This window comes from Enterobacter sp. V87_3 (assembly GCF_029967835.1).
Taxonomy (GTDB): Bacteria; Pseudomonadota; Gammaproteobacteria; order Enterobacterales; family Enterobacteriaceae; genus Enterobacter; species Enterobacter cancerogenus.
In genome coordinates this window covers 111,772-342,457 of the sequence record NZ_JASCAM010000022.1, presented here as the reverse complement: position 1 = coordinate 342,457, position 230,686 = coordinate 111,772, and the positions used below count along the sequence as shown (strand labels likewise).

Here is a 230,686-nt window from a genome sequence, read left to right as displayed (position 1 = left end):
GCCCTTGTTCCCCGGCACGCGCCGCCTCTACTGCGGCGTTGAGCGCAAGGATATTGGTCTGGAATGCAATGCTGTTGATGACGGCAGTGATTTCAGAAATTTTCTTCGAACTGGTGGAGATGTTGCCCATCGTTTTCACCACCCCGGAGACCATCTGTCCACCCCGGCTGGCTTTACCGGACGCATCCTCCGCCAGCTTGCTGGCATGGTGAGCGTTATCGGCGTTTTGCTTCACGGTTGCCGTCAGCTGCTCCATGCTGGCCGCGGTCTGCTCAATGGCGGCGGCCTGCTGTTCGGTACGCGATGACAGATCGGTATTACCGGCGGAAATCTCACTCGTGCCGCGGTAGATCTCCTCCGCTCCCTGGCGCACGGTCCCTACCGTGGTCACCAGCGAATGTTGCATTGTCTGCAGGTCCCGCGTCAGACGGCCAATCTCGCTGCGGCCCGTCGCCTCGTCCGGCATCGTCAAATCGCCCTTCGCGATATTCTCGATGCGCGTAGCCGCGCGCTGGAGCGGGTTGATCACGGTACGGCGCAGCACCACAAAAGTCATCACCGTGAGCACCAGGGCTAATGCAAAAGCCCCGACCATAAACATCAGCCCCAGCTGGGTGCGGGTATGCGCCTGCGTGGAGAGGGCGTTAGCGCGATCGGTACGGATCTTGATCGCCTTTAACAGCACGTCGTTATAGGCATCATCCAGCGGACGGGCACTCTCATTTTCGTGATTGATGATGGCTTCAAACATGCCGTTTTTGGCATATTTGAGCATCGGCTGAAGACCAGCGATATAGGCATCGAAGCGGGTTTTCAGATCGCTGTCCAGGGCTTCATCCGCAGGGGTACGGACCGGACGGTTCATATAGGCGGTGAACCCCTCCTGCGACTGCTTAATGCGTTTTTCCGCCTCGGCGATGTTCTCTTTCATCGCGTCCATTTCCGCGATACGGCTCGCCGCACCGGCGTGGATCATATTGATACGGGCGGTACGCAGATGGTTCGAGCTGTTCGACAGCCCCATACGTACCTGAATTTCGGATGTAACATCCTGCTGATCGGTATCGGCTTTTAGCAGGAAATACCCTGCCAGCCCTGCGCTCAGGGCGAACAGAAGAATAATGCCACCGAGAATGGAGGAAAACAGCGGAACCAGCCGGATATGATGCAAGAAGCCCAGCCGTTGCTGCGCCTGCATCGATGTTGTGTTGTCCATGACCGTCGACTCTCTTATAGGTAAGATGCGTATAAACACGCCTGTAAAATAGTCATCGGCACGGCGGGGAATTTGCTTATGGCTAAAAGCGCCAGCCAGGTCACACTTTAGAGAAGAATATGCAGGAAAGGCCAGCGGCAAAAACCGCTGGCAGAATAATTAGTTGTCGCCGAAATGTATGACGGTACGAATGGACTTACCCTGATGCATCAGATCGAACGCTTCGTTGATCTGATCCAGCGGTAAACGGTGGGTAATGAACGGATCGAGCTGGATTTTGCCAGCCATCGCATCTTCTACCATGCCCGGCAGCTGAGTACGGCCTTTCACACCACCGAACGCCGATCCGCGCCATACGCGGCCCGTGACCAGCTGGAACGGACGGGTTTTGATCTCCTGCCCCGCACCCGCGACGCCGATGATGATACTTTCGCCCCAGCCTTTGTGGCAGCATTCAAGCGCAGCACGCATCACGTTGACGTTGCCGATACACTCGAAGCTGAAGTCAACGCCACCGTCGGTCAGCTCAACAATCACCTCCTGAACCGGCCTTGCGTCATCATTCGGGTTCACGAAATCAGTCGCGCCCATCTCGCCCGCGAGTTTGAATTTCTCCGGGTTGGTGTCTACCGCGATGATACGCCCGGCTTTCGCCTGAACCGCGCCCTGGATAACCGCAAGGCCAATTCCGCCCAGACCGAATACCGCAACGGTATCGCCCTCTTTCACTTTCGCAGTGTTGTGTACCGCGCCGATACCGGTCGTCACGCCGCAGCCCAGCAGACACACTTTATCCAGCGGTGCCTGCGGGTTAACCTTCGCCAGCGAGATCTCCACGCACACGGTGTATTCGCTGAAGGTGCTGGTGCCCATGTAGTGGTAGATAGGCTCGCCGTTGTACGAGAAGCGGGTGGTGCCGTCCGGCATCAGGCCTTTGCCCTGGGTCGCACGAACGGCCTGGCACAGGTTGGTTTTGCCGGATTTACAGAACTTACACTCGCCGCACTCGGCGGTGTACAGCGGAATAACGTGGTCGCCGGGTTTCAGGCTGGTTACGCCCTCGCCTACTTCAACCACCACGCCGCCGCCTTCGTGGCCGAGCACCGCCGGGAACACGCCCTCCGGATCCTCACCCGACAGGGTAAAGGCGTCGGTATGACACACGCCGGTGTGGGTAATTTTGATCAGCACTTCGCCTTTTTTCGGCGGCGCGACATCAATTTCAACGATTTTCAACGGCTGGCCTGGACCGAATGCAACAGCTGCGCGAGATTTCATAGTGTCTCTTCCCTTGTAGTGAGGTCTGTGGGTTTATTTTAGATAAGAGCGCAGCAAATGGCCGACTTCGGCCATCCGAACTGCCCGCTGGTCCGGGGTTGTCTCACCCGTGACCAGCTCATCTTTGAGGTGAATTTCGACCATTTCGCCCATCAGGCCATTCGCCGCACCGCGCACGGCGGCAATTTGCTGCAGAATGGCCAGACAGGGTTCGCCGGACTCAAGCGCACGCTCGAGGGCATCGACCTGGCCCCGGATGCGGCGTACGCGAGTAAGGATACGTTTTTTGTCAGCAGGTGAATGCGGCATACGCCCTCCTATATACTATAGGGGGGTATAGTAACTCGCTTATGGACTTCATGTAAACATCCCTGTTTTGAGGCTTTTGGGGCAACTGTCATGAGGTCCTTCAAAAAAGTCATTCGCCACAACCCTAATAACATTCTTATTTATCAATATTTTACATGACATTTTTTGTCTAACTGCATTGGGGAAAGAGGTATTTATTAGATATCCGAAATGTCTACTTAAAAGGAGTTTAGCAATGGCAATACCAGCATACCTGTGGTTGAAGGACGACGGTGGCGCGGATATTAAAGGCTCGGTAGATGTAAGGTACCGAGAAGGTTCTATCGAGGTTGTAGGGTTTGGTCATGGTATGCACCTGCCAACCGATAGCATGACGGGAAAAATCACGGGTACTCGCGTGCATAGCGCACTGGTATTCGAAAAGGAGTTCGACAGCGCCAGCCCATACTTGTACAAAGCGGTAGCCACCGGGCAGACGCTAAAATCTGCGGAATTTAAGTGGTACAAGATCAACGATGCAGGCCAGGAGGTGGAATACTTCAATATGCTGCTTGAGAACGTCAAAGTCGTCTCGATATGCCCGCTGATGCATGACGTTAAAAATCCGGCAATGGAAAAGCATAACCATCTTGAAAGCATCGCGCTGCGCTACGAGAAGATCACCTGGAAACATTGCGACGGCAACATCATTTTTTCTGACGAGTGGAAAGACAGATGATTCGCTGCACTTTTCATCTGAATGGCGGCCAGTTATCGAATCTGAGCTGCCCAGGTATAGGGTTTTTCCCGGCTTATTCAGGCAATGCAGGACAACACAGGAATAATCCAGATTCAGTCGCTGTGAAGAACATCGGGCCGGTACCACCAGGTAAATATTACATTGTGGACAGACCGCGAAGCATTGGTACCCACGTTAAAGATTATTTCGCCACAAAATATACGTTGTCAGATCATTCCACCTGGTTCGCGCTGTACCGCGACGATAAGAGTATTGATGACGTCACATTTATTGATGAGGTTGCGAGGGGGAACTTTCGGCTTCACCCAGCAGGTTGGGCCGGAATCAGCAACGGTTGTATTACTCTACCATCGCCCGCACACTTTCACATCCTAAGAGACGCGCTATTGAGTATGCCCAAAATGCTCGTAACTGCTTCTTTGTTTGCCTATGGCACGATACAGGTGTACTGATGATGACGCCCGCGAAACAGGCAGGATTATGGCTGATTCAGTTCATATCGTTTCTGACTATCTTCTCTGTAATTTACATCGCCTTCCCCTTTGAATATTTGTTTGATGTCTACAGCGACAAAGTGGGGTTCATAACGGAAACGAACTGGAGTGACATAGTGCTGTTCGGTATTCTCGCTGTGTCAGTGCTGATAAACACTTTGCTGATATTTTTCGTAGCTTCTGCTAAGAGGAAATATTGACATCTCCACAACCCGCCTCGGCGGGTTTTTTGTCAGAATTAAGATCGTTAGCGTTAATCGCTACCTGAAACAGGATCAGAGAACTCGGTAACAGTCCCGTAGAAACCTGATAGCGCATTACTGAAAATATCTTTCCCCCATTCCGTGTTATCAGATGCACATACTGTAAATGGTCGCCACCTACCCCCCATGAAAACCTCACAGTCAATCATGGATTCGTCTGGTGCTGAATAGGTGCAGTTTCTGACCCCCGTTCTCAAGCCTCTAAGCTTCTTGACAGGCTGCGGCGGGAGTGTATCTACACGTTGAAATGGCATTACTGCTTTCCCTACTGACTGGCCCTGATAGCCCGCAAAGCCCAGACAACGCCACGTACCGCCTGCATGATGAGTTGATGACTGAATCATAAACGCGGCGGGATCATTGATAGCGCTATATGAAAGTTGGCTCGCTGCAACTTCATCGCCAGGGTTAAATCGAATTGAAGATGAATTTGTATAGACAGAAAAAAATCCGATAAAACCGGGCGCCTCAAATTCAGGGATCAATGATGCCGCTGCAGCTTTTTTTGTCTCTTCGAGTATTACTTCCATCTCCTCCATGATGCCAGGTTGAGCCTGATCAGTTTTAAATGCCGTTAGATATACACTCTTGTTTTGAGGCTGTCGGGGCAGCAGTCATGAGGTCCTTCAAAAAAATCATTCGCCACAACTCTAACAACATACTTATTTATCAATATCTTAAATGACATTTTTTGTCTAACTGCATTGGGGAAAGAGGTATTTATTAGATATTCGAAATGTCTACTTAAAAGGAGTTTAGCAATGGCAATACCAGCATACCGAATCACGCTCACTATATGCTTCTAATGCATGCATTACTTTCTTCAGGAGCAATGATGGTCACACCACAATTAAAAGCTCTGGGCACGATACAGGTATACTGATGAGCGCAAAAAAACATGCCCTGAGGTGGATTGCCGAAACAATGATGTTGTTCGTGATATATACACTTCTTTGCTACTTCCTTCCTGACGTGCTTCTTTATCACCTGTACACCAGAAATTTCGGCTTTGTCACAGAGCTGGACTGGAACGACAATTACACCACTATTTTATTCATTTTATCCTTTTTCATCAATGCGTTACTGATTTACCTCCGTGCATTATATAAACAAAAATAATTTAACAGTTGTCAGCCGCACCCAGGCTACCCAACAGGGAGACATATCCTAAAAAGGCCTCCAAACGCATCACTTTTAAGGTTAAAGCACATAAATTCTGAAACTGGGTCTATCCTTAAACTATCTACAAAAGGAGGGAAACAATGTCTGATTTTAATGCTGATAAGAATGCCGACTACGCGGGTGACAAAGCGAAAAACAAACTTGATGAACTGGCAGGCTCTGCGCAGGAGCAGTTTGGCGATTTCGTTGATTCACCAAAGCACCAGGTCAAAGGTGCTGCGAAGAAGTATGCTGCACAGGCCAGCGATGCCGTTTCGGATGTGACGGAAGCGGTCAGAAATAACCCACTGTCAGGCTTAATCGCCGCGGGTGCAGTAGGTGTGGTGCTTGGCCTTCTGCTGGGCCGTAAATAATATCAGGCCCCACGGGGCCTTTTCTTTTGCTGCGTTAGCGTTCAATAAATATCTGCTCCTGGCCCCCCAAGAAGTTCTGACAAAACAACGGCCTCCGCCGAAGAACACACTTCTATATCCTCTCCCATTAAGTGCCAGACGCCCCTCGTCTGCTCGCCCTTCTCCACATCCGTGGCAGGAATGTCAGAGTAGCGGGCTTTCTGCACGATGCCCCTGAACTTTATCCAGTAGTAACCGTCTTGCATGGAATACCCTCCTTTTTGGTATGGAAAAAGTATTGCAGAGAATCTGAAAATATGTGCTTAAGCAGGAGAATATATTCTTCGCAAAAATGAAAAAGTTGTACATTTTCTCTGTACAGATTTATCAGGATGGTATAGATTCAATCACATCGATGTTACGAAAATGTTTGATAACGGTGGAAAATGATGCGTCGCAACTCAGTGCCTTCGACAACAGAACACGCTATCACGTTGTATTTTAACAAAAACAACATACCAACCAAGCAGGAGACGCTCGGGTTGATCGTCAGTGAAATTATCAAAGAAAACGTACAACTGAGCAGAATGACAATTTGTACAAAGCTTCTGCGACGCATTGAAGAGTCATCCTGTGAGCACGAAAAGGCACATTACAACGGTCTCATCGCCCTCTTCTTTGAGCGCTAACCTGAATTTTGATTGTGAAGTGACTACGTTGGTTACGCTGAGACAGAGATTGTATTTATCAGTACGCGATAACTAACCCAATGTTACGGCGTCAAGGCCGTAGCAGAGTGAGATAGACGTTATGCATAGAACTAAATTTGAACGACTTAAAGATGATTTAATTGGCGAGGCCGTGTTAACCATCCTCAAGGAAAACGGGCCTATCACCTTTGCATCTCTCGCTAATCGGCTCCTTGCGATGGCGAATGTTGAGTCAAATGATGAACGCAAAAATGCATTGATTGCCGCTGAAGATGAAGTGCGTCAGCGCATAACTGGCGTTTCGAAAGATCGTGGAAGAGTGATCGGGGATTATGACGTTGGTCGAATTCGTTCACTTTTTAAAAAAGACACGCTTCTTGCGCCCGACAAAAAACACTAATTTACGACCAACACGGTGACTACCATGAGCAAAGCAATTATACAGCAAGCCTATAATTTCGAAGCACTGCATGATAAAGGACTGGCCGAGCATTTTCTTAACGCGGGAAAGCATCTTTCTGATGAGGCTGAAGTGTTAGGATCGGCCATTCGGTGCATTATGCTTTGCGGGGATAACCTTTCAAATAAAGAGATTATCTTACAGCTGGTTCACGCCCTGGAAATTACGAAAGAGCCTGAAGCCTGCGATGTAATCCGTAATACGCTGGAAATTGTGGTAGGTTTCACGCGAGACGATATTTAACGCCTGATGTAAAAACTCTGAATTTGTGCGGGTGGGCAGCGAGGGAAAATTGCGCCCTGCTGCCCGCCAGCCACTTTTGCCTTAGCTAAATAATCTCACCATACGATCTAATTCATCCTCTTTCACCGCCCGCGAGAGATAATATCCCTGGAAGCTTTTCAGTCCTAACGCGACAAGTTTTTCAAATTTCTCCTCGCTGTCCACGCCTTCTGCAACACATTCGCTTCCGGTTATATCGCTGTAAAACTGAATGGTTTTGATCAGATTATAGTCATTATCATTGGCGACAAACTGCTCGACGATATCGCGATCCAGTTTCAACCCGTCAAAATGCACCTGGCGAACCGGAAACATCACATGGTGATCCGAAAAACAATCGTCGAGGAATAATCTGCAGCCGGTATTGCGTATACGCTGCATGGTTTCCGGGATTGCTTTATCTTTTGTGACATCAATGGTTTCAGCAAACTCAAACACGAGTTTTGACGCCCACTGCGGTTGTAACAGCATTCCCGTCGCTTTTTTTGCCATGCCCGGCAAGGCATTACCTGAAGCCAGTTGCGGCGGAATATTCACCGAAAAATAGAATTTACCATTGTATTTATTGATACCGGAGACAGCCGCGTGGATCACCAGCGCGGTGATTTTTAGCCATATTTCCACGCTGGAAATGTCTGTCATAAACTCGGTTGGCTTTAAGACTTTACCGTTATTGTTCCAGCGTAACAAAATTTCAAAGCCCACCCCTTTTTTAAAGCGATCGGTGATAATTTGATACACCGGGAATATTTCCCGTCTCAGTAACGCATTGAAGATTTCCACTTCGCGCGATGAAAGCCCCTCTCCCTGCATATCCTTGTGGGTACTCTCTTCCATTCTGAACAAATTACGGTCGCTTAACCAGGGTTTTATCAGGTGTAATTTCCTTACCCCTTCCTTTCGGTGAGTGTAAAGCGTTTTGTTCGACAGCCCCAAATTCTCACACTGGACTTTTATGGAAATTCCGCGGTAGAAATTCAGTAACACGTCAAGCTCGCGCCGGGTTAATCCTTTCATTGTGCCTTTATATTCACAGTAAAACGATTTTTTACTTAATAATTGCGAACGCGTCTGGCGCAGGCCATCACTTGTTTTAACAGAGTTGATCACATCAATGAGCGTAGCCACGCGCACCATAGAGAGCGTATTTTTATTATCAACCATATTTTCCAGTGTCCGATACAGCCAGCTATCGGGTATCTGGCCGTAGAGCGTCACCGTGCGGATCACCGGCAGCGAATTGAGGAGCGTGGCCAATTTCTTGAGCGTATCCAGTAAGTTAACCACATCATGATCAAGAAAGACCGATATCTCAGCACACTGATTTATAACGATATTCTTAATATCACTCTGGGCAATTGTTTCCCCATTAAATCGTATTTGCGAAGCCATAATCCCCTGCTCTTTTAGAAACAGGCTATATCCTTGATAGGTGAAACTGCAGGCTGAGATAACGAATTTTTGCTCAAGGCTGGCAGAAACGTCGAACGTATTTTGATGGGCCATGGTTGCTCCTGAAGACAAAAAGGCGATCCTTTCTGACAGAAGACGATTCTGAGAGAAATACGGAACTGAGGATAGAAAATAACAACAATGATTTAACCTGGTGCATATATTTATCTTACAGCACGCGCGATGGTTAATATACTGTTATCCTGCGATCTGGCCTGAACATCTTTGGGTTAATCATCTTCCGTATCCATAAGCGCAATAAATATATCTTTCTTTTCAAATAACGACGGTAAATATTCTTATGTCGGGGTATAATAAAATTCCGAAAAGAAGACTGGATCCTTCATTTAATCGGTTCGTTCAAATAAAGAGAAAATGCTATGGATAATCATATCTCATCCAGGGCCTTGCTACATCGAAGGGATGTCATCAAGAATAACCCCCGATTTAGCGAGGCAATACGCGAGCACTACACCATCAACGATGCCATCTATAAAAAGCAACCCTTGTTTTACAAAACCATGCTTCAGGAATCCCGATTCAATATTATTCTCTCGATGTGTTGTTTCATCTTTGGCAATCAGGCCGAGTCGGTTTCAGAGATAAAAGAGTTATGTTCCCGTTATAAAATTGCCAGTCCTAACAGCGTTATTGCGATAATCACTCTGCTTCGAACGACCGGGCGAATCAAAACCTGGCGCTGCACCGAAGATCGACGCAAAACCAATATTGCCCCCACGCAAAAAGGACTGGAGGAACTCAAACGTTATATGTCCGGCGCATTTGTGCCCGTCAGTATTCTGTACCCAGCGTTTAACATTGATGTCAACTTACTGGATCATGACGTTTCGCGGAATAATTTCTTCCGCCGGGCGGCGGAATATCTTTTTCGGGGTTTAACCTTCAGGAAGATCTTGCCTGAAGTCGGACTGTTTATTGATAAAGACGGCGGACGCATGATTATGCTGTATCTGTATTTACAGGCCGTCAAAAACAAAACCGCACACGGCGCAATCATTGAGTATTCACCTGCAACGCTTGCAAAAGAGTTTTTTGTATCACGTATTCATGTGACCCGCATTATCAAGGCAGCGCAAGAAATGGGATATTTGAAAGATCGGGGTGACGGGCGGATGGCGATATACCCGGCATTTATTGAACTGGTCGAAAATTATGCCGCGTTATATTTTGCCTATGTCACACACTACATTAATATTGTCCCAAAAGAACGACGTACTGCACACATCATAACAACAACCGTATAAACTGACTGGCGTCCGGTCTCCCGAACGCCAGCATTTTTATCTTTCCCGCAACGCCTCTTTCGCTTTGTTCAACGGTTTCAGCAGATAATCCATAATCGTTTTGCTTCCCGTTTTGATATCGACGGTGGCGATCATGCCGGGGAAAACCGGAAATGCCTTGCCCTGTTTGTTGGTCAGATGATTACTGTCGGTGCGGATATAAACGCGGTAGTAATACACATCCCTTTTCACTTCATCCTGCAGCGTGTCCGGCGAAATCATCGTCACCTCACCTTCCAGCCCGCCATAGATGGAGTAGTCATAGGCGGTAATTTTTACCAGCGCCTTCTGTCCCGGATGGATAAACGCCACGTCGCGCGGAGAGATTTTCGCCTCAATCACCATCTGGTCGTCAAGCGGCACCAGGCTCATCAGTTTACCGTTGGGTGGAATGACGCCGCCCACCGTGGTCACGTCGATATCTTTAACAATCCCCCGGACCGGCGCGTTAAAGGTCAGGCGCGTCAGAGAATCCTCGCGCCCTTTCATCACCGAACGTTGCGCTTCTATTTCCGCGTTAGCCTTTGAAAGCTCCTCGCGGGCGCGGACGTAATACTGGTTTTTCATCTCGGTGATTTTGCTCTCAAGCTCATTCTTCTGACGCTCAAGACGCAACACTTCTACCTTACTGGCTGCGCCCTGGGTCACCAGCGGGCGGGTTAAGGCCAGTTCGCGCTGCACAAGCTCAGCCCCCTGACGCAGGCCGGCTAACCCTTTATCCAGGCTCTCTCGGCGCGACTGATACAGTGCCGTTTCCTGTTTTACCAGTTCAACGTCATCGTCCAGCTCATCCGGGAACACCAGCGCCGTGTTGTTTACCTCGGCATTAAGACGCGCGGCGGTGGCCAGCGCGGCATTCAGCCGGGATTCACTTTCCAGCACGCTGGATTCGGTTTTGGTGCGGTCCAGCTGCGCCAGCTGCTGACCGCGCTCGACGATATCACCCTCGCGCACCAGCAGGCTATGGATAATCCCCCCCTCGAGCGACTGAATCACCTGCTCGTGGGAGGACGGGATCACTTTGCCGCTACCGGTGGTCACTTCATCCAGCTGGAACAGACTCGCCCAGATGATGAACGCCGTCAGCAGCGCAAACAGCGACCATGCCACCAGCGTTGAGCGCGGCAGGCGCGGCTCTTTCAGACGGCTGTTATAACGCGTTAAATCATTCATGCTACGCCCTCCTCAGCCACCGGTGCGGGTTTCAGGGCGACGGTACGCTGCGGCGTTTTTTGCGCCGCCATTCCATGCTGACGCAGGATGGCATCGCGAGGGCCGTCCATCACAATCTTGCCGTTTTCCAGCACGATAATACGGTCCACCAGCTCCAGAATCGGCAGTCGGTGGGTAGCCACCACCAGCGTACGACGTTTGCCCAGCCACTGATGAAGATGCTGGATAACGTGCTTCTCGCTCATCTCATCCAGCCAGGCGGTAGGTTCATCCAGCAGCAAAATATTCGGCGAGGTAATGAGCGCGCGCGCCAGCAGCAGTGCCTGACGCTGACCGCCCGATAAGCCAGCGCCCCCCTCGTTGATGATGTAGTTCAGCCCCATCTTCTGCTTGCGGACAAACTCCAGCGCGCCGCTGTTCACCAGCGCCTGATGGATCTCATCATCGGTCGCCAGCGGGTTGCCCATCACAATGTTGTCGCGTATGGAGCCAAAGAACAGCCGCGCCTGCTGGCTCAGCAGCTGCATATCCCGGCGCACGTCGGCCGGATCAAGGTGGTTTAGCGCAATGTCATCCAGCAGGATGCTGCCCTGCTGAGGCTCCTGCATCCCCGCCAGCACCTGCAGCAGCGTGCTCTTGCCCGAACCGTTACGCCCCAGCACCGCGATGCGCTCCCCGGCGCGGATCGTCAATTTGCTGATGCTCAGCACCGTAAGTTTCTCTTCGTCGTCGTACCAGAACCCGACATCGTTGAGCGCATAGTCGCCGCGCAGATGCGCCTTGTGCACCTTTTTGCCCTGCTGCGGGTCGTCAATCGGGCGCTGCATCAGTTCATCCAGCCCCTTGCGCGCCACTTTTGCCGACTGCCAGCGTGACAGCACACCTGAGATCTGCGATAACGGCGCAATGGTGCGCGAGGCCAGAATAGAGGTCCCCACCAGCGCACCGGTGGTCATGTCGCCCGCGATCACCAGATAACAGCCCACCAGCAGAACCACGGCATAGACGATGGACTGCACTTCCTGGGTCCAGGTCAGCAGTAGGCCCGTCAGCCAGCGCTGCTTCATGCCGACGCTTGCCGCGACGTCGTTGGTGTTATTCCACTGATTCTGGAAACGCTGTTCCGCCCGCATCAGCTTGATGTCTTCGATGCCCTGCACCGCTTCAACCAGCGTTGCGTTGCGGATAGCGGATTCACGCATCCCCTCGCTGGAGAGTTTCCCCAGCGGACGCTGTACCAGCAGGCCGGGGATCAGCAGCAGCGGCACGGCGAGCAGCACCACCAGCACCAGCGGGCCGCCAATCATCCACAGAATGAAAACAAACAGCAGGAAGAACGGCAGATCGGAGATCGCCGCAATGGTGGTTGAGGTAATCAGCTCACGCACCGACTCCAGCTCGCGGATCTGCGCGATAAACGAGCCGGTGGATTTTGAGCGCGCGCCGTTTTTGATCCGCAACGCATGGGCAAACACGCGCTCGGAGATGCGCAGGTCGGCGCGCTTACCGATGACATCGGAAATGTGGACCCGCAGCATGCGCATGATGAACTCGAACAGAATGGCCACCATCACGCCGCCAAACAGCACCCACAGCGTCGCTTCCGACTGCGACGGCACCACGCGGTCATACACCTGCATCGAGAAAATCATCCCGGACAGCGCCAGCACGTTAGCCACCAGCGCGACCAGCATGATATCGCTGTAGCGCCGCCAGTCTTTCAGCGCCAGCTGCCAGAACCAGTTTTTCTCGTAGGGTTTAATGTAATCATCGACGCGGGCATCCGGGGTGGACTCCAGTGGGCGCAACACCAGGAGCGCTTTTAAACGCGTTCCCAGCGCGTCACGCGTCAGCGTGGTCTCCAGACCACCGTCGCCGCTAAACTGCAGGCTCACGTTCCCTTCGCTGTCCATACGGTTAATGACCGCAATCTGTCCGCCTGTGAACTCGGCCAGCATCGGCAGACGCCACGGATCGAGTGACGCCGTCTCTGCCGCCACTATACGCATCCCCAGCCCGAGCTGACGCGCCATCTCTTCCAGCACCAGTTGGCGTGGAGAGTGGCTCTCATGGTTAATCGTGACCCGAACATGCTCCGCCGAGAAATCAAGCCGATAGTGTTTCGCGATGATAAGCATGCCCTGCAACCAGGGTTCGTACTGCGGATGAGTCTTCATAATGCTACGTCCTGTCCAGTGCGGTGATTTCGCACCGAAATGATACCTTTACGGAATGATTAAAATTCGAACACTTGTTAAACGAGCCGGCAAAATAATCGGTTTAACTGCACGCAACGCGCGGCGGGGATCGCTCCCCGCCGCATCGTTTAGGCAATTAACAGCTGATGGTTCGCCAGCAATGTCGCCAGGTCGGTTTGCACCCCGTTCAACGTCACAAGCGTTGTGGGCGAGAAATTGCCGCCGCTACCGTCCAGGTCAACCTGGATCTCGGTATTGCTGCCGTTTTGCACCACACGGATGTAGTCGGTGATGTTGCCCGCGCTGCTGTCCAGCGTCGCCACGCCGTTCACATAGCTCGCCGAGCCGGTGCCGGTATAGCCGCTACCGGAAAGCAGATCGCGCAGATCGATACGATCCGTGTCCGCTGTCCCCTCCCAGGTCCCTACGGTGAAGCCGTTCACCACGTCGCTGCCGTTACCGCCCGTGGCGTCCGACGCGTTGATCAGCTTGTAGAGCAAGGTGTCGTGGCCGCCGCTACCGATGTTGAAGGTGTCGTTGCCGCCGCGTCCTTCGAACTGGTTATCACCGCTGTTACCGGTGAACACGTCGTCGTGGTTCGAGCCTGCAACCCCTTCAATATTCACCAGCGTCGCGGTGTTGAAGCCGGTGTTTTGCGCCGTCGTCAGCCCCAGATTCACGTTTACTCCCGTGCTGGCGTTGATGTAATCCACCACGTCCATACCGCCGGTGCTGCTCCAGGTATCATGATCGGACGTCGTCGACCAGCCGCCGGAGCCGTTGTAGGTATAGGTACCCGCTTCGGCAACGAAGGTGTCGTTATAGCCCGTCCCGACAATCGTCCCGCTGTGACCTCCGGTGGCGGCTTCTGCGGTCAGCACGTAGCCTTCCTTACCGTTGCCCGCTTCCAGCCCGTCCCAGGTGACGTTACTGGAGACGCCGTTGGTCGCTCGCACCAGCACCGCGTGGTAGGTCTCATTGGCGTCCAGGCCGTAGAAGCTGATCAACGACGAGGAGTCGTTAATCCCCATCCCCGACTGCGCGTTGAGGATCTGGCTGGCTACCAACTGGCCCGCAGAGTTGTAAAGCTGAACGGTGTTGCCAAAGAAGGCGTTGATCCCTTCGCTGTCGACAATCTTCAGATGCATGGCCGTACCCGGCGCAACGGTGTTGGTGTTGCGCTCCAGGATCACGCCTCCGTTCTGGCGGAAGATCAGCAGATCCTGCGCGCCGTCCCAGTCGTAGTCGAGCCGCGCCGCGCCGGACACCTGCGTGGAGGTGGCAGTGCTGAACTTCGACGCCGTGAAGCTTGCCGAACCCGCGATGCCATCGTTGGTGTAAAGCCATGACTGCCCGCTGTTGGCCAGCTTGATGATGTCCATCTTGCCGTCCATGTTCCAGTCCACCGCCACGCTGACGTTACCGACGAATTTGTCCGTGGTCGCGGTGCCTACCGCGGTGCCCGCCAGCAGGTTGCCGGTGCCGTCGTTCAGCATCAGCACGCCGCCAGTGTTGGTACCGCTGGAGGTGCGGTACATGCTCATGTACAGATCCATGTAACCGTCACCGTTGAAGTCGCCCCAGGTCATGCTGACGGCGTTGGTCGCCGCGCCGGAGCCGGTAGCGCTGTACATGGTGTTGATGAAGTTCTGCCCCCAGGTAAACGAGCCATCCCCCTGGTTGAACATCGTCGACAGCGCATAGTTGTTACTGCCGTTAGTGGTGTGCTGGGCAATATCCACCTTACCGTCGTTGTCTAAGTCGACGCCGGAGACTTCAATCAGGCTGTTGTAGTTACCCACCTTCGAGCCGGACACAAAGGTGCCGTAGGTCCCGGCCTTCGAGCTACCGACCAGCGTCCCATTGTTGTTCAGCATAAAGGTGCTGGAGTCCGGGCCACCCGCATCGCCGACCACAAAGTCCGTGTAACCGTCACCCTGAATATCAATCGCCACCACCGCGCCATACCAGACCAGCGCCCCAAAGCCGCTGAGCGAAGTCGAGGTGTAGGTGCCGTCGCCATTGTTAATCAGCTGCTGCATGTAGCTGTAGTTGGTGCTTTCGGCCAGGATGTCATTCAGACCGTCACGGTTGATATCCGCGTACGTACCGGAGGTGTAGGTTCCGGTCATCGTAAAGTTGCTTCCCACCGTCCACGAGTTGCGGCTGTCGGCATTCGCCGACGCGATTTGCTGGTTCGCCGTAACCGTCCACAGCCCGTCCGAATCCAGCATGTAGCTCGCAGCGTTCGACGAGCCTGAGCTGGTCGTCGTGAAGCCCAGCGTGATCGCCTCATCATTACCAATCACGAGGCTTCCCGTGGTGGTGCCGGTTGAGTTGCCGTTGCCCGCGCTGCTCTTCACCTGCGCCGTCACGTCATAGCTCTTCACGGTCAGCGCATCGCTGTCCGGGATTTGCAGATACCAGGTGCTATTGTCCGGGTCGACCACCACCGCGCCGCCCGCTTCGGAGGTGTAGGTTTTACCGTTGACGGTAACGACCAGATATTCCCCGTTGGTCAGCGCCGCCGACACGGTACCGTTCAGAATCGGCGTCGTGTCCGGCGTCGTCTGGGCGGCAATGGTTGCCGTGGTGGTCGGAATGCTGGTATCGACCTTCAGCACAAAATCATTCGAGTCGGTGTAGTTCCCCGCCACGTCGGTAATACGCAGAACGTAGTTATGGTTACCGTCTCGCAGGCCACTGTCCTGGAAGTACCAGCTGGTCGCGCCGTTCATGGTGACCTGGCCCAACAGGACCCCGTCGCGATACAGTTGCGCAATTTCACCGGCCGCCAGCCCCTGGTTCAGGGTACCGCTGATGAGCGGCGTGGTGTCATCCGTCGAGACGTTTTCACCAAAGACCCCGGTACGCTCGCCGTCGGTATCGGTATAGCTGACGATCGTGCCCTTCGTCACCGGCGGCGTGGTGTCTACCGTCACCACCTGCTGTGCGGTTGAGCCGACGTTTCCGGCCTGGTCAATGATGCGCACCTGATAGGTGTAATCATTGTCGGTCAGCGTGCGGGTATCGGTGTAGCTCCACTGGGTATGGTTCACCGTAACGTCGATCCAGGTTGCCCCGCCGTCCAGGCTGATCTGCACCCGTTCATCGCTGCGCAGCTCGCTGCCAAGCGTGCCGCTCACCGTCAGCGAGGTATCGTTGGTGATGAAATCGCTGCCGGACTGCCCGGTATCGTCGCTGATGGCATCAATGGTGATGCCGTACTGCGGCGCTTTGGTGTCCACGGTCACCACCTGCGAGGTGGTTGCTCCGACGTTGCCCGCCTGATCCACCACGCGAACCTGATAGTCGTGATCGCCATCGGCGAGGGTGCGCGTATCGGTATAGCTCCAGCTTGTGCCGTTAACCTTCGCGTAAACCCAGGTCGTGCCGCCGTCGAGGCTAACCTGTACGTACTCATTGTTGCCCAGCGCCGCGCCGAGCGTGCCGTTCAGGGTGTACGACGTTTGGCTGGTCAGGAAGTCGTTATCATCAAAACCGGTATCGACGGTGATGTTATCCACGGTCACGGTGATCGCCGCGTCTGGCGCAATGGTATCCACCGTCACCTGCTGGTGCGCAGACTCGCCCACGTTTCCGGCCGCATCAATCACGCGTACCCAGTAGTCATAGGTCTGGTTACCCAGCGTGCGGCCATCGACATAGTACCAGGTCTTGCCGACCACGATGACGTTCTGCCAGGTGTTGCCGCCGTCGAGGCTGATCTGCACGCCTTCACCGTCGGCCAGCGTCGCGCCGAGCGAGCCGTGCAGCGTCAGCGAGGTGTCATTGGTCACGAAGTCGCTGTTGCTCAGGCCCGTATCATCACTGATGCTGTCGATAGAGACGGTTTTGCTGGCGTCCGGCGCCACGGTATCAATGGTCACCACCTGACTGGTGGTGGCGCTGATATTGCCCGCGTCGTCGATCACCCGCAGCTGGTAGTTGTAGTCGCCGTCGGCCAGGGTGCGACCATCGACGTAGGTCCAGGTCAGCCCGCTGACGTTCACATCAATCCATGTCGTTCCGCCGTCAATGCTGATCTGCGCGTGCTCGCCGCGGCCCAGCGCCGCACCGAGCGTCCCGTTCAGCGTGATTTGATTATCGCTGGTGATAAAGTCGCTGTCGGACAACCCGGTATCCTGCGTCACGGCATCCACGGTGATGGTGGTTGCCGCCGGCGCGGTGAGATCGACCACCACATCCTGGCTGTCGGTTGCGCCGACGTTGCCCGCGTTATCGATAACCCGTACCTGATACTGATAAGTGCCGTCGGTCAGGTTGCGGCCATCGGCGTAGCGCCAGGTCGTGCCGGTGACGGTCAGGTCTATCCAGGTGACGCCGCCGTCGAGGCTGATCTGCGCCTTCTCGTTGTTGCCGAGTTGCGCGGTCAGCGAGCCGTTAACCACCACGTTTTTGTCGTTGGTGATGAAATCACTCGCGCTCAGGCCAGTGTCGTTTTGCAGCGAGTCGATGCTGATGCCCATCGACGGCGGGGTCAAATCGATCGTGACCGTGTGGTCCGCGCTCGCGCCGTTGCCGATCGCGTTGCTGACCTGAGCGTTAATCACGTAAGCGCCGCCGTCCGCCAGCGCCGTCACGTCCGCGCTGCCAACCGTGTAGCTCCAGCTGCCGTCGCTCTGTACGGTCGTGGTGTAGGTTTTGCCGTTCAGCGTAATGGTCACCGTCTGGCCCGCTGGCGCGCTGGTCGTACCGCTGACGACCAGCGGCGTGCCGTGCTCCGCGGCATTCACGATGTCGTCCTGCGCAAAGGTATTGATAGCAATCGTCGGCACGTCGCCGCTCAGCGTGACGTCGTGCGTCGCGCTGCCCGGGTTGCCTGCCTTATCGGTTACCGATGCGGTAAGGGTGTATTTACCGTCGGCGAGGCCCACCAAATCGTGCCCTTCCACGAAGACCGACCACGTGCCGTCCGCGCCAACGGTGGCCTGGTAGCTGTGGCCGTTAAAGGTCACGGTCACCGTTTGCCCCTGCTCGGCGGTAGTGGTCCCGCTGACGGTTTGTCCCGCCTGCTGTTCCGCGTTGTTGACGATATTGTCGTCCGCCACCGTATTGATGGTGACGGTTGGCGCGACGGTATCTACCGTCAGGGTATGCGAAGCATCGCCGCTGTTGCCTGCCTTATCGTTGACCGAGGCGGTCACGGTGAGCGCGCCCTGGCTCAGGGAGGCAAGATCGGCCGCCGGAACGTCCAGCGTCCAGGTGCCGTCGGCCTTCACCAGCGCGGTGTAGGTTTTGCCGCCGAGGGTGACGGTGACCGTCTGCCCGGCCTCCGCGCTGCTCGAGCCGTGAACGGTCAGCGGCTGCTGCGCTTCCGCCGCGTTGAGCATATCGTCGCCGGAGATCGCCGCGATGCTCACTACCGGCGGGGTGATGTCCACGCTCACGCCGTGCGTCGCCGACGCGCTATTACCCGCGCTATCCTGCGCCGATGCGGTGACCTGATAGCTCGAACCGTCCGCCAGGGCGCCCACGTCCGCTGCCGGAACCGTCGTGCTCCAGGAACCGTCGCTCTGTACCGTCGCCGTGTAGGACTTGCCGTTCAGCATCACCGTCACCTTCGTTCCACTGGCGAACTGGGCGCTGGAACCGCTGATGACCAGCGAGCTGCCCGCTTCGGCGGCGTTAATCACGTCGTCACCGCTAATAGTGTTGACGGTCAGCGCAACCGCGGCGGTATTGACCATCACGTCGTGGGTCTGGGTGCTGCTGTTGCCCGCGCCGTCGGTGATGGTCGCGCTGATGGTCACTTTACCATCCGCCAGGGCCGAGATGACGCTGGCCGGAACGCCCACGCTCCAGCTGCCGTTGGCGTCAACGGTGGTGGTGTACTGCTTGCCGTCAATCGTAACGACCAGCTTATCGCCCGTGGACGCGCCGGTGGCGGTGCCGCTCACGATCTGCGCCTGCCCGTGCTCAACGCCGTTGATCACGTCGTCGCCCGCTACGGCGTTGAAGCTGATGGTCGGCGGCGTGGTGTCGAGGGTAATCGCCTTACTGGCGCTGCCCGGGTTGCCCGCCGCGTCGCTGACGCTCACCTGCACGGTGTAGCCGCTGTCCGCAAGCGCCGCCAGGTCGTCCGCCGGGACGTTCACGCTCCACGCGCCGCCCTGCCCGACCTGCACGGTGTACGATTTGCCGCCCAGCGTCACGGTGACCGTCTGGCCCACTTCCGCGGTAGTGGTGCCGGTAATCGCTACGCCCGCCGCAGCTTCGCTGCCGTTGATCACGTTGTCGGCCGCAACCGTGTCAATCGTGACCGTTGGTGCAGTCGCATCCACGCTGTATTCGCGGCCCGCCGAGGCGCCGTTGCCGTTCACGTTGCTCACGCTTACCTGCACGCTGGCGTCGCCGTCCTTCAGGCCCGCCAGATCCGTCGACGGCACGGTAGTGGTCCACTTGCCGTCCGCATCCACCTTCGCGGTGTAGGTTTTCCCGCCGAAGGTGATGGTCACGGTCTGGTTTGCTTCCACGTTGGTGGTCAGACCGGACAGCACCAGGTCCGCGCCTTTCTCCGCGGCGTTGATCACGTCGTCGGTGGCGATGGCATTAATGCTGATGGCAACTGCCGCCAGATCCACCGTCACGTCGTGGCTGATGGTGACCGGGTTGCCCGCGGTGCTCTGGCCCGCCACGGTAATCGTCACGCTGCCCGCCGCCAGCGCGCCCACGTCCGCAGACGGAACCGCCGCGCTCCAGGTGCCGTCCGCCAGCAGGGTCGCCGGGTAGGTTTTGCCGTTGACGGTGACGGTCAGCGCCGTGCCCGCCGTCAGGCCGTCGCTGCTGCCGGTAATGATCAGGTTCTGGCCGTGCTCGATGCTGTTGATCACGTCGTCGCCTGCCACCGTGTCTACGCGCAGGCCCGGCAGGTTAGCGTCGATGGTGATGTCGCGCTCGCCGCTGCCGGTGTTGCCGTGGCCGTTAGTCACGCTCGCGGTCACGGTCAGATCGCCGTTGCCGAGCGCCTTCAGCACGTCAGCCGGGACGTTCACGGTCCAGGTCAGATCGCTCTGCACAACGGCGGTGTAGGTGTTTCCGCCGATCTTCACGGTCACGGTGTTGCCCGCTTCCGCGTGGGCAACCTTACCGCTGATGCTCTGATCCACCGCCACCTCGGCAGCGTTGATGATGTTATCCGTGGCGATGGCATTGATCGTCACGGTCGGCAGGGCGGTGTCCACCTGCAGGTTCGCGGTATTGCTGATGCCGTTGCCGACGCCGTTGGTCGCCGCCGCGCTCAGGGTGTAGTTCGCCTCGCCCAGCGCCGCCAGATCCGCCGCCGGCACCGTCAGGCTCCAGCTGCCGTCTGCCGCCGTAGTCGCTGTGTACTGCTTGCCGTTCAGGGTCACGGTGACCGTGGTGCCCGCGCTCAGGTTGGCGCTGGTGCCGCTCACGCTCAGATCCTGGCCTTTTTCCACCGCGTTCAGCACGTTATCGCCGGAAATCGCGTCGAAGTTCAGCGACGGCAGGCCGGTCTCCACGGTTACGTCGTGGGTGCCGCTGCCGGTGTTGCCCGCCGCGTCGGTCACGCTGACGCTGACCGTCACCTTGCCGTCGGAGAGCGCGGAAATCACGCTCGCCGGCACGCCGACGCTCCAGTTCCCCGCCGCGTCCAGCACGGTGGTGTAGTCCTTGCCGCCGATGCTGACGGTGACCTTATCACCCGCTGCCGCGCCGGTCGCCGAGCCGCTGATAATCTGCGCCTGGCCGTGCTCGGTGGCGTTGATCACGTCGTCGCCCGCGATGGTGTTGATGGTCACCACCGGAACGGTCGCGTCCACCGTGACGTTATGGTTAACCGAGGCCGGGTTGCCCGCCTTGTCAGAAACGGAGGCGGTGATCGTCGCCGTGCCGTCCGCCAGCGCGCCGACGTCCGCCGCCGGAACGTCCAGCGTCCAGCTGCCGTCCGCACCCACGTTCGCGGTATAGGTTTTGCCGTTCAGGCTGACGGTCACCGTCTGGCCCGCTTCGGCCGTGCTGGTGCCGCTGACGGTCAGCGCGGATTTCGCTTCCGCCGCGTTGAGCACGTCGTCCCCGGCGATCGTGTTAATGGTGACCGACGGCGCGGTCGCGTCCACGCTGTACTCGCGTCCTGCGGAGGCGCCGTTGCCGTTCACGTTGCTCACGCTTACCTGCACGCTGGCGTCGCCGTCCTTCAGCCCCGCCAGATCCGCCGACGGCACGGTGGTGGTCCACTTGCCGTCCGCATCCACCTTCGTGGTGTAAAGCTTGCCGCCGATGCTCACGGTCACGGTCTGGCCCGCCTCGACGTTAAGCGTCGTGCCGGACAGCACCAGGTCCGCACCCTTCTCCGCCGCGTTGATCACGTCGTCGGAAGCGATGGCATCGATGCTGATGGCGACCGTTGCCAGATCCACCGTCACGTCGTGGCTGATGGAAATCGGGTTACCCGCCGCGCTGTCGCCGGAGACGGTGATTTTTACCGTGCCTTCAGCCCAGGCGCCCACGTCCGCAGACGGAACCGCTGCGCTCCAGGTGCCGTCCGCCAGCACGGTCGCCGGGTAGGTTTTGCCGTTGACGGTGACGGTCAGCGCCGTGCCCGCCGTCAGGCCGTCGCTGCTGCCGGTAATGATCAGGTTCTGGCCGTGCTCGATGCTGTTGATCACGTCGTCGCCTGCCACCGTGTCCACGCGCAGGCCCGGCAGGTTGGCGTCGATGGTGATGTCGCGCTCGCCGCTGCCGGTGTTGCCGTGGCCGTTGGTGACCGTCGCGACGATCGACAGGCTGCCGTTGCCCAGTGCCTTAAGATCGTCCGCAGAGACGTCAACCTTCCAGGTCAGATCGCTCTGCACGGTGGTGGTGTAGGTGTTGCCGCCGATCTTCACGGTCACGGTGTTGCCCGCTTCCGCGTGGACGACCTTGCCGCTGATGCTCTGATCCACCGCCACCTCGGCGGCGTTGATCACGTTGTCGCCCGCCACGGTGCTGATGGTCACGGTCGGCAGGGCGGTGTCCACCTGCAGGTTTGCGGTGTTGCTGATGCCGTTGCCGACGCCGTTGGTCGCCGCCGCGCTCAGGGTGTAGTTCGCCTCGCCCAGCGCCGCCAGATCCGCCGCAGGCACCGTCAGGCTCCAGCTGCCGTCCGCCGCCGTGGTGGCGGTGTACTGCTTGCCGTTCAGGGTCACGGTGACCGTGGTGCCCGCGCTCAGGTTGGCGCTGGTGCCGCTCACGCTCAGATCCTGGCCTTTTTCCACCGCGTTCAGCACGTTATCGCCGGAAATCGCGTCGAAGTTCAGCGACGGCAGGCCGGTCTCCACGGTTACGTCGTGGGTGCCGCTGCCGGTGTTGCCCGCCGCGTCGGTCACGCTGACGCTTACCGTCACCTTGCCGTCGGAGAGCGCGGAAATCACGCTCGCCGGCACGCCGACGCTCCAGTTGCCCGCCGCGTCCAGCACGGTGGTGTAGTCCTTGCCGCCGATGCTCACGGTGACCTTATCACCCGCCGCCGCGCCGGTCGCCGAGCCGCTGATAATCTGCGCCTGGCCGTGCTCGGTGGCGTTGATCACGTCGTCGCCCGCGATGGTGTTGATGGTCACGACCGGAACGGTCGCGTCCACCGTGACGTTATGGTTAGCCGAGGCCGGGTTGCCCGCCTTGTCAGAAACGGAGGCGGTGATCGTCGCCGTGCCGTCCGCCAGCGCGCCGACGTCCGCCGCCGGAACGTCCAGCGTCCAGCCGCCGTCCGCGCCCACGTTCGCGGTATAGGTTTTGCCGTTCAGGGTCAAGGTCACCGTCTGGCCCGCTTCGGCCGTGCTGGTGCCGCTGATGGTCAGATCCGCTTTCGCTTCCGTCGCGTTGAGCACGTCATCTCCGGCAATCGTGCCGATGGTGACGGACGGCGCGGTGGCATCCACGCTGTACTCGCGGCCCGCGGAGGCGCTGTTGCCGTTCACGTTGCTCACGCTTACCTGCACGCTGGCGTCGCCGTCCTTCAGGCCTGCCAGATCTGCCGACGGTACGGTGACCGTCCACTTATCGTTCGCGTCGACCTTCGCGGTGTAGGTTTTCCCGCCAAAGACGATCGTGACGGTCTGGTTCTCTTCCACCTGCGCGGTGGTGCCGGAGAGCACCAGATCGGTTCCTTTCTCCGCGGCGTTGATCACGTCGTCAGAGGTGATGGCGTCGATGCTGATGGCGACCGCCGCCAGATCCACGGTGACGTTATGGCTGATGGTGACCGGGTTGCCCGCGGTGCTCTGGCCCGCCACGGTAATCGTCACGCTGCCCGCTGCCAGCGCGCCCACGTCCGCAGACGGAACCGCCGCGCTCCAGGTGCCGTCCGCCAGCACGGTCGCCGGGTAGGTTTTGCCGTTGACGGTGACGGTCAGGGCGGTGCCCACCGTCAGGCCGTCGCTGCTGCCGGTGATAATCAGGTTCTGCCCGTGCTCGATGCTGTTGATCACGTCGTCGCCCGCGACGGTATCCACGCGCAGGCCCGGCAGGTTGGCGTCAATGGTGATATCACGATCCGCCGAGCCGGTGTTGTTCACGCTGTTGGTGACACTCGCGGTGACGGTCAGATCGCCGTTGCCCAGCGCCTTGAGGTCGTCCGCGGAGACGTCCACTTTCCAGGTCAGATCGCTCTGCACCGTGGTGGTGTAAGTTTTGCCGCCCACGGTCACCGTTACGGTGTTGCCCGCTTCGGCGTTGATGACTTTCCCGCTGATGGACTGACCCGCGTTGACTTCGCCCGCGTTGATCACATCATCCGTTGCGATGGCATTGATGCTCACGCCAGGCAGCACGGACTCAACGGTCACGGTATGCGACGCGCTGCCGCTGTTGCCCACAGCGTCCGTCGCCGACGCGGTAACGGTGTACAGGGCTTCACCCAGCGCACCGACCTGTTCAGCCGGAACGGTGGTTGACCACTTGCCGTTCGCGTCTACCGTCGCGCTGTAGGCTTTGCCGTTCAGCATCACCGTGACGACGGCGCCCGACGCAAGGCCGGTCGCGGTGCCGCTAATCACCAGATCCTGCGTCTTCTCAACGCTGTTGATCACGTTGTCGTCGGAGACGGTGTCGATGGTCAGCACCGGGGCGGTCAGGTTCACCTTAACGTTGTGCGTTTCGCTGTCGCTGTTCCCCGCCCTGTCGGTGACGGAGGCGGTAATGGTGTAATCCCCGGCGACCAGCGCGCCAACGTCGGCAGCCGGGACCCCGATGGTCCACTTGCCCGCCGCGTCCAGCGTCGCGGTGTAGGATTTATTGTTGATGGTCACGGTCACCACGTCGCCCGCCGCCGCGCCGGTGGCGCTGCCGCTCACGGTCAGCGCCTGGCCGTGCTCCACGCTGTTGATCACGTCATCGCCGGAGACGGCGTTGATGGTGAGTTGCGGCACGGTGGTATCCACCAGCACGTCGCGCGTGGTGGAGGCCGGGTTGCCCGCCTTGTCTGCCACCGAGGCCCCGATGGTGTAGTTGCCGTCAGCCAGCGCGCCGACATCCGCCGCTGGGACATCCAGCGTCCAGGTGCCGTCCGCGCCCACGGTGGTGGTCCAGGACTTGCCGCCAAGGGTAACGGTCACCGTCTGGCCCGCTTCGGCATTGCTGGTGCCGTGAACGGTCAGGGCAGACTGCGCCTCTGCCGCATTGATGATGTTGTTATCGCTGACGATATCAATCGCCACCGACGGCGCGGTGGCGTCCACGCTGTACTCGCGGCCCGCCGTCGCGCTGTTGCCGTTTACGTTCGTTACGCTCACCTGCACGCTGGCGTCGCCGTCCTTCAGGCCGGTCAGATCCGCCGACGGCACGGTGGTGGTCCACTTGCCGTCCGCATCCACCTTCGCGGTGTAGGTTTTACCGCCGAAGGTGATGGTGACGGTCTGGTTTTCTTCCACGTTGGTGGTGAGGCCGGACAGCACCAGGTCCGCGCCCTTCTCCGCGGCGTTGATCACGTCGTCGGTGGCGATGGCGTTCACGCTGATGGCAACGTCGGCCAAATCGACGGTGACGCCGTGGCCGATAGAGACCGGATTTCCGGCGCTGCTCTGGCCTTCAACGGTGATGGTCAGCTTGCCCGCCGCCAGCGCGCTCACGTCCGCAGAAGGAACCGCCGCGCTCCAGGTGCCGTCCGCCAGCACCACGGCCGGGTAGGTTTTGCCATTGACGGTGACGGTAAGCGCCGTGCCCGCCGTCAGGCCGTCGCTGCTGCCGGTGATAATCAGGTTCTGGCCGTGCTCAATGCTGTTAATTACGTCGTCGCCTGCCACCGTGTCCACCCGCAGGCCCGGCAGGTTAGCGTCGATGGTGATATCGCGATCGCCGCTGCCGGCGTTGCCGTGGCCGTTGGTGACGCTCGCGGTGACGGTCAGATCGCCGTTACCCAGCGCTTTCAGGTCGTCCGCGGTGACGTCTACTTTCCAGGTCAGATCGCTCTGCACCGTGGTGGTGTAGGTGTTGCCGCCAATGGTGACCGTCACGGTGTTGCCCGCTTCGGCGTTTGCTACCTTGCCGCTGATGGTCTGGCCTGCCGCCAGCTCCTGGGCGTTAATCACGTCGTCGGTAGCAATGGCGTTGATGGTGACGACCGGCAGGGCGCTGTCCACCTGCACGCTATGGGCGGCGCTGGTGGCGTTGCCTGCGGCGTCGGTCACGGAGGCGCTTACCGTGTAATTTGCTTCGCCGAGGCCGCTGACGGCGGAGGCCGGCACGGTGACCTTCCAGCTGCCGTCCGCCGCCGTGGTAGCGGTGTAGTTAATGCCGTTCAGGGTTACCGTCACGGTGGTGCCCTGCGGCTGGTTGCTGGTGCCGGAAAGCACCAGGTCGGCCCCTTTTTCCAGGGCGTTAATTACGTCATCACCGGCGATGGTGTTGATGGCAAGCGTCGGCGCGGTCAGGGCGACGCCGAGATCGTGCTGTGCGCTGCCGCTGTTGCCCGCCTTGTCCGTCACCGTCGCGGTCAGGGTGTAGTCGGTGTTGGCCAGCGCCCCGACGTCTGCAGCCGGAACGCCCACGCTCCAGCTGCCCGCCGCGTCGAGAATGGCGGTATAGTCTTTACCGTTCAGGTTGACGGTCACGACGTCGCCCGCCTGCGCGCCCGTCACCTTCCCGGAGACGATCAGCGCCTGGCCGTGCTCGGCAAGGTTAATCACGTCGTCGTCCGCGAGGGTGTCGAAGGTGATTTTCGGCACGGTAGTGTCCACCAGCACCGAGGTATTGGCGCTGGCCGGGTTGCCCGCCTTGTCGGAAACGGAGGCGGTAATGGCCGCATTGCCGTCGGCGATGCCCGCCATATCCGCCGCCGGAACGTTCAGCGACCAGGTGCCATCCGCCTGTACCTGCGCGGTGTACTGCTTGCCGTTAAAGGCAACGGTGACGGTTTGTCCCGCCTGCGCGCTGGAGGTGCCGCTCAGGGTCAGATCGGCCCCGGCCTCCGCGGCGTTCAGCATGTTGTCGCCGCTGACGGTATCAATGGTAACCGTTGGCGCGGTCGCGTCCACGCTGTACTCACGGCCCGCCGTAGCGCCGTTGCCGTTCACGTTGGTGACGCTCACCTGCACGCTGGCGTCGCCGTCCTTCAGCCCCGCCAGATCCGCCGACGGCACGGTGGTGCTCCACTTGCCGTCCGCGTCCACCTTCGCGGTGTAGGTTTTCCCGCCGAAGGTGATGGTCACGGTCTGGTTTTCATCCACGTTCGCCGTGGTGCCGGACAGCACCAGATTCTGGCCTTTTTCCGCCGCGTTGATCACGTCGTCGGTGGCGATGGCGTCAATGCTAATCGCGACCGGCGCCAGATCGACGTCGACGATCGTACCGATGTTCACCGGGTTCTGTGCGCTGTCCTGCGCGCTGGCGGTAATCGTCAGTTGGCCGTCGGCCCACTGGCCCACGTCCGCCGCCGGAATTGCCGCCTGCCAGGTGCCGTCCGCCAGCACGGTGGCCGGGTAGTCTTTGCCGTTCACGTTGACGGTGACGATGCTGCCCGCCGCCAGATCGGTGCTGGAGCCGGAGATAATCAGGTTCTGGCCGTGCTCGATGATGTTGATCACGTCATCGCCCGCCACGGTGTCGAAGCGCAGGCCCGGCAGCTGGGCGTCGATGGTGATATCCAGCGTGGAAGAGCCGGTGTTGCCGTGGGCGTTGGTGACGCTCGCCGTCACGGTCAGGTCGCCGTTGCCGAGCGCGGTAAGCTGCGCGTCGGTCAGCGGCAGGCTCCAGGTGAGATCGTCCTGCACCACAGCGGTGTAGGTTTTGCCGCCGAGCGTCACGGTGACCGTATCGCCCGCCGCCGCGTTGCTAACCTTCCCGGTCAGCGACTGGCCCGCGGCCACTTCCGCCGCATTGACCACGTTGTCGCCCGCCAGGGTGTTAATGGTCACTACCGGCAGGGAGCTGTCCACCAGCACGTCGTGGCTGGCAGAGGCGGTATTGCCGACGCTGTCCGTGACGCTGGCGGTAACGGTATAGTTCGCTTCGCCCAGCGCGCCCACGGCGGAGGCCGGCACGTTGACGCTCCAGCTGCCGTCCGCCGCCGTCGTGGCGGTGTAGTGGATGCCGTTCAGGGTGAGCGTAATGGTCGTGCCCTGCGGCTGGTTGCTGGTGCCGGAGAGGCGCAGGTCGGCCCCTTTTTCGCTGGCGTTAATCACGTCATCCGCGGCCAGCGTGTCGATAGCAATGACTGGCGTAGAGGTGTTCACCACCACGTCCAGCGAGCCGCTGCCGGTGTTGCCCGATTTATCGGTCACGGTGACGCTGACCGGCCAGGTGCCGTCCGCCAGCCCCTGCACGACGGACGCAGGCAGGCCCAGGCTCCAGCGGCCCGCCGCGTCGACCACCGTGGTGTAGTCCACGTTATTGATGGTAATCGTGACGCGATCGCCCGCGTCCGCGCCGGTGACGGAGCCGCTCAGGATCTGCGCCTGCGAATGGGCGGTGTGGTTGATGGTGTTGGTGCTGGTGACGAAATCATCGATCGTCACCTGCGGCACGGTGGCGTCCACCAGCCCGATGCGGTCGACGCTGCTGCCGTTGCCCGCCACGTCGCTGACGCTGGCGGTCACGGTCACCTTGCCATCGGCCAGCGCGCCCACGTCGGCCGCCGGCACGTCCAGCTGCCAGGTTCCGCCGCTTTGCACCGTCGTCGTGTACTGCTTGCCGTTGAGGGTCACGGTGACGGTCTGGCCCACTTCGGCTGTGGTGGTTCCGCTCACGGTGAGCGATTGCTGCGCTTCGGCGGCGTTAATGATGTTGTCGGACGTCAGGTTGTCGAGGGTAATGGCCGGCGGCTGGGTATCTACCACAACCACGCGCGAGGCGTCGGCGCTGTTGCCGCTGACGTTGGTGACGCTCACGCTAATCTGCGCGCGGCCATCGCTCAGGCCGTCCATCGCGGTTGCGGGAACGGTCAGGCTCCAGCTTCCGTCCTGCTGGACCTGCGCGGTGAAGGTCTGATCGGCGAATTTCACCACCACGGTCTGGCCCGCTTCCACGCCCTGCGTTTTGCCGGAGAGCGTCAGGTCGGCCCCCTTCTCGGCGGCATTGATCATGTCGTCCGCGCTGACCGTGTCCACGGTCACCGCAACGGCGTTGAGATCCAGCGCGATGTGGTGGTCAGCAGAGGCTTCGTTGCCCCACGTGTCTTTGGCGTAAATTTTTACGTCGATATCGCCCGCCGCCCAGTTCTGCAGATCCGCTGCCGGAACGCCGATCTGCCAGCTGCCGTTGGCCGTAATCACCGCCGGGTAGTCAATGCCGTTGATGGTGACGGTGACCTGCGCGCCTGCGGCCAAATGGCTGCTGGTGCCGGTGACGGTTAAATCCTGCTGCTGTTCGATGGCGTTGATCACGTCATCGCCGGAAATGGTGTTCACCCGCAGGCCCGGCTGGTTGGCGTTGATGTTGATATCGCGCTCGCCGCTGCCGGTGTTGCCGTGGCCGTTGGTGACCGAGGCCGTGAAGGTGAGATCGCCGTCGCCGAACTGGGTCAGATCCGCGGACGGAACGGTGACGCTCCACGTCAGATCGCTGCCGACCTTCGCGGAGTAGGTTTTCCCGCCCGCGCTGATGGTGACGGTATCGCCCGCCGCCGCGCCGGTCACGCGCCCGCTCAGGACCTGGTCGACGTTCACTTCGCTGGTGTTGACCAGGTTATCGCCCGCGAAGGTGTTAATAATCACCTGGGGGAGCGCGGTATCGACCAGCAGGTTCGCCTCAGCGGAGCCGGTATTGCCGACGCTGTCGGTGCCGCTGACGCTCACGGTGTACAGGGTATTCGCCAGGTTCAGCACGTCCGTCACCGGGACCTGCACCGACCAGACGCCGTTAGTCACGCTGGTCTGATAGTCAACGCCGTTAAGCGTTACGGTGATGGCGCTGCCGTTCGGCAGATTGCTGGTGCCACTCAGGCTCAGCGGCTGCATCGCCTCCTGGGCATTCAGCACATTGTCCTGGCTGATGGCATCAAGGGTGAATTCTGGCGGGTTGCCGCTCAGCGTAATGCCGTGCGTCGCGCTGCCGGTATTGCCTGCGGCATCGGTAACGGAAACCGACACGCTGTGTTTCCCTTCACCAAGCGCACCGATAACCGATGCCGGTACGCCCACGCTCCAGCTGCCGTCGGCCTGAACCACGCCGGTAAAGGTCTGGCCGCCTACGGTTACCGTGACGACGTCGCCCGCCGCCGCGCCGTTTGCATGGCCGGAGACGATCTGTGCCTGTGCCTGCTCGCTGGTATTCAGAACGTCGTCGCCCGCCACGGTATTGATTGTCACCACGGGAGCTGCGGTATCCACGCTGAAATCAGCGGTGGTGGAGGTGCCGTTCCCGGCTTTATCGCTGACGTTGACCGTCAGGGTGTGGTCACCATTGCCAAGCGCCTTAACGTCACTGGCAGGCAGGGTAACGGACCATGTGCCGTCGCTTCCTACCGTAGCGGTATGGTTTTTGCCGTTTAGCGTGACCGTCACAATCTGGCCCGCTTCCGCACTGGTTTTTCCGGTCAGCGTCAGCGCCTGATTGTGCTCAGCCGCATTGATGATGTTGTCATGCGCGAGGGTATCGACGGAAAGCGTCGGCGCGGCAGTATCTACGCCAATCGTCTGGCTGCCGGTCACGGTATTCCCCGCCGCGTCTTTGCCGCTGACGCTCACCGTCCAGGTGCCGTCGCCCAGCGCCTTTGCGTCTGCCGCAGGCACTTTTACGCTCCATGCGCCATTGGCTCCAACCTCGGTGGAATAAGTTTTGCCGTTCAGTGTCACCGTCAGGCTGGTGCCCTGCGCCAGATTTTTGCTGGCACCGGACAGGGTAAAGCCCGCCGCCTGTTCACTGGCGTTGATCACGTTATCACCCGCCGTGGTCGCCAGGGTCAGGCTCGCGTCTGCGGTGGAGACGGTCACGGTGATGCTGCCCGCAGAGGTCGTTTTACTGCCATCGATCTGCACGACGGACCAGGTGTGTTCCCCGTCGGTCTGCGCAGGCAGTTTTACCGTCCAGGTACCGTCTTTCGCCACCATCGCGCTGGCAATGGTGCTTCCGCTACTGTCTTTGATCTGAATGGTTGCGCCAGGCTGGCCGGTGCCGCTGAAGGTTGGGGTGTTATCATCCGTGACCTCTTTTGCACTCAGCACACCCTGCTTGTCACCCGCTTTGTCCGTCACCATAAAGGTCGGCGTTGCGCTCTCCACCTCTTTGGTGTTGTCGATGACGCGGGTTTTGGTTTCACCGTCCCCGCCATGCGCCAGCAGGGCACCTAATGCCCCCCCGCCGAGCGCCGCGCCCGCAATCCAGCCCCACGGCGCATCGCCGAGCACGCCGCCCTGCTCCATGAAAGGTTCAATGCTGCTAATCGGTGCCGCCTGCGCGGTCAGCTCGGCTGTCGCGACGCCGGTCACTTCTCCGGTGTCGGCAAAAGAAATATGGGTTAATTCCTGATTATCGTTAAACACCAGTTCAGAATGGTGGTGCGTCTCAGGATCTTCAGCGAAATAGTTATTGCAGCGGATCACGCTGCCATCTTTCATATAAATGAGCAGGTCTTTACCCTGGCGAACATAGCGCGCCACGTCCTGTGCAGAGCCCTGAATTTCAATCACGGCGGGCGATGAGATCGAGACCGACATATTTCCCTCGCCGGTTAATTTCGCCTTCTCCGCCGTTTTACGAATGATGACATCAACAACTTTTACGCTACTCATATTCTTCTCCTTGCAGGTGTACGGTGTCCTGTGAAAATGTCCACCCGATAGCTGTAACTCGCCCTGGGGATTACGCCCCATTCTTTTTTGACTTATTCCACGCTGAAAATCGCGTCTTCCGTTAACTCAAATCCGGTAATTTCGCCGCGGTATTTGTCTCTATTCCGACCAGCGGCATGAGATTATCCACCGCAGAGGCGTAATTAATTGCGGCGCTCCAGCCATCATATTCCGCCATTATTTTCGCGGAAATGGCTTGCCAGACATCCTGTTCTACGCTGAGCAAATCGTTAATGCTGCGCTTGCTCAGGGTGTATTCATTTTTGTAGACATCCCGGGCGCGGAGCGCGCTCTCAAGCTGCCGTTTGCCCGCCTCTCTTCTGCCGAGCGCGCCGGTCCAGTCCGCCTGCGCCACAGAGGCTTTTTGCAGCACGTCAAAACGCGCCTGATCTACCTGCGAAGCGGCCATTGAGCGTGCGCCTTCCGCCTGGCGTACCCGGGCCGATACCGCGCCGCCCTGATAAAGCGGGGCATCAACATTCAGCTGGATCTGATCGTCCCAGTATGAGCGGTTATCTGACTCATAGCGCGTGCGGCCTGCTTTCAGGCTCAGCGTTGGCCAGTGCTGCGACTTTGCGGTTTCGATCCCGTACTGCGCGGCCTTTTCCATGTTCTGCGCGGCCATGACCGCCGGGATCGAGGCGTAATCAATGCGGTTAACGGAATCCTGTTCAATGGCCAGTATGGGGGGAACCGGTGAGTACCGTTCGGCCTGCATCCCCGTCAGTACCGCAAGCCTGGCGCGGGCGCTGTTTAACGCAGCGGTGTACTGCTCGACGGTGGCCTGCATCCCGGCAATACGCGTGCGGGTCTGAAGTTCATCCGAGGTCGAACTCACCCCCGCATCCGCACGCAGGGTTGCCAGTTTCTCAACGTTTTTAAGCGCCTGGACGTTTTCTCTGGCGGCCTGCAGGAGGTCGGCATAGCGTTTCACTTCGACATAGCTCAGCGCCGTTTTTTCGGCCACATCAGATAACGTTCTCATCAACTGAAAGCGATAGCTGTCCCGCTGGGATGAGGCCTGGCTGATGCTGTTATTCGTTTTGCCGAAATCGTAGATCAGCTGCGTCAGGCTTAATCCCCAGGCGGCAGAATTGCGCAGCGATCCGCTGGAGTCGGTGGTTTGGCTATGGCCGGTGCTGCCATTCAGGGATATTTGCGGCATCCAGCCGCTACGCGCTTCATCTATTTGCGCCTGACCAATGCCCAGCTGCGCGGCCTGCTGGCTAACGGACGGATCGCGGTCGATAGCAAAAAGGATACTTTCTTTTAAGGTAGTTGCCGCGACGGGAGCAAATGCTGCCTGGCCGTTATTCGCCACTGCCGGATTAATCGCCAGCGAAATTAACGCCAGTCCGGCGGATATTTTAAATAATAAGTTTGTTGGCAATATAGACATGTTATCTCCTGTCGCTGAATGTCGCGTAATTAGATACCCAATAAGAGGTAAAAATAATTTGGCGATTATTCATCATCCTCCTCAAGAATTTTCGGCAAAGGGAACCCATACCCATCCACGCTGGAGATAAGGCCTGACCAAGGACTAATTTAAATTAGGAATTTACTTATTTCTTTAACGTGGCGGCAGCATAACAAAATGTCTTATATCCCACTACAGCCACAATGTTAATGTGGTGTTACAAATAAGAAAAATCTTCACGTTTCTGGACAAATCTCATTAAAGGACCTTTCAGATGAAACATATAAACTTGTTGTTTCTTAAGTAAAATTTCCAAACGCGACGCTGTACATTTTTGCGTTTATTTCAGATCGGGTCAGACACAAAGATTTTCAAAGAAGTGTCAATTTGAGTAACCTTTCACATCTTAAAATTATCAAACACTCAAACAATTAATTTTTATAGAATATAAGACCAGATTAAAACACAAAAGCAGAATTTTACGTTGATGATTATCTATCTATTAGTTCCTTTAACCAATTTAACCGCAAAACATTGTTTTAACACCTATCAAACATTTCTAAAAATGATTAACCACACTTAATCAATGGGTTGTTAATGATTACCCACGTGAACAATTTTTTCGCAACACCCTGCCCTGAATAATGCGCCCTGACGGATTACGGCAGGAAGGCGCATTCCCTTTCCGCAAAAATGCTGTAATATGCAATTTATTGCGATATTTTGCAGGATTCGGAAAAACATGCATAAAACGGCCAGACAAAAGTATCTGCTTGATATCCTGAGCGAACAGGGCCAGGCCAGTATCGTCGAACTTGCTGAAAAGCTGCAGGTTTCTGCCGACACGGTTCGCCGCGATCTGACGGACCTCGAAAAACAGGGGCTGGCGCAGAAGAACCACGGCGGTGCTATTGCGCTTAATCTGTCAGCCATGAATCGTCAGGGCCGGAATACCTTGCTGCCGCAAATCAAGCAGCAGTTGGGTAAACGGGTCGCGCAAAGTGTGCCGACGGGGTCGACGCTATTCCTGGATGCCGGCAGCACGATGCTGGCGGTGGCGAACGTCCTTAAGGGGCCGCTCACGGTTATCACCCCTTCTCTTGATATCGCCCTGTGTTTTAGCGAGCGGGAGGATATCGAGCTTATCCTGCTCGGCGGAAAATGGGATCACCAGCAGCGCCTGTTTGCCGGTAGCGCCACCCTCGCTCTGCTGTCGCGCTACCGGGCAGACATTGCCATCCTCGGTGCCTGCGCCATTCATGCGCAGCTTGGCTTAAGCGCCAGCACGGAGGCTGATGCCGAGGTCAAACGCGCCATGCTGGCTGCGAGCCATGAGCACTGGATCGTGGCGGACCATATGAAGCTCAACCGCTGCGAACCCTATCTGGTTTCCGGGCTATCCGGCATTCATCAACTGTTTTTAGATCGTCCCTGGCCCGAGCTTGGGGACGGTGGCGCCATGCAAGTGACCCTTGCAGAGGCACAATAACGTGGAGAACACATGAATAAGGTTAACGGTAAGACAATCAACATTGCGCTGATCGGGTATGGCTTTGTCGGCAAAACCTTCCATGCGCCGCTGATCCAGTCCATCGACGGGCTGAAGCTGGCGGTCGTCTCCTCCCGGGATGCCGAAAAGGTGAAACGCGATATTGCAGACATCATCGTGGTGGCGACGCCTGAAGAGGCCATTCAGCACCCCGATGTCGACCTGGTAGTAATCGCCTCTCCGAATGCGACGCATGCCCCGCTGGCAACGCTGGCCCTGAATGCAGGCAAACATGTTGTGGTCGATAAACCCTTTACCCTCGACATGCAGGAAGCCCGCGATCTGATTGCGCTGGCGGAAGAAAAACAGCGCCTGCTCTCCGTTTTCCACAATCGCCGCTGGGACAGCGACTTCCTCGGCATCAAGCAGGTCATTGAGCAAGGCAGCCTGGGCAACGTGAAGCACTTCGAGTCGCACATCGACCGCTTCCGCCCGGAGGTTCGCGCACGCTGGAGAGAGCAAAATGTCCCCGGCAGCGGGCTGTGGTTCGATCTGGGGCCACATCTGATCGACCAGACGCTGCAGCTTTTCGGCCTTCCGCAGTCCGTGCAGGGCAACATCGCCACGCTGCGTGACGGGGCGGAGATTAACGACTGGGCGCATGTGGTGCTCAACTACCCGTCGCATAAGGTTATTTTGCATTGCAGCATGCTGGTCGCTGGCGGCGCGACGCGCTTTGCCGTTCACGGTGACAAGGCCAGCGTGCTGAAAGCCAGAATCGATCAGCAGGAAGCCCAGTTGCTGGCAGGTATTGTGCCGGGCAGCGCGACGTGGGGCGAAGACGATGATGATATGGTGCTGTTTGATGCCAGCGGTGAGCCGCACCCGGTAAAAACCCCGAAAGGCGATCAGCGCCAGTATTACATTAACGTGCGTGATGCGTTGTTCGGCAAAATGGATAATCCGGTACACCCCGTTGAGGCGCTGGCGGTGATGGCCGTGCTGGAAGCGGCAGTGAAATCATCTGAGACAGGGTCAACCGAGACGCTGGAGCTGACGGCAGATGAAGTTGCCCGTCTGAACTAAAAAGAAGGGCCTGCATTGCGCGGGCCCTTTTTCGATGTTACTGACGCTTTTTCGGCATCATGCGCAGGAGCGTGTTGTCCTTCCAGTAGTAGTGGTGCAGCAGCGCCGCAAAGGCGTGCAGGCCAATAACGAAATAGCCCAGATTTGCGAGCGTGACGTGCCACGATTTCAGCATGTCCACGACGTCAAAATTGCCCTCTGCCGCATGCGGCATAACAAGGCCAAATGCAAACCAGTCATTGCCGCGGTTATACATCATGACAATGCCAATCAACGGCAGCGCGATAAACAGCAGATAAATAATCAGATGCCCAAGATGCGACAGGCCGGTGACCATCGCTTTCGGCTTCGGCTGAATGGGCGGTGCCGGGAATCTGAGGCGGATTAGCAGGCGCGCCACCATCAGCACCAGAATGGAGATGCCACAGGAGACGTGGATCATGTTGATCAGCGGGCGATCGCTGCGCGGGAAATAGCCCCGAAACTCCATGGCGCAATAGGCCACGATAACCAACAAAAACACCAGCCAGTGAATACCTATTTGCAGGCCCGTATATTTAGTGCGCATGTCTTTTCCCGATAAAGAACTGATATTGCGTCAACATAACCAGCTTTCCTTAAAAATTCATTAACTTTTCTGTATGGTTTTTCAATTACTTCGCAGGCAATGAAACATCTTCAATTGCCGCCCTGCCCGTCATGGTCTAAGCCTGGATAAGTTCAAACTGTCGTACCGACACGTTTTCCAGGAGATAACCATGAGTAAAATTGGCATTAACGGATTTGGACGCATTGGACGCCTTGTACTTCGTCGCCTTCTTGAAACCCAGGACAGCAACACCGTGGTCGCCATCAACGACCTGACCTCACCGAAAGTGCTGGCCTACCTGCTCAAGCACGACTCCAACTACGGCGGCTTCCCGTGGAGCGTCGATTTCACCGAAGATTCGCTGATCGTCGATGGCAAAACCATTTCGGTTTACGCCGAAAAAGAGGCGAAGCATATTCCGTGGAAAGCCGCAGGCGTTGATATCGTGGTCGAATGCACCGGTTTTTACACCTCGGAAGAGAAATCCCGTGCGCACCTGGATGCAGGGGCTAAAAAAGTGCTGATCTCCGCCCCGGCGGGCGACATGAAAACCATCGTGTTTAACGTTAACGACGACACCCTCGACGCGAACGACACGATTGTTTCCGTGGCCTCGTGCACCACCAACTGTCTGGCCCCGCTGGCGAAAGCGCTTCACGACGCCTTTGGTATTAAGGTGGGCACCATGACCACCATTCACGCCTATACCGGGACGCAGGCGCTGGTGGATGGCCCACGCGGGAAAGATCTGCGGGCCTCCCGCGCGGCGGCGGAAAATATCATTCCGCACACCACCGGTGCGGCGAAAGCCATCGGGCTGGTAATCCCGGCGCTGAGCGGAAAACTGAAAGGCCACGCGCAGCGTGTCCCGGTTAAAACCGGTTCCGTGACCGAACTGGTGGCGATCCTCGAGAAAAAGGTGACGGTGGAGGATATTCATGCCGCGCTGAAAAAAGCGACGCAGGGCAACAAATCATTCGGTTATACCGATGAAGAGATTGTCTCCTCGGATGTGATTGGCTCGCACTTTGGCTCGGTGTTTGACGCCACCCAGACGGAAGTCAGCGAGGCGGGCGACGTTCAGCTGGTGAAAGCCGTTGCCTGGTATGACAACGAATACGGGTTTGTTACGCAGCTGGTGCGTACCCTGGACAAATTCGCTTCACTGTAAAACTCTGCCCCCTCCGCAACCGGAGGGGGAATCACGGTTACGACTGCAAATAGACCACCTGGGTCTGGAGGTATTCGTTCAGCCCGTGTTTTCCATCCGCCCCGCCAATACCGGACTTACGCCACCCCGCATGGAACCCCTGCATCGCTTCAAAGTTTTCGCGGTTAATATAGGTCTCGCCAAACTTCAGCCCCTTGATGGCTTTCATCGCGACGTTCAAATCACGGGTATAGATCGACGAGGTTAATCCGTAGTCGCTGTCGTTCGCCATGGCCAGCGCCTCCTCCAGCGTGTCGAAAGCCACTACGGGGAGCACCGGGCCAAAGGTCTCTTCATGCATAATCGCCATGTCCTGACGCACGTCCAACAGCAGGGTTGGCGGATAAAAGTACCCTTTGCCCTCGACGGTTTTACCGCCAAGCACCACCTTCGCCCCCTCCTGCACCGCGCGCGCCACCTTCTGCTCGACACGCTCACGCGCGGCCGCGTTGATCAGCGGCCCCATCGCAATGTCCGTGCGCTCTGCCGGATTGCCAAACTGGACTGCCTTCATCGCTTCACCCAGACGGTTCACAAAGCGGTCGTAAATGCCTTTTTGCACGTACACGCGCTCAGCGCAGTTGCACACCTGCCCGGTGTTGATGACGCGGGAGTCAACGATGGCTTTCACCGCCAGCTCCAGATCCGCATCGTCCATCACGATGGCCGGCGCTTTGCCGCCGAGTTCCAGTCCGACTTTGGTAATGTTTTTTGCCGCCGCGGCCATGATTTTCTCGCCCGCGCCGACGCTTCCGGTCATGCTGACCATCGCCACTTTCGGATTGCCTGCCAGCTCCTGACCGACGGTTTCGCCACGGCCCAGCACCAGGTTAAAGACCCCTTTTGGCAGGCCGATATCATCGACAATTTTGGCAAAGGCAATGGCGTTGTTGGGGGTAAACTCGCTCGGTTTAATGACGATGGTGTTGCCGGTCAACAGCGCGGGCGCGAGCTTGCGTGCAATCAGGAAGAACGGGAAGTTCCACGGCAAGATCCCGGTGGTCACCCCCAGGGCGCGTTTGAAGACGAGGATGTTCTCGCCCGGACGGTCGCTCTGAATGATTTCTCCTTCGTAGCGGCGCGCCCATTCGGCCATATAGTCGATGTAGTCCGCCGTGAAGTTGACTTCCACTTCCGCCAGCTGCTGGATCTTTCCCCCTTCGGCGACAATCAGGGCGCTGATTTCGCTGACGCGCTCGCGGATCCCGGCGGAAATTTTGCGCAGCCAGTTTGCACGCTCAATCGCAGGCAGCGCCTCCCAGCCCGCCTGCGCGCGTTCGGCGGCGTCAATGGCTTTTCGGGCATCGTCGGCGCTGCCATCGGGAATACGGGAAATGACCTCTTCGGTTGCCGGGTTGATGACGTCAATCCAGGCGTCACCCTGCCAGGCCACAAACTGTCCATCGATATACATAGGATGTTGTACGGGTACTGTCATAACCTGCTCCTGTAATTACACTGTTTTTAACAAGTAAATTTATTGTTAAAAATTACAATCACAGGGGCACTTGCCTACTCTATCAGGCTGTTTTTGTGAGGTATCTCATAGAAGAATCGGGTCAGCAGAACATTCAAATTACAAAGTCGCAACACAAAATGCCCGTTTGCGAAAAAGACGCCGCAAACGGGCAGAAGATTAGATAAGGGAACGGCTTTCAAGCGCCTCGGTAAGGATCGCATCCTCACGCAGGATACGCCATGCGGCTTGAACCTCGGCAGGAAAATCCACATGGACGATAAAGCCACGCCCCGCCGGTCCATAGCCGTTGATGTCGTCCCACAAGCGCGGAAGCTCGCCCAGCAGCAGCGAAACATAGCGTTCGACCGGCCAAAGCCCCTCGTGTCCGCCGCTGAACGTCAGGCCGTTATCGCTGTTTTGCAGAACGGGCGTCAGGCCGGGGTGGCTGATGAATAGCGGGGCCGCCGGTTCGTCCCGACATACGTGGGCAAAGGTCGCCATGGTTCGGCGCTGCATGGTGGGGTCCTGTACCACCAGCACACGTTCAGGCGTCAGCCCCGTCTGTTTGATCCGCTCCCAGCTGAAGCGGGCATTCTCTCCGCAATTGGTAGACTGGTCTTCCACCAGGATGCGCTCGGGCGGTATGGACCAGACCTCCCGGGCGATGTCAGCCAGGATTGCCGCCTCCGCGCGCCCGGTGGTGGGAATGCGGTTATAGCGCGGGTGGCGCGCAATGGCAGCATATAAAAAGGTGGTGGAGTGTCCGATACCACCGCTTATCAGCAGCGGGATACCCTGTTCCGACGCCACCCTGCACGCCGCATCGATAGTCGGGATCACCGCGTTGCCCGCGAGAATAACCAAATCGACGGGCGCATTGGGTTGCACCTCATCCTGCGCCAGCCAGCGTCCTGCGACGTTAGCGGCATTCAGGGTTGCCTCGGGTAAACAAGGAAAAAGTGCCAGTGTCATTGTTACCTCCTCACAGCAGTTAGGTTCAGCGTACCGTACTCGTCAGTCCTGAAAAGGAGATCACTCCGAATCCCGGCGTGTCCGTACCCTTTCATTTTGTCACCTTTCAACCCAACCTAAAATGTCTGATAATCATATTCACTTGAATTATGATTTACGGCAGACGTAGAATCATTAGCCCACTAACTATTCAACAATTTCAAAGGTAAACGACGCTATGCGCCTGCCCCAGCGCGACCCTTATGCTCCTCGCGAGTGGCAGCCACACGAAAAACCCGCCCTGCTGGGTTCCCCTTCAACGCCGGAACACAGCACACCGAAACGGATCGCCTATGGCGTGGTGGGGTTGCTGGTCTGCCTGACGGGCGCACTCGGCAACGCGGTCGTTACCGCCAACCTGCAAAATTTACAGGGCACGTTTGGCGCCTGGTCAACCGAAATTGCCTGGCTGCCTGCCGTGTACGTCATGACCAACGTCTCCATTAACCTGCTGCTGGTGAAATTCCGTCAGCAGTACGGTTTGCGGGCCTTCACCGAAGGGTTTCTGGTGCTGTATGTGCTGGTGACCTTTTTCCACCTCTTCGTTAACGATCTTAGCTCCGCGCTGATGGTCCGCGCCGCGCACGGGATGGTGGCAGCGGCGCTGAGTTCGCTCGGCATCTATTACCAGATCCAGGCCTGGCCCGCGAAGCATCGCCTGAAAGCACTCACCATCGGCATCACCGGATCGTCACTGGCCATTCCCCTAGCGCGGTTGTTTTCCACCGAACTGTTGCAGCTTGATGAGTGGCGCGGGCTGTACTTTTTCGAGCTTGGCCTGGCGCTGATCTCGCTGGCCTGCGTGATGGCGCTGAAACTCCCGCCGGGAGATCGGCGCAAGGTGTTTGAAAAGAAAGATTTCCTCACCTTCTTTCTGCTGGCTCCGGGCATGGCGTTGCTGTGCGCGGTGCTCTCGCTGGGCCGCCTGTACTGGTGGTTTGAAGCGCCGTGGATTGGCTGGTCGCTGGCGTTATCGCTGGTGCTGGTGGTCTCGGCAATCGTATTTGAGCATAACCGCAGCAACCCTCTGCTCAACACCCGCTGGCTCTCGAGCGGCAGTATTTTACGCCTTGGGCTGATCATGCTGCTGATCCGCATCGTGCTGGCGGAGCAGAACACCGGCGTCATCGGCTGGCTGCAGTACGTCGGGTTACAGAACGAACAGATGACTCACCTGGCGTGGGCCATTTTTGCCGGTATCGTCTGCGGCATCGTCACCAGCTGCCTGACGATTAAACCCACGAAGCTGGCCTGGCCGATCGTCACGTCGCTGGTGTTAATGATTATCGCCTCGCTGCTGGACAGCCAGTCGAACAACCTGACCCGACCGGATCAACTGATGTTCAGCCAGTTCCTGCTGGGTTTTGGCAGCGCCTTCTTCCTTGCCCCGGCCATGCTGGCGGGCATCGGCGGGGTTATCGCCGACCCGCGCAACCTGGTGAGCTTCTCGGTGCTGTTTGGTATGAGCCAGAACGTCGGGGGCCTGCTGGGTTCAGCCATACTCGGCACCTTCCAGACCTGGCGCGAAAAGTATCACTCCAGCCTGCTGGCCGATCAGCTCACCACCCTCAATCCGCTGGTCAACGAGCGCATTCAGGCCTATACCCAACTGTATAAAAGCCTGATCGGTGACAGCGCGCTGCTGAGCACGCAGGCCATTACCCAGCTCCAGACGGTGACCACGCTTGAGGCGAATATTCTGGCTTACAATGATACCTACCTGCTGACGGCAAGCATCGCGGCCGCCACGCTGGTGTGGATTTTATGGCGCTTGCTGCGTCTGCGCATCACTGCCCAAATGGCGTTAAAAAATGCCACCGGCAACAAATAATGGATACGAGTCAATGACGTTTTGGGAGTTGTTATGAGTCAGCAGGATGCCGCTAAAGAGCAGGCCAATACCCGCAAAAATGTGCGCATAGTGTCTGTTTTCACCGCTGCGGCAATCGGTATTGTCGGGGTGCTGGTGATCCTTTATGCGTGGCAGCTTCCGCCGTTTACGCGCCACGCCCAGTTTACCGACAACGCCTACGTCCGGGGGCAGACCACCTTTATCAGTCCGCAGGTCAATGGCTATATCACGGACGTGAGAGTTAAAGATTTCGATAAGGTCAAAAAGGGTGACCTGCTGCTGCAAATCGATGACCGTATCTATCGCCAGCGCGTCCATCAGGCCGAAGCGCAGCTGGCAATGAAGATAGCCGCGCTGAACAACAACCTGCAACAGCGCAAAAGCGCGGAAGCGGTAATCGTCAAAAACGATGCGGCCCTGAAAAATGCCCGCGCGCAGAACCTGAAAAATCAGGCGGATTTAAAACGCGTAAAAGATCTGACGGCAGACGGGTCGCTCTCTGTGCGCGAGCGCGACGCGGCGCTGGCGAGTGCTGCTCAGGGCAGCGCTGACATCGAACAGGCGAAAGCCACGCTTGAGATGTCGCGTCAGGATCTGCAGACGGTCATCGTGAATCGCGGCTCGCTGGAAGCCGATGTCGAGAACGCTAAAGCCGCGCTGGAACTGGCGCAGATTGACCTGCAAAACACCCGTATCGTGGCCCCGCGCGATGGCCAGCTCGGCCAGATCGCCGTCCGTCTGGGGGCTTATGTCACCGCAGGCACCCACCTCACCACGCTGGTCCCGCCGCAGCACTGGGTTATCGCGAATATAAAAGAGACGCAGTTGGCCAATCTGCGCGTCGGACAGCCAGTCACGTTCACCGTGGATGCGCTGAACGATAAGGCCTATCAGGGCCGCGTTGAGAGTATCTCTCCGGCGACGGGGGTGGAGTTCAGCGCCATCACGCCGGACAACGCCACGGGTAACTTCGTCAAAATCGCCCAGCGTATTCCGGTGCGCATTGAGGTGCTGGGTGACCCGGAAGCGTCTGCGCTACTGCGCCCCGGCATGTCGGTGCAGGTCACGATTGATACCCGGGAGGCGAAGCCATGATCCTTCGCCCGCTGGTCGGTTTACTCATAGCCGCCCTGCTTGGCGGCTGCCAGTCCGTCGACGTTAAGCCCGCGCAATCGACGCTGCACATTCCTGCGCAATGGCGCGCGGCGACCGGCCCGGGCAGTGCGGCAGAACAGCTGTGGTGGCGAAATTTTCACGACAACTACCTGAACCGCTACGTCGATCTGGCGCTGGAAAATAATAGCGACGTGCTGATTGCCCGCGAGCGGATTAACGAATATCAGGCGCGGGTGTATGCCGCCGACGGTAGCCTGTTTCCCTCCCTGGATGCGAGCGTGACGGGCACCCGCGCACGCTCCCAGTCTGCTGCTACCGGGCTTCCGGTATACGGCTCCCTGTACAAAGGCAGCCTGACCGCCAGCTACGATGTGGATATCTGGGGAGTGAACCGCAGCACCGCCAACGCCGCAGAGGCATCGCTGGAGGCGCAAAAAGCCGCCGCCGCCGCCGCAGACCTGAGCGTCGCCTCATCGGTGGCCTCCGGCTATGTCACCCTGCTCTCTCTGGATTCACAGCTTCAGGTGACGCAGTCGACGCTTAAATCCCGCGAAGAGGCATTCAACCTCGCCCGGCGTCAGTTTGAAACCGGCTACAGTTCGCGGCTGGAGCTGATGCAATCCGATTCCGAACTGCGCGCCACGCGCGCGCAGGTGCCGTTGATTAAGCACCAGATTGCACAGCAGGAGAACGCGTTGAGCGTGCTGCTCGGCACGCAGCCCGGCGAGGTGGCGCGCAGCGAGAGTTTCGATGTCCTTACGCCACTGAAGTTGCCATCACAGCTCCCTTCCACGCTCCTCAACCGTCGCCCGGATATCGTCCAGGCAGAGCGGGCGCTGGTTGCTTCAGATGCCACGCTCGCGGCCTCCCGCGCCAGCCTGCTGCCGTCGTTCAACCTGACGGCAACCGGATCGGTACAGGATCGCACGCTGTCGGGGCTGCTGGACAATCCGCTCCAGCTCTGGAGCGCTGGCGGGAGCATTCTTGCGCCGCTGCTGAACCGCCAGGCGCTGAATGCGCAGGTGGACATTTCACAATCCCAGCGCAATCAGGCGCTGTACACCTATGAAAAGACCGTACGTAACGCGTTCGTGGAGGTTAACGATAGCCTCGACGCCATTACGCGCTATCAGGAACAACTGACGGAACTGCTGGCTCAGCAGGCGGTTTCTCAGGAGACGCTGCGCATCGCGCAAAATCGCTATCGCAACGGCTACTCCTCTTATCTGGACGTCCTCGACGCACAGCGCACGCTCTATTCGGTGCAAACTAACGTGGTGCAGGTGAAAAATAACCTGCTGCTGGCGCAGATTGATCTGTATAAGGCGCTCGGCGGAGGATGGCGCAGTCAGTGACGACGTGCCGGGTGGCGGCTGCGCCTTACCCGGCCTACGGGCTTTATTAACCTGAGGTGTCATTATGCAAAAACAGTGGTCTGCGGTTGATCGTTACATGATTTCTTCGCTTATTCCCCAGGATGACGTGCTCCGGCAGGTGCTGGATAACAACATTCGCGCCGGTTTACCCGAACACGACGTAGCGGCCAATCAGGGGCAGTTGCTGGCGCTGTTTGTCCGCATGACGCAGGCGCAGCGCATCCTTGAAATCGGCACGCTCGGTGCATACAGCGCCATCTGGATGGCACGCGCCCTGCCGCCGGATGGAAAGTTGATTACGCTTGAGGCCGATCCCACACACGCCCGCGTGGCACGCCAGAATATTCAGCTTGCAGGGCTTGAGGATCGCATAGAGCTGATTGAAGGCCCGGCGCTCCGTTCCCTGGAAAACCTGGGCGATATTCCCCCTTTCGATCTGATCTTTATCGACGCCGATAAACCCAATAACCCTGGCTATCTTGAGTGGGCGCTGCACTATGCCCGTCCGGGGACGCTGATTGTGGGTGATAACGTGGTGCGCGACGGCGAGGTCATCAATGGGCAGAGCGATGACGCCCGCGTGCAAGGGGTACGGCGGTTTATTGAGATGATTGGCGACAACCCACGCCTTACCGCTACTGCGTTGCAAACCGTCGGGGTGAAAGGCTGGGATGGGTTTACGCTGGCTATGGTGAATGGGTGAGCGTTATGCGGGATGATGCCCTCACCCTGGAGGAAGAGGCTCAAAAGCGGAAATCCGCGCGATTGGCTCCCTCTCCCTATGGGAGAGGGTTGGGGTGAGGGGAAACATACGGCTCCGGAGCCCGACGCCCCCAAACCGCTAATGTTTACGCCGAAATCTGCTCCATGGCCTGCAAAATACGCTTGTCCGAGATCGGATACGGTGTCCCCAGCTGTTGCGCGAAGAAGCTGACGCGCAGCTCCTCGATCATCCAGCGGATCTCCTGCACGTCCTCATTATTCCGGCGTGCCGGGGGCAGTTTATTCAGCCACTGCTGCCACGCCTGCTGGACGCTTTCCACTTTCAGCATCTGGGCACGATCGCGGTGCGGGTCGACGGCCATTTTCTCCAGGCGCTTTTCAATCGCATTGAGATAACGCAGCGTGTCGCCAAGGCGCCTGAAGCCGTTGCCGGTCACAAAACCACGGTACACCAGCCCCGCCATCTGTGCCTTCACGTCTGACAGCCCCAGCGCCATGGTCATGTCCACCCGGCCCTTCAGACGCTTGTTGATGTTAAACACCGCCGTCAGGATCTGCTCGACCTGTTTAGCAATCTCTACCACGGTATCGTTCAGCTCGGCGCGCACTTTTTCGTGCAGCCGGGCAAACGCCTCTTCCGTCCAGACCGGGCCGCCCGCCTCGTTGATCAGCTTGTCCACACCGCAGGAGATGCAGTCGTCAATCAAATCCAGCACCTTGCCGTACGGGTTAAAGTACAGCCCCAGCTTGGCCTTGTTCGGCAACTTCTCGTGCAGGTACTTGATAGGCGACGGGATGTTCAGCAGCAGCAGGCGGCGCAGACCGCGCCACATCATCTGCTGCTGTTCCTGCGGATTATCAAACAGCTTGATGGCAACGCTGTCACGTTCATCCACCAGCGCCGGCCAGGCCTTCACCTTGTAGTTGCCGCGCTTCTGCTCATAGCTTTCCGGAAGCTGACCAAAGCTCCAGATATGCAGCCCGCTCTGCTCGATACCGTCGTCGGCAACCGCCGAGAGCGTCTCCTGAACTTTGCCTTTTAGCGCCTCTTTCAGCGCCGTCAGAGAGCGACCTTCCTGCAGTTTTCGGTTTTTCTCATCCACGACACGGAAGCTGACTTTCAGGTGCTCGGGCACCTGATCCCAGTTCCAGTCTTCCCGGTCGATGGTGGTGCCGGTCATGCGCCGGAATTCGCGCTCCAGCGAATCCAGCAGCGGCAGTTCCAGCGGCGTGACGCGGCCTAAAAATGCCTCGGCGTAGTTTGGCGCAGGCACAAAATTGCGTCGCACCGGTTTCGGCAGCGATTTGATCAGCGCAATCACCAGCTCGCGGCGCAGCCCGGGGATTTGCCACTCAAAACCGCTCTCTTCTACCTGGTTTAGCAGCGGCAGCGGGATGTGAACGGTGACGCCATCCGCATCCGTGCCCGGCTCAAACTGGTAAGTTAAGCGCAGCTTCAGGTTACCCTGATGCCAGAAGTTCGGGTAATCGAGCTTGCTGACCGATTCCGCCCCCTCTTTGATGAGCATGCTCTTTTCAAAGTTGAGCAGGTCCGGCGTCTCTTTACTCGCCTTTTTCCACCAGCTGTCGAAGTGGCGGGCAGAAATCACGTCGTGGCTGATACGCTGATCGTAAAACTCAAACAGCGCCTCGTCGTCCACCAGAATGTCGCGGCGACGCGATTTATGCTCCAGTTCTTCCACTTCGGCGCGCAGTTTCAGGTTTTCGCGGAAGAACGCATGGCGCGTCTGCCAGTCGCCTTCCACCAGCGCATGACGGATAAACAGCTCACGGCTCAGGGCCGGGTCGATTTGACTGTAGTTCACCTTACGCGCCGCCACAATCGGCAGCCCGTAAACCGTCACTTTTTCCGTTGCCATTACCGCGCCCTGCGCCCGCTCCCAGTGGGGTTCACTGTATGAGCGTTTCAGCAGGTGCTGAGCCAGAGGTTCAACCCATTCCGGATCGATGCGCGCGGCAATACGTCCCCACAGACGGCTGGTTTCAACCAGTTCCGCCACCATGGTCCATTTCGGCGGTTTCTTGAATAAACCGGAACCCGGGAAGATGGAGAAGCGCGCATTGCGTGCGCCGGTAAATTCCTGTTTATCCGCATCCTTCATCCCGATGTGAGACAACAGGCCGGTCAGCAGCGCGATATGAATCTCGCGGTACTCCGCCGGTTCACTGTTAACCGGGATGCCTAACTCTTTCACCACCTGACGCAGTTGGGTGTAGATATCCTGCCACTCGCGTACCCGCAGATAGTTCAGGAAATCCACGCGGCACTGGCGGCGGAACTGGTTCGATGAGAGCGCTTTTTGCTGCTCACCCAGGTAGTTCCACAGGTTCACGAAGGCGAGGAAATCGGACTCTTTATCGTGGAAGCGGCGATGTTTTTCGTCAGACGCCTGCTGTTTGTCCATCGGACGCTCGCGCGGATCCTGAATAGAGAGCGCCGACGTAATGATCATCGCCTCGCGCACGCAGCCGTGCTTCTGCGCCTCCAGCACCATACGCGCCAGACGCGGGTCGACCGGCAGCTGGCTCAGCTGACGCCCCAGCGGGGTCAGTTTGTATGCGGTGGCCTGTTCATCGGTGGTGATTGCCCCTAGCTCTTCAAGCAGGCGCACACCGTCCTGAATGTTGCGTTTATCCGGCGCCTCAACAAACGGAAACGCAGCGATATCGCCCAGCCCCAGTGCCGTCATCTGGAGGATAACGGAGGCCAGGTTGGTACGCAGAATTTCCGGATCGGTAAATTCCGGACGCGACAGGAAATCGTCTTCGGAGTAGAGACGAATACAGATCCCCTCGGAGACGCGGCCGCAGCGCCCTTTACGCTGGTTGGCGGAGGCCTGTGAAATTGGCTCAATCGGCAGACGCTGGACCTTGGTGCGATAGCTGTAGCGGCTGATACGCGCCGTGCCCGGATCGATAACGTACTTGATGCCCGGTACGGTGAGCGAGGTTTCCGCCACGTTGGTTGCCAGCACGATGCGACGCCCGCTATGCGCCTGGAACACACGGTTTTGCTCGCTGTTCGACAGACGGGCATACAGCGGCAGGATCTCGGTATGGCGCAGATCGCGCTTGCTCAGCGCATCGGCGGTATCGCGGATTTCGCGCTCGCCGCTCATAAAGATCAGGATATCGCCCGCGCTTTCATTACCCAGCTCGTCAACGGCGTCGAAAATCGCCTGCAGCTGGTCGCGTTCGGTATCGTCTGCCTCTTCTACAATCGGGCGATAACGCACTTCAACCGGGTACGTCCGACCCGACACTTCAATAATTGGCGCATTGCTGAAGTGCTTCGAGAAGCGCTCCGGATCGATGGTCGCGGAGGTGATGATAATTTTCAGGTCCGGGCGACGCGGCAGCAGCTCTTTCAGGTAGCCGAGCAGGAAGTCGATGTTAAGGCTACGCTCGTGCGCTTCGTCAATGATGATGGTGTCGTACTGCATCAGCAGCCGGTCCTGCTGGATCTCGGCCAGCAGGATACCGTCGGTCATCAGCTTCACCATGGTGTTGTCGCTGACGTGATCGCTGAATCGCACCTTGTAGCCGATGCAGCCACCCGGCTCGGTCTGTAACTCCTCGGCAATACGGTTCGCTACGGTCCGTGCCGCCAGACGGCGCGGCTGGGTGTGGCCGATCAGCCCTTTAACCCCGCGACCCAGCTCCATACAAATTTTCGGCAACTGGGTGGTTTTACCGGAGCCGGTTTCGCCCGCCACAATCACCACCTGGTGATCGCGCACGGCCTCAAGGATGTCCTGTTTTTTCTGGCTGACGGGCAGGTTTTCCGGGTAGGTGATTGCCGGGCGTGCGGCTTCGCGCAGCACAACTTTCCCTGCCGCCTGGTCAATCTCTTTAGCCATCTCCTGGTAAATGGCCTGTTGTGCATCAGGATTTTTAACCTTCTTGACCCCGTGCAGACGGCGGGCAAAACGCTGCTTATCGCGCAGCATGAGTGAATCAAGCTGTTGCAGGAGCATCGGGAAGGTTAATTTTTGTTGTTCTGTCATAGCGTTAACGGGCAGTGCACTGCCGGATAAAATCTCTTTTTAATGATTGATATAGAGTACCACATCAGCGCTTTTCGCGCCTTATTCAAAAATTTCGAACATAGACTTCGATATATTGCGCTATCCCTGTGGCAGGATTGTGAATAAAGTGTCAACAAGCAACGGGGCAACCCCCTTCAATCAAATACAAAACAGGAATCACCCATGAGCAAAGTATTAGTGTTGAAATCCAGTATTCTGGCAGGGTACTCACAGTCTGGTCAGCTTTCCGACTACTTCGTTGAACAATGGCGTGAGCAGCACTCCGCCGACGAAATCACCGTTCGCGACCTGGCCGCTAACCCTGTTCCTGTCCTCGACGGTGAGCTGGTTGGCGCACTGCGCCCAAGCGATGCCCCGCTGACGCCACGTCAGCAGGAAGCCCTGGCGCTGTCCGATGAACTGATTGCTGAACTGCAGGCGCACGACGTTATCGTCATCAACGCCCCAATGTACAACTTCAACATTCCAACCCAGCTGAAGAACTACTTCGACCTGGTGGCGCGTGCGGGCGTAACCTTCCGTTACACCGAAAATGGTCCAGAAGGCCTGGTGAAAGGCAAGCGTGCCATCGTGCTCTCCAGCCGTGGCGGCATCCACAAAGATACCCCAACTGACCTGGTTGCACCGTATCTGACCCTGTTCCTCGGCTTCATCGGCATCACCGACGTGAACTTCGTGTTCGCTGAAGGTATCGCGTACGGTCCGGAAGTGGCGACCAAAGCGCAGTCGGATGCGAAAGCCGCTATCGACAGCCTGGTAACAGCCTAAGTATTCCCCCTCTCACCGCCCGGTGGGAGGGTTTTTCTTTTTCCCCGCATTTCGTTATCATCCGCTCCCACTCTTAAGCCGGGCAGCCTGATGTCTGTAATTATCGATACCTTTATTGCCCCACCGTGTACGCAAGACATTGAGATCCTCTGGCAGGACGACGATCTTATTGTGATCAACAAGCCCAGCGGGCTGCTGAGCCTGTCGGGGAAGAACCCGCAGAATCTCGACTCGGTGCATTACCGTCTGGTCCAGACGTTCCCCGGCTGCACGCTGGTGCATCGCCTGGATTTCGGCACATCCGGCATTATGGTGATTGCGCGAAACAAAGCGATCAACGCGGCGCTGTGCCATCAGTTCAGCCAGCGCGCCGTAAGCAAAGCGTACACCGCCCTGCTCTGCGGACACGTTAAGGACGACGAAGGGATAATCGATGCCCCAATTGCCAAAGACCCGGCCCTGTTCCCGTTAATGTCTATTTGCGCCATCAGCGGCAAACCGGCCCGCTCCCGCTTTCGGGTAGTGGAGCGTATTGATAAGGGTAAGGAACTGCCGTTAACGCGCGTCGAACTGATTCCGGAAACCGGGCGAACCCACCAGCTACGCATTCACTGCCAGCAGCTGGGGCACCCTATTCTGGGCTGCGATTTATACGGTGGGCTTGAAATGCCGGGGGCTGAAGGGACGCCGCGTTTGATGTTGCACGCCAGCGGGCTGGATTTCGTGCATCCGGTGAGCGGAGAGGCGATCAACGCCCGTCACGCTGCACCGTTTTGACAGGTATTTACCACATCAAATCATCAGGAATTTTAAAGTCAGCATACGGATCGTTTTCATCCTGCTCTTCCTGACTCAGCGCGCTGTTTAACACAATGCTCTCGGCATCGCGCTGGGCGATTTTGTCCGCCACCACCGCCGGGATAATTGCATATTCGCAGTCACCGTTGGCATTGATGACCAGACGCGCAATCGCCAGTCGACCGTTAATAAGCTGGGCCTGGGTTTGCTTATCCACCTCAATCTTTTTAATCAGATTGCCGTCGGTGAAGTTAAAGGTGATGTTGCCCTTTGACACGGTGATGCGGTTCATCTCGATCAGCTGCTTCACCTGCGCCTTAAACTCTTTTGCCAGCACAGCCTGTTTCTGCTGTTCGCTAAGCTGCTTGTCACGCTCAAGCTGCGCCTTTTTGTTCTCTTCCACTGCTTCTCTGGCCTCACGAGCCTGTACGCGTGACTTCTTCGCCGTACGCTGAACCTTAGCCATCTTCTTGCTTGATACCAGACCCGCTTTCAGCATCTGCTCTTGTAGGGTGAGTTTTGTCATTTTCGTTTCTAAACCGGTTGTAAATTTTGGTGATTATATCTGGAATCCGCCGGGCTGTGCCAGCGACACGGTTTGGCGTGAATGAAGAACCCTCATGTTGCAGTGAAATTAAGTCACTTCCCCTCGTCTCGTCGCTCAGGCATAAATTATGCATTGTTAACGAATCAGCAACATGAACACTCAGGATACAAACCACGATGAGCCAGGCTTTTACCTTTACGCTTAAGCGCAGTTGCTTTGATGAAAATTATAACCCTTCAGAAAACACGCGCACGACGACCAACTTTGCCAATCTGGCACGCGGGGAGAAACGTCAGGAAAATTTGCGTAATACTCTCGTGATGATTAACAACCGTTTCAATGCGTTAGCCCACTGGGATAACCCCAACGCGGATCGCTACGCCGTGGAACTTGAGATCATTTCAGCCGACCTGAACATTGCTGAAGAAGGTAGCCATGCCACCTTCCCGGCCATTGAAATCCTGAAAACCTATATCGTTGATAAAAAAACCAACGAACGCCTCGACGGGATCGTTGGAAACAACTTCTCTTCCTACGTGCGGGACTATGATTTCAGCGTCGTACTGCCCGAGCACAATGCAAACCGGGCGGCGTTCAGCCTTCCCGAGGACTTTGGCGTGCTGCATGGGAATCTGTTTAAAAGCTTTGTCAATTCAGGCGTCTATAAACAGAATTTCAAAAAAGCGCCAGTGATTTGCTTAAGCGTTTCCAGCAAAGACACCTATCAACGCACCGGAAATCAGCATCCGGTACTGGGGATAGAGTATCGCCCGAACGGCACCTCGCTGACCGAGCAATACTTCGGGAAAATGGGATTACAGGTGCGTTATTTCATGCCTGAAAACAGCGTCGCGCCGTTTGCCTTCTATTTCTCCGGCGATTTGCTCCGTGATTACACCGACCTGGAACTGATCGGCACCATCAGCACGATGGAAACCTTCCAGAAAATTTATCGCCCGGAGATATACAACGCCAACTCGGCGGCGGGGCAATGCTATCAGCCCGATCTGAACCAGCAGGATCACTCCTTGACCAAAATTGTTTACGACCGGGAAGAACGCAGTCATTTAGCGGTTGAACAGGGTAAGTTCACGCAAGAGCACTTTATTAAGCCCTACAAACACATACTCGAGCAGTGGTCTGATTGCTACGCGCTTTAATACATCGTCACCAAAGGTCTTTTATTATGAAAACATTGCTCCCGACGTCCACGGCAGGCAGCTTACCTAAACCGTCATGGCTTGCCCAACCCGAGACGCTGTGGTCCCCCTGGAAATTGCAGGATGAAGAATTAATTGCCGGTAAACGCGATGCGCTGCGTTTATCCCTCGACGATCAGATCCGCGCGGGCATTGATATTGTCAGCGACGGCGAACAGACCCGTCAGCACTTTGTCACCACGTTTATTGAGCATCTCAGCGGCGTTGATTTTGAAAACCGTCAGACGGTACGCATTCGTAACCGTTACGACGCCAGCGTACCCACCGTGGTTGATGCCGTCGCGCGTCAGAAACCGGTGTTCGTAGACGACGCGAAGTACCTGCGCCAGCTGACGGACAAACCGATTAAATGGGCGCTGCCAGGCCCAATGACGATGATCGACACGCTCTATGACGCACATTACAAAAGCCGTGAAAAGCTGGCGTGGGAATTCGCCAAAATCCTCAATCAGGAAGCGAGGGAGCTGGAGGCTGCGGGCGTCGATATCATCCAGTTTGACGAGCCAGCCTTTAACGTCTTCTTTGATGAGGTCAACGACTGGGGTATCGCCGCGCTGGAACGCGCCATTGAAGGGCTTAAGTGCGAAACCGCGGTACACATTTGCTACGGTTATGGCATCAAGGCCAACACCGACTGGAAGAAAACGCTGGGTTCAGAGTGGCGGCAATATGAAGAAGCCTTTCCGAAGCTGCAAACGTCTAACATCGACATCATCTCCCTCGAGTGCCATAACTCGCGCGTGCCGATGGATCTGCTGGAGCTGATCCGCGGTAAAAAGGTGATGGTCGGGGCAATTGACGTGGCGACAAATCACGTCGAAACGCCGGAGGAAGTAGCCGATACGCTGCGCAAAGCGCTGCAGTTTGTCGATGCCGATAAGCTCTACCCGTCGACCAACTGCGGCATGGCTCCGTTGCCCCACAAGGTCGCACAAGGTAAATTGCAGGCATTGAGCGCTGGGGCGGAAATCATCCGCCAGGAAATTCTGAAAAAATAGCCTAAACGACTTAATAGCGATAGGCCAGATCACGTCTGGCCTTCTGATCCTCAACAACAATCTTTAGGTTTCACCGTCGCTATTTTGGCATTAACCGGAATGTTATGACTTTCCAGGCCAGGCACTTGTCCCTGGAGATCAAAATCGAGCACGACATCTTTGGCAAAGAAGAGACAATGCGTCGAGCCACCGAAATGGAACATACCCAGCTCATCGCCTTTATGCACGTACTGCCCTTCGTAAACCCGGATATCACAGGTGGACACTTCCGCCATGCCAACAGCCATAAAACAGAGTAGACCGATATCTTTGTTATCTGCCTCGATAAAAATTAATCCACGGGTAGCCACCTCGGTAATATAACCCTGTGACGCATTCGGACCCGCATCGTCCCGTCCCTGAGATAACGCTTCGGAATAATACGTGCCATCTATAATTTTCGTTTTGACGATGCGTCCGGATACTGGCGCATGCCAGCGGTGATAGCTAAGGGCACTCAGGAACGCCTGATAGATTGTTCCACCGACAAAATGCTCGGCCAGTTCGTCATGATCAAGCATGTAATTCAACGCATAGGGTTGTGCTTTAAGCCAGAATTTGTCCACCGGTTGGACATCTGTGGCCAGACGGTAAGGCGCGGATTCACAGGCATTGATGATGACGTTGTCATCTTCTGGGGAAGCTACGGGACGAACCCCTTCCCTGAAACGACGCGTGAAAAAGTCATCCCAGGATGTAAAACCATAGTGTGGTCTGGTTGGGTCGCATTGAAAATCATCAATGAAAGTGGGCATGGCTTTGCGGGCACGCTCGCCAAACCAGCCAGTTTCAGGATCATCATTCAGGACCCGCACACTTTCAGCTGACTGCAGGAACACGGCCCATTCATTGAGGATTTTTTTCAGGTGCGCGTTAATTTTATCATTCAGGAATGCGCTCCAGCCATTTTCAGTAGCCATAGACCAGTTAAAAATGGCGTTAAAAGGGAATCCAACTAATCCGCTCTCATCGAATTCCGGAGCGTGTGTCATGATAATGTTCATTAATAGAAGCATATGTTCATAATCCCTAACCTGCGGTACGTTCATCGGTGAATGGGTCAGACGATGAGGAACCTCTTCGAACATTTCATTGAAATGCATGAAAATAACGGGATCGCTTTCGATAAAATCTTTAAACTCCTGAATAACCGGCAGTAAAGGTCGTTCAGTCACCGCTTCTTCTTTCATGATTTTATTGAGCCAGAATGCCAATGTATTTTCATCAGACGGCATCCATTTGCCCGTAATATATGTGTTCTTCGCTGGTAAAATATGTGCTTTCATACGATCCTCAACTTGATATATAGATAAATTAAAACGAATAAATTTCCGGAAGCATGCCATCGAATAGCATAACCAGAGAGATAATGGCGATAGCGACCATGATCAGGCTGATATAAAGTTCATGACGTGTAAATGCGGGTTCATCGGGTGACTCTTCTTTCCTGGCTTTATAGAAAACCAGCAAACCGATGGTGTAAATAACGCAACCCACCAGGATGTACGATAGCCCCGCAGCATAAATAAGCCAAAAACCATAGACAGTTGCGAAAATACTCGTCAGAAGTGCCGTCGTCGCCCCGTACGCTGCTTCTGCAGGATATTTCTTTGTGTAGATCAAACGCCATAAATATGCCGAAGAACAAATATAAGCGGGAAGTAAAATCACGCCGGTGATTGACAGCATGACGTTCCATGCATTATTTGAGAAATAAACTAGCAGCATTGCTAACTGCATAACCACAGTGGACGTCCACAATGATACATTCGCTACGCCAGCATCATTGGTTCTGGCAAAAACCTTCGGAAAAGCCCCGTCTTTAGCGCACGCCCAGGGAAGTTCCGCGACAAGCATTGTCCACACCAGCCAGGATGAAAGTAAAGCAACGATCACACCGAAATTAATCATAACTGCCCCCCAATGCCCGACCATTTTAGACAATATTGCGGCGGTTGAAGGCGGAGCCATAGCGGCCAGTTCCCCCTGGGAGAAATAGCCATAGGGCAGTACCGAAACGGCAACGTAGAGTACCGTTGTAATGATAAAACCTAATATCGTTGCTTTACCGACGGTCTTACTATCAGCCTTATCAGAGAGCACCACAGCACCTTCGATACCGATATACATCCACAGCGTAACCAGCATCGTGCTCTTTATTTGGTCGAAAATACTTCCCAGTGGCTTATCGCTGAGCATATTCGACTTCATGTTCCCCCAGAAATCTACAGAAAAACGATGATATTGAACGGCGTAAAACAGCGCGATAGCAATAAAAATGATGACAGGAACAAATTTTGCGATTGTGCCGATATTATTCAATAGCGTAGCGGCCTTTACGCCACGAATCACCAGGAAACTCATCCCCCAAATACAGATCGAGGCCAATGCAACAGCCTGCCATGTGTTTCCGCCTTTAAACCAGGGCGGGAAGAAATAGTTAAGTGCATCCATTAAGAGAACCGCATAGCCTACATTACCAAATGCGGTAGACATCCAATATCCCCAGGCTATGAGAAAACCAACAAGTTTTCCAAAGCCCGCTCTGGAGTACATATAAATTCCTGATTTCATCTCAGGTTTTACATTGGAGAGTATTTGAAACGTTTTCGCCAGAAAGAAAATACCCAGAGCTGTCACTATCCAGGCGATAATAATCGCACCAAGCGCGGCAGACTGGGACATATTTTGAGGGATATTGAATATACCGCCGCCAAACATGGCGCTGACGACCAACAGCGTCATCGCCAGAACACCCAACTGATGACCTGCCGATGAGGCTTTAGGTTTATTATTGTCCATAACTGTTCCACTTCAATAGGAAAGAGAATTTGTCCTGTACCTTTCACTTCTTAAATAATACAGTTATTAATGATCGTAACAGGCTCTATTAAATAAAACATAGGACACGAACACTCTGTTTGTATTATTATTCCTACTTAAGTCGGAAAAGGATATCTCTAGCACTTATATCTATTGCGTAGAAAGTTATGTGGGGATGGAGCATCTCTGCCTGAGTCATACCTCCCCTACAACCTGTGAGGGAGGTATTGGCTGTAAAGGTTATTTAAAATCGACAATCATTTGTTGAGGAATGGGCAACTCTCGGGTTGTCTGAACACAGCGAGAGAGGTAATCGGTAAATTTGGGTGGTTTTACCATGCCCAGTCTTAGCAATTTTTCATTGTTAAAACGCACATTCATCATCGCAAATGCGCCATACAAGCGCATCGCTTTCAACATCAGCCGTTCGTTACAAGGACCAAAGATTTTTTTAAGTTGATGACGCATTTTCACAAGCGCTTCATAATCCACCTGCCTGTAGCGATCGCCGACAGGCTGCGCTTTAAGAGCCTGTGCCATTGCCCAGTCGATATCAGAAAACTTTACGCTATTCTCTTCCCCGGCAGAAATGTGGACAATTTCGCCGTTTTCCAGCTCGCTTTCAAGAAGCATCAGTAACGCATTAGCACAATAGTCTACGGGTATAACATCAATTTTGTCGTCCAGCGAACACATAAATTTCTGTAGCATCAACCCCATCCGAAAGACCCAAAAAATACTGCTTGAAGGCTGACACCCATACAGCGTATGACCGACAACAATAGAAGGTCTGGCGATAACCAGTGGCAATTCTGGAAAATTTTCGCGTATTAAGCGCTCAATGGTAGATTTTGAACGCGTGTATTCAACCAGGTGTTCTGCATCCTGTGGGAAACTCGCATTTTCTGAGACCAATGAATCGGGTTCTGGGGTGCATGACATGGCCGTGCCCACATGTAGAAAACGTTTCAGATTTTTGTTTTCATTCATCCGTTTAGCGAATTCAAAAGTCCCCGTTATATTCACCTTTTCGATCAGCGGATTATTGCCAAAAGAGGCCACTGCTGCGCAGTTAATAACATGAGTGACATCCTGAAGTTCAGTAGCGTTAAGAAACGTTGCGGGAGCCGCTAAATCTCCCAGTAAAATGTGGGATTTATTCAAACGCTGCAGACATCCTTCATCGACATTGAACTTGCGCATGTTATTTTTGACCCGTTCAAGTGCAGCATCATGATCGACCGCCCTGACAAGTAATAATAAATTCAACTCTTCACTTTGATTGATAATCTTTTCCAGAACCGCACCACCAATGAACCCGGTTACGCCGGTAATCATTAACTTATCCATTTACTTAAACCTCACCATTTATTATTTCCGGAAGTGTAAGGCAGTCTTCATAAACGCCGATTAAATGGATAAAGAACACATGTAACATCTCTTTTGTTATAAATTGTGATAATCAAATATGAAATGTGTCCACCGCTCTTCCTCGAAATCATCATCAGGATGACATGCGAAAGAATTCGCTTTCTGGCCCATACATTCTTTCTGATTTATGAATGATAGTGTTCATGTCAGACTAACGGGATGATAAGCCTCCAAAAGTGATGAAGAAATGACAAACAATTTAACAAATAGTAAAGAATACGCTGAGTTTGAAACAGGGGTTTCAAAGGAAAGCGTCTCCCATTTAATCTGGTGTGCACTAATATCACTCTATTTGCATAAACAGCATAGAGGTGAAATGACCTCGAATAGTGAAAATTTTCACCTTTTACGATGGTATGCACGAGCAATGAAAAACAGAACATTTGCTGAAAAGTATTCGCAGACACTACGGTTTTTGCTGCATAACTGGCAAGAATCGGGGTTGTCTAACCAGCTCCACCAGTATCTTCTGCATATGTGGATTGCCTACGTTTAATTCGTCGCAACACCGTCGCTAAACCCAAGCCTTAGAGCAAGTATTTCAATGTTAAAAAGCGTCACGATGTAAATCCTGACGCTTTCAACGTGATAAGATAATGCCTCCTGGATCAAGGTTCCAGATACGAGTTTTCATTTACCGTTTCTGGCGCACTATAGAAGTACCCTGGCGGAGGGGCAATACCCCATTCAGGGGACCATGCATAAACCCAACCATCATTTGGCATGAAAGTATTTTCGAGCTGCCACGTCTGATAACTGATCAGGCCAACATTCAGGAAACGGTAAGGTCGCTTGCCAATAAGTCGATTCTCGGTTCCGTCCATTTTTCCAAGAACGGTAATATATCGATTGCGGAAATTATCAGGATCAAGGAATTTATCTGAATAGATCAACACACGGCCCTGGAAAGATTGTTGGATTTTAGGTTGCGCATAGCTATTGAGAGGCAGCACCGCTAATTCAATAATTGTACGGTTTGGAAGGTTAATGACATTCAGAACCTTCCCGCCCAGTCGAACCTCCTGCCCCTTATACATATCAGGCATCAATGAAAGTTGTTCATAGGTTGCGGGACTCACTGCAACCTCCCCGCCCTTCAAACTATCAGGTATCATGGAACACCCTGAGAGCAACAGGGTTGAAAAAAGGGTAAAGCTAATGATTGTTTTCTTAACACTTTTCGTCGTCACTCGAATATCCTTTGTGAAATACAGCGAAATAGATTACGTTCAACGTAACGCGTCTTGATTCGATTCGAATTACGCCCCGGATGGAATCAATGCAACACTTGAACGATTTTAATGACTAACACATCAGCAAAGAATGAGATTACAGATCACGCTTTGTCATCTCCGTCTTACCGTTGTCATCCTGAGGGAAATTACGGGAGAAATTAACATCCACAACCCAGGCGGATTACTTTATGGATTCCTTTAGCGATCTGTAACGCTCCCCTTTCTTCCCTCGCTAAAAGGAGGACGGGCGAACCAAACCAGTACAGTGAGCAGGAGAAATGCAACAGCAGAAAGGCGAAATATTTCATTTGCAGAAATCACCATTCCTTGCTGTGTTATCAATTGATTAATTTCACCTAGCGACTGAGAAAATGACAACCCAATATGTCCTGTTTGTTCAAGGAAGGCATGTAAAACGGGGTTAAAAAAATTAATTGGACCGGTCAGTAACGTATGCTGGTCGGATTCCCAGCGACTCCAGAGGGTCATGGTCAGTGAGGTGCCAATTGACCCCGACAACGTGCGGAAAAAGTTACTCATACTTGAGGCATTAGCAAATTTATTATCCGACAGGCCTGAAAGGGTTATCGTGGTCAGTGGAAGGAAAAAGCACGCCACCGCGCAGCCTTGCAGAATCTGAGGGCTAATGATATTGAGAAAATTTATCTCAGCCGTAAACGTCACTGACCGCCAGTAATAGCAGATAGCATAAATTATGAAACTGAAGGTCACAAGAATGCGCATATCAATCTTGTTGCCATAAAAGCCGATGACAGGTGATAGAATTAAAGGCATGAGTCCGATTGGAGCATAGGCCAGCCCCGCCCAGATTGCATTATACCCCATTGTTTCCTGCAATAGCTGCGGCATTAGTACAATCGCACCTGAATAAAATAGAAAAGCACAGGAAGTGCAGACGATTCCAATGCTAAAATTCCTCGATTTAAATAAACTCAGGTCAAGAATGGGGTTATCGTCCGTTGATTCCCAGATAATCAATGATATAAGTGAGATAACCGATATTATTGCGAGTGCTATAATCGTGGTAGAATTAAACCAGTCCAAATCTTTGCCTTTATCAAGCATGATTTGTAAGGCCCCCACCCCCAGAACCAGCAGGGTTAACCCAAAGTAATTCATTTTCACTGATTGCGTTTCAGTTTCACGTCCTTTTAACAGTGTGGCGGTGAGTGAAACAGCGATGACGCCCATGGGCACATTAATTAAAAATATCCAGCCCCAGCTGTAATTATCGCAAATATATCCCCCCAAAATGGGGCCGCAAATAGGCGCAATAATCACCGTCATTGACCACATGGCCAGTGCAAAGGTCCTTTTTTCTGGCGGATAATTTCGCAGCAGCAGGCTCTGTGACAGCGGGACAAGCGGACCCGCCATCGCCCCCTGCACTACGCGAAAGAAAATCAGCATATCAAGGCTCGTCGAGCAGCCGCATGCCAGCGACGCGAGTGAAAAACAGGTTACTGAAGATAAAAAAAGGCGTAATTCACCGAAGCGCTGGGCGAGGCGACCCGTTAATGGAATCGCGATCGCATTTGCGACCCCAAAGGAGGTGATTACCCACGTCCCTTCATCCGTGGAGGCGCCCAGAAAGCCTGAAATGGTCGGGATTGCGACATTGGAAATCGTGGAGTCCAGCATCTGCATAAAGGTCGCCAGCGAAAGCGCGAACGTCATGCAGATCAGCGTCGCACCGCGCAATGGCTCCGGCAAAGATTTGAGGATATTCATTAGCGTTGACCATTGATTTTAATGATTTTGTGAATTTCATCGTCTACTGGCCCGGTATCAATTACGAGGGCATCGCTGGCGTACGCAGGAACAACTGAAGTAACGTATGAATTCACCGGCATCGGGGCGCTGGTGGTTCCGTCAGTATCGATTGTTGCATTCATCGACAAGCCAATTCGCAGGGGGTATCGTCCTATTTCGCCTTTATCCAGTTCTATTTCAACAGGCACGCGCTGAACAACTTTGATCCAATTACCGGATGCATTTTGCGATGGAAGCAGCGAAAACGCATTGCCCGTTCCCATATTGATGCCCTTAACATGACCGTGAAAGATGACCTTATCTCCATAGAGATCGCTGGTAAGCGTAACCCTTTGGCCGATTTTGACGTTCGTTAATTGTGTCTCTTTGAAATTGGCATTTACCCACATTTGCTGGGCTGGCACCACGGCCAGCAGCGGCTGGGCAGAAGCGATCGTCTCGCCAACCTGGACATTACGCTGCGCCACATAGCCCGTAACAGGGCTGCGTATATCCGTTCGCTGCAGCGCAAGCCAGGCCTGTTTCATCTGTTCCGCGGCCTGGAGCACCTGAGGCTGTTTCTCCAGGGTGGTATCCATAATTAAAGCCCTGTTAGCGTTATAGGCCTGAATAGCCGCTTCCAGTGCCGCTTTGCTGCTAATCGCATTATCTTTTGAATGTTCCAAATCTTCACGGGCGATAAGTCCACTTCCCGCAAGACGTTGCCTCCTGAGATAATCCTCTGAAGCCTGTTTTGATTGAATTTGCGCAGCGGCAACATTGGCCTGATATTGAGATGCGAGTAGATAAAGTTTACGCATTTCGCGTACCGTATTAGCAAGATTGTTTTTTGCCTGATTGAAGGCAATCAGCGTATCCGTTTTATCCAAACTGACAAGGATATCCCCCTGATGCACATATTCCGTATTGGTATAATTTACGCTCGTCACGCTGCCGCTTATTTGTGATGAGATGGAATTCATGTTACCCGTCACATAAGCATCATCCGTACTAACATGATGCCTGAGAATAATATCCCAGTAAGAAAATAGGCTAATCGCTGCCAACAGTAACACGACTAAAAATACAGCAAAATATATTTTCCTGGTCTTCTTTTTTTCTAATGTTTTGTCCTGTTCCACTTTTCAGTCTCTTGTTAAGATCATGTATTGATAACTCACATAAGATTTAACAAACAGTAAACACCTCTGTTTGTGAGAAATGCACAATATGTCCATTGCGAATGAGAACAGGATAGAAAGACTTCATAAATATAAAAGCAGATTTCCCTGATATATTTGCCTCAAAATTCCTACAACTGTCATCCCACAATCAAAAATATAAACGTAAGAACATGATTTTCAACAACTAATAACTCCAATTGCATTCATTCATGTTTCGTTTACTTTGTTGGCTTTACCATGACTCTTGTTTTATACCTCTCTTTCCTCCAGGTCAGTTTTGACATGGAACTATTATCGTTTGAATCTTCAATCTCTGTGACACGTTGAGTTCGCAGCGAAAACAATTTTAATTGGATAAGATATTTAAATGAAAGCGATTATCATTGACGATCACCCTCTTGCTATTACGGCTATACGTAATTTACTGCGTAAGCACGCCATGGAAATTTTGGCCGAACTCGGCGATGGCAGTAAGGCAGTTCATTACATGGAAACGCTTAAACCTGACATCATGATCATTGACGTAGATATTCCAGGTTACAATGGCATTCAAGTTTTAGAGAAGCTGAGAAAACGCCATTACACCGGCATAGTCATTATCGTTTCGGCCAAAAATGATTATTTTTATGGTCGCTATAGTGCGGAAGCAGGAGCAAACGGATTTGTTAGTAAAAAGGAGGGTGTCAATAATATCATTGCGGCCATTGAAGCGGCGAAAAATGGTTATTGTTACTTTCCCTTCGCCCTCGAACGTTTTACCGGACGTCTTACTTCTGACCAGCAGAAATTAGATTCGCTGTCCCGGCAGGAGATCGCCGTACTGCGCTACATACTCGATGGGTGTGATAACAATACCATCGCCGAGAAAATGTTTATCAGCAATAAAACCGTTAGTACCTATAAAAGTCGACTGATGGAAAAACTTGAGTGCAAATCACTTATGAACCTTTTCACGTTTGCGCAGAACACTAAGATCTGGTAACCGAATGCATCTGATCAACGTTTTTGTCATCCCCTTTTTTCTCTTTTTCCATGTACATGTCTTTGCCCTACCAACTTACACGGATGTCAATATTCAGTACACCAATGGCAGCGTCGAACTGGACGATTTGCGTTTAACTGATGACGAGCTTCGCTGGCTCAACAGCAAGAAGCAATTTTTTATTGCCATCGACCGCACCATGCATTCGACGCTGCTGCAAACCGTTCCTGATCAAAAAGCGAAAGGGATCAACGTCGATTATCTGGGATTACTGCAGCAAAACCTCAAGGTTAATATCGTGCTGCGGATCTATCCTCAAGCGAGTGATGCAGCTAACGCGCTAAAGAATGGTGATGTCGACGTCATGCTGACGGACCTGCTTAACACACGTCCGAAAGATGTCTCCTTTAACGTCTCCCGACCCCTTATCACCACCTATCCGGTGCTGGTAACCACGATTGAAAACACCATGAGCCCCATCGGTACTCACCAGCCCGTGAGCATTGCTCGGGTGAAAGGCTATCCAACGAACTCGGACATTTATCGTTCATTCCCCAATGCCACCATTATCGATTATGACGATTACTATGAGGCGCTTGCCTCCGTTTCGTCCGGCGATAATCTGTATTTTATCGGCAGCAATATCGTGACTAGTACGTTAATCTCCCGCTACTTCACACACTCTCTCAATACTATCAAATATTATGATTGCCCGTGTAAAAGCAGCTTCTTTTTCACCCGTAAAGAGATGCCCGTACTGCCCGAGATCCTGAACAGGTTTGTCAAAAGTCTGACGAATGAGGTCAGACGGGATGTTGCGCAAAATTGGCTTAATGTCGGCAATCTGGATTTTATTAACCAGCCTCTGGCGCTAACGAAGCAGGAAAGGAAATGGATAAAAAAGCACCCAACGGTCAATGTGCTGGTAACGTCCTTCCACCCTCCTTTTCTCATCACCGATAAAGAAGGAACCCCTCGCGGCATGATGGGCGATCTGCTTAATATCATCGAGCTGCAAACGGGAATGAAATTTGTGCCTGTCTCTTCCCCCGTGACACCCTCGGGGGAAGCCCTTCATCCTGAAGGAAACTGGGATATTTTTCCTGGCGCAATCTATACAGAGCAACGTGAACATCAGGTCGCTTTCACCAATGCACTCATGATGTCACCCTATGTCTATGTCATAAAAAAAGATCGGATGAAAATCCACAAAATTCTGCCGGGTATGAAGGTCGGATTACCCCCTTATTACGGGTTAGGAGAAACGCTGAAAGCGCAGCACCCTGATGTGGAATGGGTGGCGGTTGACAATGCGAGTGCAGCATTTCATCAGGTTCAGGAAGGTAAGCTTGATGCGCTAGTTACCTTACAGCCCACGGCGCAATATATGCTCGACCATTACTATCCGGATTCGCAGATTTTCTTTCGCATTCAGGATATTCCTCGTGCGGCAATTACCTTTGCCCTGCCTCGCGGTGAACCTGAGTTGAAAAGTATTATTGATAAAGCCCTGAATAATTTACCGCCGAGCGAATTGCTGCGCTTAACCGAAAAATGGACAAAGATGCCCAATGTCACAATCGATACATGGGATCTTTATAGCCAGCAGTTTTACATTGTCACAGCTCTTGCGGTGTCACTTATAGTCAGTAGCCTGCTTTGGGGCTTTTATCTGCTACGCGAAGTGAATCGTCGTAAAGCGATACAGGGCGATCTGGAAAATCAAATCTCCTTTCGCAAAGCCTTGTCAGATTCTTTACCCAACCCAAGCTATGTGGTTGAGCCCTCAGGTCTTATTGCCAGTCATAACAGCGCGTTTGCCCAGTATTTCACCCCGGAATACTACGCGACAGCATCGTTGCCCTTAACGCATCCGCATTCGCCATTCTTAACCATCATGGCCGAATTGTCGGGCTTGCAACTCGACGAGGACGGCTATCGTCCCATCATTACGTGCGAGTTTGAAATCAGTAATGGCCTGGCGACGCGTTATATTAAACACTGGGTGACCTTTTGCGACATGCCTGCCAGCGCAGACAGGGTGTTCATTTGTGGCTGGGAAGACATCACTGAAACGCATTCTCTCATTCATGCACTCGAGGTTGAAAAAAACAAAGCCATTGACGCGACGGTAGCCAAGAGTCAATTCCTGGCCACGATGAGTCACGAGATTAGAACACCGGTAAGCTCCATTATGGGTTTTCTGGAACTGCTCGCCAGTCAAACACAGTCCGCTGAACAACAGGCGGAAGCCATGAAACTCGCGTATTCAACAGGACAATCTCTGCTTGGCCTGATTGGTGAAATCCTGGACGTCGACAAAATAGAGTCCGGCAAGTATCAGTTGCAGCCCGAATGGGTTGGCCTGGCAGACCATCTCATGATGATTTACCGTGCCTACCACACGCTCGCCGCCAGAAAAAACATTGCCTTAACGATTGACAGTTCTATTGCTCAAAATACCCTGGTCATGATTGATCCTCAGGCAATCAAGCAGGTCCTTAACAACCTGTTAAGCAATGCGTTGAAATTTACAGAGGCAGGTGGCGTAACGCTTAATGCTTCGCTGACGCAGGAAGATAACGACACGGCAAGACTGGTTATCCACGTCAAAGACTCCGGCTGCGGGTTAAGCGAAGAGGAGCAAAAAGTGCTCTTCAAGCCTTACAGCCAGACACGATGTGGGCGTCAGCAAACGGGCTCAGGGCTTGGATTGCTTATTTGCAAACAGCTTGTCGCCAAAATGCAGGGTGAGATTAGCGTAAAAAGTTGTCCTGGCGTTGGGTCGACTTTCAGCATTTCTATCCCCGTTGCCATAATGTTACGCAAGAGCATGGTAGCCGATAACCATCAGAATTCCTGTCAGCTCTCAGCCCGTTTAAAGATCCTTATTGCGGACGATCACCCAACCAATCGTCTCCTTCTTAAAAGACAGCTGAATACGCTTGGCTATGCCGTGACAGAGGCTTGCGATGGCCAGGATGCGCTTATCAAGGCCAGTGAGCAGCATGTTGATTTGTTAATAACTGATATCAACATGCCGAAACTCGACGGGTTCGAGTTGACGCAGGCGCTACGTCAGAAAAATCATCCGCTAACGATATGGGGACTCACTGCCAATGCGCAAACGCACGAACGTGAGCGCGCGCTGAGCCATGGCATGGATCTGTGTCTGTTTAAACCCCTAACCCTGGATAGGCTAAAAATCCACCTGAGCCAACTGAATGTCGTCACGGCACCTTCTACCGCGTATCAACATCTTGATATCGAAAGGCTTCAGGCCGATACCGAAAATGATCCGGAGCTCATACGCGAAATCCTGATGACCTTCATCGACGCTCTCCATGAAGATTTATCCCTGGCGAAACTGGCGTGGCAGGAGGAGGACTGGCCGGCGTTCAAAAAACGTATCCATCGTATTCATGGCTCCGCCGGCATACTTAATCTGATAGATTTGCGCAAAATATGCCACCAGCTCGAGTCCCTGGTCACTCCACCTGACGCTATGATAATTACAAAGCAAATGGAAAAACTGGAAGCCTGCTCGGGCGAAATTGAACAGGAGATTGCACACTATCTTACCAACGCTGACGCCTGATCTACCCTTTCCCGGAAGCGCTGTCATCCTTCTTTCGGGAAAGGATTTCTTAGGTGAATTCCCTACGGACTGCCTCGCCATGCTGGTTAAGCGTGGCCGCTCCGGTGCGGTAATGCGGATCCTGATAGCCGCTGAGCTTAATTGGATTACCGGGCATCCGTACGCCACCGGCTTCAATCATCATATTTCTGGCCTGCGTCTGCGGGAGTTCTACCGCTTCTGCCACGGTCAAAATGGGGGCTACGGGCACACCTGCATCGTCCAGGCGCGCCAGCCAGACGGCGGAGGGTTGTCTGGATACTATCGCCTCAATTTCTGCCTTAAGCTCCGCCTGATTTGCCACACGCTGCAGGTTCGTGGCGAAACGCGGGTCGACGGTCAACTCCGCTCGCCCAAGTGCGCAACACAATGCGTCGAACAACTTGTCGTTCCCACAACAAATGCTGATGGGTTTATCCGCTGTGCTGAATACGTCAAAGGGCGCCATATAGGGATGGCGGTTGCCAAGACGTGGTGGCGTGTGGTGTGTGGCGATGTAGCTCATCATTCCATGTTCAAGAAACGTGAGCGTCGAATCAAACATCGCGATATCCACCTGTACGCCGCGCCCCGTTTTTTCCCGTCCGTATAGAGCGCTGGCAATACCACTAAACAAATACAGCCCCGCACACAGATCGGAAATAGAGGTTCCCACCCTAACGGGAGGCCCGTCTGGAAAACCAGTCTCCATCATCAGGCCGCTCATGCCCTGAATCACGGTATCATACGCAGGGGCATCTTTCAGTGGCCCGGTGTGACCAAACCCTGACGACGATGCGTAGATAAGCCGGGGATTAATCGTCTGTAAGGTCTTCCACGAGTATCCTAGTTTTTCCAGCGTCCCTGGGCGAAAATTTTCTGCCAGCACATCGGCTTTTTTCAGCATATTGACGAAGACTGCCCGGTCCGTGTCGGTCTTAAGATCGAGCACCACGCTCTCTTTGCCCCGATTAACGAAGCTGTAATATAAAGACTGACCGTTTAGAAACGGGCCGTACATCCGGGTATCATCTCCGTGGCCGGGCGGCTCGATTTTAATCACGCGTGCGCCCAGGTCGCATAAAATTTGCGTACCGAACGGGCCATTCAGTACATGTGTCATATCAATCACCAGAAGGCCGCTAAAAGGCCCTGGTACGTTCGTTTCATTCATGACGTTAAGCTCAGTGTGGGTTGCGAAAAACCATCAAGGCTTCTCGCAACCAAAATGCGAAAGTGCGACTTAAGAAAAGAGGCGGCTGATGTATATCCACATCGGTGCAGTGATCATAAAACCCACGACGCTGACAGCCAGGGAGGCGGTACCGGAACGTGTATAGGTATTAAACCGACTGGCGATGATAATGCCGGAGAAGGCTGGAGGCAGTGCGCCAACCAAAACGGTCATCTGGAGCTGCTCCGCATTGAGATGGAATAGCACGCCTACGATCAGCAAAATCAACGGCATAAGTATCAGCTTAAGGAAGGTGTTATAAACAATCTCCAGACTGAGTTCGAACTTATGGGCCGCCAGCGTAAGCCCGGCTGCGAATACCGCTACACCCGAGTTAGTTTTGGCGATGAGATTGAAGCACGGATCCCAGGAAGCCGGAATTTTTATACCAAGCAGTACCAAAATCGTGGCCAGCAGCGGCACCCAGACTACCGGTTCTTTAGCTGCAGATATAAGCGCATCAAATTTGCCTCCTTTCATGCCCTCTTTACCCTCAGCAGGGTTGAGTAAATACAACCCGAGAGGAATCGTAATCGCATTCACAATAATCGAGATGATGGCGACCACCAGCCCAGTTGAAACCGAGGCACCGTAGATGGGGTCAAGCACGGCAAACCCAAGAAAACCTACCGTGGGTGAACCCGCTATCAGCGCGCAGACTGCTGCTTCCGCCCGGGTTCGTTTGAAGAATTTGTAACAGCTGAACCAGGAAAACAGAAAACAGCCCACGATGACAACCAGCGAAATCAGCGTCAGCCGGGAGTCGGCAAAGATCATGTCGCGATTCGCTCGGGCAATCGACACAAAGAGTGCCGCAGGGAGCGCATAATTTAGCACCAGCTTGTTAAGCGCCCTTGCCTGCTCCTCATCAAAAGCCTGGCGCTTACCGCTGACATACCCCAGCAGCATAACGACGATGATGGGCAACAAATCGCCGGTAAAAAAAGTAAACATAACGATATCCTTACGGTCTCCCCTCTGCGCTACACCAGAGGGGAAGTTAATGCGGGGAGTGTCTTAATGACTGGCCAGATGTTTAGGATTCAGCCTTGTAATATGACCGCTCTCTGTGCCCACCTCTGGATCAATCACCACATTAATGATTGAAGGCTTTCTGGATTCAATGCTGGCCGTGAGCGCGTGACGGATCTCTTCTTCGTTTGTCGCGTTAAAGCCCAGCCCACCAAAGGCATCCATGAGTTTGTCATAGCGCGCGTGGCGTAGCAGATCTGTCGGTGAGGGGTCGCCCTTGCCGCTGAGATCTTTCCCATCACCGCGATAGATCCCGTTGTTATTGAAGATGATGACGGTCACAGGCAGGCCGTACCGACAGACGGTTTCGATGTCCATGCCGCTAAATCCGAACGCACTGTCGCCTTGAATCGTCACCACCGGGTTGCCGGTTGTGGTGCTGGCTCCGATGGCATAGCCCATCCCTATTCCCATAACACCCCAGGTCCCACAATCCAGGCGGCGGCGAGGTTTATACATTTCGATAATGTTTCTCGCATTATCCAGCGTATTGGCCCCTTCATTGACGAGGTAAATATCGGGGTAGTCGGCGAGCACATCGCGGATCGTTCCAAGCGCGTTGAAATAGTTCAGCGGAGCGGTGACAGTGTTCACTTTCGCCTGCATTTTATCGGTATTGACCTGTTTATGGACGTTCAGGATATCGCGCCACGCCAGGGGTACGCTGAACGGATTTTGGGTCAATACAGACACCATTTTCTCCATTCCTGAGCTGATATCGCCCACAACCGGTGCAGCAATTTTTCGGTTGCTGTCGATTTCCTGAGGTTCAATATCCAGTTGAATAAACTGCACATCCTCTGACCACCCTTTTTTACCGTGACCGAGCAGCCAGTTGAGACGGGCCCCCACAAGCATCACGACATCGGCATTCTCCAGTGCAAACGAACGCGCCGCCGCCGCCGAGAGCGGATGCGTGTCTTCCAGCAGTCCCTTGGCCATGGACATAGGAAGAAAGGGGATCTGAATACCCTCAATAAAGTCGCGGATCGCTTCATCAGCCTGAGAATACGCCGCTCCTTTTCCAAGGATGACCAGCGGACGTTCAGCCTTTTCCAGCAGCGATATCGCACGAAGGATCGAAACGTCATCCGGCTGCTGCCTGAAGGCCAGTTGGTCAAGCTTAACAATACTTTTTTGGGCCTCGGTGACGCTCAGCGTAGCGGACAAAACGCCTGCCGTCAGATCGAGATACACCCCTCCCGGCCGCCCGGACGTCGCTGCACGCATAGCGCGTGCCAGCGCAATACCAAGATCTTCTGGCTTGTTGACACGATAAGAGGCTTTAGCATAGGGTTTAGCCGCATTCATCTGGTCCAACTCTTCGTAATCGCCTTGCTGAAGGTCGACGATGGCACGGTCGCTGGAGCCACTGATCATAATCATCGGAAAACCGTTTACCGTGGCATTGGCAAGGGCTGCCAGCCCGTTCATAAAGCCTGGCGCGGAAACGGTCAGACAAACTCCCGGCGTTTGGGTGAGATATCCGCGGATGGCCGCAGCATGACCTGCTGATTGCTCGTGACGAAAACCGATATAGCGAATGCCTTCCTCCTGTGCATGTCGCGCCATATCCGTAATGGGAATACCCGCGACCCCATAAATACAGTCAATATTGTTTTGCTTAAGTGCCTCGACGATAATATGCATACCGTCAGTCAGTTCTTGTTCTTCCGACATTATGAATTGCCTCTGAAGTCTTTAAAAAGAGGAGCCAACGCTCCTCTAAAATTAAATGGCGTTGCTATTTTTGAGCGCCGTAATCTCGTCATCGCTATAATTGAGCTCCTTCAGGATCTCAACCGTGTGCTCGCCCAACAGAGGGGCTGATTTAATTTCAGGCGTAAACCCTGAGAATTTCATTGGGCATCCCACCGTCAGATATTTTCCACGCAAAGGTTGCTCAACTTCGACGACGCTGCCGCTCTCTCTTAATGAGGGATCATGCGCGATTTCTTTCATGCTGAGTACCGGGGCACAGGGAATATCAAATGAGGAGAGATAAGCCACGGCTTCATGCTTATCCAGAGTCAATGTATATTTTTCGATAACATCAAAAATCTCGAAAATTTTTGGCTGCCGCGCCTTCGCGGTGTTGTAAGCGTTATCGTCAATCCATTCCGGTTTGCCGATAGCGTTACACGTATTGGCCCAGTTCTGCTCCTGAATGGTAAAATAAATATACGCGTTAGGATCGGTTTCCCATCCTTTGCATTTCAGGATCCATCCAGGCTGACCGCCACCGCCAGCATTCCCTCCGCGAGGAACAGCATCGCCGAACGTTCCATCAGGATATTGCGGATACTCTTCCAGATAGCCCACTTTTTCCAGACGCTGCTGATCGCGCAGTTTTACGCGACAAAGATTAAGAACCGCATCCTGCATCGACATGGTGACGCGCTGGCCGCGGCCCGTTTTTTCCCTGTGCAAAAGCGCGGCAAGCAGCCCAATCAACAGATGCATACCCGTATTACTGTCTCCTAAGGCCGCAGCGCTCACCAGCGGCGGACCATCCCAGAAGCCAGTTGTAGACGCTGCTCCGCCTGCTGCCTGGGCGACATTTTCGTATGCCTTCACATTGACGTAAGGAGAGCATGCGTTGAATCCTTTAATCGAGCCGAAAATAAGTCGTGGGTTAATTTCCTGAATATGTTCCCAGGTGAATCCCATGTGATCGATAGCACCAGGGTGAAAATTTTCGACCAACACATCGGCTTCGCGGATCAATTTTTCCATCACTGCTTTTCCTTCAGCAGTTTTGGTATTTAATTCGAGCGAACGCTTATTACTGTTCAACATCGTAAAATAGAGCGCGTCAATATCCGGGATATCTCGCAGCTGGCGGCGTGTCACATCGCCCACGCCTGGTCGTTCAATTTTAATGACGTCTGCACCAAACCACGCCAGCATTTGCGTACAGGATGGACCAGACTGCACACCGGTAAAATCCAGAATTTTAATACCCTGAAGAGGAGTAGACATGATGATACCTTTACTCAAAAGATGCTATGCGCAGAGACACCGTCCACAGGGTGAGTGCCTCTGCGAGGGAAATAACGTCGGTATTTAGCTCTTCTCCGACATCAAAAAAGATTGGCTAGTCGGCGACAAGCGCAGTGCTGTCCATCACAATGCCGTCCTCTGCCCCTTTCAGCGCCAGGTTGGCTTCATAATACTTATGTTCGGTCAGCAGCTTTTTAGCCTTTACAACAGCACTGCGGGTTTGCTTCAGCGGCATCAGGCAGACGTTCTCCATTACGCTAATACCGGCCAGACGTAGTTCTTCGAACGCGCCTTTTTTGTCACCACTTTCTAGTTTTTTATTGGCTCGCTTGATAGCCTCTTGTTTTTCTGGTGACGCGACGAAATCCTCAGAAATACCCATCGCGGCATCAACGGCCACATAGTTGTCATCTTTTAGGCCTGCTTTTTTATTGGTACGGAAGTATTTTGACCAGTCCGTACTGTCATCGGCCAACAGCGCTGCGGCACGATTTGTCAGTGTTTCAGCTTTATCCGGGTGTCCCTGAAATAAGGCCACGCGGGCTAATTGAATATCGTGAAGTGCGTTCTTTCCCTGAGCGGCAATTTGATCGGCGGCGCGGACCTGCTGTGCAGTTACATTCGTAGCGGAATCAGAAGTTGTCGATTCTGTCGCTGCTGACGCTAGCGCGGGGGCCGCTGCAATCATGGCTGCAACCAGGGTGACCAATGCAAAACGTTTCATAATTGAATTTTCCTTTGATTTAAATATTAAGTGAAACCGAAGTCATATTAGCCTTTGCAAACACGGGTTAATATCAGAGCGACGAGGCCGTTTTGAGCGATGTGGATGACACGTGTAAGAACCAGACGAGGGTGTGTTGCACATTTTCTGATGGGCAACTCACTATGGCATCAATAAAATAACCCTTAACAGTCGCCCTATTAAATTCCATCTCAAAACAAAGGTGTAGTAATGTTGCTTATTGATCGTAATACCCTGAACGGGCTCAATGAAAAGATTCTTGAGAAATATAAAAAAACCGCCTTTAGCCTTGCCTTGCTGCTGCTGGTTTGCGGTATATTATGTTTGTTTTTCCCCTTTTATGCCGGGGTTGCACTCAGTTACTTAACCGGTGTATTACTCGTCGCCTGCGGTATTTTTTCCCTGACCAGCATCTACACCTTCAGAAAAAGTGGAAAACTGGCTATCTTTTGTTTGATTATCTTCGGTCTGATCTATTCAGTTATGGGCGTCGCGGTATTTCTGAGCCCACTCGTCGGAATGAATATACTCTCGGCAACAATATGCTTTGTATTTTTGCTGGCCGGTATATGTCGTCTCTCTGCGGCCTTTAAAAACGCCATCATGGTCGGCCGTTACTGGTGTATGCTGATCGGTTTTTTGGATTTGGTTATTGCTTTCATTTGGCTGGGCGCCAACGAAGACACAACTTTTGTGCTGACATCGGTGTTTATTGGTCTGGAAATGATATCCAGTTCATTTACCTATTTCATTCTTTATAACAAATTTTGGCACCTGCTAAAAAGATCAGCAATTCATTACGCTTAACATGACTTCTATCTTATTGACTATCTAACATCAGGACAAACGCGATGAAAAATATTTGTAAATCATTTCTTGTTATTGCCACGTTCACGACATCGATCGGCATGGCTCATGCAGAGAAACTCAACGAGAATATCCCGCAGGATATGACCTGCAAAGAATTTGTTGATATGAACCCAAAAGCGATGACGCCAGTGGCTTTCTGGATCATTAACAAAGACACACAGTTTAAAGGGGGTGATTACGTTGACTGGCATGAAGTCGATACCACATCCGTGCCCTTGCTGATTAAAATCTGCAAATCTAAACCTGAGTCTAAACTTCAACAATGGATTAATGACATCCGCTAAATTCCGCAGGCCTCATGCGTCATATCGCTGGGGCCTGAAAAGTCATTCGTGGTTCAAACCCTACAAAAATGGCCCCCTCTCTCCACGATACTTTTACAGCATTTGAGTAAAGTAACACTTTACTGTAGCAGGAATAACGAAATGAAAATAATCACTGCCGCCGTGCTCTTTCCGGCTTTTTTTTGCCTTCTGGATCATCTGTGCGCCCCATCAATTGTTCCGGCAAAACTGGCCTATCACTTTGTAAAAACATTATCCGAAATCATCATTCAGCAATGTTAAATTCACATGTGCTGGTTTTATTAAATAGATGATTGCCGTACTGAGAGCATTGCCCGCCGCCTGACCGGATACAACGCCTTCAGATAACAAATTTCTCATTGTTGTCTCCCATCAGCAGGTGGAAAAACAGCATCAGTACCAGCCAGCCGGGGATCATCCAGCTGATGACGATAAAGGTCGGCTCCTGAAACGTGATAGCCCCCAGACGCTCACCGATGAGATAGGCCACCGGCCCGCCCAGGGTCGCCAGCGCGGTCAGCAGCCAGCCCGGCAAGGTGGTGGTGCGGGTGAGTTGCGTCCAGACGCAGGCAAACATCAGCCACAGGGCCATCATCCATAGCGGCATCAGCGATGCACCGGTGAAGGTGATGAGCCCGGTCAGCGCCCAGAGGGTATCAAGCAGCCCGCCCGTGACGGCCAGCACCAGGGCATACCCCCGGTATGATGGCGGCAGCATCAGCCAGGCCAGCACCGCCAGCGCAAACCAGATGACAAGCCCCTGCTCGCGAAACAGCACCACCAGCGTCCAGTAGAGATCAAACCCGATAGCCAGCAGGAACACCTGCCCGTACCGTTTCATACGCGTTCCGCAGTCAGTTGCACCACGCTGATGGTGCGGGCGTTAAACCCGGCTTCACAGTAGCCAAAATAGTACAGCCACATCCGGCGGAAACGTTCATCAAACCCCAGCTTTTCAATCTCCTGCCAGGCGTGAACGAAACGCTGCCGCCAGTGGGCCAGCGTCCGGGCGTAATCGGGGCCCATATCGAAGAGGTTACGTACCACAAAATCGGTATGGCGCGTCATCAGCGCGTTCATGGCGGTAATGCTGGGTAAAAAGCCGCCGGGGAAGATGTAACGCTGAATAAAATCAACGCTTTTGCTGTAGGCGTGATAGCGCTGGTCCTGGATGGTGATGGCCTGAATAGCCATGCGCCCACCCGGGCGCAGACGCGACTGGCAGGTCCGGAAAAAGGTCGGCAGGTACTGCTGTCCGACGGCCTCAATCATCTCAATCGACACCAGCTTATCGTAGACCCCGGTCAGATCGCGGTAATCGCAAAGCAACACCTCGACGCGATCCTGCAACCCCGCCCGGGCGATCCGTTCCGTCGCCCAGTGGTACTGCTCCTGCGACAGGGTGGTGGTGGTCACCCGGCAGCCGTAATGTCGGGCGGCGTATTCCGCCATCGCCCCCCAGCCGGTGCCAATCTCCAGCAGGTGATCGTTCTCACTGAGCGCCAGCTGGTCGCAGAGCCTCGCCATCTTGGCCTGCTGGGCCGCAGTGAGATCCTGCGTATCAGCAGTAAACAGCGCGCTGGAGTACAGCAGCTGCTCATCAAGAAAATGGGCGTAAAAGGAATTGCCGAGATCGTAATGGGCGGCAATATTGTCACGCGCCTGAGCACGCGAGTTGCGCCGCATCCAGTGGCGGAGCCGTTCCACGGGCTTACCGAACAGGCGAAATCCTTTTTCCAGTTGGCCGAGGATCTGGCTGTTAAGGGCGATCAACTCCAGCAGCGGCGTGAGCTGTGACGTCTCCCATTCGCCATCCATCCAGGCTTCCGCCGCGGCGAGGCTGCCACCGGTTAAGATGCGCCAGTACACGCCCGGGGAGAGAACCTGCACCTGGGCGTGGAGCGCGGCAGAAGTATCACCAAACTGGAACGTCTGCGCGCCATCACGCAGCGTCAGCGAGCCGCCGCGTAAGCCCTTCAACAGGCGAAAGAGTAACCAGCGCGCGACGCGAACATTGCGCGGGATATCGGGTTCAAGCACAAAGACGGGATCGCTCATTAGCGTTCACTCCTGCTGAGGGGATGGTTATGCAGCGGCACGCGTTTCAGCCACAACCTGAGCGCCTGCCAGTAAATCGCAAAAACGGTTTTAAGGGTCATCAACGGAATACGCACCAGCAGCGATCGCAACGCCCCGCGCGTTAGCGGCTCCTGGCGCAGCGTCAACGTGGCATCAAACACCCTGGACGCCTGATGGTTTTCAATATGCATGTGCAGCGTCTTGTCCGGGCTGTTGAAGCGCCAGTGGTAGACCATGTCCATCGGGTTGAACGGCGAAACATGAAACGCTTTCACCGTGGGCTGCGCGTCCTGCCCCTCCACCGCGTAGTAATGACGTTCATTCCACGGCGTGTTGCGTACCTCGGCGAGCACCCAACGCAGGGTGTCCTGGGCGTCATAGCAGTAGTAGAAATTGACCGGATTAAAATGGAAGCCGAAATAACGCAGCTGCGTCAGGAGCATGACCCTTCCTGCCGGGCGTTCGCCGGTCAGGCTTTCCAGCCGCAGCAGGACCTGCTCTTTAAGCGGCGTGCCCAGCGGGTAATCCGCATCATAAAACGCCGCTGGCGCAAAGCGGTTTCGCCGCACGCCTACGCTGGGCAGCGCGTCCAGCTCATCCAGATCGAGCCAGGCCATAAAGACGCGGTAGGTAAAGCGATGCGCTGTCGGCTGCAGGCGGCGATGCCGCAATGCGCCGTGGTAAAGGCAGCTGTTCATCTCAGTTCCCCTCGCCCGCAATCGCGTTGACCACGTCCAGCGCGCTGCGCACGCCATCTTCGTGAAAACCGTTGTACCAGTACGCCCCGCAGAACCAGCTTTTCTGCTGCCCGTTTATTTCTCCGCGTCGCGCCTGGGCGCGCCAGCTTTTCGGGTTAAACAGCGGATGCTCATAGACAAAACGGCGCAGGACAAAGCGGTCTTCTACGGGCGTTTCCGGGTTGAGGGTGACGCAAAACAGCGGGCTGCCTGCGGGCAGGCCCTGCAAAATGTTCATGTTGTACGTCACGCAGGCGCTGGCCTGATCCTGTTCGCTCAGGCGATAGTTCCAGCTGGCCCACGCACGCTTACGCACCGGTAGCCAGCGTGGATCGCTGTGAAGCACGACCTCATTACGCTGCCAGCCGATATCCCCCAGCACTTCGCGTTCTGCCTGGGTTGGATCGGCGAGCATCGCCAGCGCCTGGGCGGAGTGACAGGCAAAGATCACCTGATCGAAGGTGTGACTTTCGCCCTCTACCGCAATCTCGACCCCCTGCGGGTGGCGGATAACCTGCTGCACGGGCGCGCTGAGGTGCAGCGTCAGGCGGTCTCCCAGTTTGTCCATCATGGCGCGGATGTACTCTCGGGAGCCGCCCGGCACCACGTACCACTGCGGACGATGCGTGACGTCCAGCAGGCCGTGGTGTTCAAAAAAGCGCAAAAAGAGCGGCAGCGGGAAGCGCTTCATCTCCTGCAACGATGAAGACCAGATAGCCGCCCCCATAGGCAGTATGTAGTGACGCGCAAAGAACGGCGTGAAGCCGTGCTGTTGCAGGAAGGTTTGCAGCGTGGCGCGCTCGTCAATCTCCGCCTTAAGCGTCTGTTTTGCCAGCCGGTTAAAGCGTACGATCTCTTTCAGCAGCGTCCAGAACGCAGGGTTAACCAGATTACGGCGCTGGGCAAACAGCGACGTCAAGGTGTGACCGTTGTACTCCAGCCCACTCTGTGGGTTGTGCACCGAAAAACTCATCTGCGTTTTTTGCCCGCTGATGCCCAGTTCACTGAGCAGCCCCATAAAGCGCGGATAGGTGCGGTCGTTGTAGACGATAAAGCCGGTATCGATGGCATACGTGCCCTGGGGCGTGTCGATATCCACCGTCGCGGTATGACCACCAGGGGTGGGCTGCGCTTCAAACAACGTTACCTGATGGTGCCCGGCGAGCCGCCAGGCGCAGGTTAACCCGGCAATGCCGCTGCCGATAATCGCGATGTTCATGGTCGCACCATCCTGCGCAACAGCGCGTGTTGAAGAACGTCCGGCAGGCCGGAGAGCAGGCGCAGCACCAGGCTAAAGCCGGCGGGAAACGCGATATGATCCTTCTCTTTTTCCAGCCCGTGGCGGATGGCTTTTACCGCCGCGTCCACGCTTACCCGCCCCGGCATTGAGAAATCGTTTTTACGGGTCAGCGGCGTATCGACAAAACCAGGCGAAACAACCGTGACGGCAATGCCTTTGGGTTCCCAGTCGAGACGCAGCGTATTGGCAAACCAGGTCAATGCGGCTTTGGAAGCGCCATAGGCTTCGGCGCGCGGGAAGTGCAGCCAGTGCGCCATGGAGCTTACCAGCACCACGCGGTTGCCGGAGACCAGCTGCGTTTGCAGCGCAGCCAGGCAGTTCACCGGCCCCATGAAATTGGTGGTCATCACCCGCTCGACCAGCGCGGCATCCACCACGCCATTATCAAGATATTCGCAGGTACCGGCGCAGAGGATCACCGTATCGGCAGCGCAGCCCTGCAGCGCCTGGAGACAGGCTTCCCTGTCGGTCATGTCGAACAGGCGAATCGTGATATTGGGGCTGTGCTGTTGCAACGACGCCAGACGCGCTGGATCGCGCCCGCAGGCAATCACCCGGTAGCCGTCATCGGCGTAGGATGTCGCAAGCCCAGCCCCAATGCCCGAACTTGCGCCGGTAATCAGGACCGTTTTCATGATTTCACTCTCCGCTTAACGCCGCGTACGGCCCAGCCGAGTACGGGCAGATGCTCATAAATCATCTCTCCCGCATCGTAGTAATCGCGCTGGCGAATAATGCGATCGTTGTGCATGTTCACCACGGAACACCCCGGCAGATGACGCAACGCCCCACCCGCAATGCGCGGGTGCGACCAGTGCATAACCCAGGTGACCACAAAGCGGTCGCCCTGCTGTAACGGCGCATCGACGGTAAATCGGCACTCCTGAACGTTGGCCAGCAGATGGGTGAAGTAGCGCTGAAGCGCCAACAGCCCGTGGTGTTCGCCAAAGGGATCGACGAGCGTGGCATCGGAATGATAAATCTCCGCCAGCGCCGACGGTGGCTGGGTATCCAGCGCGACGTAATAGTTAACGAAGCGACTGATAACGGTTGGCAACGTGCTCATGGGACACATCCTGGGCGTTAATAACGTAGCGTAATCACATAATTTAAACTTACACAATTAACGTTATTTGTCCAAGTTTGTGCACAACTATTTATTTTACCTTTTTCTTTTCAACAAGATAAAATCATCCATCAAGTGCAGGTTTTCAGCCAAAATTAGACAGCATCGTCACACCCATATTTTTTTAGGGATAACCTTAAGGAAAATATCCCTTTTCTCTTCCAGACTTATCCTTTTAATTCATAAGGATGTCATGAGATGAAAAGGTTACTGATGGCGCTCTTTGCCAGCCCGGAATCCCTTCTGCAGGTAATTAGTCACCAGGAGATTATCGAAGCCGTAGAGGATGGCGACCGCATCATCATCGATCAGGACGGAAACGCCTCGGTGAACTACAAAAGTAACGAGGTACGGCAGGACTTTCTGCGCCATGTCAACGCGCTGAAGAGGGCCTGAAATGGGAACGGCAATATTCATGGTGTTGATGGTGTGTGGGTACTGGTACACCAGTCGCGATCTCTCAACGCGTTTCAAAATTAAGCGTTCGTTCGGCTGGGATGTCTATTTTCTCGTTGCGCTGTATGGCTGTATTTTCGTTCTCCAGGGGGTGATTGCCACCGGCCTGCTCTGGCTGATACTGCTGGCCCTCTCGGCCGCCGACAACAAGTTCCACTTCACTGCGGATAAATATTCCGACTGGCAAATTGATTTTATGAACTGGAGTTTCCTGGGGATCCAGGCTCCGGTGGTGGTGATGCTGGCGTTCGCCATCCTGTTTTGTCTGTACCGTTCTAACTGGGCGGGCAGCGCCAGGCTGGACGGTGACGGCAGGAAAAAACTCTACAAGCGCCTGGCGCAGTCCAGCGGCATCGAACAGGTGCTGTATCAGTGCATGGAGCAAGGGGAACTGGCGCAGGTGGCGCTGAGGTCGCGGCGGATTTATATCGGCATGATCCACACCGCCACGCTGGAGTATGAAAAGACGGCCAATATCGTACTCATCCCGATGCTGAGCGGCTACCGCGACGAAAAAACGATGAACCTGCGCATCGAAAATAACTACAGCAAATGGTACGACGAGCACGGCATTACGCTTGATTCCGATCCGCGCAGCGCCATGGACTTCCGCAAGGTGATTATGCTCAACCAGATTGAGAGCATTTCGTTATTTGACCCCGCCAGTGCCAGCGCACTGGAGATGGCTCAGGAGGAGAACGCCGACCGCTAGCCGCCCCCGTAGCGGCGCCCAACGTTTTACATACTGTCGCAAGGACAAAGCGTGTAAACTACGTTTAGTAGATAAATTCAGGGGGGAATATGGTTGTTAAGCGCTTAAGAAAAGAAGATCGTCGCGTTCAGTTACTGGAGGTTGCACGCGGCATTGTTCGTCAGCAAGGCACCGAAGCACTCACGCTGGGCTATCTGGCCGAGCGGGCGAACGTCACCAAACCCATTCCCTACGATCACTTTGGCGATCGTGAGGGATTGTTGATGGCGCTTTACCAGGATTTCAGCGATCGACAGCTCAAAAAATTCCGCGAGACGCTGGACAGGGACAATAAAACGCTCGCTGACACCCTTCGTTTTTTCAGTGCGGCCTATATCGACTGCGCCATCAGCGCAGGGCCTGAAACTGGCCCGATAGCGGCTGCCCTGTCCGGGTCCCGCGCGCTGCAAGATTTTCGCGAAGCCTGCGTTGCCGACTGTTCAGACTGCCTGCGCACCGCGCTTGCGCCGTTCATCACCTTAAAAGGAGTACAGGGCGAAGCAGCGCTGACGGCGATTATCGGTGCGGCGGACGCGCTCAGCACCGCAGCCGGTAACGGGATTCTGGCGCGTAACGTCGCCGAAGAGATGCTCAACGGCGCGATGTCTGGCGTACTGGATACCTACGTCGATAGCACAAAATGAACGGATGGGCAGATTGACAACTAAGTTACCAATAGTAAGATAAAACCTCATTCACTCCCCCTTGTGAGGTGGCTATGTCTGCTACAACCGCAATAAATACTGCGCTGATCGTTACGGCTCACCCGGTCAAAAACGCCCTAAACCATTCCCTCTCGGCGCGTATTGCCGCGACCCTGCGTGAGCAAGGTGTGCAGGTAGAGATAGCCGATCTTCATGCGGAAGGCTTTTCTCCGGTGATGTCCGGTGCCGATCTTGACCTGTATCACGGCGACGCCAGCGCGCTTCCCGCCGAGATCCTGCGTGAACAGCAGCGGGTTGATCGGGCAGACATGCTGGTCTTCGTCTTCCCCATCTACTGGTGGTCCGTTCCCGGCATCCTGAAAGGCTGGTTTGATCGGGTACTTACCCTGAACTGGGCGTACAAAGTGGCAGCTGATGGCCGGATCCAGGGCAATTTACGCGACGTGCCGGTTCGCCTTATTGCTACCGCCGGTAGCGACCTTGCCGGATTCGATAAACACGGTTACACCAACGCGATGCAGGCCCAGATCGTTGACGGCGTTTTCGGCTTCTGCGGCCTTAAAAACGTGAAGCTTGATATTCTTTATCAGGCCGATACCGCAACGCCGCAGCAGGTTGAGGATTTCCTGCAAACGCTCGGTCATATTCATTAAGCATTACGCTTTACTGGTGGCGTAATCGGCACACGTTTATGCGTCGATTACGCCCCGCTCAACGCAGCGTGATCGGTTATTTTTTCCAGTCCGCTTTTCAGTTGTTCGATAACCTCCTCCACTTCCATACCCATTTGCGCATGAATAATGGCCCCGTCGATGAGTATCATAATTTCATTAAGCATTTGCGCATCGGTAATATGGGTTAACGCGGCAATATTGGCTTTTGTTTCTTGTTTATGGCTGCGGCATATTTCTTTTATCTCGCGTTCAATCTCTTCTGATTTCGCCTCTGCGCTGGCGTTGATAAACGCACAGCCGTGGAAGTCGGGCGACATAAACCAGCCCTGAAGCGTTGCGGATAAGGCCTGCGCCGGTGTTTTACCCTCCGCCAGATGCCGACGTAACGCGGTGACGAAGTCGTTCATCCATAATTCATGGCGGTAATTCAGATAGGCCAGAATAAGTAAACTTTTACTCGGAAAATGGCGATAAAACGTCACTTTGGTGACGTGTGCCTGCTTAATGATGGTATCCACGCCCGTTGCTTTAAACCCTGTGGAATAAAACAGGTCATGCGCGGTAAGCACTATTTTATCCCTGACGCTCATTTTCTCGTCTTTATTTTTGATGGATGTTTTCATCCAATTCCGTCCTCAAATGATGTATTGACAGCATTATTTTTCAGGCATAGATTAACGTAAGTAGACAGACCTGTCTACCTAATATCAACCTGAGGTATGACTATGAATACGCGCCCACCGTTACCGCCATTTACCCGTGAAACGGCCATTGAAAAAGTGAGGCTGGCAGAGGATGGCTGGAACAGCCGCGACCCGGCAAAAGTCGCCCTTGCCTACTCGCTGGATACGAAATGGCGAAACCGCGCAGAATTCGCCACCAACCGGGAAGAAGCTCAGGCTTTTCTGGACCGCAAATGGAAGAAGGAGCTGGATTATCGGCTGATCAAAGAGCTGTGGGCATTTACGGATAACCGGATTGCCGTGCGCTATGCCTATGAATGGCATGATGATTCAGGCAACTGGTTCCGTTCTTATGGCAATGAGAACTGGGAGTTTGATAAGGATGGTCTAATGACGCGCCGTTTCGCCTGCGTTAATGACATGCCCATCAAAGAATCGGAGCGGCTGTACCACTGGCCGCTTGGCAGACGCCCTGACGACCATCCCTCTTTGAGCGATCTTGGGTTATAGGAAATCAGGTGTTACCTGAAGGTGTGACCCTTAATCGAAGTCCCATTCAGGTAACACAATTAACCCCTATGAAGCCGACTTGGGCCGCAGGTTTTCGTCAAACACCAGCCGCTTGCGCCCCTCTTCCACTTCACGCAGCGGCTCTACCTGATGCATCGTGTGTTTGCAGCGCTCCACCAGAACCTGATATTCACGGGTACCCTGCTTTTTCCATGCCATCTCTTGCTCGCTGAGCTGGCGTATCGCTTTGGCCGGGCTGCCAATAATCAGATAATTGGCAGGCATATCGGCTTTGGCTTTCACAAACGCCGCCGCGCCAACGATGCTGTTTTCACCGATGATCGCGCCGTCCATCACCACGGCATTCATCCCCACCAGCGCGTTTCGACGGATCACGCAGCCGTGCAGGATCGCGCTGTGGCCGATATGCCCGTCCTCCTCAACAACCGTGTCCTCTTCCGGGAACCCGTGCATCACGCAGTTATCCTGAATGTTCGCACCCTCTTTAATGACGATACGACCAAAATCCCCACGCAGGCTGGCGTTGGGGCCAACGTATACGCCTTTGCCGAGGATCACGTCACCAATCAGCACCGCCGTCGGGTGAACGTAGCTCTCTTCGGGCACGACCGGCGTCAGGCCGTCAATTTGATAAACAGGCATACTGTCTCCTTAAACGCTATGCAGACCACCAAAGCGCTGGTAATAGAGCGTGCCGGGCACGGGCAGTTCCCCCACGGACGTTTCGCCCTTCTCGGTGACGAACGCCTGCGCTCCCGGCGCGACGCGCTGGTAGATGTTGATACAGAGCTGTCGCGCGTTTTGCCCCGCCCAGTGCGCCGGAAGTAACTCCTCGGGCAGCAGCGGATCTTTAAGCACGACGCGACGGTAGAAATGGATCAGCAGCAGCTGGATCTGGAAGCAGCGCTCGGGAGTGAGATCTTCCGGCGCGGCCTCTTTCAACAGCGGCAGCAGCGGACGAAACGAGTCGATAAACGTCTCGTACATCGCGTTTTGTTCAGTAAGCTGCCAGCACTCCTCAACCCTCGCACGCAGCGCGGCACGGGAGAGCGCCAGCGGGGAGTGGGCCTCAAAGAAGATCACGTTTTCCGCCACGCCCGCGTCGTGCAGAAGCGACTGCACGTCCGCCAGATGCTGTGACGGCGACGCCATCAGGCTGGGGGCCAGGGTGCCAAACCCCTGCCAGATGAGCTGCTTTTTGACGTCGGCGAGCGTGGTTTTATCCAGCCCTTCCGACAGCAGCAGCAGCCATTTGCCATCCCAGGCGGGCAGTTCGGCGCGGTAGATTTTATTCTCCGCGCGGCGCGTCAGACGCAGCCCTTTGTCGCTCAGGCGGTAAAAGCTGCGACGGCCAATGCGCGAAACGTCCAGCCAGCCCTCTTTATTGAGACGGAACAGCGCGGTGCGCACAAAACGCTCGCCAAACCCCATCCCCTCCAGCAGGGCTGCCAGGCTTCCGAGCCAGATTTCGCCGCCGCGATGGGACAGCGCATCGCCGTATAACGAAGAGATAAGCGATGTCCCGCTGATGGGTACTGAGCTGACGGCGTGCTGGATAAAGGCATCAAGTTTATTCATGTGATTCATTCTGGTGAGGTTTTTTTTATGGATGAATCATAGCATACGAATGAGGGGGTGTACCCTCACCCTAACCCTCTCCCAAAGGGAGAGGGTACGTAAGACTCCCTCTGCCTTTGGGAGAGGGCTGGGGTGAGGGGAAATAAACCTCAACCGTTCGCCGCCACCTTACGCAAATCAAACACCCGGCACGCCTTGCCTTCCGAGCGTGGGATGCTGCCGCAGTTAACAATCGTCACGTCCGTCGAGATCCCCACCATCGATTTGATGCGGTGGCGCAGCTGGTGGCACACCTGGCAGCGCTGTTCGTGGGTCAGGGTTAAGCTGCTCTCTTTTAGCTCCACCTTCACAGAAAGTGAATCAAGATGCCCGCGGCGGTTCACCTCCAGTTGGTAATGCGGAGAGAGATGTTCGAACTTAACGATCTCCTCTTCCAACTGAGACGGGAAGACGTTCACGCCGCGGATGATCAGCATGTCGTCGCTGCGCCCGCTGATGCGATCCATGCGGCGCATGGTGCGCGCGGTGCCGGGCAGCAGACGCGTCAGATCGCGGGTGCGGTAGCGGATCACCGGCAGCGCCTCTTTGGTCAGCGTGGTGAACAGCAGTTCGCCCTGCTGGCCGTCGGCGAGCGGCGTCCCGTCGTTCGGGTTGACGATTTCCGGATAGAAATGATCTTCCCAGATGGTCGGGCCATCGGCCGTTTCCAGACATTCCATCGCCACGCCCGGCCCCATGACTTCGGACAAACCGTAGATATCCAGCGCGGTGATACCCAGACGTTTTTCGATCTCGCGGCGCATCGCCTGGGTCCAGGGCTCTGCACCAAACACGCCGACACGCAGGGAGCAGCGGCTGGCGTCGCCGCCCATCTGGCGCTCCAGCTCTTCGATCAGATTCAGGCAATAGGAAGGCGTCACCATGATCATATCCGGCTGAAAATCGCGGATCAGCTGCGCCTGTTTCTCGGTCTGGCCGCCGGACATCGGGATCACCGTCGCCCCCAGGCGCTCGGCACCGTAATGCGCGCCCAGCCCGCCGGTAAACAGGCCATAGCCGTACGCCACGTGAATCTTGTCTTTCGCACTGCCCCCGGCGGCACTCAGGGAGCGGGCCACGATATTGGCCCAGTTATCGATGTCGTTCTGGGTATAGCCCACTACGGTTGGCTTGCCGGTGGTGCCGGACGAGGCGTGAATACGCACCACCTGCTCCATCGGCACGGCAAAGGTGTCGAACGGATAGTTATCGCGCAGATCCTGCTTGGTGGTGCACGGGAATTTGCAGATATCCGCCAGTTCGTTGAAATCGTCAGGGTGAACGCCCGCCGCGTCAAACTTGCGTTTGTACATCGGGACGTTGCTGTAGGCGTGATGCAGCGTCCACTTCAGGCGCTCGGTTTGCAGGGCCTGCAGCTCGTCGAGGGAGGCGGTTTCGATCGGATCAAGCATTGTTGTATTTGTCATTGTAGGGTACTCACAGTGTGATTGCTCAAACACGCTCAAGGATCATGGCAATGCCCTGACCCACACCGATACACATCGTGCACAGGGCATAGCGCCCGCCGCGTCGGTGTAATTCATTGCTGGCTGCCAGCGCCAGTCGCGCGCCGCTCATGCCCAGCGGATGGCCTAAGGCAATCGCCCCGCCGTTCGGGTTGACGTGCGCGGCATCGTCCGGCAAACCGAGCTGGCGCAATACGCCCAGCGCCTGCGACGCAAAAGCTTCGTTAAGCTCGATCACGTCCATATCGGTAATACTGAGACCGGCGCGCTCCAGCACTTTACGCGTGGCGGGTACCGGACCCAGCCCCATCAGACGCGGCTCAACGCCTGCGCTCGCCATCGCCACGATTCGCGTACGCGGCACCAGCCCCTGGGCAAGCGCCATAGATTCGCTGGCGATAATCAGCGCCGCCGCCCCGTCGTTCACGCCGGAGGCATTCCCCGCCGTGACCACGCCGTTTTTGCGAAACGGGGTTTTCAGGGCAGCAAGCTGTTCTGCGGTGGTGTCTGCCCGCGGATGCTCGTCGACCGAAACGTCTGTCACCGCGCCCTTTTTACCGGCAACCGTGACCGGCACAATCTCCTGCGCCAGAACGCCGTTTTCCTGGGCCCGCGCGGTACGCTGCTGGCTGCGCAGTGCAAAGGCATCCTGATCGGCACGGCTAATATTTAACAATTCAGCTACATTCTCTGCCGTTTCCGGCATGCTGTCAGTACCAAATTGCTGATGCATGAGCGGGTTCACAAACCGCCAGCCAATCGTGGTATCGAACATTTCTGCCTGGCGTTGAAAGGCGGAGGTCGCCTTGCCCATCACAAACGGCGCACGCGACATGGACTCCACGCCGCCGGCCAGCAGCAGATCGCCATCACCGGCTTTAATGGCCCGCGCCGCAAAGCCAATCGCGTCCAGCCCTGAGCCGCACAGGCGGTTGATGGTGGTGCCGGATACCGTCTGCGGCAGGCCCGCCAGCAGCGCCGCCATGCGCGCCACGTTGCGGTTATCTTCCCCCGCCTGGTTGGCGCAGCCGAAAATCACGTCATCAATACGCTCCGCGTCCAGCTGCGGGTAGCGAGCCAGCAGCGCACGCAGCGGCACGGCACACAGATCGTCAGCGCGAACGCCGGATAACGCCCCGCCGTAGCGGCCAATTGGCGTACGAACACCATCACAAATAAATGCTTCGCGCATCAGGCTTCTCCTGTGACACTGCCGCCAATGCGGTGAGATTTCCCGCGAAAGAGAGCGACGGTTTTCTGTTGTTGATTCTGAATTTCAATGTCGTATACGCCGGTCAGTTTGCCCTGATGCTTCACCCGCGCGGTGGCGGTCAGCCTGTCTCCGGCAAACCCCGGACGGAGAAAGTCGATTGCGCAGCCGGAGGCCACCGCTGCCAGCCCCTGGCTGTTGCAGGCGTAGGCAAACGCGGTGTCGGCCAGGGAGAACAGCTGTCCGCCGTGACAGGTTTTATGCCCGTTCAGCATCTGCGGGGTGATGGTCATGGTGACTTTCGCGTAACCCTCGTCCATCTCGATAATGTCGATCCCCAGCGCCTGTGCGCAGGCGTCCTGTTCATACATAGTGCGGGCGTTGTGCCAGGCGTTATGACTCATAGCTACTCTCCAGAAGCGCACGCTGGCGCAGCAGGGAACAGGGGCGATAGCGTTCCTCGCCGTAATGTCGTTGCAGGTTTTCCAGCAGCGCCAGCAGACGCTGCCAGCCAAGGCGTTCCCCCCAGGCGATTGGGCCGCTCGGGTAATTGACGCCAAGCCGCATGGCGGTATCGATATCTTTCTCGCTGGCGACGCCCTTTTGCAGAGCATCCAGCGCCTCGTTGGCAATCATCGCCACCGTGCGCCAGACCAGCAGTCCGGGATAATCGGCAATTTGCACGACCCGATGGCCCTGCTGTTGCAGATAAAAGATCGCTTTTTGCGTGGCGGAGCGCGGATTGCTGGCGGCGACGGCGATAACCGCCACATCCCGTTCGATACGGTCCACCACGACGACCGGGCCGTTATGGCGTACCGCCAGCGACTGCGCGGTTTCGCCCCGGGTTTCAATCAGCAGGACCTCATCAATTTGCGTGACACCGTCACTTTTTCGCTGCACGCTCATCGGGCTGTAGCTGTCGCTCACCGGCGCAAGCCACGGCACGTGCGGTTTATCGCCCTGCCAGTCATATACGCCCTTCCCGCTTTTTTTGCCGAGACGCCCGGCCAGCACCAGCTCCTGCTGCACCAGCGACGGCAGAAAACGGCGCTCCTGCCAGAAGGCGTTGAACACCGAGCAGGTGACCGCGAAGTTAACGTCCTGACCGATCATGTCAGTCAGCTCCAGCGGCCCCATCGGGAAGCCGCCGCCTTCGCGCAGCGCAGCGTCAATCACCTCTGGCGCAGCGACCTGCTCTTCCAGCGCGCGCCAGGCTTCGGAATAGAAGGGTCGCGCCACGCGGTTGACGATAAAGCCCGGCGTCGACTGGCAGCGCACCGGCTGTTTTCCCCAGTTCAGCGCCAGCTCGCACAGGGCGTCAGCCACTTCCGTCGAGGTCGCCAGGCCGCTCACCACCTCCACCAGCTTCATCACCGGCGCGGGGTTGAAGAAGTGCAGCCCTGCCACACGCTCGGGATGCGCGATCTCCGCCGCAATGGCGGTGACGGAAATGGACGACGTATTGCTGGTCAGTAACGTCTGCGGGGGGCAAATGTCCGCCAGCGTCGCAAACAGCGCCTTTTTCACCTCCAGCCGTTCGGACGCGGCCTCAATCACCAGATCCGCCGCGGCAAGCGCGTTAATGTCGGTGACGGGGGTCAGCCGTGCCAGAATGTGATCGCAGGCGTCTGCGGACACCTTCCCGCGCCCTACCCGCGAAATCAGGCGCTGGTGAATACCGTCGATAGCGCGTGATATGGCCTCGGCGTTGATATCGTAAATCAGGACATGATGACCATGGCTCGCCGCCACTTCAGCAATCCCCGCGCCCATGGTGCCGCTGCCAATCACAGCGACGGTGTGAAGCGTCGTCACCATCTTATTTCCCCGTAAAGTTTGGCGTGCGCTTCGCCAGGAACGCGCTGACGCCTTCGCGGTAATCATCGCTGCGCCCGGCCAGGCGCTGGTAATCCCGCTCCAGATCGAGCTGGGCATCGAGGGTGTTGGTTTCGGCGGCGTTCATTGCCTGCTTGATCAGCCCCAGGCCAAAGGTCGGCTGCGAGGCAAAGTGCAGCGCGAGCTGCTGTGCCGTGGCGGAGAGTTGTTCATCGTCGACCACCTGCCAGATCATTCCCCACGCCAGCGCCTGTTCGGCGCTGAGTTTGTCACCGAGCAGCGCCAGCCCCATCGCCCGGGCGCGTCCGGCGATACGCGGCAGCAGCCAGGTGCCGCCGCAGTCGGGCACTAAACCGAGCTTGCTAAACGCCATCACAAAATTGGCCGAGCGCGCGGCGATCACCATGTCGCAACCGAGTGCCAGCGTAGCGCCCGCCCCGGCCGCCACGCCGTTGACCGCGCAAATTACCGGCTTCGGCAGTTTCGCCAAACGGCGAACCAGCGGGTTATAGAAGGTTTCCACCGACATCCCGAGATCCGGCGCCGGGCCGTTAGGGTCCACGTTACGGTCATTCAGGTCCTGTCCCGCGCAGAAACCGCGTCCTGCCCCGGTGATCAGCAGGCAGCGGATAGTCTCGTCACGCTCGGCCTGCTTCAGGCAGTCGGAAAGCTGCCGGTGCATCACGTCGTTAAAGCTGTTCAACCGCTCCGGACGGTTCAGCGTAATGGTCATCACGCCTTGCTCAATCTGACTCAGAATACATTCCACAATTAACGTCCTTTGAAGTCGGGTGTGCGTTTTTGTAGGAAGGCGTCGATGCCCTCGCGGCGGTCCTCGGTGGCTGAGAGCAGCGTGAACAGCTGCCGCTCCTGCGCCAGTCCGGCCTGCAGCGGCACTTCGTAAGACTGTCGCAGCGCCTGCTTCGCTGCCTGCAGGGCCAGCGGCGCGTGGCGCGCCATCAGCGCCGCCTGTTTCAGGGCATACTCCAGCGTCAGCGAGGCCGGGAACACATCGCTGACCAGCCCGGCACGCTGCGCCTGCTCTGCAGAGAGGCTTTCGCCGGTCAGCACCATTTTGCTGGCGAGGGATTTGCCGACACAGCGAATAAGGCGCTGGGTACCGCCCGCACCCGGCATGATGCCGAGGGTGATCTCCGGCAGCCCGAAACGGGCGTTATCCCCGGCGATCACCACGTCGCAGAGCAGCGCGAGTTCACATCCCGCCCCCAGCGCAAAGCCGTTTACGGCGGCAATCAGCGGTTTATTGAAGGCGTTAATCCGCGCCCACAGCTGCGGACGGATGTCGTTCAGGGTGGCGGAGAGATCGTTTTCCGCCATTTCGTTGAGATCTGCCCCGGCGGCGAAGCAGCGTTCGTTGCCGGCGATCACGCAGGCGGAGATATCGCCATCAATCGCAGCGCTTTCCAGCGCGTCGGCGATTTGCCTTAACAGGGCGTTATTCAGCGCATTGCGTGCCGCCGGGCGGTTCAGCGTCAGCTGGAGCACGCGGCCATGACGGGTGACAATCAGTTCGCTCATGCCATCCCCTTCGCATCAAAATCGACCACCACGTCGGCGGTTAACGGCAGCGCCTGACAGCTCAGTACGTAGCCTGCCGCCAGTTCATCCGGCTCCAGGCTGTAGTTGGTTGCCATATCCACTTTTCCGCGCAGCACCTTGCATTTACAGGTGGCACAGACGCCGCCCTTGCAGGCGTAGGGCAAATCTGCGCCCTGGCGCAGCGCGGCATCAAGAATGCTCTCATCGTCCGCCGTCAGGGTTATCTCGCGGTCGCGTCCATCCTGACGAACGGTGACTTTCTGGCCTTCCGTCTGCACGCTCAGGGTACGTTTGATCGCGGAGCCCGGCGTATTAAAGCGTTCAAGGTGGATGGATTGCTCCGGCATCCCCAGTGCTTTCAGGGCCGCTTCGGCATCATCCATCATTGACGACGGGCCGCAGATAAAGGCTTCGTCATACTGGCGGAAGTTGATCAGGGTTTTTGCCAGCGCCTGCAGCTTTTCGCCGTCGATGCGCCCGTGCAGCAGATCGCTGTCGAGCGTCTCCTGGCTAAAGATGGTCACCAGCTGCAGCCGCTGCGGATATTTGTCCTTCAGTTCTGCCAGGGCGCTCCGGAACATCATGGTCTGGCTGCTGCGGTTGCCGTAAATCAGGGTGAAGTGGCTATTGGGTTCGGTGACAAGGGTGGCGGAGATAATCGCCAGCATTGGGGTAATGCCCGACCCGGCGGCAATCGCCAGATAGTGCCCCTGACGTTCGGCCTGCGGCTGGTAGCCAAAATGCCCCTGGGGCACCATCACCTCCAGCGCCATACCCTGCTTGATTTCGTCGCGGGCATAGCGGGAGAAGCGCCCGCCCTCTATGGCTTTTACCGCCACGCTGATTTCACCCGGCGCGGCATGTCGGCAAATCGAGTAGCAGCGGCGCAGTTCATCGCCGCCAAGGGTTGCCTTCAGCGTCAGATGCTGGCCGGGACGAAAGCGATACGCGTCCTGCAACGCGTCCGGCACCGCAAAGGTGATGGTGACCGCGTCGCGGGTTTCAGGTTCTACTTTTGCCACTGTTAAGGAGTGAAACGTTGTCATGGCAGCCTCAAATACATTTGAAATAATCGAAAGGCTCACGGCAGGTATTGCAGCGGTAGAGCGCTTTGCAGGCCGTGGATCCAAATTCACTGATAAGCGAGGTGTTGGTGCTCGCACAGCGCGGGCAGCTCACCTCAGCAGGCGCATGGGCGTGGCAGCTGTGGCCGACGGGTGGGCTGATGCCATATTCCCGCAGGCGTTCACGGGCATCCGCCGTCATCCAGTCGGTCGTCCACGCAGGTTCAAGCTGGAGCACGATATGCACCGGGGTAAAGCCGCTCGCGGTCATCGCTTCACGGATCGCCCCCAGCAGGTGTTCCGTTGCCGGGCAGCCCGAATAGGTCGGCGTAATACCAATGACCCAGCCCTCGCCCTGCGCCTTTACGCTGCGCACCATGCCTAAATCGGTGATGGTGAGCACCGGAACTTCCGGGTCCGGGATCTGGCTTAACAGCGCCCAGATTTGCGGGATTTGTGCCGGTGCGATGTCGACGAGGCGTTGCATAGCGCTCTCCTTTACCACTGCTGACCGGGGTAGACGCGCTGGAGATACTGCATCTCCGCCAGCATCGGCCCCAGATGTTCGGTATGCAGGCCACGTTTGCCCCCCGTGCGATACGCCGCTTCATCGGGGACGCTCAGGGTGGCTTCCTGTAAACCCGCGAACACTTCACGTTCCCACGGCTCGCGCAGGGTGCGCGGATCAACCGCCACGCCGGAGGCGATCAGCGCCAGCTCAACGTCGTCGGCGTCGAACAACTCCGCCGTAAAGCGCCACAGGCTGTTCACCGCCTGCTGCATTTTTTGCGAGGAGAGCGCCGTGCCGTCGCCCAGACGCACCAGCCAGCCGCGGCTAAAGCGCAGGTGATAGCGCACCTCTTTGATCGCTTTGGCGGCAATGGCGGCCAGCCGGGCGTCGCTGCTGTGGATCAGGCGTTCGTACAGCGCCACGTTCCATGCGTCCATCAGGTACTGGCGGACAAGGGTGTCAGCGAAGCTGCCGTTCGGCTGCTCCACCAGCAGGAGATTGCAAAACTGGCGTTCATCGCGACCAAACGCCAGCGAATCTTCATCGCCCTGGCCTTCCCGCTCGGCGGCGTAGGTCAGAAAGTTGCGCGCCTGACCCAGCAGGTCGAGGCCGATATTCGCCAGCGCGAGGTCAATTTCCAGCTCCGGCGCGTGACCGCACCAGGCGCCGAGACGCTGGGACAGCACCAGACCGTTGTCGCCCAAACGCAGGGCGTATGCAGATACGTTATTCATCCCCAACCTCACATATGCTCGATGCCATCAGGGATGGTGTAAAACGTCGGATGGCGATAGACCTTGCTCTCGGCCGGATCGAAAAATACACCGCTCTCTTCGGGCTGAGAGGCAATAATTTCGCTGGCCTTCACCACCCAGATGGAGCAACCTTCGCTGCGGCGGGTATAGGCGTCGCGGGCGTTTTCCAGCGCCATACGATCATCGGCGGCGTGCAGGCTGCCCACGTGACGATGGGATAATCCTTGTTTGCTGCGTACGAACACTTCGTACAGCGGCCAGTAGACATTGCTCATGATGTTTCCTCTTACGCTGCGCTGCGTGCGTGTTGTTTTTCTGCGTGCGCCAGGGCGGCTTCGCGCACCCAGGCGCCGTCGTCCCAGGCTTTACGTTTTGCGGCCAGACGCTCGTGGTTACAGATCCCGCGCCCGTTAATCACCTCATCAAATTCCTGCCAGTCAATCTCGCCAAAGCGGTAGTGGCCGCTCTGTTCATCGAAATGCAGATCGGCGTCCGGCACCGTCATGCCCAGCATCTCCACCTGCGGGACGGTGTTATCCACAAAACGCTGGCGCAGTTCATCGTTGCCGAAACGTTTGATTTTCCAGGCCAGGCTGCGGGCGCTGTTTGGGGAGTTATCATCGTTTGGCCCGAACATCATCAGCGCGGGCCACCAGAAGCGGTTAATGGCGTCCTGCAACATCTGGCGCTGTGATTCGCTGCCCTGTGCCAGCGCCATGCAGGCTTCAAAGCCCTGACGCTGGTGGAAGCTCTCTTCTTTACAGATTTTCACCATCGCCCGGGCATACGGCCCGTAAGAGGTACGGCAGAGCGCCACCTGGTTGACGATGGCCGCGCCGTCCACCAGCCAGCCAATTACGCCGATGTCGGCCCAGCTCAGGGTGGGGTAGTTGAAGATCGAGGAGTATTTCATCTTGCCGTCGAGCATCTTCTGGTAGATGTCCTCCCGCGCACAGCCCAGCGTTTCCGCCGCGCTGTAGAGGTACAGCCCGTGCCCGGCTTCGTCCTGCACCTTCGCCAGCAGAATGGCTTTGCGGCGCAACGTCGGCGCGCGGGTGATCCAGTTCCCCTCCGGCAGCATGCCGACGATTTCGGAGTGCGCGTGCTGACCAATCTGGCGGATCAGCGTTTTGCGGTAGGCGTCAGGCATCCAGTCCTGTGGCTCGATGGCTGTCTCCTGCGCTATGCGCTGCTCAAAGCGTTGTTCTTGCGTCACGTCATCACCTTATGATTCGTAAATTTATTTAAACAGGCAAAATGATGAATCACTTCGTTTCATAAAAGTTACACAAAGGTTAAATATAACCCCAAGATGTGTTTGTTTATTTTGTGACGTGGCTCGCAAGGCTTTTCACACAAGGCCTGTCAGCGGGCGTTTAAGGCGCCTCCTCTCCTCCTGCCAGATCACAATGTTAACAATTCTTTAAAACTCAGCTTGATTTTCATGATTCATGATCAAACTATCTATAGTGAAATCACGAAACACTTGGAGATAAGCAATGCAGCAGTTAGCCAGCTTCTTGTCCGGCATCTGGCAGTCTGGCCGGGGCCGTGAGCGCACGATTCATCACGCCATCAGCGATGAAGCCTTATGGGAAGTCACCAGCGAAGGGCTGGATATGGCGGCCGCGCGCCGCTACGCCATCGAGCGCGGGGGCGAAGCACTTCGCGCGATGACCTTTATTGAACGCGCCGCCATGCTGAAGGCGGTGGCGAAGCACCTCCTGAGCCAGAAAGAGCAGTTTTATGCGTTGTCCGCCCAGACCGGCACGACCCGTGCCGATGGTTGGGTGGATATTGAGGGCGGGATCGGCACCCTGTTTACCTATGCAGGCCTCGGCAGCCGCGAGCTGCCGGACGATACGCTGTGGCCGGAAGATGAGCTGATCCCACTCTCTAAAGAGGGCGGATTTGCCGCCCGCCACGTCTTAACGTCAAAATCCGGCGTGGCGGTGCATATCAACGCCTTTAACTTCCCGTGCTGGGGTATGCTGGAAAAACTGGCCCCCACCTGGCTTGCCGGCATGCCCGCCATCATTAAGCCCGCCACCGCCACCGCGCAGGTGACGCAGGCGATGGTGAAAGCGATCGTCGACAGCGGCCTGGTGCCGGACGGTGCAATCAGCGTGATTTGCGGCGGCGCAGGCGATCTGCTGAGCCACCTGGACAGCCAGGACGTGGTGACGTTCACCGGCTCGGCCTCAACAGGGCAAAGCCTGCGCCTTCATCCTAATGTTGTGGCGAACTCGATTCCGTTCACCATGGAAGCAGACTCGCTGAACTGCTGCGTGCTGGGTGAAGACGTCACGCCGGAGCAGCCGGAGTTTGCGCTGTTTATTCGCGAAGTGGTGCGTGAGATGACCGCCAAAGCCGGGCAAAAATGTACCGCCATCCGCCGAATACTGGTTCCTCAGCGCCAGACGGAGGCCGTCAGCCAGGCGCTGATTGCGCGGCTGGAAAAGGTGGTGATGGGCGACCCGGCGCAGGAAGGGGTCAAAATGGGCGCGCTGGTCAACAGCGATCAGCGTGCCGACGTGCAGGCCAACGTGGATCGCCTGGTGGCCGCGGGCTGCCAGATCCGCCTTGGCGGAAAAGCCGACCTGAACGCCGCCGGGGCATTCTTCCCGCCGACCCTGCTCTTCTGCCCGCAGCCGGATGAAACCCCGGCGGTCCATGCCATCGAAGCCTTTGGCCCTGTCGCCACGCTGATGCCTTATCGCCATGCCGACCACGCAATGGCGCTTGCCCGAGCGGGCGGCGGAAGCCTGGCGGGCACGCTGGTCACGGCAGAACCCGCCACCGCGCGGCAGTTCATTGCCGGCGCGGCGCGCGCCCACGGACGCATTCAGATCCTCAACGAGGCGTCGTCAAAAGAGTCAACCGGGCACGGTTCACCGCTGCCGCAGCTGGTGCACGGCGGTCCGGGTCGTGCGGGCGGCGGCGAAGAGCTTGGCGGCCTGCGCGCCGTGAAGCATTACCTCCAGCGCACCGCGATCCAGGGCAGCCCTTCTATGCTGGCGGCCATTGGTAAACAGTGGGTGCGCGGCGCACAGGTGCAGGAAGACCGCGTACATCCGTTCCGCAAATACTTCGAGGAGCTTCAGCCTGGCGACAGCCTGCTGACGCCGCGCCGTACGTTGACGGAAACTGACATCGTGAATTTTGCCTGTCTGAGCGGGGATCACTTCTACGCGCACATGGACAAAATCGGCGCTGCCGAGTCCATCTTTGGTGAGCGCGTGGTGCATGGCTACTTCCTGATCTCCGCTGCCGCCGGGCTGTTTGTTGATGCGGGCGTCGGCCCGGTCATCGCCAACTACGGCATGGAGAACCTGCGCTTTATCGAGCCGGTGAAGCCGGGCGACACCATTCAGGTGCGTCTGACCTGTAAGCGCAAAACGCTGAAGAAACAGCGCACCCCCGATGAAAAACCGACCGGCGTGGTGGAGTGGTCAGTGGAAATCTACAACCAGCACCAGCAGGCCGTGGCCCTTTACTCCATTCTGACGCTGGTCGCCCGCCAGCACGGCGACGTCTGATCCCTTTCCTTCACCGTCTTTGCTGCCGGGTAACGCGACGTTTACCCGGCCAACGACGGCCTGCCGGGGTGTGACGTCACCCCGCTCTTTTTTAACCTGGCAAACCTGACAAATAACCTGGCAGATGCAGGCAAACGCTTTTCTCAGGCTGCTGTCAGGATAACGCTGACACAACACAATAAACGCAACAAGATGAGGTCTACGATGGGAAGCAATGCTACTTTTTCTGCCCGTAGAACGGCGCTGGCGATGGCCATTGCGCTGTGTTGCGCGTGGCAATCCCCTGTTTTCGCTCACGGCAGCGAGGCGCACATGGTGCCGATGGAAAAAACGCTGAAAGACTTTGGCGCGGATGTGAAGTGGGATGATTACGCCCAAATGTTCACCCTCTCGAAAGACGGTGCGTTTGTGAAGGTTAAGCCGGGCGCGAAAACCGCCATTGTTAACGGCAAGCCGCTGACGCTGCAGGTACCGGTCGTGATGAAGAATAACCAGGCGTTTATCCCGGAGACCTTTATCAACGATGTGTTTCAGTCAGGCCTTGATCAGACGTTCCAGGTAGAAAAGCGCCCTCATCCCCTCAATGCGCTGACAGCGGAGGAGATCAAACAGGCTGTTGAGATTGTGAAAGCCTCTGCCGACTTCAAACCCAATACCCGTTTCACCCAGATTGCGCTGGCCGAGCCGGAGAAAGCCAAAGTCTGGGACTTTGTGCTCAACGGCACGGCGGTGGACGCTCCCCGCCAGGCGAACCTCACCCTGCTGGACGGGAAACAGATCATCGAAAGCCTGGTGGACCTGAAGGATAAGAAGATCCTGCGCTGGGAAACCATCAAAGACGCCCACGGCATGGTCCTGCTGGACGACTTTGCTACCGTGCAGCAGATTATTAACGACAGCGCAGAGTTTGCTGCGGTGCTGAAAAAACGCGGTATCACCGACACGAAGAAGGTGATCACCACCCCGTTGACCGTGGGCTATTTCGACGGGAAAGATGGCCTGAAACAAGAGGACCGCCTGCTGAAAGTGGTGAGCTACCTTGATGTGGGCGATGGCAACTACTGGGCGCACCCTATTGAAAACCTGGTCGCGGTGGTCGATCTCGAACAGAAGAAAATCCAGAAAATTGAGGAAGGCCCGGTGGTCCCCGTACCGCTCACGCCCCGCCCGTATGATGGCCGCGACCGCATTGAAACAGCCAAAAAACCGCTGGAGATCATCGAGCCAGAGGGGAAGAATTACACCATTACCGGCGATATGGTCCACTGGCAGAACTGGGATTTCCACCTGAGCCTGGATTCGCGCGTCGGGCCGATGCTCTCTACCGTTACGTACAACGATAACGGTAAAAAACGTCAGGTGATGTACCAGGGATCGCTGGGCGGGATGATTGTTCCGTACGGCGACCCGGATGTGGGCTGGTACTTCAAAGCCTATCTTGATTCCGGGGACTACGGTATGGGCACCCTGACCTCACCGCTGGTGCGCGGCAAAGACGTGCCCTCTAACGCCGTACTGCTGAACGAGACAATTCCCGACTACACCGGCGCACCGATGGAGATCCCGCGCGCTATCGCCATTTTTGAACGCTATGCCGGGCCGGAGTATAAACATCAGGAGATGGGCCAGCCGAACGTCAGCGCCGAGCGCCGCGAACTGGTGGTGCGCTGGGTAAGCACCGTGGGAAATTACGACTACATCTTCGACTGGGTATTCCACGAAAACGGCACCATCGGCATTGATGCAGGCGCGACGGGGATCGAGGCGGTTAAAGGCGTGCAGGCGAAAACCATGCATGACGCCACCGCCAAAGATGACACCCGATACGGAACGCTGATCGACCACAACATCGTTGGGACCACGCATCAGCACATCTATAACTTCCGTCTGGATTTGGACGTGGACGGGACCAATAACAAGCTGGTGGCGATGGATCCGGAAGTGAAGCCGAATACCGCAGGCGGTCCCCGCACCAGCACCATGCAGGTCAATCAGTACGATATCGACAGTGAACTGCAGGCCGCGCAAAAATTCGACCCGGGCACCATTCGTCTGCTGAGTAACACAACGAAAGAGAACCGCATGGGCAACCCGGTCTCGTATCAGATTATCCCGTACGCGGGCGGCACGCACCCGGTTGCCACCGGCGCGAAGTTTGCCCAGGACGAGTGGATTTACCACCGTCTGAGCTTTATGGATAAGCAGCTGTGGGTAACGCGTTACCATCCCAACGAGATGTACCCGGAAGGCAAATTCCCGAACCGTTCAACCCACGATACCGGCCTGGGGCAGTACAGCAAGGATAACGAGTCGGTGAACGACCAGGATGACGTGGTCTGGATGACCACCGGCACCACCCACGTTGCCCGCGCGGAGGAGTGGCCGATCATGCCGACAGAATGGGTACATACCCTGCTCAAACCGTGGAACTTCTTCGACGAAACGCCGACGCTGGGTAAGAAAAAAGAGCAACAGCAATAACCATCACGCCGGGCGCAACGCCCGGTTTTTTATGCTCATTGATTTGATGAATAATCGAGGCTGCTTATAGTTAAAGATAAACCTCTGGCATGCACGCCCCCCCGGACGGGATCCCACCTTCATGGAAAAAAGACGCAATACGACGCCTGAACTCGCGACATGGCCCACCCACAAATCGATGGTGCGCCACGGTCTGGCAATGAATCTCCCGTGGCTGGCCTTTGTGAACCTGAGCCTGGCGGTCATGCTTCTGCTGCGTAACACTATCGTGGGCCACATGGATACGCTGCTGGGCGCGTCCAGACCGCTGACAACGATGGTCGACACCGCGATGCTGGGCATCATTTTACTTTCGGCCACGCTGGTGGTGATGGCCTGGCGGCATATTGCCGGTATCGGCATCGTGCTGTTTATCTGCAGCCTGCTGTGGTCGTTGTGCAGCTACTGGCTCATCGCGGTTGCCCAACTCCCTCATGCCTGGCCTGTCTATGTGATCCTGATGCTTGCGGGAATGACGGCGCTCTATTTTTACCCGTCAGGGCTGCTGGCATTTCTCCTGCCGCTGTGGATTGCGCTGCCGGTGGCCAGTATTGCGCTCAACCACGGGATTAACCTGCGCTTTGCCGTTATCTGGGGAGTGTTTACGCTCATCCTCGTCTGCGGGCGGTTTATTCTGCACCGCTGGTTTGAAGAGGCCTGGCGGCGGAACCAGCAGAATCAGCGCCTGATCCTGCGTCTGGACGCGCTCGCACATCTTGATGCGTTAACCCAGACCGCGAATCGCCGGGCGATGGAGACCCTGCTGGAGGATGCGACCGAACGCAAAAAGGCCTTCTCGCTGATCATGCTTGATGTCGATTTTTTCAAGCGTTACAACGACACCTACGGCCATCAGGCGGGGGATGCCTGTTTAACGTCCGTAGCCCAGGTGTTGAAGCAGTCGGTGCGCACGCCGAATGACGTGGTGTCCCGCTACGGCGGCGAAGAGTTCGTGGTGATCCTCTTCGATTGCCCGCTACGGGGAGCTGAGCAGGTTGCCCTGCGCATTCAGGAGAAACTGCGTGCCACCGCAATCCCGCATAGCGCCTCAAACGCCAGCGAATACGTTACCGTGAGTATGGGGATCGCAGAGATGGCCGAGGGGCTGGCCGGAACGGAGCTTCTCGCCCGCGCTGACGCCGCGCTGTACCGGGCAAAGGAGGCCGGGCGGGATCGGTGGTCGCTTTAAATGTCGCTTTAAATGAAGCCGGGTGGCGCTGCGCTTACCCGGACTACAAAACCCGCCACCCGGCTTGTTTTTTAATACCGCACGCACACCGACTTCGTTTCGCACCAGCCGTCCAGCCAGTCCGGGCCAAAGTCACGCCCGGTGCCAGACTGTTTCATGCCGCCGAACGGCAGGTTGGCATCGATCAGGGTATGACTGTTTACCCAGACGGTGCCGGCCTGCAGCCTGTCGGTGTATTCCAGCGCCTTGCTGATGTTTTGCGTCCAGACGCTGGCCGTCAGGCCATATTCGGTGTCGTTAGCCAGCCGTAACGCCTCTTCGCCATCCGCGACCCGCACCAGGTTGACCACCGGGCCGAAAACCTCTTCACGGGTGAGTCGCAGCGACGCGTCCGGGTTAACCACCAGCGTCGGTGAAACATAGTATCCCTTCCCGTCCGGGCCGCGGCTGCCGCTGATAAGCTCGGCCTTTCGGGAGGCGGCTTCATCAAGGAAGGTCTGGACCTTATCGCAGTGGGCGCGGGAGACCAGCGGGTTAATAAACGCCTGCGGCGACATGCCCGGCCCGACGCTGAGGGATTTAACCGCCTGCTCAAACCCGCTCACCAGCGTGTCAAACAGCGGCGCTTCGATATAGATGCGCGAGCTTGCCGCACAAACCTGCCCCTGATTAAGGAAGCTGCCGGTCATCAGCCCTTCAATGACCCATGCCGGATCGGCGTCTTTCAGGACGATAGCCGGGTTTTTACCGCCCAGCTCCAGCGTGACGCCCGTCAGCGTCTCTGCAGCCGTACGCGCAATCTGTTTCCCCGTCGCCGTAGAGCCGGTAAAACTCACCTTGGCTATGCGCGGATGCGACGTCAGGGCTGCACCGCAGGTGGCTCCGCTGCCGGTGATGACGTTGAACACGCCATCCGGAATACCCGCCTCACTCGCCAGTTCCGCCACGCGCAGCAGGGTCAGTGGCGTCGTCTCAGAGGGTTTGATAACGATTGAGCAGCCAGCCGCCAGGGCGGGCATCACTTTCCACATGCCGATCATCAGCGGGAAGTTCCAGGGTACGATCCCCGCCACCACCCCGACCGGCTCTTTACGGGTCCACGCCTGATAACGCGCCCCCTGCGGCAGCGGAATAGAGAGATCGAGCGTTTTGCCCGCAATTTTGGTCGTCAGCCCGGCGGTATAACGCATCCAGTTCAAGGTGCAGCCGACCTCAAAGGCGCGGGAGATGTTGATGGATTTCCCCTGCTCCAGCGTTTCAAGCTGCGCCAGCTCCTCGCCGTGCTGCTCGACTAGGTCGGCAAAGTGCAGCAGAATGCGCTCGCGTTCGGCGGGCAGTTTTCCCGCCCAGCTGCGCGAAACAAAGGCGCGCCAGCCAGACATCACTGCGCGATCCACATCGTCCACGCTGGCATCCGCCGTTGAGGCTATCACCTCGCCCGTCGCCGGGTTATAGACGTTCAGGCGTTTTTCGCCGTCAGACGCCACTTCGCGCCCTTCGATCCACAGGCCATGGTGACGGTCGAGAAACTGTTGCACGCACGGCAGAGCGGCTACCTGTGATTCAGACATCGGGTACTCCTTGGTTATTCTTCTCAGGATGTTAATGCAGTCTAAGAGGGGTTTTGCCATCCCGCTTTTGTCTGTGTGACATTCGCTTTGCCACCTGTGACAGGCTCCGCAAAACGTGATAATTACCGCTTATATCGCTGTTCCGCATGAGCGTTCTTTCCTATAGTCAGCCTCGAAGGCCAGACAAAATGCAACACAAATGCAACAATGCGAAAACATTGACGGTGCGGCGAGAGAAACCATGGCGTGTGCGAGCGAACAGGAAAAGTATCAGCAATGGCTGGCGCAAATTAACCAGGCGTGCGGCCGGTTTGATGCGCGTCCTTTAGAGGGAGAGTTTATCGGTGAACTGGAAACCAGCTATGCCCGCAGCCTGAAGTTAAGCACCGTCACCGCAGCCGGGGTTAATCTGTTTCGCACCCGTCGGGAAATTGCCCACGGCAACGATGCGTGGTTCTATACCGTGTTTCAGCTCGACGGCAGCGCGGAGATTGAACAGGACGGGCGGCGCTCACGTCTTAAAACGGGCGATATCACCCTGCTGGACGCCTCGCGCCCCTGCTCGATTTACTGGCAGGACAAATCCCGCCAGATTTCTCTGCTCGTGCCGCGTCAGATCATTGAACAGCAGTGCCGCTTTCAGGAAGTGAGCTGCGCGCTCACGCTTTCCCGCAGCCTGCCGACCGTGCAGTTGAGCCATCGTCTGCTTCAGGAGAGTATGGGCAATACCGGGCTGAGTGAGGTCGAGAGCGAAGCGGCGCTGGAAGCGATGGTTTGCCTGCTGCGCCCGGCATTTCAGCAACGCGACGCAGTGCAGCCGCGCAAGGAACGTCAGTTCCAGAACGTGCTTTCCCTGATAGACGACCATATCCAGTCAGACGCGCTGCGCCCGGAGTGGATCGCCACAGAGAGTGGGATGTCGGTACGCAGTTTGTACCGTATGTTCGCCGAGAAAGGGCTGGTGGTGGCGCAGTACATTAAAAACCGTCGACTCGATCTCTGCGCGCAGATGCTGCGTTCAGCCGGCGACGACGAAAAGCTGGCGGGCATTGGCTACAGCTGGGGTTTTGCCGATCACAGCCATTTTTCTACCGCCTTTAAGCAGCGTTTCGGCGTCTCGCCCGGCGAGTACCGTAAACGCTGCCGCTAGTTTTTTTTAGTTCACTCTTTTTTCAGCCACTTACCGTTAATCCCCTTCACGTACTCGCCCGGCTGCGCACGGGCCACCAGCTTTTGCCCGGCCATTTTCGCCACTTCATCCACCGGCAGGTTGTTGCTGTCGGCCAGCTTTTGGTAGCTCTCGGTGCGTGCGGCATTAATGCTTTTCACCAGCGCCAGCGTGTCTGGATCCTGCTTAACCGGCGCCAGGTAGCCGCTCAGGGTTTCCCCCACCCGGCCCTGGGTGCGTGCTTCGTTTAAGGTCAGCGTCGCGGCCTGCACGTTCATTCCCAGCGCCAGTAAAATCAGTAGTAATCGTTTCATGGCATCCTCAGAACAGATCGCTGCGCGTTTTCAGCAGGGTTTCTACGTCTTTATCGACCTTGATGTGGATCTCATGCTCGATTTTGACGTTCATATTGATGGTGATCGGCTCTTTCGGTGCCGCCACTTCAATACGCGGCGTACAGCCCGAGAGCAGCACGGCAACGGCCACGGTGAGTACACCTGCCATCTTTTTCATTGTTGTTCCTCACTTTCCTTGCCGGTCGAACTGCGGATACCCGGTATGGCCGCATGTTGCTCAAACCATGTTTGCAGATTATCCCCGAAGCGCAGGCTGCGCCAGAGGGTAAAAACGTTCTCTTCGTGGGTGTAGTTCAGATTGACCGAACCGCTTTTGCCATCCACCCGGCTGGTTCCCTTGATCGCCGCCTGCAGGGTTAAGACCCCCAGATTATCGACATTGATCTTTGTCCACGACCGGGTGATTTCCATGTAGCGCAGCCAGTTGATGGCGGCCCCTGCGGCCATATTGTCTTTCACAATGGCGTCGGCCGTATCTTTGTCAATACGCAGCGTCATAGGCCCCGGATTGGTCAGCCAGCCGTCTTTGATAATCCAGCGTTCGTTGTCGAGCCAGAATGGCAGCGCTCCGCTGACCGGGCCAGACATCGTAAACTGTTTGGGATTCACCGCGCTAATCAGCTCGCTGGAGGAGATATTGTCCACGCGCAGCAGGGCCGCATCATGTTGCGGCATACGCAGCTGCTGAAGGGTGATTTTGCCGCCGAGCGTTTCTATCTTCACGTTGGTGAGCAGCAGCGGGTTGTCGTCGGTCCAGGGGTAGTCACCCTGTAAATCGGCGGTAATGTTGTGTGCGGACACCAGATTTTGCACTTCGCCAATGCGCAACGTCACCGGCCCCCTCGTGCCCAGCGACCAGGTCCCCTCGCTAAAGCGAAACGGCAGAACAAAATCGACGCCGTTGATCTGGTTGTCGGGCATCCACAGGCTACCGGCTTTTACCACCCCGTGGCCGCCCGCCTCAAAGCCCTGGTCCGCCGCCGCCGAGAAGGCCACCTGCGCGTAAAGTTCGCCGTCGCGCAGCGTCATCTTCCAGTCTGGCGGAAGCAGCGGCTGGAATACCGTGAGGGACTGCTTCGGCCACCAGGCCTGACCGCGCAGACGCTCACCGTCCCAGCGGCCATTGACCTGCACCGGCCCAATGGCGTCGGCGTGAAGATCCCCTTTGAACTGGAACAGGGTCGGGTCAGTCCCGTCGACGCTAAAATTCAGTACCGAGGGCGGCAGCAGGCTTCCGCCTGAAAAGGTGGTTTGTCCCGCTTTCAGCGACAGCGCCCCGCTGAAGGCCGGATGGGCAGGATCGCGCTGCCAGCGCACCGGTTTTTCCAGCACCAGACGCGGCTTGCTGACCAGCATCGTGCCGTACTGGAGCTTATCGAAACCGGTGGAGAGATCGGTCAGCGCAATCACCCGATCGCGCCATTCTCCTTTCCCTGCAACGTCCCATCGTGCGTTCATCGGCGTGAAGTTACCGTTGCCCCAGTAGCGCCACTGCCACAGCCCGCTGTCGGGTAAAAAATCTTGCGCCTGGCCGTCCAGGTGCAGGGTAAAATCGCCCATCTCGTTTTCATGAGCGCGTAATATCGCCTGCAGGCGGCCATCCACGCCCTTTTGCGTCAGCTTAACGCCCGCGAGCGGCCAGCGTATTTCGTCGATATCCAGCGAATCAATCAGGCGTCCGCGCGAGCGAAGCAGCGCGCCGGGGGCGAATTCCAGGATGGGATCTGCCAGGCTTCCGGTCAGTGTCGCCGGAAGTTTGGCGTAGAGGATCAGATCGTTTTGTTTCGCCTCGCCGCTCAGATGCAGCGGCATGTGGCTGTTATCCATGCTAAGCGTGCCGGGACCGAGAGTCAGTACGGCGTTGCCCTTCCCGGCATCACCCTTCGTCAGCACGTTCAGGCGTCCGGTGAAGGTCGCTTTTTCCAGCCCCTGCTGCCAGTTATCAATCTTCAGCCCAACGCGTCCGCTCAGCGGCAGACCTGGCTGTTGCCAGTTCCAACGACCGTCGCTGATGGTCAATTCCCGGGCGGTGACCTGCCAAGGCAGGTCGAGCAGCGGGTCGGGGTTATCCCTCGCCATGACCACCAGTTGCCCCTGATTGTCCGCCCACTCCAGATCGGCATCGACCAGAGACGATAAGTGTGGCACGTTGAAGGTGGCCTGCGCGTGCCCTTTAACCGGTGCGCCGTCCGGCACCAGCGGCAGGGTAAATTCACCCACCAGCGTCACGGGCTGCGGTTGGTCCGGCAGGTGAATGTCGAATTGCTTGATGGTCAGATTCTGGCCGCGAAGCTGCCCCTGAATACTCACCTGCTCGCCTTTATAGGTGAGAGTCTGGCTGGCCGGGGTTAAGGACGCGCGAAGCTCACCCTGCCACTGCTGCCAGGGGGAAAGCGTCAGGCGGTGGATCGTCAGCCAGGTGTTCGGCAGGATCGCCTGCCACTGGGCCAGGGTTTTTGGCGCGACGGTGGACGGGGCGGACTCGGGCAGTTTACTCAGACACGCAGAGTTCAGTTCAAGCGCGCCGACGTCCAGCGCCCAGCGGCTGGGGTGCGACAGCGTGACGTTTTCGATACGGGCAATTTCGCAGTCTTCTACCAGATAGCGGAGATCCGGTATAACGAGGGCGTTGCGGGTCAGACGAGGACTTTTTTCAAAGGCGATGCGCGTCCCTACCGGCAGCCAGATCCCGGCAAGGGTCGGTACCCATTGGGCGAGCGTCATCAGCAGCGTCAGCGGCAAAACGATCAACAGCAGTAGGAGCGCGATCGCGGCTTTGTATTTACCCCTCATGGGCAGTTAATATCCTGATTTAGCGAAAGAATTAAGCCGACATTGCCGATCATTGTCGCATGATTAGCCAGTCAGTTGAAGAGACTGTCATTTTTAAGGATAGATGCTCTATCATTATTCATAGAACTTATTGAATTCAATAAATTTTTATAAATTGTAAGATTATTTTAATCATGCTAACGTGAATGTAAAATCACTGGAGAAAGTCTTATGAAACTCGCGGTATATAGCACAAAGCAGTACGACAAAAAGTATCTGCAACATGTTAACGAGGCTTACGGATTCGATCTTGAATTTTTCGACTTTCTGCTGACTGAGAAAACTGCCAAAACCGCCCACGGCTGTGAAGGCGTCTGTATCTTCGTCAACGATGATGGCAGCCGTCCGGTGCTGGAAGAGCTGAAAAAACAGGGGGTGAAATATATCGCCCTGCGCTGCGCCGGGTTCAATAACGTGGATCTGGATGCGGCGAAAGAGCTGGGTCTGAAGGTCGTTCGCGTACCGGCCTATTCACCGGAAGCGGTGGCGGAACATGCCATCGGCATGATGATGTCGCTGAACCGTCGTATTCACCGTGCTTATCAACGTACCCGTGATGCGAACTTTTCTCTCGAAGGGCTGACCGGTTTTACCATGTACGGCAAAACCGCCGGGATCATCGGCACCGGTAAGATTGGCGTAGCCGCCCTGCGCATTCTGAAAGGCTTTGGTATGCGCCTGCTGGCCTTTGACCCGTACCCAAGCGCTGCCGCACTGGAGCTGGGCGTGGAGTATGTTGATATTCAGACGCTGTTCTCCCAGTCTGACGTGATCTCCCTGCACTGCCCGCTGACGCCAGAAAACTATCACCTGCTAAACCAGACGGCTTTCGACCAGATGAAGGACGGGGTGATGATCATCAACACCAGCCGCGGCGGTTTGATTGATTCACAGGCGGCAATTGAAGCGCTGAAAACCCAGAAGATTGGTGCCTTGGGTATGGACGTCTATGAGAACGAACGTGACCTGTTCTTTGAAGACAAATCCAATGACGTGATTCAGGATGACGTGTTCCGCCGTCTGTCGGCCTGCCATAACGTGCTGTTCACCGGGCATCAGGCCTTCCTTACCGCCGAGGCGCTGATAAGCATTTCAGAAACGACGCTGGGGAATTTGCAGCAGCTGGAGAAAGGCGAAGCCTGTCCGAATGAGATTGCCTGACTTTTCTCTCTAAATATAGATAATAAAAAACCCGCTGATGGCGGGTTTTTTAATGAATAAAGGCGTTATTTAAAGACTTCTGCTACTGCTTCAAAGTTAGGACCATGCTCACGCGCAGCGATAATAACGTAGTATTTTCCACCCTTCTCTTCAGCCAGTGTAGAAAGCTTTTTATGCAGATCGGAAGGTGATGAAATCTGACCGCCGGTTGCGCCCACGGTAACATTCCCTATGTATTGCAGTTTGAAGTGGTGTGCTTCATCTTTAGAAATCAGATCGGCAGCGGATGCACCGAAGCTTGCCATTGTGAAGGCCAGAACAGTCCCTAATAGTGCTTTTTTCATATCATTCCTCCTGTTGATTACTCTACATATTCAACTTATGAATAATCCATGTAAATGATCCGTATCAATAATGTAGATTAGATGGGATTTTTTTCCAGTGTTACAGAATCTCCATTAAGAGCGACATTGCGTTTTTGCTGATCGTCTTTAACGCTGCAACGCGTCGTTTTACCCGCAACCCTTTGTCCTGATACTTTCGACAATCTGCGACTACACATCAACCGTGCGGCCTGTTCCTGCGTGCGCGCAGGATTCTAATGCCTCTGAGGATTGCACCCAATGCTAACTAACTCCATCAAAATATAGATAAGAGACGAGATGAACAGAAGTGAGGATAAGACAATCGCGGCCAGAAAAATCACGGGAAACTCCATGTAATAAATTTCAATCCGTAAGAAATTCTAGATCCTTTTTTTAGTTTGTCACGGAAGTGCAATAAATTATGCTGCACATCGCTGAGATCGGCATGGGTAAATCCATAATTATAACTGGGATTACTCATGACCGTACGTCAACGTGTTATAACATACTGTCAATTTCTCAGGTTTTAAAAAAAGTTATGCAATAACGCACGGTTAACAATTCTCATGCTATTTTAGAAGAAACTCCTTAGACACGTTCACTATGCTAACAACGCTTATTTATCGAAGCCACCTCCAGTCGGGCGCATCATTTCAATCAATAAAAGATATGGTCAGCACGGCCAATACTCACAACGAGAAAGTGGGGATTACTGGCGTTTTGCTTTTCAACGGCACGCATTTTTTGCAGCTTCTGGAAGGTGAAGAGGTTGCAGTGATGCAACTGTACGAAAAGATTCGCCGCGATGTCCTTCATTCTAACATTGTCGAACTTTTACGCGATTATGCCCCTTATCGTCGTTTCGGTGGAGCAGGCATGGAATTAATCGACATCAGGCTGTATGACAAAGATGAGTGTCTTGACAGAGTTCTTCAACATGGAACCACTCAACATAAGTTACTCTATAATGATAGGGCTTTGCGATTTTTTCGCACTTTTATCGATTCAGTGGAAACTGACAGTTACTATCAATTGCCGGATAGTTTCAGCTGGTACTTTTCGCCGCAACATATTGAGATTGAAGAAATTGATAGGGTTTCCATTGATAATATCCAGGTGGTGATAGATCCTCTCGCAGGCCAAATACATTCATTCGTATTAAGTGCCAAAAATGAAAGCCCACTTAGTGAAGCAGATCATTTATCTTTTGATTTGGAATCGAAACATGAATTGTTAAAAACTGCTGGAAAGATAACTACTGCTTCGCAAAGGGTGTCAGTTTCACTCCTGCCCTTGACCTTGACCAGAGTGCCCGGTGCAATTGATATACTCCTTGGTTATATTAAAGAAAGTAGCATTTATCCAGAGCAAATTATTGTCGAATTTTCTGAAAGCGAAATAATTCCAGAGATTGATGAGTTCGCTGACGCCATCAGGAAATTGAAGAGTTGTGGTGTAAGCGTTGCCGTCAAAGACTTTGGAGCAGGCAACGCAGGATTATTACTCCTTTCTAAATTTCAACCTGAAAAACTTAAGATTCATCCTCAATTGATAAAGCATATTCATGAAGATGGTTCTAAACAAGCGATTCTTCAAAGCTTAATCCGCTGCTGCGAGCTATTAGAAATAAGAATTTGCGCGACTGGAATAGAACTTGCCGAAGAGTGGATGTGGCTTGAGTCAGCGGGAATATTTTGTTTTCAGGGGGGGCTTTTTTCACACTACAGCAGACATGAACATTTAACAATTCATTGGCCTGAACTCGTCGAACAGCATATATCTTCGTAGAATTATTGAAATTATCGCTGTAAGCGATCAGATATCTTAAGCAGAGATTATAATGGTTAACTTATCCACAGATTCTGTGGGTAAGTTCTGTACTAAATCGACTAAAAGAGTGTCATCCCTGACAGTTTCTTCGGCCGATAAACGTTTTCACGTTACCGATGAGGTTGCTTCGTCGTGATTACCGGCCAGAGCCGGTCTGCGTCCTATCCTGCTAATTCTAGTCTTCGTTAAGGCCCACAAGGGTTTGAAGATATGGCATCCTTAACTCATCGTCGCGATTGAGTGTCTTGAATCTCATGAGCCAGGTGTTGGCCTCCGAGAGTTCCTTCAATCTACCTTCATCATCAACGTCTTGAGTCATTCGATTCAACATGCTAATGAGAGAGGCGACATTAATCTCCTTTCTCACAAGAGCAAGTCTAAGTGCCGCTTCACCAATGATGGCATAGCCTTTTTCGTCGTCTTGAAATATCACAGTTAAGCCTCCTTGGTACGATTTCATAAACCTCAGAATTAACTCTAGATGCAGAAGGCATTGAATTTAGAAAATTAGTCCTATTCTTATGTTTTGATTCCTTATAACGACAAAATTGAAATCATATATTGCAGCACTGAAAAAGCCCTGGCAGCACAGCTTTACATCTGTTCATACACATTGCTTAAGATTAGAGTAACGTTGAAATTAATATACCCGCATGCTACCCTGTACATCCATACACTATCAGGAGGTGCTTTGGAACAAGATGAAATAGATGGAACTGAAGAATTTAATGCCCTTATAGGCGTTGTTGTTGCGGGGTTACTCGAAAAAAATGATGCCGTTACCTTACAGCTATTAATTGAAGCGCTTTATCAAGTTTGTATGGATTGTGAAGACGAAAAAATCATGATGCAATGTCTTGAAGCGATTCTGACCCTCAAAAAGACATTACATTAGGTTGCATTAGTCAGTAGACATAAATGATACATGACATTGCACTATACTGGTAGGCAATTGCCATTATTACGACTCTTGCTGTTACAATCTGGTCAACGTGATGATGAGTTCTCTCCCGTTGTAATTGAAAGTTTGGTTCAGATTGCTGGACACATTTATACTACGTTGCAGAGCGCTTCGCTTAATCTCATTTAATATTATTTCGTTTACAGAATAAATATTCAAAAACCCCGATACGAAATACATTCCTTGTATGATCCTTGATTGCTCGAAACCCATAGCAAAAAGCACTAAGGCATTTGCGATTCCCTGGGCTTCTTCAAGCGAATTGATTACGATCCTTTCTCCGTCCACTACCCTGACTCCATTATGTTTTTTCCTCTAACAATATAGACTGCCTCGGGAAAAATGTGAGGGCACTATGCTAAGTTTGTATCAAACCCTCATCTGCAGACTATCTTTCGTTCACGTAATGACAGATTGAAGGGAAAGAACCGGGCATTATGCCCGGTTCACTTACGTTAAATTATACCTAATCACTCAATCCACGATTTTCCAGCATCGGCTCTATTCTCGGATCGTGCCCGCGCCACTGACGATAAAGTTCAGCTAAATCCGTACTATTGCCGCGCGACAAAATCGCCTCGCGGAATTTTTGCCCGTTCTCGCGCGTCAAACCCCCCTGCTCGACAAACCACTGATAACCGTCGTCCGCCAGCATTTGCGTCCAGAGATAGGCGTAATACCCCGCCGCATAGCCGCCGCCGAAGATATGGGCGAAATAACTGCTGCGATAGCGTGGCGGGATGGCGGGAAGATCCAGCCCTTCCTTTTTCAGCGCCTCGGCTTCAAACGATTCTACGTTATCAACGGTGTCGCGAATGCTGTGCCAGTTCATGTCCAGCAAGGCAGCGCTGAGCAACTCCGTCATGTCGTAGCCCTTGTTGAACTGGGTGGCGTTCAGCATTTTATCCCGCAGGGCATCCGGCATGGGTTCCTGGGTCTGATAATGACGGGCATAGTGCGCAAACACGCGCGGGTGGCTGGCCCAGTGTTCGTTGATTTGCGACGGAAACTCAACAAAGTCTCGCGGCGTATTGGTGCCAGAAAGCGTAGCGTAGCGCTGGCTGGCAAACAGGCCGTGTAGCGTATGACCAAACTCGTGAAACAGCGTGATGACATCATCCCAGGAGAGAAGTGCCGTCTGGCCGGTAGCGGGTTTTTGGTAGTTGCACACGTTGTAGATCACCGGGCGGGCGGAAGACTCAAAGGATTGTTCGACAAAATTGCCCATCCACGCCCCGCCGCTTTTTGAGTCGCGGGCGAAGAAGTCACCGTAGAACAGCGCCATCCCCTCGCCGGTGTGGTCAAAAATTTCCCATACGCGCACGTCCGGGTGATACACCGGGATGTCAAAACGCTCAACAAAACGAATGCCAAACAGCTCGCTGGCAGCCCAGAACACGCCGTCGTGCAGGACGGTATTGAGCGCAAAGTAAGGTTTGATTTGCGACTCATCGAGCGCGTATTTTGCCGAGCGCACGCGCTCGGCGTAGTAGGCCCAGTCCCATGCTTCAACGGTAAAACCGCCCTGCTCGTCGTCAATCACCTTCTGGATATCAGCCTGTTCACGCGCCGCCCGCCCTCGCGCCGCAGGCACGATCCCCCGCATAAAGGCCAGCGCGGCGGCAGACGTTTTCGCCATCTGGTCAGCGGTGCTCCAGCTTGCGTAATCCTCAAATCCGAGCAGCTGAGCCTGCCGCGCGCGCAGCGACGCAAGACGGCGGATCAGCTCGCGGGTATCGTTTTCATCGCCTTTTTGGGTGCGATCCCATCCGGCCTTGAACAGACGTTCACGCGTCTGGCGATTGCGCAGCGCGGCGAGGGCGGGCTGTTGCGTGGTATTAAGCAGCGGGATCAGCCAGCGATCGCGAAGACCTTTTTCCGTTGCGGCCTGCGCGGCGGTGCCAATCTGGTCCGCGCTCAGGCCATCGAGTTGTTGAACATCGTCCACCACCAGCCCGCCCGCGTTGTCTGCGGCGAGTAAACGCTGGTTAAAGCGGCTGGTCAGCGAGGCGGATTCCGTATTCAGCGTTTTGAGCTCCGCTTTTTCGGCAGCGTTAAGGCGTGCGCCCGCAAGGACAAAGTGCTGCCAGGTCTCTTCCACCAGACGACGGGATTCCGCATCCAGCGCGGCGCGATCCTGCCAGACGCGCTCGACGCGGGAGAAAAGCGTGTCGTTAAGCCAGATATCGTTTGCCAGCTCCGCCAGCTCGGTTGAGAACTGCTCATCCAGCGCCTGCAGATCATCGTTGGTGTGCGCGGAGGTCATGGCAAAAAAGACGCTGCTGACGCGTGATAGCATCGCGCCGCTTTTCTCCAGCGCCAGCACGGTGTTGTCAAAATCCGGTGGGGACGTTTGGGCGATAATAGCGTCGATGTCAGCACGCTTCTGGCGCAGGGCTTCGTCGAATGCCGGGCGATAGTGGCTGTCTTCAATAAGATCGAATCGCGGTGCCTGATACGGCAGCAGGCTGATGTCAAAAAAAGGATTGTTGACCGACATTTTTCACTCCTCAGAACAGTGTATTCCCCCAGAGTAGGCCAGGCCGTCAGCGCCTGCAATGCCATCATACAAATGTAGCCTTAACGGGCCGCCCGCGAGCGTGCTATGGTAGTACAACACAAAAAGCGTTGAGGAACAGTGAGATGATAATTTTAGTTACCGGGGCGACCGCGGGTTTTGGTGAATGCATCACGCGTCGCTTCGTCGCCAACGGCCATAAAGTGATTGCAACAGGCCGCCGTCAGGAGCGCCTGCAGGAGCTAAAGGATGAGCTGGGCGACAGCATCCTGACCGCGCAGCTGGACGTACGTAACCGCGCGGCCATTGAAGAGATGATCGCGAACCTGCCGGCCGAGTGGCGTGCCATTGATGTTCTGGTCAACAATGCCGGTCTGGCGCTGGGCATGGAGCCCGCCCATAAAGCCAGCGTGGAAGACTGGGAAAACATGATCGACACCAACAACAAGGGCCTGGTGTACATGACCCGCGCCGTGCTGCCCGGCATGGTGGAACGCAACAGCGGCCACATTATCAACATCGGCTCTACCGCCGGTAGCTGGCCTTACGCAGGCGGCAACGTCTACGGCGCAACCAAAGCTTTCGTGCGCCAGTTCAGCCTGAACCTGCGCACCGACCTGCACGGCACGGCTATCCGCGTGACGGACGTTGAACCAGGCCTGGTGGGCGGGACGGAATTCTCTAACGTCCGCTTCAAAGGCGATGACGCGAAAGCGGGTAAAACCTACGAAAACGCGAATGCGCTGACCCCGGAAGACGTCACCGAGACGGTCTGGTGGGTGGCGACGCTGCCTAAACACGTCAATATCAACACCGTTGAAATGATGCCGGTCAGCCAGAGTTTTGCCGGACTGAGCGTCCATCGCGGCTAGTTTGCCCTGCCCGGCCTGCGGGCCGGGTCTGTGATGGCGGGCAAAAGAATGGTAGTCTAGTCAGGTTAACTCTCTGAGAAATCACAACACATGGCCGCTGAATCGCAACTCAACCCTACCCAGCCTGTTAACCAGCAAATTTATCGCATTTTACGACGTGATATCGTCCATTGCCTGATCCCGCCTGGCACTCCGCTGTCTGAAAAAGAGGTGTCGGTGCGTTTTGACGTTTCCCGTCAGCCGGTGCGTGAGGCGTTTATCAAGCTGGCTGAAAACGGCCTGATTCAGATCCGCCCCCAGCGCGGCAGCTATGTGAACAAAATTTCGCTTTCGCAGGTCCGTAACGGTTGTTTCGTCCGTCAGGCGATTGAGTGCGCGGTTGTGCGACGGGCGGCAACGCTGATCAACGAAAACCAGTGCTACCTGCTGGAGCAAAACCTGCATCAGCAGCGCATTGCGATTGATCGTAAACAGCTCAATGACTTTTTCCAGCTGGATGACGAGTTTCATCAGAAGCTGGCGCAAATCGCCGACTGTCAGCTGGCGTGGGATACCATCGAAAACATCAAAGCCACCATTGACCGCGTGCGTTACATGAGCCTTGACCATGTTTCGCCGCCGGAAATGCTGCTCCGACAGCACCATGATATTTTTAATGCGCTGGAAAAACGGGATTTGGACGGCGTGGAAAATGCGATGACTCTGCACCTGCAGGAAATAAGTGAATCCGTGCAGCTTATTCGTCAGGAAAATAGCGACTGGTTCAGCGAAGAGTAATATTCGCCGCCCCCTTGCGGTTGCGGCGAGGTCGTTAGCGGACAACTAATACCGGGATGCTGGCGTAGCGGAGAATAGACTCTGCGTTGGAGCCGAGTAAATGGGTTGTGATGCTCGGGTTTTTCGAACCGATAACGATCACGTCATAATCCCCTTCTTTACTCATTTTAATAATTTCATCGCGCACGCTGCCAAAGCGCACTTTGCACTCAATTTTGTCCGGGTCGATATCAAACAAGCGCTTTAACGCCGTCATTTTTTTATCAGACTCGGTGGTCATGTACTCTTCAAACTTTTTAATATCCGCATTGAACCCGCGTAGTAACGAGCGGCCGCTGACGGGCAGGATATTAACCAGGGTGATTGAGGCGCCTTCCGCTTTGGCGAGATTAGCCGCATGACGCACCGCTTTGTCACTCAAATCCATTTCAAACACATCAACAGGCATCAAAATCTTTTTGTACATAAGCCTGACTCCTTAATTCAGATGAAAGGGGTATTTCCTGTAACCAGAGTGCCATTCGCACTATAAACAAACCCTCAACGTTAACGCGGGTAAACTATCAGTTCATGAAAACATTTGTCCGTTTTGTAAATAGCGGTTCAGAAGCGTCAACGCGGGCCGTAACAAAGAAAAAAGTGTGAGTTTGATCAAAAACAAAAACAATCGTTAAAGAGAGGCGTATTTATAGTGCCCGTGAATGGCGCGGTCAGAATAGCGCCGTAACGGATAGGTTAGAGAGGAGAAATTACCATGATGACATATGACCGTAACCGCAACGCAATCACCACCGGCAGCCGCGTAATGATTAACGGCACGGGCCGCACCGGGATTATTAAAGCGATCCACAGCACCGGGCTGGATGCCGCACAGGTGCGTCGCAGCAAAACGGTGGAAGTCGAAGGTTGTGACGGTAAATTTGAACCGATTGAACTGATTCGCCTGGGAATGCACTAACAGGCACAAAGCCATGCCGCCGCGAACGGCGGCATGTAAAGCATTAACCCTGCGCCGCGTATTGCGCCACCGTGGCCTTCGCCCCCTTCTGTAGCAGCATCTGGTACGCGTTCATTACCGCATCGACAAAAACAGCTTCCTGCGGCAGTTCTTTGCCAAAGATCGCCTCGATACCCAACAGCGCTTTCACGCGGCTCTCGCCTTCTGCGCTGCTGTTTACCGCTGACTGGATCGCCGCCAGCTGCGGATCGCTTACCTCGATGGCATTACCCTGCTCGTCCACGCCGCCGACATAGCGCATCCAGCCCGCCACGCCCAATGCAAGCAGCGGGAAAGGCTGCTGATGGACCAGGTGCCAGCGCACGGAATCAAGCATACGCTGCGGGAGTTTCTGACTGCCGTCCATCGCAATTTGCCACGTGCGGTGACGCAGCGCCGGGTTGCTGTAACGCGCGATCAGCAGATCGGCGTAATGGCTTAAATCCACACCCTGCACTTTCAGCGTTGGGGCCTGCTCTTTCAGCATCAGCGCGTGAGCGGCTTTGCGGTAGTTCGCATCTGCCATGCAGTCGTTAATGTGCTGGTAACCCGCCAGATAGCCTAGATAGGCCAGGAACGAGTGGCTGCCGTTAAGCATACGCAGCTTCATCTCTTCAAAAGGAATAACGTCTGATACCAGCTCAGCGCCGGCCTTTTCCCACTGTGGACGCCCGGCGACAAAGTTATCTTCCACCACCCACTGACGGAACGGCTCGCAGGCCACCCCAGCCGGATCGCGAACGCCGGTCAATTGTTCAATTTTATCCAGCGTCTCGGCCGTGACCGCCGGGACGATACGGTCGACCATGGTTGACGGGAAGGTCACATTGGCATCGATCCAGTCTGCCAGTTCAGCGTCCACGGCACGCGCGTAGGCGCAGGTAACGTTGCGCATCACATGACCATTTTCCGGCATGTTATCGCAGGACATGACGCTAAAGGCCGGCAGGCCGGCTGCCTTACGCCGCGCCAGCGCTTCAACCACAACGCCCGGTGCAGATTTTGGCTGATGAGGATTTTGCAGGTCCGCTACGATAAACGGATGATCGAGCATCAGTTGCCCGGTGGCAGGCGAATGGCAGTACCCTTTCTCGGTAATGGTGAGCGAAACAATCGCCACCTGCGGTTCGCACATCGTCGACAGGACAGCTTCCAGCCCATCAACCTGGGCATGCAGCGCCTTTTTCACCACCCCCACGACGCGGGAGGTCCAGGCGTCGGCAGACATTTCCGCCACGGTGTAGAGATGGTCCTGCGCGTTCAGATCGGCGATCTGCTGTTCACCGCCGATCAGGTTCACTTCACAGTATCCCCAGTCGCTGTCGTGTTCTGCGGCAAGAATGTCGGCGTAGACCGCCTGATGTGCGCGATGAAATGCGCCAAAGCCCAGGTGAACAATACGCGCGTTGAGGCGTTCACGATCGTACTGAGGCAGCGTGGCCTTCGCCTGTAATAACCGATTTTCCATGATTGTGACTCGTTAAATTAGAAAGCTAAGAACCGCTGCCGCTCCGGCAAGAGCGACAGCGCCTGCTGACTACACCAACTAGAATGGCAGTAGCGAGAAAAAAAGGACTGCCATCAACCATACTGATACGTCGATTTCAGATATTGATTTATATTAACTTTTTGCCATGTGGTGTGACATGAACAATAAGTTGTGTGACATATCCCATAACATATAAACCATTAACGCCGGGTGGAGAGTGCCCCGTATGCCGCACGCTCTTTCTGAGGCACTTCGGCAGCATCTTCAGCGTCGCTCAAATCACGGTCGCGCACTTCAGGCATCAGGAGTGCAGAGACCAGCCCAATCAGCGAGTAAACCACCAGCATCGCCACAATAGGCCACCATGAGCCGGTCATGTTGCAGAAGATCCCTGCCAGCACCGGACCAAAGCCCACCGCGACCAGGCCGCCGGCTTCCTTCGAAATCGCCATGCGAGTAAAGCGGTTTCGCGAGCCAAACATTTCCGCCATGGTGATGTTCTCCAGGGCAAACAGCCCCAGCACCGCCACGTTGTGAATCACGATGATGGAGAGCATCAGCACGCCCGGGGCATAACTCTTGTCAACGATGATCGACAGCATCGGGTACGCCAGAACGATCGCCGAGATGTTGAGAATGATGTAAGGCAACCGGCGTCCCACCTTGTCCGATAGCCAGCCCAGCAGCGGAATGGAGATAAACCCGAGGATTGAACTGATCATCAGCGCATCGGTTGGAATGGCTTTATCAAACAGCAGCGTCTGCACCAGATAGCCCGCAAGGAACGTCTGGATCAGGCCTGAGTTGCCCGCCTGACCGAAACGCAGCCCGGTGGCCAGCCAGAACGATTTACTTCTGAACATCGCGCCCAGAGAGGTGTCCTGTACGGCCTGCGGTGCGGCAGCTTCTGCATCGTTCACTTTCTCGAATACCGGGCTTTCCTTGAGGTTCATTCGCAGCCAGATGGCAAAGATCATCACCACGACGCTGGCAAGGAACGGCACGCGCCAGCCCCAGGCAACCAGCTCTTCGCGATCAAGCGCAAAGAACATCACCGCCCAAATCGCCGTCGCGCTCAGCGTGCCGCAGTTTGTGCCCATGGCCACCAGGGAGGAGATAATGCCGCGCTTTCCTTTCGGCGCGTACTCCGCCAGCATGGTCCCTGCCCCGGAGATTTCCGCCCCGGCGCCCAGGCCCTGAATGATACGCAGCGTGACCAGCAGCACCGGCGCGAAAATGCCAATCTGCGCGTAGGTCGGTAATACGCCAATTAAGGTGGTACAGATCCCCATCATGGTGATGGTGATAAACAGCACCTTTTTACGTCCGATGCTGTCGCCCATTCTGCCGAAGATAAAGGCGCCGACGATACGCGCGATATAGCCCGCGCCGTAGGTGCCCATTGCGAGGATCAGCGCCATCGCGGCGGACTGTTCCGGGAAGAAGATTTCATGGAACACCAGTGCGGCGCCAAGCGAGTAGAGCTGGAAATCCATAAACTCCAGCGCGGTGCCCAGCCAGCCGGAGACGGCGGCTTTTACCAGGTCGGACGTGGATCGTTGAGGTTGTGCTTGAGTCATAATGGCTATCTCTAAAAGGTAAGATGCGTACCACTCAGAGCCTGTCTGCGCAGGCTCTTAACCGCGTGAATTATTATTGGCCGAACGTGAGCAAGACTTTGCAGCACTGCCGCTGGTCTTTTTCAAACAGTTCGATTGCGTCTGTAACGTGGTGATAGTCAAAGGTATGGGTAACCAGTTTTTCAGGGTCAATGAGCCCTCTTTCCAGCCAGTCGATCACGACCGGGAATTTATTGGCATTCAGGCGCGAGGAAAATATCGACAGCTCTTTGCCGGTGATGCCCTGCTGAACAATCTGGCTCGGGTCGCTGGAAAAGCCCATCAGGACAATACGCGCCGCCGGAGAGGCCAGCGTAATGGCCTCCTGTAAAATCGACGGATGGCAGGCGGCATCAATAATTAACGTAGGTTTAATGCCCTTCTCTTCCAGCACAGCCTCCAGAGACTGTTCGCCATTATTGATGACCCAGTCCGCGCCGCTGCGTTGCGCCATCGCCAGCCGCTCGTCAATACGATCGACCACGATGATCTGTTTCACCTTATACACGCCCTTCAGCGCCTGAACGGTGACCAGCCCCATCGGACCTGCGCCGTAGATCAGCGCCACGTCCTGCTCACCAGGGTTTGCCTGCCCGGTGACGTTGGCCGCGATGGTAAACGGCTCGACCATCACCGCATGTTTATCAGGGATGGCATCCGGGATTGGCCATGCGTTTTTGGCGGGCACCACGGCATATTCGCTAAAGCCGCCGTCGCGGTGAACGCCCAGCACCACCAGCGAGGTGCAGACGTTAGGTTTGCCCACCGAGCACGGGTAGCAGTGGCCGCAGCTGATAACCGGGTCAACCGACACGCGCTGGCCAAGACGGGACGCTTCCACGTGCTCGCCGATGGCGTCGATCACGCCAAAAAACTCGTGACCAATCACGCGCGGATATTTGGCGAACGGGTTATGCCCACGGTAGATGTGGCTGTCTGAGCCGCAAATGCCCGCCAGGGAGATTTTGACGCGCACTTCGCCTGCGGCAGGTACCGGGATCGGGCGCTCTTCAATCACCAGCGCGTCGGGCTGTTGGATCACTATGCTTTTCATCGTTCGCTCCTCGTTTACCAGTTCCACAGCGTGCCGTCTTCAAGACGCGCAACCGGCAGGTACGCCGGATCGTACGGGTATTTCGCTGCCAGCTTCTCGTCGAACTCAATGCCCAGCCCCGGCTTGTCGCCCGGATGCATGTAGCCGTTATCGAAGCGCCAGCTGTGCGGGAAGACTTCCAGCATCTGCTCGGAGTAGCCCATATATTCCTGTACGCCGAAGTTTGGCACCCACAGGTCGAAATGCAGCGCTGCGGCGTGACAAATCGGCGAGAGATCCGACGGGCCGTGCGAGCCGGTACGCACCTGGTAGAGCGAAGCAAAGTCCGCAATGCGACGCATCCCGGTGATCCCGCCCGCATGGGTAATGGTGGTCCGGATGTAGTCAATCAGCTGCTCTTCGATAAGCTGCTTGCAGTCCCAGATGCTGTTAAACACTTCGCCCACCGCAATCGGCGTGACCGTGTGCTGGCGGATCAGGCGGAAGCACTCCTGGTTCTCGGCAGGCGTCGGGTCTTCCATCCAGAACATGCGGTACGCTTCGATGCTTTTGCCAAAACGCGCCGCTTCAATCGGTGTGAGGCGGTGATGCATGTCGTGCAACAGATGCTCATTGAAGCCAAACCGGCTGCGCACGGCGTCAAACAGCTTCGGCGTGAAGTCGAGGTATTTCTCCGTGGACCACAGCTGCTCTTCCGGCCAGTCGCCTTTGGTGGCGGGTTCGTACGCCAGCCCCTTTCCTTTAGACATACCGTAGGTGGTTTTCATTCCCGGCACGCCGCACTGCACGCGGATCGCCTTGAAGCCCATCTCTTTATGGCGGGCGTAATCTTCCAGCACGTCGTCGATGGTGTGACCCGTGGTGTGGCAGTAAACCATTACCCCTTCGCGCGATGCGCCGCCAAGAAGCTGGTACAACGGCATGTTGGCCGCTTTGGCTTTGATATCCCACAGCGCCATATCCACGGCCGAGATGGCAGACATGGTGACCGGCCCCCGACGCCAGTAAGCGCCTTTATAGAAGAACTGCCAGATATCTTCGATGCGGTGCGCATCGCGGCCAATCAGCTGGGGGCAAAGATGATCTTTCAGGTAAGAGGCAACGGACAGCTCGCGTCCATTCAGCGTGGCATCGCCCAGGCCAACGATCCCCTCATCGGTGGTAATTTTTAGGGTGACGAAATTACGCCCCGGGCAGGTAACAAAAACTTCAGCCCCGACAATCTTCATAATCCGGTTCCTTACATCGTTCGTTGTGATGCAGGAAATTTACGCAACTACACTACTACCATACAAGTATAATGATCATAAAATCAGCGAGCGATCACAAAAACAGGGCGCTAGCTGCGCCCCCAACCGGCGACGATGATCAGCATGCCGCACAGGGCAATCAGCGCGCCTGACCAGTCATACAGGCTTAATTTAACGCCATCCACCACGCGCAGCCACAACAGCGCGGTACACACGTAGACCCCACCGTAAGCGGCATACACGCGCCCGCTGGCGGCGGGATGCAGGGTGAGCAGCCAGACAAACAGCGCCAGCGCAATGCCCGCCGGGATCAACAGCGCTATCGATCCCCCCTTCTTCAGCCAAAGCCAGGGCAAGAAGCAGCCGATGATTTCACACAGCGCGGTGGCAAAAAAAAGCAGTGTCGTTTTGAGCATTTTTATCGTTCTGTGATGTTTGATTTAACCATCATACGCGATAATTAAATGACGTTTTCCATACCTGCTGTGCGGGTATGTCGCCATTTTGGTTTGGTGTAGAATTCGAACGGGTTATACTGCCTGTCTGCACCGCTATTCAAGGAACACGCTATGACTACTTTAAGCAAACGCCTTTGTCTGACCGCCCTGCTGGCGCTGTCAACGTGCGCAATGATCAACACAGCCTCCGCTGAAACCAGCAAACTCATCATTGAGTCTGGTGATAGCGCACAAAGCCGTCAGAACGCCGCCATGGACAAGGAACAATGGAATGACACCCGCAGTCTTCGTCAGAAGGTGAATAAACGCGCCGAGAAAGAGTGGGATAAAGAAGATGTTGCGTTTGATGCGCGTGATAAATGCCAGCAAAGCGCCAACACCAACGCCTACTGGGAGCCAAACACCCTGCGCTGTCTGGATCGCCGCACTGGCCGTGTGGTTGCACCCTAATGGCGGCAAGATATGACATCACGCTCCGCCCGCTGGAGCGTGAAGATCTGCGCTTTGTCCATCAGCTCGATAACAACGCGAGCGTGATGCGTTACTGGTTTGAAGAGCCTTACGAGGCGTTTGTCGAGCTGTCGGATCTGTACGACAAGCACATCCACGATCAAAGCGAGCGCCGTTTTGTCGTTGAGTGCGAAGGCGAGAAAGCCGGGCTGGTCGAGCTGGTTGAGATTAACCACGTTCACCGCCGGGCGGAATTTCAGATCATCATTTCCCCTGAACATCAGGGAAAAGGTCTCGCCTCCCGGGCGGCAAAGCTGGCCATGGATTACGGATTTAACGTCCTTAACCTCTACAAGCTGTATCTCATTGTTGATAAAGAGAACGAAAAGGCGATCCACATCTACCGCAAGCTTGGCTTTATGGTGGAAGGCGAGCTGATTCATGAGTTCTTTATTAACGGTGAATACCGCAACACCATCCGCATGTGTATCTTCCAGCATCAGCATCTGGCGGAACATAAAGCTTCAGGCTCGACCCTTCTGAAACCGACCGCGCAGTAGCCTGCGCGGTTGTTCACTCAGTAATACTCAATCGTGTTTTTGATGGTGTATTTGTGCTCAACGGCGTTTTTTCCGCTGTCATTGGCAATCACCAGCTCGCAACTCACCGGATTATTGCGGCTGTCGTAGTCGCAGCTCTGCGTTACTTTACCCAGCGGCTTGTCATTGAGCAGGCTTACCGCCGTATAATCCATTCTTTTGCGCAGATCCTTCGACGGCGTCGACTGCACCGACAGATGTTGATCGCCCGATACGGTCGTTTTGCCCAGCGGGTAGCCATCCGCATCGTAACGATACTTCACTTCCATCTCTTTGCCGTGGGCCGCGACAACAAATCCGTTATCGTCGGTGTCCCAGGTCACGCCTGCGGAAGGCAGCTCCGCCAGCTGGCATTTTCCCTGCAGCTTGACCTTCTGCTGCTGGGTCTCGGCATCGACGTAATAGTTTGCATCGAGCACCAGCGCCACGCCGGTATTGGCCTCCAGATCGTGCAGCTCCAGGGTATCGAAGCAGCCTTCTTCCGACATCGTTCCGGTGACCCTTTTCGTCACCTCACCCTTGTCGTTGAACAAGGTCTGGGTAAAGTCTTTCACCGGGCCGCGCAGGGGATCAAAATCAAATTCATTTGAAAAACTCGCCATCTCCGGCGTAAAACTGAGCGGTGCGGAGTGGTCGTCACACCCTGCCAGCGCTGTCGCCAGAAGGGTTATCGCTACATATTTCTTCACATCATTTACCGATACAGAGAGATTATTCCCAATCATATTAGCAAATACAGTTGTTTACACGATCCCTGCTAAAATTAATCTACACACAGAGAAAAGGAGCTACAGATGAAACGGTTAACCTGGACTACCGCCCTGCTGCTGTTAAGTGCTTCACCGGCCGTACTGGCTGCACCGGATTCTTGCGAGCGCGTGAAAAGCGATATTCAGCAGAAAATCATTAACAACGGCGTGCCGGAATCAGGCTTTACGCTCAACATCGTTCCGAACGATCAGGCCGACCAGCCCGATGCACAGGTTGTTGGGCATTGTGCCAACGATACCTTTAAAATTTTGTACACCCGCACAAGCAGCGGTAACTATCCCGTAAGTGGCGCGGGTACGCAGGAAAATGCACCGAGCGAGCCTCAGTAATTTTCTGCTTATCAATACCCTTTCCCTTGACGAGGATTAATATTTAATACCCCCAAATAAGTAACATTCACCCCATCATTAGCCCGGTTGTAATCACGGGTGAAAATAATAGTTAATTACAATGATGGGGTGAGTCATGTCTGATGTTGAACATCACGGCGGAATTAGCCGCCGAACTCTGGTGAAATCTACGGCAATAGGATCGCTGGCGCTTGCCGCCGGTGGGCTATCGCTGCCATTTGGTCTGAAGCGTGCCGCCGCCGCGGTACAAAACGCCGTCACGCCTGCTGACGATAAGGTCGTCTGGGGGGCCTGCTCGGTTAACTGCGGAAGCCGCTGCGCTCTGCGCCTGCACGTTCGCGACGACGAAGTGTACTGGGTCGAAACGGATAACACCGGCGACGACGTGTATGGTAATCACCAGGTTCGCGCCTGTCTGCGCGGGCGTTCGATCCGTCGTCGAATCAATCACCCCGATCGTCTGAATTACCCGATGAAGCGCGTCGGTAAGCGCGGTGAAGGCAAGTTTGAGCGCATCAGCTGGGACGAAGCGCTGAATACCATCACCGACAGCCTCAAACACGTCGTGGAAAAGTACGGCAACGAAGCGGTCTACATTAACTACTCCTCCGGGATTGTCGGCGGCAATATTACCCGCTCCTCCCCTTACGCCTCGCTGGTGGCGCGCTTGATGAACTGCTACGGCGGTTTTCTCAGCCACTATGGCACGTACAGCACGGCGCAAATCGCCTGCGCGATGCCGTACACCTACGGCAGTAACGACGGCAACAGCACCTCGGACATTGAGAACACCAAACTGGTGGTCATGTTCGGCAACAATCCGGCCGAAACGCGCATGAGCGGCGGCGGGATCACGTACTATCTTGAGCAGGCCCGCGAGCGTTCAAACGCCCGCATGATCGTGATTGACCCGCGTTACACCGACACCGCCGCCGGACGCGAAGATGAGTGGATCCCCATTCGTCCAGGTACCGACGCCGCGCTGGTGGCCGGTCTTGCGTGGGTATTAATTAATGAAAACCTCGTCGACCAGCCCTTCCTCGATAACTATTGCGTCGGCTACGATGAAAAAACGCTGCCGGAAGGCGCGCCTGCCAACGGCCATTACAAAGCCTATATTCTCGGTCAGGGCGACGATAAAACGGCGAAAACGCCTGAGTGGGCGTCGCGCATCACCGGCATTCCTGCGGACCGTATCATTAAGCTTGCCCGGGAAATTGGCGCGGCGAAACCAGCCTATATTTGCCAGGGCTGGGGGCCACAGCGTCAGGCTAACGGCGAGCTGACGTCACGCGCGATCGCGATGCTGCCGATTTTGACCGGTAACGTCGGCATTAACGGCGGCAACAGCGGTGCCCGTGAATCAACTTACACCATCACCATCGAACGTATGCCGTTGCCGGATAACCCGGTAAAGACGCAGATCTCCTGCTTTAGCTGGACGGATGCGATTGCCCGAGGCCCGGAGATGACCGCCCTGCGCGACGGCGTGCGCGGCAAAGATAAGCTGGATGTTCCGATCAAATTCATCTGGAACTATGCCGGCAATACCATCATCAACCAGCACTCGGACATCAACAAAACCCACGACATTTTGCAGGATGAAAGTAAATGCGAAACGATCGTGGTCATCGACAACTTTATGACCTCGTCCGCGAAGTACGCGGATATTCTCCTCCCCGACCTGATGACCGTAGAGCAGGAAGATATTATTCCTAACGACTATGCAGGCAACATGGGGTATCTGATTTTCCTTCAGCCCGTCACCGCACCGAAGTTTGAGCGCAAGCCTATCTACTGGATCATGAGTGAAGTGGCGAAACGCCTCGGGCCGGATATTCATCAACGCTTTACCGAAGGCCGCACCCAGGAGCAGTGGCTGCAGTATCTGTATGCGAAAATGCTCGAAAAAGATCCGCTGCTGCCGTCCTACGACGCGCTGAAAAATATGGGGATCTACAAACGCAAAGATCCGGCGGGACACTTTGTGGCCTATAAAAAATTCCGCGAAGATCCGCAGGCAAACCCGCTCAAAACGCCGTCAGGAAAAATCGAAATTTATTCCAGCGCGCTTGCAACTATCGCCAGTACATGGGAGCTGGGCAAGGATGAAACCATCAGCCCGCTTCCGGTGTATGCCTCGACGTTTGAGGGGTGGGACGCCCCTGAGCGCAGCACCTACCCGCTTCAGCTGTTCGGCTTCCACTTCAAGGCGCGCACCCACTCCAGCTACGGCAACGTGGATATCCTGCAGGCCGCCTGCCGTCAGGAGGTGTGGCTGAACCCTGTCGATGCCCGCCAGCGCGGCATTAAGAACGGCGACATGGTTCGCGTGTTCAACGCGCGCGGCGAGTTGCGCATTCCGGCCAAGGTCACGCCAAGGATCATGCCGGGCGTGAGCGCTATGGGCCAGGGGGCCTGGCATGATGCCAACATGAACGGCGATCGCGTTGACCATGGTTCGTGCATCAACACCTTGACCACGCACCGCCCGTCGCCGCTGGCAAAAGGCAACCCGCAGCACACCAATCTGGTGCAGATCGAGAAGGCGTAAGGAGTAACCGATGACAACCCAGTATGGATTTTTTATTGATTCGAGTCGGTGCACCGGGTGCAAAACCTGCGAGCTGGCCTGTAAGGACTACAAAAACCTCACCCCGGACGTCAGCTTCCGCCGTATCTACGAATACGCGGGCGGCGACTGGCAGGAGGATAACGGCGTCTGGCACCAGAATGTGTTTGCCTACTATCTGTCGATTGCCTGTAACCACTGCGAAGATCCGGCGTGTACCAAGGTCTGCCCGAGCGGCGCGATGCACAAGCGTGAGGATGGTTTTGTGGTGGTGGACGAAGATGTCTGCATCGGTTGCCGCTACTGCCACATGGCCTGCCCGTACGGCGCACCGCAGTATAACGCCGCCAAAGGGCACATGACCAAGTGCGACGGCTGCCACACCCGCGTGGCGGACGGCAAAAAGCCGATCTGCGTTGAGTCCTGCCCGCTGCGCGCGCTGGACTTTGGCCCGATTGAGGAGCTGCGTAAAAAGCACGGCCAGCTGGCGGCGGTTGCGCCGCTGCCGTCCGCGCACTTCACCAGGCCGAGCATTGTGATTAAACCTAACGCCAACAGCCGCCCGACCGGGGATACCACGGGCTATCTGGCAAACCCGAAGGAGGTGTGAGATGGGAAGTGGATGGCATGAATGGCCGCTGGTGATCTTCACCGTGTTCGGGCAGTGCGTGGTCGGGGCGTTGATCGTCTGCGGTTTGACCTGGTTTACGGAAAAAGACGAGGCGGTGAAGGCGCGGATTGTCCGCAGCATGTTCTTTCTCTGGGTGGTGATGGGGATCGGCTTTATGGCCTCAGTGCTCCATCTTGGCTCCCCCCTTCGCGCCTTTAACTCTTTGAACCGCATCGGTGCCTCGGGTCTGAGCAACGAGATTGCCGCCGGTTCAGTATTCTTTGCGGTGGGCGGTTTCTGGTGGCTGATATCGGTGACAGGTAAAATGCCGCCTGCGCTTGGCAAGGTATGGATGATCGTGAGTCAGATCCTGGGTGTGGTGTTCGTCTGGGCGATGACCCGCGTCTATCAGATTGAAACTGTCCCCACCTGGTACACGAGCTACACCACGCTGGCCTTTTTCCTGACCGCTGCGCTGGGTGGCCCTCTGCTGGCGGCGCTGTTACTGCGCGCTGCCGGAGCACCGTTTAAAGGCACTGTTTTCGCCTCGGTGAGCGTGCTCGCGCTGGTGGCGAGCGTCGCGGTTATCGTCATGCAGACCGCTGATGTAGCGATGATTCACAGCTCCGTTCAGCAGGCAAGCGCCCTGCTGCCGGACTATGGTTCGCTGCAAACCACACGTATTGTGCTGGTCGCAGCCGGGTTAGGCTGCTGGCTCTGCCCGCTGGTTCGTCGTCAGACGCCACGAACCTTCGGTCTTTTTGCAGGCGTCATCCTGGTTGTTCTCGGCGAGTTGCTGGGTCGTGGGTTATTCTATGGTCTGCACATGACCGTCGGTATGGCGATTGCGGGTTAATAAGCGTGCGGGGCAACCCGCACGAGAAAGGAATGTTGTAATGAATGAAGTTTCTGAGAACGACGCGTTCGCGTTTAGCGCCCGAGTATTAGGCGCACTGTTTTATTTTGCCCCGAACAGCGAGCAGATTGCGCCGCTGGTGGAGGCCATCGCTGCAGGTGACTGGTACCAGGCCTGGCCGCTGGATCAGGAGACCCTGTTGCCCATCGCCGACGCGTTTAATACGCCTGCGGATGAGTCACTCCCTGAAGCCTGGCAACGCCTGTTCGTCGGGCCGTACGCACTGCCCGCGCCACCGTGGGGCTCCGTCTGGCTGGATCGTGAATCTGTGCTGTTTGGGGATTCCACTCTCGCGCTGCGCCAGTGGATGCGCGATAACAACATCCATTTTGAGATGCAGCAAAACGAACCGGAAGACCACTTCGGCACGTTGCTGCTGCTGGCCGCATGGCTTGTTGAAAATGGCCGCGAGGCGGAACGCGATCAGCTTCTCGCCTGGCACCTGCTGCCGTGGAGCACGCGCTTTTTGTCCGAGTTTGTCGAAAGTGCAGGACATCCCTTCTATATCGCGCTGGGTAGACTCGCGCAACTGACCCTGGCAGACTGGCAGTCAAGGTTGCTTATTCCGGTGGCGGATAAGCCGCTTTACCGCTAATAAACACCAGGCTTGCTTGATGTGGAGTAAGCCTGGTTTCCCTGATATTGTAGCGCTTGGGCTATCCATATGCGTGTAAGCCGATGATATTTAGTAATAAACCGCAGTTTTTTGTCCCGTCTATACAGAACGCTCACTCGAAACATCCAATTTATAGAGATAATTGGTAGTTGAAAAGATACCAGTAATGACCGGAAAATATGCCACTCGTGCTGGGGTTTATAAGGCTTGAGGGACAAGAAGTGGGAGTTTCTGAAACAGTAAAAAAATCTGTTATGCTGCTCATTATTGCGAGCCTGACCGCGGGATGCGCGCCGTTACATCCTTCCGGATGCCATAAAACCACAGCTACGGGTATTTGCAGTTCAGGACGCTGGGATGACCAGGATGAATGGGGCGCGCAAGCGCGGGCAATCAGGGCAGCAGTAAATGCCAAACTTGATGGGTCGCAAAACTGGAAAGGGAAAAAATGCAGGTTGCATATTGAATTTGCTCAAGATGGTAAACCTTTAAAAATATCAACCAGCGACGGCAACAAAGCCTATTGCGAAGCGATTGAATCAGCAGCTCATAAAGCCAAATTCCCGGCCTTCAGCAACCCGGAAGTCTATAGAGATTTCCAAAAATCCGGCTTCAATATGCGCGGTTAGCATCATAATAACCCTCTGCAATGCTTATATCTTCCTCCGTACAGTAATTCCTGCGAATAAGCTTCCTAATAGCGCCTATGAAGGTTAAACGCCGTATCAGACGTTTCTGATACTTATCGCGTTTCTTCCAACACCCTTTTAAATGCTACAATTTTCGCAAGTATCCTTTGCTGAAAAAATGACTTATGGCTCTTGATAAATTTGAACGACCAAAACTACAACTCCCTGACGGTGCAGATAAATTGTTGTTGCACTCGTGCTGCGCCCCCTGTTCCGGGGAAGTCATGGAGGCCATTCAGGCGTCGGGCATTGATTACACCATTTACTTCTACAATCCGAATATACATCCGCAGAAAGAGTATCTCATCCGAAAGGAGGAGAATATTCGCTTCGCCGAGAAACATGGCGTCCCTTTTGTCGATGCAGATTATGACACTGACAACTGGTTTGAACGCGCGAAAGGCATGGAGTGGGAGCCGGAGCGCGGCGTTCGATGCACCATGTGTTTTGATATGCGTTTTGAGCGCACGGCTCTCTATGCGGCGGAACATGGTTTCAGCGTAATAAGTAGCTCGCTTGGGATTTCCCGCTGGAAGAATATGCAACAGATCAATGACTGCGGACAACGTGCTGCTGCCCGTTACCCGGGAATGGTGTACTGGGATTACAACTGGCGTAAGCAAGGCGGATCATCGCGCATGATTGAGATCAGCAAGCGCGAACAGTTTTACCAGCAGGAGTATTGTGGTTGCGTCTATTCACTGCGTGATACCAACATGCATCGTAAATCGCAGGGCAGGCCATTGATCAAACTCGGACAACTCTATTACGGAAAAGAGGATGAAGGGAAATAAGCTCTGCCCACACAAAGCTGAAAAAGCTCCTTTTTTCAGCTTTACATTTTGTTGCTGTATGACTCCTCTCAAAACCAAAAAAAAGATGAAAAGCAAAATCCTCGTAAGTGCCTGCCTGATGGGTTTCCGGGTTCGTTATAACGGAAGTGATAAAGCAAGGGTGATCGCTCAGTTATCTCAGTGGCAACAGGAACAACGCTTAGTGATCCACTGTCCTGAACTGGCCGCCGGGCTACCTGTTCCTCGTCCACCAGCTGAAATTCAGTTAGCGGACGGTCACGATGTCATGCACGGCCACGGCAGAATAGTTGAGAATACCGGACAGGATGTTACCGAACACTATCAGCTCGCTGCGTGGCTGGCCCTGCGGGCAGCACAGGAATCAGGATGTTGCGCCGCATTGTTAACTGACGGCAGTCCGACGTGCGGGAGCCAGACTATCTATAACGGTTCATTTAACAATACCCGTAAACCCGGTATGGGAGTCGCGGCATCACTGCTTTCCGAACACGGCATCGCGGTATTCTCCGAAGCTCAGGTGGCAGAGCTGGTGCAGTGGATAGAAGAAAGAGACGGACACACCTCCTGAAATTGAGCTATTCCGCTTCTTGCCGGAAGCGGACATTTTTGAAGCCAGCCGTGTCATTACGCGTATGTATTATTTATTACTCCTCTCGCTTCAATTTTCAGAATAATATCCTCAGCGTTTCGCCCTGCCCTGAAAATGGATAACGCCACGCATAAGCTAAGTCTTAAAAAGTTTTTACAGGCGCGCATAACAAAAGGCGTAACTGGTCGATCGGGATATTCATTGTCATTATTAGACAGAGTTAAGTAATCAGAATTTTACATGAAGTGCGTATCTTTATTATTGTTTGTTGCGATCCTGATGACGATGGTTTATACATATTCCCCGTAAGCCTGCATTGGGTTTACGCGAGGCAAATAAACGCCTTGCGGCAGGCGGACAACCTATCGGTACACATAGCTTTTCCTTTACTATTTATAGAGTTACATTTTTATAAGCTTGTAACTCGCTCAATGTGGTCATTTATTCCGCGCAATGTAGGTATGGCCTGATATTAATTGTTAATTTTTTGTTTTTCTTTTTAATGACGCGCATATTCATCCCCGGGTCGTGCCGGAACAACGCCAGAGTCTAAAAAATGAATGAACCCTTGGGGATATTTAAGAATTTTACACATCAGCGCACGCGGATATTCCTCACCGTTGCTTTTTTCTCATCAGTAATAAATATTCTGATGCTTACGCCTTCCATCTATATGTTGCAGGTATACGATCGGGCATTGCCCTCCGGGAATACGGCGACCCTGTTTATGTTGACGCTGCTGGTGGTATTTATGTTTGCCATTATGGCACTCATGGATTATGTCAGGGGTATCGTCATTATCAGGTTAGGTAATCAGTTTGATAACGCCCTTTCGCCAGCACTCTATACCGCTGCATGCGAAAAAAATCGGGTGAAGCGCAGCCCGAACGCCGGCCAGGCCATCAGCGATCTGACGACCTTACGCCAGTTTATTACCGGCCCGGCGCTATTTGCGATTTTTGATTCAGTCTGGTTTCCCGTCTATGTCGGCGTCATTTTTCTGTTTAACACCTGGCTTGGCCTGTTTTCGCTTGCAGGGGCTTTTCTTCTGTTGGGCCTGGCGTTTATTAACGAAAAAATGACCCGTACGCTGTTAAACGAAGCGGGCAGCCATGCGCTATTTTCTAACCATCAGGCAAACAGCACCCTACAAAATGCCGAGATCCTGCTGGCGCTGGGGATGACGGATAACGTTAAGGCCCGCTGGTGGCGGGCGCATCAACAGTTCCTGTATTGCCAGGGCGCAGCGAGCGAACGGGCTGCGCTGATGTCTGCCATCACCAAAACGGTGCGCATGGCGCTGCAGTCCCTGATGCTGGGGCTGGGCTGCTGGCTGGCGATTCTGGGTGACATTTCACCGGGTATGATGATTGCAGGCTCCATTTTACTGGGAAGAGCGCTGGCTCCGGTTGAACAACTCATCGGCGTGGCGCGGGGATATCGGTCTGCCCGACAGGCCTGGGAACGCGTGTCTTGCCTGATCCGCGACTATCCTCCGGTGCAGGAGAGTGTGTGCCTGCCTGCGGCCCAGGGCGTTCTTACGGTGGAGAACCTGACCGTCAGCGCACCCGGAAATGCGCAGCAACCCCTTCTGCACGCTATCAATCTCCAGGTACAACCTGGAGACGTGCTGGGTATTGTGGGGGCCAGTGCATCGGGAAAATCCTGTCTTGGCAGAGTGTTATGCGGCGTCTGGCCTGCTGGTGAAGGCGATGTCAGGCTGGATGGCGCTGATATTTACCACTGGCAGAAGCAACACGCCGGGCCGGGGATAGGCTATCTGCCGCAGGATGTGTCGCTGTTCACCGGCACCATCGCTGAGAATATTGCGCGTTTTGGCGAGATCGATTCGCCTCTGCTCATCGCCACCGCAAAGCTGGCAGGTGTACATGAGATGATTTTGCGCATGCCCGACGGCTACAACACCCTGATTGGCGAACAGGGTACGACCCTTTCGGGCGGGCAAAAGCAGCGCATTGGCCTGGCGCGGGCGCTCTATGGCAATCCCGCGCTGGTGATACTGGATGAGCCTAACGCCAGCCTTGATGAACAGGGTGAGCTGGCCTTGCAGCAGGTCATCCGCCAGCTCAGTCAGCAAAAAAAAACGGTGGTGATCATCTCGCATCGGCCGGGGATCCTCCCCCTCACCAGCCACCTTCTGGTTCTGGAAGGCGGAAAACAAAAGCTTTACGGCCCGACATCACAGCTCTTACAGCACGCAGCCCGACCGGCGAATCAGCCGAAAACCGCGCCCGCAGGACAAGGAAAAGCCCATGCATAACCGCGAAGCGCTGTTGGCGCCAGCCGTTAACGTTAACCCGTTTGTCCGCCTTGGCTGGATAGTATTACTGGCCGGTCTGGGCACTTTCCTGCTCTGGGCTGCCCTGGCACCGCTGGACAAAGGCGTGGTTGCCTCCGGGACGGTAATGGTTGACGGATACCGTAAGGCCATTCAGGCCCCTACTGGCGGCGTGGTGAAGCACATCGCCGTCAAAGAGGGCCAGACGGTACATAAGGGCGATCTTCTGGTGCTGCTGAGCCAGCGATCGACGCTTGCGCAACTGAGCGCCGCCCGCCTGCAATACCTGACGGCCCTTATCGCGCAAAGCCGCCTCCAGGCAGAACTGGCCGGTGTCAGCGAGCTGCAACTACCGCCTGAAGCGCAACAAGAGGCGCTGAAAGAGGTTATCCATCCCATTATTGTTCAGCAATGCCAGCTCATGGCGGCAAGGAAGGAGGCGCTGGAAAGCGCGCAGCAAAACGACGCGCAGGCCATCGCCGGGCTGGAACGCCAGCGCGATGCGCTTGTCCGAACTGCCGAGACCAAAGCAAGCGGGCTCGCGCTGCTTAATCGTCAACTGAAAGACCTGAAGCCGCTGATGGCCGAGGGCTATTTCCCGCGTAACCGCTATCTCGACATTCAGGTGCAATCTGCATCGCTGGCAGGCGATTTGGGCGAAACCCGCAGCCGAATCGTGGAGTCAGGCAATCAGATCGCACAGCTTCAACGCAGCATGCAGCAGCGCCTGGCCGACAACCGGAAAGAGATTGAAACCCAGCTTGACCAGCTGCGCCTGCAAATCAGCGAGAGTAAAAAACAGCTGACGCTGTCGGATGTCGATCTCTCGCAGACCCGGGTCGTTGCCCCGCAGGATGGGGTTGTCATGAACCTCGCGCTTGCCAGCGAAAGCGCCGTTGTGAGCGCCGGGGAGCAGCTGCTGGAGCTGGTGCCGCAATCCTCTTCTCTGATTGTCGACTCACAGCTCGATGTCTCGCTCGTCGATAAAGTCCACAAGGGTATGCCCGTCACCCTGATGTTCACCGCCTTTAATCAGCAGAAAACGCCTAAAATTCCGGCCCAGGTGTCGCTGGTATCAGCGGACCGTCAGACCGACCCCGCCACACAAAAACCTTATTACAAAATTCAGATTACGGTTTCACCCGATGGCATGAAAACACTGGAAAAAGAAGACGTTAAACCCGGCATGCCCGTCGAGGTATTTATCAAAGCCGGGGAACGCTCGCTGTTGAGCTATCTGATGAAACCGATCCTGGATCGTGCGTCGCAGTCTTTTATAGAGGAATAATGGTGTTCACTGGCAAATTAAAACGCGCTTTAGCGCTTATCGCGCTGCTTACGCCGTTTTCAACAGGCGCGTTAACCCTTTCGCAGGGCTGGTTTATGGCGCTGGACAACGACCCCCAGTATCTGGCTGCGGTTAAGGATCAGCTTGCCGGGGAAGAGTACATCCCCATAGGCCGGGCAGGTTTGCTGCCAAAACTGAGCGTCAGCTACCAGCGCGCGCCGCGTAACTGGCAACGACAGCAGTATCAGCAGTCAAATTTTTTGGGCGAGCGCACAGAGGTGGTTCAACACCAACAGTACGACAGCTATTCCGGATCGCTGACCCTGGTTCAGCCGTTATTTGATTACGACGCTTATGCCAGCTATCGCATCGGCATCATCAAAAAAATGCAGTCTGACGAACGCTACCGAAGCAGTCTGGTTGATCTGCAAAACCGTTACATCACGGCCTGGCTGGACGTTGCCGAGGCGTCCCAGCGGTTGCAGCTTGCGGTGTTGCATCGTCAGGGACTCGAAGAGCAGCAAAAGCAGACACAGCGCCAGTTTGAGTCCGGTGAAGGTTCGATTACCGACGTCACCGAGACCCGGTCGGCGCTCAGTCTGGCGGTTGCTGATGAGGTAGAAGCGCGCGATGCGCTGGATACAGCCACCGTTGCGCTTTCGGCGATCGTGGGTATCAGCCTGCCTGACACCGCCGCGCTGCCCACCCTCAGCGAGAAGCCGCTGGAGCTGCCGCTGGCATCCACCCGCTATCAGTACTGGGAGCAAAAGGCCGCCCTGCATAATCCCGAGATCCTCTCTGCCGGGCAGAGTGTCGAGGAAAAACGCTATGAGATCGAGCGTAGCCGAGCGGGTGCCCTGCCCCGGGTTCAGCTTTACGCGTTGCATTCGGAGAATGACTCAAGCAACGACAACACCATTAATCAAAAATACCGTACCGACAGCGTTGGCCTGCGCGTCAGCATGGATCTGTTTTCCGGTGGAGGCGTGTCAGCGTCTGTCCGGCAGGCTGCTGCCCGCTATGAGCAGGCCAAATACCTTCACGACGCGCAGCGCCTGAAAACCTACAGCGAAATTAAAAAATCCTTGAATAAATGCCTGCATGCGCCAGAACGGATTGCGGCCTATACCTCGGCGGTGGAGGCCGCAAGACGACAGATTGACGCCACTAAAAAAAGTATTCAGGCGGGCCAGCGCATGAATATCGATTTACTTAACGCCGAACAGGCGTTCTATAAAACCAACGTTGAGCTTACTGCTGAAAAACATGCTGTCATAAAAGCATGGGTCAGTTTGCTCGCGCAGTCGGGCGAAATAAACAATGACAACGTCATGTTACTGGACACCTATTTCGCTCAATAATTGTAAAATAAAACAGAGGGACAGACCATGCCTGTATTTGATTATCAGGGTGAGAAAAACACGCAGCTTATTAAGGATGCGCTGACCATAGAGAGTATTAATTTTGGTGCGGCGACGTATCCTGATTATACCTATAGCGAAGAGAATGGCTGGAAAGTGCTAGACGGTAAAACGCTTAACTATTCAGGTTGTGCTAACCCTTATGGCGCGTTTTATGGCGAAAGCCTTCTGGAATCCAGCGCCGAGTGCAACGTGATGGGGAAATATGATGCCAACGGTAAGCTCGTCAATATCGGTATCAGCTTCTGGGGAACGGGCACCTATGCCAGCGCACCGTCGATTCTGCATACGATTAACACGGTGATGGATACCGTAAGCGATGGCTTATCGGCGGTGATCGATGGCTATGCGGATAATTATGTGCTCAACGCCTATAAAAACCTCATGAGTTCAGTGGCCGCATTTGCGACAGCGAATGGACTGACGGGTGACGATGTAATTATTACCGGGCATAGCCTTGGCGGACTGGCGGTTAACAGCATGGCAACCCTTTCCGCACAGGGACAATGGGGCGGTTTTTATGAGGAGTCGAGCTATGTCGCTTTCGCTTCTCCTACCCAAAACCTGGCCGATGATAAAGTCCTGAATATCGGCTACGAGAACGACCCGGTATTTCGCGTTTTAACAGGCCACAGTTTATCGCTGGACAGCTTGTTTAATCATGACACCCCGCTTGAGACCTGTACCAATAATATCGTTTCATTCAATGATTATTATGCAGGCCTGACCGATGATTTACAGATCTTCTCCATCGCAAATATGGCGGCATGGGCCGGACATTCCGGTCAGGGGTATACCGACGGCGCGTTACGCATTATGAATTCTGAAATCTATGATTTGACGCATCAGAATTCAAATATCATCGTATCCAATCTTTCTGAGGAATACCGCTCGACAACCTGGGTGTCCGATTTGAATAAATCCACCACGCATGTTGGGTCAACCTTTATTGTTGGCACGGAAACAAACGATTTATTACAAGGGGGTAAAGGTAACGACTATCTCTGCGGTGGCGGTGGCGATGATAGCTTTAAAGATCACAGTGGCTATAACGTTATTTATGGCGGCGCGGGCAGCAATTCCTACGTCACGGAATGTAATGTCGCCGATTTCACCTTCAGCCACGACGCTGAGGGAACGCTGTACTTTAAGTATTCTACCGGGGATATTACCCGAGCAGAAGATATCCAGTACGTTAATGCTGACTACACCTTATTCAGCCTGTTTGGTATCCACTTCAATCAGAACGCGACATGGGAAGTAACGGATTACGGGTTAGAAGGTAACAGCGGCTCCCTCGCCTATGCCAACAGCTATTATGCTGACACGCAGAACAGTTTCACCGTTTCTACCGCCAGCAATGATAGCTGGTTCTATTCAGGGGCCAATGACAGCGATATCAGCGTTGTCGGTAACAATAACAACGTGGTTTCAGGCTATGCCGACGACGCGATTCACCTGAACGGCAGCGATAATACGCTTCTTTTCTATGGTGATTTCGGCCACGACACTGTCTACAACCTCTCAACCACCGACAGCCTGGTCTTCATGGCTAACGAAAGTATTGCCGATAATGACAGCTATCTTAACCACCTTTCGTTTGAAGGCGATAGCGCCCTGCTGACGTATGGTGACAGCAGCGTCACGCTGGTAGGGGTTAATAGCGATATGCTTTCACAGATGCATATTGCTGTGGCATAAGTCCCATCCCCACGGGATCGCCTGTGGGGATATTTCCCTTTCTGTTCATCCTGCTTTTTGTCCCCATCCGTTTCTGTACTTTTGACTGACGGATTTTTAAAACGTCAACCGCCTCACGTCCCGGCATTAGTTGAGGTGACATTCTCAGGATACGAATTAAGCACTATCCTGGTCAGCCCGTGATGCCGCTTTGCTAGTCTGACTGTTGAGGCAGGTCGCAAACCGGAGGTATTCCTTGCTGATTAAATTTAAAAAAGCGCGCACGCACCGGGAGGATCGGCGGCTTGCACTGTGGCTGGCGACCTCTGCAGGGGTGCTGAACGCCATTGCGCTGGGGGCGTTTGGCTTTTTTCCGTCACATATGACCGGCAACACGTCACAGCTCTCCAGCGAAGTCTCCTCGACGGATCTGGACGATATCCTTTTCTTCGGCACGCTGATTCTGGCGTTTGTCACGGGCGCGATAGTGGCGCGCATGATTGTCCTGTGGGGCGTTATCCATAATGTCAGGCTGGTATTTAGCCAGGTTCTGCTGGTGGAAGGGATATTACTGACCGGGGTAGCCTTATATGAAATCTATTTTCACGCCTTCTCCACCAACCGGGAAATTATTATTTTCCTCTGCGGGTTAATGGGGATTCATAATTCCACCTCTACTCAGCTTTCTGGTGGACGCGTCCGATCCACGCACATTACCGGGACGCTGACCGATGCGGGGATATCGCTGGCCTCCGTGGTGGTCGCCATGATGCGTCGGGATTATTCCAAAGATACGGCAGCGCAGAAAAGCCAGCTGAAAACCCATTTAACAACCCTTTTCTCCTTTATCACGGGCGGTATTGCAGGGCTTATCCTGTTCCGCTGGTTTGGATTTACCGCAATGCTGGCGCTGGGGCTGATGCTGGTGCTCGTTGCTGCCTTTTCCATCATTAGCACCTCCCTTCGCGTACGCCGGGTGCGTACCAATATACGTGGGCCGAGGCAATAAAGTTACAGTGTCACTTTTATAAGATCGCTTTCAGACAATTCTGCCCGCCCCATACGAACCCTTACCCCGTAAGGCTTAACCCTTGATCTCACTAGTTTCATAGGGTTACTGATTTTACCCCTTCGCTGGAACCCGTCCCAAACGCTTGCTATAGCTCTTATACCCCTGCCGAAACATGGCATAACAACAGGCAACCCAGGTTGCTATAACGCATGCGCACAGGGAGACACACCGCAATGCACCCATTACTTAAACGTTCGCTGCTTTTTGTCGGCGCGATTATCGTGGTTCTCGCCCTCCTCACCTGGGGTATTGGGCTGGAGACGATCAAGGCGCGGCAGGTTGACCTGGTCTATCTCGGGCAACAACATCTGATTTTAGTGTTCTCGTCCATGTTCTTTGCCCTGCTGGTCGGTATTCCCAGTGGGATCTTGCTCAGCCGCCCGGCTGCGCGAGGCGTGGCGGAATACGTGATGCAAATATTTAACGTCGGTAACACGCTGCCACCGCTGGCGGTTCTCGCGCTGGCAATGGTCGTGATTGGTATCGGCGATACCCCCGCGATCATCGCGCTGTTCCTCGCGTCGCTGCTGCCCATTGTCCGCAATACCTATGCCGGGCTGTGCTCCGTTCCGGCGTCATTGCTGGAAGCCGCCAACGGGATCGGGATGACCAAATGGCAGCGTTTGCGCCAGGTTGAAATCCCTAACGCCTGGCCCGTGATGCTCTCCGGCATCCGCATCGCCACCGCTATTAACGTCGGTACGGCACCGCTGGCCTTCCTGATTGGTGCCAGCAGCTACGGCGAGCTGATTTTTCCGGGGATCTACCTCAACGACTTCCCGACGCTGATTCTGGGTGCCGCGGCCACCGCCCTGTTCGCCCTGATTCTGGATACGTTGCTGGCGGCGCTGGGCCGCCTGATGAGCCCGCATCTCGCTCGATAATTATAACAAGGAGCTTTTATGAGACTGTTTTCCGGCCTGACGGCGTTTTGCGCCGCCGCGCTCTTTACCAGCCAGACGTTCGCCGCCCCGCTAATCCTGGCGACCAAGAGCTTTACCGAGCAACACATTTTGTCAGCCATGACCGTGCAGTATCTGCAAAAAAAGGGTTTTCAGGTTCAGCCGCAAACCAATATCGCCACGGTGATCTCCCGCAATGCGATGATCAATAAACAGATTGATATGACCTGGGAATATACCGGTACGTCGTTGATCATCTTTAACCACATCAATAAACGTATGTCGCCGCAGGAGTCTTACGAAACGGTAAAACGCCTGGATGCGAAGCACGGTCTGGTGTGGCTCAAGCCTGCTGATATGAACAACACCTATGCTTTCGCGATGCAGCGCAAACGCGCCGAGGCGGAACATATCACGACCATGTCAGAGATGGTGGCGAAGATTGAGCACATCCGCAAAACCGATCCTGATAACAACTGGCTGCTGGGTCTCGACCTTGAATTTGCCGGGCGCAGCGACGGCATGAAGCCGCTGCAGGCGGCGTACAACATGCCACTGGATCGCCCGCAAATCCGCCAGATGGACCCCGGTCTGGTCTATAACGCGGTGCGCGATGGCTTTGTCGATGCCGGGCTGATTTACACCACCGACGGGCGCGTAAAAGGTTTCGATCTCAAAGTGCTGGAAGATGATAAAGGCTTCTTCCCAAGCTACGCGGTTACACCGGTCGTGCGCAAAGACACACTGGACGCTAACCCTGGTCTGGAAGAGGCGCTGGACACCCTCTCGGCCCAGCTCAATAACGACGTTATCACCGAGTTGAATAAAAAGGTCGATATCGATCATCAGTCACCGCAGCAGGTCGCCCGTGATTTCCTGCGTAGCAAGAATCTGCTGTAAGGAGACGCTATGGATACGGTTCACTACATTTTAGACAACTGGGATTACCTGCTGATGCTGACGCTGCAGCACCTGTGGCTGGTCGCGCTGGCCGTCGGCCTTGCCATTATTATCGGCGTTCCGCTGGGGATTTTGATTGTTCGCCACAAATGGCTGGCAACGCCGGTGCTGGGCATTGCCACCATTGTGCTCACCATCCCGTCCATTGCCCTCTTCGGCCTGATGATCCCCCTCTTCTCGCTTGTCGGCCAGGGTATCGGCGCGCTGCCCGCCGTTACAGCGGTATTCCTCTACTCCCTGCTGCCGATTGTGCGAAATACCCATACGGCGCTCGACAGCCTGCCGCCGGGCCTGCGTGAGGCGGGTCGCGGAATTGGCATGACCTTCTGGCAGCGCCTGCGCTGGGTGGAAATCCCGATGGCGTTACCGGTGATTTTTGGCGGGATCCGTACCGCCGTCGTAATGAACATCGGCGTGATGGCCATCGCCGCGGTGATTGGCGCGGGCGGTCTGGGTCTGCTGCTGCTTAACGGCATTGGCGGGAGCGATATTCGTATGCTGATTGCCGGCGCATTGATGATTTGTCTTTTAGCGATTGTGCTCGACTGGTTACTCCATCGACTGCAGATCGTCCTGACTCCGAAGGGGATTCGATAATGATAAAACTGGAAAACCTCACCAAACAATTTTCACAGAAGCACGGCCAGACCGTTAAAGCCGTGGATAACGTTAATCTGAACGTCCCGGAAGGGGAAATGTGCGTTCTGCTCGGCCCGTCTGGCTGCGGTAAAACCACCACGCTCAAGATGATTAACCGCCTTATCACCCCGAGCAGCGGGAAAATTCTGGTAAACGGCAAGGACACCAGCGAGATGGATACCGTGACCCTGCGTCGCAATATTGGCTATGTTATTCAGCAGATTGGCCTGTTCCCGAACATGACCATCGAAGAGAACATCACCGTTGTGCCGCGCATGCTGGGCTGGGACAAAGCACGCTGCAAATCGCGCGCTGCGGAGCTGATGGACATGGTTGCCATGGATCCGCATAAGTTCCTTAACCGCTATCCGCGTGAAATGTCGGGCGGCCAGCAGCAGCGTATCGGCGTGATCCGCGCCCTGGCAGCCGATCCTCCGGTACTGCTGATGGATGAACCTTTCGGTGCGGTCGATCCGATTAACCGCGAAGTGATCCAGAACCAGTTCCTCGAGATGCAGCGCAAGCTGAAAAAGACGGTCATGCTGGTCAGCCACGACATTGACGAGGCGCTGAAGCTTGGCGACCGTATTGCCGTGTTCCGCCAGGGACGCATTGTTCAGTGCGCCAGCCCTGACGAGCTGCTGGCAAAACCGGCAAATGAATTTGTCGGCTCGTTTGTCGGGCAGGACCGTACCCTGAAGCGCCTGCTGCTGGTGTCTGCCGGGGATGTTACCGATCAGCAGCCGACAATAACCGTGCGTCCGTCTACCTCGCTTTCGGAGGCGTTTGCCACCATGGATGACAACGATATCCGTGCCATTACCGTTGTCGACGAGCTGGGCAAGCCGCTGGGGTTCGTTAAGCGCCGTGAAGCCCGTAACGCCAGCGGTGCCTGCGGCGATATCATCCATCCGTTCCGCATGACCGGCAAAGCGGAAGATAACCTGCGCGTGGTGCTGTCCCGTCTGTATGAAAGTAACACCAGCTGGATGCCTATCGTCGATGAAGAGGGGCGCTACAACGGCGAGATTTCTCAAGATTACATCGCGGAATATCTTAGTTCAGGGCGCACGCGTCGGGCCTTGAATATCCATAGCGACAGTTAACCTTTCTGGCCGGGCGTTGCCCGGCTTTTTCGCACGCATACCTTTTGCTAACCCCGCGATTTCCCGCCACAATATTGTATCTTTCCCGTTTACACGTGACCCATGCAACGTCTACATGCCTACCCCGACATCCGCGCGATGTTTCGCCGCCTGCTGATCGCCACCCTGACTGGCGTACTGGCCGCGCTGGCCGTGGCCCTGTTTCGGCATTCTATGTATCTGCTGGAGTGGCTGTTTCTCAGTAACAGCAGCGGCAGCCTGGTGAACGCCGCCGCCGCATTATCGCCCTGGCGACGGGCATTAACGCCTGCACTCGGCGGGCTGGCCGCCGGACTATTGCTGTGGGGATGGCAACGCTTTACGGCACAACGCCCGCACGCGCCCACGGATTATATGGAAGCGCTGGAGACCGGCGATGGGCAGTTTGACTATGGGGCCAGCCTGGTGAAGTCGCTCGCCTCGCTGCTGGTGGTTGCCAGCGGCAGCGCCATTGGCCGGGAAGGTGCGATGATCCTGCTCGCCGCCCTCGCCGCCTCCTTCTTTGCCCAGCGCTTCACGCCAAAATCAGAGTGGAAGCTGTGGATCGCCTGCGGAGCCGCCGCCGGGATGGCAAGTGCCTACCACGCGCCGCTGGCGGGCAGTCTGTTTATTGCAGAAATCCTCTTCGGGACGCTGATGCTGGCCTCCCTCGGGCCGGTGGTCATCGCCGCCGTGGTGGCATTGCTCACCACTCGTCTGTTAAGCCCCGGAGCCAACACGCTCTATGAGGTGCATCTTAGCCAGGCGCTCAGCGCAGCGGATTACTCTCTGATTGTGGGGATGGGGCTGATCGCGGGCGTCTGCGGTCCGCTGCTGATGTGGCTCATGACCTACAGCCACGCCCTGTTTCTGCGGCTGAAGCTGACGCCACCGTTGCAGCTGGCGCTTGGCGGGCTGATCGTCGGGTCATTGTCGATTATCACGCCTAAAGTGTGGGGCAATGGTTACAGCGTGGTGCAGGCCTTTCTTCTCGCGCCGCCGCTGCTGTCGGTGATTGCGGGGGTGTTTCTCTGCAAGCTGCTGGCGGTGCTGGCCAGTAGCGGCTCAGGCGCGCCGGGCGGGGTATTTACGCCCACGCTGTTTATTGGCATGGGGACGGGCATGCTGTTTGCGCAGATTTTTGCGCTGTGGTTACCGGGGTCTGAAACGGCGATTTTACTGGGGCTGGCGGGAATGGCGACCTTGCTCGCGGCGACCACGCATGCGCCAATCATGTCGGCATTAATGGTGTGCGAAATGACCGGGCAGTATGTCTTACTGCCCGGCCTGCTGGTTGCGTGCGTGGTCGCATCGGTGCTTTCGCGGACGTTACGCCACGACTCTATCTACGGACAACATCCCGCCGAGAGCAGAGAGGTCGACGTATTGCGCTAACTCGCGCTGCTCGGCACGCGGCAGGTAAGGCAGTTCGCCCACCAGCGGCCCGGGTAATTTTTTGCTAAGCACGTCAATGATTTCAGCGTAATGTGCCAGCCCCGGGTTAATGCGGTTCGCCACCCAGCCAATTAGCGGCAGGCCGTCGTTTGCGATAGCCTGGGCCGTGAGCAGCGCATGGTTGATGCACCCTTCCTGGATCCCCACCACCATCACCACCGGCAGCTGTTCCTGCACCACCCACTCCGAGAGCGGACGCAAATCGTTCATCAGGCTGCGCCAGCCGCCGGTGCCTTCGACCACCACGTGATCCACTTGCGCGCTGAGGTTCGCCAGCCCATCAGATAACAACGTGTAATTGATCAGGCCACTGTGCGCCACGCTGCTTTCATCTTCGCTTAACGCAATCGGATTGACCGCATGATAAGGCAGCTCCAGGGATGAGACGCTTTGGAGGACCAGAGCATCTTTATTGCGCAGCCCCTCTGGCGTCTCTTTACTGCCTTTTGCGACCGGCTTGTAGCCTGCAACGCGTTTATTGCTCGCCGCCAGGGCCTGCAATAGCGCGCGGGATACAACAGTCTTCCCGACAGAAGTATCAGTACCAGTTACAAAGAAACGCTTAAGCATGACTCACTCCACCCCTTGGGTATGCTTTGAAAATATAAACCAGGTAAATAATTCAGTGGAGGAAGTCTACGGGATGCCTGCGCTACCCGGCTTGAGATAGCGCAATTTTTCGTACATCTCTGGAAAAGAGTTAACCCTGAAGCAAACGGATCAGTAAAGAACCGTTATACATTGCGTCTTTGACCAGCGCCGCGCCGGCCATAGTGCCCTGGTTAGAAAACTGGGTGCTTTCAACCACGATATTCTTGCTGTACGCGGGCAGAGATTGCTGGTTGATGCAGGCGGATATTGTCGGGAAGAGAATATCGGGTGCCTGGCTCAGCGGCGAACCAATCAGAATTTTTTGTGGATTAAAGAGATTGACCATGATGGCGAGGATCCGGCCCACGTTATTCCCCACGCCGGTAATGATGTCCTTCGCCAGCAGATCGCCCTGCTGCGCGGCGGCGCACAGGGAATCGACGGTTAAGGGCTGGCCGTGAAGCGAGGAACTCATCGACTGGCTCAGACGCACCTGCGCCAGCTCCAGCACGCTTTCTACGCTGGCAATGGTTTCCAGGCAGCCGTGGTTGCCGCAATAGCAGCGCTTACCGTACGGATCGACCTGAGTATGACCAATTTCAACCAGGCTACTGCTTCCGGCATGCAGCAAGCGTCCGTCGGTAATCACGCCGGCCCCGACGTTATGATCGATAACCACCTGAATCACGTCCCGCGCGCCGCGCGAGGCACCAAACAAGGCTTCCGCCATCGTCCAGGCGCTGATGTCGTGCTGAATATAGACGGGCACCCCGGTATGGCTCTCCAGCACATCGCCAAGGGGCATCTCTTTCACGCCGTCGTAAAACGGCATGCGATGCACAATGCCATTTTCCGTATCAATGATGCCGGGCAGGGTGATGGCGATCGCCGTCAGGCGCTCAAGGCGCTGCTGATGGCGTATAAAAAACTGGTCGATATGAGTGAGAATGGCGTCAAGGAGCGGCTGTTCGGCATCAAGCGGCAGATCCAGACGGTCTTCCACCACCAGCTTGCTGCTTAAATCACGCAGGGCAAGGAAGATTTCACCGCGGCTTATGCGCATCGAGAGGTAATGCCAGGCCTCGGTTTCGACAATCAGCCCTACCGCCGGACGTCCACGGCTGCCCGGCTCCTGGATTTCTGTCTCCTGAACAAGATGGGCTTCCAGCATTTCGCGAACAATTTTCGTGATACTGGCAGGCGCCAGTTGAGCCAGGCGCGAAAGATCGATGCGCGAAACCGGTCCGAGCTGATCAATCAGGCGATACACCGCGCCAGCGTTGGTCTGCTTAATCTGATCAATATGCCCTGGCTGACTATCAGCAACCACCTCGTACTCCCTTATTTTCGAGCTTCGAAATAAACTGTGGGCTATGGTGAAGCACTTCAATGGCCGCCGTCAAATTTTTACTTAGCCATGTGATTTACAGCACATTTCTGCCCACTTTTCCCTGTATTTATCGCCCCTGTGAGGCGCTGATAAGCTGCTTTTTAAAACGCTGTGCCGCCTGGCTCAGTTCATGATGTTTTGACCACACCAGCCACATCTCAGAGACCGCATCCTCTTCGGCAAGCGCAACCCAGCGCATCTCGCGCAGCTGCACCCGCTTAAAGGAGGCCGGCAAGATCGAAACCCCCAGCCCTGCCGCCACCAGGCCGATAATCGTCATCGCCTCTCCCACCTCCTGGGCGATCGTTGGCGTGAGATCGTAGCGACGCAGTAATCCAAGGATATCATCATACAGGCCTGTGCCCACCTGCGGATCAAAAAAGACAAACGGCTCAGCTGCCAGCTCTGTCAGGGTGACGACGGGCTTTGCGGCCAGCGGATGATCGCGCGGGATCATCGCCATCAGCGGCTCGCGCAGGATAACCTCCCACGCCAGCGTGTCGGGGAGCAGAGTATTGCGCATCAGCCCGAGGTCAAGCGACCCTTCGTTGAGGGGCGAAATTTGCTCACGGGTATTAATTTCGCGGGTCTGAATATGCACGTCCGGAGAGTGACGGCGAAACGAGGAAAGCGTGGCCGATACTGCACCGATAAAGGGTGCCGAGGAGGTAAAACCGATGCGTAACTCCCCCGTTTCGCCCATGTACAGGCGTTCCGCCCTGGCGGCGGCGTCGTTCACCAGGCCCAGAATGTGTCGGCTATCGGCAAGAAACTGCCTGCCCGCCGCGGTCAGGCTTACGCTGCGGTTAGTCCTGGCAAGCAGGCGTGCCCCAATCTGCTGCTCGAGGATCTGAATTTGCTGGCTCAACGGGGGCTGGGAGATATTCAGACGCGCGGCGGCGCGGCCAAAATGCAGCTCCTCAGCGACCGCGACGAAGTAACGTAGGTGACGCAGCTCGATATTCATATTTCTAAAGTATCATTTGAGATTATTAATATATTAGACAGAATATTTACATTTTCCTACTCTGATCCTGTGGTCATATTCGTCACCCGTCATCCCGGGGATGTTAAGCAAGGAAACCGTGTGAGTCGTACATCTACCCTCGATATCGATCCGGCAAGCGATATCGATGATTTACCCCCAGCAGCACAGCCGGTGCAGTTCATCAAACGTGGTACCCCTCAGTTTATGCGCGTCACGCTGGCGCTCTTTTCGGCCGGTCTGGCCACCTTTGCCCTGCTCTACTGCGTTCAGCCCATCCTGCCCGTTTTATCCCATGAGTTTGGCGTCTCGCCTGCCACCAGCAGTATTTCGCTCTCCATTTCAACCGGCATGCTGGCGGTGGGCCTGCTGTTCACCGGACCACTTTCAGATGCGATAGGCCGTAAACAGGTGATGGTCACGGCGCTTATGCTGGCGTCCGTATGCACGCTCTTGTCCACCATGATGACCAGCTGGCACGGCATTCTGGTGATGCGCGCCCTGATTGGCTTATCGCTAAGCGGCGTGGCGGCAGTTGGCATGACCTACCTCAGCGAAGAGATCCACCCGAGCTTCGTCGCGTTCTCGATGGGGCTGTACATCAGCGGAAACTCCATCGGCGGGATGAGCGGGCGTCTGCTGAGCGGTGTCTTTACCGACTTCTTTAACTGGCGCATTGCGCTGGCGGTGATTGGTCTCTTCGCCCTTGCCGCCGCGCTGATGTTCTGGAAAATTTTGCCCGCGTCACGCCACTTCCGCCCGACGTCCCTGCGCCCGAAAACGCTGTTTATCAATTTCCGTCTGCACTGGCGGGATAAAGGGCTGCCGCGTTTATTCCTGACCGGTTTCCTGCTGATGGGGTCGTTTGTCACGCTGTTTAATTACATCGGCTACCGTCTGATGCTCTCCCCGTGGCACCTGAGCCAGGCGGTGGTGGGTCTGCTGTCTGTCGCCTATCTGACCGGCACCTGGAGTTCACCGAAAGCCGGAGCGATGACTGCACGCTTTGGCCGTGGCCCCGTGATGCTGGTTTCGACCGCGGTGATGCTGCTCGGCCTGCTGATGACGCTGTTCTCTTCCCTGTGGCTGATTTTTACCGGCATGCTGCTTTTCTCTGCCGGTTTTTTTGCCGCCCACTCCGTCGCCAGCAGCTGGATTGGCCCGCGCGCCCGCCGTGCCAAAGGCCAGGCGTCGTCACTGTATCTCTTTAGCTATTATCTCGGTTCAAGCATTGCCGGGACGCTCGGCGGCGTCTTCTGGCATAACTACGGCTGGAACGGTGTCGGCGGGTTTATCGCCCTGATGCTGTGTGCGGCGCTGCTGGTGGGCGGGAGTTTGCATAAGAGACTGAAATAGACCCGGAGTCCCTTCTTTCTGGTGCAGGAAATGTGCAGGGTTTGTGTTGAAATTTTGTTACTATCCACGAACGCTCCTGAAAACATTCCCATCCAGAAGGAAGAACAAGAATGGAAAAAAATCCGCAATACCAACAACTTGTAAAAGTATTCCAGCGTCTCTCCCGCTTCTCCCACCTCTCCTCCATCGCCAGCTGGGATATGTTTACCATGATGCCTCCGGGCGGAAGCGCCGCGCGCGGTGAAGCTCTGGCGGAGATGAGCGTCCTGCAACATCAGATCCTGACCGATAAAAAAGTGGGCGACTGGCTGGCAGCGGCGGCGCAGGAAGATCTGAATGACGTTGAACAGGCTAATCTGCGCGAAATGACGCGCCATTACCAGCAGGCCTCTCTGTTGCCGGAATCGCTGGTAGAGGCCAAATCGCTGGCGGGGAGCAAGTGTGAACATGCCTGGCGTACCCAACGTCCCGCCAATGACTGGCAGGGTTTTTCTGCCAATCTGAAAGAGGTAGTCAAGCTCAGCCGCGAAGAGGCGCGTCTGCGCGCCGAGTCTAAAGGTTGTTCGCCGTACGATGCGCTGCTGGATATTTTTGAACCCGATATGACCAGCGCTCGCCTCGACGTACTGTTTGGCGATATGAAATCCTGGCTGCCGGACCTGCTGGCAAACGTTGTTGAAAAGCAGGCTCAGCAGTCGTTCGTTCCGCCACAGGGGCCTTTCCCGACGGCGACGCAGCGTGAGCTGGGGCTGGAAGCCATGAAGATGCTTGGCTTCGACTTCAACGGTGGTCGTCTGGACGTCAGCGCGCATCCGTTCTGTGGCGGTGTGCCGGAAGATGTGCGCATCACCACCCGCTATGATGAGAACGAACTGCTCAGCGCCCTGTTTGGCGTGATCCATGAAACCGGCCATGCACGTTACGAACAAAACCTGCCCCGCGCCTGGGCCGGGCAGCCGATTGCGCTGGCGCGTTCCACGGCCATCCACGAATCCCAGAGCCTGTTCTTCGAGATGCAGTTGGGGCGCAGTAATGCCTTCCTGAAGCACCTGCTCCCGGCGGTGCATGCCCGTTTCGGCAGCCAGGCGGCCTTTAGCGAAGAGAACTTTACCGCCTGGAACCAGCGCGTTAAACCGGGCTACATACGTGTCGATGCCGACGAAGTGAGTTATCCCGCGCATGTGGTGTTGCGTTATGAAATTGAACGTGCGTTGATTAATGGCGAGATTGAAGTGGATGACATTCCGGCCCTGTGGGATGAAAAAATGCAGGCCTTGCTCGGACTGTCCACCAAAGACAACTACCGCAACGGTTGCATGCAGGATATCCACTGGACCGACGGCGGCTTCGGCTACTTCCCGTCCTACACGCTGGGGGCGATGTACGCCGCACAGCTGTTCCACGCCGCCAGTACGGCGCTGCCTGACCTAGAGGCCTCTATCGCTGAGGGTGATTTCAGCGCTCTGTTTGACTGGCTGCGCCAGAACATCTGGCAACACGGTAGCCGCTTCACCACCTCACAGCTGATCGCTCAGGCCACCGGCGAAGATCTTAACGTTCGCTATTTCCGCGAGCATCTGACCTCACGCTATCTGTAACCGCCTTCGCCGGGTTCGTACCCGGCGTTGTACATATGGTTACACGCGGATACCAATCACTCACGGAAACCCAGAATTTACAGGGATATAGTTATTTCAACGGCCCCGCAGTGGGGTTAACTGAAAAACCAAATTCGAGGGTATGAACATGAAAAAAGTATTAGCTCTGGTTGTTGCCGCTGCTATGGGTCTGTCTTCTGCTGCGTTCGCTGCAGAAACTACCGCGACGCCTGCTGCTGCGCCAACGACCACTACCGCTGCTCCGGCTAAAACCGTTCACCATAAAAAGCATCACAAAGCGGCTAAACCTGCTGCAGAGCAGAAAGCGCAGGCAGCGAAGAAGCACCACAAAAAAGCAACCAAGCCTGCGGTAGAGCAGAAAGCACAGGCGGCGAAAAAGCATCACAAAAAAGCGACCAAGCCAGCGGCTGAACAGAAAGCGCAGGCCGCTAAAAAGCATCACAAAAAAGCGGTAAAACACGAAACGGCTAAACCTGCTGCACAGCCAGCAGCATAAGCGTACACGCTGAACCGTGTCCTTCGGGACACGTTGGTAAACCGGCGCTGAACAGATTGTCAGCGCCGTTTTTTATCCGGAGGGCGTATGCTGCGACGCTATCGGTTTGAGCTCATTCTTATCTTCCTTATTTTATGCGCGCTCATCGCAAGCCATTTTTATCTTTCCTGACTGTAGCACGCTGATTTTACTCCCACTTTAGCGCCGTCCCGTCTATAGTATTTTTACAGGGTTCACTTTTAATAATCATAATTACCCCACCAGAGTGTGATATGCGTAAATCTGTTGTGCTGTTACTGGGAACGTTTGGGCTTTTTTCTGGCTTTACCCATGCGGATGATGGTGATGAAAGCGTCATAAGCGCGAAAGAGGTCAAGACGCTGTTTTTTGGTCATGACGACCGCACGCGCGTTGCCGATCCCACTCAGGCCCCCTGGGATGCCATAGGTCAACTGGAGACCGCCAGCGGTAACCTCTGTACCGCCACGCTCATTACCCCTAAGCTTGCCCTGACGGCAGGCCACTGCCTGCTCACTCCGCCCAACGGGAAACCGGACAAAGCCGTCGCCCTGCGCTTCGTGTCGCTAAAAGGGATATGGCGCTATGAAATCCACGGGATTGAAGGCCGCGTTGATCCGTCGCTCGGTAAAAGGCTCAAGCCCGATGGCGATGGCTGGATCGTGCCGCCTGCGGCTGCTTCATGGGATTTTGGTCTGATCGTGCTGCGTTATCCGCCGTCGGGCATTACCCCGCTGCCATTGTTTGAGGGAGACAAAGCGGCGCTCACCGCCGCGCTGAAAGCGGCCGACCGCAAAGTCACGCAGTCAGGCTACCCTGTCGATCATCTGGATGCGCTTTATACCCACACGGACTGCGTCGTCACAGGCTGGGCGCAAAACAGCGTGCTTTCGCATCAGTGCGATACCTTACCGGGAGATAGCGGCTCGCCGCTGATGTTAAAAACCGACAACGGCTGGCAGTTAATCGGGGTACAAAGCTCTGCGCCCGCCGCCAAAGACCGCTGGCGTGCCGATAACCGCGCGCTCTCCGTGACCGGCTTTCGTGACAAGCTCGACGCACTGGCGCAGCAGTAACGTCTTTTTTCGTCTCCCCCAAACGTAACACAGGCAGCGAATGTCGCTGCCTGTAAACATTGGTGGAGGGGGATCAGGCGAATTTAATCATGATCATGCCCGCCAGTAACAGCACCAGCCCTATCCAGCCTTTGTTATTTAAACGCTGACCGAACAGGATCCAGCCCGCGGCCAGAGTGGCGGCGATACCGAATCCGCCCCAGAGCGCATACGCCACTGAGAGATCGATGCCTTTCACCGCCTGTGACAGGGCGCTAAACGCCCCGAGCACAGCAGCAATCGACATCAGGCCGTAAAACTTACGGCGAAAACCGTCCGAGAACTTCAAAAAAACGTTAGCCGCAATTTCCAGCACGATAGCGAGTCCCAGCCAGGCCGCATGGATCCATTCAAACTGCTGCATGGGTCTGCTCCTTTGGCTGTTTTGTCGGCTTACGTGTACCCGATTTAATCAGCACGATCCCGGCCACCAGCGTGGTCAAACCGGCAATCTTCATGGTCGATAACGTTTCGTCAAATAACATCACGCTGAACAACGTGATCAGCAAAATACCGATACCTTCCCACAGCGCATAGGCGACACCCAGTGCGATTTTTTTAACCGCGAAGGAGAGAAAAATATAGGAAAGGGTAATCATCACCAGCATTAAAATAAAGCCGGTGTTGCCATCACTGACGCTGGCCCATTTCATAGACAGCGTGCCGGTAATTTCAGCGACGATCGCTAATGCTAATAAAATCCAGTAAAACATGGTTTTTCTCCTGCTTGAGAATATAATCCATCGAGGCCCGCTGAGCACAGCAAACCCTAAAAATATGAAATTAAATCAGACAGCTAAGCGCATAGCGCCAGCTCAGGCAGAAGATGTGACTACAGCGCGGTGTGCCAGTGTTGCTCACCAAAGAGAAGGCAGAAGGAGGAAGAAATGACAGCGGTGTTTTTTGAAAAATACGTCCTGAACAAATTGTCCATAATATTACAATTATCCGCGTTGTTGCTTCTCGTCTTTGCGGATGAAAATTGTCCTCGGTAGTTGAACACGCCTGATTTGTACCATAAGCCAGGAATTTACTCAAAGCCTTTTCAATTCTTTACCCAGCTTGTTTGATTTTGGTTAGTTTTTTTAAACGGCTTTCGCATCTATTATAAATAAAAAGATTATTCAGGAACGTCCATGGCCAAACCCATCATTACCCTGAACGGACTCAAGATTGTCATTATGCTGGGCATGCTGGTGATTATCTTGACCGGCGTGCGCTTTGCCGCTGACATTATCGTGCCCTTTATTCTGGCGCTGTTCATCGCAGTGATCCTCAATCCGCTGGTGCACCGCATGGTCCGGCTGCGCATACCGCGGGTGCTGGCCATTACGCTGCTGATCGGCATTATTATTGTCGCCATGGTGCTGCTGGTGGCCTATCTAGGTACATCGCTGAACGAGCTGGCGCGCACGCTGCCCAAATACCGCTCGTCGCTGGCGATCCCGCTGATGCAACTCGAGCCATGGCTGCAGCGTGCGGGCATAGAAATTTCTGTTGAAGAGCTGCTGAGGTATATCGATCCCAATGCGGCCATGACCATCGTCACCAGCCTGCTGGCCCAGCTCTCCAACGCCATGACCTCCATTTTCCTGCTGTTTTTGACCGTGGTGTTTATGCTGCTGGAAGTGCCGCAGCTGCCCGCCAAACTGCAGCAAATGATGGTCCGCCCGGTTGAGGGCATGGGCGCTATTCAGCGCGCGCTGGACAGCGTCTCTCGCTATCTGGTGTTGAAAACCGCCATCAGCCTGGTGACGGGTGCGGTAGTCTGGGGCATGCTGATGGCTCTGGACGTCCGCTTTGCGTTCGTCTGGGGACTGCTAGCCTTTGCCCTGAACTATATTCCCAACATTGGTTCGGTGCTGGCGGCGATCCCGCCGATTCTTCAGGTTCTGGTCTTCAGCGGGCTGTACGATGCGCTTGTTCTGCTGGCGGGGTACCTGATCGTTAACCTCATTTTCGGCAACATACTGGAGCCGCGCATGATGGGACGCGGTCTCGGGCTTTCCACCCTTGTCGTTTTCTTATCGCTGATATTCTGGGGCTGGCTGCTTGGTCCGGTCGGGATGCTGCTCTCCGTTCCCCTGACCATCATTGTGAAAATCGGCCTTGAGCAAACCGCGGGCGGACAAAGCATCGCGGTATTACTCAGCGATATGAGCCATAAATAAGGGTGCCGGGGGGTCAGACGCCCATCGCCAGCATGGGCTTACCGGGCCTTCCGGCTTCACGATACGCGGCAAGCGCCGCCTTCCACTCCGTCAGGGGATAGAGGGTGGCGTCGCGATATAGGCTTGCCCGCAGCTTCGGCCAGATGCGCCCGAACTCCGCCTGCCATGCCTCTGTGCTCAGTGCATCCAGTGAGTTCCGAATATGGAACCACGCCACGCGCGGTAGCGCCCGCTGCTGACGGAAGGTTTGCCCGCTCAGCAGCCCATAGCAAACAAAGACGCCCTTCTCCGGCATGGCATCCAGGATCGCCTCCGCCAGGCTGCCGCCCGTGGCGTCAAACACCACGTCCGCGCGGGCAGCAACCGCGTTGATTGTTGCCGTATCCTGCTGAGCAATGGGGATGATCCCCATAGCGGCGAGCCGCCCGGCATGGACAGGCGAGCGATGGATCCCGTACACCGCCTGCGCTCCGGCCTGGCGCGCCCACTGTCCGAGCAACACCGCACAGTCAGAGCCCGCTGCCGTCAGGAGTATTGTTTTCCCGTCTGGCGGATGGTTATCCAGCATCATCTGTGCCGCCAGCGGGTTGATATACGCCCGTGCGGCAAGCGTTGAGTCGATATCGTCCGGCACGGGGATCGCATACCCGGCCGGGCAATCCACGTAGCGCTGCCAGGTTCCCTGCCCCCTCAGCGGCAGCACGCGTTTACCCAGAAGGCAGGCAAACGCCTCGGGTGCCTCAGTGACGATCCCGACCCCTTCGTACCCCGCCACCGCCGGTAATGACGTCCGGTGGCGGTACGCGCCGGTTATCGGGATAAGATCGGAGGCATTGACCGGCGAAAAGAGCATTTGCACCCGCAAATGCTCCGGGGAGCGGGCGTTGAGCCGCGAAACCTCAGGTTGCAGAACGCTGTCTGGCTCGCCGAAACGGCGATACCAGAGGGCAAGATTTTCCATTATGTCTCGCTGTGAAGGCCGGTTTAGCTGTCGCGCCAGCCCAGTGCCGGTGCAACATGCTTAAGAATGGATTCAATAACATGCGCATTGTAATCCACACCCAGCTGGTTTGGCACGGTCAGCAACAGGGTATCCGCTTCAGCGATGGCTTCGTCCTGTTTCAGCTGTTCAATCAGCTTGTCAGGCTCCGCTGCATAGCTACGGCCAAAGATCGCACGCGTTTTTTCATCGAGGAAGCCCACGCTGTCGCTGTCGTTACGGCTTGCACCAAAGTAGCTCCGGTCACGATCGTTCATCAGGGCAAAAATGCTGCGGCTCACCGACACGCGCGGCGTCCGGGTATGCCCGGCTTGCGCCCATGCCTCGCGGTAGGCACGGATCTGTTTTGCCTGCTGAATATGGAACGGCTCGCCGGTTTCATCATCTTTCAGCGTCGAACTTTGCAGGTTCATGCCCAACTGAGCGGCCCACACCGCCGTGGCATTCGAGCCTGCCCCCCACCAGATTCGGTCGCGTAAACCTTCAGAATGGGGTTCCAGACGCAACAGTCCCGGCGGGTTCGGGAACATCGGCTGCGGGTTAGGTTTCGCAAAGCCTTCGCCACGCAGCGCCTCAAGCAGTACCTCGGTGTGGCGGCGCGCCATATCCGACTCGTTTTCGCCTTCCTGCGGCACGTAGCCAAAATAGCGCCAGCCGTCGATCACCTGCTCCGGTGAGCCGCGGCTGATGCCCAACTGCAGGCGACCGCCGGAAATCAGATCCGCCGCGCTCGCCTCCTCGGCCATATACATCGGGTTTTCATAACGCATATCGATAACGCCCGTGCCGATCTCGATCCGTTTGGTTTTCGCGCCAATGGCGGCCAGCAATGGGAACGGCGAGCTGAGCTGGCGGGCAAAGTGGTGCACGCGGAAATACGCGCCGTCAGCGCCAAGCTCTTCGGCCGCAACGGCCAGATCGATGGATTGCAGCAGCGTGTCCGCCGCAGAACGGGTGGCAGACTGCGCCGACGGCGTCCAGTGACCAAATGACAAAAAGCCGATCTTTTTCATAACGCGCATCCTGGTTAAAACGGGTTTCCCCCACTTTACGCATTCCATGATGAGAATAAATACCGTTTCTTTCACTGACCAGGTCAAATAAATTGACGGACCGATCGTGACGCTTATCACGTGCCAGCCACCAGCCCCAGATAGGCGTTCACTGCTGCACTCGGCTCCTGCTTACGACTGATAAGTACAAGGTTGGCGGTGAAATCGGGCTCGTTCAAAGGACGATAAACCAGCCCCGGGATATTCACCTGCTGAAGCGGGGCCGGGATCAACGCCAGCCCTAACCCGGTCGCCGCCATCGCCAGAATACTCAGCGTACTGCCGGAGCGGTACGCCACATGACACTGCTCTCCGAGCTTTTGAGTCAGCATGATAAACAGATGCTCATGCGCATCGTGCGCGTCGTAAAGCACAAGCGGCTTCCCGGCCAGCATTCCAATGGTCAAACAGGGGTGCTGAGCGAGTGGATGATCGTCCGTCATCGCGACAAGGAACTCCCAGGCTCCGATGCGCCGGACGTGAATTTCCGGTGCTGAAAGCGTGCTGCTTATCGGGGTATACCCGATATCCAACTGTCCGGCACGAATCGCCTCGACCTGGTTCTGCGGGCCCACTTCCTGAATCATGAGCTCAGCGTCAGGAAAACGTTGATGAAAAAGGCGCAGGTCTGCAATCAACCTTCCGCTGAAAATAGCATTGCCTGCGAACCCTACCCGCACCCGCCCCGTTTCGCCACGCATGGCGCGCGCCACGGTCAATTTCGCGTGCTCCGCCTGTTCGAGCGTGCGCCGGGCTTCGGTCATAAAAAGTTCTCCGGCATCAGTCAGTTCGACCCGGCGGCTGGTGCGCACAAAAAGCGGGCCACCCAGTTCTGCTTCCAGGGCTTTGATCTGCATGCTCAGGGCCGGTTGCACGATATTCATTTTTTCTGCCGCCCGACCGAAATGGCCCTCTTGCGCGACCGCCAGAAAATAACGCAGATGGCGAAGCTCCATACCCACCTCATCGATAATTAAAAATGATTAATCAGTCATATCTATATATTTCATTTTAGCCTGTTATGGCGTCAAACTGCATCCATCCCATAACAGGAGGAAACACAATGCGTAATCTGGAAAATGACAGACAACAACTCAGTGATTTAATGAATGGCTGGATGCACCGGGACCTTGGCGAATGGCATGCGCTACGTGAGCTTTTCCATCCCGACGGCACGATTGAGATCACCTGGTTTGAAGGCCTGGCGAGCGACTTTGTCGACGGCTCTATGCGCATGGGCGCATCTGATCTGCGCACCAAACATTTTATCGCGACGCCTGCCGTGACGTTTAATGCTGAAGGGACTAAAGCGATCCTTGAAACCAACGCGATGATCGTGGCTGAAAATGTGAAGCTCAATATTGGCTGCGAATGCCACAACCGTTTCTACGATCTGGCCGAAAAACGCGACGGCGTGTGGAAACTCTTTCACCGCCAGAGTATCTACGACATGGGCACGTTCACCTTCCCGCTGGGCCCGGTGGAGATAGATCGCACTGTCGTTGCAAAATACCCGCGTGAATATGCCACCCTCGCCTACCTGCTTGAGCAAAGTGGTTTTCCTCTCGGACGAGTATTTGCCACACGCGGCAGCGATCTGGAAGCGAAAATGAAGGCCGACGGTCAGCGCTGGCTCGCAGCCTGAGCGCGATAACCGGGATCCCGTTACCTTTCTGCGGACTTATGCGATATATTTGCGGCCTGAACTCAATCGCAGGTAATCACTGAAATGGCTCTGATCCCCAAAAACTACGCGCGGCTGGAAAGCGGCTACCGCGAGAAAGCGCTCAAAATTTACCCGTGGGTGTGCGGGCGCTGCTCGCGGGAATTTGTTTACTCCAACCTTCGCGAGTTAACAGTCCATCATATCGATCACGATCACACCAATAACCCGGAAGATGGCAGTAACTGGGAGCTGTTGTGCCTGTTTTGTCACGACCATGAACACTCGAAGTACACCGAAGCGGATCAGTACGGCACCACCGTGGTGGCGGGTGAAGATGCGCAGAAAGATGTCGGCGAAGCGACCTACAACCCTTTCGCGGATTTAAAGTCGTTGATGAATAAAAAGAAATAACCTCTCCGCGTGCGTCAGGCAACGACACTGCCTGAGATTGGGCAGTGTCATCTTCGCAATCCCATGGTGTGGTTAGAGTCCCCCCGGCGTTCCCCATACTTAGCAGGTAAAAGCGCGCTCTTTCGCCAGCAGGAAAGGCCGTAAATAGGCCACGGTGTTGGACAGCGGTATGACATCGTCGCTGAGCTTAATCTTAAGCACGTCAGTGAGATAACGTTTGCGGGCCTCTATCCTTGCCCACAGCTCGGGATAAGCGCGCCGGATCTCGGCCTGCAACTGAGCGTCAGCCAGTGCAATGCTCTCTTCAGCACTGACGCCGGTATAGCCCTTCACGGAAGGGATGATATCGATTTGCACAATCATGCCGCTTTTCAGGGTTTGCGTTGAGCCGCTAAACACAGGCGATGACATCCACTCTTCTTCCGCGCTGAGATGGCCCGGATTCAGATGCCAGCCATATTTGTGTTTAGGCAGAACGGATTCGATAAGCGCATAAAGCGCCCCGCCCACCATGCCAACGTGAATATGTTCAAGCCAGGTGACGACCGCGGCGAAATAGGGTTTTGCGATGCGGTCGAGATAGTCTTTTTGCGTTTCCGGCAGCTCACTTTCATCTGCGATGACAAATCCGGTGCGGCTGGACAACCCACCCCGAAAGCCGGTCGTCATGGACAGCGGCTGGCCGCGCTCAACGGGCTTAAACGTGGGATAAAGGTTGGCCTTTTCAAAACGTGTCCCGGCGGCGGCGATGGTGACAACCGTATTATATTGCCCCTGCGCGGCCAGATAGCTGCCGAGTTCCGCCTCCCGAATGCCGGGTTCTACCGCATTCATGGCGTTCAGCATGCAGGTAGACGCCAGATTTGCGCCATATTCATAGTGCGCAATTTCATTCGCGTTGTTGATGGTGCGCACGCCGTTATCCCCGCCGATAAACAGTGAGGTGGCGTTTTCAATGCTTGCATTCGCCCCGGCAGACTCACGCACAGCATCAACGATAAACGACGGGATATCAAACAACTGTTTATTGTCTGTCACGGCTGCGGTGAACATTTTCCAGCCGACCAGCCCGATCCGGGCCATGTCCGACAACCCGACCTCGCGGAAAAGGGCGTCGAGCGGTTTTTCGTTGTCCATGGGCTGGTTGGGCAGTGAGAAATAAGGACTGTGTTTCAGGCTCACCGGGATGCGTGAATGGGCGGCCATTTTGAGATTTTCATTGCCAAGGATTGCGGTCGCCTCCCCGCGCTGCGTCAGGATCAGCAGGCCCTCTTCGAAACGCGGAATGAAACCGGTCAGGTACTCAAAATTGCTGCCATGCTCTTTATCGGCATAAATCATCAGGGCATCAAACCCCTCCTCATGCATGCGCGCAAGAATCTTCGCCTTACGCGACGCCAGGGTGTCATCCGTAAGCGGGACGGGCGCCACATCCGGGAATGTCTCGGGTGCTTCCGTAATCTGCAACTGCACTGCCTTATAATCCATTCTTCTACCCTCACGATCTGCGCTAAACGACGTTTTATCATGCCGTAGTACCCGTCACATAGCTAACCCGATAAACAAAAGGGTGATAAAAGTCACTTCATACACACATCAAAATGACTTAACCCAGAAAATAAAATTCACTATGAACACACTATGCATTGACTTTGCTTTCTCTTGATATCATATTTTACAGCACAAATTAACAAGACACATTCTGGAGGACGTTTTCTATGCCAACCCGTGATTATCCCGACAAACGGACGGCGCGCGGTTTAGCAAAGGAGGCTGACCTGAAAATGTTGAGCGCACGCATCGATGCTGCCCTGATGGAATACGTCAGGACGACCGCGTATGAAACGCGCAAGAGCAAGCAGGAAATTGTGGCGGAGGCGCTGGCGCTGCACAGGCAGAGCCGTCAGGTGGCGACCGGGGCGAAATAAGCCCGTGCGCCCGTCAGAAAAAAGCCCGGTGAAAGATCGCCGGGCTTATATCGGCACGCTTAACTCGACAGGGAATTCAGGGCATCCAGCGCCTCAGGTGGAAGCTCAAGGTCCGCGCTGGCAAGATTTTGCCGCAGATGCGCCACGGACGAGGTGCCCGGGATAAGCAGGATGTTTGGGGAACGTTGCAGTAACCATGCCAGCGCAACCTGCATCGGCGTTGCCCCCAGCGTATCGGCGACCGATTGCAGCCCGGACGATTGCAGCGGCGTAAAGCCCCCGAGCGGGAAGAACGGCACGTAGGCTATCCCCTGCTGCGCAAGGGAATCCACCAGCGCATCATCGCCGCGGTTAACAATGTTATACATGTTTTGCACGCAGACGATGGTTGCGAGGCTCTGCGCTTCGGCAACCTGCGCGGCGGTGACATTACTCAAACCGATGTGTCTTACCAGCCCCTGCTGCTGAAGCTCTGCAAGCGTGCTCAGCGGTTCGGCAATTGAGCCTTCCGCCGGACCGTGCGCGCTGAACATGATCCGCAGGTTCACCACGTCCAGTACGTCCAGCTTAAGGTTACGCAAATTATCGTGTACCGCCTGCGTCAGTTCCGCAGCGGAAAACGCCGGCAGCCAGGAAGCATCCTCCCCACGGCGAGCCCCAATCTTGGTCACGATAGTCAGATCGTCCCGGTACGGGTGCAGCGCCTCGCGGATAAGCTGGTTGGTCACGTGCGGCCCGTAAAAATCACTGGTATCAATGTGATTGACGCCGGCTGCTACCGCTTCGCGAAGCACCTCCAGCGCGGCTTGTTTATCCTTCGGGGGGCCAAACACCCCCGGCCCGGCGAGCTGCATTGCACCATAACCCAGCCGTTTAACCGTACGCGTGCCAAGCGTAAACGTCCCGCTTTTATCAATGCTGCTCATGCTGACCTTCCTCATAAAAATGACTCGGATTTACAACAGGTTCCGTATGGAAACCATTAGTTAAGCAATAGTTAATTAAAGTTTAAAGGGGCTACGACGATAGTAATTATGCAACCCCTGCATCCTAATGGACGACCGCTATGCTGAAAAACCTGCACGTGATCACCGGTATTCTCTTTGCTCTCACCATATTCTGTCTGCTGCAAGTTGTCACGGGAGGCTTGTTCTATTCCGCCGTGAGCAACGACCGTCATAATTTCCAGAACTCCGGGGTACTTAACGCCCAACAGGAGAGCCTGAGCGACAGCGTGAATACGCTGGTGAAAACACGCGTGACCGTCACCCGCGTGGCGATCCGCTATCTGAAAAACCAGCGCGACCCGGCGTCTCTTGCCGCGATCAACACCCTGCTGGGTACCGCCAGCGACTCACTGGTTAAGGCCGAAACGTATCACAACGACTGGCAGAAAATGCCGCAGGTTAAGGGCCAGAACGCGGCCTTAACCGAGGAGATGCAGGCCGCCTGGAAGCAGATGCATGAGGTGATGCGTTTGTCGATTGCGTACCTGCGTGCAGACAATTACCAGGCTTATGGCGATCTTGATGCGCAACAGGCGCAGGATAATATGGAGGCCGTCTACACTCGCTGGCGCGCTGAAAACAATACCCTGCTTAAGGCCGCCGCCGTTGAGAACCAGAGCAGCTTTACCCAGATGCAGTGGACGCTGGGGGCGATCCTGCTGGCGGTGATTGCCGTGCTGATTGTCATCTGGCAGGGGCTGCAGCGCATGCTGTTAAAACCGCTCAACACCATTATGAACCATATTCGTACCATCGCGAGCGGCGATTTGACACAGACCCTTCACCTCTCCGGGCGTAACGAAATGGGCCAGCTCGCAGCCGGTCTGCACGAGATGCAGCAGTCGCTGATCGGCACGGTGAGCGCCGTTCGCGGAAGCACGGACGCCATTTATACCGGGGCGGGCGAAATAGCCGCCGGCAGCAACGATCTCTCGGCCCGGACCGAGCAGCAGGCTGCCTCGCTGGAAGAGACGGCTGCCAGCATGGAGCAGCTGACCGCCACGGTGAAACAGAACTCCGACAACGCCCGACAGGCGACGCTGCTGGCGAAGAACGCCTCTGAAACCGCTGCACGTGGGGGGCAGGTCGTGGATAACGTCGTACGCACCATGACCAACATTGCCGACAGCTCGCGGCAAATTGCGGATATTACCGGCGTCATTGACAGCATCGCCTTCCAGACCAATATTCTGGCGCTGAACGCGGCGGTCGAGGCCGCACGCGCGGGCGAACAGGGTCGGGGTTTTGCCGTGGTCGCGGGCGAAGTTCGCACCTTAGCCAGCCGCAGTGCGCAGGCGGCAAAAGAGATCAAAGGGCTTATCGAGAACTCGGTCAACCGGGTAAACACCGGTTCAGACCAGGTGAGCGAGGCGGGTGCGACCATGAAAGAGATCGTCGCGGCGGTCACCCGCGTGACCGATATCATGGGCGAGATTTCATCCGCCTCTGACGAGCAAAGCCGCGGTATTGAGCAGGTAAGCCTGGCGGTGTCTCAGATGGATAGCGTGACACAGCAAAACGCCGCGCTGGTGCAGGAGTCCGCCACCGCAGCCGCCGCGCTGGAAGATCAGTCCGGGCAGTTACGTCAGGCCGTGGCAGCTTTTCGCCTGAACGTGCAGGAGACGGTTGCCCCACGTCCGACCGGGGTGAAAACACCTCAGCTGTTGCGCCCGGCGACGGCCACGGCAAATGCCGCAGACGCCAACTGGGGAACCTTCTGACATATGCGCCCGCAGACACAATAATGCCAATGAACCGGGGCGTGTTGCGCCAGCATGCCCCGCTCCGAGCCCTGCGCTAGCGGCTACGCTTGGCGTGACGTTCCCAGTTTTCGTGCTTCGCCTCTTCGGATTTGCGCAGCGAGACGTAACACGCCCCGCTGCCGCCGTGGTGCGGTTGCGCTTCACAGAATGCCTGCACGTCGTCGAATTCGGTCAACCAGCGCGCCAGATAGCTGCGCACCACGTTGGGATGGGCGTTTTGCTCGCGCCCTTTACCGTGGATGATAATCAGATTGCGCAAGCCATCGCGACCGGCCTGGCGAATAAAGGAATAGAGCATCTGGCGGCAGCGTTCGACGGGCTGGCGCAGCAGGGTCAGGCTGGCCTGACGGGAGTATTTCCCCGCACGCAGTTTCTCAATCACGCCCTGCTGGACCCCATCACGCTTAAACGCCAGCGGCTCCTCAAGCGGAAGCAGTTCCAGGAACCCAAGCGTCAGAAAGTTATCCAGCTGCTCGGTATAAATATCCTGCCGCTCCCGCGTGTTGCGGTTGGCCTGCCAGTGTATGTCCGCACAGCGTTTCAGGGGCTGGACATCTTCCATGGCGTCTAAGAAAAGGGATTTATCTTCAGGATTCATGGAAATTCTCCGGCTGCATCTGAACATCTACTATACCTGCGCCAGTCGCGGGCCTCAATCTTCCGCTTTTGGCGGATTTCACCGATCCTTCATCGGGCAAATATAATTTTGGTGAATATATTAAATAACCGTTCACTAAATAATTTAAGTAAACTTAACTAAAATTTCAGCGCTAATGAAATGATAAATTTCAGTTAAAAAATCGTGAAATCAATCACTACTCTCTCTATCTTTTTAGCGGAAAACTGTTATAACTGATCAGACCTGCCGAAGGAATAAAACATGCGGGACTTGCGAATGGACGCACTGCTGTGTGTACTATAGGGTCTGTCTGATGTCGGACAGGCTCTGTTTTTTTTTACTTATTTTATTTCGACACTCTTTATTGGCTTTTTATAGCGCTATGCGGGGCTCTGCCTGGCACCCGCGCAGTTCAGGGTTTCGTGTCATAAGAATCGAGACAAATGAAAATGATTCGCAAATAATACCGATACGCATTATTCTTAGCGCGTTAAATACATTTTCCGCATTATGACAAATAACCTCTCCCTTGCTCGCTTATAAGCAAATGCATATTACGCAATCGTCTTCTGAAGCCGGATATCCTTTCCGATAAACGCCTGCTTATACATTAACTCGCTCTGCCTCATATTAATCAGCAATCGTGCTGACATGGGGTAATTGATGACTGCCCGTCAGGCAGAGTACCTCCAATTCGCTGGCCTCATCATGACGGCGTATCTTTTTAGGGGTATGGCTGGTGAGGCAACTGGCATGGTATCTTGTCGTCCTGCCGCCTGGACCGCATACGGACGAAGGACTGAAGATGCTGAGATTACTCGAAGATAAAATTGCGACGCCCCTCGGGCCGCTGTGGGTGATTGCGGATGAGCAATACCATCTGCGCGCCGTTGAATGGGAAGAGCACAGCGACCGTATGGAAGCGTTGCTTAACATCCATTACCGCGCGCAGGGTTATGAGCGTGTATCTGCCACCAACCCGGGTGGCCTCAGCGATAAACTTACCGCCTGGTTCGAAGGCGAACTCGACATCATCAACGACCTGCCTACCGCCACGGGCGGAACGCCCTTCCAGCGCGAAGTCTGGCAGGCGCTGCGGTCTATTCCCTGCGGGCAGGTCATGCACTACGGCCAACTCGCGGAGCAGCTCGGTCGTGCGGGCGCAGCACGCGCGGTGGGTGCCGCTAACGGCTCGAATCCTGTCAGTATTGTGGTTCCCTGCCATCGCGTCATCGGACGCAACGGCACCATGACGGGCTATGCCGGTGGCGTGCAGCGTAAGGAGTGGTTACTGCGTCACGAAGGGTATCTTTTGCTGTAGAAACCAGGCTTTTAGTGCTTAATTTTCTTCCGGTTAGGCTAAAAATCCATAATCAAGCTGTGGAATTTCAAGAAGATGGCAACACGTTGGCGTCTCTTGTGTTTATTGGTCGTTTGTCAGGCTTACGTACTTACCAAAAAGATGTTAAAATTGACCAATATCAATTAAGGCTTGAGCAAACCTATGATCCCGGAAAAGCGAATTATACGACGCATTCAGTCTGGCGGTTGTGCTATCCATTGCCAGGATTGCAGCATCAGCCAGCTCTGTATCCCGTTTACTCTGAATGAGCATGAACTCGATCAGCTTGATAATATCATCGAGCGCAAAAAGCCGATTCAGAAAGGGCAGACGCTGTTTAAAGCGGGAGACGAACTGAAATCGCTCTATGCTATCCGCTCTGGCACCATTAAAAGCTACACCATCACCGAGCAAGGCGATGAGCAGATCACCGGCTTCCATCTGGCGGGCGACCTGGTAGGCTTTGATGCCATCGGTACTGGCCACCACCCGAGCTTTGCTCAGGCGCTGGAAACCTCTATGGTTTGCGAAATCCCGTTCGAAACGCTGGACGACCTGTCCGGGAAGATGCCTAACCTGCGCCAGCAGATGATGCGTCTGATGAGCGGTGAGATCAAAGGCGACCAGGATATGATCCTGCTGCTTTCTAAAAAGAATGCAGAAGAGCGCCTGGCTGCGTTTATCTATAACCTCTCCCGTCGTTTCGCAGAACGTGGCTTCTCCCCACGCGAATTCCGTCTGACGATGACGCGCGGCGATATCGGTAACTACCTCGGTCTGACCGTTGAAACCATCAGCCGCCTGCTGGGTCGTTTCCAGAAAAGCGGCATGCTGGCGGTAAAAGGCAAATACATCACCATCGAAAACGGTGAAGCGCTGGCGGTCCTCGCCGGACACGCCCGCAACGTGGCGTAACCGCTTCGCACGACGCCTGCCAGATCGATAAATCTTCGTAATTATTGATCTGGCAAAACTCTCCCCCCTGTTTCATTCAACATATATAGGTTACTCTTTTAATTACAGACTGTGGTGACAGTTGTAAGGAGACCTGTATGGCAAAGTATCAAAACATGCTGGTGGCCATCGATCCTAACCAGGACGATCAACCCGCTTTACGGCGTGCTGTGTATTTACATCAACGGATTGGCGGCAAAATTAAAGCGTTTTTGCCGATCTACGACTTCTCGTATGAGATGACCACCCTTCTGTCCCCTGACGAGCGTACCGCGATGCGTCAGGGCGTGATCGGCCAGCGTACCGCGTGGATCCGTGAACAGGCAAAATATTACCTGGACGCGGGCGTTCCCATCGACATCAAAGTGGTCTGGCACAACCGTCCCTTCGAAGCCATTATCCAGGAAGTGATCGCCGGTGGGCACGATCTCCTGCTGAAAATGACGCACCAGCACGACAAGCTCGAATCTGTGATCTTTACCCCTACCGACTGGCACCTGCTGCGTAAATGCCCTTGCCCGGTATGGATGGTGAAGGACCAGCCGTGGCCGGAAGGCGGGAAAGCTGTCGTGGCGGTCAACCTGGCAAGCGAAGAGGATTATCATAATTCCCTTAACGAGAAGCTGGTAAAAGAGACGCTTCACCTCGCCGAACAGGTCAACCATACCGAGGTACACCTGGTAGGCGCGTATCCCGTCACGCCGATCAATATTGCCATTGAGCTGCCTGAATTTGATCCCAGCGTCTATAACGACGCGATCCGCGGTCAGCATCTGCTGGCGATGAAAGCGTTGCGTCAGAAATTCAGCATCGATGAGAAAATGACCCACGTTGAAAAAGGGTTGCCTGAAGAGGTTATTCCTGACCTTGCCGAGCATCTGCAGGCCGGGATTGTGGTGCTGGGGACCATTGGCCGCACCGGTATTTCTGCCGCCTTCCTGGGCAATACCGCCGAACAGGTGATCGACCATCTGCGCTGTGACCTGCTGGTCATTAAACCGGATGAGTATCAGACCCCGGTTGAACTGGACGATGAAGAAGACGATTAACCCCTAAATAAAAGCCCGCCGGTAAAGGCGGGCTTTTTTATTACGCTTCGCTCAACCGTTGCGCAGGTGCCTCGTCGACGGCATCCATCCAGGGCGCGTGGAGAACCATGCTCGGCAGCGCCAGCTTGATCTCCTGCTGGTTCAGTCCCTCCAGAATACGGATATTAATCTCCTGCTGAATATCCATGTATTTGTTGTAATCCGCTGTATCAACGATATGAACCACCTCAAAGGTCAGGCGATCGCGATCGAAGCCCAGGAAATGGGCGCGGTCAAACTTCGTCTCACCGACGTCAGTAATAATCTGTTTGACCATCTCACCGACAGAACGCAGTTTGTCCGGCGCCGTATCGCTGGCGACACCGAAGGTAAAGACGATTCGCCGCGTTTGCATACGCTTATAGTTATGCAGCGTCTGTTGCAGCAGGATGGCGTTTCCGCAGACAATCTGCTCCCCGCTCAGGCTGCGGATGCGGGTGGTTTTCAGACCAATGTGCTCAACCGTCCCCGCGACATCGTTGAACACCACAAAATCGCCAATTTCGAAGGGTTTATCAAAACCGATAGACAGTGAGGCAAAGACATCGCTCAGGATTGTCTGCACCGCGAGGGCGATGGCAATACCCCCTACCCCAAGGCTGGCAACCAGAGCAGTGATGTTGACGCCCGCGTTAGCAAGAATAGACAGCAGCATCACTGACCAGACAATGGCACGGAGGATAAGCCCCGTGATCACCAGCGTCACCGGATTTTTATGGCTTCCCGGCACCAGCATGACGTGATGAAGCCACGACACCACCCCCTTATCCATCCATAGCGCCACCTGGATCGCGAAGACCAGGAACCAGGCGTGGCTCACGGTGCCAAAGAGATGGTCGGGTAAGTCGATGAAACGCAGGCTGAACAACAGTGCCACGATAAACAGCAAGATGCGGCTGGTGCGGTTAAGCATGTCCGTCAGGATAAAGCGCATCCGATTGGTGGTGGGGTGCTTGTCGCCCCAGGTGGTGATCCCTTTCTTAACGAAGGCGATCAGGCGCGTCAGCAGCCAGTACACCAGCAGCGTCACAAAGACCACCGTGGCGACGCCTATCCAGAAAGACGGCGTCATCATCAGCTCGATGATGTCGAAGCGGGACAAAAATCGCATTACACCTCCTCATGTTACACAAAGGGTAAAGTATAGACAGAGGAGAAAAGCCGGCCGCAGAAATAAGAAAACCGCCCCTGGGGGCGGTTTGTCAGGATGAAGCGGAATTACAGCGCTTTCAGAATCGCATCCACGCTGGCCTTGGCGTCGCCAAACAGCATATGGGTGTTTTCCTTGAAGAACAGCGGGTTCTGCACGCCAGCATAGCCGGTGTTCATCGAGCGTTTAAAGACAATGACGTTCTGCGCCTTCCACACTTCCAGAACCGGCATTCCGGCAATCGGACTACGCGGATCGTCCTGCGCTGCCGGGTTAACGGTGTCGTTAGCGCCGATTACCAGCACGGTGTCGGTATCAGCGAAATCATCGTTGATTTCATCCATCTCCAGCACGATGTCGTAAGGCACCTTGGCTTCCGCCAGCAGCACGTTCATGTGGCCCGGCAGACGCCCGGCGACCGGGTGAATACCAAAACGAACCTTGATCCCGCGTGCGCGCAGCCTCTCGGTAATTTCCGCCACCGGGTACTGCGCCTGTGCAACCGCCATGCCGTAGCCCGGGGTGATGATCACCGAATGGGCGTTTTTCAGCATCTCTGCGGTGTCTTCTGCGGTAATCTCGCGGTGCTCGCCCACTTCTTCATCAGAACCGGTAGAAGAACCGTCAGTACCAAAGCCACCCGCGATGACGCTGATAAACGAGCGGTTCATCGCTTTACACATGATGTAGGACAGGATCGCACCGGAAGAACCCACCAGCGCACCGGTGACGATCAGCAGGTCGTTGCTTAACATAAAGCCCGCCGCTGCCGCTGCCCAGCCCGAATAGGAGTTCAGCATCGATACCACGACCGGCATATCTGCCCCGCCGATGGAGGCCACCAGATGCCAGCCAAACGCCAGTGCGATGATAGTCATCACCAGCAGCGCCAGAACCTGCACGCCCACGCTTTCGGTCTGCACGAAGATCAGCAGCAACACAAAGGATACGACCAGCGCCGCCAGGTTCAGTTTGTGACGGTTAGGCAACATCAGCGGTTTTGAGGAAATTTTGCCGCGCAGTTTGCCAAAGGCCACAATTGAACCGGTAAAGGTGACCGCACCGATGAAGATCCCAAGGAACACTTCTGTCAGGTGAATGTTTACCAGAATCGGCTCCATCCCCGGTTCGTGATACAGGTAGCTGTTGAAGCCCACCAGCACCGCCGCCAGCCCGACAAAGCTGTGCAGGATCGCCACCAGCTCTGGCATTTCGGTCATTTCAACGCGTTTTGCCAGGCGAATACCAATCGCCCCGCCGATGATCATCGCCACCAGGATCCACGCAACGTTGCCGGTATCCGGCCCGAAGATGGTGGCAATCAGCGCAATCGCCATCCCGGCGATACCAAAATTATTTCCCTGCTGAGAGGTTTCGTGTTTGGAAAGCCCCGCCAGACTGAAAATAAACAGGATTGCAGCAACAATGTATGCGGCTGTTACTAATCCTCCAGACATATGCTACCCCTTAGCCTTTACGAAACATTTTCAGCATGCGCTGAGTGACGGTGAAACCACCGAAAATATTGATACTGGCGATCAGCACCGCGATAAAGCTCAGGAAGCTGATCCAGCCGCCGTGACCAATTTGCAGTAATGCCCCCACCACAATGATCCCCGAGATGGCGTTGGTAACGGACATCAGCGGCGTATGCAGCGCATGGGAGACGTTCCACACCACGTAGTAACCCACCACGCAGGAGAGCGCGAAGACGGTGAAGTGGCCGAGGAACTCTTTCGGCGCAACGTCGGCCAGCCAGCCAAACAGAATAATCACCAGCGCCATGATCGCGTATTTGCGCCACGGCGAGGCCGGTTTTGCGGGCTCTACAGGCTCAGGCGCGGCTTTAGGGGCGGCCTGAGGCTGGGCGGAAACCTGAATCGGTGGTGCAGGCCAGGTGATTTCACCGTCGCGTACCACCGTGACGCCGCGCACCACCACATCGTCGAAATCAACGGTGATGTTGCCGTCTTTCTCTTTGCAGAGCAGCTTCAGCAGGTTAACGAGGTTGGTGCCGTAAAGCTGGGAAGACTGCGTTGGCAGTCGGCCCGGCAGATCGGTATAGCCGATCACCTTCACGCCGTTGGCCGTGGTGATGACCTGATTCGGCACGGTGTATTCACAGTTCCCGCCGTTCTGCGCGGCCAGATCGACGATCACGCTGCCCGGGTTCATGCTGTCGACCATTTCACGGGTGATCAGCTTCGGTGCTGGTTTACCCGGAATCAGCGCGGTGGTGACGATAATATCGACCTCTTTTGCCTGCGCGGCAAAGAGCGCCATTTCCGCCTTGATAAAGGCTTCGGACATTACCTTCGCGTAGCCGTCACCGCTGCCCGCCTCTTCCTTGAAGTCCAGCTCAAGGAATTCGGCACCCATACTTTGTACCTGTTCTTTCACTTCCGGACGGGTATCAAACGCACGGACGATAGCGCCGAGGCTGTTGGCTGCCCCGATTGCCGCCAGGCCCGCCACGCCCGCACCTATCACCATCACTTTTGCTGGCGGCACTTTGCCCGCAGCGGTGATCTGACCGGTAAAGAAGCGACCAAATTCGTGAGCGGCTTCGACGATCGCGCGGTAACCGGCGATGTTGGCCATCGAACTTAAGGCATCCAGCGACTGCGCACGTGAGATGCGTGGCACAGAGTCCATCGCCATTACGGTCACACCGCGTGCGGCCAGTTTCTCCATCAGTTCCGGATTCTGAGCAGGCCAGAGGAAGCTCACCAGCGTCGTGCCCGCGTTAAGCAGCCCGATCTCACTCTCTTCAGGCGCATTCACCTTGAGAATGATTGGTGATTGCCAGACTTCCGCGCCGTCTACGACTTCTGCGCCAGCCTGAATAAAGGCCTCGTCATCGAAACTTGCCAGCTTGCCCGCGCCGCGTTCAACCGCGACGGTAAAACCCAGTTTAAGCAGTTGCTCCACCGTCTTCGGTGTTGCCGCTACGCGGGTCTCATTGGCTAACCGTTCTTTTGGTACCCCAATACGCATAGTTTTCCCTTCCATCGGTTATTGATGATGGTTTGTCGATAAATGACCGCGGCTTGTATCATTTTTCGCCACCGACATAGCGTCGAAAAATGAGTCACCCCGGAAAATAAAACAGTAACAAACTTTCTATAACCTACTGAAAATAGCGCCTGTGATCTACCGCCATAAAACACTATTTCTTATTTTATCTGTCAAAAATAAGCGATCGGCGTCACTGACAGGGATATTTACCTTAAATTCATCGCGAAGACCGATAAATCGCGCAAGCGAAGCGGTAAAAACATGATATAGCGCCATAAGAGAACAACTTATTAACATTAAATTAACTTGTAAAAGTCATATGCTTCATCAGTTTTGCTTGTCAAACGTCTGTTTTTTCAACATATCACTAAATGCTATCGAATTGGGTCACGCCGTGAGCACAGGCTGTGAAAAATGGCGCAGACAGCGACGGGTTTTAAATGCCATAATCGGGACCGTCTCAAATTAACAACAATACCAGTACATGGTTTGCGCAAGGCGAAGGATTATTTTTATGAAGCTTAAGAACACACTCCTGGCGTCCGCACTTCTTTCTGCGACCGCCCTGTCTGCGAATGCCGCGACAGAGTTAACGCCGGAGCAAGCGGCAGCGTTAAAACCTTTTGACCAGACGGTCATTGTGGGTCGTTACAACTCCATTGGCGACGCCGTTGCCGCCGCATCAAAAGCCGCCGATAAAAAAGGCGCAGCCTCGTTTTACGTCCTTGATCAATCCGATCAGGGCAACAGCGGCAACCAGCGCGTGACCATTGCGCTGTTCAAAGAAAATGCCCCGAAAGCGGACGCGCCGACAAACCGCGTCATTAACGGTATCGTAGAACTGCCAAAAGATCAGGCGATTGAGCTTGAGCCTTACGACACCGTTACCGTTCAGGGCTTCTATCGCAGCCAGCCTGAGGTGAATGATGTCATCACCAAAGCGGCGAAAGCGAAAGGGGCTTACGCGTTCTACATCGTGCGTCAGGTCGATGCCAACCAGGGCGGCAACCAGCGCATCACCGCGTTCATCTATAAACAAGATGCGAAAAAACGCGTACTGCAAAGCCCGGATGCCATCCCTGCTGATTCTGACGCCGGTCGCGCAGCGCTGGCGAAAGGCGGCGAAGAGGCGAAGAAAGTCGAAATCCCGGGCGTTGCTACCTCTGCAGCCCCAAGCGCTGAAGTGGGTCGCTTCTTTGAAACGCAAACCACTAAAGGTGGACGTTACGCTGTCACGCTGCCGGATGGAACAAAAATTGAAGAGCTGAACAACGCCACTGCTGCGCAGATGGTACCGTTCGACAGCATCAAGTTTACCGGCAACTACGGCAACGGTACGGAAGTCTCTTATCAGGTGGCGAAGCGTGCCGCGAAGAAAGGGGCCAAGTATTACCACATCACCCGCCAGTGGCAGGAACGTGGTAACAACGTGACCATCAGCGCCGACCTGTACAAGTAAGTAAAGGGTTTAGCAAAGGCGGCGCTGGCCGCCTTTTTTGTTACTTTTTTTAGAATTTCTGCCGCACATCATTGCATGCATTCGTGACACTCCGTAAAATCCCGCGCCTTAGTGTGATCCACCATTTTTATGCGCCTTAGCGAAATAATTATTCTGGATTTGGACCTTTCATAACAGGAAGCCAATGGAAAAGAAACTAGGCCTGAGTGCTTTAACTGCACTCGTATTGAGCTCAATGCTGGGCGCGGGCGTATTCAGTTTGCCGCAGAATATGGCGGCGGTCGCAGGCCCTGCGGCACTGTTGATTGGCTGGGGCATCACCGGGGTCGGGATATTATTGCTGGCCTTTGCCATGCTGCTGCTGACGCGTATCCGACCGGACCTGGACGGCGGGATATTCACCTATGCACGCGAAGGCTTTGGGGAGCTGATTGGCTTCTGTTCCGCATGGGGCTACTGGCTGTGTGCGGTCATCGCTAACGTCTCCTATCTGGTGATTGTCTTCTCTGCCCTCAGTTTCTTTACCGACACGCCAGAACTGCGTCTGTTCGGCGACGGGAACACCTGGCAATCCATAGTCGGTGCCTCGGTTCTGCTGTGGGTGGTCCACTGGCTGGTACTGCGCGGCGTTCAGACCGCGGCCAGCATCAACCTGGTCGCGACGCTGGCGAAGCTGGTGCCGCTTGGCCTGTTTGTTGTCCTGGCGTTTATCGCGTTTCGTCTGGACGTTTTCACGCTCGATTTCTCCGGCGTTGCGCTCGGCGTGCCCGTCTGGGAGCAGGTGAAAAACACCATGCTGATTACCCTGTGGGTGTTTATCGGTGTTGAAGGTGCGGTGGTGGTCTCTGCGCGGGCGCGGAATAAGCGCGATGTTGGCCGTGCTACCCTGCTGGCCGTACTGGCAGCGTTGGGCGTCTATCTTCTGGTAACGCTCCTGTCGCTTGGCGTGGTTGCTCGCCCGGAACTGGCCGGGATGCGTAATCCGTCGATGGCGGGCCTGATGGTCAAAATGCTCGGTCCATGGGGTGATGTGGTCATCGCAGCCGGGCTGATTGTCTCGGTCTGCGGGGCATATTTGAGCTGGACGATTATGGCGGCAGAAGTGCCGTTCCTGGCCGCAACGCACAAAGCCTTCCCGCGTCTTTTTGCCCGCCAGAATAAAAACAATGCGCCATCGGCATCGCTTTGGCTGACAAACATTAGCGTGCAGGTCTGTCTGGTGCTGATCTGGCTCACAGGTTCAGACTATAACACACTGCTGACCATCGCCTCTGAAATGATTCTGGTACCCTATTTCTTAGTGGGTGCGTATTTGTTGAAAATTGCCAGCCGTCCGGCTCACTATGCGGTAGGTGTCGGAGCCTGTCTCTACGGCCTGTGGCTGTTGTATGCTTCCGGTCCTATGCACCTGCTGCTGTCGGTGGTGCTGTATGCGCCGGGTCTGCTGGTGTTTATCTACGCGCGTAGTACCCATCAGCTCGATAATGCGCTCAAACGTCGCGAGATGGTGCTGATCGGGCTGCTGTTAATGGCCGCCGTACCGGCAACGTGGATGTTAATGGGATAACGCTGTTTGTCCCGTTGTTGAACTGTAAAGGAGAACACGATGGGACAAACACCGCATCGCCCAATACTGATTACCGGCGCAGGCCGTCGCATCGGCCTCGCCCTCGCCCATCATTTCCTGAACCTCCACCAGCCGGTGATCGTGAGCTACCGTAACGAATATCCCTCGATTGAGGAGCTGAGAAAAGCCGGGGCAATTTGCATCCAGGCAGATTTCTCGACCGACGAGGGAATACTGGCCTTTGCTCAGACGGTGAAAGCAACCACTCAGGGTCTGCGCGCCATCATTCATAACGCCAGCGCCTGGCTTGCCGAAAAGCCCGGTACATCGCTCAGCGACACGCTCGCCTGCATGATGCAAATCCACGTCAACGCGCCGTATCTGCTCAACCACACGTTGCAGGATTTACTGCGCGGCCACGGTCATGCCGCGGGCGACATTATCCACTTCACCGATTACGTCGTAGAGCGTGGTAGCGACAAGCATATTGCCTACGCGGCAAGCAAGGCGGCGCTGGATAACATGACGCGTTCGTTTGCCCGCAAGCTGGCCCCCGAAGTCAAAGTTAACGCCATCGCCCCGTCGATGATTTTGTTCAATGAGGGTGACGACGCCGAGTACCGCCAGCAGGCGCTAAACAAGTCGCTGATGAAAATTGCGCCGGGTGAAAAAGAGATCATCGACCTTATCGATTATCTGCTCACCAGCTGCTACGTCACTGGGAGAACCTTCGCCGTGGACGGTGGACGCCCGCTACGCTAGTGGAAGCGGCTCCAGAAGAAGATCAGCACCCAGGCGCTGAGCGCCCAGCATACCACTGCCCCGCTCAGCGCCAGAGGAAGACGAAGAAAGCCAGTGAAATACCACAGCGACAGTAGGTAGAGGAAATAAGGGATAATCGACCACATCCCAAAAACAATAGTACTGCGCAGCGCGTCATTGCCCCGCTCGGTGGCGACGATATAGTGCGCGATCAGCGCAAAGGTCGGAAACAGGGGAATTAACCCGGCAATATAGTAATTCTTCGTTTTTGCCAGCACACCAATCAATAACACCACCAGCGCGCCCAGCGCAGCCTTCATCACCAGCCCCATACTTTTTCCTATAACAATCAAGTAACAATGTCAGCCAGAATAACGAAACTGGCGTTAATAGTGAAAGAGTATATGGAAGGTTAAGGTTGTGAGGTGTATGTTGGCTTTTTTCGCGATAACAGACGCAGTATGAATAAGATCGTTTATGTAGAGGATGAACCCGAAGTCGGGCAACTGATTGCCGCTTATCTGGGTAAACATGATATGGATGTCATTGTTGAGCCTCGCGGCGACCGCGCCGAAGAGGTGATCTTGCGAGAAAACCCCGATTTAGTGCTGCTGGACATCATGCTCCCCGGCAAGGACGGCATGACGCTGTGCCGGGATCTGCGTGCGCAATGGGACGGCCCTATCGTCTTGCTGACCTCGCTCGACAGCGACATGAACCACATTTTGTCGCTGGAGATGGGGGCTAATGACTATATCCTCAAAACGACGCCGCCAGCCGTGCTGCTCGCGCGCCTGCGCCTTCATCTTCGCCAGCGAGCCAGCAATGAACGCGAAGCGCCTGCCTCTTCCCTGGCGCCGCATAAGGCGATGCGATTCGGCACGCTCTCTATCGATCCCGTCAATCGTCAGGTGCTGCTTTCCGGAGAGCCAATCGCCCTTTCAACCGCAGATTTTGACCTGCTCTGGGAGCTGGCGACTCACGCCGGACAGATCATGGACCGCGATGCGTTGCTCAAAAACCTACGCGGCGTCAGTTACGACGGAATGGACCGCAGCGTGGACGTGGCCATTTCACGCCTGCGTAAGAAGTTGCTGGATAACGCCACTGAGCCGTACCGCATTAAAACCGTGCGCAATAAGGGCTATCTTTTTGCCCCGCATGCCTGGGAAACCTGATCCCGCTTATTTCAGCGCATTCAGAATCTACGCATTTTGAATGCGCATTTGCAGTTTTCATCTCTTAATCAGGCTGTCTCGCACAGGCCAGCATGTTCAAGAAAACCGGTTTTCATGCTCCGCAAGGCAAAATATTTCCGCGCGAAACCATCACTTCACGGTAAGATTAGTCCTAAAGCCAACCTATATTACCTCGGCAAAACCGCAACAGAAGTAACAATACCTGTCTATTATCCGCATGCTCCTTAACGCAAGCGAAAGAATATCTAATGAATTGATGTTTTAGCAAAGAATATATTTTGCATTCGCTTTTCAAATTTATCGATCAAAATTCAGGCATTCAATTCATAAAATCGTTAAATTTTTGTAAGCACTTAAACCTGGCTTTATTGTTATCCCTATGAAAACAAAGGACAACCGCCGTAAAATTAAAAAATAGTGATCATTTTCAACAACTTATATAATTGCCGAAATCTGGATCGCATGCTAAACCTTATAAGCTCAAAATTTTTTAATGGTAGAGGTAAAGCGATGTCATGGAGAGTAATCAGCTCAATCATTTGTCCGAATACGGGAATTGTTTATTCGAGCATTTTGGGACTTAAGTTTCTGAAGCTGATCATATGGTACGAAAGTGATGTGTATTTGTACCCAGGGGACAGAATATACCCAACAAAAAAGGGTGTGTTCATCAATGGAATTTATAGCCCTATCTCCTTATACAACGTGTCTCCTTATAACGAAATGCTGTGGAATGAAATCAAAGACAAGATGGCGTGTCCGTTCAATAAAAATCAGCACGAAGAAATATGCTCTTATGCGATGCATTGCAACGCACGAAAATGTCCGCATGGATTTGCGACGAATCCATTAATTATGGGCGCGAACCGGAACAGACATTAATCGCCTTATCCCGGTGCAAACGCACAGTGCAAGAGAGGCGTAGTCTTCGGGTACAGGGAGACCAGAAATGTTGTCAGCAGGCGCAAAGCCTGCTTTCATAGCAGCACACAGGTTGCTGGATCTGCGTCTTCTCGGTGGTGTGCCATTAATGAAAAAGCTTTTTGTGCAGTTTTATCTGCTGCTGTTTGTCTGCTTCCTGGTCATGACCATGCTGGTCGGGCTGGTGTATAAGTTCACCGCTGAACGCGCTGGCCGACAGTCGCTGGACGATTTAATGAAAAGTTCGCTTTACCTCATGCGAAGTGAATTGCGTGAAATCCCCCCTCGCGACTGGGCGAAAACCCTGAAAGAGCTGGATCTCAATTTGTCGTTTGATTTACGCATTGAGCCGCTGAAGAATTTTGATTTAGACGCTCCAGCCCTCCAGCGCCTGCGGGATGGCGATATCGTGGCGCTTGATGAAAAGTACACTTTCATTCAGCGCATTCCGCGCAGCCATTACGTACTGGCCGTTGGCCCGGTTCCCTATCTCTATTTTTTGCACCAGATGCGGCTGCTGGACATGGCGCTGCTGGCGTTCATTGCCATCTCGCTGGCCTTCCCGGTCTTTATCTGGATGCGTCCGCACTGGCAGGACATGCTAAAGCTTGAAACCGCCGCGCAGCGTTTTGGCGAGGGGCATTTTACCGAGCGCATTCACTTCGACAGCGGCTCCAGCTTCGATCGCCTCGGGATCGCCTTTAACCAGATGGCCGATAACATTAACGCGCTGATTGCGAGTAAAAAGCAGCTTATCGACGGCATTGCTCACGAGTTACGCACGCCGCTGGTCCGCCTGCGTTACCGGCTGGAGATGAGCGAAAACCTCACCGAGGCGGAGTCCCTGGCGCTTAACCGCGACATCGGCCAGCTTGAAGCGCTGATAGAGGAACTGCTCACTTATGCCCGGCTCGACCGTCCGCAAAACGAACTGCACCTCACTACGCCGGACCTGCCCGTCTGGCTGCAAACGCATATTGATGATGTGCAGAGCGTGAATCCCCAGCGCGCACTGTTAACCGCCGTCACGCCAGGCGATTATGGTGCGCTGGACATGCGCTTGATGGAGCGCGTGCTGGATAACCTGATGAATAACGCGCTGCGCTACAGCGAGCACACTCTGCAAATCAGTTTAGATCTGCAGGGCAACCAGGCGAGCCTGACGGTTGAGGACGATGGGCCTGGCATTGCCCCCGATGAGCGCGAAAACGTCTTTGAACCCTTTGTCCGTCTCGATCCGAGTCGCGATCGCGCCACGGGCGGCTGCGGTCTGGGGCTGGCGATTGTGCACTCTATTGCGCAGGCGATGGGCGGCACGGTGCGTTGCGATGACAGCCCCCTCGGCGGCGCGCGCTTCTGCTTTAGCTGGCCGGTGTACCATACTATCCCCCTTCCTGTCCCTGCCTGACCTAAACCGCACGCTGGCCTGACCGGGCGTGCTGTGCTATACCATAAGTATGTTGTAACTAATGAGAGTGATTATGGCGACTTACGATCTCATCGAACGGCTCAATGCCACGTTCCGAAGTATTGAGCATGAACTGCTGACGTTGACGGAACATTTACAGGCGTGTCGCCTGCTGGCGGCGCGCGTGTTTTCGCTTCCCGATGTGGCAAAAGGGGCGGAACACGACCCGCTGCAAACCATTGAGGTGACACAGCACGTCGGCAAAAGTGCGCTGACGCTCGCGCTTCAGCACTATCGCCGCCTGTTTATCCAGCAACAATCCGAGCAGCGCAGCAGCAAGGCGGCCGTGCGCCTGCCGGGCGTGATCTGTCTGCAAACGGATACCACCACGCGTGAAGCGCTGGAGGCGCACATTCAGCGCATCAATGCCCTGAAAAACGCCTTTGAGAAAATCGTGACCGTGGAGTCCGGGCTGGCACCCGCCGCCCGCTTCGAATGGGTTCACCGCCAGCTACCGGGATTAATTACCCTGAATGCGTACCGTACGCTCACGGCGCTGCGCCACCCCGCCACGCTCCGCTTTGGCTGGGCCAACAAGCACATCATTAAAAACTTCACCCGTAACGAGGTGCTGGACATGCTGGAGAAGAGCCTGAAAGCCCCGCGCACGGTCGCTCCCTGGTCGCGCGAGCAGTGGATAGAACGCCTGGAGCAGGAGTATCACAGCATCGCCTCATTACCGGCAGATACGCGTCTTAAGATAAAGCGTCCGGTGAAGGTGCAACCTATCGCCCGCGTCTGGTATTCGGGGCAACAAAAGCAGGTGCAGTACGCCTGCCCAACGCCGCTGATCGCGCTTTACGATAGTGAGCAGGGGGCGGTGGTGCCGGACATTGGCGAACTGTTGAACTACGATGCCGACAACGTTCAGCATCGCTATAAACCGCAGGCGCAGCCGCTGCAGCTGATCATTCCACGGCTGCACCTGTATGTGGCGACGTGATTACTTCATGCTGCCGACCATCTCTTCCGGACGGACCCAGCTGTCAAACTCGGCGTCCGTCAGGTAACCCAGCGCCAGCGCCGCAGCTTTCAGGGTCAGCCCCTCTTTGTGGGCTTTTTTGGCGATTTCAGCCGCTTTGTCATAGCCGATATGGGTGTTGAGCGCCGTAACCAGCATTAACGACTCATTGAGCAGCTGGCCGATGCGCTCGCGATTCGGCTCGATACCCACCGCGCAGTGCTCATTGAAGCTCTCCATGCCGTCCGCTAGCAAACGTACGGATTGCAGCAGATTATGGATCACCATCGGGCGATAGACGTTCAGCTCGAAGTTACCGGATGCGCCGCCCATGTTGACGGCCACGTCGTTGCCCATCACCTGACAGCAGAGCATGGTCATGGCTTCACACTGGGTTGGGTTCACCTTGCCCGGCATGATTGAGCTGCCCGGTTCGTTTTCCGGAATAGCGATCTCACCGATACCGCAGCGTGGGCCTGATGCCAGCCAGCGCACGTCGTTGGCAATTTTCATCAGCGATGCCGCCAGCCCTTTTAGTGCGCCATGGGTATGAACCAGTGCATCGCAGGTCGCCAGCGCTTCGAACTTATTCGGCGCGGTGACAAACGCCTGCCCGGTGATGGCCGCCAGCTCCTCTGCCACGCGTACCGCATACTCCGGATGGGTATTGAGTCCTGTGCCCACCGCCGTGCCGCCTAATGCCAGCTCCGACAGATGCGGCAGGCTGTATTCGATGTGCTTGAGATTGTGCTCAAGCATCGCCACCCAGCCCGAGATCTCCTGGCCGAGGGTCAACGGCGTGGCATCCTGCAGGTGCGTACGGCCAATTTTGACGATATTGCGGAACGCCTGCGCTTTTTCGTGGAGAGTGGTTTTGAGCACATTCAGCTGCGGGATCAGCTGCTCGCGAAGGGCGATCACCGCGGCCACGTGCATCGCCGTCGGGAAGACATCGTTGGAACTCTGGCTTTTATTGACGTCGTCGTTCGGGTGAACCTTGCGCTCCATCCCGCGAACGCCGCCCAGCAGTTCGCTTGCCCGGTTCGCCAGCACTTCGTTCATGTTCATGTTGCTCTGGGTGCCCGAACCGGTCTGCCAGATGGCAAGCGGGAATTCGTCGGGATGTTGCCCCTTCAGCACTTCATCTGCGGCGTCAATGATGGCGCGGGCTTTCTGGGCCTCCAGCAGGCCTAAATCCTGATTAACTTTGGCTGCTGCACGCTTGGTCAGCGCCAGCGCCTGGATCAGCGAGACGGGCATTTTCTCGGTTGAAATGCGGAAATGCTCAAGCGAACGCTGGGTCTGCGCGCCCCATAGCTTGTCAGCCGGGACGTCGATTGCGCCCATCGAATCTTTCTCGCGGCGATGCGTTGTCATTACTTTCTCCTTGATTATCAAGATGGGATTGCTCACATGCTTAAGAGATAAGTATTGATGACTTCTGAGAAACGTTATGGCGCTTTGTGCGCTCTTTTTGATGTCGGGTGGCGGCTTCGCCTTACCCGACCCACGAGAATGTAGGCCGGGTAATGTAGTCAGACTACTTCACACACGCCGAACACTGGGAAGACTGGATCTGTTTGAAGAAGTCATTGCCCTTGTCATCCACCAGGATGAACGCCGGGAAATCTTCCACTTCAATTTTCCAGATCGCTTCCATACCCAGTTCCGGGTACTCCACACACTCCAGGCTCTTAATGCTGCCCTGCGCCAGCACGGCTGCCGGGCCGCCGATGCTCCCGAGGTAGAAGCCACCGTGCTTGTGGCAGGCATCGGTCACCTGCTGGCTGCGGTTGCCTTTGGCGAGCATGATCATGCTCCCGCCGTTGGCCTGCAGCTGATCGACATACGAGTCCATACGGCCCGCCGTGGTTGGGCCTAAGGAGCCGGACGCATAGCCTTCTGGCGTTTTCGCCGGACCGGCGTAGTAGATTGGATGGTCTTTAATGTACTGCGGCAACCCTTCGCCGTTATCCAGCCGCTCTTTGAGCTTCGCGTGGGCGATGTCACGTCCAACGATGATCGTTCCGTTCAGGGAGAGGCGCGTTGAGACCGGATACTGAGACAGTTGCGCCAGAATCTCGCTCATCGGACGGTTCAGGTCCACGTGAACCGCTTCCCCCTCGCCCGCCTTACGCAGCGATTCAGGGATATATTTACCCGGATTATTCTCCAGTTTTTCGATCCAGATGCCGTCGCGATTGATCTTCGCTTTGATGTTACGATCCGCCGAGCAGGAGACGCCCATTCCCACCGGGCAGGATGCGCCGTGGCGCGGCAGACGAATCACGCGAATATCGTGGGCAAAGTATTTCCCGCCAAACTGCGCGCCCAGCCCCAGATTCTGCGCTTCCGTCAGCAGTTCCTGTTCGAGCTGCACATCGCGGAACGCCTGACCATGCTCGTTCCCTTCGGTCGGCAGGCCGTCGTAGTATTTCGTCGACGCCAGCTTAACAGTTTTGAGCGTGCTCTCGGCTGACGTCCCGCCAATCACGAAGGCGATGTGGTACGGCGGGCAGGCCGCCGTGCCGAGGGTACGCATTTTCTCGACCAGATAGTTTTTCAGCTTGCCTGGGGTAAGCAGCGCTTTGGTCTCCTGGTAGAGGTAGGTTTTGTTGGCTGAACCGCCGCCTTTGGCGATGCAGAGGAATTTATACTCATCACCGTCAACGCTGTAGAGGTCAATCTGTGCGGGCAGGTTGGTGCCGGTGTTGACCTCTTTATACATATCAAGCGCGGCGTTTTGCGAGTAGCGCAGGTTGTCTTCGGTATAGGTGTTATACACACCACGCGCCAGCGCGGCTTCGTCGCCGCCACCGGTCCAGACGCGCTGGCCTTTCTTACCGGTGATAATGGCAGTGCCGGTATCCTGACAGGTAGGCAGAATGCCTTTGGCCGCAATATCGGAGTTTCGCAGGAACTGCAGCGCAACGTATTTATCGTTTTCGCTGGCCTCCGGGTCGCTCAGGATATCGGCAACCTGCTGCTGATGCGCGGGGCGAAGCATAAAAGAGGCATCGTGAAACGCCTGCTGCGCCAGCAAGGTCAGCGCCTGCGGATCCACTTTGAGGATCGCCTGGCCTTCAAACTCTGAGACGGAAACGTAATCGCGGGTAAGCAGGTAATACTCGGTTTGATCCTTGCTGAGCGGGAAAGGATCCTGATACTGGAAGGGTTTGTTCGACATTGTTCTCTCACTTACTGCTTGGGTCTGATTATGTAGGGCAGATGTTCCGCTGCCCGGCTTAAAAGCGAGTTAGCTTATCCTACACAATTTTTTAACAAAAACTGAGACTAGTACGACTTTTTACATCCGCAGGTTACTTCGGGGCGGTTTATTGCTTTAATACCCGCAGTTAATTCCACATTTGAATCAGGGCTTGATAATGCAAAAACTCATCAACTCAGTGCAAAACTATGCCTGGGGAAGTAAAACTGCGTTAACGGATCTCTACGGTATCGCGAATCCAGACCAACTGCCGATGGCAGAGCTGTGGATGGGCGCACACCCGAAGAGCAGCTCAAAAATCGAGGACGCCAACGGTCAGGTGCGCAGCCTGCGTGACGCCATCGACGCCGATAAAACGGCCCTCCTTGGCGATAAAGTTGCCAGCCGTTTTGGCGAACTGCCGTTCCTGTTTAAGGTACTGTGCGCCGACCAGCCGCTTTCCATTCAGGTTCACCCGAACAAGAAAGCCTCCGAAATCGGTTTTGCGAAAGAGAACGCGGCAGGTATTCCGCTGGACGCCGCCGAGCGTAATTACAAAGATCCTAACCACAAGCCGGAGCTGGTTTTCGCCCTTACCCCTTTCCTGGCGATGAATGCCTTCCGCGAGTTTTCAGAGATTATCTCTCTGCTGCAACCCGTCGCGGGCGCCAACAACGCCATTGCGCATTTCCTTGAAAACCCAAACGCGGAAGGCCTGAGCCAGCTGTTTGCCAGCCTGCTCAACATGCAGGGTGAGGAGAAATCGCACGCGCTGGCGATCCTCAAAGCCGCGCTGAACGACCAGCAGGGCGAGCCGTGGGACACCATCCGCTTTATTTCAGAATTCTACCCGGACGACAGCGGCCTGTTCTCTCCGCTGCTGCTGAACGTGGTGAAGCTCAATCCGGGCGAAGCGATGTTCCTTTTTGCCGAAACCCCACACGCCTACCTGCAGGGTGTGGCGCTGGAGGTAATGGCGAACTCGGATAACGTGCTGCGCGCCGGCCTGACGCCAAAATACATCGACATTCCGGAACTGGTTGCCAACGTTAAATTTGTGGCGAAACCCGCCGCCGAGCTGCTGACCCAGCCGGTGAAGAATGGCGCAGAGCTGGACTTCCCAATCCCGGTAGACGATTTTGCGTTCTCCCTGCACGATCTTAGCGCAGACGAAACTGCCATTGCGCAAGAGAGCGCGGCGATCCTGTTCTGTGTGGAAGGCGAAGCGACGCTGCATAAAGGCGAGCAGCGTCTGGTGCTGAAACCCGGCGAGTCGGCCTTCGTGGCGGCAAACGAGTCTCCGGTAAGCATTAGCGGTAAGGGCCGTCTGGCGCGCGTTTTCAATAAGCTTTAGGGACTTACTGAATTTTTTAACAACTCTTGCTAAGCTAGTAACAGGCGTTGTATCACCAGGCGGTTTTCACCGCCTGGTTTCATTTTAGGGATAATCGCAATGAAAAAATCGGTCGTAGCGGTAGGAGTGATTGTAGCTTTAGGCGTGATCTGGACGGGAGCTTCCTGGTATACCGGGAAACAACTGGAAAGCCGTCTGGCAGAGATGATGGCCCAGGCAAACAGCGAGATTAAGCGCAGCGCGCCGGAGGCAGGCCTGGAGCTGAGCTATCAGGACTATAAGCGTGGCGTCTTTACCAGCCATATGCAGGTGGTCGTGAAGCCGGTTGCCGGTAACCAGAACGCCTGGCTGAAACCGGGTCAAAGCGTCGTGCTGGACGAAGTGGTCAGCCATGGTCCCTTCCCGCTGGCGCAGTTAAAGACGTTTAATCTGATCCCATCCATGGCATCAGCACGAACCGTGCTGGTCAATAATGAGGTGACGAAACCGCTGTTTGATATGGCGAAAAACACCTCTCCGTTTGAGATCAATACACGCATCAGCTATGCCGGAGACACCCACTCCGATATCGACCTGAAAGCGCTGAACTATGAAAAAGGCACCGATAAAGTTGCCTTTAGCGGCGGTAATTTCCAGCTTGATGCCGATCGTGACGGTAAGAATGTTTCCCTGACCGGGGATGCAGAAAGCGGCCTGGTGAATTCCGTCAATGAATACAACCAGAAGGTCCAGCTTACTTTCAATAACCTGAAAGCCAGCGGCAACAGCCGGATGACCGATTTTGATGAGCGCATTGGCGACCAGAAACTGAGCCTTGATAAAATCGCCATTGCGGTTGAAGGCAAAGAGATGGCCGTGCTGGAAGGCATGGATCTGGACGGCAAATCCGACGTGTCTAAAGACGGCAAAAGCATCAATACGCAGCTGGACTATAGCCTGAAAAGCCTGAAAGTGCAGAATCAGGACCTGGGTACCGGAAAACTGTCGCTGAAAATCGGCAATATTAACGGTCAGGCGTGGCACGAATTTAGCCAGAAATACAGCAAAGAGAGCCAGGCCCTGCTGAGCGATGCTGCGCTGCAACAGAATCCGCAGGCTTACCAGCAGCAGGCGATGGCGGTGCTGTTTAATAACCTGCCGATCCTGCTGAAAGGCGAACCGGTAATCACCGTTGCGCCGCTGAGCTGGAAAAATGGCAAAGGCGAGACCAACTTCAATCTGTCACTGTTCCTGAAAGATCCGGCCACCGCGACGGGTGAAGTACAGACGCTGGCGCAGGAAGTGGATCGCAGCGTGAAGTCACTCGACAGCAAGCTGACAATCCCGATGGATATGGCTACCGAGTTTATGACGCAAATTGCGAAGCTCGAAGGCTACGGCGAGGACGATGCGGGCAAACTGGCTAACCAGCAGGTGAAAGGTCTGGCGGCAATGGGCCAGATGTTCCGTATCACGAAGGTGGAGGACAATACCATTTCCACCAGCCTGCAGTACGCGAACGGCCAGGTCACCCTCAACGGCAACAAAATGCCGCTGGAGGACTTCGTGGGTATGTTTGGTATGCCGACGCTGGGTATACCTGAACCGGCTGCGCCAGCGCCCGCTCCGGCGGTACCGCAGCAGTAAATGTCAAAACCCCTCGCATGAGGGGTTTTTTCTTGCCGGATGAGGCCTGTGGATCCGGGCCGTGCAAGCGCAGTGCTGCAGAAACTACTTCGCCGTCACCAGTCGCGCCGCCACAATCTGGTGTCCGGCCTGGACATCGGTATTTTCGATGCGCTGCATGATCCTGTCCGCCAGGGTATACCCCATCTCACGCGCAGGAGTTGTGGCCCAGACAATCGGCAGATCGTCGAGTGCGTTCTCCCCGACATCCGCAAAGGCCCCCAGCGCCACCTGATGCCCAAAGAACGTTTCAACGCCGCCCTCACCGCTCTGGCGACCGGCGCGGATCAGGCCGAACCAGGCACCCATCGCAATCACATCGTTATAGCAAATCACGGCGCTAATGGTTGGGTTACTGCGCAGCAGCGTCCCCATCGCTTCCGCCGCTCGCTTTTGGCTGGATTCGCACTCCACGACCCACTCGCTGTGGAACGGCAATCCGTATTTGATGAGCGTAGCGCAGTAGCCGCCGACCCGCTCGGCACGCGTCAGGGACGAACTTTTACCGCCCAGCCACGCGATACGCTGGTGTCCACGACGAATAAGATGTTCGGTCAGCATTTGTGCCGCCTGCATGTTGTCCGGGCGCAGCGTATCCGCCTCATCGAGATAACTTGCGCGCGAGGCAATCACCAGCGGAACGCCTTTTTCGGCGGCGCGCTCGCACAATTCACTGCCCACGCCCGATGCGCCCGCGACGATCACGCCATCAACGCCCTGGGTCAGCAGCATGTCGAGCCTGGAGAGCAGCTGTTCTGGCTCGCGCCCGCCGTGAAGCAAAAAGACCATCCGCCCCTGCGCCTCAAGCGCTTCGGTTAGCCCGGCGGTCAACTCGGCGTAAAACGGCGAGGTCAGGTCACGCACGATCAAACCAATCACCCCGCTTTGCCCTCCGCGCAGCGCCGAGGCCTGGCGGTTACGCACAAACCCGAGCTGCTCAACGGCCTCGTTGACGCGCTGACCCGTCGCAGACGAGATGCGACCTTTCCCGCTCAGCACCAGTGAAACGGTACTCACGGAAACGCCCGCCGCGAGCGCGACATCGTTGATGGTGACTTTTTTCGCTACAGCCATGGGTTGGCGAAACTCCCTGAAATGAGATCGGTAAAACGTTTTATCAATACATTATCTTTATACTACCAGCTAAAGCCTGAGAATGTGATTTAGCGCGCACAAAAATTTGATAAAACGTTTTATCTTCTCGCAGCATTGAAGCAGGTCATCTTATTTTTATCATTAAGGAGTCGTTTTATGACGGCGAAAGCAGCACAAAAAATATCGCTGTGGGAATTTTTCCAGCAACTGGGTAAAACCTTTATGCTGCCCGTGGCACTTCTGTCTTTCTGCGGGATTATGCTCGGGATCGGCAGCTCGCTCAGCAGTCACGATGTGATCACGCTGATCCCCTTCCTTGGCAATCCTGTGCTGCAGGCGATCTTCATCTGGATGAGCAAGGTCGGCTCCTTCGCGTTCAGCTTCCTGCCGGTGATGTTCTGTATTGCCATCCCTCTCGGCCTGGCGCGTGAAAATAAAGGCGTTGCGGCATTCGCAGGCTTTGTCGGCTATGCGGTGATGAACCTTGCGGTTAACTTCTGGCTGACCGCAAAAGACATTCTGCCTACCACCGACGCTGCGGTATTGAAAGCGAACAACATTCAGAGCGTGATCGGCATTCAGTCCATCGATACCGGGATCCTCGGTGCGGTCATTGCGGGCGTGATCATCTGGATGCTGCATGAACGCTTCCACAATATCCGTCTGCCTGATGCCCTGGCGTTCTTCGGCGGTACGCGCTTTGTTCCGATTATCACCCTCGTCGTCATGGGTCTGTTTGGCCTGATTATTCCGCTGATTTGGCCGGTCTTCGCGATGGGCATCACCGGCATTGGCCGCATCATTAACGGCGCGGGTGATTTTGGACCGATGATCTTCGGTACCGGTGAACGCCTGCTGCTGCCGTTTGGCCTGCAGCACATCCTGGTGGCTCTGATTCGCTTTACCGAAGCGGGCGGCACCATGGACGTGTGCGGACATGACGTTAGCGGCGCGCTGACCATCTTCCAGGCGCAGCTGAGCTGCCCGACGACGCACGGTTTTTCTGAGAGCGCCACGCGCTTCCTGTCACAGGGTAAAATGCCTGCCTTCCTGGGCGGCCTGCCTGGTGCTGCGCTGGCGATGTACCACTGTGCACGCCCGGAAAATCGTCATAAAATTAAAGGCCTGCTGATCTCCGGCGTGATCGCCTGTGTTGTTGGTGGTACCACCGAGCCACTCGAATTCCTGTTCCTGTTCGTCGCGCCGGTGCTGTATCTCATTCACGCCGTGCTGACGGGTCTTGGCTTCACCGTGATGGCCGTGCTGGGCGTGACCATTGGTAACACCGACGGCAACGTTATTGATTTCGTGGTGTTCGGTATTCTGCACGGTCTGTCCACCAAGTGGTATCTGGTACCAGTGGTGGCAGCCATCTGGTTTGCGGTGTACTACGGTATCTTCCGCTTCGCCATCACCCGCTTTAACCTGAAAACGCCGGGCCGCGATACGGATAACGCCACCAGCGTTGAACAGGCGGTCGCGGGCACCGTGGGCAAATCCGGCTACAACACCCCTGCCATTCTGGCGGCGCTGGGCGGTGCGGATAACGTCACCTCGTTGGATAACTGCATCACCCGTCTGCGTTTGTCGGTGGCGGATATGTCCAAAGTCGACACCAACGCATTGAAAGCCAACCGGGCGATTGGCGTGGTACAGTTAAATCAGCACAATTTGCAGGTGGTTATCGGCCCGCAGGTTCAGTCCGTGAAAGACGAACTGGCTACCCTGATGCGGACAGTCGAAGCGTAATGCCAACCCCCTCTGCGTGAGGGGGTTTTACTTTAAGGATCGACGTTATGTTTGATTTTTCTACCGTCGTGGATCGCCACGGCACCTGGTGTACTCAGTGGGATTACGTTGCCGACCGTTTCGGGGCCGCGGACCTGCTGCCGTTCACCATCTCGGATATGGATTTCGCCACGGCGCCCTGCATTACCGACGCACTGCATCAGCGCATCAACCATGGCGTGTTTGGCTACAGCCGCTGGAAGAATGATGAATTTCTGGCCGCCGTGGCTCACTGGTTCCGGCAGCGTTTCAACAGCCAGATCGACATCGATACCCTTGTGTATGGCCCGTCGGTCATTTACATGGTGTCGGAGCTGATTCGTATCTGGTCTCACGCCGGAGACGGCGTGGTTGTACATACCCCCGCCTACGATGCGTTTTATAAAGCAATTGAAGGTAACCAGCGCCGCGTGGTGCCTGTCGCCATGCAAAAAACGCCAGAGGGCTGGCAGGGCGATATGGCTGCGCTGGAAGCGGCGCTGTCCCAGCCGCAAAACAAAATACTGCTGCTGTGCAGCCCGCAGAACCCGACCGGTAAGGTGTGGACGCGCGACGAGCTGGCCCACATGGCTGATCTCTGCGCGCGCTATGACGTGGCGGTGATCAGCGATGAAATCCACATGGATATGGTCTGGGGCGAAAATCGTCATACGCCGTGGAACGAAGTCGCTCGCGGAAAATGGGCATTGCTGACCTCAGGCTCGAAAAGCTTCAACATTCCGGCACTGACCGGCGCTTACGGCCTGATAGGTGACGATTTCAGCCGGGAGGCTTATCTCAGCGCGCTAAAAGGCCGGGATGGACTCTCTTCCCCTTCGGTGCTGGCCCTGACCGCGCACATTGCAGCGTACCAGCAGGGTGAACCCTGGCTTGACGCGTTGCGCAGCTATCTTGAGCAAAACCTGCACTATGTCGCGCAGGAATTGCACCGCGCATTTCCGAATTTAGGCTGGCAGCCGCCCGACGCGACCTATCTCGCCTGGATCGACTTGCGTCCACTGGCTATTGATGAACACGCACTGCAAAAGGTGCTGATCGAGCAGCAAAAAGTCGCCATCATGCCCGGATATACCTATGGCGAAGAGGGTAAAGGATTTGTGCGCCTCAATGCCGGGTGTACACGCAGCAAGCTGGAGCAAGGCGTTCAGCGGCTGATCAACGGCATCCAATCTCTACGGTAATTTGTTTGCGCAACGGAATTTTCCCTTGCGCAAATAGCTTTTTACCCCGTTTTGTTTTTATAATGTGTCGCACTTTAACCAGAAAAAGAGTGCGACCATGATTGATACACGCCTGCCATTAACTGATATTCATCGTCACCTTGACGGTAACATTCGTGCCCAAACCATCCTCGATCTTGGCCGCCAGTACAATTTAACCCTTCCCGCCCACACGCTTGACGCGTTGATCCCGCACGTGCAGGTCACCTCAAACGAACCTGACCTGGTGAGCTTCCTGAGCAAACTGGACTGGGGGGTGAAAATGCTGGCCTCGCTGGACGCCTGTCGCCGTGTGGCATTTGAAAACATTGAAGACGCCGCCCGCAACGGCCTGCACTATGTCGAACTGCGCTTTTCGCCGGGCTATATGGCCATGACCCACGGCCTGCCCGTTGACGGTGTGGTTGAAGCCGTTATTGCTGGCGTCCAGGAAGGCTGTAAAGCCTTTGATGTTCAGGCTCGTCTGATTGGCATCATGAGCCGTACCTTTGGGGAAGCCGCCTGTCTGCAGGAACTGGACGCGTTGCTGGCGCATCGTGACCAGATCACCGCCATCGATCTGGCCGGTGATGAGCTGGGCTTCCCCGGCAGCCTGTTCCTCTCCCACTTTAACCGTGCGCGCGATGCGGGCTGGCACATTACGGTTCACGCGGGTGAAGCAGCGGGCCCGGAAAGTATCTGGCAGGCTATTCGCGAGCTGGGCGCAGAGCGTATTGGTCATGGTGTGAAAGCCGTTGAAGACCGTGCTCTGATGGATTTCCTTGCTGAGCAGCGCATCGGGATTGAATCCTGTCTGACGTCCAACATCCAGACCAGCACCGTGGCGACGCTGGCGCACCATCCGCTGAAAACCTTCCTTGAGCACGGCGTACTGGCCTCGCTGAACACCGATGACCCGGCGGTACAGGGTGTCGATATCATTCACGAATACTCGGTCGCCGCCCCACAGGCTGGCCTCAGCCGCGACCAGATCCGTCAGGCCCAGATTAACGGACTGGAAATGGCCTTCCTGACGCAGGAAGAGAAGCAGGCGCTGCGCGATAAAGTGGCGCACGCGTAAGCCCTCTGCCGGGCAGCGTTGACGCGTGCCCGGCCAACAAAACATCATGCCAGACAGAGCGTTGCGCGATGTTTGGCGGATTCCATTCCCAGCTCGATAAGCTCCATAATCTGTATCGCCTGGCTCGCCGGCACCGGATTCTCGCCGTCACCGTTTAACGCATCGCGGATGGCCGCGTAATATGCCGGATAGTTACCGGGCAGCGTCAGCAGGGTCTCTTCCACCAGCGCTTCCCCTTCCACGCGGCTCAGCACACCATCGCGCATATCGTAGCCCCAGTCCTCCTGCGGTAACCGCTCGCCGTTTTTGAGGCGTTCTTCCTGCGGATCCAGACCAAATTTAACGTAGCTTCCCCGCGTGCCATGAACGATATAGCGAGCAGACTCCGCCGCCGCCAGCATAGTGGCGTGAAGAATGACACGGCGCTGCGGGTAGCTAAGAATGGCATGAAAGTAATCCGTGGTCTGCGCGCCGGGCCGGAGCTGCGCCAGATCGACGGTCATGCTCACGGGCAGGCCAAAGAGATTCACCGCCTGATCGAGCAGGTGCGGAGCCAGATCGTACCAGATGCCGCTCCCCGGCCCCGCCTGCTCGCGCCAGCGGTCGCGCACCTGAGGGCGAAAACGATCGAAGTGGGATTCAAACGAGGCGATTTCCCCAAGCGTGCCTTCCGCGATCAGCGCTTTGACGGTGAGGAAATCACTGTCCCAGCGGCGGTTATGAAACACCGACAGTAGCCGCCCGAGGCTGCGCGCAAGCGCGTCCAGTTCTCGCGCCTGTGACAACGTCACGGTGAAGGGTTTATCCACCACCACGTGCTTACCCGCGTCGAGCGCGGCTTTAGCCAGTGGGAAGTGGGTATCGTTTGGCGTGGGTATCACGATTAAATCGATATTGGGATCGTTGAACAGATGCTTAGGCTCAGAAACCACCGGCACCACAGGCCAGTCGGCATTCACTTTGGCTGCATCGCTGCTTGAGATTGCCGCCAGGGACATGCCGGGCGTACCGGCAATCAGCGGCGCGTGAAATGTTTTACTCGCGTACCCATACCCAATAAGGCCGACACGGATATTTTCACTCATAATGCTACCCTCTCACGTCATGAACGTATTTCACACTGGCTTTATGCGCGTCCGGCAGCGTAATTCCGTATCCCTTCACTAAAAATAGCATCCTGTGCCGGTAGTCTTTGTTAAATAAATGTAACCTCATGAGAGCGGATACGGGAACGATACCCAAACCCCTTGCCGACTCGCATGGCGCGCTGTAACATTCGTCATCTGTATTTAAGGATAAATTACAAACGCAAATTATGACGTCAATTATTAATCGAATCATTGAATTAGCAGGATGGATTGTCCTGGGGGTTTCGGTCATTTTGCTCGGCGTTGCCAGCCACATTGATAACTACCAGCCTCCGGAGCCTGTCGCTGCCGTGCAACCGAAGTAGCCTGCCCGCCCGCCGGTGAGTGACATAATGTGTCAGTGGCATATTGCCAGCCGTGGTGAACAAGGTTAACCTCTCTTCCAGGCATCATCTGATGCCTGATTCTTTCTTTAAAGAAAACTCCTAATTTCGTCGCATTACCTGAGTGGGCAGTTTACGTCTTTATTAATCCGTTTATTATCCAAACGAATTACCTTCAGAGGTATTACTCACTTTTATATGGAAACTTATTAAAAATGACAGTTCAGGACTATTTATTAAAATTTCGCAAAATCAATTCGCTTGAGAGCCTGGAAAAACTGTTTGACCATTTGAACTACACGCTGTCAGATAATCAGGAAATCATCAATATGTACCGCGCTGCCGATCACCGTCGTGCTGAACTGGTCTCCGGCGGCCGTCTCTTTAACGTCGGCGAAGTGCCTAAGTCGGTATGGCGTTACGTACTATAAGAAGGTAGCCATCCGCGCGAAATGTTATATACTCTCCGCCCTGCAAATCTCTGTAGAACATTTCGCGCAAACTCATCGGAGAGAACATGACCGCATCGGCTGGTGAAAAAATTGGAGGCTGGTTAATCGCCCCCCTGGCATGGCTGCTGGTTGCCTTATTAAGCGCCTCGCTGGCGCTGCTGCTTTATACCACGGCACTGATTACGCCTCATGCCATTCAGACCCTGATGTCGCAAAGTGTGCTTAATATTACCCTGTGGTTCGTGTCGTTCGTTTTCGCAATTGCCATGTGGTACTACACGCTGTGGCTGACCATTGCCTTCTTTAAGCGTCGTCAGAGTGTGCCCAAACACTACATTATCTGGCTGCTCATTTCCGTGCTGCTGGCGATCAAAGCCTTTGCTTTTTCACCGGTTTCTGACGCGCTGGCGGTTCGCCAGTTGCTCTTTCCGTTATTGGCGGCGGCGCTTCTGGTTCCCTATTTCAAGCGTTCAGCCCGTGTGAAAAAAACCTTCGTTAACCCGTAATAACCTTACAGTTAACCTGTTGTCGCCCGTTGTGGATTATTCGATAATAGGCGGCTTTTTTATTTCAGGCTAAATAATGACCGATTACTTACTGCTCTTTGTCGGCACTGTGCTGGTTAACAACTTCGTCCTGGTGAAGTTTCTGGGCCTGTGTCCGTTTATGGGGGTTTCCAAAAAACTGGAGACCGCAATGGGTATGGGGCTGGCGACCACCTTCGTCATGACCCTGGCGTCGATTTGCGCCTGGTGGATTGACACCTGGATCCTCATTCCGCTGGGCCTGACCTATCTGCGCACCCTGGCCTTTATTCTGGTCATCGCGGTGGTGGTGCAATTTACCGAAATGGTGGTGCGTAAAACCAGCCCCGCGCTGTATCGCCTGCTGGGCATCTTCCTGCCGCTGATCACCACGAACTGCGCGGTGCTCGGCGTGGCGTTGCTGAACATCAACCTCGGTCATAACTTTATGCAATCGGCGCTGTATGGTTTCTCTGCCGCGGTCGGTTTCTCCCTGGTGATGGTGTTATTCGCGTCCATTCGCGAGCGCCTGGCAGCCGCAGATATTCCCGCGCCTTTTCGCGGTAACTCGATTGCGCTGGTCACAGCGGGTTTAATGTCTTTAGCCTTTATGGGCTTCAGTGGTCTGGTGAAGTTGTAATGAATGCAATCTGGATTGCCATCGCCTCAATCAGCGTGCTGGGACTGGTGTTTGGCGTCATTCTGGGGTATGCCTCCCGCCGTTTTGCGGTGGAGGACGACCCGGTTGTCGAAAAAATTGATGAGCTGCTGCCGCAGAGTCAGTGCGGGCAATGCGGCTATCCCGGCTGCCGCCCGTATGCTGAGGCGGTTGGCGTTCAGGGTGAAAAGATTAACCGCTGCGCGCCGGGTGGCGAAGCCGTGATGCTGAAAATCGCTGCCCTGCTTAACGTCGATCCGCAACCGGTGGACGGCGATGCCGACGTGCAGGAGCCAGTGCGTGCCCTGGCGGTGATTGATGAAGCCAACTGCATCGGCTGCACCAAATGTATTCAGGCCTGTCCTGTGGACGCCATTGTCGGTGCCACCCGCGCCATGCACACCGTGGTAGCGGATCTCTGCACCGGCTGCAACCTCTGCGTGGCCCCCTGCCCGACGCAGTGCATAGAATTACGTCCGGTTGAAACGACTACCGAAAACTGGAAATGGGATCTTCAAACCATTCCGGTTCGCATTATTCCTGTGGAACACCATGCTTAAGTTATTCTCCGCGTTCAGAAAAGAGAAGATTTGGGACTTTGATGGCGGTATCCATCCGCCAGAAATGAAAACCCAGTCTAACGGCACGCCGCTGCGTCAAATTCCGCTGGCGACGCGATACGTCATGCCGCTGAAACAACATATCGGCGCTGAGGGTGAACTCTGCGTCAAAGAGGGCGATCGCGTCCTGCGCGGCCAGCCGCTGACCTTTGGACGCAGGCGCATGCTACCCGTTCACGCCCCGACCTCCGGAACCGTGGTGTCGATTGCTCCGCATACCGTTGCGCATCCTTCTGCCTTGTCTGAGCTGAGCGTAACCATCTACGCTGACGGGGAAGATCGCTGGATCGACCGTGACGGCTGGAGCGACTACCGCGCCCAGAGCCGGGAGGCGCTGATTGAGCGAATCCATCAGTTCGGCGTGGCCGGGCTGGGCGGCGCGGGTTTCCCGACGGGGACCAAACTGCGCGGCGGCGGCGACAAAATCGACACGCTGATTATTAACGCCGCAGAGTGTGAACCCTACATTACCGCCGACGATCGTCTGATGCAGGACTGTGCCGCGCAGGTTGTGGAAGGCATTCGCATCCTTGCGCATATCCTGCAGCCGCGCGACGTCTTAATTGGCATTGAAGATAACAAACCGCAGGCCATTTCCATGCTGCGGGCGGTGCTGGCGGGAAGCCACGACATCGGCCTTCGCGTTATCCCGACCAAATATCCTTCTGGCGGGGCTAAGCAGCTCACCCAGATCCTGACCGGCAAACAGGTTCCCCACGGCGGACGTTCATCGGACATCGGCGTGTTGATGCAGAACGTCGGCACGGCCTACGCGGTTAAACGCGCGGTGATTGACGGTGAGCCATTGACCGAACGCGTGGTCACCCTGACCGGTGAATCCGTCTCCCGTCCGGGCAACGTCTGGGCGCGTCTGGGCACACCGGTACGCCATTTGCTTGACCATGCCGGCTTCTGTCCGGGTAGCGATCAGATGGTGATCATGGGCGGCCCGCTGATGGGCTTTACTCTGCCGTGGCTGGACGTCCCGGTGGTCAAAATTACCAACTGCCTGCTGGCGCCCTCCTCCACCGAGATGGGCGAGGAGCAGGAAGAAAAAGGCTGCATTCGCTGTAGCGCCTGTGCCGATGCCTGTCCGGCCGATCTGCTGCCGCAGCAGCTGTACTGGTACAGCAAAGGCCAACTGCACGATAAAGCCAAAGCCCACAATCTGGCAGACTGCATTGAGTGCGGTGCCTGCGCCTGGGTCTGCCCGAGCAATATCCCGCTGGTGCAATATTTCCGTCAGGAGAAGGCCGAGATCTACGCCATCTCCATGGAAGACAAACGCGCCGCTGAAGCCAAAGCGCGCTTCGAGGCTCGCCAGGCACGTCTGGAACGTGAAAAAGCTGCGCGCCAGGAACGTCATAAACAAGCCGCCGTGCAGCCCGCTGAGACGGATCGGGACGCAATCGCCGCCGCGCTGGCCCGCGTGCGGGAGAAAAAAGCTAACGCCGCCGAGACGATAGAAATCCCGGCAGGTGCAAAACCGGATAACAGCGATGCGATTGCCGCCCGTGAAGCGCGTAAAGCCGAAGCCCGCGCGCGTCAGGCTGAAAAAGCGCAGCAGGCAGAGCCCGCTGGTGAAATCGACCCGCGTAAAGCCGCGGTTGAGGCCGCTATTACGCGAGCAAAAGCCCGTGCGCGTCAGGCTGAGAACGTGCAACCGGCAGAACCTGCGGTTGAGGTTGATCCGCGTAAAGCCGCGGTCGAAGCCGCTATTGCGCGAGCAAAAGCCCGTAAAGCAGCCCAGTCCAGCGTCGTGATTGAGCCAGAGGCGGTCGATCCGCGTAAGGCGGCGGTTGAAGCAGCTATCGCGCGTGCTAAGGCGCGCAAAGCCGCACAACAGGCCGCACAACAGGAAGAACAGACCGTCGCTGCAAATGACGATCCACGCAAAGCCGCAGTCGCCGCCGCGATTGCCCGCGTTCAGGCGAAGAAAGCCGCACAGCAAGCAGTTAACGAGGATTAAATGGTTTTCAGAATCGCAAGTTCCCCCTATACCCACAACCAGCGCCAGACCTCGCGCATCATGATGCTGGTGTGCCTGGCGGCACTGCCGGGTATCGCCTTCCAGCTGTGGTTTTTCGGCTGGGGAACGCTTATTCAGTTAGCGCTCGGCTGTGCCAGTGCCCTGGCGGCTGAAGGCCTGGTGCTGAAGCTGCGTAAAAAAGAGGTGAGCCGCATTCTGGCCGACAACTCGGCGCTTTTAACCGGCCTGCTGCTTGCGATCAGTATTCCGCCGTTTGCACCGTGGTGGATGGTAGTGCTGGGCACGGTCTTCGCCGTGATTATTGCTAAACAGCTCTATGGCGGGCTAGGCCATAACCCGTTTAACCCGGCGATGATCGGCTATGTGGTTCTGCTGATCTCCTTCCCGGTGCAGATGACGAGCTGGCTGCCGCCGCAGGAGATCGCGGCCACGGTGCCCGGCTTTATGGATGCCCTGCACGTTATCTTTACCGGACACACCGCGCTCGGCGCGGACATGAACGTGTTGCGCATCGGCGTGGACGGCATTAGCCAGGCGACGCCGCTCGACACCTTCAAAACGTCCCTGCACGCCGGGCACAGCGTGGATCAGATTATGAAGTCCGCCATTTTCAGCGGTATGCTGGCTGGCGCGGGCTGGCAGTGGGTCAACCTTGCGTACCTGCTGGGTGGCCTGTTCCTGCTGCAGCAAAAAGCCATTCGCTGGCATATTCCGGTCAGCTTCCTCGTGACGCTGGCGGTCTGTGCGACCCTGGGCTGGGTGTTCTCTCCTGAGTCGCTGGCAAGCCCGCAGATGCATCTGCTCTCCGGCGCGACCATGCTGGGTGCGTTTTTCATCCTGACCGATCCGGTCACCGCCTCCACCACTAACCGTGGCCGCCTGATCTTCGGCGCGCTGGCCGGGCTGCTGGTCTGGCTGATACGCAGTTTTGGCGGCTATCCGGACGGTGTCGCCTTCGCCGTGCTGTTAGCCAATATCACCGTTCCGCTCATCGACTATTACACGCGTCCGCGCGTGTACGGCCATCGCTAAGGGTTTCGCCATGCTGAAAACAATGCAAAAACACGGCGTTACGCTGGCTGTTTTCGCCGCCGTGCTGACAGGCCTGACCGCGCTGGTCAATACCCTGACCAAAACCACCATTGATGAGCAGTCGACGAAGCAGCAGAAAGCGCTTTTTGACCAGGTGATCCCCTCTGACTTCTATGATAATAACCTGCAGCAAAGCTGCTTCCTGGTGCAGGCTCCGCAGCTCGGCAAAGGGACGCATCGCGTCTTTATCGCCCGAAAAGGTGATAAACCAGTGGGCGCGGTGATGGAAGCCACGGCGCCGGACGGTTATTCTGGCGCGATACAGCTGCTGGTCGGTACCGACTTCACGGGCACCGTGCTGGGAACGCGCGTGACGGAACATCACGAAACGCCGGGCCTGGGGGATAAAATCGAAACTCGTCTGAGCGACTGGATATTGCATTTTGCCGGTAAAGTGATTCATGGCGAGAATGACGCAGCCTTTGCGGTGAAAAAAGACGGCGGCGAATTTGACCAGTTTACGGGCGCGACCATCACCCCCCGCGCCGTGGTCAACGCCGTAAAACGTGCCGGGCTGTACGCGGAAACGCTGCCTGCGCAACTTGACAATCTTCCGGCCTGTGAGGAGTAATCATGAGTCAGGTTAAAGAGGTTATCGTCCAGGGTCTCTGGAAGAACAACTCCGCATTGGTTCAGCTGCTGGGGATGTGCCCGCTGCTGGCGGTGACATCCACCGCAACCAACGCCCTTGGCCTGGGGCTGGCGACCACGCTGGTGCTGACCCTGACCAACCTGTCCATCTCTGCGCTGCGCCGCTGGACGCCCACGGAAATTCGCATTCCGATTTACGTGATGATCATCGCCTCGGTGGTGAGCATTGTGCAGATGCTGATTAACGCCTATGCCTTCGGACTGTATCAGTCCCTGGGGATCTTTATTCCGCTTATCGTCACCAACTGCATCGTTGTGGGCCGCGCAGAAGCCTTTGCCGTGAAAAACACCCCGGCGATGTCTGCCCTGGATGGCTTTGCCATCGGCATGGGCGCGACCGGCGCGATGTTCGTCCTGGGCTCCCTGCGTGAAATTCTGGGCAACGGAACGCTGTTCGACGGTGCGGATGCGCTGCTGGGCGGCTGGGCAAAAGCGCTACGCATTGAGGTCTTCCATACGGATACCCCCTTCCTGCTGGCGATGCTGCCACCGGGTGCTTTTATTGGCCTTGGCATGATGCTGGCGATAAAATACCTGATTGATGAAAAACGTAAACGCCGCGCGGCCGAGCGCAGCGTGCAGGAAGGGATACCCGAGAAGGCTTCATGAATAAAGAGAAACGCATTGCGATCCTGACCCGTCTGCGGAATGAAAACCCTCATCCGACGACGGAGCTTAACTTTACCTCACCCTTTGAGCTGCTGATCGCCGTACTGCTCTCTGCGCAGGCCACCGACGTGAGCGTCAACAAAGCCACGGCCCTGCTCTACCCCGTCGCTAATACGCCTGAAGCCATGCTTGGGCTCGGCGTCGAGGGGGTTAAATCCTATATCAAGACAATCGGGCTGTTTAACAGCAAAGCCGAGAACGTAATTAAAACCTGCCGGATTTTGCTGGAACAGCACGGTGGGGAAGTCCCGGAAGATCGCGCTGCGCTGGAAGCCCTGCCGGGCGTCGGGCGCAAGACGGCAAACGTGGTGCTTAATACGGCGTTTGGCTGGCCGACTATCGCCGTGGATACCCATATTTTCCGCGTCTCAAACCGCACCAACTTCGCGCCCGGTAAGAACGTTGAGCAGGTCGAAGAGAAATTGCTCAAAGTGGTACCGGCAGAATTTAAGGTGGACTGCCACCACTGGTTAATTTTGCATGGGCGCTATACCTGCATTGCCCGTAAGCCCCGCTGCGGCTCGTGCATCATTGAAGATCTTTGCGAATACAAAGAAAAAGTCTACGCCTGACGCGCTCACCGCATTCTTCAGCCATTCAATACCTTATAAAAGGAAGGCGTACTAATAACCTTCCTTTTGACCGAAATTTGTTCGCCGTTGACCGCAACGTACCGGGCGATCCTTCGGTGATTTAACACTCAAACAGGTTAATTGTTTTTTCATCACCAAAAATTTCTATACATCTGTGATCGGGATCACTCTGATAACGTCATGTTGGATTTTTGTTGTTAAAAGCCCGGCAAACCCTTAGCCAGACAAGATTTAACCACCCCAACACCGCAGATAAGACCAGTCATTTTTCAGAATATGGGCTATATCACTGCCTGAAAGGGCAAATAGCAGAACATATCGCCATACAGCTGATTTCCGGGGCTAAAGGTAGTGAAAAAAACCAACAAAACTCATCGAATGAAATTTAACGCTGAATAACATTTGCCTGACCCGCTGATTATAGGGCTTCAGTTATATGTAACAGAGTATTACAAACGTATTGCCAGAAGGCCGCGGATAGTGAACATTACCCGCCGTTTCCCCTCCCAATATAACTATAAAGCGGATGGACCACGGTCATCACGCTATGAACACCCCCGTTAATATGGGATGTAAAAAAAGAGGTATATGTGTCGACTGCAAACAATAAACCAACTGAAGAAAGCGTGAGCCTGAACGCTTTTAAACAACCTAAAGCGTTCTATCTCATCTTCTCCATTGAGTTATGGGAGCGTTTTGGTTTCTACGGCCTGCAAGGGATCATGGCGGTCTACCTGGTTAAACAGCTGGGTATGTCAGAAGCCGATTCCATCACGCTGTTCTCTTCATTCAGCGCACTGGTGTACGGTCTGGTCGCGGTAGGCGGCTGGCTGGGTGATAAAGTGCTTGGCACCAAACGTGTCATCATGCTGGGCGCCATCGTTCTGGCGATTGGCTATGGGCTGGTTGCATGGTCTGGCCATGACGCCGCGATTGTGTACATGGGTATGGCGACCATCGCCGTGGGTAACGGCTTGTTCAAAGCGAACCCGTCTTCCCTGCTCTCAACCTGCTATAACAAAGAAGATCCGCGTCTGGACGGTGCATTCACCATGTACTACATGTCCATCAACATCGGTTCCTTCTTCTCTATGCTGGCAACACCGTGGCTGGCTGCTAAGTTTGGCTGGAGCGTCGCGTTCGCATTGAGCTTCGTGGGTATGCTGATCACCGTGGTGAACTTCCTGTTCTGCCGCAGCTGGGTTAAAAACAACGGCTCCAAACCTGACTTCGAACCTGTGCACATGGGCAAACTGCTGGCGACCATCGTAGGTGTTGTGATCCTCGTGGCGATCGCAACCTGGCTGCTGCATAACCAGACCATCGCTCGTGGCGTTCTGGGATTAGTTGCGCTGGGTATCGTCTGTATCTTCGCGAAAGAAGCCTTTGCTATGCACGGTGCTGCGCGTCGTAAGATGATTGTGGCCTTCATTCTGATGCTGCAGGCGATTATCTTCTTCGTTCTGTACATGCAGATGCCAACCTCTCTGAACTTCTTCGCCATCCGTAACGTTGAGCACGCTATTCTGGGCATCGCGTTCGAGCCGGAGCAGTTCCAGGCGCTGAACCCGTTCTGGATCATGATTGGTTCCCCAATTCTGGCTGCCATCTATAACAAGATGGGCGACCGTCTGCCAATGCCGCACAAGTTCGCCATCGGTATGCTGCTGTGCTCCGGTGCCTTCCTGGTGCTGCCGCTGGGTACCAAGTTTGCCACCGACGCGGGTATCGTCTCTGTCAGCTGGCTGATCCTGAGCTACGCGCTGCAGTCTGTGGGTGAGCTGATGATCTCCGGTCTGGGCCTGGCAATGGTTGCACAGCTGGTTCCACAGCGTCTGATGGGCTTCATCATGGGCAGCTGGTTCCTGACCACCGCCGGTGCAGCACTGATCGCCGGTAAGATTGCTAACCTGATGGCTGTGCCGGAGAACGTGACCGACCCGCTGATGTCTCTGAACGTCTATGGCACCGTGTTCATGCAGATTGGTATCGCCACTGGCGTTATCGCCGTGCTGATGCTGCTGACAGCGCCTAAGCTGAATCGTATGACTCAGGACGACGACAACGACACTAAAGCGAGCAAAACCGCTGCCGTGTAATGTCATCGGGAAACGACTGAATAAAAGCCGCTAATGCATTAGCGGCTTTTTTTTTATCCAATCGCGCACTAACATAGCTGGAACCTCAGCGAAAAGGAGTTACCGATGAAACTGTTCTACAAACCGGGCGCCTGCTCTCTTGCTTCCCATATCACCCTGCGCGAAAGCGGCAAGGATTTCACGCTTGATGGCGTCGACCTGATGAAGAAGCGCCTGGAAAATGGCGATGACTATTTTGCCATCAACCCAAAGGGACAAGTTCCGGCTCTGCTGCTGGATGACGGTACGTTGCTCACCGAGGGCGTGGCGATTATGCAGTTCCTCGCAGACAAGGTGCCCGACCGCCAGCTCCTTGCTCCGACCGGCAGCATCGCCCGTTATAAGACGCTGGAGTGGCTGAACTATATCGCTACCGAGCTGCACAAAGGCTTTACTCCGCTGTTCCGCCCGGATACGCCGGAAGAGTACAAACCTACCGTGCGCGCGCTGCTGGAGAAAAAGCTGCAGTACATTAACGACTCGCTAAAAGACGATCAGTGGATTTCCGGCGCCCGTTTCACCATTGCCGATGCGTATCTGTTCACCGTTCTGCGCTGGGCGCGCGCAGTGAAGCTGAATATGGATGGCTTAGACCATATTGCGGCGTATATGACGCGCGTGGCGGAGCGTCCGGCGGTTGCCGCGGCGCTGAAAGCAGAAGGGTTGAACTGACCGGGCGGTTTGTGTTGCCGGGTGGCGCTCACGCTCACCCGGCCTACAACTTCATGCGCAGCGCCGCCGGGGGATGTTTATAACCGAGTGGCGCTGAAGTAGTGCTCAGGCTTCGCAATACGCTCCTGCGCCGCCACAACCTGTAATTCGTACTCATGCATGTCTTTGGTGGCAATCATAATTTCATACACGGCTGCAGTGACATGCTCAAGCGCATCGCGCAGGGTTGCGCCCTGCAGCAGTTTCACCAGCAGTAAACCGCTGGTCACGTCCCCCACCCCAACCGGCTGACGCGCGCCGAAATCCACCAGCGGTCGGCTGATGTGCCAGGCGTCTTCCTTCGTCACCAACAGCATTTCAAAACGGTCCTGGCTTATCCCTGCGCGCGCGAGGTGTTTCACCAGGACAATCTCCGGCCCCTGAGCAATCAGTTCGCGGGACGCGCTTACCGCCTCGTCGACGCTATTGACCGGGTGCTCGCAGAGGATCTCCAGTTCGATCAGGTTTGGGGCGATGATATCGCTCGCAGGTAGCGCGTGGCGCACGTGAAACTCCGCCACGCCGGGCGCGACGATGCAGCCTTTCTCAGGATGCCCCATCACCGGATCGCAGAAATACTTTGCTGACGGGTTCGCAGCTTTAACCTGGCGTACGATGCCAAGGATGTGCTCACCCTGCTCTGCGGAGCCAAGATAGCCGCTCAGCACGGCGTCACAGCGCTTGAGCTGGTCGATATCAGCAATGCCCTGCACGATCTCCGTCAGATGGGAAGGCGGCATCACGCAGCCGGTCCATTTGCCGTATTGCGTATGATTAGAAAACTGAACGGTATTAAGGGGCCAGACGTTGGCACCGAGGCGGCGCATGGGGAATTCCGCAGCGCTGTTACCCGCATGGCCAAAAACAACGTGGGACTGAATGGCGAGGATATTCTTCATTTTTTGCTTACCACTACCCTGAACAAACAAAAGGGGCGTGGTTTCCCACGCCCCTGGCGACATTTTTTAATTACTTCCAGCACACCAGACAGTAGTTTTTCTTACCGCGACGCAGCAGCGTGTAGCGGCCATACAGACGGTCCCCTTCAACGAAGGTGTATTCCGGGTCGGCCTGTTTTTCGCCGTTGATGGTGATGGCGTTAGAGGCGATGGTTTTACGTGCCTGGCCGCGGGACGGCTGCAGCTCGGAATCCACCAGCGCCTGCATCAGGTCTGCACCTTTTTCCATCTCAACCATCGGCACGCCATCCTGCGCCAACTGTTCGAAGTCCGCTTCGCTTAAATCGCTCAGGGTGCCGTTGAACAGGCTTGCCGTAATGCGTTTTGCGGCCGCCAGACCTTCTTCGCCATGAACCAGTTTGGTCACTTCGTCCGCCAGCACGTACTGCGCGCGTGGCGCTTTACCGCTGTTTTTGTCTTCTTCTTCAAGCGCATTGATCGCCTCAATATCCATGAAGGTGAAGAATTTCAGGAAACGATACACGTCGGCGTCGGCGGTGTTGATCCAGAACTGATAGAACTTGTACGGGCTGGTTTTCTTCGGATCGAGCCATACCGCGCCGCCTTCGGTTTTACCAAATTTGGTGCCGTCGGCTTTAGTGATCAGCGGTACGGTCAGGCCAAAGACCTGATTCTGATGCAGACGACGGGTCAAATCGATACCGGAGGTGATGTTCCCCCACTGGTCGGAACCGCCAATTTGCAATGCCACGCCGTGCAGTTTGTTCAGGCAGGCAAAGTCATAGCCCTGCAGCAGGTTGTAGGAAAACTCGGTAAAGGAGATGCCCTGATCGTCACGATTCAGACGCTGCTTCACCGCTTCTTTGTTTATCATCTGGTTAACAGAGAAGTGTTTGCCGATGTCGCGCAGGAAGGTCAGCACGTTCATGCCACCAAACCAGTCATAGTTATTCGCGGCAATAGCGGCGTTGTCACCACAGTTGAAGTCGAGGAAAGGGGCAACCTGTTTGCGGATTTTATCCACCCACTCCTGCACCGTGTCTTCAGTGTTCAGTTTACGCTCAGCGGCTTTAAAGCTTGGGTCGCCAATCAGACCGGTCGCGCCGCCCACCAGTGCGACCGGCTTGTGGCCCGCCATCTGGAAGCGTTTCAGGCATAACAAGGGAACAAGATGCCCCAAATGCAAGCTGTCAGCGGTGGGATCGAAGCCGCAATAGAGCGCGATCGGGCCTTGCGCCAGTCGCTCTGCTAACGCTTCTTCGTCCGTCACCTGGGCCACGAGGCCCCGCTCTTGCAATTGTTTAATCAAGTTACTGCTTGCCATCAAATTCTCCATGTATAAACGACTGCACCTTTGCCGGTACACGACTTTTCGCCTGGTGCGAAAGGAACATAGAATAAAGCGCTGGCGCACGTTGCGCTAGCGCTTAAAACAACAAATTTCGGGGTTTAGGGTGCCAGTCTGTCAATTTTCCAGCCGTTGCTCTCGCGCTGGTATAAAAAGCGGTCGTGCAGGCGATGCTCGCCCCCCTGCCAGAATTCCATCTGTTCGATGGGGATGCGGAACCCGCCCCAGAAGCTCGGTAACGGCACTTCGCCCTGCTGGAATTTCTGTTTTAACTCGAGGAATTTGCTTTCAAGCACGCCGCGCGCCGAAATGCGGCTGGACTGCTTAGAGACCCACGCGCCAATCTGGCTGTCGCGCGGACGGCTATGGAAATACTTCACCACCTCCAGCGTCGAGAGGCGTTCGACTTTACCGGTGACCATCACCTGACGCTCCAGCATGTGCCAGGGGAACAGCAGGCTAATACGGGGATTGCGTTCGAGATGGTGCGCCTTGCGGCTGCCAAGATTGGTATAGAACACCAACCCTTTTTCATCATAATGCTTGAGCAACACGATGCGCTGGTAAGGCTGGCCGTTTTCATCAACCGTGGCAACAACCATGGCCGTGGGGTCAGCGAGCTTAGCCTCGCAGGCCTGTTTCAGCCAGCGCTCAAAAAGCGCCAGCGGTTCAGCGGGAAGATCCTGGCGGCGAAGACCGCCTTTGGTGTATTCACGGCGCAGGTGCGCAATTTGCTGCAGTTCGTCGTTATCTGACATGGCGTTAGCTGAAATAGACTTAGGGTGGCGCTATTGTGCGCCGCCCCTGTGAAAATCTCAACGCTTCGGATTTTCTAACTGGCAATTGTTCAGCACGATACGGTCGCGTTTATAGACCGTGGCGCTGTCGCCTTTCGACCAGAAGACATAGATCCCATCTGTATAGCGGGCACCTGAGGCCGACATGCCCTGCTTGAGGGTCAGGAGTTTATTGTCATAAATAAAGCTCGCTTCCTGACGCGGGTTGTTCAGCTTCACGGTGAGCGGTTTTTCATCACAGCGATACTCCAGCGTATCGGTCTGCATGCGTTCAACGAACTGGTTATAGGCACTGCATCCTGCAAGTAAAAAAGGCAGAGTAATAAGAAGAAGTTTTTTCATGGCGTGTTCCGTCGACTTTTCTGATCCCGGAGGGCGTTATCACCCTCCGGCTTTTCGTCATATTCTAACGGCTGGCCGCAGCACTGAAATTCAGTTAACTCTGATTATGACGAGGATTTGCGGGGTAAATCGCCCCCAGCACGCTGGCTTCACGCGCGCCGGTAACGGACGGTAAATTGCCCGGCAGGCCGGCAACGGTACGCCACGCAAGCCAGGCGAAGGCCAGAGCCTCCATATCATCCCCGCTGATCCCGGCCTCATCCGTGGTCGAGACTTCGGTGCCTGGCAACAACCCGGCGAGACGTGCCATCACCAGCGGGTTACGGCTGCCGCCGCCGCACACCAGCAGTCGCTCGCATCCGCCGCTGAGCATGACCTGTTCAGATATCGAGACAGCGGTCAACTCCACCAGCGTGGTCTGGACGTCCTGCGCGGCCAGCGCCGGGAACGGCGCCAGCTGGCGCTCCAGCCAGCCATAGTTGAAATATTCACGGCCGGTGCTTTTAGGCGCAGGAAGCGAAAAATAGGGATCGCTTAACATGGATTGCAGGAGCGGCAGGACAACTTTACCTTCGCTCGCCCACTGCGCGTCCTTGTCGTAGGGTTTGCCGCACTGACGCCAGATCCAGGCATCCATCAGCATATTGCCTGGCCCCGTATCGTACCCGCGTACCGGCTGGCCCGGGATCAGCATCGACAGGTTGGCGATCCCGCCAATGTTGAGCACCATCCGACGTTCGCTGGGGTGTGCCAGCAGCGCCTGATGGAAAGCTGGAACCAGCGGCGCGCCCTGCCCGCCAAGGGCAATATCCCGTCGACGAAAATCGCCCACAACCGTGACGCCGGTTTTCGCTACGATCTGGTTGTTATCGCCAATTTGCAGGGTATGCGGCGCGTCGCCGGTCGGTTCATGCCACACCGTCTGACCGTGGCAGCCAATCGCCACGATATCCTGCGGCTGCAGGTTTTCCTTGTGCATAAGCGCCAGAACAGCATCCGCGAACAGCGATCCCAGGCGGACGTCCAGTTGCCCAAGCTGTGACAGCGTCAGCTGCTGGCCCTGACAGATGTTCAGTATGTCCTCTTTCAGCGAGACGGGGATCGGCCACGTCAGGCTTGCCTGCTGGGCCACCATGTTTTCATCTATCGCGGCCAGAACGACATCAACACCATCAAGACTGGTGCCTGACATCACGCCTATGTATCGACCCGATTTCATGCGCTTTCCTTAGGTTGCGTGGTCTTAGGATAAATACTCAACCACAATCCGGGGGGCTTTTCTATGCGGCGATAATATTTTTTAACAATGTCAGACACGTACCACAGAGATTTTTGTTTATGTCTCGTTAAGCCAATTTCAAGTACACTTTTCTTATTGTGCATACAAAGTTATGAACGTTGGCCTCTTATGCCATATAATTTAGCCATTACGGATGCCCGAACCGGGCGTTGTTGGTGAACAGGAGATTCAAATGATTTTACGTGTACTGGGCGTTTCGCTGATTGGTTTAACACTGGCTGGTTGTGTGAATGACAGTTCACTCTCTGGCGACGTTTATAGCGCGTCTGAAGCTAAACAGGTGCAGAACGTCACCTACGGTACGATTGTCAATGCACGTCCTGTACAGATCCAGGGTGGTGATGACAGCAATGTCGTCGGTGCAATCGGCGGTGCCGTTCTGGGTGGTTTCCTGGGTAACACCATCGGTGGCGGGACAGGTCGTTCACTGGCCACCGCGGCGGGTGCTGTTGCCGGTGGCGTAGCAGGCCAGGGCGTACAGGGTGCCATGAACAAAACTCAGGGTGTTGAACTGGAAATCCGTAAAGATGACGGTAACACCATCATGGTTGTGCAGAAGCAAGGCAGCACCCGCTTCTCTGCAGGCCAGCGCGTCGTGATTGCCAGCAACGGCAGCCAGGTGACCGTTTCTCCACGTTAATTTAATAAAGGATACGGTCTACAGGCCGTATCCTTTATCTCACATGAATATCTGTCATCCGTTTTAATTGCTAAAACATATTCATCTTATTCATAATTACTTCCCATAATATATTGCTCCTGCGCAAAGTAATTTGCGCATATCATCGCTAAACTCGCCGCCTTTATTCATTTTTTTGTTAAGATTATTATGCTTGCGATTGGTCGATATGTAAAAAATAGATACATTCCTTTCTTTTTGGGGAGCTTTTTTGTTATAGGGATATTACATTTCCTGTTTTTGCAACTCGTTAAACACGTCCCCTCTTTTTCACCTTTGTTATTCCCCACGCTGACCATTTTTTTGCTGGTCTTTCATTCGGTTATCGCCTGCTTTATGGTGATGAAATACTGGTGTGACAAACGGCGGTTGTATCTTGTCGCTATCGCGCTTGCCTTTACCGGCTCTGCGTTGCTGATGGTCGGGACGCTCACCAGCTTTCCGGCGTGGCTGAACCTCTATCAGTTCAGTACCATCAACTATAACGATGCGATGATCTATTACATGTTTCGCCATATCCTGATGGCGGTGTTGTTTATTGTATCTGCCCTACTGTATGTCGTACGTGATGTTCCCCTTTCGCGCATGACGCATACTTCTCTTTTTTTTGGCATGCTTCTTTTTACCGTAGTGATCATTGCCCTCGCCTGGTTTTACTCCAGCCATTCGTCGTTATTCTCCCTGGATCTGATCGATAATGAAACCCGACATTTTATGGCTATCTGGAACCGGGTGATTAACATTATCTTAATCGTGCTGTGGGTTGCGACGTTTGTCACGCTGATGATTATTACCCGGATACGTAATATGTTTTGGGTCAGCGGTAATTTCTTATCGTTGTGTTATATCGGGACGCTTTTGATGATGCTGATAGCCGGGCAGGCTGAAGATATTTCCTGGTATCGTGCGCGTTTATTTGAGACCATTGCCACGCTGTTGATTATATTTGTTCTGCTTTATGATGTATTTAATCTCTACCGCGAATCGCATTTGAAGTATCAGCAGTCTTATCAAAACTCCATACGTGACCCTCTTACGCGTCTGTACAACCGCAGTTACTTTTACGACGCCCTCAACCATTCGCTGCGCAGCGCGAGCCGTACCCAGCCGGTTTCCGTTGTCGTAAGCGATCTCGATCGCTTCAAGCGTATCAACGACTGCTACGGGCACCTTCAGGGCGACAAGGTATTAAAATTTGTCGCCAGGCTGCTGATGGACTCGGTGCGACCGGATGACATTGCTGCGCGTATCGGGGGCGAAGAGTTCGTTCTGATGCTGGCGAATACCCCGCCGGACACGGCTCGCCTGGTGGCGGAGCGGATCCGCGAGAAGCTCAGCAGTTTCGATAAAAACAGCAGCGAGGGGCAACTGCCTGAACCCATTACTATCAGCATGGGTGTCTTTACGGCGACGTCAGCCGAAACGACGGCGGAAACGTGCGTGGAGTGCGCCGATAAGGCGATGTATGAAGCGAAAGAGATGGGTCGCAACCGGGTGGTGGTTTACCTGTGAAAAAAAGGCCTTGCTGATGCAAGGCCTTTTTACAGGATCAGTCGCGCGACTGCAGTTCGTGGATGTTTTGCTCGAGGCGAGCAACAAGCCCGATGAGCATCTCCAGTTCCTCAGGTGAAATCCCGGAGAGGATTTCCCCCCGCGTCTTGCTGATGACGGCCTCCATCTCGGTGATGATTGGCGCGGCTTTTTCAGTCAGTTTAATCCGCTTAGCGCGTCGGTCGCTGGCGCAGGTTTGACGGGATATCAGTCCCTTCTCCTCCAGCTGATCGAGCGTACGTACCAGCGAAGGCTGTTCAATGCCGATCGCCTTTGCCAGTTGAATTTGTGACTGGTCGGGCGGAAGCTGATGGATGTTATGCAGCGTAACCCAATGCGTCTGTGTCAATTCCAGAGGTTTCAGGCGATGGTCAATCAGAGCACGCCAGACGCGTACCAACCTTGCCAGATCAGAACCTAATGGCGATTCCAATTTCATCTCCTTATAATTAGCTTGCTAAGTTATTATACTGATTTTAGAATAGTGTGCAGCATTTGTATTGCCAAAACAAATGCAATACTGCATACAGCCGATGTTGTCAGTATGATTTACACTGAATATTCATGCGTCGTCATGTAAAAACAGGCCACCGTGGCATTTTCCTCACTGCAAAGGATCTCTGCTCGTGACGTTCTCGTTAAGCTCCGCGGGATTACCCCTCCAGGACCTGGTTGTCGGAGCATCCGTCTATTTTCCGCCGCTGTTTAAAGCTGTCCTGCTGGGCTTTTTAATCTGGCTTGTGGCACACCGCGTGCTGCGCGACTGGATGTATTCCGGCGAAATCTGGCATCCGATGCTGATGGATCTCTCCCTCTTTGCTCTCTCCGTGTGTCTTGGCCTTGCCGTATTGGTTGTGTGGTGAATATGTCCCTGAAAACGCTTAAATACTTTTCCACTCTTTTGGTTCTGGTGCTGGCACTCATCGCGGGTTGGTGGATGTGGAACTACTACATGCAATCGCCCTGGACGCGGGACGGCAAGGTCCGCGCGGAACAGGTCAGTATTACCCCCCAGGTATCGGGCACGATCACCGCGCTGATGGTGAAGGATAATCAGTTCGTTAAACAGGGTGAGGTGTTGTTCCGCATTGATGAGACGCCTTTCCACATTGCGGTCCTCAATGCGCAGGCGCAACTTGCTAAAGCCCAGTCCGATCTGGCGAAAGCCAATAATGAAGCCAACCGCCGTCGCCATCTGTCGCAGAACTATATTTCGGCGGAAGATCTGGATACCGCCAACCTCAACGTAAAGGCAATGCAGGCCAGCGTTGAGGTGGCACAGGCCACGCTAAAACAGGCGCAGTGGCAGCTTACCCAGACCGTGGTAAAAGCGCCCGTCGACGGCTGGATAACAAACCTCTCCACCCGCGTGGGCGATTATGCCACCACCGGACAGCCGGTCTTTGCGTTAGTCGACAGCCACTCGTTTTATGTGGTCGGCTACTTCGAGGAAACCAAGCTGCGCCACATTCAGAACGGCGCGCCAGCGACCATAACGCTCTACAGCGGCTCGCAAACGTTACAGGGTCACGTCTCCAGTATCGGCCGCGCCATCTACGATCAGAGCGTCGAGGCCGATTCAGGCCTGGTGCCGGACATCAAACCTAACGTGCCCTGGGTGCGTCTTGCGCAGCGCGTGCCGGTCCGGGTGGAGTTCGATACCCTTCCGCAAGGCATAACGTTGGTATCCGGTACCACCTGCACTGTCTCAATCGGGTCACACTGATGAACCTGCGGGCGTTCTCCTGGCGCAATACGCCGTGGCTCAAAGCGACGCGCCCGCAATGGCGCTACGCCTTGCGCAACGGCATTGCGATGTGTCTGGCGCTTACCGTTGCGTATTATCTCAATCTGGATCAACCCTACTGGGCAATGACCTCGGCGGCAGTGGTCAGCTTCCCGACCGTCGGCGGCGTGATCAGCAAAAGTCTGGGCCGCGTCGCGGGGAGTTTACTCGGGGCTACGGCCGCACTGATTATCGCCGGACATACCCTGAACGATCCGTGGCTCTTTTTACTGAGCATGGCCGGATGGCTTGGGTTTTGCACCTGGGCCTGCGCGCACTTTACCAACAACGTCGCCTACGCTTTCCAGCTGGCGGGCTATACGGCGGCGATCATCGCCTTCCCGGTCGTCAACGTGCTGGACACCACCGAGTTGTGGGACATTGCCCAGGCGCGCGTCTGTGAAGTTATCGTTGGGATCTTGTGTGGCGGGGTGATGATGATGATCCTGCCCAGTACCTCAGACGGTACCGCGCTTATCACCGCCCTGAAGACGATGCACGCGCGCCTGCTGGAACACGCCAGTCTGCTGTGGCAGCCCGACACCAACGATGATATTCGCCTGGCACATGAAAAGGTCATCGGGCAGATCCTGACCATGAATCTGCTGCGCATTCAGGCGTTCTGGAGCCATTACCGCTTCCGCCGCCAGAACACGCTCCTGAACTATCTTCTGCATCAGCAGTTGCGGATGACCAGCGCCATCTCCAGCCTGCGCAGGATGCTGCTGAACTGGCCCGACTCGCCTGTACATACCCGAGAGGTTATCGATACGCTGCTCGCCACCCTCGCCCGACCGGATGCGGATATCTATACCGTGGCGCGGATTATCGCCCCGCTCGCCCCAACGGATGAATATGACTATCGCCACCGGGCCTTCTGGCAGCGCCTGAACTATTTTTGCCGGCTCTATCTGCGCAGCAGCCGCTGGATCCGGGCGATTGAGAATGCCACGCCGATAACAGAATTCGCCGTACCGGGCAGCCCGGCGCTGGCGCGCCATACCGACTATATGGAAGCCTTGTGGAGCGGGTTTCGCACCTTCTGTGCGCTGACGCTGGTTGGCGCATGGAGCATCACCACCCAATGGGAATCCGGCAGCGCCGCCCTCACTCTGGCCGCCATCAGCTGCGTGCTCTATTCCGTCGTCGCCTCGCCGTTCAACTCGCTGACGCTGCTGCTTCGCACGCTGGTGCTGCTGTCCTTATTCAGTTTTGTCGTCAAGTTTGGGTTGATGGTGCAGATAAGCGATCTCTGGCAGTTTCTGCTGTTTCTCTTTCCGCTATTAATCACCATGCAGTTGCTGAAACTGCAAATGCCGAAGCTGGCGGGCCTGTGGGGACAGCTGATCGTCTTTATGGGGTCATTTATCTCGGTCACAAATCCACCGGTCTATGATTACGCTGACTTCCTCAATGACAATCTGGCCAAAATTTTAGGCGTGGGGCTGGCGTGGTTAGCGTTCGCCGTGCTGCGTCCCGGGTCCGATGCCCGTAAAAGCCGCCGTCATATTCGGGAGTTACGCAGGGGGTTCGTCGATCAGCTCAGCCGCAGACCGCATCTGCGCGAGAGCGAGTATGAGTCGCTGGTGTATCACCACGTCAGCCAGCTCAATAACAGTCAGGACTCCCTTGCCCGCCGCTGGCTGCTTCGCTGGGGCGTGGTATTGCTGAACTGTTCGCATGTGGTCTGGCAGCTGCGTGCCTGGGAGACGCGTTCCGATCCGCTGTCGCAGGTTCGGGATGTCTGTATCTCTCTGCTGCGGGATGTCATGAGCGAGCGTGGCGTTCAGCAGCGGTCGCTTAGCGTCACGCTCGCCGAACTGCAGCGCATTTGCGATACCCTGGCGCGCCATCATTTGCCTGCGGCGCGGGATTTAGCGTCGATAATCTGGCGGCTGCACTGTTCGCTGTCGCAGCTCGAACAAGCGCCGCCGCCGGGTACGATTGGCGATCAGATCACCCCGCAGGCGTAGCGTGCTCCCCCGCCGCCAAGCGGTTTAGGCTGATCGGACATGTTATCGCCACCAACGTGGATCATCAGCGACTTACCTTTTACCTCGTCCAGCTTTTTCAGCCGTGGCGCGGTAACGGGGTCCGTGGCTTTGCCATCGTTATTCACGACAAGCACCGGCAAGTCCCCTAAGTGCCCCATTCCTTCCGGGCCTTCATGCTTTCCGGTGTGCTCAGGATCGAGGTGGCCGCCCGCCGCTTCTGCCGCCGACGCTTTACCCTCTTTTATCGCGGGCTGACAACTGCCGTTGGCATGAACATGGAAGCCATGTTCACCGGGAGGAAGCGCTTTGAGATTGGGGGCAAACTCCAGTCCTTTGTCCGTTTCGGTGATGGTCACCGTCCCGATGGACTGGCCAACCCCCTGAGAGGTGACGAGATTCATTTCTACTTCATCGCTGGCTGCCTGCGCGCCTGCGCAAACAGCCAGTGCCACTAATGCCAGAGCAAAACGTTTCATGTAACCTCCGTTAATTATTTTTTGCTCCTTAAGTTTAAACCAGGAGCAGAGAAATCACCGGAAATTCACCGCGTTACCCGATCACGGAACGTCGTAACCGAGCGCCGCCTTGCGAATACGGAACCACTGCTGGCGGGTCATCTGCAGTTCTTCAGCGCCCAGCGCGGCGCGCACGCGCTCAATCTTGCCGGAACCAATAATTGGCAGCGGTTTTGACGGCAGACGCAGGATCCACGCGTACACCACCTGCTCAATGCTCTCAGCGTTGAGTTCACGGGCAACGGTTTCCAGCTCATCACGCAGCGGCTGGAAGGCTTCGTCATTGAACAGCCGTCCGCCGCCGAGGCAAGACCACGCCATAGGACGAATGCGCAACTGCTGCAGCTGGTCGAGCGTGCCATCCAGCAGCAGCGGCTGGTGAACCGGTGAAATCTCAACCTGATTAGTCGCCAGCGTGAACGGCAGACGCGACTGCAGCAGCGCGAACTGGGCTGGCGTAAAGTTCGAGACGCCGAAGTGGCGCACTTTGCCGCTCTGATGAAGATTGAGGAACGCTTCAGCCACCTCATCGGCATCCATCAGCGGATCGGGGCGGTGAATTAACAGCAGGTCGATATGGTCTGTGGCCAGGTTCACCAGCGACTGCTCGGCGCTCTTAACGATGTGTGCGCTGTCGGTGATGTAATGGCCGAGGGCATGTTCAGGTTTTGCCGTGGTGGCGATACCGCATTTCGTCACGATCTCCATTCTGGCACGCAGCGCAGGCACACGTTTCAGCGCCTCGCCAAAGGCCGCTTCACACGCATAGCCGCCATAAATATCAGCATGGTCGACGGTGGTGATGCCAAGATCGAGGTGTTCTTCAATAAAGCTCGCCAGCTGGGGAGCGGACATATTCCAGTCCATCAAACGCCAGTAACCCATCACAAAGCGGGAAAATTCCGGGCCCTGCGGGGCAAGAGTAATACGCTGAACCATAACAATTTCCTCAGAGAAGTTATGTCATCAGTATACGCAATTACCTTGCTAAAACAGTGAAGGTTGCTGGGGTTCTTCGCTTTCAACCGCTTTGTTTGCGCGTAATTTGCGCAGGAGTCGCTGCCGGCACAGGCGAAGCACCTCCTGCTTTTGCGGATCGCTTAAATGTTGCCAGTTGAACCGTTCATCGCGGGTACGCATACAGCCGCGACAAAATCCGCGTTCATCCGACTGGCAAATCCCCCGGCAAGGGCTCTGGACGGGGAAAAACTCCAGCTGCTCTGCCACACACACCTCCGCAAACCGTTTATCACCTACAGTGAAGACGCTAAACACGGCGTCTGCAAGGGCTTTACCACAGAAATGTGGCATTAAGGTTTCACTAATCTTCCCGCCTTATACTCAACACATCACTATAAAGAATGGTTTGTTAATGATGTGGTTTGCCAAAAAGTTACACTGTAACGATATGAAGTTCACGCTCGGTTGTGCTCTCTTCTTCACCGCGCTAAACGCGTTGTTCATTCACCGCAGCTGGCAGATTATTGCCCCTGCTCATCTGCACGACATGCTGTTCGCAGCGTCTGTTCCGCTGGTGCTGTTTTGCGGCTGGGTCATTGTCTTCAGCCTGCTGAATATCCCGTTTATCCGCAAGCCGCTGATGATCATCCTGACCATGGGATGCGCCGCCGCCACCTACTTTATGTATACCTACGGTGCGGTTATCGACCAGAACATGATCGTCAACGTATTCGAAACCAATTCCCAGGAAGCCACCGCGCTGCTGACGCCGCAGATCGTGTTGTGGATTGTCATTGCAGGGGTGGTGCCGTCGGTGGTGCTGGCTCTGACGACGATCCGCGCGGGGAAATGGTGGTACGCCCTGCTCATGCGGGTCGCGGCCATGCTGGGCGCGCTGCTGGTGATCGTGCTGATCGCCTCCGTGTTTTATAAGGACTACGCCTCGTTATTTCGTAATAACAAAAGCATTGTGAAAATGGTCACCCCGGCGAACTACGTCAGCGCTGTTATCAAATACAGCAAAACCCGCTGGTTTGCAGGCAATCAAACGCTGGTGCGCATCGGGGAGGATGCCCATAAAGGGGCGCTGATTTCCGGTCAACCGAAGAAAACGGTTCTGGTCGTGGTCGTCGGTGAAGCCTCACGTGCGGCGAACTACTCGCTAAATGGCTATGGTCGCGAAACGACCCCGGAGCTGGAAAAGCGAAAGGTGATTTCCTTCCCCCAGGCCTCGTCCTGCGGTACCGAGACCGCGGTGTCGGTTCCCTGCATGTTCTCCGGTATGACCCGAAAAAATTATGATGCCGATCTGGCCCATCACCAGGAAGGCCTGCTCGACGTGCTCCGCCATGCGGGCATCAACCTGCTGTGGCGTGATAATGACGGCGGTTGTAAAGGCGCATGCGATCGAGTGCCGCACACGGACATGACGCAGTGGAAGCTGGATACGTTCTGTAAAGACCAGTCCTGCATCGACGACGTCAACCTCTACCGTCTTGATAACGTGCTGGACGGGCTGAAACAGGACAGCGTTCTGGTCATACACCTGATGGGCAGCCACGGTCCGGCCTATTACAACCGCTATCCCAGCAGTTTCCGGAAATTCACCCCGACCTGTGATACCAATGAAATTCAGGACTGCGATCATCAGGCGCTGATTAACACCTACGACAACACGATTCTGTACACCGACAGCGTGGTCAGTAAAACCATCGACGCGCTGAAAGCGCGCCAGAGCAGCATGAATACGGCGCTGATCTACCTGTCTGATCACGGTGAATCGCTGGGCGAAAGCGGAATTTATCTGCACGGCACGCCGTACATGCTGGCGCCGGAACAGCAGACGCACATTCCGTTCGTGTTCTGGCTCTCCCCGGACTATGCGAAAAACTTTGGCGTTGATGAGCAGTGCTTACGTGATTATGCAGCAAAAAATGCGGTGTCACAGGACAACTTGTTCTCAACGGTGCTGGGGATGATGGACGTGAAATCAACGGTTTATCAGCAGCAACTGGATATTGTCAACGCATGCAGACACGAAATCGGCTTGCATTAGACCGAATGGTCTAATACAGTGCAGCGATGAGCAGATACACTGAACACGATACGCGCGAACATCTACTGGCTACCGGCGAGCGTCTTTGCATGCATCGCGGGTTTACCGGAATGGGGCTGAGCGAGCTGTTAAAAACCGCTGAAGTGCCGAAGGGATCGTTTTATCACTATTTTCGATCCAAAGAAGCCTTCGGCGTGGCGATGCTTGAGCGGCACTATGCCAGCTATCATCAGCGCCTCGCCACCCATTTTGCCCAGGGTGAAGGCAACTATCGGGATCGTGTGCTGAACTACTATCAGGAAACGCTGACCCAGTTCTGTCAGCAGGGCATTATCAGCGGTTGCCTGACGGTAAAACTTTCTGCCGAGGTGTGCGATCTTTCCGAAGATATGCGCGCAGCCATGGATAAAGGCGCCACGGGTGTTATCGCCCTGCTTGCACAGGCGCTGGAGAAAGGTCGCGACGAAAAAACGCTGGCCTTCTCCGGGGAGCCGTTAACCCAGGCGCAGGTTCTTTATGCCCTGTGGTTAGGTGCCAATCTGCAGGCCAAAATTTCTCGCAGTGCCGCACCGCTTGAAAGCGCCCTGGCGCATGTGAAATACACGATTACAGCGCCTGGCGTTTAGCAGGCGTTTTTTATTTACCTTGTTACTAGTCGACTGGTCTACTCAGGAGCCTTTATGTCCGATGAAAAATTATTTACCCCACTGAAAGTGGGTGCTGTTACTGCACCGAACCGCGTGTTCATGGCCCCGCTGACCCGTCTGCGCAGCATTGAGCCGGGTGATATTCCAACTCCACTGATGGGTGAATACTATCGTCAGCGCGCAAGCTCTGGCCTGATCATCTCCGAAGCAACCCAGATTTCCGCTCAGGCGAAAGGCTACGCGGGCGCACCTGGCCTGCACAGCCCGGAGCAGATTGCCGCGTGGAAGAAAATCACCGCTGGCGTGCACGCTGACGATGGCCGTATCGCGGTACAGCTGTGGCACACCGGGCGTATCTCACACAGCAGCATCCAGCCTGGCGGCCAGGCACCGGTTTCCGCCTCGGCCCTGAGCGCCAATACCCGCACCTCCCTGCGCGATGAAAACGGCAACGCCATTCGCGTTGATACCTCCATGCCGCGTGCGCTGGAGCTGGACGAGATCCCGGGTATCGTCAATGATTTCCGTCAGGCGGTCGCGAACGCGCGTGAAGCCGGTTTCGACCTGGTTGAACTGCACTCGGCCCACGGCTACCTGCTGCACCAGTTCCTCTCCCCGTCTTCTAACCACCGTACCGACCAATACGGCGGCAGCGTTGAGAACCGCGCGCGTCTGGTACTGGAAGTGGTGGACGCAGTGTGCAAAGAGTGGAGCGCTGACCGTATCGGTATCCGCGTGTCCCCGATCGGTACGTTCCAGAACGTAGATAACGGCCCGAATGAAGAAGCAGACGCGCTGTATCTGATTGAAGAGCTGGCCAAACGCGGCATTGCCTACCTGCACATGTCCGAGCCAGACTGGGCGGGCGGTCAGCCATACACCGAAGCGTTCCGTCAGAAAGTGCGCGATCGTTTCCACGGGGTGATCATCGGTGCGGGCGCGTACACGCCTGAGAAAGCAGAAGATTTGATCAACAAAGGTCTGATCGATGCCGTTGCGTTTGGTCGCGATTTCATCGCTAACCCGGATCTGGTCGCACGTCTTAAACATAAAGCAGAGCTTAACCCTCAGCGTCCGGAAAGCTTCTATGGCGGCGGCGCGGAAGGCTACACCGACTACCCTACGCTCTAATCCCGTCATTGTGCATTGATAGCGGCGACATATCGCCGCTATACTAAAACATCGTTTCTGTTAAAAAAGATAATCCTTTCCATTGGTTAATGAGGAAATTATGCGCCTACTTCACACCATGCTGCGCGTTGGCGACCTGCAACGTTCTATCGATTTCTACACTAACGTACTGGGCATGAAACTGCTGCGCACCAGCGAAAACCCGGAATACAAATACTCGCTGGCCTTTGTGGGCTATGGCCCGGAATCCGATGAAGCGGTTATCGAACTGACCTATAACTGGGGCGTGGAGAGCTATGACCTGGGCAATGCCTACGGCCATATCGCGCTGGAAGTGGATAACGCAGCCGAAGCCTGTGAACGCATCCGCAGCAACGGCGGCAACGTCACGCGTGAAGCGGGCCCGGTTAAAGGCGGCACAACCGTGATTGCCTTCGTTGAAGATCCGGACGGTTACAAAATCGAGTTGATTGAAGCCAAAGACGCCGGTCGCGGTCTGGGCAACTGATCCCCAGGGCGCATTTGCGCCCTGTTGTTTTACTGCATCCCCTGCCAAAATTTGCCATAATGCGCACTGCTTTTTCCCCATGTAAGAGACCCTGATGTCCGATAACGCTCAATTTACCGGTCTGTGCGACCGTTTTCGTGGTTTTTATCCCGTTGTCATTGATGTAGAAACAGCCGGATTTAACGCTAAAACCGATGCGCTGCTTGAGATTGCCGCCATAACGCTGAAAATGGATGAACAGGGCTGGCTTACACCGGACACCACGCTGCATTTCCACGTTGAACCCTTCGAAGGGGCGAATCTGCAGCCCGAGGCGCTGGCGTTTAACGGCATCGATCCGAAAAACCCGCTGCGCGGCGCGGTGAGCGAGTACGACGCGCTTCACGCCATTTTTAAAATGGTGCGTAAAGGCATGAAAGATAACGACTGTAGCCGCGCCATTATGGTGGCGCACAACGCCACCTTCGACCACAGCTTTACGATGGCTGCCGCCGAGCGCGCCTCACTTAAGCGCAACCCTTTCCACCCTTTCGTAACCTTTGACACAGCGGCGCTGAGCGGTCTGGCGCTCGGTCAGACGGTGTTGTCAAAAGCCTGCATCACCGCAGGAATCGAATTTGACGGCACGCAGGCGCACTCCGCGCTCTATGATACCGAGCGCACAGCCGAGTTGTTCTGTGAAATCGTGAACCGCTGGAAGCGGTTAGGCGGCTGGCCGCTGCCGATGGGCGAGAACGACGCATAAAAAAAGCGACCGAAAGGTCGCTTTTTTACAGGGCTGGCAAGCTTACTCTGCGCCCGGCTCTTCGGTTTTGTACTTCGCCGCTGTCTCTTTGATCAGCTGCTGCAGTTCGCCACGCTGATACATTTCGATCAGGATGTCGCAGCCGCCAACCAGCTCGCCATCAATCCACAGCTGTGGGAAGGTCGGCCAGTTTGCGTATTTTGGCAGTTCAGCACGGATGTCAGGGTTTTGCAGGATATCAACGTAAGCAAAACGCTCACCACAGGCAGACAGTGCCTGAACCGCTTGCGCGGAGAAACCGCAGCTAGGCAGCTTCGGAGAACCTTTCATATACAGGAGAATCGGGTTTTCAGCGATCTGGCGCTGGATTTTTTCAATAGTGGTGCTCATGTTTTGCTTCCTTTAACTTCTGTTACGGCAATTGTCTGACATTGTAGCGGTTCAGACAGACATCGGAAAATAACATTTTAGTCACGTTTATATATTTTAACGTGTGTGGCTATAAGTTGCATTGAAAATGGTGCTTACCCTTTCTCACTCTAAGGTTTTGCTTAGGGAGTGAACAATAGTGCTACAGAACGATGAATTTTTTTGCACTTGCTAACGAAACACGTTTTTAGATTGAAAAATGCTATTAACTTCCCGGGTTTTTATAGATTAGAATCGACGGGCTTTGTAAATCACACGCGGGCATTATTGATGGCCTGCAATTATCAGGGGACTGCCCAGTGGCGCGGATAAATAAAATCTCGATCACGCTCTGTGCCTTACTGTTTACATCACTCTCATTCACGCCAGCGGCGAACGCCTCTGAACAGGCGCGGCATTCTGCTGTACAAAAAACGCATCTGGCGAAAACCACAGAACGTAAGAAAAAAACTCCCGGCAAGACCGTTAAGAAAAAAACCACCGCTCAGACCAAACAGACCGCCTCCAGCAAGACCAAATCGAAAACCAAAACCTCCCGCACCCACACGCGTAAAACTACCCAGACAGCCGCCAGGCTCGTGAGCGAAAAATGCACGGTGCGCAAGGGGCATAAATCGACGTGCACCAAAGCCACCAAACTCGCGGAAGTACATAAGGTGCGCATGCAAAAAGCGCAAAAGACGGCGATGAATAAACTGATGGGGCAAATTGGTAAACCCTATCACTGGGGAGGTTCCTCTCCGCGTACCGGTTTCGACTGCAGCGGCCTGGTCTATTACGCGTATAAGGATCTGGTGAAGTTTCGTATTCCCCGCACCGCGAATGAAATGTACCACCTGCGCGATGCGGCTCCGGTAAACCGTGGCGAACTCCAGAACGGCGACCTGGTATTCTTCCGCACCCAGGGCCGCGGCACGGCTGATCACGTTGGCGTGTACGTCGGCAATGGAAAATTCATTCAGTCTCCGCGTAGCGGCCAGGATATTCAGATCACCTCTCTCAGCGAAGACTACTGGGTACGCCACTACGTTGGCGCGCGCCGGGTCATGACGCCGAAAACCGTCCGCTAACCCCTGCCCTGCTACCGTCGTAGCAGGGTAAGCTCCTCTTTTGCATACCCTTTTAATCTGCTACTCTATCCTTGTTGTCTGTAGGGTTATTGGCAACGTATAAAACAATAAGGAGAGAAGCAATGTCGTTCGAATTACCTGCACTACCGTATGCAAAAGACGCCCTGGCACCGCACATTTCTGCGGAAACCCTGGAGTACCATTACGGCAAACACCACCAGACCTACGTCACCAACCTCAACAACCTGATCAAAGGCACCGAGTTTGAAGGCAAAACCCTGGAAGAGATCGTGCGTAGCTCAGAGGGTGGCGTGTTCAACAATGCCGCGCAGGTGTGGAACCACACCTTCTACTGGCACTGCCTGGCACCAAATGCGGGCGGAGAACCTGTTGGTGAACTGGCCGAGGCGATCAACGCGGCGTTTGGCAGCTTCGCGGACTTTAAAGCGAAATTTACCGACGCAGCGGTGAAAAACTTTGGTTCCGGCTGGACATGGCTGGTGAAAGAGGCCAACGGTAAGCTGGCTATCGTGTCGACGTCTAACGCTGGTACACCGCTGACCACCAGCGCCACGCCGCTGATGACGGTGGACGTGTGGGAACACGCCTACTACATCGACTACCGTAACGCGCGCCCTAACTATCTGGAGCACTTCTGGGCGCTGGTGAACTGGGAATTCGTGGCGAAGAACTTCGCCGGGTAAGAGACACGCAGAAGGGTTCGCCCTTCTGCGTTTTTTCCTATTTTGCAGCGCAGGCCGCTTCAGGCTGTTTTCGCCCTGACATCAGCACAAGCAGCAGGCCAAGCGCGGCCACAATCGCCCCCATCACGGGTACAAAGCCGTAACCCAGACCACCCGAGATCACCGCACCGCCCGCCGCAGCGCCCAGCGCATTCCCGAGGTTAAACGCCCCGATATTGACGGAAGAAGAGAGCCCCGGCGCCTCATGAGCAACACGCATCACGCGCATTTGCAGTGGCGGCACCACGGCAAAGGTCGCCGCACCCCAGACCACCATCGCAATCGCCGCCCCCACTTCAGTGCGCGCCAGCCACGGGATGGCCACCATAATCACAATCAGCAGGGTTAAAAAGCCTTTCAGCGTGCCGGTAACGGAACGGTCTGCCAGCTTCCCGCCAAGGTAATTGCCAATCGAGAAGCCCACGCCAATCAGCACCAGCATAGCGGTAATAAAGATCGGCGTAGCGTGAGTGATCTCATGCAGCACCGGTGAAATATAGGTATAGAGGGTAAACATCGCCCCGGCGCCCAGCACGGTGGTCAACAGCGCGGAAAGAACCTGAGGGCGCACCAGCACCGACAGCTCTTTGCGTACATCAGGGCGTTCTCCGGCGCTGCCCTTCGGCAGGGAGAAGAACAGGGCGGCCATCGCCACTACCCCAAGTGCGGCGGTGGCGAGGAACGACATGCGCCAGCCGATGACTTCACCGAGCCAGGTCGCCGCCGGTACGCCGCCAATATTGGCGATCGTCAGGCCCATAAACATGGTGGCGACCGCGCTGGCCTGTTTATGTTTGGGAACCACGCTGGCGGCAACGACTGATCCCAGCCCGAAGAATGCACCGTGGTTGAGGCTGGTCAGAATACGCGACAGCATCAGGGTGGTGTAGTCAGGCGAAATTGCGGAGAGCACATTGCCAAGCGTGAAGATCGCCATCAGGAAAATCAGCGCATTGCGACGCGCGCGGTGCGAGAGCAACAGCGTCATCAGGGGGGCCCCCACCATCACGCCGATCGCATAGGCGCTGATCAGCATACCGGCCGCCGGTATTGAGACGTCTACGCCCCGCGCGATAACGGGCAGCAAGCCCATCGGGGAGAATTCAGTGGTGCCAATCCCAAAAGCGCCAATCGCCAGGGCCAGCAAGGGGAAATTGATTTTCATGCGTTAACTCCGGATGCCGTGTCGCGTCGTGACACAGAACAATGAAGCCAAAAGCATGACATCAATCACAAAAAATGAGAAGTTAACATTTTGGCAAAAGATTTTTGCCAGAGGGGTAACAATCAGGCGAGGATGTGGAGGGAGACGCCTCTCCCTCCGCGTGAATCAGTGCAGCGCAGCCGTTAAACCACCGGCCACAATCAATGCCAGCACAATAACGGTGGTAACCAGCGAAAACTTCAGATCGGAACTCATCAATTTTTCTCCTTTTAATCACCCCACGAAAAGTGAGCTTGCTCATTTTTACACAGTTCAGGTCAAAAATCTTCCTGGTTTTAACCTGATATCCACTTTTGCTCTTCCCCTTTTCATCAAGATAGGACAAAATTCCACGCTAAATTTATTAGCGTACCGGCCATTGACCCCCTCCTGACGTCCTGTGTCGTTTTCCCGGCGTGTCGCAATTCAAGATTGCGTAATAAGGGTGAGAGAAGGCAAACGTTTACCTTCATGTTTATCAGGAGCTTAGGATATGGTCTGGAGTGACATTTAATGGCAACAATAAAAGACGTAGCAAAACGCGCAAACGTTTCCACTACAACCGTATCACATGTTATTAACAAAACTCGCTTTGTTGCTGAAGAGACGCGCAATGCCGTCTGGGCGGCGATCAAAGAGCTGCACTACTCCCCGAGTGCGGTAGCGCGTAGCCTCAAAGTCAATCACACCAAATCGATCGGTTTGCTGGCGACCAGTAGCGAAGCGGCCTATTTCGCAGAAATTATCGAAGCGGTGGAAAAAAACTGCTTCCAGAAAGGCTATACCCTGATTCTGGGCAACGCCTGGAACAACATTGAAAAACAGCGTGCCTATCTTTCGATGATGGCGCAAAAGCGCGTCGACGGCCTGCTGGTGATGTGTTCAGAATACCCGGAATCGGTGCTTTCCATGCTGGAAGAGTACCGTCACATCCCGATGGTGGTGATGGACTGGGGCGAAGCGCGCGCCGATTTCACCGACTCCGTGATTGATAACGCTTTTGAAGGCGGCTATATGGCGGGTCGATATCTGGTAGAACGCGGGCATCGCGAGATTGGCGTTATTCCCGGTCCGCTTGAGCGCAACACCGGCGCAGGGCGTCTGGCTGGCTTTATGAAAGCGATGGAAGAAGCGCTGATCACCGTGCCGGAAAACTGGATTGTGCAGGGTGACTTCGAGCCAGAATCAGGCTATCGCGCCATGCAGCAGATCGTCTCCCAGCAGCCTCGCCCTACCGCCGTCTTCTGCGGGGGCGATATTATGGCAATGGGTGCGCTCTGTGCGGCGGACGAACTGGGTCTGCGCGTGCCACAGGACATTTCCGTGATCGGGTATGACAACGTGCGTAACGCCCGTTTCTTCACCCCGGCGCTGACCACCATCCACCAGCCGAAAGATTCGCTGGGCGAAACCGCTTTCAACATGCTGATGGACAGGATCGTTAGCAAGCGTGAAGAATCGCAGTCTATTGAAGTCCACCCGCGTCTTGTTGAGCGCCGTTCCGTTGCGGATGGCCCTTTCCGCGACTACCGTCGCTAATGGTTAACGGGGCCAGCTACGCTGGCGCCCGTAGCCACTCCCGGTTCAGCGTTTCGCTGTCTCCCAGATAATCCAGCAGCCAGGCCATCGCAGGCGATACGTCGTTCTGCTGCCAGGTGAGGCAACAGGCTGCATCCGGGAACGGGTTTTCCAGCTGCAGGGCAACCCATTCTCCGCTGTCGATCCTCGGACGTGCAAAGTGGACGGGCACCATCGCCACGCACAGGCCCGCCGTCAGGCAGGTGGCAGACGACTCCCAGTCAGGTGCCACCACGCGCCGCTGGTTGTCCAGCAGCCAGGTGATGCGTTTGGGCAGCGAGCGCGAGGTATCTTCCAGCACCAGCGACGGCCAGTTGCGCAACGTGTCGTCACTCAGCGGCCCTTCCAGCGCGGCCAAAGGATGATGGCTGGCGACCACGCAGGTCCAGCTCAGCATGCCCATATCCCGAAAAGCGTAACGTCCCCCAACGGGAATAGCCTGCGTCGCGCCGATAGCCATCTCAACCCTGCCGTCCGCCAGCGCATCCCAGACGCCGTTGAACACCTCCTGCGATACCCGCAGCTCAACGTCCGAGAAATGGCGATAGAAATCCACGATCATCTGCCGTGTGCGTTCGGGCTTCACAATGTTGTCTACCGCAATGGAGAGATGGCCCCGCCAGCCGTTGGCGATCTGTTGGCACTGCTCGCGGGTGATCTGCATTTTTTTGATGACAGAACGTCCCTCCTTGAGAAACCACGCCCCCGCAGGCGTTAACACCACGTCGCGGTGCCGACGCTCAAACAGCGGCACCGCCAGCCACTCCTCCAGCTGGCGCACGGTATAACTGACCGCAGAGGGAACCCGATGCAGTTCCTGCGCGGCTCCGGTAAAACTGCCGTTACGCGCCACGGCGTCTACCACTTCAAGAGAATAATCAGACCACATTTTCTGCCTGCAAAAAATTTGAATGCACTTACCAAATATTAGCGTTTCACAAGCCGCTTTGCACTCCCTACACTCTGCGCCAGTTAACACCTGCCTCCTCAGGAGAAAAAAACAATGCAACCCAGAAACGGATTTTTAGTCTGGCTCGGCGGCTTAAGCGTGCTTGGCTTTCTGGCAACCGATATGTACCTCCCTGCTTTCGCCGCGATGCAGGAAGATTTGCAGACGCCTGCCGCCGCCATCAGCGCCAGCCTGAGCTTATTCCTTGCGGGCTTCGCCATCGCACAGCTGATGTGGGGGCCGCTCTCTGACCGCTTTGGCCGCAAGCCGGTGCTGTTACTCGGCCTGGCGATTTTTGCCGTAGGCTGTCTGGGGATGCTGTGGGTACGTGATGCCACCTGGCTGCTGGTGCTGCGCTTTATTCAGGCGGTGGGCGTGTGCGCGGCGGCGGTCACCTGGCAGGCGCTGGTGACCGACTACTACCCGGCCTCGCGCACAAACCGGATCTTCGCCACCATCATGCCGCTGGTCGGCCTGTCGCCGGCCCTTGCTCCGCTGCTGGGCAGCTGGATCCTCGCCCATTTCGACTGGCAGGCGATTTTCGCCACGCTGTTTGCCATTACGCTGGTGCTGATGCTGCCCGCCTTTGCGCTTAAGCCGGCCCATAAAAAAGCCACGCACGCCGATGCGAAGCCCATCACCTTTATCTCCCTGCTGCGCACCAAAGCGTATCGCGGTAACGTCCTGATTTACGCCGCCTGCTCTGCGAGCTTCTTCGCCTGGCTTACCGGCTCACCCTTTATCCTCCACGATATGGGCTATAGCCCTGCGGCCATCGGTCTGAGCTACGTTCCGCAAACTATCGCCTTCCTGGTGGGCGGCTACGGCTGTCGTGCGGCCCTGCAGAAATGGGACGGACAGCAGATGCTGCCCTGGCTGCTGGCGCTGTACACTCTGAGCGTAGTAGGCACCTGGGCTGTCGGTTTCATTCCGGGCGTGGGGCTTGCAGAAATTTTGATTCCTTTCTGCGTGATGGCCGTCGCCAACGGCGCAATCTATCCAATCGTGGTGGCGCAGGCGTTGCGTCCGTTCCCGCAGGCCACCGGCCGTGCGGCGGCGCTGCAAAATACCCTGCAGCTGGGGTTATGCTTCCTCGCAAGCCTCGTGGTATCCGCGCTGATTGTCACCCCGCTGCTCACTACCACCAGCGTGATGCAGTTTACCGCTGTGCTGGCCGTCATCGGGTATCGCATACAGTCTTCTGCCTACCGTGAGCAGGCCAGCCGCGCGCAGGCAGACGCCTCCCAGGCATAATCGCGTGGGAAATTATGTTGCATATCAGTGATTAGGTTGCTAAGAATTTTCTATTGAATCACTAAATTTTGAGGCCTATACTAAATTTGGTTCGATAAATACGATAAATATTAAGTGTTAACGGGAGCCGGAGTGCTCCCGTTTTACCATGGAAGGCATTTCGGCAAGGGTTATCTCCCTTCCTCTGTTCTACGTCGGATACTAGCCTCGCGGGCGTTTACCGTGAGATTTCTCACAAACCATAAAAAGCGTCTACGCTGTTTGAAGGTTCTGATCACAGCAAGGTGATGGAGAAGCTATGAGTTCATCGTGTATAGAAGAAGTCAGCGTTCCGGACGACAACTGGTCCCGGATCGTCAGTGAACTGTTAAGTCGTGCGGGCATCACTATTAACGGGTCCTCCCCTTACGACCCTCAGGTCAAAAATCCCGACTTTTTTAAACGCGTCCTGCAGGAGGGATCGTTAGGCCTGGGCGAAAGCTATATGGATGGATGGTGGGATTGCGAGCGGCTGGATATCTTTTTCACCCGCGTTCTACGCGCGGGGCTGGAGAACCAGCTTCCTCGACACGTTAAAGACACGCTGCGCATCGCCTCCGCCCGCCTGTTCAACCTCCAGAGTAAAAAACGGGCATGGATCGTTGGCAAAGAACACTACGATCTCGGCAACGATCTGTTCAGCCGTATGCTCGACCCCTTCATGCAATATTCCTGCGGCTACTGGAAAAAGGCGACCACGCTTGAAGAGGCGCAGCAGGACAAATTGCGCTTAATCTGTGAAAAACTGCAGCTTGAACCCGGCATGCGCGTGCTGGATATTGGTTGCGGCTGGGGTGGACTGGCGTACTTTATGGCGAAGCATTATGGCGTCAGCGTTGTCGGCGTCACCATCTCTGCCGAACAGCAAAAAATGGCGCAGGAACGCTGCCAGGGTCTGGATGTCGATATTCATCTGCAGGATTATCGCGATCTTAATGAGCAGTTCGACCGTATCGTGTCGGTCGGAATGTTTGAGCACGTAGGGCCGAAAAACTACAAGACCTACTTTACGGTGGCCGATCGTAACCTGAAGCCGGACGGTATCTTCCTGCTGCATACCATTGGCTCGAAGCGGACCGACAACAACGTTGACCCGTGGATCAATAAATACATCTTTCCGAATGGCTGTTTGCCCTCTGTACGCCAGATAGCCAATGCCAGTGAATCTCACTTTATCGTGGAAGACTGGCACAACTTTGGCGCAGATTACGACACCACGTTAATGGCATGGCACGAACGCTTCCAGGCGGCCTGGCCGGAGATTGCCGACAACTATTCCGAACGATTCAAAAGGATGTTCAGTTATTATCTGAATGCCTGCGCAGGTGCATTCCGGGCGCGTGATATTCAACTGTGGCAGGTGGTCTTTAGCCGCGGTATCGAACACGGCCTGCGGGTGGCTCGCTAAAAAAATAACCCCGGAAGCCCGGGGTTATTTTTATTCTTCGTCAATCGCTTTTATTATCGCCGCTTCCTTTGCCGCCAGTACGCGCTCAACGGTATCGACGACCGCCTGGGTTTGCGGATCAATTTCGATATTCACGCGATGCCCCAGTTTTTTTGCGCCCAGCGTCGTACGCTGCAGCGTCTCCGGAATTAAATGCACGCAAAAACGCGTCGGCGTGACCTCGCCCACCGTCAGACTGATCCCATCAATGCCAATAAACCCTTTGTACAGGATGTATTTCATTAATGCCGGGTCCTGAACTTTAAACCAGATTTGACGGTTATTTTCCGAGGTAATGATTTTGGCAACCTCGGCCGTAGTCATGATGTGGCCTGACATCAGATGCCCGCCAATCTCATCGCTGAACTTCGCGGCACGCTCAACGTTTACGGTATCCCCTACCGCCAGCTCGCCGAGATTGGTAATCCGCAATGTTTCTTTCATTAAATCAAAGCTGATGTGATTACCATTAATTTCTGTGACGGTCAGGCAGCAGCCGTTATGCGCAATCGACGCACCGGTTTCGATGCCGTCGAGCATATATTCCGGCAGCTCAACAACGTGAGTACGAAAATTGGGTTTTTCATCAATAGACACCACTTTAGCGGTGCCCTGGACAATACCAGTAAACATGCCTGTAACTCCTGTTTTTTCCGGACGGTGGTGACACCGTTTTAATGCCAACACAATAACAGTTGGAAAAACAGGTTGCCAGTAGCGTGCATTTTCTGGCTATTTTTTCACTAGATAATTAGGTAAACCCCGCTACAATAGCTGGCATCCCCCTTCATTTTCTTTTTGCTGCCCGTAATGGCGGCTTTTTTAGTCTCTCAAATAACAACAATTCAAAGGTGTTCACGTGCAGAAGTACATGATTGAAGCGCGTCAGTTATTGGCACTGGCTATCCCGGTGATCATTGCGCAGGTTGCCCAGACAGCAATGGGATTTGTCGATACGGTGATGGCCGGAGGCTATAGCGCCACCGATATGGCCGCCGTGGCTATCGGGACCTCAATTTGGCTTCCCGCGATCCTGTTTGGCCACGGACTGCTGCTGGCGCTGACCCCGGTGATCGCGCAGCTGAACGGTTCAGGCCGCCGCGACCGTGTGGCGCACCAGGTCCGCCAGGGGTTCTGGCTGGCCGGTTTCGTCTCGGTGCTGATCATGGTGGTGCTCTGGAACGCGGGGCATATCATTCGCGCGATGCAGAATATTGACCCCGCTCTGGCCGATAAAGCCGTCGGTTATCTGCGCGCGTTACTTTGGGGTGCTCCGGGCTATCTCTTTTTCCAGGTCGCGCGTAACCAGTGTGAAGGGCTGGCGAAAACCAAGCCCGGCATGGTGATGGGCTTTATCGGCCTGCTGGTGAATATTCCGGTGAACTACATCTTTATTTACGGCCACTTCGGGATGCCCGAACTCGGCGGCGTCGGCTGTGGCGTCGCAACCGCAGCGGTATATTGGGTGATGTTCTTTAGCATGCTCACCTTTATTAAGCGGGCGCGCTCGATGCGTGATATCCGCAACGAGCAGGCATTCAGCACCCCGGACTGGCACGTGGTGAAACGCCTCATCCAGCTCGGCCTGCCCATTGCCCTGGCGTTGTTCTTCGAAGTCACCCTCTTTGCGGTCGTTGCCCTGCTGGTTTCACCGCTTGGGATCGTAGACGTTGCCGGGCACCAGATTGCGCTGAACTTCAGCTCCCTGATGTTCGTTCTGCCTATGTCGCTGGCCGCCGCCGTGACCATTCGGGTAGGGTTCCGTCTGGGGCAAGGATCCACGCTTGATGCGCAAACCGCCGCACGGACCGGGCTGGGCGTTGGCGTCTGTATGGCCGCCTGTACGGCACTCTTTACCGTGGCGCTGCGTGAGCAAATCGCCCTGCTCTATAACGACAACCCAGAAGTGGTTATGCTCGCGTCTCACCTGATGCTGCTCGCGGCGATTTATCAACTATCCGACTCCATTCAGGTGATCGGCAGCGGCGTGCTGCGCGGATATAAAGACACGCGCTCGATCTTCTTTATCACCTTTATCGCCTACTGGGTGCTGGGTCTGCCGTGCGGCTACGTGCTGGCGTTAACCGATCTGGTGGTGGATCGTATGGGGCCTGCCGGGTTCTGGATGGGCTTTATCATCGGTCTGACCTCCGCAGCCATCATGATGATGTTGCGTATGCGCTTTCTGCAGCGTCAGCCTTCTACGGTCATTTTGCAGCGCGCTGCACGATAAATCTCCGGTAGCCGCCCGCCGGCGGCTACTTTCTCTTCACTTTGCGCGGTAATGAAGCAATCGCGTGAAATCAGAGAGAAAAATGCATTTTCCCTCTTGCCACCTTGGGGCTGTGCCGCTAATATTCGTCCCCGTTGTCACCGACAACACGTTGCGTTCATAGCTCAGTTGGTTAGAGCACCACCTTGACATGGTGGGGGTCGTTGGTTCGAGTCCAATTGAACGCACCATTCTGCGTCTGTAGCTCAGTTGGTTAGAGCACCACCTTGACATGGTGGGGGTCGATGGTTCGAGTCCATTCAGACGCACCATTCTATTATCCCTCTGTAGTTCCTCATTATTTCATCTGACTTTTCTGTGCCCAAGAGCATTTCAGGCATCATGTTTCGCTATGCCATCGTCACTTCTCAACTCCTTTTAATTTCGCAGTCGCTCTACATCTTGTTGCATCAACGTCCCAGCGAATCATCACTATTTCAGCTGGTTACAGGTGTACGACGTGGTAAAGCCGTCACGATTCCGGGCCGATGACCTTGCCCCAAATGGGCGAGGCCACAGGCCGAGTAATGCGGCAAAGGAGCGAATCCCCAGGAGCGTACTAAGTGAGTGACTGGGGTGAGCGAGTGCAGCCAACTCATATGCATCTTGAAGTATTACGGATAGAAGAGAGCGCGAGGGGCGCCCTCTTCTATCATGGTGCATGATACCGGGGTCCTGCGCTATTTATAGGTCAGCGTAAAGGTCGCCGTGGCGTTGGCCGTGCCTGCCGTTATCGCCGACGTGGTCTGGTAGTAGCGCGCCTTAAGCTGTACCGTCTCAGATCCTCCGTACGACGAGGTGTAATAATACCTGCTCTGACCAAACTGTACCGCGCTGTCATCCGGTGCAAAGTAGAGCTGCACGCCCACCCCGGTTGCGGCCATATCACCCGGCGCGCTGTCCAGTTTCATCACGCCCGCGGCACTGGACGGATCTTGAGTGGCGTCAATCTGGACGTTGATACGGGCACTTTTGTCGCAGTCCAGTCTGATCACGAACGTCTGCCAGCCGGTGGCTGAGCCCGGTCCGGAGAACTCAGCCTTTTTATGCTGGCCTAACTCGACGCTGACATCGGGCGTCGTGACTGCACAGGCAATCGTATTAATTTGCCCGCCGGAAAAGGTGATCGGTAGTTCCGTTGACCACTGCCCGTTCTCCCGGGTACCGGCAATAAAACGCCCGGGTGAACCACTCAGCGCACCGGGGGTAATGTCACCGGTTTTAATCAGGCGGACCCGCGCCTGATCGTTGATCGAGGGATGGTAACCCGTACTGTGGCTAATCTGGAGCGTGAACACCTGCGACTGTCCGCTGGCAATACCGCTCCAGCTCTCCGGTAACGGCGTGCTGTCCACGGAGGTACGCGCTTCAAACACATACCC

The 230,686-nt window shown here is 55.4% G+C and carries 204 protein-coding genes and 2 tRNA genes (2 of these 206 running past the window's edge); 112 read left to right on the top strand and 94 right to left on the bottom strand.

Annotated elements, in window-relative coordinates; all coding sequences use genetic code 11:
• The 3 genes from QLG21_RS10840 to QLG21_RS10830 form a co-directional block, all read right to left on the bottom strand.
• A protein-coding gene (locus QLG21_RS10840) for a methyl-accepting chemotaxis protein (RefSeq protein WP_137848586.1) crosses the window boundary here: on the bottom strand, positions 1–1,216 show its 5' portion. It extends 476 nt beyond the left edge of the window; the window shows 1,216 of its 1,692 coding nt (coding positions 1–1,216); it begins with the start codon at positions 1,214–1,216; its stop codon lies beyond the left edge, outside the window.
• Between the two features lie 159 nt (positions 1,217–1,375).
• Positions 1,376–2,494 (bottom strand): S-(hydroxymethyl)glutathione dehydrogenase/class III alcohol dehydrogenase, encoded by a 1,119-nt coding sequence (locus tag QLG21_RS10835; RefSeq protein WP_282484363.1) that lies wholly within the window; start codon positions 2,492–2,494, stop codon positions 1,376–1,378.
• 33 nt (positions 2,495–2,527) lie between these two features.
• Complete coding sequence (locus QLG21_RS10830) at positions 2,528–2,803, bottom strand: metal/formaldehyde-sensitive transcriptional repressor (protein WP_006175178.1); 276 nt, start codon at positions 2,801–2,803, stop codon at positions 2,528–2,530.
• A 235-nt stretch (positions 2,804–3,038) separates the two neighbouring features.
• On the opposite strand from QLG21_RS10830, the gene QLG21_RS10825 reads away from it, so the two are divergent.
• Positions 3,039–3,521, top strand: a complete 483-nt coding sequence (locus tag QLG21_RS10825; protein WP_137848584.1) for an Hcp family type VI secretion system effector — start codon at positions 3,039–3,041, stop codon at positions 3,519–3,521.
• Positions 3,518–3,994, top strand: a complete 477-nt coding sequence (locus tag QLG21_RS10820; protein ID WP_137848583.1) for a DUF2778 domain-containing protein — start codon at positions 3,518–3,520, stop codon at positions 3,992–3,994. The genes QLG21_RS10825 and QLG21_RS10820 overlap by 4 nt, the downstream gene beginning before the upstream one ends.
• 295 nt (positions 3,995–4,289) lie before the next feature.
• Here the strand turns inward: QLG21_RS10820 and QLG21_RS10815 are convergent, their stop codons facing one another.
• Positions 4,290–4,829 (bottom strand): hypothetical protein, encoded by a 540-nt coding sequence (locus QLG21_RS10815; protein ID WP_137848582.1) that lies wholly within the window; start codon positions 4,827–4,829, stop codon positions 4,290–4,292.
• 732 nt (positions 4,830–5,561) lie between these two features.
• Between QLG21_RS10815 and QLG21_RS10810 the strand changes: the two genes are divergently transcribed.
• Positions 5,562–5,834 carry a CsbD family protein gene (locus QLG21_RS10810; protein ID WP_006175168.1) on the top strand — a complete coding sequence of 91 codons (273 nt, stop codon included), beginning with the start codon at positions 5,562–5,564 and terminating at the stop codon, positions 5,832–5,834.
• A gap of 41 nt (positions 5,835–5,875) precedes the next feature.
• On the opposite strand, the gene QLG21_RS10805 is transcribed toward QLG21_RS10810, so the two are convergent.
• Positions 5,876–6,079 (bottom strand): hypothetical protein, encoded by a 204-nt coding sequence (locus QLG21_RS10805; protein ID WP_137848579.1) that lies wholly within the window; start codon positions 6,077–6,079, stop codon positions 5,876–5,878.
• A gap of 183 nt (positions 6,080–6,262) precedes the next feature.
• Here QLG21_RS10805 and ycgZ point away from each other — a divergent pair, with 183 nt between their 5' ends.
• The 3 genes from ycgZ (at position 6,263) to QLG21_RS10790 (ending at position 7,226) form a co-directional block, all read left to right on the top strand.
• Positions 6,263–6,502 (top strand): regulatory protein YcgZ, encoded by a 240-nt coding sequence (ycgZ, locus tag QLG21_RS10800; protein ID WP_042319765.1) that lies wholly within the window; start codon positions 6,263–6,265, stop codon positions 6,500–6,502.
• A gap of 121 nt (positions 6,503–6,623) precedes the next feature.
• Complete coding sequence (locus QLG21_RS10795) at positions 6,624–6,923, top strand: hypothetical protein (protein WP_006175163.1); 300 nt, start codon at positions 6,624–6,626, stop codon at positions 6,921–6,923.
• A gap of 24 nt (positions 6,924–6,947) precedes the next feature.
• Positions 6,948–7,226, top strand: coding sequence for a biofilm development regulator YmgB/AriR family protein (locus tag QLG21_RS10790; protein WP_137848578.1), 279 nt, complete (start codon positions 6,948–6,950; stop codon positions 7,224–7,226).
• Positions 7,227–7,307: 81 nt separating this feature from the next.
• Here QLG21_RS10790 and QLG21_RS10785 read toward each other — a convergent pair whose 3' ends face one another.
• Positions 7,308–8,771 carry an EAL domain-containing protein gene (locus tag QLG21_RS10785; RefSeq protein WP_137848577.1) on the bottom strand — a complete coding sequence of 488 codons (1,464 nt, stop codon included), beginning with the start codon at positions 8,769–8,771 and terminating at the stop codon, positions 7,308–7,310.
• Between the two features lie 326 nt (positions 8,772–9,097).
• On the opposite strand from QLG21_RS10785, the gene QLG21_RS10780 reads away from it, so the two are divergent.
• Positions 9,098–9,982 (top strand): MarR family transcriptional regulator, encoded by an 885-nt coding sequence (locus QLG21_RS10780; protein ID WP_137848576.1) that lies wholly within the window; start codon positions 9,098–9,100, stop codon positions 9,980–9,982.
• A 36-nt stretch (positions 9,983–10,018) separates the two neighbouring features.
• Here QLG21_RS10780 and QLG21_RS10775 read toward each other — a convergent pair whose 3' ends face one another.
• The 4 genes from QLG21_RS10775 to QLG21_RS10760 all read right to left on the bottom strand — a co-directional run bounded on the left by QLG21_RS10775 (position 10,019) and on the right by QLG21_RS10760 (position 33,033).
• Positions 10,019–11,194 carry an HlyD family type I secretion periplasmic adaptor subunit gene (locus tag QLG21_RS10775; protein WP_282484362.1) on the bottom strand — a complete coding sequence of 392 codons (1,176 nt, stop codon included), beginning with the start codon at positions 11,192–11,194 and terminating at the stop codon, positions 10,019–10,021.
• The gene (locus QLG21_RS10770; RefSeq protein WP_137848574.1) at positions 11,191–13,371 is read right to left on the bottom strand and encodes a type I secretion system permease/ATPase; all 2,181 of its coding nucleotides are present in this window, start codon (positions 13,369–13,371) and stop codon (positions 11,191–11,193) included. The genes QLG21_RS10775 and QLG21_RS10770 overlap by 4 nt, the downstream gene beginning before the upstream one ends.
• A gap of 149 nt (positions 13,372–13,520) precedes the next feature.
• On the bottom strand, positions 13,521–31,574 hold the full coding sequence (locus QLG21_RS10765; RefSeq protein WP_282484361.1) for an Ig-like domain-containing protein: 18,054 nt from the start codon (positions 31,572–31,574) through the stop codon (positions 13,521–13,523).
• A gap of 121 nt (positions 31,575–31,695) precedes the next feature.
• Entirely contained in the window at positions 31,696–33,033 is a 1,338-nt protein-coding gene (locus tag QLG21_RS10760; RefSeq protein ID WP_137848572.1) for a TolC family outer membrane protein, read from the bottom strand.
• Between the two features lie 763 nt (positions 33,034–33,796).
• Here QLG21_RS10760 and QLG21_RS10755 point away from each other — a divergent pair.
• Positions 33,797–34,543, top strand: a complete 747-nt coding sequence (locus QLG21_RS10755) for a DeoR/GlpR family DNA-binding transcription regulator (RefSeq protein WP_282484360.1) — start codon at positions 33,797–33,799, stop codon at positions 34,541–34,543.
• Positions 34,544–34,555: 12 nt separating this feature from the next.
• Positions 34,556–35,629, top strand: coding sequence for an oxidoreductase (locus tag QLG21_RS10750; RefSeq protein ID WP_282484359.1), 1,074 nt, complete (start codon positions 34,556–34,558; stop codon positions 35,627–35,629).
• Between the two features lie 37 nt (positions 35,630–35,666).
• Here QLG21_RS10750 and cybB read toward each other — a convergent pair whose 3' ends face one another.
• Positions 35,667–36,197 carry a cytochrome b561 gene (gene cybB, locus QLG21_RS10745; RefSeq protein WP_282484358.1) on the bottom strand — a complete coding sequence of 177 codons (531 nt, stop codon included), beginning with the start codon at positions 36,195–36,197 and terminating at the stop codon, positions 35,667–35,669.
• Positions 36,198–36,387: 190 nt separating this feature from the next.
• Between cybB and gap the strand changes: the two genes are divergently transcribed.
• On the top strand, positions 36,388–37,389 hold the full coding sequence (gene gap / locus QLG21_RS10740; RefSeq protein ID WP_282484357.1) for a type I glyceraldehyde-3-phosphate dehydrogenase: 1,002 nt from the start codon (positions 36,388–36,390) through the stop codon (positions 37,387–37,389).
• A 37-nt stretch (positions 37,390–37,426) separates the two neighbouring features.
• Here the strand turns inward: gap and aldA are convergent, their stop codons facing one another.
• Both aldA and QLG21_RS10730 read right to left on the bottom strand, forming a co-directional pair.
• Positions 37,427–38,866, bottom strand: coding sequence for an aldehyde dehydrogenase (gene aldA / locus QLG21_RS10735; protein WP_101737754.1), 1,440 nt, complete (start codon positions 38,864–38,866; stop codon positions 37,427–37,429).
• Between the two features lie 198 nt (positions 38,867–39,064).
• A complete protein-coding gene (locus tag QLG21_RS10730) occupies positions 39,065–39,859 on the bottom strand; it encodes a YdcF family protein (protein ID WP_282484356.1) in 795 nt (264 codons plus the stop codon).
• A gap of 223 nt (positions 39,860–40,082) precedes the next feature.
• Between QLG21_RS10730 and QLG21_RS10725 the strand changes: the two genes are divergently transcribed.
• The 4 genes from QLG21_RS10725 (at position 40,083) to QLG21_RS10710 (ending at position 44,945) form a co-directional block, all read left to right on the top strand.
• Entirely contained in the window at positions 40,083–41,729 is a 1,647-nt protein-coding gene (locus QLG21_RS10725; protein WP_236347144.1) for an MFS transporter, read from the top strand.
• Positions 41,730–41,762: 33 nt separating this feature from the next.
• Entirely contained in the window at positions 41,763–42,845 is a 1,083-nt protein-coding gene (locus QLG21_RS10720) for an HlyD family secretion protein (RefSeq protein WP_282484355.1), read from the top strand.
• Positions 42,842–44,221, top strand: a complete 1,380-nt coding sequence (locus QLG21_RS10715) for an efflux transporter outer membrane subunit (protein WP_282484354.1) — start codon at positions 42,842–42,844, stop codon at positions 44,219–44,221. The genes QLG21_RS10720 and QLG21_RS10715 overlap by 4 nt, the downstream gene beginning before the upstream one ends.
• 64 nt (positions 44,222–44,285) lie before the next feature.
• A complete protein-coding gene (locus QLG21_RS10710) occupies positions 44,286–44,945 on the top strand; it encodes an O-methyltransferase (protein ID WP_137848566.1) in 660 nt (219 codons plus the stop codon).
• Positions 44,946–45,090: 145 nt separating this feature from the next.
• On the opposite strand, the gene hrpA is transcribed toward QLG21_RS10710, so the two are convergent.
• Positions 45,091–48,993, bottom strand: a complete 3,903-nt coding sequence (hrpA, locus tag QLG21_RS10705) for an ATP-dependent RNA helicase HrpA (protein ID WP_282484353.1) — start codon at positions 48,991–48,993, stop codon at positions 45,091–45,093.
• A 204-nt stretch (positions 48,994–49,197) separates the two neighbouring features.
• Here hrpA and azoR point away from each other — a divergent pair, with 204 nt between their 5' ends.
• Together azoR and QLG21_RS10695 are read left to right on the top strand one after the other, a co-directional pair.
• Positions 49,198–49,803: an FMN-dependent NADH-azoreductase gene (gene azoR, locus QLG21_RS10700; RefSeq protein WP_006175119.1), complete on the top strand. Its 606-nt coding sequence runs from the start codon at positions 49,198–49,200 to the stop codon at positions 49,801–49,803.
• Between the two features lie 90 nt (positions 49,804–49,893).
• Positions 49,894–50,580: an RluA family pseudouridine synthase gene (locus tag QLG21_RS10695; RefSeq protein WP_137272135.1), complete on the top strand. Its 687-nt coding sequence runs from the start codon at positions 49,894–49,896 to the stop codon at positions 50,578–50,580.
• Between the two features lie 7 nt (positions 50,581–50,587).
• Here the strand turns inward: QLG21_RS10695 and QLG21_RS10690 are convergent, their stop codons facing one another.
• Positions 50,588–51,127: a DUF2058 domain-containing protein gene (locus QLG21_RS10690; RefSeq protein ID WP_137848563.1), complete on the bottom strand. Its 540-nt coding sequence runs from the start codon at positions 51,125–51,127 to the stop codon at positions 50,588–50,590.
• 197 nt (positions 51,128–51,324) lie between these two features.
• Here QLG21_RS10690 and QLG21_RS10685 point away from each other — a divergent pair, with 197 nt between their 5' ends.
• The gene (locus tag QLG21_RS10685; RefSeq protein ID WP_006175108.1) at positions 51,325–52,308 is read left to right on the top strand and encodes a DUF1852 domain-containing protein; all 984 of its coding nucleotides are present in this window, start codon (positions 51,325–51,327) and stop codon (positions 52,306–52,308) included.
• Between the two features lie 26 nt (positions 52,309–52,334).
• Positions 52,335–53,366: a methionine synthase gene (locus QLG21_RS10680; RefSeq protein ID WP_058608840.1), complete on the top strand. Its 1,032-nt coding sequence runs from the start codon at positions 52,335–52,337 to the stop codon at positions 53,364–53,366.
• A 50-nt stretch (positions 53,367–53,416) separates the two neighbouring features.
• On the opposite strand, the gene QLG21_RS10675 is transcribed toward QLG21_RS10680, so the two are convergent.
• The 6 genes from QLG21_RS10675 to QLG21_RS10650 form a co-directional block, all read right to left on the bottom strand.
• On the bottom strand, positions 53,417–54,691 hold the full coding sequence (locus QLG21_RS10675) for a phosphatidylserine decarboxylase family protein (RefSeq protein ID WP_282484352.1): 1,275 nt from the start codon (positions 54,689–54,691) through the stop codon (positions 53,417–53,419).
• Between the two features lie 28 nt (positions 54,692–54,719).
• Positions 54,720–56,207: a basic amino acid/polyamine antiporter gene (locus tag QLG21_RS10670; protein ID WP_282484351.1), complete on the bottom strand. Its 1,488-nt coding sequence runs from the start codon at positions 56,205–56,207 to the stop codon at positions 54,720–54,722.
• 261 nt (positions 56,208–56,468) lie between these two features.
• On the bottom strand, positions 56,469–57,578 hold the full coding sequence (locus tag QLG21_RS10665) for an SDR family oxidoreductase (RefSeq protein ID WP_282484350.1): 1,110 nt from the start codon (positions 57,576–57,578) through the stop codon (positions 56,469–56,471).
• Between the two features lie 689 nt (positions 57,579–58,267).
• Positions 58,268–58,849: a Slp family lipoprotein gene (locus QLG21_RS10660; RefSeq protein ID WP_158300375.1), complete on the bottom strand. Its 582-nt coding sequence runs from the start codon at positions 58,847–58,849 to the stop codon at positions 58,268–58,270.
• Positions 58,850–59,092: 243 nt separating this feature from the next.
• Positions 59,093–60,646 carry a DHA2 family efflux MFS transporter permease subunit gene (locus tag QLG21_RS10655; RefSeq protein WP_282484349.1) on the bottom strand — a complete coding sequence of 518 codons (1,554 nt, stop codon included), beginning with the start codon at positions 60,644–60,646 and terminating at the stop codon, positions 59,093–59,095.
• Positions 60,646–61,809 (bottom strand): EmrA/EmrK family multidrug efflux transporter periplasmic adaptor subunit, encoded by a 1,164-nt coding sequence (locus QLG21_RS10650; RefSeq protein ID WP_282484348.1) that lies wholly within the window; start codon positions 61,807–61,809, stop codon positions 60,646–60,648. The genes QLG21_RS10655 and QLG21_RS10650 overlap by 1 nt, the downstream gene beginning before the upstream one ends.
• A gap of 409 nt (positions 61,810–62,218) precedes the next feature.
• Here QLG21_RS10650 and evgA point away from each other — a divergent pair, with 409 nt between their 5' ends.
• Both evgA and QLG21_RS10640 read left to right on the top strand, forming a co-directional pair.
• Positions 62,219–62,833 (top strand): acid-sensing system DNA-binding response regulator EvgA, encoded by a 615-nt coding sequence (evgA, locus tag QLG21_RS10645; protein ID WP_058608847.1) that lies wholly within the window; start codon positions 62,219–62,221, stop codon positions 62,831–62,833.
• A 4-nt stretch (positions 62,834–62,837) separates the two neighbouring features.
• A complete protein-coding gene (locus QLG21_RS10640; protein ID WP_282484347.1) occupies positions 62,838–66,431 on the top strand; it encodes a transporter substrate-binding domain-containing protein in 3,594 nt (1,197 codons plus the stop codon).
• A 49-nt stretch (positions 66,432–66,480) separates the two neighbouring features.
• On the opposite strand, the gene yfdE is transcribed toward QLG21_RS10640, so the two are convergent.
• From yfdE to QLG21_RS10615, 5 genes are all read right to left on the bottom strand, one after another.
• A complete protein-coding gene (gene yfdE / locus QLG21_RS10635; protein WP_282484346.1) occupies positions 66,481–67,623 on the bottom strand; it encodes a CoA:oxalate CoA-transferase in 1,143 nt (380 codons plus the stop codon).
• Between the two features lie 69 nt (positions 67,624–67,692).
• Positions 67,693–68,637, bottom strand: a complete 945-nt coding sequence (yfdV, locus tag QLG21_RS10630; protein WP_088207324.1) for a transporter YfdV — start codon at positions 68,635–68,637, stop codon at positions 67,693–67,695.
• A 63-nt stretch (positions 68,638–68,700) separates the two neighbouring features.
• Entirely contained in the window at positions 68,701–70,395 is a 1,695-nt protein-coding gene (gene oxc, locus QLG21_RS10625) for an oxalyl-CoA decarboxylase (RefSeq protein ID WP_137848552.1), read from the bottom strand.
• Positions 70,396–70,446: 51 nt separating this feature from the next.
• Positions 70,447–71,697, bottom strand: a complete 1,251-nt coding sequence (gene frc / locus QLG21_RS10620; RefSeq protein ID WP_137848551.1) for a formyl-CoA transferase — start codon at positions 71,695–71,697, stop codon at positions 70,447–70,449.
• Between the two features lie 115 nt (positions 71,698–71,812).
• On the bottom strand, positions 71,813–72,442 hold the full coding sequence (locus tag QLG21_RS10615) for a YfdX family protein (RefSeq protein ID WP_137848550.1): 630 nt from the start codon (positions 72,440–72,442) through the stop codon (positions 71,813–71,815).
• Positions 72,443–72,673: 231 nt separating this feature from the next.
• Here QLG21_RS10615 and QLG21_RS10610 point away from each other — a divergent pair, with 231 nt between their 5' ends.
• The 3 genes from QLG21_RS10610 to QLG21_RS10600 all read left to right on the top strand — a co-directional run bounded on the left by QLG21_RS10610 (position 72,674) and on the right by QLG21_RS10600 (position 73,899).
• Positions 72,674–73,270 (top strand): DUF308 domain-containing protein, encoded by a 597-nt coding sequence (locus QLG21_RS10610; RefSeq protein ID WP_088207328.1) that lies wholly within the window; start codon positions 72,674–72,676, stop codon positions 73,268–73,270.
• Positions 73,271–73,314: 44 nt separating this feature from the next.
• Positions 73,315–73,617, top strand: coding sequence for an acid-activated periplasmic chaperone HdeB (hdeB, locus tag QLG21_RS10605; protein ID WP_102890816.1), 303 nt, complete (start codon positions 73,315–73,317; stop codon positions 73,615–73,617).
• A 141-nt stretch (positions 73,618–73,758) separates the two neighbouring features.
• Entirely contained in the window at positions 73,759–73,899 is a 141-nt protein-coding gene (locus QLG21_RS10600) for a hypothetical protein (RefSeq protein WP_153681594.1), read from the top strand.
• A gap of 79 nt (positions 73,900–73,978) precedes the next feature.
• Here QLG21_RS10600 and QLG21_RS10595 read toward each other — a convergent pair whose 3' ends face one another.
• Genes QLG21_RS10595 through QLG21_RS10570 form a run of 6 tightly spaced genes read right to left on the bottom strand, consistent with a single transcriptional unit; the run spans position 73,979 to position 78,820 of the window.
• Entirely contained in the window at positions 73,979–74,479 is a 501-nt protein-coding gene (locus QLG21_RS10595; RefSeq protein WP_282484345.1) for a DUF2878 domain-containing protein, read from the bottom strand.
• Positions 74,476–75,696, bottom strand: coding sequence for a cyclopropane-fatty-acyl-phospholipid synthase family protein (locus tag QLG21_RS10590; RefSeq protein WP_006175092.1), 1,221 nt, complete (start codon positions 75,694–75,696; stop codon positions 74,476–74,478). Before QLG21_RS10590 ends, QLG21_RS10595 begins: the two co-directional genes overlap by 4 nt.
• A complete protein-coding gene (locus tag QLG21_RS10585) occupies positions 75,696–76,415 on the bottom strand; it encodes a DUF1365 domain-containing protein (protein ID WP_137848548.1) in 720 nt (239 codons plus the stop codon). The genes QLG21_RS10590 and QLG21_RS10585 overlap by 1 nt, the downstream gene beginning before the upstream one ends.
• A gap of 1 nt (position 76,416) precedes the next feature.
• The gene (locus QLG21_RS10580; RefSeq protein ID WP_282484344.1) at positions 76,417–77,673 is read right to left on the bottom strand and encodes an FAD-dependent oxidoreductase; all 1,257 of its coding nucleotides are present in this window, start codon (positions 77,671–77,673) and stop codon (positions 76,417–76,419) included.
• Positions 77,670–78,389 (bottom strand): SDR family NAD(P)-dependent oxidoreductase, encoded by a 720-nt coding sequence (locus QLG21_RS10575; RefSeq protein ID WP_282484343.1) that lies wholly within the window; start codon positions 78,387–78,389, stop codon positions 77,670–77,672. Before QLG21_RS10575 ends, QLG21_RS10580 begins: the two co-directional genes overlap by 4 nt.
• Positions 78,386–78,820 carry a nuclear transport factor 2 family protein gene (locus tag QLG21_RS10570; protein ID WP_006175088.1) on the bottom strand — a complete coding sequence of 145 codons (435 nt, stop codon included), beginning with the start codon at positions 78,818–78,820 and terminating at the stop codon, positions 78,386–78,388. The genes QLG21_RS10575 and QLG21_RS10570 overlap by 4 nt, the downstream gene beginning before the upstream one ends.
• A 258-nt stretch (positions 78,821–79,078) precedes the next feature.
• Between QLG21_RS10570 and QLG21_RS10565 the strand changes: the two genes are divergently transcribed.
• The 4 genes from QLG21_RS10565 (at position 79,079) to QLG21_RS10550 (ending at position 81,405) form a co-directional block, all read left to right on the top strand.
• Positions 79,079–79,276, top strand: a complete 198-nt coding sequence (locus QLG21_RS10565) for a hypothetical protein (RefSeq protein ID WP_006175081.1) — start codon at positions 79,079–79,081, stop codon at positions 79,274–79,276.
• Between the two features lies 1 nt (position 79,277).
• Entirely contained in the window at positions 79,278–80,048 is a 771-nt protein-coding gene (locus QLG21_RS10560) for a hypothetical protein (protein ID WP_282484342.1), read from the top strand.
• A gap of 89 nt (positions 80,049–80,137) precedes the next feature.
• Positions 80,138–80,731 carry a TetR/AcrR family transcriptional regulator gene (locus QLG21_RS10555; protein ID WP_282484341.1) on the top strand — a complete coding sequence of 198 codons (594 nt, stop codon included), beginning with the start codon at positions 80,138–80,140 and terminating at the stop codon, positions 80,729–80,731.
• A 74-nt stretch (positions 80,732–80,805) separates the two neighbouring features.
• Positions 80,806–81,405: an NAD(P)H-dependent oxidoreductase gene (locus tag QLG21_RS10550; protein ID WP_088207335.1), complete on the top strand. Its 600-nt coding sequence runs from the start codon at positions 80,806–80,808 to the stop codon at positions 81,403–81,405.
• 47 nt (positions 81,406–81,452) lie between these two features.
• Here QLG21_RS10550 and QLG21_RS10545 read toward each other — a convergent pair whose 3' ends face one another.
• A complete protein-coding gene (locus tag QLG21_RS10545) occupies positions 81,453–82,049 on the bottom strand; it encodes a TetR/AcrR family transcriptional regulator (protein WP_282484340.1) in 597 nt (198 codons plus the stop codon).
• A gap of 102 nt (positions 82,050–82,151) precedes the next feature.
• Between QLG21_RS10545 and QLG21_RS10540 the strand changes: the two genes are divergently transcribed.
• Entirely contained in the window at positions 82,152–82,619 is a 468-nt protein-coding gene (locus tag QLG21_RS10540) for a DUF1348 family protein (protein WP_072208737.1), read from the top strand.
• Between the two features lie 66 nt (positions 82,620–82,685).
• Here QLG21_RS10540 and paaY read toward each other — a convergent pair whose 3' ends face one another.
• The 13 genes from paaY to paaA all read right to left on the bottom strand — a co-directional run bounded on the left by paaY (position 82,686) and on the right by paaA (position 93,878).
• Entirely contained in the window at positions 82,686–83,282 is a 597-nt protein-coding gene (gene paaY, locus QLG21_RS10535) for a phenylacetic acid degradation protein PaaY (RefSeq protein ID WP_282484339.1), read from the bottom strand.
• A gap of 9 nt (positions 83,283–83,291) precedes the next feature.
• On the bottom strand, positions 83,292–84,227 hold the full coding sequence (gene paaX, locus QLG21_RS10530; RefSeq protein WP_058608865.1) for a phenylacetic acid degradation operon negative regulatory protein PaaX: 936 nt from the start codon (positions 84,225–84,227) through the stop codon (positions 83,292–83,294).
• Positions 84,228–84,367: 140 nt separating this feature from the next.
• Entirely contained in the window at positions 84,368–85,684 is a 1,317-nt protein-coding gene (gene paaK / locus QLG21_RS10525) for a phenylacetate--CoA ligase PaaK (protein ID WP_282484338.1), read from the bottom strand.
• 25 nt (positions 85,685–85,709) lie between these two features.
• Positions 85,710–86,915 carry a 3-oxoadipyl-CoA thiolase gene (gene pcaF / locus QLG21_RS10520; protein WP_282484337.1) on the bottom strand — a complete coding sequence of 402 codons (1,206 nt, stop codon included), beginning with the start codon at positions 86,913–86,915 and terminating at the stop codon, positions 85,710–85,712.
• A complete protein-coding gene (paaI, locus tag QLG21_RS10515) occupies positions 86,915–87,337 on the bottom strand; it encodes a hydroxyphenylacetyl-CoA thioesterase PaaI (protein WP_006175071.1) in 423 nt (140 codons plus the stop codon). Before paaI ends, pcaF begins: the two co-directional genes overlap by 1 nt.
• Positions 87,327–88,754, bottom strand: coding sequence for a 3-hydroxyacyl-CoA dehydrogenase PaaH (gene paaH, locus QLG21_RS10510; protein ID WP_282484336.1), 1,428 nt, complete (start codon positions 88,752–88,754; stop codon positions 87,327–87,329). The genes paaI and paaH overlap by 11 nt, the downstream gene beginning before the upstream one ends.
• Position 88,755: 1 nt before the next feature.
• Complete coding sequence (gene paaG / locus QLG21_RS10505; RefSeq protein WP_282484387.1) at positions 88,756–89,544, bottom strand: 2-(1,2-epoxy-1,2-dihydrophenyl)acetyl-CoA isomerase PaaG; 789 nt, start codon at positions 89,542–89,544, stop codon at positions 88,756–88,758.
• Positions 89,544–90,311, bottom strand: coding sequence for a 2,3-dehydroadipyl-CoA hydratase PaaF (gene paaF, locus QLG21_RS10500; RefSeq protein WP_282484335.1), 768 nt, complete (start codon positions 90,309–90,311; stop codon positions 89,544–89,546). Before paaF ends, paaG begins: the two co-directional genes overlap by 1 nt.
• Positions 90,308–91,378 (bottom strand): 1,2-phenylacetyl-CoA epoxidase subunit PaaE, encoded by a 1,071-nt coding sequence (paaE, locus tag QLG21_RS10495; RefSeq protein WP_282484334.1) that lies wholly within the window; start codon positions 91,376–91,378, stop codon positions 90,308–90,310. The genes paaF and paaE overlap by 4 nt, the downstream gene beginning before the upstream one ends.
• 7 nt (positions 91,379–91,385) lie before the next feature.
• Positions 91,386–91,883: a 1,2-phenylacetyl-CoA epoxidase subunit PaaD gene (gene paaD, locus QLG21_RS10490; RefSeq protein WP_282484333.1), complete on the bottom strand. Its 498-nt coding sequence runs from the start codon at positions 91,881–91,883 to the stop codon at positions 91,386–91,388.
• An 11-nt stretch (positions 91,884–91,894) separates the two neighbouring features.
• On the bottom strand, positions 91,895–92,641 hold the full coding sequence (gene paaC / locus QLG21_RS10485; protein ID WP_153681589.1) for a 1,2-phenylacetyl-CoA epoxidase subunit PaaC: 747 nt from the start codon (positions 92,639–92,641) through the stop codon (positions 91,895–91,897).
• An 8-nt stretch (positions 92,642–92,649) separates the two neighbouring features.
• Positions 92,650–92,937 carry a 1,2-phenylacetyl-CoA epoxidase subunit PaaB gene (paaB, locus tag QLG21_RS10480; RefSeq protein ID WP_220711429.1) on the bottom strand — a complete coding sequence of 96 codons (288 nt, stop codon included), beginning with the start codon at positions 92,935–92,937 and terminating at the stop codon, positions 92,650–92,652.
• Between the two features lie 11 nt (positions 92,938–92,948).
• The gene (gene paaA, locus QLG21_RS10475; protein WP_006175063.1) at positions 92,949–93,878 is read right to left on the bottom strand and encodes a 1,2-phenylacetyl-CoA epoxidase subunit PaaA; all 930 of its coding nucleotides are present in this window, start codon (positions 93,876–93,878) and stop codon (positions 92,949–92,951) included.
• Positions 93,879–94,161: 283 nt separating this feature from the next.
• On the opposite strand from paaA, the gene paaZ reads away from it, so the two are divergent.
• The 3 genes from paaZ (at position 94,162) to QLG21_RS10460 (ending at position 99,910) form a co-directional block, all read left to right on the top strand.
• Positions 94,162–96,201, top strand: coding sequence for a phenylacetic acid degradation bifunctional protein PaaZ (paaZ, locus tag QLG21_RS10470; protein WP_282484332.1), 2,040 nt, complete (start codon positions 94,162–94,164; stop codon positions 96,199–96,201).
• Positions 96,202–96,405: 204 nt separating this feature from the next.
• A complete protein-coding gene (gene tynA, locus QLG21_RS10465; protein WP_137848532.1) occupies positions 96,406–98,682 on the top strand; it encodes a primary-amine oxidase in 2,277 nt (758 codons plus the stop codon).
• A gap of 121 nt (positions 98,683–98,803) precedes the next feature.
• On the top strand, positions 98,804–99,910 hold the full coding sequence (locus QLG21_RS10460) for a GGDEF domain-containing protein (RefSeq protein WP_137848531.1): 1,107 nt from the start codon (positions 98,804–98,806) through the stop codon (positions 99,908–99,910).
• Positions 99,911–99,981: 71 nt separating this feature from the next.
• Here the strand turns inward: QLG21_RS10460 and QLG21_RS10455 are convergent, their stop codons facing one another.
• Positions 99,982–101,481 (bottom strand): aldehyde dehydrogenase family protein, encoded by a 1,500-nt coding sequence (locus QLG21_RS10455; protein ID WP_137848530.1) that lies wholly within the window; start codon positions 101,479–101,481, stop codon positions 99,982–99,984.
• 241 nt (positions 101,482–101,722) lie between these two features.
• On the opposite strand from QLG21_RS10455, the gene feaR reads away from it, so the two are divergent.
• Entirely contained in the window at positions 101,723–102,631 is a 909-nt protein-coding gene (gene feaR, locus QLG21_RS10450) for a transcriptional regulator FeaR (RefSeq protein WP_042320537.1), read from the top strand.
• 11 nt (positions 102,632–102,642) lie between these two features.
• On the opposite strand, the gene QLG21_RS10445 is transcribed toward feaR, so the two are convergent.
• The 3 genes from QLG21_RS10445 to QLG21_RS10435 are packed head-to-tail and all read right to left on the bottom strand — an operon-like array spanning position 102,643 to position 105,798.
• Positions 102,643–102,963, bottom strand: coding sequence for a YdbL family protein (locus QLG21_RS10445; protein ID WP_006175057.1), 321 nt, complete (start codon positions 102,961–102,963; stop codon positions 102,643–102,645).
• 7 nt (positions 102,964–102,970) lie between these two features.
• The gene (locus tag QLG21_RS10440) at positions 102,971–103,162 is read right to left on the bottom strand and encodes a YnbE family lipoprotein (RefSeq protein ID WP_006175056.1); all 192 of its coding nucleotides are present in this window, start codon (positions 103,160–103,162) and stop codon (positions 102,971–102,973) included.
• Positions 103,159–105,798, bottom strand: coding sequence for a YdbH family protein (locus tag QLG21_RS10435; protein ID WP_137848529.1), 2,640 nt, complete (start codon positions 105,796–105,798; stop codon positions 103,159–103,161). The genes QLG21_RS10440 and QLG21_RS10435 overlap by 4 nt, the downstream gene beginning before the upstream one ends.
• Positions 105,799–106,008: 210 nt before the next feature.
• Between QLG21_RS10435 and QLG21_RS10430 the strand changes: the two genes are divergently transcribed.
• Positions 106,009–106,998 carry a 2-hydroxyacid dehydrogenase gene (locus QLG21_RS10430; protein WP_006175054.1) on the top strand — a complete coding sequence of 330 codons (990 nt, stop codon included), beginning with the start codon at positions 106,009–106,011 and terminating at the stop codon, positions 106,996–106,998.
• 65 nt (positions 106,999–107,063) lie between these two features.
• Here QLG21_RS10430 and QLG21_RS10425 read toward each other — a convergent pair whose 3' ends face one another.
• Positions 107,064–107,342 carry a DUF1471 domain-containing protein gene (locus QLG21_RS10425; protein WP_137848528.1) on the bottom strand — a complete coding sequence of 93 codons (279 nt, stop codon included), beginning with the start codon at positions 107,340–107,342 and terminating at the stop codon, positions 107,064–107,066.
• 624 nt (positions 107,343–107,966) lie between these two features.
• On the opposite strand from QLG21_RS10425, the gene QLG21_RS10420 reads away from it, so the two are divergent.
• Complete coding sequence (locus QLG21_RS10420) at positions 107,967–109,151, top strand: diguanylate phosphodiesterase (protein ID WP_137848527.1); 1,185 nt, start codon at positions 107,967–107,969, stop codon at positions 109,149–109,151.
• Between the two features lie 217 nt (positions 109,152–109,368).
• Here the strand turns inward: QLG21_RS10420 and QLG21_RS10415 are convergent, their stop codons facing one another.
• On the bottom strand, positions 109,369–109,626 hold the full coding sequence (locus QLG21_RS10415) for a hypothetical protein (protein WP_137848526.1): 258 nt from the start codon (positions 109,624–109,626) through the stop codon (positions 109,369–109,371).
• Positions 109,627–109,884: 258 nt separating this feature from the next.
• Here QLG21_RS10415 and QLG21_RS10410 point away from each other — a divergent pair, with 258 nt between their 5' ends.
• Complete coding sequence (locus QLG21_RS10410) at positions 109,885–110,088, top strand: hypothetical protein (protein ID WP_137848525.1); 204 nt, start codon at positions 109,885–109,887, stop codon at positions 110,086–110,088.
• Between the two features lie 532 nt (positions 110,089–110,620).
• Here the strand turns inward: QLG21_RS10410 and dcp are convergent.
• Entirely contained in the window at positions 110,621–112,654 is a 2,034-nt protein-coding gene (dcp, locus tag QLG21_RS10405; RefSeq protein WP_137848524.1) for a peptidyl-dipeptidase Dcp, read from the bottom strand.
• A 143-nt stretch (positions 112,655–112,797) separates the two neighbouring features.
• On the opposite strand from dcp, the gene ydfG reads away from it, so the two are divergent.
• Positions 112,798–113,544, top strand: coding sequence for a bifunctional NADP-dependent 3-hydroxy acid dehydrogenase/3-hydroxypropionate dehydrogenase YdfG (gene ydfG, locus QLG21_RS10400; RefSeq protein WP_006175045.1), 747 nt, complete (start codon positions 112,798–112,800; stop codon positions 113,542–113,544).
• Between the two features lie 90 nt (positions 113,545–113,634).
• Positions 113,635–114,321, top strand: coding sequence for a GntR family transcriptional regulator (locus QLG21_RS10395; RefSeq protein ID WP_006175044.1), 687 nt, complete (start codon positions 113,635–113,637; stop codon positions 114,319–114,321).
• A gap of 34 nt (positions 114,322–114,355) precedes the next feature.
• Here QLG21_RS10395 and QLG21_RS10390 read toward each other — a convergent pair whose 3' ends face one another.
• Positions 114,356–114,787 carry a universal stress protein gene (locus QLG21_RS10390; protein ID WP_088207368.1) on the bottom strand — a complete coding sequence of 144 codons (432 nt, stop codon included), beginning with the start codon at positions 114,785–114,787 and terminating at the stop codon, positions 114,356–114,358.
• Between the two features lie 288 nt (positions 114,788–115,075).
• Here QLG21_RS10390 and ydfZ point away from each other — a divergent pair, with 288 nt between their 5' ends.
• Positions 115,076–115,279 carry a putative selenium delivery protein YdfZ gene (gene ydfZ, locus QLG21_RS10385; protein ID WP_006175042.1) on the top strand — a complete coding sequence of 68 codons (204 nt, stop codon included), beginning with the start codon at positions 115,076–115,078 and terminating at the stop codon, positions 115,277–115,279.
• Between the two features lie 43 nt (positions 115,280–115,322).
• Here the strand turns inward: ydfZ and QLG21_RS10380 are convergent, their stop codons facing one another.
• The 5 genes from QLG21_RS10380 to QLG21_RS10360 all read right to left on the bottom strand — a co-directional run bounded on the left by QLG21_RS10380 (position 115,323) and on the right by QLG21_RS10360 (position 121,146).
• On the bottom strand, positions 115,323–116,786 hold the full coding sequence (locus tag QLG21_RS10380; protein ID WP_088207369.1) for a mannitol dehydrogenase family protein: 1,464 nt from the start codon (positions 116,784–116,786) through the stop codon (positions 115,323–115,325).
• Positions 116,787–117,007: 221 nt separating this feature from the next.
• On the bottom strand, positions 117,008–118,387 hold the full coding sequence (locus tag QLG21_RS10375; protein ID WP_006175040.1) for an MFS transporter: 1,380 nt from the start codon (positions 118,385–118,387) through the stop codon (positions 117,008–117,010).
• A gap of 73 nt (positions 118,388–118,460) precedes the next feature.
• Positions 118,461–119,480, bottom strand: a complete 1,020-nt coding sequence (locus QLG21_RS10370) for a Zn-dependent oxidoreductase (protein WP_137848523.1) — start codon at positions 119,478–119,480, stop codon at positions 118,461–118,463.
• A 14-nt stretch (positions 119,481–119,494) separates the two neighbouring features.
• Positions 119,495–120,709 (bottom strand): starvation-sensing protein RspA, encoded by a 1,215-nt coding sequence (gene rspA / locus QLG21_RS10365; protein WP_282484331.1) that lies wholly within the window; start codon positions 120,707–120,709, stop codon positions 119,495–119,497.
• Between the two features lie 110 nt (positions 120,710–120,819).
• The gene (locus QLG21_RS10360; protein WP_088207371.1) at positions 120,820–121,146 is read right to left on the bottom strand and encodes a YnfA family protein; all 327 of its coding nucleotides are present in this window, start codon (positions 121,144–121,146) and stop codon (positions 120,820–120,822) included.
• A gap of 153 nt (positions 121,147–121,299) precedes the next feature.
• On the opposite strand from QLG21_RS10360, the gene QLG21_RS10355 reads away from it, so the two are divergent.
• Together QLG21_RS10355 and speG are read left to right on the top strand one after the other, a co-directional pair.
• Positions 121,300–121,638, top strand: coding sequence for a DUF1283 family protein (locus QLG21_RS10355; protein WP_006175036.1), 339 nt, complete (start codon positions 121,300–121,302; stop codon positions 121,636–121,638).
• Entirely contained in the window at positions 121,638–122,198 is a 561-nt protein-coding gene (speG, locus tag QLG21_RS10350; RefSeq protein ID WP_006175035.1) for a spermidine N1-acetyltransferase, read from the top strand. The genes QLG21_RS10355 and speG overlap by 1 nt, the downstream gene beginning before the upstream one ends.
• A 17-nt stretch (positions 122,199–122,215) precedes the next feature.
• On the opposite strand, the gene QLG21_RS10345 is transcribed toward speG, so the two are convergent.
• Positions 122,216–122,926, bottom strand: coding sequence for a YnfC family lipoprotein (locus tag QLG21_RS10345; RefSeq protein ID WP_137848522.1), 711 nt, complete (start codon positions 122,924–122,926; stop codon positions 122,216–122,218).
• Between the two features lie 105 nt (positions 122,927–123,031).
• Here QLG21_RS10345 and QLG21_RS10340 point away from each other — a divergent pair, with 105 nt between their 5' ends.
• From QLG21_RS10340 to clcB, 18 genes are all read left to right on the top strand, one after another.
• On the top strand, positions 123,032–123,337 hold the full coding sequence (locus tag QLG21_RS10340; RefSeq protein ID WP_058608885.1) for a DUF1161 domain-containing protein: 306 nt from the start codon (positions 123,032–123,034) through the stop codon (positions 123,335–123,337).
• A gap of 136 nt (positions 123,338–123,473) precedes the next feature.
• Positions 123,474–125,912, top strand: a complete 2,439-nt coding sequence (gene ynfE / locus QLG21_RS10335; protein WP_137848521.1) for a selenate/tellurate reductase subunit YnfE — start codon at positions 123,474–123,476, stop codon at positions 125,910–125,912.
• A gap of 10 nt (positions 125,913–125,922) precedes the next feature.
• Positions 125,923–126,540 carry a DMSO/selenate family reductase complex B subunit gene (locus QLG21_RS10330; RefSeq protein ID WP_282484330.1) on the top strand — a complete coding sequence of 206 codons (618 nt, stop codon included), beginning with the start codon at positions 125,923–125,925 and terminating at the stop codon, positions 126,538–126,540.
• A 1-nt stretch (position 126,541) separates the two neighbouring features.
• On the top strand, positions 126,542–127,396 hold the full coding sequence (locus QLG21_RS10325) for a dimethyl sulfoxide reductase anchor subunit family protein (protein WP_282484329.1): 855 nt from the start codon (positions 126,542–126,544) through the stop codon (positions 127,394–127,396).
• A 40-nt stretch (positions 127,397–127,436) separates the two neighbouring features.
• Complete coding sequence (gene dmsD, locus QLG21_RS10320) at positions 127,437–128,051, top strand: Tat proofreading chaperone DmsD (RefSeq protein ID WP_137272104.1); 615 nt, start codon at positions 127,437–127,439, stop codon at positions 128,049–128,051.
• Between the two features lie 275 nt (positions 128,052–128,326).
• Positions 128,327–128,701 (top strand): cell envelope integrity TolA C-terminal domain-containing protein, encoded by a 375-nt coding sequence (locus QLG21_RS10315; protein ID WP_042320531.1) that lies wholly within the window; start codon positions 128,327–128,329, stop codon positions 128,699–128,701.
• Positions 128,702–128,886: 185 nt separating this feature from the next.
• Positions 128,887–129,555, top strand: coding sequence for an epoxyqueuosine reductase QueH (locus QLG21_RS10310; protein WP_006175027.1), 669 nt, complete (start codon positions 128,887–128,889; stop codon positions 129,553–129,555).
• Between the two features lie 85 nt (positions 129,556–129,640).
• Entirely contained in the window at positions 129,641–130,144 is a 504-nt protein-coding gene (locus tag QLG21_RS10305) for a DUF523 domain-containing protein (RefSeq protein WP_282484386.1), read from the top strand.
• A 577-nt stretch (positions 130,145–130,721) separates the two neighbouring features.
• Positions 130,722–132,446, top strand: coding sequence for a type I secretion system permease/ATPase (locus QLG21_RS10300; protein ID WP_282484328.1), 1,725 nt, complete (start codon positions 130,722–130,724; stop codon positions 132,444–132,446).
• Positions 132,439–133,752, top strand: a complete 1,314-nt coding sequence (locus QLG21_RS10295) for an HlyD family type I secretion periplasmic adaptor subunit (protein ID WP_282484327.1) — start codon at positions 132,439–132,441, stop codon at positions 133,750–133,752. The genes QLG21_RS10300 and QLG21_RS10295 overlap by 8 nt, the downstream gene beginning before the upstream one ends.
• A complete protein-coding gene (locus QLG21_RS10290; RefSeq protein WP_282484326.1) occupies positions 133,752–135,113 on the top strand; it encodes a TolC family outer membrane protein in 1,362 nt (453 codons plus the stop codon). The genes QLG21_RS10295 and QLG21_RS10290 overlap by 1 nt, the downstream gene beginning before the upstream one ends.
• Before the next feature lie 27 nt (positions 135,114–135,140).
• The gene (locus QLG21_RS10285) at positions 135,141–136,874 is read left to right on the top strand and encodes a lipase (protein ID WP_101737797.1); all 1,734 of its coding nucleotides are present in this window, start codon (positions 135,141–135,143) and stop codon (positions 136,872–136,874) included.
• 235 nt (positions 136,875–137,109) lie between these two features.
• A complete protein-coding gene (locus QLG21_RS10280) occupies positions 137,110–137,862 on the top strand; it encodes a YoaK family protein (RefSeq protein WP_282484325.1) in 753 nt (250 codons plus the stop codon).
• Between the two features lie 236 nt (positions 137,863–138,098).
• The gene (osmY, locus tag QLG21_RS10275) at positions 138,099–138,809 is read left to right on the top strand and encodes an osmoprotectant ABC transporter permease OsmY (protein WP_006175019.1); all 711 of its coding nucleotides are present in this window, start codon (positions 138,099–138,101) and stop codon (positions 138,807–138,809) included.
• Positions 138,810–138,827: 18 nt separating this feature from the next.
• Positions 138,828–139,727: an osmoprotectant ABC transporter substrate-binding protein OsmX gene (osmX, locus tag QLG21_RS10270; protein ID WP_282484324.1), complete on the top strand. Its 900-nt coding sequence runs from the start codon at positions 138,828–138,830 to the stop codon at positions 139,725–139,727.
• 9 nt (positions 139,728–139,736) lie between these two features.
• The gene (gene osmW, locus QLG21_RS10265) at positions 139,737–140,384 is read left to right on the top strand and encodes an osmoprotectant ABC transporter permease OsmW (protein WP_006175017.1); all 648 of its coding nucleotides are present in this window, start codon (positions 139,737–139,739) and stop codon (positions 140,382–140,384) included.
• Positions 140,384–141,532 (top strand): osmoprotectant ABC transporter ATP-binding protein OsmV, encoded by a 1,149-nt coding sequence (gene osmV, locus QLG21_RS10260; protein ID WP_153688450.1) that lies wholly within the window; start codon positions 140,384–140,386, stop codon positions 141,530–141,532. Before osmW ends, osmV begins: the two co-directional genes overlap by 1 nt.
• A 102-nt stretch (positions 141,533–141,634) precedes the next feature.
• Entirely contained in the window at positions 141,635–142,945 is a 1,311-nt protein-coding gene (gene clcB, locus QLG21_RS10255) for a voltage-gated ClC-type chloride channel ClcB (protein ID WP_282484323.1), read from the top strand.
• Here the strand turns inward: clcB and bioD are convergent.
• The 3 genes from bioD to QLG21_RS10240 all read right to left on the bottom strand — a co-directional run bounded on the left by bioD (position 142,880) and on the right by QLG21_RS10240 (position 145,953).
• On the bottom strand, positions 142,880–143,575 hold the full coding sequence (gene bioD, locus QLG21_RS10250) for a dethiobiotin synthase (protein ID WP_006175014.1): 696 nt from the start codon (positions 143,573–143,575) through the stop codon (positions 142,880–142,882). The two genes, clcB and bioD, sit on opposite strands and share 66 nt — an antisense overlap.
• Positions 143,576–143,705: 130 nt before the next feature.
• Positions 143,706–144,926 (bottom strand): sugar metabolism global transcriptional regulator Mlc, encoded by a 1,221-nt coding sequence (mlc, locus tag QLG21_RS10245; protein ID WP_042319713.1) that lies wholly within the window; start codon positions 144,924–144,926, stop codon positions 143,706–143,708.
• Positions 144,927–145,053: 127 nt separating this feature from the next.
• Complete coding sequence (locus QLG21_RS10240; RefSeq protein WP_282484322.1) at positions 145,054–145,953, bottom strand: LysR family transcriptional regulator; 900 nt, start codon at positions 145,951–145,953, stop codon at positions 145,054–145,056.
• A 120-nt stretch (positions 145,954–146,073) separates the two neighbouring features.
• Between QLG21_RS10240 and QLG21_RS10235 the strand changes: the two genes are divergently transcribed.
• The 4 genes from QLG21_RS10235 to QLG21_RS10220 all read left to right on the top strand — a co-directional run bounded on the left by QLG21_RS10235 (position 146,074) and on the right by QLG21_RS10220 (position 150,536).
• Positions 146,074–147,327, top strand: coding sequence for an MFS transporter (locus tag QLG21_RS10235; protein WP_042319710.1), 1,254 nt, complete (start codon positions 146,074–146,076; stop codon positions 147,325–147,327).
• Positions 147,328–147,437: 110 nt separating this feature from the next.
• A complete protein-coding gene (locus QLG21_RS10230; RefSeq protein ID WP_282484321.1) occupies positions 147,438–148,925 on the top strand; it encodes a carboxypeptidase M32 in 1,488 nt (495 codons plus the stop codon).
• A gap of 148 nt (positions 148,926–149,073) precedes the next feature.
• Entirely contained in the window at positions 149,074–149,442 is a 369-nt protein-coding gene (asr, locus tag QLG21_RS10225) for an acid resistance repetitive basic protein Asr (RefSeq protein ID WP_042319707.1), read from the top strand.
• A 272-nt stretch (positions 149,443–149,714) separates the two neighbouring features.
• A complete protein-coding gene (locus tag QLG21_RS10220; protein WP_006175008.1) occupies positions 149,715–150,536 on the top strand; it encodes a serine protease in 822 nt (273 codons plus the stop codon).
• Positions 150,537–150,609: 73 nt separating this feature from the next.
• Here QLG21_RS10220 and mdtI read toward each other — a convergent pair whose 3' ends face one another.
• Positions 150,610–150,939, bottom strand: a complete 330-nt coding sequence (gene mdtI / locus QLG21_RS10215) for a multidrug/spermidine efflux SMR transporter subunit MdtI (RefSeq protein ID WP_006175007.1) — start codon at positions 150,937–150,939, stop codon at positions 150,610–150,612.
• On the bottom strand, positions 150,926–151,288 hold the full coding sequence (mdtJ, locus tag QLG21_RS10210) for a multidrug/spermidine efflux SMR transporter subunit MdtJ (RefSeq protein WP_058608901.1): 363 nt from the start codon (positions 151,286–151,288) through the stop codon (positions 150,926–150,928). The genes mdtI and mdtJ overlap by 14 nt, the downstream gene beginning before the upstream one ends.
• A 423-nt stretch (positions 151,289–151,711) precedes the next feature.
• Between mdtJ and QLG21_RS10205 the strand changes: the two genes are divergently transcribed.
• Entirely contained in the window at positions 151,712–152,746 is a 1,035-nt protein-coding gene (locus QLG21_RS10205; protein WP_006175004.1) for an AI-2E family transporter, read from the top strand.
• A 13-nt stretch (positions 152,747–152,759) separates the two neighbouring features.
• On the opposite strand, the gene QLG21_RS10200 is transcribed toward QLG21_RS10205, so the two are convergent.
• The 3 genes from QLG21_RS10200 to QLG21_RS10190 all read right to left on the bottom strand — a co-directional run bounded on the left by QLG21_RS10200 (position 152,760) and on the right by QLG21_RS10190 (position 155,754).
• Positions 152,760–153,707, bottom strand: coding sequence for a zinc-dependent alcohol dehydrogenase family protein (locus QLG21_RS10200; protein ID WP_236347026.1), 948 nt, complete (start codon positions 153,705–153,707; stop codon positions 152,760–152,762).
• Positions 153,708–153,730: 23 nt separating this feature from the next.
• A complete protein-coding gene (locus QLG21_RS10195; RefSeq protein ID WP_058608903.1) occupies positions 153,731–154,759 on the bottom strand; it encodes an LLM class flavin-dependent oxidoreductase in 1,029 nt (342 codons plus the stop codon).
• Between the two features lie 116 nt (positions 154,760–154,875).
• On the bottom strand, positions 154,876–155,754 hold the full coding sequence (locus QLG21_RS10190) for a LysR substrate-binding domain-containing protein (RefSeq protein ID WP_101737804.1): 879 nt from the start codon (positions 155,752–155,754) through the stop codon (positions 154,876–154,878).
• A gap of 107 nt (positions 155,755–155,861) precedes the next feature.
• Between QLG21_RS10190 and QLG21_RS10185 the strand changes: the two genes are divergently transcribed.
• Together QLG21_RS10185 and yajD are read left to right on the top strand one after the other, a co-directional pair.
• Positions 155,862–156,443: a nuclear transport factor 2 family protein gene (locus tag QLG21_RS10185; RefSeq protein ID WP_006175000.1), complete on the top strand. Its 582-nt coding sequence runs from the start codon at positions 155,862–155,864 to the stop codon at positions 156,441–156,443.
• An 84-nt stretch (positions 156,444–156,527) separates the two neighbouring features.
• Positions 156,528–156,875 (top strand): HNH nuclease YajD, encoded by a 348-nt coding sequence (gene yajD, locus QLG21_RS10180; RefSeq protein WP_006174999.1) that lies wholly within the window; start codon positions 156,528–156,530, stop codon positions 156,873–156,875.
• 99 nt (positions 156,876–156,974) lie between these two features.
• Here yajD and QLG21_RS10175 read toward each other — a convergent pair whose 3' ends face one another.
• On the bottom strand, positions 156,975–158,363 hold the full coding sequence (locus QLG21_RS10175) for an aminopeptidase P family protein (protein WP_101737806.1): 1,389 nt from the start codon (positions 158,361–158,363) through the stop codon (positions 156,975–156,977).
• A gap of 230 nt (positions 158,364–158,593) precedes the next feature.
• Here QLG21_RS10175 and QLG21_RS10170 point away from each other — a divergent pair, with 230 nt between their 5' ends.
• Entirely contained in the window at positions 158,594–158,803 is a 210-nt protein-coding gene (locus QLG21_RS10170) for a hypothetical protein (protein ID WP_101737807.1), read from the top strand.
• 59 nt (positions 158,804–158,862) lie between these two features.
• Here the strand turns inward: QLG21_RS10170 and QLG21_RS10165 are convergent, their stop codons facing one another.
• Positions 158,863–159,729, bottom strand: a complete 867-nt coding sequence (locus QLG21_RS10165) for an aldo/keto reductase family oxidoreductase (RefSeq protein ID WP_042319699.1) — start codon at positions 159,727–159,729, stop codon at positions 158,863–158,865.
• 140 nt (positions 159,730–159,869) lie between these two features.
• Here QLG21_RS10165 and QLG21_RS10160 point away from each other — a divergent pair, with 140 nt between their 5' ends.
• Complete coding sequence (locus QLG21_RS10160) at positions 159,870–161,531, top strand: methyl-accepting chemotaxis protein (RefSeq protein WP_137848504.1); 1,662 nt, start codon at positions 159,870–159,872, stop codon at positions 161,529–161,531.
• 76 nt (positions 161,532–161,607) lie between these two features.
• On the opposite strand, the gene smrA is transcribed toward QLG21_RS10160, so the two are convergent.
• Entirely contained in the window at positions 161,608–162,171 is a 564-nt protein-coding gene (gene smrA / locus QLG21_RS10155) for a DNA endonuclease SmrA (RefSeq protein WP_282484320.1), read from the bottom strand.
• Between the two features lie 826 nt (positions 162,172–162,997).
• On the opposite strand from smrA, the gene ogt reads away from it, so the two are divergent.
• The 3 genes from ogt to uspE all read left to right on the top strand — a co-directional run bounded on the left by ogt (position 162,998) and on the right by uspE (position 165,537).
• On the top strand, positions 162,998–163,513 hold the full coding sequence (ogt, locus tag QLG21_RS10150) for a methylated-DNA--[protein]-cysteine S-methyltransferase (protein WP_282484319.1): 516 nt from the start codon (positions 162,998–163,000) through the stop codon (positions 163,511–163,513).
• Positions 163,514–163,696: 183 nt separating this feature from the next.
• Complete coding sequence (gene fnr / locus QLG21_RS10145; RefSeq protein WP_006174991.1) at positions 163,697–164,449, top strand: fumarate/nitrate reduction transcriptional regulator Fnr; 753 nt, start codon at positions 163,697–163,699, stop codon at positions 164,447–164,449.
• A 137-nt stretch (positions 164,450–164,586) separates the two neighbouring features.
• Positions 164,587–165,537: a universal stress protein UspE gene (gene uspE / locus QLG21_RS10140; RefSeq protein WP_006174990.1), complete on the top strand. Its 951-nt coding sequence runs from the start codon at positions 164,587–164,589 to the stop codon at positions 165,535–165,537.
• A gap of 40 nt (positions 165,538–165,577) precedes the next feature.
• On the opposite strand, the gene QLG21_RS10135 is transcribed toward uspE, so the two are convergent.
• The 3 genes from QLG21_RS10135 to pntA all read right to left on the bottom strand — a co-directional run bounded on the left by QLG21_RS10135 (position 165,578) and on the right by pntA (position 169,723).
• A complete protein-coding gene (locus QLG21_RS10135; RefSeq protein WP_137848501.1) occupies positions 165,578–166,687 on the bottom strand; it encodes a mechanosensitive ion channel family protein in 1,110 nt (369 codons plus the stop codon).
• A gap of 107 nt (positions 166,688–166,794) precedes the next feature.
• Positions 166,795–168,183: a Re/Si-specific NAD(P)(+) transhydrogenase subunit beta gene (pntB, locus tag QLG21_RS10130; protein ID WP_282484318.1), complete on the bottom strand. Its 1,389-nt coding sequence runs from the start codon at positions 168,181–168,183 to the stop codon at positions 166,795–166,797.
• Between the two features lie 10 nt (positions 168,184–168,193).
• Complete coding sequence (pntA, locus tag QLG21_RS10125) at positions 168,194–169,723, bottom strand: Re/Si-specific NAD(P)(+) transhydrogenase subunit alpha (RefSeq protein ID WP_137848500.1); 1,530 nt, start codon at positions 169,721–169,723, stop codon at positions 168,194–168,196.
• Positions 169,724–170,258: 535 nt separating this feature from the next.
• Here pntA and ydgH point away from each other — a divergent pair.
• The 3 genes from ydgH to folM all read left to right on the top strand — a co-directional run bounded on the left by ydgH (position 170,259) and on the right by folM (position 173,532).
• Positions 170,259–171,203 (top strand): DUF1471 family protein YdgH, encoded by a 945-nt coding sequence (gene ydgH / locus QLG21_RS10120; protein WP_282484317.1) that lies wholly within the window; start codon positions 170,259–170,261, stop codon positions 171,201–171,203.
• Positions 171,204–171,387: 184 nt separating this feature from the next.
• Positions 171,388–172,770, top strand: a complete 1,383-nt coding sequence (locus QLG21_RS10115; protein WP_282484316.1) for an amino acid permease — start codon at positions 171,388–171,390, stop codon at positions 172,768–172,770.
• 39 nt (positions 172,771–172,809) lie between these two features.
• Positions 172,810–173,532, top strand: coding sequence for a dihydromonapterin reductase (gene folM, locus QLG21_RS10110; RefSeq protein WP_282484315.1), 723 nt, complete (start codon positions 172,810–172,812; stop codon positions 173,530–173,532).
• Here the strand turns inward: folM and QLG21_RS10105 are convergent.
• Positions 173,529–173,864: a GlpM family protein gene (locus tag QLG21_RS10105; RefSeq protein WP_088207397.1), complete on the bottom strand. Its 336-nt coding sequence runs from the start codon at positions 173,862–173,864 to the stop codon at positions 173,529–173,531. The genes folM and QLG21_RS10105 overlap by 4 nt on opposite strands.
• 129 nt (positions 173,865–173,993) lie before the next feature.
• On the opposite strand from QLG21_RS10105, the gene rstA reads away from it, so the two are divergent.
• From rstA to tus, 4 genes are all read left to right on the top strand, one after another.
• Positions 173,994–174,710: a two-component system response regulator RstA gene (gene rstA, locus QLG21_RS10100; RefSeq protein ID WP_137848496.1), complete on the top strand. Its 717-nt coding sequence runs from the start codon at positions 173,994–173,996 to the stop codon at positions 174,708–174,710.
• Positions 174,711–175,193: 483 nt separating this feature from the next.
• Complete coding sequence (iraM, locus tag QLG21_RS10095; protein WP_337278001.1) at positions 175,194–175,613, top strand: anti-adapter protein IraM; 420 nt, start codon at positions 175,194–175,196, stop codon at positions 175,611–175,613.
• Positions 175,614–175,761: 148 nt separating this feature from the next.
• A complete protein-coding gene (gene rstB / locus QLG21_RS10090) occupies positions 175,762–177,060 on the top strand; it encodes a two-component system sensor histidine kinase RstB (RefSeq protein ID WP_282484314.1) in 1,299 nt (432 codons plus the stop codon).
• Between the two features lie 73 nt (positions 177,061–177,133).
• The gene (gene tus, locus QLG21_RS10085) at positions 177,134–178,063 is read left to right on the top strand and encodes a DNA replication terminus site-binding protein (protein WP_102890997.1); all 930 of its coding nucleotides are present in this window, start codon (positions 177,134–177,136) and stop codon (positions 178,061–178,063) included.
• On the opposite strand, the gene fumC is transcribed toward tus, so the two are convergent.
• Both fumC and fumA read right to left on the bottom strand, forming a co-directional pair.
• Positions 178,064–179,458, bottom strand: a complete 1,395-nt coding sequence (gene fumC, locus QLG21_RS10080) for a class II fumarate hydratase (RefSeq protein WP_282484313.1) — start codon at positions 179,456–179,458, stop codon at positions 178,064–178,066. It abuts the gene before it with no gap.
• Between the two features lie 163 nt (positions 179,459–179,621).
• Positions 179,622–181,268 (bottom strand): class I fumarate hydratase FumA, encoded by a 1,647-nt coding sequence (gene fumA, locus QLG21_RS10075; RefSeq protein ID WP_006174975.1) that lies wholly within the window; start codon positions 181,266–181,268, stop codon positions 179,622–179,624.
• Positions 181,269–181,467: 199 nt separating this feature from the next.
• Here fumA and manA point away from each other — a divergent pair, with 199 nt between their 5' ends.
• Together manA and QLG21_RS10065 are read left to right on the top strand one after the other, a co-directional pair.
• Positions 181,468–182,643: a mannose-6-phosphate isomerase gene (manA, locus tag QLG21_RS10070; RefSeq protein ID WP_282484312.1), complete on the top strand. Its 1,176-nt coding sequence runs from the start codon at positions 181,468–181,470 to the stop codon at positions 182,641–182,643.
• Positions 182,644–182,742: 99 nt separating this feature from the next.
• The gene (locus QLG21_RS10065) at positions 182,743–184,269 is read left to right on the top strand and encodes a YdgA family protein (RefSeq protein WP_282484311.1); all 1,527 of its coding nucleotides are present in this window, start codon (positions 182,743–182,745) and stop codon (positions 184,267–184,269) included.
• A gap of 84 nt (positions 184,270–184,353) precedes the next feature.
• Here QLG21_RS10065 and QLG21_RS10060 read toward each other — a convergent pair whose 3' ends face one another.
• Complete coding sequence (locus tag QLG21_RS10060; RefSeq protein WP_006174972.1) at positions 184,354–185,382, bottom strand: Mal regulon transcriptional regulator MalI; 1,029 nt, start codon at positions 185,380–185,382, stop codon at positions 184,354–184,356.
• Between the two features lie 177 nt (positions 185,383–185,559).
• Here QLG21_RS10060 and malX point away from each other — a divergent pair, with 177 nt between their 5' ends.
• From malX to add, 3 genes are all read left to right on the top strand, one after another.
• Positions 185,560–187,152 (top strand): maltose/glucose-specific PTS transporter subunit IIBC, encoded by a 1,593-nt coding sequence (gene malX / locus QLG21_RS10055; RefSeq protein WP_137848488.1) that lies wholly within the window; start codon positions 185,560–185,562, stop codon positions 187,150–187,152.
• Positions 187,153–187,199: 47 nt separating this feature from the next.
• Positions 187,200–188,372, top strand: coding sequence for a MalY/PatB family protein (locus QLG21_RS10050; RefSeq protein ID WP_137848487.1), 1,173 nt, complete (start codon positions 187,200–187,202; stop codon positions 188,370–188,372).
• Between the two features lie 97 nt (positions 188,373–188,469).
• Positions 188,470–189,471 (top strand): adenosine deaminase, encoded by a 1,002-nt coding sequence (gene add, locus QLG21_RS10045; RefSeq protein WP_058608921.1) that lies wholly within the window; start codon positions 188,470–188,472, stop codon positions 189,469–189,471.
• Positions 189,472–189,515: 44 nt separating this feature from the next.
• Here add and QLG21_RS10040 read toward each other — a convergent pair whose 3' ends face one another.
• Positions 189,516–190,556, bottom strand: a complete 1,041-nt coding sequence (locus QLG21_RS10040; protein ID WP_137848486.1) for an oxidoreductase — start codon at positions 190,554–190,556, stop codon at positions 189,516–189,518.
• Positions 190,557–190,798: 242 nt separating this feature from the next.
• Here QLG21_RS10040 and blr point away from each other — a divergent pair, with 242 nt between their 5' ends.
• The 12 genes from blr (at position 190,799) to gstA (ending at position 201,001) form a co-directional block, all read left to right on the top strand.
• Entirely contained in the window at positions 190,799–190,924 is a 126-nt protein-coding gene (gene blr / locus QLG21_RS10035; protein WP_171007377.1) for a division septum protein Blr, read from the top strand.
• A gap of 233 nt (positions 190,925–191,157) precedes the next feature.
• On the top strand, positions 191,158–191,373 hold the full coding sequence (gene ydgT, locus QLG21_RS10030) for a transcription modulator YdgT (RefSeq protein WP_006174966.1): 216 nt from the start codon (positions 191,158–191,160) through the stop codon (positions 191,371–191,373).
• A gap of 86 nt (positions 191,374–191,459) precedes the next feature.
• Positions 191,460–191,900: a DUF2569 domain-containing protein gene (locus QLG21_RS10025; protein WP_006174965.1), complete on the top strand. Its 441-nt coding sequence runs from the start codon at positions 191,460–191,462 to the stop codon at positions 191,898–191,900.
• A 76-nt stretch (positions 191,901–191,976) separates the two neighbouring features.
• Complete coding sequence (gene rsxA / locus QLG21_RS10020; RefSeq protein WP_006174964.1) at positions 191,977–192,558, top strand: electron transport complex subunit RsxA; 582 nt, start codon at positions 191,977–191,979, stop codon at positions 192,556–192,558.
• Positions 192,558–193,136: an electron transport complex subunit RsxB gene (gene rsxB / locus QLG21_RS10015; RefSeq protein WP_101737819.1), complete on the top strand. Its 579-nt coding sequence runs from the start codon at positions 192,558–192,560 to the stop codon at positions 193,134–193,136. The genes rsxA and rsxB overlap by 1 nt, the downstream gene beginning before the upstream one ends.
• Positions 193,129–195,165 (top strand): electron transport complex subunit RsxC, encoded by a 2,037-nt coding sequence (gene rsxC / locus QLG21_RS10010; protein WP_137848485.1) that lies wholly within the window; start codon positions 193,129–193,131, stop codon positions 195,163–195,165. Before rsxB ends, rsxC begins: the two co-directional genes overlap by 8 nt.
• On the top strand, positions 195,166–196,218 hold the full coding sequence (gene rsxD / locus QLG21_RS10005; protein WP_102891004.1) for an electron transport complex subunit RsxD: 1,053 nt from the start codon (positions 195,166–195,168) through the stop codon (positions 196,216–196,218). It begins immediately after the preceding gene.
• A gap of 10 nt (positions 196,219–196,228) precedes the next feature.
• A complete protein-coding gene (rsxG, locus tag QLG21_RS10000) occupies positions 196,229–196,849 on the top strand; it encodes an electron transport complex subunit RsxG (protein WP_058608926.1) in 621 nt (206 codons plus the stop codon).
• A gap of 2 nt (positions 196,850–196,851) precedes the next feature.
• Complete coding sequence (locus tag QLG21_RS09995; RefSeq protein ID WP_058608927.1) at positions 196,852–197,538, top strand: electron transport complex subunit E; 687 nt, start codon at positions 196,852–196,854, stop codon at positions 197,536–197,538.
• Positions 197,535–198,170: an endonuclease III gene (gene nth, locus QLG21_RS09990; RefSeq protein ID WP_088207408.1), complete on the top strand. Its 636-nt coding sequence runs from the start codon at positions 197,535–197,537 to the stop codon at positions 198,168–198,170. The genes QLG21_RS09995 and nth overlap by 4 nt, the downstream gene beginning before the upstream one ends.
• Before the next feature lie 611 nt (positions 198,171–198,781).
• Positions 198,782–200,290, top strand: a complete 1,509-nt coding sequence (gene dtpA, locus QLG21_RS09985) for a dipeptide/tripeptide permease DtpA (RefSeq protein ID WP_137848481.1) — start codon at positions 198,782–198,784, stop codon at positions 200,288–200,290.
• 105 nt (positions 200,291–200,395) lie between these two features.
• Positions 200,396–201,001 carry a glutathione transferase GstA gene (gene gstA / locus QLG21_RS09980; RefSeq protein WP_282484310.1) on the top strand — a complete coding sequence of 202 codons (606 nt, stop codon included), beginning with the start codon at positions 200,396–200,398 and terminating at the stop codon, positions 200,999–201,001.
• Between the two features lie 77 nt (positions 201,002–201,078).
• Here gstA and pdxY read toward each other — a convergent pair whose 3' ends face one another.
• From pdxY to anmK, 5 genes are all read right to left on the bottom strand, one after another.
• Positions 201,079–201,939 (bottom strand): pyridoxal kinase PdxY, encoded by an 861-nt coding sequence (pdxY, locus tag QLG21_RS09975; protein ID WP_282484309.1) that lies wholly within the window; start codon positions 201,937–201,939, stop codon positions 201,079–201,081.
• Between the two features lie 70 nt (positions 201,940–202,009).
• Positions 202,010–203,284, bottom strand: coding sequence for a tyrosine--tRNA ligase (gene tyrS / locus QLG21_RS09970; RefSeq protein WP_042319674.1), 1,275 nt, complete (start codon positions 203,282–203,284; stop codon positions 202,010–202,012).
• Between the two features lie 125 nt (positions 203,285–203,409).
• Positions 203,410–204,066 (bottom strand): pyridoxamine 5'-phosphate oxidase, encoded by a 657-nt coding sequence (gene pdxH / locus QLG21_RS09965; protein WP_006174952.1) that lies wholly within the window; start codon positions 204,064–204,066, stop codon positions 203,410–203,412.
• 57 nt (positions 204,067–204,123) lie between these two features.
• Positions 204,124–204,447 carry a C-type lysozyme inhibitor gene (mliC, locus tag QLG21_RS09960; protein WP_006174951.1) on the bottom strand — a complete coding sequence of 108 codons (324 nt, stop codon included), beginning with the start codon at positions 204,445–204,447 and terminating at the stop codon, positions 204,124–204,126.
• Between the two features lie 94 nt (positions 204,448–204,541).
• Positions 204,542–205,666 (bottom strand): anhydro-N-acetylmuramic acid kinase, encoded by a 1,125-nt coding sequence (anmK, locus tag QLG21_RS09955; RefSeq protein ID WP_006174950.1) that lies wholly within the window; start codon positions 205,664–205,666, stop codon positions 204,542–204,544.
• Between the two features lie 253 nt (positions 205,667–205,919).
• Here anmK and slyB point away from each other — a divergent pair, with 253 nt between their 5' ends.
• Together slyB and QLG21_RS09945 are read left to right on the top strand one after the other, a co-directional pair.
• Complete coding sequence (gene slyB, locus QLG21_RS09950) at positions 205,920–206,387, top strand: outer membrane lipoprotein SlyB (protein WP_042319672.1); 468 nt, start codon at positions 205,920–205,922, stop codon at positions 206,385–206,387.
• Positions 206,388–206,576: 189 nt separating this feature from the next.
• Complete coding sequence (locus QLG21_RS09945) at positions 206,577–207,938, top strand: GGDEF domain-containing protein (RefSeq protein WP_282484308.1); 1,362 nt, start codon at positions 206,577–206,579, stop codon at positions 207,936–207,938.
• 37 nt (positions 207,939–207,975) lie between these two features.
• On the opposite strand, the gene slyA is transcribed toward QLG21_RS09945, so the two are convergent.
• Entirely contained in the window at positions 207,976–208,416 is a 441-nt protein-coding gene (gene slyA / locus QLG21_RS09940; protein WP_006174947.1) for a transcriptional regulator SlyA, read from the bottom strand.
• A 187-nt stretch (positions 208,417–208,603) separates the two neighbouring features.
• Between slyA and QLG21_RS09935 the strand changes: the two genes are divergently transcribed.
• From QLG21_RS09935 to QLG21_RS09925, 3 genes are read left to right on the top strand one after another with little or no spacing between them, the layout of a single operon-like run.
• The gene (locus tag QLG21_RS09935) at positions 208,604–208,840 is read left to right on the top strand and encodes a DUF1656 domain-containing protein (protein ID WP_006174946.1); all 237 of its coding nucleotides are present in this window, start codon (positions 208,604–208,606) and stop codon (positions 208,838–208,840) included.
• 2 nt (positions 208,841–208,842) lie between these two features.
• A complete protein-coding gene (locus tag QLG21_RS09930) occupies positions 208,843–209,703 on the top strand; it encodes an HlyD family secretion protein (protein ID WP_282484307.1) in 861 nt (286 codons plus the stop codon).
• On the top strand, positions 209,703–211,736 hold the full coding sequence (locus tag QLG21_RS09925) for an FUSC family protein (RefSeq protein WP_282484306.1): 2,034 nt from the start codon (positions 209,703–209,705) through the stop codon (positions 211,734–211,736). Before QLG21_RS09930 ends, QLG21_RS09925 begins: the two co-directional genes overlap by 1 nt.
• On the opposite strand, the gene sodC is transcribed toward QLG21_RS09925, so the two are convergent.
• The 3 genes from sodC to QLG21_RS09910 all read right to left on the bottom strand — a co-directional run bounded on the left by sodC (position 211,715) and on the right by QLG21_RS09910 (position 213,499).
• Positions 211,715–212,233, bottom strand: coding sequence for a superoxide dismutase [Cu-Zn] SodC (gene sodC, locus QLG21_RS09920; RefSeq protein ID WP_006174943.1), 519 nt, complete (start codon positions 212,231–212,233; stop codon positions 211,715–211,717). The two genes, QLG21_RS09925 and sodC, sit on opposite strands and share 22 nt — an antisense overlap.
• Before the next feature lie 81 nt (positions 212,234–212,314).
• Entirely contained in the window at positions 212,315–213,211 is an 897-nt protein-coding gene (locus QLG21_RS09915; protein WP_058608937.1) for an aldo/keto reductase family oxidoreductase, read from the bottom strand.
• Between the two features lie 48 nt (positions 213,212–213,259).
• Positions 213,260–213,499 carry a DUF1289 domain-containing protein gene (locus QLG21_RS09910; protein ID WP_006174941.1) on the bottom strand — a complete coding sequence of 80 codons (240 nt, stop codon included), beginning with the start codon at positions 213,497–213,499 and terminating at the stop codon, positions 213,260–213,262.
• A gap of 148 nt (positions 213,500–213,647) precedes the next feature.
• On the opposite strand from QLG21_RS09910, the gene eptA reads away from it, so the two are divergent.
• From eptA to rnt, 5 genes are all read left to right on the top strand, one after another.
• Positions 213,648–215,288 (top strand): phosphoethanolamine transferase EptA, encoded by a 1,641-nt coding sequence (gene eptA / locus QLG21_RS09905; RefSeq protein ID WP_282484384.1) that lies wholly within the window; start codon positions 213,648–213,650, stop codon positions 215,286–215,288.
• 26 nt (positions 215,289–215,314) lie between these two features.
• Positions 215,315–215,914, top strand: coding sequence for a TetR/AcrR family transcriptional regulator (locus tag QLG21_RS09900; RefSeq protein WP_282484305.1), 600 nt, complete (start codon positions 215,315–215,317; stop codon positions 215,912–215,914).
• A 54-nt stretch (positions 215,915–215,968) separates the two neighbouring features.
• Positions 215,969–217,066: an alkene reductase gene (locus QLG21_RS09895; protein ID WP_282484304.1), complete on the top strand. Its 1,098-nt coding sequence runs from the start codon at positions 215,969–215,971 to the stop codon at positions 217,064–217,066.
• Between the two features lie 100 nt (positions 217,067–217,166).
• A complete protein-coding gene (gene gloA, locus QLG21_RS09890; protein WP_006174937.1) occupies positions 217,167–217,574 on the top strand; it encodes a lactoylglutathione lyase in 408 nt (135 codons plus the stop codon).
• Positions 217,575–217,668: 94 nt separating this feature from the next.
• Positions 217,669–218,319, top strand: coding sequence for a ribonuclease T (rnt, locus tag QLG21_RS09885; RefSeq protein ID WP_006174936.1), 651 nt, complete (start codon positions 217,669–217,671; stop codon positions 218,317–218,319).
• A gap of 42 nt (positions 218,320–218,361) precedes the next feature.
• Here rnt and grxD read toward each other — a convergent pair whose 3' ends face one another.
• Positions 218,362–218,709, bottom strand: a complete 348-nt coding sequence (gene grxD / locus QLG21_RS09880; protein ID WP_006174935.1) for a monothiol glutaredoxin 4 — start codon at positions 218,707–218,709, stop codon at positions 218,362–218,364.
• 338 nt (positions 218,710–219,047) lie between these two features.
• Here grxD and QLG21_RS09875 point away from each other — a divergent pair, with 338 nt between their 5' ends.
• Positions 219,048–219,818, top strand: a complete 771-nt coding sequence (locus QLG21_RS09875; RefSeq protein WP_006174934.1) for a C40 family peptidase — start codon at positions 219,048–219,050, stop codon at positions 219,816–219,818.
• 122 nt (positions 219,819–219,940) lie between these two features.
• Positions 219,941–220,522 carry a superoxide dismutase [Fe] gene (gene sodB, locus QLG21_RS09870; RefSeq protein WP_006174933.1) on the top strand — a complete coding sequence of 194 codons (582 nt, stop codon included), beginning with the start codon at positions 219,941–219,943 and terminating at the stop codon, positions 220,520–220,522.
• A 37-nt stretch (positions 220,523–220,559) separates the two neighbouring features.
• Here sodB and QLG21_RS09865 read toward each other — a convergent pair whose 3' ends face one another.
• Positions 220,560–221,726, bottom strand: a complete 1,167-nt coding sequence (locus QLG21_RS09865) for an MFS transporter (protein WP_006174932.1) — start codon at positions 221,724–221,726, stop codon at positions 220,560–220,562.
• A 165-nt stretch (positions 221,727–221,891) separates the two neighbouring features.
• The gene (locus QLG21_RS09860; RefSeq protein ID WP_042319665.1) at positions 221,892–221,981 is read right to left on the bottom strand and encodes a YnhF family membrane protein; all 90 of its coding nucleotides are present in this window, start codon (positions 221,979–221,981) and stop codon (positions 221,892–221,894) included.
• A gap of 297 nt (positions 221,982–222,278) precedes the next feature.
• Between QLG21_RS09860 and purR the strand changes: the two genes are divergently transcribed.
• A complete protein-coding gene (purR, locus tag QLG21_RS09855; protein ID WP_282484303.1) occupies positions 222,279–223,304 on the top strand; it encodes an HTH-type transcriptional repressor PurR in 1,026 nt (341 codons plus the stop codon).
• Between the two features lie 16 nt (positions 223,305–223,320).
• On the opposite strand, the gene punR is transcribed toward purR, so the two are convergent.
• A complete protein-coding gene (punR, locus tag QLG21_RS09850; RefSeq protein WP_006174929.1) occupies positions 223,321–224,232 on the bottom strand; it encodes a DNA-binding transcriptional activator PunR in 912 nt (303 codons plus the stop codon).
• A gap of 114 nt (positions 224,233–224,346) precedes the next feature.
• Here punR and punC point away from each other — a divergent pair, with 114 nt between their 5' ends.
• Both punC and cfa read left to right on the top strand, forming a co-directional pair.
• A complete protein-coding gene (gene punC, locus QLG21_RS09845; protein ID WP_282484302.1) occupies positions 224,347–225,546 on the top strand; it encodes a purine nucleoside transporter PunC in 1,200 nt (399 codons plus the stop codon).
• Positions 225,547–225,844: 298 nt separating this feature from the next.
• Positions 225,845–226,993 (top strand): cyclopropane fatty acyl phospholipid synthase, encoded by a 1,149-nt coding sequence (gene cfa, locus QLG21_RS09840; protein ID WP_282484301.1) that lies wholly within the window; start codon positions 225,845–225,847, stop codon positions 226,991–226,993.
• Positions 226,994–227,023: 30 nt separating this feature from the next.
• Here cfa and QLG21_RS09835 read toward each other — a convergent pair whose 3' ends face one another.
• Positions 227,024–227,665, bottom strand: coding sequence for a riboflavin synthase (locus QLG21_RS09835; RefSeq protein WP_006174926.1), 642 nt, complete (start codon positions 227,663–227,665; stop codon positions 227,024–227,026).
• A 226-nt stretch (positions 227,666–227,891) separates the two neighbouring features.
• Between QLG21_RS09835 and mdtK the strand changes: the two genes are divergently transcribed.
• The 3 genes from mdtK (at position 227,892) to QLG21_RS09820 (ending at position 229,576) form a co-directional block, all read left to right on the top strand.
• Positions 227,892–229,265 (top strand): MdtK family multidrug efflux MATE transporter, encoded by a 1,374-nt coding sequence (gene mdtK, locus QLG21_RS09830; protein ID WP_282484300.1) that lies wholly within the window; start codon positions 227,892–227,894, stop codon positions 229,263–229,265.
• A 153-nt stretch (positions 229,266–229,418) separates the two neighbouring features.
• Positions 229,419–229,495 (top strand) — tRNA-Val (locus QLG21_RS09825).
• 4 nt (positions 229,496–229,499) lie between these two features.
• A tRNA-Val gene (locus tag QLG21_RS09820) sits at positions 229,500–229,576 on the top strand.
• A 408-nt stretch (positions 229,577–229,984) separates the two neighbouring features.
• Here QLG21_RS09820 and QLG21_RS09815 read toward each other — a convergent pair.
• Positions 229,985–230,686 carry the 3' portion of a fimbrial protein gene (locus tag QLG21_RS09815; RefSeq protein WP_282484299.1) on the bottom strand. It continues 303 nt past the right edge of the window, so only the last 702 of its 1,005 coding nucleotides appear in the window; its start codon lies beyond the right edge, outside the window — the gene reads right to left on this strand; the stop codon is at positions 229,985–229,987.

Bases quoted from the DNA above. Each gene is read 5' to 3' on its own strand.
- QLG21_RS10835 (WP_282484363.1), bottom strand. From the start codon at position 2,494: ATGAAATCTCGCGCAGCTGTTGCATTCGGTCCAGGCCAGCCGTTGAAA.
- QLG21_RS10830 (WP_006175178.1), bottom strand. From the start codon at position 2,803: ATGCCGCATTCACCTGCTGACAAAAAACGTATCCTTACTCGCGTACGC.
- QLG21_RS10825 (WP_137848584.1), top strand. From the start codon at position 3,039: ATGGCAATACCAGCATACCTGTGGTTGAAGGACGACGGTGGCGCGGAT.
- QLG21_RS10820 (WP_137848583.1), top strand. From the start codon at position 3,518: ATGATTCGCTGCACTTTTCATCTGAATGGCGGCCAGTTATCGAATCTG.
- QLG21_RS10815 (WP_137848582.1), bottom strand. From the start codon at position 4,829: ATGGAAGTAATACTCGAAGAGACAAAAAAAGCTGCAGCGGCATCATTG.
- QLG21_RS10810 (WP_006175168.1), top strand. From the start codon at position 5,562: ATGTCTGATTTTAATGCTGATAAGAATGCCGACTACGCGGGTGACAAA.
- QLG21_RS10805 (WP_137848579.1), bottom strand. From the start codon at position 6,079: ATGCAAGACGGTTACTACTGGATAAAGTTCAGGGGCATCGTGCAGAAA.
- ycgZ (WP_042319765.1), top strand. From the start codon at position 6,263: ATGCGTCGCAACTCAGTGCCTTCGACAACAGAACACGCTATCACGTTG.
- QLG21_RS10795 (WP_006175163.1), top strand. From the start codon at position 6,624: ATGCATAGAACTAAATTTGAACGACTTAAAGATGATTTAATTGGCGAG.
- QLG21_RS10790 (WP_137848578.1), top strand. From the start codon at position 6,948: ATGAGCAAAGCAATTATACAGCAAGCCTATAATTTCGAAGCACTGCAT.
- QLG21_RS10785 (WP_137848577.1), bottom strand. From the start codon at position 8,771: ATGGCCCATCAAAATACGTTCGACGTTTCTGCCAGCCTTGAGCAAAAA.
- QLG21_RS10780 (WP_137848576.1), top strand. From the start codon at position 9,098: ATGGATAATCATATCTCATCCAGGGCCTTGCTACATCGAAGGGATGTC.
- QLG21_RS10775 (WP_282484362.1), bottom strand. From the start codon at position 11,194: ATGAATGATTTAACGCGTTATAACAGCCGTCTGAAAGAGCCGCGCCTG.
- QLG21_RS10770 (WP_137848574.1), bottom strand. From the start codon at position 13,371: ATGAAGACTCATCCGCAGTACGAACCCTGGTTGCAGGGCATGCTTATC.
- QLG21_RS10765 (WP_282484361.1), bottom strand. From the start codon at position 31,574: ATGAGTAGCGTAAAAGTTGTTGATGTCATCATTCGTAAAACGGCGGAG.
- QLG21_RS10760 (WP_137848572.1), bottom strand. From the start codon at position 33,033: ATGTCTATATTGCCAACAAACTTATTATTTAAAATATCCGCCGGACTG.
- QLG21_RS10755 (WP_282484360.1), top strand. From the start codon at position 33,797: ATGCATAAAACGGCCAGACAAAAGTATCTGCTTGATATCCTGAGCGAA.
- QLG21_RS10750 (WP_282484359.1), top strand. From the start codon at position 34,556: ATGAATAAGGTTAACGGTAAGACAATCAACATTGCGCTGATCGGGTAT.
- cybB (WP_282484358.1), bottom strand. From the start codon at position 36,197: ATGCGCACTAAATATACGGGCCTGCAAATAGGTATTCACTGGCTGGTG.
- gap (WP_282484357.1), top strand. From the start codon at position 36,388: ATGAGTAAAATTGGCATTAACGGATTTGGACGCATTGGACGCCTTGTA.
- aldA (WP_101737754.1), bottom strand. From the start codon at position 38,866: ATGACAGTACCCGTACAACATCCTATGTATATCGATGGACAGTTTGTG.
- QLG21_RS10730 (WP_282484356.1), bottom strand. From the start codon at position 39,859: ATGACACTGGCACTTTTTCCTTGTTTACCCGAGGCAACCCTGAATGCC.
- QLG21_RS10720 (WP_282484355.1), top strand. From the start codon at position 41,763: ATGAGTCAGCAGGATGCCGCTAAAGAGCAGGCCAATACCCGCAAAAAT.
- QLG21_RS10715 (WP_282484354.1), top strand. From the start codon at position 42,842: ATGATCCTTCGCCCGCTGGTCGGTTTACTCATAGCCGCCCTGCTTGGC.
- QLG21_RS10710 (WP_137848566.1), top strand. From the start codon at position 44,286: ATGCAAAAACAGTGGTCTGCGGTTGATCGTTACATGATTTCTTCGCTT.
- hrpA (WP_282484353.1), bottom strand. From the start codon at position 48,993: ATGACAGAACAACAAAAATTAACCTTCCCGATGCTCCTGCAACAGCTT.
- azoR (WP_006175119.1), top strand. From the start codon at position 49,198: ATGAGCAAAGTATTAGTGTTGAAATCCAGTATTCTGGCAGGGTACTCA.
- QLG21_RS10695 (WP_137272135.1), top strand. From the start codon at position 49,894: ATGTCTGTAATTATCGATACCTTTATTGCCCCACCGTGTACGCAAGAC.
- QLG21_RS10690 (WP_137848563.1), bottom strand. From the start codon at position 51,127: ATGACAAAACTCACCCTACAAGAGCAGATGCTGAAAGCGGGTCTGGTA.
- QLG21_RS10685 (WP_006175108.1), top strand. From the start codon at position 51,325: ATGAGCCAGGCTTTTACCTTTACGCTTAAGCGCAGTTGCTTTGATGAA.
- QLG21_RS10680 (WP_058608840.1), top strand. From the start codon at position 52,335: ATGAAAACATTGCTCCCGACGTCCACGGCAGGCAGCTTACCTAAACCG.
- QLG21_RS10675 (WP_282484352.1), bottom strand. From the start codon at position 54,691: ATGAAAGCACATATTTTACCAGCGAAGAACACATATATTACGGGCAAA.
- QLG21_RS10670 (WP_282484351.1), bottom strand. From the start codon at position 56,207: ATGGACAATAATAAACCTAAAGCCTCATCGGCAGGTCATCAGTTGGGT.
- QLG21_RS10665 (WP_282484350.1), bottom strand. From the start codon at position 57,578: ATGGATAAGTTAATGATTACCGGCGTAACCGGGTTCATTGGTGGTGCG.
- QLG21_RS10655 (WP_282484349.1), bottom strand. From the start codon at position 60,646: ATGAATATCCTCAAATCTTTGCCGGAGCCATTGCGCGGTGCGACGCTG.
- evgA (WP_058608847.1), top strand. From the start codon at position 62,219: ATGAAAGCGATTATCATTGACGATCACCCTCTTGCTATTACGGCTATA.
- QLG21_RS10640 (WP_282484347.1), top strand. From the start codon at position 62,838: ATGCATCTGATCAACGTTTTTGTCATCCCCTTTTTTCTCTTTTTCCAT.
- yfdE (WP_282484346.1), bottom strand. From the start codon at position 67,623: ATGAATGAAACGAACGTACCAGGGCCTTTTAGCGGCCTTCTGGTGATT.
- yfdV (WP_088207324.1), bottom strand. From the start codon at position 68,637: ATGTTTACTTTTTTTACCGGCGATTTGTTGCCCATCATCGTCGTTATG.
- oxc (WP_137848552.1), bottom strand. From the start codon at position 70,395: ATGTCGGAAGAACAAGAACTGACTGACGGTATGCATATTATCGTCGAG.
- frc (WP_137848551.1), bottom strand. From the start codon at position 71,697: ATGTCTACTCCTCTTCAGGGTATTAAAATTCTGGATTTTACCGGTGTG.
- QLG21_RS10615 (WP_137848550.1), bottom strand. From the start codon at position 72,442: ATGAAACGTTTTGCATTGGTCACCCTGGTTGCAGCCATGATTGCAGCG.
- QLG21_RS10610 (WP_088207328.1), top strand. From the start codon at position 72,674: ATGTTGCTTATTGATCGTAATACCCTGAACGGGCTCAATGAAAAGATT.
- hdeB (WP_102890816.1), top strand. From the start codon at position 73,315: ATGAAAAATATTTGTAAATCATTTCTTGTTATTGCCACGTTCACGACA.
- QLG21_RS10600 (WP_153681594.1), top strand. From the start codon at position 73,759: ATGAAAATAATCACTGCCGCCGTGCTCTTTCCGGCTTTTTTTTGCCTT.
- QLG21_RS10595 (WP_282484345.1), bottom strand. From the start codon at position 74,479: ATGAAACGGTACGGGCAGGTGTTCCTGCTGGCTATCGGGTTTGATCTC.
- QLG21_RS10590 (WP_006175092.1), bottom strand. From the start codon at position 75,696: ATGAGCGATCCCGTCTTTGTGCTTGAACCCGATATCCCGCGCAATGTT.
- QLG21_RS10585 (WP_137848548.1), bottom strand. From the start codon at position 76,415: ATGAACAGCTGCCTTTACCACGGCGCATTGCGGCATCGCCGCCTGCAG.
- QLG21_RS10580 (WP_282484344.1), bottom strand. From the start codon at position 77,673: ATGAACATCGCGATTATCGGCAGCGGCATTGCCGGGTTAACCTGCGCC.
- QLG21_RS10575 (WP_282484343.1), bottom strand. From the start codon at position 78,389: ATGAAAACGGTCCTGATTACCGGCGCAAGTTCGGGCATTGGGGCTGGG.
- QLG21_RS10570 (WP_006175088.1), bottom strand. From the start codon at position 78,820: ATGAGCACGTTGCCAACCGTTATCAGTCGCTTCGTTAACTATTACGTC.
- QLG21_RS10565 (WP_006175081.1), top strand. From the start codon at position 79,079: ATGAAAAGGTTACTGATGGCGCTCTTTGCCAGCCCGGAATCCCTTCTG.
- QLG21_RS10560 (WP_282484342.1), top strand. From the start codon at position 79,278: ATGGGAACGGCAATATTCATGGTGTTGATGGTGTGTGGGTACTGGTAC.
- QLG21_RS10555 (WP_282484341.1), top strand. From the start codon at position 80,138: ATGGTTGTTAAGCGCTTAAGAAAAGAAGATCGTCGCGTTCAGTTACTG.
- QLG21_RS10550 (WP_088207335.1), top strand. From the start codon at position 80,806: ATGTCTGCTACAACCGCAATAAATACTGCGCTGATCGTTACGGCTCAC.
- QLG21_RS10545 (WP_282484340.1), bottom strand. From the start codon at position 82,049: ATGAAAACATCCATCAAAAATAAAGACGAGAAAATGAGCGTCAGGGAT.
- QLG21_RS10540 (WP_072208737.1), top strand. From the start codon at position 82,152: ATGAATACGCGCCCACCGTTACCGCCATTTACCCGTGAAACGGCCATT.
- paaY (WP_282484339.1), bottom strand. From the start codon at position 83,282: ATGCCTGTTTATCAAATTGACGGCCTGACGCCGGTCGTGCCCGAAGAG.
- paaX (WP_058608865.1), bottom strand. From the start codon at position 84,227: ATGAATCACATGAATAAACTTGATGCCTTTATCCAGCACGCCGTCAGC.
- paaK (WP_282484338.1), bottom strand. From the start codon at position 85,684: ATGACAAATACAACAATGCTTGATCCGATCGAAACCGCCTCCCTCGAC.
- pcaF (WP_282484337.1), bottom strand. From the start codon at position 86,915: ATGCGCGAAGCATTTATTTGTGATGGTGTTCGTACGCCAATTGGCCGC.
- paaI (WP_006175071.1), bottom strand. From the start codon at position 87,337: ATGAGTCATAACGCCTGGCACAACGCCCGCACTATGTATGAACAGGAC.
- paaH (WP_282484336.1), bottom strand. From the start codon at position 88,754: ATGGTGACGACGCTTCACACCGTCGCTGTGATTGGCAGCGGCACCATG.
- paaF (WP_282484335.1), bottom strand. From the start codon at position 90,311: ATGAGCGAACTGATTGTCACCCGTCATGGCCGCGTGCTCCAGCTGACG.
- paaE (WP_282484334.1), bottom strand. From the start codon at position 91,378: ATGACAACGTTTCACTCCTTAACAGTGGCAAAAGTAGAACCTGAAACC.
- paaD (WP_282484333.1), bottom strand. From the start codon at position 91,883: ATGCAACGCCTCGTCGACATCGCACCGGCACAAATCCCGCAAATCTGG.
- paaC (WP_153681589.1), bottom strand. From the start codon at position 92,641: ATGAATAACGTATCTGCATACGCCCTGCGTTTGGGCGACAACGGTCTG.
- paaB (WP_220711429.1), bottom strand. From the start codon at position 92,937: ATGAGCAATGTCTACTGGCCGCTGTACGAAGTGTTCGTACGCAGCAAA.
- paaZ (WP_282484332.1), top strand. From the start codon at position 94,162: ATGCAGCAGTTAGCCAGCTTCTTGTCCGGCATCTGGCAGTCTGGCCGG.
- tynA (WP_137848532.1), top strand. From the start codon at position 96,406: ATGGGAAGCAATGCTACTTTTTCTGCCCGTAGAACGGCGCTGGCGATG.
- QLG21_RS10460 (WP_137848531.1), top strand. From the start codon at position 98,804: ATGGAAAAAAGACGCAATACGACGCCTGAACTCGCGACATGGCCCACC.
- QLG21_RS10455 (WP_137848530.1), bottom strand. From the start codon at position 101,481: ATGTCTGAATCACAGGTAGCCGCTCTGCCGTGCGTGCAACAGTTTCTC.
- feaR (WP_042320537.1), top strand. From the start codon at position 101,723: ATGGCGTGTGCGAGCGAACAGGAAAAGTATCAGCAATGGCTGGCGCAA.
- QLG21_RS10445 (WP_006175057.1), bottom strand. From the start codon at position 102,963: ATGAAACGATTACTACTGATTTTACTGGCGCTGGGAATGAACGTGCAG.
- QLG21_RS10440 (WP_006175056.1), bottom strand. From the start codon at position 103,162: ATGAAAAAGATGGCAGGTGTACTCACCGTGGCCGTTGCCGTGCTGCTC.
- QLG21_RS10435 (WP_137848529.1), bottom strand. From the start codon at position 105,798: ATGAGGGGTAAATACAAAGCCGCGATCGCGCTCCTACTGCTGTTGATC.
- QLG21_RS10430 (WP_006175054.1), top strand. From the start codon at position 106,009: ATGAAACTCGCGGTATATAGCACAAAGCAGTACGACAAAAAGTATCTG.
- QLG21_RS10425 (WP_137848528.1), bottom strand. From the start codon at position 107,342: ATGAAAAAAGCACTATTAGGGACTGTTCTGGCCTTCACAATGGCAAGC.
- QLG21_RS10420 (WP_137848527.1), top strand. From the start codon at position 107,967: ATGCTAACAACGCTTATTTATCGAAGCCACCTCCAGTCGGGCGCATCA.
- dcp (WP_137848524.1), bottom strand. From the start codon at position 112,654: ATGTCGGTCAACAATCCTTTTTTTGACATCAGCCTGCTGCCGTATCAG.
- ydfG (WP_006175045.1), top strand. From the start codon at position 112,798: ATGATAATTTTAGTTACCGGGGCGACCGCGGGTTTTGGTGAATGCATC.
- QLG21_RS10395 (WP_006175044.1), top strand. From the start codon at position 113,635: ATGGCCGCTGAATCGCAACTCAACCCTACCCAGCCTGTTAACCAGCAA.
- QLG21_RS10390 (WP_088207368.1), bottom strand. From the start codon at position 114,787: ATGTACAAAAAGATTTTGATGCCTGTTGATGTGTTTGAAATGGATTTG.
- ydfZ (WP_006175042.1), top strand. From the start codon at position 115,076: ATGATGACATATGACCGTAACCGCAACGCAATCACCACCGGCAGCCGC.
- QLG21_RS10380 (WP_088207369.1), bottom strand. From the start codon at position 116,786: ATGGAAAATCGGTTATTACAGGCGAAGGCCACGCTGCCTCAGTACGAT.
- QLG21_RS10375 (WP_006175040.1), bottom strand. From the start codon at position 118,387: ATGACTCAAGCACAACCTCAACGATCCACGTCCGACCTGGTAAAAGCC.
- QLG21_RS10370 (WP_137848523.1), bottom strand. From the start codon at position 119,480: ATGAAAAGCATAGTGATCCAACAGCCCGACGCGCTGGTGATTGAAGAG.
- rspA (WP_282484331.1), bottom strand. From the start codon at position 120,709: ATGAAGATTGTCGGGGCTGAAGTTTTTGTTACCTGCCCGGGGCGTAAT.
- QLG21_RS10360 (WP_088207371.1), bottom strand. From the start codon at position 121,146: ATGCTCAAAACGACACTGCTTTTTTTTGCCACCGCGCTGTGTGAAATC.
- QLG21_RS10355 (WP_006175036.1), top strand. From the start codon at position 121,300: ATGACTACTTTAAGCAAACGCCTTTGTCTGACCGCCCTGCTGGCGCTG.
- speG (WP_006175035.1), top strand. From the start codon at position 121,638: ATGGCGGCAAGATATGACATCACGCTCCGCCCGCTGGAGCGTGAAGAT.
- QLG21_RS10340 (WP_058608885.1), top strand. From the start codon at position 123,032: ATGAAACGGTTAACCTGGACTACCGCCCTGCTGCTGTTAAGTGCTTCA.
- ynfE (WP_137848521.1), top strand. From the start codon at position 123,474: ATGTCTGATGTTGAACATCACGGCGGAATTAGCCGCCGAACTCTGGTG.
- QLG21_RS10330 (WP_282484330.1), top strand. From the start codon at position 125,923: ATGACAACCCAGTATGGATTTTTTATTGATTCGAGTCGGTGCACCGGG.
- QLG21_RS10325 (WP_282484329.1), top strand. From the start codon at position 126,542: ATGGGAAGTGGATGGCATGAATGGCCGCTGGTGATCTTCACCGTGTTC.
- dmsD (WP_137272104.1), top strand. From the start codon at position 127,437: ATGAATGAAGTTTCTGAGAACGACGCGTTCGCGTTTAGCGCCCGAGTA.
- QLG21_RS10315 (WP_042320531.1), top strand. From the start codon at position 128,327: ATGCTGCTCATTATTGCGAGCCTGACCGCGGGATGCGCGCCGTTACAT.
- QLG21_RS10310 (WP_006175027.1), top strand. From the start codon at position 128,887: ATGGCTCTTGATAAATTTGAACGACCAAAACTACAACTCCCTGACGGT.
- QLG21_RS10305 (WP_282484386.1), top strand. From the start codon at position 129,641: ATGAAAAGCAAAATCCTCGTAAGTGCCTGCCTGATGGGTTTCCGGGTT.
- QLG21_RS10300 (WP_282484328.1), top strand. From the start codon at position 130,722: ATGAATGAACCCTTGGGGATATTTAAGAATTTTACACATCAGCGCACG.
- QLG21_RS10295 (WP_282484327.1), top strand. From the start codon at position 132,439: ATGCATAACCGCGAAGCGCTGTTGGCGCCAGCCGTTAACGTTAACCCG.
- QLG21_RS10290 (WP_282484326.1), top strand. From the start codon at position 133,752: ATGGTGTTCACTGGCAAATTAAAACGCGCTTTAGCGCTTATCGCGCTG.
- QLG21_RS10285 (WP_101737797.1), top strand. From the start codon at position 135,141: ATGCCTGTATTTGATTATCAGGGTGAGAAAAACACGCAGCTTATTAAG.
- osmY (WP_006175019.1), top strand. From the start codon at position 138,099: ATGCACCCATTACTTAAACGTTCGCTGCTTTTTGTCGGCGCGATTATC.
- osmX (WP_282484324.1), top strand. From the start codon at position 138,828: ATGAGACTGTTTTCCGGCCTGACGGCGTTTTGCGCCGCCGCGCTCTTT.
- osmW (WP_006175017.1), top strand. From the start codon at position 139,737: ATGGATACGGTTCACTACATTTTAGACAACTGGGATTACCTGCTGATG.
- osmV (WP_153688450.1), top strand. From the start codon at position 140,384: ATGATAAAACTGGAAAACCTCACCAAACAATTTTCACAGAAGCACGGC.
- clcB (WP_282484323.1), top strand. From the start codon at position 141,635: ATGCAACGTCTACATGCCTACCCCGACATCCGCGCGATGTTTCGCCGC.
- bioD (WP_006175014.1), bottom strand. From the start codon at position 143,575: ATGCTTAAGCGTTTCTTTGTAACTGGTACTGATACTTCTGTCGGGAAG.
- QLG21_RS10240 (WP_282484322.1), bottom strand. From the start codon at position 145,953: ATGAATATCGAGCTGCGTCACCTACGTTACTTCGTCGCGGTCGCTGAG.
- QLG21_RS10230 (WP_282484321.1), top strand. From the start codon at position 147,438: ATGGAAAAAAATCCGCAATACCAACAACTTGTAAAAGTATTCCAGCGT.
- asr (WP_042319707.1), top strand. From the start codon at position 149,074: ATGAAAAAAGTATTAGCTCTGGTTGTTGCCGCTGCTATGGGTCTGTCT.
- QLG21_RS10220 (WP_006175008.1), top strand. From the start codon at position 149,715: ATGCGTAAATCTGTTGTGCTGTTACTGGGAACGTTTGGGCTTTTTTCT.
- mdtI (WP_006175007.1), bottom strand. From the start codon at position 150,939: ATGCAGCAGTTTGAATGGATCCATGCGGCCTGGCTGGGACTCGCTATC.
- mdtJ (WP_058608901.1), bottom strand. From the start codon at position 151,288: ATGTTTTACTGGATTTTATTAGCATTAGCGATCGTCGCTGAAATTACC.
- QLG21_RS10205 (WP_006175004.1), top strand. From the start codon at position 151,712: ATGGCCAAACCCATCATTACCCTGAACGGACTCAAGATTGTCATTATG.
- QLG21_RS10200 (WP_236347026.1), bottom strand. From the start codon at position 153,707: ATGGAAAATCTTGCCCTCTGGTATCGCCGTTTCGGCGAGCCAGACAGC.
- QLG21_RS10195 (WP_058608903.1), bottom strand. From the start codon at position 154,759: ATGAAAAAGATCGGCTTTTTGTCATTTGGTCACTGGACGCCGTCGGCG.
- QLG21_RS10190 (WP_101737804.1), bottom strand. From the start codon at position 155,754: ATGGAGCTTCGCCATCTGCGTTATTTTCTGGCGGTCGCGCAAGAGGGC.
- QLG21_RS10185 (WP_006175000.1), top strand. From the start codon at position 155,862: ATGCGTAATCTGGAAAATGACAGACAACAACTCAGTGATTTAATGAAT.
- yajD (WP_006174999.1), top strand. From the start codon at position 156,528: ATGGCTCTGATCCCCAAAAACTACGCGCGGCTGGAAAGCGGCTACCGC.
- QLG21_RS10175 (WP_101737806.1), bottom strand. From the start codon at position 158,363: ATGGATTATAAGGCAGTGCAGTTGCAGATTACGGAAGCACCCGAGACA.
- QLG21_RS10170 (WP_101737807.1), top strand. From the start codon at position 158,594: ATGCCAACCCGTGATTATCCCGACAAACGGACGGCGCGCGGTTTAGCA.
- QLG21_RS10165 (WP_042319699.1), bottom strand. From the start codon at position 159,729: ATGAGCAGCATTGATAAAAGCGGGACGTTTACGCTTGGCACGCGTACG.
- QLG21_RS10160 (WP_137848504.1), top strand. From the start codon at position 159,870: ATGCTGAAAAACCTGCACGTGATCACCGGTATTCTCTTTGCTCTCACC.
- smrA (WP_282484320.1), bottom strand. From the start codon at position 162,171: ATGAATCCTGAAGATAAATCCCTTTTCTTAGACGCCATGGAAGATGTC.
- ogt (WP_282484319.1), top strand. From the start codon at position 162,998: ATGCTGAGATTACTCGAAGATAAAATTGCGACGCCCCTCGGGCCGCTG.
- fnr (WP_006174991.1), top strand. From the start codon at position 163,697: ATGATCCCGGAAAAGCGAATTATACGACGCATTCAGTCTGGCGGTTGT.
- uspE (WP_006174990.1), top strand. From the start codon at position 164,587: ATGGCAAAGTATCAAAACATGCTGGTGGCCATCGATCCTAACCAGGAC.
- QLG21_RS10135 (WP_137848501.1), bottom strand. From the start codon at position 166,687: ATGCGATTTTTGTCCCGCTTCGACATCATCGAGCTGATGATGACGCCG.
- pntB (WP_282484318.1), bottom strand. From the start codon at position 168,183: ATGTCTGGAGGATTAGTAACAGCCGCATACATTGTTGCTGCAATCCTG.
- pntA (WP_137848500.1), bottom strand. From the start codon at position 169,723: ATGCGTATTGGGGTACCAAAAGAACGGTTAGCCAATGAGACCCGCGTA.
- ydgH (WP_282484317.1), top strand. From the start codon at position 170,259: ATGAAGCTTAAGAACACACTCCTGGCGTCCGCACTTCTTTCTGCGACC.
- QLG21_RS10115 (WP_282484316.1), top strand. From the start codon at position 171,388: ATGGAAAAGAAACTAGGCCTGAGTGCTTTAACTGCACTCGTATTGAGC.
- folM (WP_282484315.1), top strand. From the start codon at position 172,810: ATGGGACAAACACCGCATCGCCCAATACTGATTACCGGCGCAGGCCGT.
- QLG21_RS10105 (WP_088207397.1), bottom strand. From the start codon at position 173,864: ATGGGGCTGGTGATGAAGGCTGCGCTGGGCGCGCTGGTGGTGTTATTG.
- rstA (WP_137848496.1), top strand. From the start codon at position 173,994: ATGAATAAGATCGTTTATGTAGAGGATGAACCCGAAGTCGGGCAACTG.
- iraM (WP_337278001.1), top strand. From the start codon at position 175,194: ATGCTAAACCTTATAAGCTCAAAATTTTTTAATGGTAGAGGTAAAGCG.
- rstB (WP_282484314.1), top strand. From the start codon at position 175,762: ATGAAAAAGCTTTTTGTGCAGTTTTATCTGCTGCTGTTTGTCTGCTTC.
- tus (WP_102890997.1), top strand. From the start codon at position 177,134: ATGGCGACTTACGATCTCATCGAACGGCTCAATGCCACGTTCCGAAGT.
- fumC (WP_282484313.1), bottom strand. From the start codon at position 179,458: ATGACAACGCATCGCCGCGAGAAAGATTCGATGGGCGCAATCGACGTC.
- fumA (WP_006174975.1), bottom strand. From the start codon at position 181,268: ATGTCGAACAAACCCTTCCAGTATCAGGATCCTTTCCCGCTCAGCAAG.
- manA (WP_282484312.1), top strand. From the start codon at position 181,468: ATGCAAAAACTCATCAACTCAGTGCAAAACTATGCCTGGGGAAGTAAA.
- QLG21_RS10065 (WP_282484311.1), top strand. From the start codon at position 182,743: ATGAAAAAATCGGTCGTAGCGGTAGGAGTGATTGTAGCTTTAGGCGTG.
- QLG21_RS10060 (WP_006174972.1), bottom strand. From the start codon at position 185,382: ATGGCTGTAGCGAAAAAAGTCACCATCAACGATGTCGCGCTCGCGGCG.
- malX (WP_137848488.1), top strand. From the start codon at position 185,560: ATGACGGCGAAAGCAGCACAAAAAATATCGCTGTGGGAATTTTTCCAG.
- QLG21_RS10050 (WP_137848487.1), top strand. From the start codon at position 187,200: ATGTTTGATTTTTCTACCGTCGTGGATCGCCACGGCACCTGGTGTACT.
- add (WP_058608921.1), top strand. From the start codon at position 188,470: ATGATTGATACACGCCTGCCATTAACTGATATTCATCGTCACCTTGAC.
- QLG21_RS10040 (WP_137848486.1), bottom strand. From the start codon at position 190,556: ATGAGTGAAAATATCCGTGTCGGCCTTATTGGGTATGGGTACGCGAGT.
- ydgT (WP_006174966.1), top strand. From the start codon at position 191,158: ATGACAGTTCAGGACTATTTATTAAAATTTCGCAAAATCAATTCGCTT.
- QLG21_RS10025 (WP_006174965.1), top strand. From the start codon at position 191,460: ATGACCGCATCGGCTGGTGAAAAAATTGGAGGCTGGTTAATCGCCCCC.
- rsxA (WP_006174964.1), top strand. From the start codon at position 191,977: ATGACCGATTACTTACTGCTCTTTGTCGGCACTGTGCTGGTTAACAAC.
- rsxB (WP_101737819.1), top strand. From the start codon at position 192,558: ATGAATGCAATCTGGATTGCCATCGCCTCAATCAGCGTGCTGGGACTG.
- rsxC (WP_137848485.1), top strand. From the start codon at position 193,129: ATGCTTAAGTTATTCTCCGCGTTCAGAAAAGAGAAGATTTGGGACTTT.
- rsxD (WP_102891004.1), top strand. From the start codon at position 195,166: ATGGTTTTCAGAATCGCAAGTTCCCCCTATACCCACAACCAGCGCCAG.
- rsxG (WP_058608926.1), top strand. From the start codon at position 196,229: ATGCTGAAAACAATGCAAAAACACGGCGTTACGCTGGCTGTTTTCGCC.
- QLG21_RS09995 (WP_058608927.1), top strand. From the start codon at position 196,852: ATGAGTCAGGTTAAAGAGGTTATCGTCCAGGGTCTCTGGAAGAACAAC.
- nth (WP_088207408.1), top strand. From the start codon at position 197,535: ATGAATAAAGAGAAACGCATTGCGATCCTGACCCGTCTGCGGAATGAA.
- gstA (WP_282484310.1), top strand. From the start codon at position 200,396: ATGAAACTGTTCTACAAACCGGGCGCCTGCTCTCTTGCTTCCCATATC.
- pdxY (WP_282484309.1), bottom strand. From the start codon at position 201,939: ATGAAGAATATCCTCGCCATTCAGTCCCACGTTGTTTTTGGCCATGCG.
- tyrS (WP_042319674.1), bottom strand. From the start codon at position 203,284: ATGGCAAGCAGTAACTTGATTAAACAATTGCAAGAGCGGGGCCTCGTG.
- pdxH (WP_006174952.1), bottom strand. From the start codon at position 204,066: ATGTCAGATAACGACGAACTGCAGCAAATTGCGCACCTGCGCCGTGAA.
- mliC (WP_006174951.1), bottom strand. From the start codon at position 204,447: ATGAAAAAACTTCTTCTTATTACTCTGCCTTTTTTACTTGCAGGATGC.
- anmK (WP_006174950.1), bottom strand. From the start codon at position 205,666: ATGAAATCGGGTCGATACATAGGCGTGATGTCAGGCACCAGTCTTGAT.
- slyB (WP_042319672.1), top strand. From the start codon at position 205,920: ATGATTTTACGTGTACTGGGCGTTTCGCTGATTGGTTTAACACTGGCT.
- QLG21_RS09945 (WP_282484308.1), top strand. From the start codon at position 206,577: ATGCTTGCGATTGGTCGATATGTAAAAAATAGATACATTCCTTTCTTT.
- slyA (WP_006174947.1), bottom strand. From the start codon at position 208,416: ATGAAATTGGAATCGCCATTAGGTTCTGATCTGGCAAGGTTGGTACGC.
- QLG21_RS09930 (WP_282484307.1), top strand. From the start codon at position 208,843: ATGTCCCTGAAAACGCTTAAATACTTTTCCACTCTTTTGGTTCTGGTG.
- QLG21_RS09925 (WP_282484306.1), top strand. From the start codon at position 209,703: ATGAACCTGCGGGCGTTCTCCTGGCGCAATACGCCGTGGCTCAAAGCG.
- sodC (WP_006174943.1), bottom strand. From the start codon at position 212,233: ATGAAACGTTTTGCTCTGGCATTAGTGGCACTGGCTGTTTGCGCAGGC.
- QLG21_RS09915 (WP_058608937.1), bottom strand. From the start codon at position 213,211: ATGGTTCAGCGTATTACTCTTGCCCCGCAGGGCCCGGAATTTTCCCGC.
- eptA (WP_282484384.1), top strand. From the start codon at position 213,648: ATGTGGTTTGCCAAAAAGTTACACTGTAACGATATGAAGTTCACGCTC.
- QLG21_RS09900 (WP_282484305.1), top strand. From the start codon at position 215,315: ATGAGCAGATACACTGAACACGATACGCGCGAACATCTACTGGCTACC.
- QLG21_RS09895 (WP_282484304.1), top strand. From the start codon at position 215,969: ATGTCCGATGAAAAATTATTTACCCCACTGAAAGTGGGTGCTGTTACT.
- gloA (WP_006174937.1), top strand. From the start codon at position 217,167: ATGCGCCTACTTCACACCATGCTGCGCGTTGGCGACCTGCAACGTTCT.
- rnt (WP_006174936.1), top strand. From the start codon at position 217,669: ATGTCCGATAACGCTCAATTTACCGGTCTGTGCGACCGTTTTCGTGGT.
- grxD (WP_006174935.1), bottom strand. From the start codon at position 218,709: ATGAGCACCACTATTGAAAAAATCCAGCGCCAGATCGCTGAAAACCCG.
- sodB (WP_006174933.1), top strand. From the start codon at position 219,941: ATGTCGTTCGAATTACCTGCACTACCGTATGCAAAAGACGCCCTGGCA.
- QLG21_RS09865 (WP_006174932.1), bottom strand. From the start codon at position 221,726: ATGAAAATCAATTTCCCCTTGCTGGCCCTGGCGATTGGCGCTTTTGGG.
- QLG21_RS09860 (WP_042319665.1), bottom strand. From the start codon at position 221,981: ATGAGTTCCGATCTGAAGTTTTCGCTGGTTACCACCGTTATTGTGCTG.
- purR (WP_282484303.1), top strand. From the start codon at position 222,279: ATGGCAACAATAAAAGACGTAGCAAAACGCGCAAACGTTTCCACTACA.
- punR (WP_006174929.1), bottom strand. From the start codon at position 224,232: ATGTGGTCTGATTATTCTCTTGAAGTGGTAGACGCCGTGGCGCGTAAC.
- punC (WP_282484302.1), top strand. From the start codon at position 224,347: ATGCAACCCAGAAACGGATTTTTAGTCTGGCTCGGCGGCTTAAGCGTG.
- cfa (WP_282484301.1), top strand. From the start codon at position 225,845: ATGAGTTCATCGTGTATAGAAGAAGTCAGCGTTCCGGACGACAACTGG.
- QLG21_RS09835 (WP_006174926.1), bottom strand. From the start codon at position 227,665: ATGTTTACTGGTATTGTCCAGGGCACCGCTAAAGTGGTGTCTATTGAT.